We start from the raw sequence: 227,474 nt of genomic DNA on the forward strand, positions 1-227,474 counted from the left end.
AAGCGGACCTGTTTGTCAGCATTCATTTAAATGCTATTCCCTCTCCGCGTTGGAGGGGTGCCCAAACATTTTATGCCCCTCATATAGAGGAGAATAAAGAATTAGCTAAAGCCCTTCAATATGAACTTGTCTTAAATCTTGAGAATACGAATAGAGAAGCAAAGGCGATTAACCACGTATATTTATTGAAATATGCAAAGAAGCCAGGAGCATTGGTGGAGGTTGGTTTCTTGTCTAATCCGGCAGAGAAACAAGATTTATTAACAGAAGAGTATCAGGATAAAGTGGCAGCGTCTATTTACAAAGGAATCATGAATCATCTGGATGATAGAGGGGGATAAGGGCGTATAAGCTCTATCCTTTTTTTGATGGTTGGTTATGATATACTGTAAGAGAAAATAAGGAGATAAAGGATGGTGGAAAGTGTGTTAACGATAGAGCAAGTAAGAGATATCTTAGGTCAAATGAATGACCCCTTTTTACATAAAACATTAGCAGAAACAAACGGCATCGTCGACATCAGCATAAAAGAAGAAAAGCAGCATGTTAGCGTGAAAGTAGCTATTGCTAAGACAGGTACAGCGGAGCAGCTGCAATTTCAAATGCAAATTGTGGAGGCGTTAAAAGCAGCCGGTGCCAACACGGTCGGTATCCGCTTTACGGAGCTTCCTGAAGAGGTACTCGCTCAATACCGCGGTTCAGAAAGTAACCAAGGCGGCCATAGTTTACTTTCACCGGAAAGCCAAACAACGTTTATTGCGATTGCAAGTGGCAAAGGCGGAGTCGGTAAGTCAACGGTTTCTGTTAACCTTGCTGTTGCTCTTGCCCGCTTAGGGAAAAGAGTCGGACTTGTAGATGCTGATATCTACGGGTTTAGTGTACCTGACATGATGGGCATTGAGCAGCGTCCTGTCGTGCGTGGAGACAAAATTGTCCCTGTAGAGCGTTTTGGGGTAAAAGTGATTTCTATGGGCTTTTTTGTAGAAGATAACGCTCCTGTTATTTGGCGTGGTCCGATGCTTGGGAAAATGCTTAATAACTTCTTTGAAGAAGTAGAGTGGGGCGAGCTGGATTACTTATTGCTTGATTTACCGCCAGGAACAGGCGATGTGGCGCTTGATGTTCATTCTATGATTCCTCATTCGAAAGAGATCATCGTCTCTACTCCGCATCCGACAGCTGCATTTGTTGCGGCTCGTGCGGGAGCGATGGCTTTGCGAACAGATCATGAAGTCATTGGTGTCATTGAAAATATGGCGTATTTTGAAAGCAAGAAAACCGGGGAAAAAGAATACGTCTTCGGACGCGGCGGCGGAGATAAACTAGCGGAAGAGCTGCGAACAGAAGTATTAGGAAGACTCCCGCTTGAACAGCCGGATTGGAATGAAGAAGAGTTTGCGCCATCTATCTATGCAGAAGACCACAAACTTGGAAAGATCTATCAAGAGATCGCGGAAAAAGTGATCGGTAAATTAAACAGTAAATAAAAAGGACAGCCAGTGAGTTTTCACTGGCTGTTTCTTTTACTATGAACCGCCGCTTTATTTTTTCTCTTTCCCGCCGCCTGCCGCTTCTTCTGTAGCTGCCTTTAGCAATATATCCTGTATTTTGGCTTTATATAGAGGACTGGTAAATGTCTCATCCATTACTGTTTGCAAATGTTCTCGGTATTCTTTGCTTTTTAACAGCTTGGTGACACTCTTTTGGTATTCTGGGTCTTGCATAATACTCAGCATCATATCTTGATATTGGGGATCCTTCATAAGTGCTTTTAGTAAATCTTCTTGTTCTTTCCTCATTCCCTTAGCAATCGAACTGGCGAATGCCGGATCTTTAAAAGCTTCTTTCCAAAACTTCTCTCCTTTTTCGGAGACCAACGTATCTTCAATGGTTTTTGTAACCATTTCCTGATCTAAAACAAGCTGTTGCTTTACTTTTTCATCCTGCATTATGTCCTGAAGAGCTTTTTTACCATCATCGGTTTTTAATATATCAACGACCATTTTTTTAGTCGCATCATAATCCATTTGAGCATTTCCGGTATCGACCGCGCCCCCTCCGCAAGCCGCCAAGAAAAAAATAAGAAAGAGGAGCGGCAAGACAGGTTTCCACATAAAGAAGCTCCTTTCTGGGCTTTTCTTATTGTTAATATAAGCAACCGTAAAGAAATTATTCAGAGCTGAACGAGTGCCTAGATTTTTTTTATGTTCATTGTTACAATCAGGGGAGGCATAACTATATAGTTGGGGGTAACAAGGTGACAATCCGGAATTGGGTGAGGTTTTTTGTACATACATTATTGATTGGCGGGCTAGCTGCCAGCATCCTCGGCTTTTTTATTCGTTGGGATGAATTAGCTCCGTTAATTAGTACGGGCGGATGGAAGGATATTTTTTCGATCTTAACGTGGCATGTATTCGTTGGTTTCACGTTTAGCGTCATTAGTCAGATGGGATTTTTTGCGTATTTAACGGTTCATCAATTTGGAGCGAGCATGTTTCGTTCTTTTTGGAACACGGTACAATTTGTGATCATTGCATTCGTTTTATTCGACCTTATTTATTTTCGATTTCAGGCGTTTGCCGATAAAGGGGAATCGCTTCTTTCTTATATGGGTTTAGCGATTTTACTTTTAGCAGTTGGTCTTATTATTGCTTTTTATAAAGCAAAACAATCCAATAAAAGTGTATTTATTTCTGCCTTATTTTTCATGGTAGTAGTGACGGTGTTAGAATGGCTGCCGGTACTTCAGGCGAATGAAACGAAGTGGCTTTATATTATGTTATTTACTTTATTGCCATGCAATGCATTTCAATTGCTGGCTTTGCCTAAATATAATCAACGTATATCTCAAAAAAGCGGAGCCTAAAGGCTCCGCTTTTTTAGTGTTTATCTGGGTTCCCTTGCGTTAGGGAATAAGCTTTGTTTCCACTTCACCATTTGAGATTAACTCAGACACCGTAACCAGCTTGCCAGCGGACTGGGAAGTTTCGATAATTTTAGGAAGGACTGCATTTGTTTGCTTGGCTGAGTCAGATGCATGCATAAAGATGATATCCCCATTTTTAGCTTCTTTTACCTTGGATAAAATAACGGAAGTCCCTGGATTTCTCCAATCATTTGTATCAATGCTCCAATGAACATAGGTTAAATTCATATCGTTGGCTATTTTGAGTACTTCTTGGTTAAAATGGCCAGTCGGCGCCCGAAGCAATTTAACGTCTTCAATTTGCAGCTTTTTAAATACTTCTTGTGCTTTAAGTAAGTCTTTCCTAATTTCCTCTTTTTCCATAGACGTATAATCTACATAGTTATATCCAAGCAGGCCAATTTCAAAATGATGATCCTTCATTTTTTTTACAAGATCCGGATGGCGTTCTGCCCAAGAAGCGGACAAGAAGAAAGTTGCTTTTGCTTTATGCCGTATCAATGTTTGTAGAATTTGTGCAGCTTTTTCATCTCCCCATCCAATATCAAAGGTTAAGGCAACTCCATTTTCTCCTTTATAAATTGCTTTCGGAGGCTCTTTTTCTAAAAAAACGGGAATACTTAAAAAATTTTGGGTAAACAATAAAATAGCTGTGAAAAATGAGACAGAAATGAGCAACAAGAGCTGTTTTGTTTTTTTCATATGCAATGTATAAAAGAAAGTCATGCTCTCCCTCCGCTAAAGTTATCTTATTCAACTTTATGAGCATGTACACAAATATTATGACAAACAAATAGATTTACCGAATAGCATAGTAGTATGACACTGAAATAAAAAAGAAAAATGGGTGATAAGATGTTGGGATTGTTAATTAACGAAGAAGAAAAAAGAGAAATCTATTATTTAATCAAACGCGAAATGGATGAAATTTTATTCGATCTTGGTGATTCCCGAATAGATGAATCTGTTAAAAGCTCTATGAGAAAAAAATATATGCGTCTATTTAAATTGTTTAAGAGAGTAGCGGCTGAAGAAGAGTGTATGAAATACTTGGCGTATAAAATATCAGCTGAAAAAAACCAATCATCAGCCTCCTCTTTTGACGCATAAGGAGCTAGATTTGGAAATTACGAGAAAAGAGGTATTTGGAATAGCACGAATAGGGAGTAATACAGGAAGAATAAATAAAAAGAGTTTAATCATCCAACCAAGAAACCCAGTCAAGAGCAGCCCGTATTATGGACAAGGAAGTTAAGGTCGGTCTTAATATTAATAAAGAGACTGACCTTTTTCTATCTAAATGATCTTAGTGTTTCTAAGCAGTATTATGAAAAACAAAATATAAATTAAATAACTTGTTGACAGGGATATTTCATTCATGTTAAATTACTAATTGTCGCTGCAAACAAAGCAACTAAGCGGCGAATAAAAAAACGAAAATAACTGTTGACTTTCAGGTTGAAAACATGATATGATAGTCAAGTCGCTGTTAAAGCGAGTTAGAAATTGATCTTTGAAAACTGAACAAAATACATGCCAGTAAGTTAATTCTTATTTTAAATTATGAGCAAGTCAAACATCTTTTTGGAGAGTTTGATCCTGGCTCAGGACGAACGCTGGCGGCGTGCCTAATACATGCAAGTCGAGCGGACTTGACGGAGCTTGCTCTGTTCAAGTTAGCGGCGGACGGGTGAGTAACACGTGGGTAACCTGCCTGTAAGACTGGGATAACTCCGGGAAACCGGGGCTAATACCGGATATTCTTTCTTCTCCGCATGGAGAAGGATGGAAAGGCGGCTTCGGCTGTCACTTACAGATGGACCCGCGGCGCATTAGCTAGTTGGTGGGGTAATGGCCCACCAAGGCGACGATGCGTAGCCGACCTGAGAGGGTGATCGGCCACACTGGGACTGAGACACGGCCCAGACTCCTACGGGAGGCAGCAGTAGGGAATCTTCCGCAATGGACGAAAGTCTGACGGAGCAACGCCGCGTGAGTGAAGAAGGTTTTCGGATCGTAAAGCTCTGTTGTTAGGGAAGAACAAGTACGGGAGTAACTGTCCGTACCTTGACGGTACCTAACCAGAAAGCCACGGCTAACTACGTGCCAGCAGCCGCGGTAATACGTAGGTGGCAAGCGTTGTCCGGAATTATTGGGCGTAAAGCGCGCGCAGGCGGCTTCTTAAGTCTGATGTGAAAGCCCACGGCTCAACCGTGGAGGGTCATTGGAAACTGGGAGGCTTGAGTGCAGAAGAGGAGAGCGGAATTCCACGTGTAGCGGTGAAATGCGTAGAGATGTGGAGGAACACCAGTGGCGAAGGCGGCTCTCTGGTCTGTAACTGACGCTGAGGCGCGAAAGCGTGGGGAGCGAACAGGATTAGATACCCTGGTAGTCCACGCCGTAAACGATGAGTGCTAAGTGTTGGAGGGTTTCCGCCCTTCAGTGCTGCAGCTAACGCATTAAGCACTCCGCCTGGGGAGTACGGTCGCAAGACTGAAACTCAAAGGAATTGACGGGGGCCCGCACAAGCGGTGGAGCATGTGGTTTAATTCGAAGCAACGCGAAGAACCTTACCAGGTCTTGACATCCCGCTGACCGGTCTGGAGACAGATCTTTCCCTTCGGGGACAGCGGTGACAGGTGGTGCATGGTTGTCGTCAGCTCGTGTCGTGAGATGTTGGGTTAAGTCCCGCAACGAGCGCAACCCTTGATCTTAGTTGCCAGCATTCAGTTGGGCACTCTAAGGTGACTGCCGGTGACAAACCGGAGGAAGGTGGGGATGACGTCAAATCATCATGCCCCTTATGACCTGGGCTACACACGTGCTACAATGGATGGTACAAAGGGCTGCAAGACCGCAAGGTTTAGCCAATCCCATAAAACCATTCTCAGTTCGGATTGCAGGCTGCAACTCGCCTGCATGAAGCCGGAATCGCTAGTAATCGCGGATCAGCATGCCGCGGTGAATACGTTCCCGGGCCTTGTACACACCGCCCGTCACACCACGAGAGTTTGCAACACCCGAAGTCGGTGGGGTAACCCTTACGGGAGCCAGCCGCCTAAGGTGGGGCAGATGATTGGGGTGAAGTCGTAACAAGGTAGCCGTATCGGAAGGTGCGGCTGGATCACCTCCTTTCTAAGGAAATTGTGAAATGTGACAGGCTCGTCCCCACAGAGTAGCAACAGAGAACATCGTTCTCACAAACGAATTAACGGCACTGTTTTTTGTTCAGTTTTGAAGGATGAATTCCTTCTATATAGGTAAGCAAACTTGTTCTTTGAAAACTGGATAATATCGTATAAAAGTAACCAAGCAATAACCGAGTAATCGCCATTTTAGGTATTTTTCAAAGAAAGAAGAGAAGCAAGCAGTTCTAGGAAGCAACTGAGTGACTGACCGAGCGTATTTGCATACGTGAGGGAAGGAATGAAGGAAGCTGACGACGAAATGCCAAGCTTTATTTTTTCTTAGGTTAAGTTAGAAAGGGCGCACGGTGGATGCCTTGGCACTAGGAGCCGAAGAAGGACGGGACTAACTCCGATATGCTCCGGGGAGCTGTAAGTAAGCATGGATCCGGAGATTTCCGAATGGGGAAACCCACTGTTCGTAATGGAACAGTATCCCTGCCTGAATACATAGGGCAGGAGAAGGCATACCCGGGGAACTGAAACATCTAAGTACCTGGAGGAAGAGAAAGCAAACGCGATTCCCTGAGTAGCGGCGAGCGAAACGGGAACAGCCCAAACCAGAAGGCTTGCCTTCTGGGGTTGTAGGACACTCTATACGGAGTTACAAAAGAACGGTGTAGGCGAAGAGGTCTGGAAAGGCCCATCAGAGAAGGTAACAATCCTGTAGCTGAAACATCGTTCTCTCCAGAGTGGATCCTGAGTACGGCGGAACACGTGAAATTCCGTCGGAATCCGGGAGGACCATCTCCCAAGGCTAAATACTCCCTAGTGACCGATAGTGAACCAGTACCGTGAGGGAAAGGTGAAAAGCACCCCGGAAGGGGAGTGAAAGAGAACCTGAAACCGTGTGCCTACAAGTAGTCAGAGCCCGTTAATGGGTGATGGCGTGCCTTTTGTAGAATGAACCGGCGAGTTGCGATTTCATGCGAGGTTAAGCCGTAAAGGCGGAGCCGCAGCGAAAGCGAGTCTGAATAGGGCGTATGAGTATGAGGTCGCAGACCCGAAACCAGGTGATCTACCCATGTCCAGGGTGAAGGTAAGGTAACACTTACTGGAGGCCCGAACCCACGCACGTTGAAAAGTGCGGGGATGAGGTGTGGGTAGCGGTGAAATTCCAATCGAACCTGGAGATAGCTGGTTCTCTCCGAAATAGCTTTAGGGCTAGCCTCAAGGGAAGAGTCTTGGAGGTAGAGCACTGTTTGGACTAGGGGCCCCCCTCGGGTTACCGAATTCAGACAAACTCCGAATGCCAAAGACTTATCCTTGGGAGTCAGACTGCGAGTGATAAGATCCGTAGTCAAGAGGGAAACAGCCCAGACCACCAGCTAAGGTCCCCAAGTATACGTTAAGTGGAAAAGGATGTGGAGTTGCTTAGACAACCAGGATGTTGGCTTAGAAGCAGCCACCATTTAAAGAGTGCGTAATAGCTCACTGGTCGAGTGACTCTGCGCCGAAAATGTACCGGGGCTAAACGTATCACCGAAGCTGTGGATGGACACCATGTGGTGTCCGTGGTAGGAGAGCGTTCTAAGGGCTGTGAAGCAGGACCGGAAGGACCTGTGGAGCGCTTAGAAGTGAGAATGCCGGTATGAGTAGCGAAAGAAGGGTGAGAATCCCTTCCACCGAATGCCTAAGGTTTCCTGAGGAAGGCTCGTCCTCTCAGGGTTAGTCGGGACCTAAGCCGAGGCCGATAGGCGTAGGCGATGGACAACAGGTTGATATTCCTGTACCACCTCTTCACCATTTGAGCAATGGGGGGACGCAGGAGGATAGGGCAAGCGCACAGTTGGTTGTGCGTCCAAGCAGTTAGGCCGGTGACGAGGCAAATCCCGTCACCATCAAGGCGGAGCTGTGACGGCGAGGGAAATTTAGTACCGAAGTTCCTGATTCCACACTGCCAAGAAAAGCCTCTAGCGAGGTGAAAGGTGCCCGTACCGCAAACCGACACAGGTAGGCGAGGAGAGAATCCTAAGGTGAGCGAGTGAACTCTCGTTAAGGAACTCGGCAAAATGACCCCGTAACTTCGGGAGAAGGGGTGCTCTTTGGGGTGCATAGCCCTGAGGAGCCGCAGTGAATAGGCCCAGGCGACTGTTTAGCAAAAACACAGGTCTCTGCGAAGCCGTAAGGCGAAGTATAGGGGCTGACGCCTGCCCGGTGCTGGAAGGTTAAGAGGAGGGGTTAGCTCACGCGAAGCTCTGAATTGAAGCCCCAGTAAACGGCGGCCGTAACTATAACGGTCCTAAGGTAGCGAAATTCCTTGTCGGGTAAGTTCCGACCCGCACGAAAGGCGTAACGATCTGGGCACTGTCTCAACGAGAGACTCGGTGAAATTATAGTACCTGTGAAGATGCAGGTTACCCGCGACAGGACGGAAAGACCCCGTGGAGCTTTACTGCAGCCTGATATTGAATTTCGGCACAGCTTGTACAGGATAGGTAGGAGCCTTTGAAACCGGAGCGCCAGCTTCGGTGGAGGCGTCGGTGGGATACTACCCTGGCTGTGTTGAACTTCTAACCCGCACCCGTGATCCGGGTGGGAGACAGTGTCAGGCGGGCAGTTTGACTGGGGCGGTCGCCTCCTAAAGAGTAACGGAGGCGCCCAAAGGTTCCCTCAGAATGGTTGGAAATCATTCGCAGAGTGTAAAGGCACAAGGGAGCTTGACTGCGAGACCTACAAGTCGAGCAGGGACGAAAGTCGGGCTTAGTGATCCGGTGGTTCCGCATGGAAGGGCCATCGCTCAACGGATAAAAGCTACCCCGGGGATAACAGGCTTATCTCCCCCAAGAGTCCACATCGACGGGGAGGTTTGGCACCTCGATGTCGGCTCATCGCATCCTGGGGCTGTAGTCGGTCCCAAGGGTTGGGCTGTTCGCCCATTAAAGCGGTACGCGAGCTGGGTTCAGAACGTCGTGAGACAGTTCGGTCCCTATCCGTCGCGGGCGCAGGAAATTTGAGAGGAGCTGTCCTTAGTACGAGAGGACCGGGATGGACGCACCGCTGGTGTACCAGTTGTCTTGCCAAAGGCATCGCTGGGTAGCTATGTGCGGACGGGATAAGTGCTGAAAGCATCTAAGCATGAAGCCCCCCTCAAGATGAGATTTCCCATAGCGCAAGCTAGTAAGATCCCTGAAAGATGATCAGGTAGATAGGTTCGAGGTGGAAGCGTGGCGACACGTGGAGCTGACGAATACTAATCGATCGAGGACTTAACCAACGAAAAGCAGAAGCAGCCGTTTAGACTCGGCAGACATAAGACGGACCGTCGAAGTGGCGTTCTTTGCCACACAGACGTGACGGCTTATGACCGAGAGTCTGGCTGCTGGAGCTGGACAACGCCGCACGGCGTATAGCAACAAACCATGGCACGGTATTGCCGGTTACGAAAACATATTATCCAGTTTTGAAAGAACAAAAAAGCTTGCCAAACAAGAATTTTTTGTTATAATAGTAAATGTCTTGAATAGTCTGGTGGCGATAGCGAAGAGGTCACACCCGTTCCCATCCCGAACACGGAAGTTAAGCTCTTCAGCGCCGATGGTAGTGAGGGGCTTCCCCTTGTGAGAGTAGGACGTTGCCAGGCGAACTATAAGACATTTATTTAGTCAATATGTTCATCTGCAGCTAAAAAATTATTCCGCAGTAGCTCAGTGGTAGAGCAATCGGCTGTTAACCGATCGGTCGCAAGTTCGAATCTTGCCTGCGGAGCCATGCTTCCATAGCTCAGCAGGTAGAGCACTTCCATGGTAAGGAAGAGGTCACCGGTTCGAGCCCGGTTGGAAGCTTACTAGTTTTTAAGAATGGCCCCTTGGTCAAGCGGTTAAGACACCGCCCTTTCACGGCGGTAACACGGGTTCGAATCCCGTAGGGGTCACCATTTATGGAGGATTAGCTCAGCTGGGAGAGCACCTGCCTTACAAGCAGGGGGTCGGCGGTTCGAACCCGTCATCCTCCACCATTATATGTTATATCTACGTGCCGGTGTAGCTCAATTGGTAGAGCAACTGACTTGTAATCAGTAGGTTGGGGGTTCAAGTCCTCTTGCCGGCACCAGTTTCTTTCGGAGGGGTAGCGAAGTGGCTAAACGCGGCGGACTGTAAATCCGCTCCCTCAGGGTTCGGCGGTTCGAATCCGTCCCCCTCCACCAGTTTTATTAATCATGAATGAAACAAATAAAACTTGGGCATATTTAAAAATGTCCTTTTTATTTCGTCTTCACTAACATTGGGCTATAGCCAAGCGGTAAGGCAACGGACTTTGACTCCGTCATTCGTTGGTTCGAATCCAGCTAGCCCAGCCATAACGAGCCATTAGCTCAGTCGGTAGAGCATCTGACTTTTAATCAGAGGGTCGAAGGTTCGAGTCCTTCATGGCTCACTCTTTAAAAAGCTGTTTTAGTTAAGTGATTTTCCATTTAACTAAAACAGCTTTTTTCTTTAGATAAATGTGAATAATTATCCAAAAAAGTGTCCAGTTGAGTCAAGTTCTTTCTTTCGGTTAAAATAAGGCGAGCAACACGAAAGGAGAGTTCATATGACTAACGAAAAGAAAATATCAATCATTGGTGTTCCAATGGATTTAGGACAACTACGCAGAGGGGTAGACATGGGGCCTAGTGCTATCCGTTATGCCGGTATTAGCGAGCGCCTTGAAGCGTTACAATATGAAGTAGAAGACTGTGGCGATATTGAGATTAATAAGAAGCATGCGGTTCACAGTGAAAATACAAACTTAAAGAACTTGAAATCGGTTGCTGAAGCAAGCACGAAGCTGGCAGAAAAAGTGGACAATGTCATCCAATCTGGAAGCTTTCCACTTGTACTTGGTGGTGACCATAGTATTGCGATTGGTACACTTGCTGGCGTAGCGAAGCATTATCGTAATTTAGGTGTAATCTGGTACGATGCACACGGTGACTTAAACACAGCGGAAACATCTCCTACAGGTAATATCCATGGTATGCCTTTAGCTGTTAGCATTGGTCTTGGCCATGAAGAGCTGACTGGCATTTACGGTCCGTCTCCAAAAGTAAAACCTGAAAATATCGTGATTATCGGTGCGCGCGACCTTGATGAAGGAGAGAAAGCCCTTATTAAAGAACAAGGCATTAAAGTATATACGATGCATGAAGTTGATCGTCTAGGCATGACAAAGGTGATTGAGGAAACGATTGAGTACTTACGCGAAAAAACAGACGGAGTTCATTTGTCCTTAGATTTGGACGGTCTTGATCCGAGTGATGCACCAGGAGTAGGTACACCGGTTATTGGGGGAATTAGTTACCGTGAAAGCCATTTAGCTATGGAAATGCTTGCGGAAAGCGCATTAATTACTTCTGCGGAGTTTGTAGAAGTCAATCCGATCCTTGATGAAAAAAATAAGACAGCCTCTGTGGCGGTGGCCTTGATGGCTTCTTTATTCGGAAGCAAGCTTTTATAAGGCAGCAAGACGAAGGAACGGCTATAAAATAACCGGAGATCCTAACTTTATATTAGGATCTCCGGTTATTTTAATTCCTCAAACTGATTTAATAATTGATCAAGGCGTGTGCTGATCTCTACTACCTTTTTATCTGAAAAGGATGTTTGCATAGCCAGCATCACCATGTTATGCCGACAAACCTCAATTTCTTCTAACAATTCCGCTGCAGCCATTGTGATCAATCAACTCCTACCGTCGTTTTGATTATGATCACTATACCCTTTTACAAAAATATGTAAACATTTCAACGTAATTTGTTATGATAGAGTTGTGCTTTTTTTGAAACCTTTTTTAGCTGATAATCGTATGGAAAGATACCTGCGAGGGCAGGAGGTAAAAAATAATGGAGTTAATTGTCCAAAGAAGGATTAAGCAGGTTCTCAAGGGCGATCAAAATGCTTTTGGTGAGATCGTAGAACTTTATAAAGATAAAGTGTATCAAATTTGCTTTCGAATGTTGTGGGATCGTCATGAAGCAGAGGATGCTGCACAAGAAACATTCATTAAAGCATTTGTTAATATTCATACGTACGATCCTGAAAAGAAGTTTGCAACCTGGCTCTACCGAATTGCGACAAATCTATGCATTGACCGGATTCGCAAGAAAAAGCCGGATTATCACCTTGATGCTGAAATTGCTGGTACAGAAGGACTTAATATGTATTCGCAAGTTGCCTCTACAGAAGAGCTTCCTGAAGAAGCAGTGGAAAATTTGGAGCTGCAGGAGGTTATCCAGTCGGCTATTTTTAATCTTCCCGAAAAATACAGGTCAGTCATCGTCTTAAAATATATCGAAGAGCTACAGCTGCAAGAAATTGCAGATATCTTAGAATTGCCCCTAGGCACGGTGAAAACACGGATACATAGAGGGCGCGAGGCACTTCGTAAGTATTTGCGGAATATGTGAGAAGGGATGTGTGAAATCATGGCTTCTTGTCAAAAAGAGATCGTTCGCTTGATGCACAATTATTTAGATGGGGAGCTCTTTTCTGGGGAACAACAGAAACTAAAAGCACATTTACAAACATGCAATGATTGCCGTCAGCATTTTTTAGAGTTAAAAAAGACGATTGCACTCGTACAAAGCATGTCCCACATAGGAGCCCCTGAAAGATTTACAGAGGAGGTCCTGTTCGCCTTACCAAAAGAAACAAGGATTATTGGCATTCAGCGCTGGATCAGAAGGCACCCGTTTTTTACGGCGGCTTCTTTGTTTTTAGCTTTAATGACCGGTGGCTTTTTATCGACCTGGCAACAAGAAGCGAATCATTTTGCTTTTACAAAGTATAACAATCTGCAGGTTGAAAACGATACAGTCATTGTTCCTGCTGGAGAACAAGTAAAAGGAGATATTGTTGTAGAGAACGGTGATATTCGCGTCGAAGGAGAGGTACAGGGAGATGTGACCGTCATTAATGGCGAACAGTATATGGCTTCGGCTGGACGCGTTACAGGGGAAATAGAAGAAATCGATGAGGCTTTCGGTTGGATATGGTTTAAACTGAAAAAAGCAGTAACGGGAGTGTTCGACTAGCTATTACGAACACTCTTTTTTCTAAAGAATGGAGGTCTGCCCCCTTTTGGTTCGGACTTTTCGGCAGACTGTGTTATAATATGCTAGTTAAATAAAACACAAAGCCTCTGTACGGCTCCAGTCATTACATTATTGGAGGATGTAATATGCCGTTTTCAAACTACTTCGAACATTTTACTGCATTGGATTATTTATCCAACGCACTGGATATATTGCTTGTTTGGTTTGTTGTTTATAAACTTTTAATGGTTATACGCGGCACGAAAGCTGTTCAGCTCGTGAAGGGTATTTTTGTTATTATCGTCGTACGAGGCTTAAGCGGGCTGCTCGGACTTGATACATTAAGCTGGATTATGGAACAAGCCTTAACATGGGGGTTCCTAGCGGTTATTATCATTTTCCAGCCTGAGGTACGCCGTGCCTTAGAGCAGCTTGGGAGGGGAAGTCTTTTTTCTAGAAATGTAGTGCAGGAGGATAAAGAGCAGCGCGATTTAATAGACGCTTTAATGAAGTCAGTTAGCTATATGGCTAAAAGACGGATAGGTGCTCTTATTTCCATAGAAAAAGAAACGGGCATGAATGATTATATTGAAACGGGAATTCCGCTGCATTCCTCTATTACATCGGAATTACTCATTAATATCTTCATCCCTAATACCCCGCTTCATGATGGAGCAGTGATTATTCAAAAAAACAAAATAGCTGCAGCAGCCTGTTATTTGCCTTTGTCAGAGAGCCCATTTATCTCAAAAGAATTGGGTACGAGACACAGGGCCGCAATGGGCATCAGTGAAGTGACTGACAGCATCACCATTGTTGTCTCTGAGGAAACCGGAGCCGTGTCCGTTACAAAGAACGGCGATTTGTTCCGTGATTTGTCCTCTGAGGATTTTGAAAAACTTTTGATGCATGAGTTACTTAAAAAGGAAAGTGATTCCTCAGGCCGGTGGATCTGGAGGGGGAGAAAAAGCGATGGATAAATTTGTGGAAAGCTCCTGGTTTGTACGTATCGTTGCTTTGCTTTTGACCATTTTACTGTACATATCTGTGAATTTCGGCGATTTTCAGTTAACTCAAAAGGCAGATGATTCTGCTCAGACTAACAGTGAAGTGATTACCGATGTCCCGGTTCAGGCATACTATGATACGGAAAACTTATTTGTTTCAGGCATTCCAGATAAAGTGAAGGTCGAACTGAAAGGCCCGAAAAGCATTATTGAATCAACAAAGCGACTAAGAGACTTTGAGCTCTTCATTGATTTAACTAACACAAGTATAGGGAAACATCGTGTTCCCATTAAATACAAGCAGCTGTCCGATAAATTAAAAGTAACCGTTATTCCAGAGACAGTCGATGTCACAATTGAAGAGAAGGTTTCTGATTACTTTGTCGTGAGCCCAGAATTCAATGACAATATGTTGGCGGAGGGATATCAGGAAGAAGCCGTTTCTGTTGATCCGAAGCGCGTAAAAGTGACTGGATCAAAAGCGGCGCTTAATAAAATTGTTTACGTGAAAGCGACTCTAGATGTGAAAGAAAAAGTCGATAAAGAAACAACCGGCACCGCGAAAGTACAAGTGCTGGATGGTGACTTGAATAAGCTGGACGTTAAAATAGAACCTGAAACCGTTCAAGTATCCATTTCTGTCAAAAACCCAAGCAAAAAAATAGCGCTCAGGTTCTTCCCTAAAGGCACACCACCTAAGGGGATCAAAATTAAGTCTATTAAACCTGAGACAGAAGAAATTACGATTTACGGAAAAGAATCTATTTTGAGGGATATGGAAGAACTAGTTGTCCCGGTAGAAGTGGACAGTATAAAGAAAGACACAACACTTACTGTGCCAATTGAGATTGGCGAAGGGCTGAACTTTGTTTCCCCGCAGCTCGTAAAGGTAAAGGTGACAGTCGAAGGAAGTCCGGAAGGTGAACCAGAAAAGAAAAACGGTGAATAACGCCGTTTGAACAGAAGGTAAAACAAAGGAGAGAATCGATAAATGGGAAAGTATTTTGGAACTGATGGAGTAAGAGGAGTGGCAAATGCAGAATTAACACCCGAACTTGCTTTTAAATTAGGCAGATTCGGCGGTTATGTGTTAACGAAGAATGCAGAGCGCCCGAAAGTCGTAGTAGGCCGTGATACTCGTATCTCCGGTCATATGTTAGAGGGAGCTCTTGTTGCTGGCCTCTTATCCATTGGGGCAGAAGTCATGCGTCTGGGCGTTATCTCTACACCAGGCGTCGCTTATTTAACAAAAGTGATGGATGCTCAGACAGGCGTAATGATTTCAGCTTCTCACAATCCAGTCGGAGATAATGGCATTAAGTTTTTTGGTCCTGATGGATTCAAGCTATCTGATGAACAAGAAGCAGAGATCGAAGCCCTTCTTGATCAAGACACAGATAACCTGCCGCGTCCGACCGGTGCTAATCTCGGACAGGTGAGCGATTATTTTGAAGGTGGACAAAAATACATCCAGTACTTGAAGCAGTCAGTAGATGAAGATTTCTCTGGTATTCATATTGCACTAGATTGTGCTCATGGTGCCACTTCCTCACTAGCTCCGCATTTGTATGCTGATTTAGAGGCAGATATTTCAACGATGGGAACTTCTCCTAATGGACTAAACATTAATGACGGAGTCGGCTCTACACATCCAGAAGCACTTGCCGCTTTCTTACTAGAGAAAAAGGCAGATGTCGGTTTATCCTTTGATGGCGACGGGGATCGTTTGATTGCTGTTGATGAAAAAGGAAACATCGTAGACGGCGACCAAATTATGTTTATTTGTGCGAAGTACATGCATGAACAAGGACAATTAAAGCAGTCTGTCGTTGTCTCAACGGTTATGAGTAATCTCGGCTTTTACAAAGGATTAGAAGCCCTGGGCATTAAAAGTGTGCAGACAGCAGTCGGCGACCGCTATGTAGTGGAAGCGATGAAAAAAGACCAATATAACCTGGGCGGCGAGCAGTCTGGCCACATTATTTTCTTAGATTACAATACAACAGGTGATGGACTATTAACGGGTCTTCAGCTTGTAAACATTATGAAAATGACGAAAAAGCCTTTATCAGAGCTTGCGGCAGAAATGAAGAAATACCCGCAAATCTTACAGAACGTACGGGTGACAGATAAATATAAAGTAACGGAAAATGAAAAAGTGAAAGCCGTTATTTCCGAGGTAGAAGCAGAAATGAACGGAAACGGACGGGTGCTTGTTCGCCCATCAGGTACAGAGCCGCTTGTTCGTGTGATGGTTGAAGCGCAAACCGAGGAGCAATGCCAAGCATTTGTTGAGCGGATTGCTGCTGTCGTAAAGGCGGAAATGGGCCTTGCTGAATAAACAATAGGTTTCATCAGCAGGATATAGGGGAAAGAAAGAGAAGAGGCGCACATGTGCGTCTCTTTTTTCATATACATGTAATAATATTGGCATTCCATTACAAAAAAAATATCAGTTGACGACGAGAAATTGATTAGTGTATGATAATCCTGTTTTACAGAAACAGTAAAGAAAGGAGAGGAGTCTATTTTATAACTATTTTTTTATAAAGCGCCTGAACTAGCAGGAGAGAGCCTAGCTAGTTGACGAGGAGGAGGTTTATCGAAATGTTCGGCGGATGCCTCCCGGTTGATGACCGCACAACCGACAGTCCTTCCTTAAATCGCAGGGGTAACCTTGCGGACAAAGGGAATGGAAATGCGGAGAGAAAAAGAGAATATAAAAAAAGAAGAGCGGCAAATAAGCGCTCTGCTTTTGCCTGCCTTCTTTATAGGAGGAACTATTGTATGTGCGGAATTGTTGGTTATATCGGCTTTAAGGATGCAAAGGAAATCTTGCTGAGCGGTCTGGAGAAACTTGAATACCGTGGCTATGACTCTGCTGGTATTGCAATTAGAGATGCGCAAGATGTTCATGTTTTTAAAGAAAAAGGCCGGATTGCGGATTTACGGAAAGTCGTAGACAAAAATATTAGCACAGTAACAGGAATTGGCCATACACGCTGGGCTACTCACGGCGTGCCAAGCAGAGAAAATGCACACCCTCATCAAAGTTTTTCTGGGCGGTTCACACTCGTTCACAACGGAGTAATCGAAAACTATGAACAGCTTAAGAAAGAATACTTGCTGGATGTGCCGTTAAAGAGTGACACGGATACAGAAGTAATTGTTCAATTGATTGAACTTTTTGCGCTAGAAGGCCTTGAAACAGAAGCAGCCTTTCGTAAAACGCTGCAGCTGCTAAAAGGTTCTTACGCCATTGGGATGCTGGATAGAGAAGAGCCAGACACGATTTTCGCGGCTAAAAACAAAAGTCCGCTTCTTGTTGGACTTGGAGAAGGCTTTAACGTCATTGCCTCTGATGCTATGGCCATGATTCAGGTAACAGACCAATTTGTAGAATTGATGGACAAAGAGGCTGTCATCGTAACAAAAGAAAAAGTAACGATTGAAAACTTGAATGGTGACGAAATCCAACGTGCTCCATACACAGCGGAGCTAGATGCCAGCGACATTGAAAAAGGTACGTATCCACATTACATGCTAAAAGAAATTGACGAGCAGCCGCTTGTGATGAGAAGGCTCATTCAAGCATATCAAAACGAACAAGAAGAGCTGACGGTGGATGAAAACATCATTGAAGCGCTAAAAGGCGCAGACCGTTTATATATCATAGCTTGCGGAACGAGCTACCATGCTGGACTCGTCGGCAAACAGTATTTAGAAAAACTCGCAGAAATCCCAACAGAAGTACACGTAGCAAGTGAATTTGTCTACAACATGCCGCTTTTATCTAAAAACCCATTATTCATTTTTATTTCCCAAAGCGGCGAAACAGCCGACAGCCGTGCTGTACTCGTAAAAGTGAAGGAAATGGGTTACAAAGCATTAACGATCACAAATGTTCAAGGTTCTACTTTGTCCCGTGAAGCGGACTATACGTTACTGCTGCATGCGGGCCCTGAGATCGCTGTTGCTTCTACGAAGGCCTACACAGCCCAAGTCTCTGTACTAGCGATTCTAGCGAATGCTACGGCTGAATCACTCGGTATTAAGACAGAACTAGACCTTGTGCATGAACTTGGCATTGTGGCGAATGCAATGGAAATGCTTTGTGATACGAAAGATGAGTTCGAACAAATCGCTAGAGACTATCTCTCCACTACACGCAACTGCTTCTTCATCGGCCGCTCCATTGATTATTATGTTGGCCTTGAAGGTGCATTGAAGTTGAAAGAGATCTCTTATATCCAGGCAGAAGGCTTTGCTGGAGGAGAGTTGAAGCACGGCACGATCGCTTTGATCGAAGATGGCACACCAGTCGTTGCCATTACAACTCAAGAAAATGTAAACTTAAGCATTCGTGGTAATGTGAAGGAAGTAACGGCTCGCGGTGCGAACCCTTGCATTATCTCTATGAAAGGGCTAGAGAACGAAAACGACCGCTTCGTGATTCCGGCTGTTCATGAGCTTTTAACACCGCTTGTCGCTGTTGTGCCGTTGCAGCTCATCGCTTACTATGCAGCATTACACCGTGATTGTGATGTTGATAAACCGCGTAACTTGGCGAAGAGTGTAACAGTGGAATAAAAGTAGGTTTTCATCAGGCTGTTTTTGCAGCTTTCAAATAAAGTCATGATGCATATAAAATGCAACGAAGAAATGCCTCTTTGGGTAAACATATCCAAAGAGGTATTTTTTGATTAAAAGAACGAGAATATTTACAGTAGATAAATGGGTTAAAGAAGATCGAGGAATTTCTTTTGCTAAAAGGAGGAATTTTTGTCTTCTTTTTACTTTAGATCATTCAAATAAATGTAGAGATCACAGTATAATAGGAGAAAAGAAAAGGATGGGTCTAATCGGAATGTCTCATTTAAGAGCCATACAAAACACTGTCCAAGAGATTGCAGAAGCCATTACGGCGGCGATTGGCATCGAAGTTGAAATCATCGATGAACAGTTGAGAATTGTTGCAGGCACAGGTCGTTATCAGGAAAAAGTAGGACAGATGGAGGAGGACGGAAATTTAAATTCAGGATTTATTTACAGCCATATTTTAAAAAAAGGTACAGAATACATTGTGGAGGATGCACAAAGAGATCCTTTTTACCATGCGGTTGAAAATGAATTGGCAGAAGTATGCTGCCCAATTAAACTGGACCGGCAAATTATCGGTTTGATCGGCATGATCGCCTTTACGAAAGAGCAACAGGCGATGATGCTACACAATAAAAATAATCTGCTTGTCTTTTTAAGAAGGATGGCCGACTTACTCTCAAGTAAAATAGCAGAAACAAAAATATCCGATGAGCTTAAAATCATTGTTGAAACAAGCCGTGACGGAATTATAGTAGTGAATAAACAGGGATTAATCACCCTATGCAACCATTCGGGAGAGCAGCTTATCAATATGAGCAGAGACAAGCTCATTGGCCGGCATTTGAACAATATTTGGCCTAACTCCCCCGTTTTAAGCGCGTTGCAAACAGGAGAGGGGTACGCTGATCGCGAGGAATTTTACAAAGGAAAGTCGAGCAGGGACAAGGCAATGCATTTCTTTACAACGGTTAATCTTATTTTCAATGGAACAGAGGACAATGGCAAACAAGTGACTGGGGCTGTTGTGTACTTCCGTGATATTGCAGATGTTCGCAAGATGGTTTATGAAATGACGGAAAATAATGAATACTCTTCCTTTCAAGAGGTTCTGGGAACAAGCAGTAAAGTGAAAGAGCTGAAGTGTCAAGCTGAAAAGATCGCTCCGAGCAATTCAACAGTGCTGATTACAGGCGCAAGCGGGACAGGAAAAGGGCTTTTGGCGAAAGCTATTCATTACGCCAGCCCGAGGAAAAATAAATCATTGATTATGGTAAACTGTGCGGCGATACCCGATACGCTGTTGGAAAGTGAACTTTTTGGCTATGAGGGCGGTGCATTTACCGGTGCAAATAAATCCGGTAAGGTCGGAAAGTTCGAGTTAGCTCATGAAGGAACCATATTTTTAGATGAAATTGGAGACATGTCGCTTCATCTGCAGGTTAAGCTGCTTCATGTACTGCAGCACCGGGAGATTGAGAGAGTGGGAGGAACAAGGATTATCCCTGTTGATGTACGGGTCATAGCGGCGACAAACAGAGATCTAGAGCAAATGATGCAAGATGGAGAGTTCCGGGAGGACCTTTATTTTCGCCTAAATGTCATTCCAATTAAAATCCCTTCCCTGTCTGAGCGCAAGGAGGATATACCATTACTACTCCACCATGCCCTCCAAAAATATAATAATTTGATAGGAAAAAAAATCAGAGGCTTTGAACAGGAAGCGATGGAGCTGCTAGTTTCTTATCAATGGCCGGGAAATATAAGAGAATTGGAGAACGCCGTAGAGTATGCGGTAAATATTGAAACAAATGAGCTGGTCTCTAAACAAAGTATACCCGGGAGAATTTTGCGTTCTTACAGAGGGGTGGGGAGCATTTCGTTAAAGGAGCAGCTTGATGTTTATGAGAAACAGATCATAACGAAGCATTTGCAGGAAAACGGTTATTCTGTTCAAGATAAGAGAAAGGTTGCCGCCATACTAGGCATAAGTGAATCAACATTGTATAGGAGAATAAGAGAGCTGGGTATCGTCAAATAGTTGTCAAAACTAACAATTAAATTATCAAAATTGACAAACTGAGTATTTGCGGGCGTTTCGTCCGCTTTTTTGTTTTTTATTCTGTGAACGATATCCCTCTGTTTGTCAAAGTTGAAAAATGATAAATGAAATTTTCATTGAATCTTCATGTCTGAATCAGCTTTCAAAACAAGTGAAAAATATTTTATAGTTCAGCTTATGCCTTCTTCAGTGCTCGCTTAGCTATACCATGAGCCCATTCCCTGTGCGCCTACAACATACCGCTCAGGATCTGAACCAATCAAAGCGATTCCATATTTTTAGGTCAGTTTATACGTTGGTGAACAGGTATTCTATCTTTCTAAATAAATTGGCATTAAAGTTGCTATATACATACTGACATCAAAATGCAGGAGGATGAAATACATGGAAATCAATAGAGAGAGACTAGCACAACTGCTTGAAAAAGAATTAGAGTTATTTGAGAAGAAACATCCAAAGTCCAAAGAGTTATTTGAGCAGGCCAAGTCGAATTATATTGATGGCGTACCGATGAATTGGATGGTGAAATGGGCTGGGAGCTATCCGATTTTTGTAAAAGAAGCATCGGGTGCTTATTTTAAAGATGTAGATGGAAATGAATTTATCGATTTTTGCCTTGGAGATACAGGATCAATGACCGGTCATGCACCGGATGGGGCGGTGCCGGCGATTACAGAGCGTATCCAAAACGGTGTGACTTTCATGCTTCCGACAGAAGATGCCATTTGGGTTGGAAAAGAGTTAAAGAAGCGTTTCGGCCTTCCTTATTGGCAGGTGGCAATTTCGGCAACGGATGCTAACCGCTTTTCGCTAAGACTGGCACGCCATATCACAAAGCGTAAATACGTCTTAGTATTTAATTATTGTTATCATGGGACCGTCGATGAATCTTTCGTCACTTTAGAAAATGGCCAGCTTTCCAGCCGCAGCGGAAACATTGGCCCGCAAGTAGATCCGACAGAAACAACCAAAGTAGTAGAATTCAACGATATTGAAGCTTTGGAGAAAGCGCTTGCACCAGGGGATGTAGCTTGTGTCCTCGCTGAGCCGGTCATGACGAACATTGGAATCATTCACCCTGAACCTGGCTTCTTGGAGGCTTTAAGGGAGGTTACAAGACGTACCGGGACATTGCTTATCTATGATGAAACCCACACAATGAGTGCCGGTCCTGGAGGCTATACAGGAGCCCACGGCTTGGAACCGGATATGCTGACAGTCGGAAAAGCGATCGGTTCAGGCATACCGACGGCCGTCTATGGGTTCAGCGAAGAGGTGGCACAGCGCATGAAAGGTTTAATCAGTCTAGAAGATTCCGATACAGGTGGTATTGGCGGAACGCTTGCCGGAAATGCCTTATCCATGGCGGCAATGAGAGCAACAATGGAAAGTGTGCTTACGGAAGAATTTTATGAGCGGAATATTGCCCTTGCTGAGCGGTTCTCAGACGGGGTCGAATCGGTGATTAAGGAGAAACAGCTTTCCTGGATCGTCAAGCGTCTTGGATGCCGTACAGAATACTGGTTCCGTGAAACGGCACCGAAAAATGGTGGGGAAGCTGCTGCGGCTGTGGACTTTGAGCTTGACCGGTACATGCATCTCTACGCATTAAATCGCGGTATACTCATGACTCCTTTTCATAATATGGCTCTTATTTCTTCCCAGACGAAGGAAGCGGATGTGGATTACCATACCCAGATTTTCCGTGAAAGTGTAGAAACGCTGCTCGAACATGCTGTAGTGCAGGCCTAATCGTTCGAAATTCACTTGTTTCAAACGATGATGAAAGGGGGAGTGATAATGACCACTAAGAAACCAAGAAAGCCAACTTTACTGATTGCGCTTATACCCATTGTGTTTATGATGTTATCTCTTTTGGTTGGTTTATTTTTTCTAAAACTTGATCCGCAAATTCCTCTCTTGGCCAGTGCAATTGTGGCCACAGTCTTGGGATTGAGTTTGGGCTACTCTTGGAAAGACATTGAAAAGGGAATGTTGAAAACCGTTGTGCTGCCTATTCAGGCGATTATAATTTTAATGGTCATAGGAGCCTTAATTGGCTCCTGGACAGCAGGCGGGGTAGTGGCCTCCATGATCTATTATGGTTTGAAGTTATTGTCACCGACTTATTTTTTAGTGGCTGCCTGTCTTATTTGTATGGTAGTATCGGTGTCTTCCGGAAATGCCTGGACTTCCGCAGGAACAATTGGAATCGCTATCATGGGTATGGCAGAAGGCTTTGGTATTAGTACAGCAATGGCAGCAGGTGCTGTCATATCCGGCTGTTATTTCGGAGACAAAATATCGCCCATGTCTGAGATGACCAATCTGGCTGCAGGTATCACCGGGTTGAATCTCTTTGAACATATCCGGCATTTGCTGTATACAACTGTTCCAGCTATTACGATTGCGCTTATTATTTACACTATTATGGGCTTTACTCTAACGCCACAGGGGTCTCCAGACCAGGTAGTGATTTTGCAATCTCAGCTGGATGACATATTTGTCATTTCGCCTTGGCTTCTGCTTGTCCCGCTGATCGTCATTGTGTTGCTTACTCTAAAAATCCCTGCTATTCCAGGTCTTATAATTGGCAGCCTTATGGGGACAATTTGCACGGTAATGATACAGGGCGCCTCTTGGACTGTGGCCTTAAATACGTTATATTACGGAAATGAAGCGGAAACCGGCGTGGAAATCCTCGACAGCCTGCTAAATAATGGTGGGATTGAATCGATGTTTTGGACAATTTCTTTGATCATGATCGCCATGGCATACGGAGGCATCCTTGAGGTGACGGGAACGTTGGAGACGATTGTTGAATCTCTGATCAAGATGGTTAAGTCTACAGGTCATCTTATCGCAACGACAGTCGGTACCAGTGTGATAACAAACATACTGGCCTGTGATGCCTATCTCGCCATGATTTTTCCGGCAAGGATGTATGCTTCGGAGTATAAAAGAAGGGGACTGCATATCAAAAATTTATCGCGAACCATTGAGGATGGGGGAGCGGTGACTTCACCATTGATTCCGTGGAACACGTGTGGCGCGTTTATGTTTGCTACATTGGGCGTGCATTCTTTTTCTTACGCCCCGTTTGCCTTTTTCTGTTTTCTCAGCCCTATCATAGCGATGATTTACGGCTTTTTGAACTTAAAAATTGAATATCTTCCAGTGAATAAGGCAGAGGAAGCGGAAATACCTTATGCCAAATGATAAAGGGGCTGTCCTGAAAGTCGGTTTTAAAACTTTTTGGGGCAGCCCCTTTCCTAACCAGCCGAAAATATATACTGAAATTACTGGGGTTTAACCCCATATTTCTTTAAGTTAAATGATGCAGTAAGGATAATAGTTTGATAAGCGACTAGTCAGAGTTAGCCCTTATGATTCATTTATTGAAGATACAATTCTATAACCTTACAAAGCTCTATAACCCCTTGTTCAAGCTGTTGATTCTCTAGATAAGAGTAACTAATTCTTAAGTGGTTATATTGTGGTTCATTTGGATAACAAGCCGAACTAGGCAAAAATGAAAGGTTGGACTGTTGTGCTTTTAAAAGCAGTTCATCTGTATTGCTGTTGCCAGGCAAAGACACCCAAATGTTTAGCCCTCCTTTAGGCTTAATCCAGGTCACTCCTTCAGGGGCATATTTCTCTAACAAGGCAATCGTTTGATCTCTTCTTATTTCAAGGGCGATACGCAGCTTTTCTAAATGTGTGTTCATTCTGATTGAACTTAAAAATGGAATCAGTGCTTTTTGTGTTAAGAGTGGGTTGCCCAGGTCTGTACAAGATTTTGATGTTAACAACCGCTGATGAATGGTCCCGTTTGAAACCATCGCCCCAATTCTGCAACTAGGGGCTAAAGCTTTGCTAAAGCCCTTTAAATAAATCACATGACCGCTCGTATCTAAAGATTTAATAGTGGGCGGGGGCGGGTTATGATCAAAATATATTTCATTCCATGAGTCATCCTCTACAATAAGAAAGCCATTGCTTTGTGCCAGTTCTACTAAATCCATTCTTCTCTTTTTACTTAAAACTGTGCCAGTTGGATTATGAAATGTAGGGATCGTATAAACAACTTTTGGTTTTTTAGTTAAACAGAGAGAAGCTAAAATATCTGTCTGCATCCCTTCTCCGTCTACAGGGATAGGAATAATGTGAGCTCCTCGATTTCGAAAAACATCGAGTGCTGCCGTATAGGTGGGCGCCTCCGTGATCACAATGTCTCCAGGACCAATAAAAGTTCTTGCTACTAGATCGATTCCTTGCTGCACACCACTTGTAATGATGATCTCTGAGCTTGTTGTTTTAAGCTCACCATATCGTTGTAAATACTTTTTAATTGCTTCCCGAACTTCAGCATCCCCTTGAATAGGGCCATAACGGGCTACAATTTGTGGGTCATCCTGCAGAACCTGGTTTATTTCTTTCGTTAAATAAGCGGAAGGGAGCAGTCCCGGATTTATAATGGCACTAGATAGTTTAATTGCATTTTCCGGTCCCAAATTTAACATGTATTGTGAACGCTGAATATAATCTGGAATGGCTAGCTGCCAATCAACATTTTCACTTGTTCTCTTTTCAATCCTTTTCCTCTGTTCTTTCCGCCGAACAAAAGCTCCCTTTCCATGCTCTAAGCGAATATATCCATTCTTCTCTAAAAGGGTATAAGCTTTGCTTACCGTAACAAAACTAACTTGATTTTCTTTTGAAAAGTTTCGAATTGAAGGCAATTGGCTGTCTTCTTCTACAACACCTGAACGAATTTTCTCCGCTAGAATGTTGGCAATTTGATGAATTAACGATTGATCTGATTGACGGTTAAGATTGATTTTCATATTGTCTCCCACTGTTATATTCACTCATTGACTGTTATACCTATCACTATATATTGTAAAAACAATGAGGAACAAGAAAAATTTGTTAAAAGAGGAGAGAGTAGAGGATGAATATCATGAACCAAGACCAAAAAGATTTTGAACGGATATTAACAGAAGTCGTGCAGCATGCAACAAATTTTTATCATGGCCTTGAAGAGAGGTGTGTAGCGGTTCAATCCTATGACATGCCAAAAAATCAACTATCTACATCAGGTATTGGAGCAAGTGCAGCCCTTGAATATTTCACCCACCACTATGCTACAGGCTTAAGCGCAAGTGTGGGTTCAAGATACTTAGGCTTTGTTACGGGGGGCTCTACACCTGCGGCCATTATAGGAGATTGGTTAGTTAGTATTTATGATCAAAATGCAGCTAGCTCACAAGATTCAATTGCCGGGTTGGTTGAACTTGAAACGATTGACCTGCTAAAAGAGTTACTTCATTTAAGCCATGATTATAGCGGCACTTTCGTAAGTGGGGCCACCATGGCAAATTTCGTAGGTCTTGCTCAAGCAAGGCAATGGATTGCACATCATTATGGAAAAGACATTTCCATGGAAGGCCTGTACGATATTCCATCCATTAAAATTTTGAGCGGCGCTCCTCACTCAAGCGTTTTTAAAGCAGCTTCTATGCTGGGCATAGGGAGAAAATCTATTCATTCAATACCTTGTCAGGAAAATCGCGAGGCGATCGATATCGAAAAATTAAAGGAATTTCTTGAACAACAGAAAAGTGAGCCATGCATCGTTGTGGCCAATGTGGGAACAGTTAACACGGTAGACTATGACGATTTAGCTGCTATTGGGAAGCTTAAAAAGCACTACCGCTTTTGGTTGCATATTGATGCGGCTTTTGGCGGTTTTGCTGCTTGTTCCCCTCTATATAGAGAATTAGTAGAAGGGATGGATGCTGCCGACTCTATTACAATTGATGCGCATAAATGGTTGAATGTTCCCTACGACTCTGCCATGCAATTTACTCGTCATAAGCAGCTTCAAGCGGAAGTATTTCAAAATAATGCTGCTTACCTCGGGGATGCAATTGAACATCCGGAGTTTTTTAATCTTACACCTGAAAATTCTCGAAGGTTCCGTGCCTTGCCAGCATGGTTTACGCTAAAAGCATACGGTAAAAGCGGCTACCAAAATCTTATTGAGCAAAATGTTGAACTGGCTAAACGCCTTGGGGAAAAAATAAACAACAGCCGGGAGTTTAAACTGTTATCACCAGTAAGGTTAAACGTTGTTTGCTTTTCTTTAAACAAACAATCTATCACTGCTGAAATGAACAACCAATTTCTTACTGCTTTAAACCAGCAAGGAAAAGTGTTTATGACGCCAACTATCTATAACGGTGTTCCCGCCATTCGTGCTGCTTTTAGCAATTGGCGCACAGAGGAAAAAGATATAGATATTATATGGGAAGCATTACGATCAACAGTACAATCTATCAAATAGTTTTTTAAGAGAAGATACTTTGAATAGGAGTAGAGGAGTGATGAAATCTAATTCCTTCAGAGCAATTTAATCAATCTTTTTGTAAAAACTAAATTGTTTTTAGAAAGAGTCTAATGCTAAGAAGGGATTTTTAAGGGGGAAGGGGGAAATAGTGATGAGTGAGCAATGGGCAGATGATTTACAGGTCGCTCAAGTACGTATTGCGAGGCCGACAGATCGATTATCGGAAATTGAACGATTTTATTGTGAAGGAGTCGGATTGAATAAAATTGGTTCGTTTACAGGGCATCGGGGATATAATGGGATCATGCTAGGATTGCCAAATGCCAGCTGCCATTTAGAATTTACGGAGCATATTGAAGGCAGCCCGTGTCCGGCCCCTACAAAAGATAATCTTCTTGTATTGTATATTCCAGATATAGAGAAGATTCAACGTATCAAAAACAGGCTAGAACAAATGGGATATCCAGAGGTGGAGCCCGAGAATCCCTATTGGGCAGAAAAAGGAACCACTATTGAAGATCCAGACGGCTGGCGTATTGTCTTAATGAATACTGAAGGCATATAAACTTATATGACTAAACTTGTAAATATGTATGATTGATGTATTATCTTAGGCTCTAGTAATATGCAAAAGAGATTACCCAGCTAGTTCAGGTAATCCCTTTTGTATCTCAACTATATTCTTAATGTGCTGTTGGGAGATTCCTTCTCTTGCAGCTTCATAATGTGCTTTAAACCAGCATGGGCATCACGGAATATCGGTATATCTTTTAATTCACGAATACTCAGAGCCAGCTCTGGCTTGATTCCCACTATAATGCATTGCACGCCAATCAGCTTTAGGCAACCAGCTAATTTTTGAAGATAGTTTCTAACGCTGTCATCAAAATGGCTAATCCCTCTTAGACTGATAAGAAAGTATTCTATTTTTTGAGAGGCGCATTCTTCCAAAACAGTGGACAAGACGAGCTCGCCGCGATTCCAGTCTAGTACACCTGCCAGCGGCAAGACGATTGTCTTTTCCCATATGTTTAAGAGAGGCACGGATAAATCTTGAATTAGTGCGTCTTTTCTTTTCTCTTCTTCAGCATGCGAGGTGACATCCAAAAGCATTACCATATAGCCTTCAATCTGCTCGTTATGTTGGCTGTTTTTGATAGGAGTCACGACGATATCGGCGATAAATGTATTCTTGATCGTAATTCTTGCCCGATGGCCTTCTTGCAATTGCTCCATCATAAGCTGCTGATGCTCAGGTTTTTTATGAAAAAAATCCATACTGAGCCCTATCATTTCTTCTGCGTTCGTCAGGCCATATAAAGGAGCAATAGCAGACAGGGACTTGTCTGCTTTCGTATTCATCCAAGTAATTTTATAGTCTGTATCCGCGATGATGATATTCTCCCCTATGCTATTCAAAGCATCTTTAGCTGATAGCTTCATTGATAGTCCATTCATAACGTTTCATCCAGTTCTATAATTAATTTATCTCATTATATAGTAAGCTTATGAAGCAATAAAAGAAGAAAGATATGGTTTCGGCAGACTTAAAAATATTCAGTAGGAAAGGGCTAGAAGAAGGTCTAATATATATAGGTCAAACTAATTTAAAGTCCTTACTCAATTTTCCTTTTTTAGATCTGTATGCTACAATGTCTTTACTAAACAATAGAAGGGATGATGGGTGGACGATGGACAAATAATCTTATTTTCTACATTTGAAATCGCATATTTCAAATCACACAAAATAGGATTAGTCTGCCCATTTTCTATATACTGTACAGCTATTGAATCAAATAGCTTATTTGAACAACGCAAAAATGCGGCTAATCCTTCCAAATCAATTGGGAGGATTTTTTTGTCCTCCCTTTAATAGAGAGGGATGAAGAGTATGAATGAGCTGTTTAAATTGCAAAATGTTAGTTTTGAAATAATGGATCTTATGATATTTGAAGGGATCAATGCCAGTGTTCAACAAGGAGAAGTCATCGGAATCATTGGCAAAAATGGAGCGGGAAAATCTACTTTGCTTCAATTGATTCACCAGGAATTGATCCCGACAGCAGGGCAAATCCGATGGCTGCAGCCAAATTTGGAGATGGCATTCGTTGAACAGGAAACGGAATTCTACTCTTCCGCAGAAGTGAGCCCTGTAGAGGAAGTCTTGCTAAGAAAATGGGAAGTGCCGAACCGCCATTTTTCACAACTAAGCGGAGGAGAGAAATTAAAAGCCCGATTGGCAAAAGGTTTTTCAAAAGACGTCCATCTTTTATTATTAGATGAACCAACTAATCACCTCGATGAGAAAAGCACTGAGCTGCTCATTGAGCAGATGAAACATTATAAAGGTACAATTGTCCTCGTTTCACATGATCGCTATTTTTTAGATAAGGTGGCTACAAAAATCTGGTCAATTGAGGGCAAAAAACTGATCGAGCATAAAGGGAATTACACAAGTTACATGGAAGCTCGCCAACAGAAGAGATTGACTCAGCAACGCGAATATGAAAAGCAGCAAAAAATGGTGGAGCGTATTGAATCCCAAATGCAAGAGCTCACGTCCTGGTCGAAAAAAGCCCACGCCCAATCGACGAAACAGGAAGGCATTAAAGAACATTATCGCGTAAAGGCCAAGCGCATGGATGCTCAAGTAAAATCAAAACAAAAGCGTCTTGAAAAAGAGCTGGAAAAGGCCAAGGCAGAGCGGATTGAGCCAGAGTATGAAGTGCATTTTTCGATGAAAACGAGCAACAAGACGGGAAAGCGGTTTGTAGAAGTTAAAAATGTAACAAAGGCATTTGCTGGACATTCCTTATTTACAAACGCCAATTTTACCATTCAGCACGGGGAAAAGGTAGCGATCACAGGCCCGAATGGCAGCGGAAAGACGACTTTACTAAAAATAATCGTTGGGGAGGAAACAGCAGAAGGAAAGGTGTGGGTTTCCCCTTCTGCCACTATCGGCTATTTAACGCAGGAGGTGTTTGATTTGCCGCTTGAACAAACACCGAAACAGCTGTTTTATCAAGATACTTATGAAGCGAGAGGCCAGGTTCAAAATTTAATGAAGCATTTGGGATTTACGGCCTCTCAATGGAAAGAGCCCATCCAAAATATGAGTATGGGGGAGCGTGTAAAGTGTAAGCTAATGGCTTATATTCTAGCTGAAAAAGATGTATTAATTTTAGATGAGCCGACGAATCACCTTGATTTGCCTTCACGTGAACAATTGGAAAATACTTTAGCCCAGTATGACGGTACGCTGCTTGTCGTTTCACATGATCGCTACTTTCTTGAGAAAATAACAAGCAGTAAGCTGGTTGTAGCGAACAACAGCATCCGGAAGCAATGGAACGAAATGTCCCAGCAAAGAGATGATTGGGAAGAATTACGTTTAAAGCTCGAAACAGAACGACAAGAGGTTTTAGGAAAGCTTAGCTTTATGACGCCTGCGGATCAAGCGTACAAGGAACTCGATTTGAGATTTAAAGAGCTGACGAAGCAAATAAAGGAGCTTTCGTAAGGAATAAAGTTCGGCTGTATAGATAGGTAAGAATCATAAGAGCTGCTAAAGTTATTTAACGCTAATAGGAAAATATAAGAGCCTTGCTGCATTTTATTGTGTAGCAAGGCCCTTTAAAGTTATTTAATCTCTATCCATCTAAGTGCATTTGCACTCAAAAACCAATAATAAAGTCGTTTAATTCTTATTCATCTAACAAGGTTTCAAGGCACAAAAAAGCCAGCCAAATGAAAACTGGCCGTATCTTTCTTTTATTAATTTTCTTTCTTCGCAGCTTCGCGAGTTAAACGTGCATTATTTAAGCCTTTATCGCTAAATGCGTTATCGTTATTCAGTTGATCTCCTATTGGTTCTCTGTCCATCTCGCCCTTTAGCACGCCTGGAGTTTTTCCATGTATATTGTCATGCTCTTGTGACATTATGTTTAACCTCCTTTTCATGTATTATCTGTTACCCTTAATTTTCTTATACTAGGGCTAATACTGAGGACGTATCTCGATTTGCTTTTCATTTCTTCTTGAATTAACCTGCCCCGTTAGTCTAATAAAAATTAAACAGCTTTAGTGTTACTTAACAAGAGTTGGTACTAAAACGATTCCTCCGCTATTTGTTGAAATTTCATAGTAAAATTTTCTTTTTGTGTATGTAGAGTAATAACTGATAGATTGATGTCTTTATGAGGTTGTTTTCCGTAATTAGGCAAACATAATTTGTAGGAACTAAAGGCAAAATGTAAATAACAAATTACTTAACTTATGGATTTTTGTGGAAAGAAAAGGTGATGAAATGGAACTATCTAACGAAAATCGAACGTATCAGGCTGGAGACATTGTCTATGTTTTTTATCGCAATCCCCATACTCAGGACGTAGCAAATATACAGGCGGCAGCGGTCGTTAATGACCCGGATAATTCTGCTGGATTATCTTTGTTTTTATATGAAAATTACTATCCACTATCAAGTGAAATGGCGATTTATCCCACAGAGGAAGAGGCGAAGCAGGCTTACGAATACTATTACGGAATGGAATCAGAGGGGAGATTGGAATGAATAAACCATTCAACCCTAAATTGGTGTATTTTGAACCCGATGCGCTGGATTATCCATTAGGCAAACAGCTTAAAGAGAAATTTGAAAAAATGGATGTTGAAATTCGATATACGACTTCGCATAATCAAGTGAGAAATCTTCCAGGTGAAAATGACTTTCAAAGATACCGGGTTGCCAAATCTACGCTAGTGGTCGGCATTAGAAAAACATTAAAATTTGACACTTCCAAGCCTTCTGCGGAGTACGCTATTCCTTTTGCGACGGGCTGCATGGGCCATTGTCATTATTGCTATTTACAAACGACGATGGGAAGTAAGCCGTACATTCGCACGTATGTAAATGTAGATGAAATTTTGGAAGCTGCCGATCAGTACATAGCCGAGCGTGCTCCCGAGATTACAAGGTTTGAAGCGTCCTGTACATCTGATATCGTTGGGATTGATTATTTGACTCATACATTAAAGCGTGCAATTGAACATTTTGGAGAATCGGAGTACGGGAAATTAAGATTTGTAACAAAGTTTCACCATGTCGATCACCTGCTTGATGCAAAACATAACGGAAAGACTAGATTTCGATTTAGTGTGAACGCCGATTATGTCGTTAAGAACTTCGAGCCGGGGACTTCTCCTTTAGAGAAAAGAATTGAAGCGGCAGGAAAAGTCGCTAGAGCGGGGTATCCACTTGGTTTTATTGTAGCTCCTATTTATCTTCACGAAGGATGGGAGGAAGGATACCTTCATATGTTTGAGCGCTTGGATGCAGAATTGCCTCCAGAAGCAAGGAAGGATTTGACGTTTGAGTTTATTCAGCATCGCTTTACGAAGCCAGCTAAAAGAGTAATCCAAAAAAATTACCCTATGACAAAATTAGAATTAGATGAAGAGAAAAGAAGGTATAAATGGGGAAAGTACGGAATTGGAAAATACATTTATCAAAAGGAAGAAGAGGAAGATATAAAAAATCATCTTTATTCCTATATGAAGAAATTCTTTCCAGAGGCGAAATTAGAATATTTCACGTAAAAGATGAAAGAACTGTGAATAGATAATGAGTTTTGAGAATTTGCTTGCTAACGGTTATTGAATTTGTTATTAAAAACAATGCCCCTGGCTCCATTGAAGCCGGGGGCATTGTTTTTAAGTTAATTTTTTAATATTTACCTTTTGCCCTTGTTTGCGTCGCTCTCTGAATTCAGCTGTTGCTGTGAAGAGGACGTCTGTAGAGGAGTTAAGGGCCGTTTCGAAAGAGTCTTGGAGAACCCCTACAATAAAGCCTACCCCTACTACTGTCATCGCTACATCATTTGAAATTCCGAACAGGCTGCAGGCTAGTGGGATAAGCAATAAGGAACCGCCAGCCACTCCAGAAGCACCGCAGGCACATACAGCAGACAGAACACTTAAGATAATGGCTGTCGGGATATCCACTTGAATACCGAGTGTATGAACTGCTGCTAGTGTTAAAACGGAAATTGTTACCGCTGCACCGGCCATATTGATGGTAGCGCCTAACGGAATGGATACAGAGTAGGTATCCTTATCTAAACCTAGTTTTTCACACAGTTTCATATTAACCGGAATGTTTGCCGCTGAACTGCGTGTGAAGAAGGCTGTAATACCACTTTCTCTGATACATTTAAATACGAGCGGGTATGGATTTTGGCGCACAGCTAAGAACACAATAACAGGATTGACGACCAGTGCAACAAAGAGCATACAACCGATTAAAACGGCCAGTAATTTTCCATAGCTTAGCAAAGCATCAATGCCATTTGCTGTAATCGATTCGAAGACTAAGCCCATGATTCCTAGTGGAGCAAATTTAATGATCCACGTTACAATTTTAGATACGGCATCTGAAAAGTTAGAAATGACGGTCTTCGTAGTATCTGATGCGTTCTTCAAGGCAATGCCTAGAAGAATCGCCCAAGATAATATACCAATATAATTAGCGTTAGTAATGGCGTTAAACGGGTTATCAACAATATTCATGAGCAGTGTTTTGAGTACCTCGGAAACACCACCAGGAGCCGTTAAGTCTTCCGTAGCCTTAGCCAGCGTTAAATGAACCGGGAACATAAAACTTACAATAACGGCGATAAATCCAGCTAAAAAAGTTCCTAAAAGATAAAGGACGACGATAGATGACATATTTGTTTTTTGACCGCTCTTGTGCTGAGCAATAGCGGACATAACCAAAAATAATACGAGTACAGGCGCAATCGCTTTCAAGGCGCCTACGAATAAAGAGCCTAAAATGACAACGGGTTTTGCTGCGTCAGGAATCGTTAAAGCCAAAGCAATACCAACAATTAAACCGATAATTATTTGCTTTACCAAGCTCAATCGATTCCACTTTTTTAATTGGTTTTTCATAGATATCTCCTCTACTAATTTTAGAAAATGGCTATATTACATTACGCTGCTATGAGCCTGCTCTCCCTTCCTAAGGTTGATCTAGTGACGGTTATATTTAATCAAACGATTATCTTAAAGGGTTATTTCTTCCGTAGACGACGATGACCCTTACTCTCCGCTTTTTCAAGTGGACTACTAATCAATAAAATTATAGTGAATATTTAGATTTATTACAATAGTATTTTAGAAGAAAGAAAACGTTTGAATATTCTCAAAAGTGTGGTTGCGTCCGAGTGAAAGTAAAGATGAAAAGCACAATGGGCTGAAGCGAATGCATTTACTATGTATGACAAATAGGCTGATACGGGAATGGTGTTGGACCTTGGAAGTAATTGTTAGGTATATTAAAGACGTGAGGATAAAAATGAACTCTTTAAATCAAAGAAGGATGGGTTTATAAATGAGCAAAAGATGTGCGTGGGTAACGAAAGAGCCCCTATATATGGAGTATCATGATAAGGAATGGGGAGTACCCGTTTACGATGATCAACTGTTATTTGAGATGTTATGTCTAGAAGGAGCGCAAGCTGGTCTTAGTTGGTGGACCATTTTACAAAAAAGAGAAAATTACCGAAAAGCTTTTGATTATTTTAAAGCGGAAAAAATCGTACATTACACGGACGAAAAATTGCAATCATTGGTAGAAGACAAAGGGATTGTCCGAAATAAATTAAAAATCAAAAGTGTGGTAACGAATGCAGAGGCATTTTTGCGATTGAAAGAGGAGTATGGTTCATTTGCTAATTATATATGGGGGTTTGTGAATCACAAGCCGGTCGTCAATCACTGGAAAACAGCAGAAGAGGTTCCTGTTTCGGATGCCATCAGTGATAAAATGAGCAAACAGTTAAAGAAAGACGGATTTAAATTTGTGGGCAGCACGATTTGCTACTCTTATATGCAAGCGGTAGGCATGGTCAATGATCATACGCTAGAATGCTTTTGTCACCCAGCTCACCAAAAATCGACTTTTAGAGAGTGAATAGAACAGAGTCCGTTTCGATGAAATTTCTCAAAACAGATTCTTCGTATGTAAGATGACAGTTTTTATATTCTAAAGAATAGATATAGCAGCCCGCTGATGATCGAAATGGGTAACGTGATGGGGCTTAAAACAGCATCGTCTTTAATGAAGTATGTTAGTATAATCGATGGGATGCCTACTGTCCCCGATGTTAGGGCGATCATTTGCTTTGTATGGTCATTTTTCGGCAAGGAACTGTAGTTTATAATCGTGAGGCCTGCCGCTAAAACAATACTATATAATTCCCTTTCTGTTTTTATTTTTGTACAAAAACATTTCTCCTAATAGAGCAGCTAAAATCAAAGCTTCGAATAGCATTTGCAATAATTCCATCTATCTGATCCTCTCCGGGATGTTTTTTCCACCGATACATCACAAGAAATACAAAGGCCTGGACAAGTTTAGATAAAGACAAGCTAATGGAGCTGCTTTTTTATGAAGGATAAAAGTAATAAGAAAATGATGGGTTTAAATGAGAATATTGTGTCAAAACTAATTAGTAAAGAATAATATAACTTCTCTTAATCAAAAAATAATTCCCAAGCACGGGTGAAACCTGGTTTATTCCTCCAGTTTTGCTCGTGTTTTTTATTTTGTGAACAAGAAAACTATAGTAATAAGGGATTAGTTAAATAACAATAATTTGAAAACTATGATACAGTATACTTATACTTTCGGCTCTGTTAAAAATGAATTTCATTTTTTCAATAATGGAAAATCAATATAACAGAACCATATTTTAAAAGGCGTAAAGGTGTGGATGAATCATAATGAATTTAAACTCTCTTGGAGAGTTAGGAAACAGATTGTTATCTACTATAATAGTTTCGGCTCTCATTATAGTTCTATTAGTTATTGCTTCTGTAGCAGGTGTTCGTTTCTCCTTAAGTGCCAACATTAAAGGTCAACAAGCATTAGACAGTATTGAAGGATCAGCTATTGATTTATTTAAAGCTCTCGTCGATCAGGAAACGGGACAAAGAGGGTATAGCTTAACGAACGATGAAGCGTTCCTGGAGCCCTATTATCAAGGAATAAAGCAATTTTCACAGAACTCAAAAGAGCTTATACAGAAAACCGAGAAATTTCCTGCCCTGAATAGGAAGGCAAAAAAGATTATAGAAAGAGGGCAGTATTGGCAAAATCATTATGGGAAACATCTAGTAGAATCGACCGAAAGAGGGGAACAACCAAGTGTTCGGTTACTAAATGAAGAGAAAGAGACGCTGGATGACTTCCGAAATCAAGCTAATAGCTTTTCTAAAAAGATAGAAGATCAAAGAAGTATTGTTAGAAATACGATGCGAACAAGAATTAACCTGACTCTTACCGCATTAGTCGTCACTTTAATTATGATCATATTTATCAATTTATGGATTAATTACCGTCTCTTAAAATCCGTGATTAAACCTATTATTGAATTAAGCAGCTGTGTGAAATCTTATACGGAGCATGATTTTTCGAAAGAAACGCCAACATATAGAAAGAAAGATGAGCTGTTTGAATTAATTAGAAACGTGGGGCGGATGAGGACTGAACTATCCACGAGCATTCATTCGTTAAAGATGAAGGTTCATTATGATGAATTAACAGGACTTTATAATAGGCGTTATTTTAATGAATTTATCGTGAATGAATGGGAAGCAGCTAAGAAGAAATCCGAGAATTTTTCATTGATACTCTTTGATATTGATCATTATAAAGATTTTAACGACACATATGGACATTTAGCTGGGGACGAATGCTTAAGGAGGATCTCTGAATGTCTCCAGCTATATAACCAAGAGCCTTCACATTTTATTGCCCGGTACGGCGGTGAAGAATTTGTGGTGCTGCTTTTACAAAGAACGGAACAGGAAGCCTTATTTATAGCCGAGGAAATAAGGAAAGCGATACTTAATTTGAAAATACCCCATAAAACTTCTCCTATTAGTAATTATGTAACAGTTAGCATAGGAGTTGCTTCAGTTGTCCCAACAGGAGAAATGATGCCTAATGACATTATTTCAGCTGCAGATCAAGCTTTGTATTATTCTAAAGAAAATGGACGTAATCAAGTTACACAATATGCTAATAGCGTGATTTAGCCGCTGATGCTTTAAGCAGATGATACCAGCCTGTTCAGTGATATCAATGAATGAGGCGATTGAACTGTGAGCGGAACTGTTTTGGAGACTTACTGTATTGAACGAGAAAAATAACAAAGAAAGTAACCGGCAGCTGCAATAGCTGTCGGTTTTATTTTGTATAAATTGAATAAGAGACATAAACATAAAGGGATTTCATGAGGCTATTTCGTCGTTTTTAGGATGGTGCGGATGAAGCATGGTTTGCAATAAAATATTATTCTATAATGTCATTGTTATGTATTTTCAGGAAAAAAGGTAAAAATATAGCACGAATAATAGGTAATACTTTCAAGCCTTTTCCCGGTATTTTTACAAAGTAGGAGGATTTAACAGCATGAAAGAAATTATTGCAGTAAAAGAAATTACACCATTTAAAACGCGCTCAGAAGAATTTAATCCGTACGCTTGGTGCAAAGAGATGCTGGAGATGAATCCGGTGAGCTACCATGAGGGAACGAATACGTGGAATGTCTTTAAATATGAAGATGTAAAGCGTGTTATCAGCGATTATGAGAACTTCTCGAGTGAGCGTACCCGTACCACTATTGCCGTCGGAGCGGATATGAAGGATGGTTTTGCACCTGACAAGACGAATCTTATTGATGCCGACCCGCCGAAGCATAGAAAACGTCGTTCGTTGTTATCTGCAGCCTTCACACCGAGAAGCCTTAAAAACTGGGAGCCCCGCATTCAAGAAATTGTGGATGAGCTGATTGGACAGCTAGGGACAGATACCAAAATTGAAATTGTCCAGTCACTAACGAGTCAGCTCCCTATTATTATCATGTCTGACTTGATGGGAGTCCCATCCAAAGATCGGTTATTATTTAAAAAATGGGTAGATACTTTGTTTTTGCCTTTCAAAAAAGAAGAACAAGCAGACATTAATAACAAGAAGCAGGTGGCTGCTAAGGAGTATTATGAGTATTTGTATCCCATTGTCGTACAGAAAAGACAAAATCCGGCGGATGACATTATCTCTGACTTATTGAAGGCGGAAGTGGATGGAGAGACCTTTACCGATGATGAAGCGATAAGGACGACGATGCTGATTCTAGGTGCAGGGATTGAAACGACCAGTCATTTATTAGCTAACACCTTTTATTCTTTATTGTATGATAATCCAAACGTCTATGAAGAGTTGCATCATCAGCCGGAATTAGTTCCCCAAGCAGTAGAAGAAATGCTCAGATATCGTTTTCAATTATCTAAAATAGATCGCACGGTAAAAGAAGATAATCATCTGTTAGGAGTCGAGCTGAAAAAAGGAGATATTGTGGTTGCCTGGCTGAGTGCAGCCAATTTGGATAAGGATATGTTTGAAAATCCGTTTGCGGTTAACATTCATCGGCCAAATAATAAGAAACATGTGACATTTGGGAATGGACCGCATTTTTGCTTGGGCGCGCCGCTTGCCCGTCTCGAAGCCCGCATTGCTCTCACTTCTTTTGTGAAGAAGTATTCACGCATTGAACCGGTAGCTGATTTTAAGCTGGAAGATCATCTGACTGACTCAGCAACCGGCCAAACGCTGACCACTCTTCCATTTAAAGTATTTGTTTAACCCTGTGCAGGAATCGCATAGGGTTTTCTTATGTGGAAATAGCTGTTACTTTATTCACTTGAACATCAATTTTTGGATAAATTATCATTATGTTTAAGGAGTAAATAGTTTTAAGAATATTTAACGCACAGTCGTTTAAATAGGGATCAGGAGCGGTGACAAAATGACGCAGTTTTACTATCTTTCTGCCAAACATCCTTTAGAGATCGGAACGTTTGGAGAAGTAAAAAAGCTTTCTAATAAGGGAAACAATGTATTTGCTAATACGGTGGATGAAGCGTCTATCACGATTAAAAGATTAGCAGACAGTCCGCTCTCCAACCTGAGTTATCCCTGTCAATATGAAGTGATGGCGCATTTAGGAGACTTTGGGATGAATAAGGATAAGGCAAATGAGCTGGACAACAAGTGTCTGCAAACTTTATTGGAGTATGTCCAAATCGCCATTCAGAAAAGTTTTGTGGTGGAATTTTACACGGCATGGGCGGGAGAAGAGTTAAGCGTGGAAGAGGTGCGGGAACTAACGATAGATGAGTTAACCGATCCTAATCAATTAAGGCTTGGAAACAGGGGGAAGCTGATCATCTATCGTCAGAAATACTGAAATAAGCGGAGCAGTCTTTACGTTCAATGACGTTAAGGTCACGGTCCTGAACGAAAGAGCACCGTGCACATGAATACTATATTGATTGTCTTTTAATCTGCTGACGAGAGCCTATTCATTTCTTCTTCTAGATAGAGCGTGATACACTTTTATAAAGAGACGCAAAGGAGGAGTTGGACATGGGTCAATTACAAGGGAAAACAGCGATTATCACAGGGGCGAGCAGCGGGATCGGCTTGGCGATTGCGAAAGAGCTGGCAGGTGAAGGAGCGAATGTCGTTTTGGCTGCCCGCCGTATAGAAAAATTGAAGGATCTAGAAAGTGAAATCAACCAAAGCGAGAGTGCAAAGGCGCTTGCTGTTCAGACAGATATGGTGAAAGAAGAGGATGTTCAGCAGCTAGTGGAAAAAGCGATAGACACCTTTGGGAATGTAGATATTTTCGTCAACAACGCGGGACAAATGCGCGAGGCCACCATTCGGTCCGGAAAAGTAGGGGAATGGGAACAAATGATTGATGTGAATATTAAAGGCGTTCTCTATGGAATTAATGCAGTACTGCCGTCCATGCTGGAGCGGGAGAGCGGCCACATTATTAATATTGCCTCTGTTTCTGGCCTGGAAGTGACGAAAATGAGTACGGTCTATAGTGCAACGAAATATGCGGTTCGGGCGATTTCCACAGGCTTGGAAAAAGAACTTGCTAGAACAGGAGTGCATGTAACGAATATCTCTCCTGGCATGGTAGACACTCCTTTAAGCACGGGGCGTGGCAGCAGTGATCGTAAAAAATTAGAAGCAGCAGATATCGCCAAAGCTGTTGTATATGCCGTCACTCAGCCTGGTTACGTTAACGTGAATGAAATCACTGTTCGACCAGTTTAGAAAAAACTGACTGAAGAGATAAATGGATAGCGACATGCCGATTGATCCGCTGTCCGCTTCTGATAATATATTTACTCCAAGAAACCGCCGCTCTAGCACAGGCGGTTTTTGGTGTGTAATGAATTGGTAAAAACGGGCAGCCCGCTGTTGGGTGGAGGAGATCTTTTCTGTCGGAGGAAGAGGGATCACGCAAGGTTTTGTCTACAATTTTTCTGATAGCGCCGACAAGAACTGGCAAGCCACCCTGATTTTATTCCCCATAATGGAAAAAGAGGAATCTGTTAACGGGTTCTATTTTATTTGGGGGTGTTCCTTTTTATGAGGAAGTTGAAATCGTTTTCAAAAATCTTTGCGCCAGTCTGCGCCAGTGCGTTTCTCCTCACTGGATTTAACAGCAGTCCGGCGGCAGCGCCGTCAGTGGCCGCTCAGCCAGTTGCTGAAGAGAAGGCCACACTGATCACTGTTTATTTAAAGGACAGGAAGGCGTTGGACAAGCTTATCAATGAAGGGTTTGACCTTGCTGAACATGTTCACGAACACGACGGGAAGCTGGAAGTAGACGCGGTTGTAACTGACCGGGAACTGAAGCAGCTAAAGGAGAAAGGTTATCAAGTTGAAACGGTGACGACCCAGGAGCAGGTGCAGAACATTTTAACTCAGCGCCAGCAAAAAGTAGAGAAGGAAACAGAGCTAACTGCAGAAGCAGATGAGATTAAAATTTTAAGAGCCAACTATTTTGAAAGCCAGAACGAAACGTTTCTGTACATAGAAGCAAAGTCTAACGCAGGAACAGTAGCAAGTGTCGCATTGAATGCCTCCTGGAAGGAGAAAGGGACAAATCAAACGGCCGCTCTGCAAAGAGTCCAAGATGCAGGGGTTTACCTATACCACTCTTTACTTATTCCTGTTGAGAAAGCCCCAAATGAAGTAACCATTACAAGCACTCTAGGAGGCAAAACGGCACAAAAAGTGACTGAATGGGTCGGCGGCGGCAAGCCGGACAAGCGGAATAAGCATTATGTTTCGGATTTTGTAGACCATTATATGGACCCGACTGAAGTAACAGATAGAATTGAAGCATTAGCGAAGGAATTTCCGAAGCTTGCAGAAGTTGTAGAAATGCCGAATAAGACGAATGGATACCGCAGAAAAGCCCAAAATATTGTCGGCAAAAAAGAAAACCAGTCGTCAATTGCCATTTCTTCACGGGCATGGGGACATGAGGGCGGAAACAATGTAACCATAGAGCTGGTTAAGCCGGATGAGAAAGGAGCTCCTTTAAAAGTAGCGGTCGATGGCTCGAAAGTAAATGTGGCGCTGGCAACTGACGAAAATGGTCAGGTAATCAGCACAGGCAATCAAGTAAAAGAAGCCATTAATCAAACGGCCGGCTCTCTTGTAACAGTGAGCAAAGCGTATCAATCTACCGGAAATGGTGTTATTGCTCCGCAGGCCGTTCAATTGACAGATAGTTTGAATGCGCCAGATAACATTTCAAGAAATCCATTCACTATGAAAGCCATCCGTATCGGGAAACAGCGAGACGGTTCAAAGATGGGAGTTCTAGCCTATTCACAGGAGCATGCCCGCGAATGGGTGACGCCGCTTGTTTCTGTAGAAACGGCTGAGCGTCTGCTTCGTAACTATGCGACAGACAAAGAAACGAGAAACTTAGTAGACAACCTTGACATTTTCATTATTCCAACTGTGAATCCGGATGGCGGCCACTATTCGTTTTATGATTACAATATGCAGCGCAAGAATATGACCAATTATTGTGAAGGCACAGAATACAGTGATCCGTCCATTAGAAATTCATGGGGAGTAGATTTAAACCGCAACCATGAAATAGGGTCCATTTACGATGGGTATAGCGGGGCATCAACTTCATGCATAAGTGGATCATTTGCCGGTCCGGAGAAAGTGTCTGAGCCGGAAGCTAAAAACTTAATGTGGCTGGCTGATAAAAATGCCAACATTAAATTTGCGATGAACATTCATAGCTACGGCGGCTATTTCATGTGGCCTCCAGGTGCCTATAAAGCGGAAGGGCGTGAAACCCTTCCAAGACCAACAGCCGGCCAGGAGGCTTATTTCTGGGCCGCTTCCAATACAATTCTTGATGAAATCAAAGATCACCGCGGAACAGTCATTCTCCCGAGCAGAACAGGCCCGGTTCCGGATGTTCTCTATTCTGCAGCTGGAAACTCTGCCGATGCGCTCTGGTATAAAAAGGGTATTTATGCATGGGATTTTGAAGTAGGGGCTGATTTGTACGATGCAGCTACAGGAAAATGGCAGCCAGTAGGGTTCCAGCCGGAATTTAAAGAAGGCCACGAAGAAGCGCTGGAGTTTGCTAACGGATTAATAGGTATGCTGAAAGTAGCCAATGACTATGAGAAGGATAAAAAAGCACCTTCTTCCAAGCTAGTGAAGAAAAAGGTAAATAACGGGTTTGAAGTGGAGTTCACAACGAGCGAACCAGCCACTGTTTACTATACGTTAGATGGCAGCAAACCAACCTTTCAATCGCCAACGATTAATTTAAGAGGCATTCGTGAAACGGATGGGGAAAAGCTGTCTATTACAAAATCAACTGTGATCAACTGGTTCTCAATGGATGCTTCCGGGAATATAGAGAAAAACTATCACCCAGACACAAATCCAAATAAATACAATTCTGAAGAGATTAAAATCAAATAATCTAAATGAGTGGTTGGGAAGTCCTGCTTCAAGGAGCAGGACTTTTTCTTGATGCGTGTTAATATAATAAGCTGTTTAATCGTTAGAAGAAAAGAAATCGCTGTGTAAGTATTGAATTTTCGAGAGTGGGATAAAAAGACACAATGCAGAGGGAAGAGGGGTTTATAGATTGTAATAAAGGAAAAAACAGCAAGAATTTAATATAACTATGGGTTACTTTAATGGTAAAATATCACTCATAAAAATGTTTGGGGGAGTAGTATGGTTAATGAAAACAGTAATTTAAAGTTTGTAGTAACAGGCCTTCTTCTCGGTATTTTAATGGCTGCGATGGATAATACAATCGTGGCTACCGCAATGGGAACGATCGTTGCTGATTTGGGCGGATTCGAAAAGTTTGTCTGGGTTACTTCCGCTTATATGGTCACCGTTATGGCCGGAATGCCGATTTTTGGAAAGCTGTCTGATATGTATGGCCGCAAACGCTTCTTTATCTTCGGTTTGGCCATATTTTTAATTGGGTCAGCGTTGTGCGGAATCGCCCAGACGATGGACCAGTTGATTATTTACCGTGCCATCCAGGGAATCGGCGGAGGTGCTTTAATGCCGATTGCCTTTACGATCGTATTCGATATTTTCCCGCCGGAGAAGCGTGGGAAAATGACGGGATTGCTCGGTGCTGTGTTTGGTACTTCTAGTGTGCTAGGGCCGCTTTTAGGTGCTTATATTACAGATTGGTTTAGCTGGCATTGGGTATTCTATATTAATGTTCCGATTGGAATTGTTTCTGTCTTTTTAATTATTAAGTATTATCATGAATCAACACAGCATCGGAAGCAGCGCATTGATTGGGCGGGAGCGATTACGCTCGTGGCAGCTGTTGTCTGCTTAATGTTTGCGCTGGAGCTTGGCGGTAAAGAATATTCGTGGGATTCCACTCAAATTATTAGTTTATTTGCGGGCTTTGCGGTCTTCTTTGGAACTTTTCTGTGGGTGGAAACAAAGGCGGAAGAGCCGATTATTTCATTCTGGATGTTCAAACGCCGCTTGTTTGCCACTTCGCAAATTCTTGCTTTCTTATACGGGGCAACCTTTATTATATTAGCCGTCTTTATTCCAATCTTTGTGCAAGCGGTGTATGGCGGCTCGGCTAAGAACGCCGGTTTGATTTTAACACCGATGATGCTTGGTTCTGTCGCTGGGAGTGCCATTGGCGGGACTTTTCAAACGAAAACAAGCTATCGAAACTTAATGGTGATTTCAGTAGTTGCTTACTTTATCGGCATGTTTTTACTCGGAAATATGACGCCGGAAACAGCTCGCTGGGTATTAACGATTTACATGGTCATTGCCGGCTTTGGAATGGGCTTTTCTTTTTCCTTGCTTCCATCGGCATCGATTCATAATCTGGATCCGCGTTACCGGGGCTCAGCTAATTCGACGAACTCCTTTCTGCGTTCCCTTGGGATGACGCTGGGGGTTACGATCTTTGGAACGATTCAGCAAAATATTTTCACAGATAAGTTGAAAGACGCCTTTAAAGGAATGGGAGGAAACGGTGGTGCACCGGGTATGCAAATGAATGATCCGCAGCAGCTGTTTGAGGCTGGGCAACGCGCCAAGATTCCTGATTTTATCTTGGATAAAGTCGTTCTCGCCATGTCGGATTCAATTACGTCAATCTTTTTATTTGCGCTTATCCCGATTGTTTTATCGGCGATTGCCATCTTGTTCATGGGGAATCAGCGAGTGGAAATCAACAAAAAAATAGAAAGTTGATAAAAGTCCGGGCAAGTTGTCCGGGCTTTTTATTGTGCTTTTGTGAATCCGACAGCTCTTTCGCTATAATGAAGAAAAATATCCGTAAAGCGGGGGTTGGCAGATGAGAAAAATCTTAGTCGTGGACGACGATAAACATATATTAGAGCTCGTAAGCATTCATTTAACACGTGCTGGCTATCATGTGCTCAAGGCGGAAAATGGTGTGCAGGCATTGGGTGTTTTACAAAGTGAGCTGCCTGATTTGGCAATTGTCGATGTCATGATGCCGGGCATGAACGGGTTTGAGTTAACGAAAAAGCTGCATGATGACTGGGACATTCCTGTGTTGTTGTTAACAGCAAAGGGAGAACTAGAAGATAAGGAGCAGGGTTTTCTCGCCGGTTCAGATGATTATCTGGTGAAGCCCTTTGAGCCGAAGGAGCTGCTTTTTCGTATCGCAGCCATATTGAGACGTTATGATAAACCAGCGGATTCAATCCTGCAGGCAGGTTCGGTTACGATCAACCGCAAAAGCTTTGAGGTGACGGCGGGCTCTAGTACATTGTTGATGCCCTTAAAGGAATTCGAGGTACTGGCTTTGCTTGCTTCCAAGCCAAATCAAGTATTTCAACGCGCCGCCATTATGGAAAGTGTGTGGGGCTATGACTATGAGGGCGATGAGCAAACGCTGAATACGCATATTAAACGGATACGGGAGCGCCTTGCCAAGATTGCGGCTGATGTTGAAATTGTGACAGTTCGTGGCATTGGCTACAAATTAGAGGTGCATCGCTCATGAAATCGTTATATGGAAAGTTTGTGCTCATGACCGCCTTAATCATGGTGTTTAGCACGATAGGCGGCTTTCTCGTTACAAATACGTATTATCACCGTGTGATGAAAGTGCGTAATGATGAAAAAAATGTCGAGATTGCGAAGACGATTGTGGATCATATTGAAGAAACGCCGCAAGAGAACTTAGATGAGTATTTAAAGACCATTGGCAGGATCGGCTACCAGCTTTATGTCGTAGACGAACTAGGCAAGTCTTCGTTTTACGGCGGTGACTTTCGGTTGGAAAATCTAGACAGGAACTCTGTAGAGCAGGTGCTGGCAGGGCATGTATATCATGGGATGAGGGATTTTCCACGCGAGACGTTTGTGACAGGTTTTTTCGCCAATGAAATGTCCAATACCATCGGGGTTCCGTTTAAGCATGACAATAAGCAATATGCGCTTTTTATTCGGCCAGATATTAAGCTGTTATTTAGCGAGGTCCATACGATCCTAGCAGGATTGATCATCGCCACCGCTTTGCTAAGCTTGCTTGCGATGTTACTAGTGGCAAAGATGCTCATTGTTCCGATTACACAGTTAACGGCTGCAACGAAACGAATTGCTGATGAGAAGTATGACACAAAGCTGAACATTGACCGTCGCGATGAGATTGGCCAATTAGCAGCAAGTTTCAATACGATGGTGGGCCAGCTTCAAGAAAATGATAAAATACGCAAGGAATTTATTAGTAATGTTTCACATGATTTTCAATCACCGCTATTAAATATTCAAGGCTATGCAGACTTGCTTAAAGGAGGAAACATACCTGATGAAGAGCGTAAAAATTATGCAGAAGTGATCCAGTCAGAAACAAACCGCCTATCGAAATTAACACGCCAGCTTTTACTCTTAACCTCTCTTGACCAGTCTTCCCGGATGGTGAAATACAGAGATTATCGGCTAGATGAACAACTAAAAGCGTGTATCAACAAATATCGCTGGTGGCTCGAAGAAGAACGCCTTAACTTACACATGAAGATGGAGGCAACGACATATCGAGGGGACGAGGCTTTATTTGAAAATGTGTGGGAGAACTTGCTCACGAACGCAATTAAGTATAACCGTCCAGAAGGAGAAATTCATATTGCACTAGAGAAGAAGGATGGGTACATCGAGGTGATAGTACAGGATACGGGCATTGGGATTTCAGAAGTGGAACAATCGCAATTGTTCAATCGCTTCTACCGGGCGGATACATCGCGCACAAAAGAGGGAACCGGGCTTGGATTATCGATCGTAAAGCAAATCATTGAGCTGCATAAGGGGAACATTCACGTAACAAGTGAGCCGGGTGAAGGCACGACGTTTACAATTAAATTGCCGAATTTGTAATACAGAGTTCATATAGAGTTTAGATTGACAGCGTAGTATAACCTTCAAAGAGATAAAAATGTATGGAGGTTAACAAAATGGAGAAAAAATGGAGTTTACGATTAATACGTTTAGCGGCCATCTTTGGCTTAATCGGGGCGATACTAGGTTCGCACATGGCAGGATCGGGGAGCTATCAATTCCGTCCAATCCATGCCCACATTTTAGTAGTAGGCTGGTTATCCGTCTTTGCATGGGGGATCTTCTATCGTGTCTACACCGTTAAATCTGCAAAACTAGTAGCTGTTCATGGCTGGACAGCCGTAATCGGTTCAATTGGTTTGACAGTCGGTATGTGGTTGAACGCCTTAAAGCCATTTAATATCAATGAAACGTTCGCTTTAGTCTTCTATATCGTTGGCGGTACGATCTTGTTAATCAGCTTTGGGATTTTCATCCTCACAACATTTATGATTGATACGAGAGAAGGCAAGTAAGCATGCTGAACGTGATAAAAGAGAAAAAAAGCTGGTTTGTTATTTTATTAGTCTGGCTTCTTGCGGCGACCGTGCTTTCTAGTTTTGCCCCGGGAGCTAAAGAGCAAACCTCACCAAATAAGAATGCAGGGCTGCCGGAAACAGCTGCCTCTATTCAAGCAGAAAAAGCAGTAAAGAAGTTTTTTCCGTCATCTGACGGCGTGCCGTTGTTTGTCGTTGTTTATGACAAAGAAGGCTTGAAGGATGAGGACGTTGAAAAAGCCATCACGAATATTGAAAAAGTGATGAATGAAGCGAAAGAAGATTTGACTGTTATTCCGTTATCTAAAATGCCGGTGCCAGCACGCGCATCCTTCTTTTCAGAAGATAAAACCACGTTCTTCTTGCCAGTGCTGTTTCCTGAAGGAATGGAAAATAAAGAAGTTAAAAACACAATGGACCAGCTAAAAAAAGAAACAGCAAAAGAGATACCGGCTAACATAGAGACTTATTTCACCGGCCCTGCAGGAATCATGGCAGATACGTATGAAATGTTTTCGAAAGCTGATGTTGTCCTAATCCTTGCGACAGTTGGATTGATTTTCGTTATTTTAATTGTCATTTACCGTTCACCGTTATTAGCGTTTATCCCGTTGATTGGCGCGGGCATTGCCTACTCAGTCGTAGATCGCCTGCTCGGTTTAATGGGAAAGTATGAGTGGTTTCCAATCGACAGCCAATCCTTATCTATTATGATGATTTTGTTGTTTGCGGTGATCACGGATTATTCCTTATTGTTGTTTTCTCGTTTCCGAGAAGAACTGGAAAAAGGCCTGTCTGTGAATAAAGCGATGAAAAATGCTTTGAACTTTGTGAAGGAGCCAATTGTTTTCAGTGGCGGCACTGTATTTTTAAGTATGTTAACATTGTTTTTCGCAGTATACGAATCTTATCGCGGCTTTGCCCCTGTGTTTGCCGTAGCTGTAGCGATTATGTTAATTGCCGGGTTAACGCTAATGCCCGCCTTATTCGCGATCGCAGGCGAAAGATCATTCTGGCCATCGAATCCGCGTAAACGCGCGATTAAGCTGTCTGATAAAGAAAACTTCTGGCACAAACTTGGTCGTTTCGTAACCGAAAAACCGTGGATTTCCTTAATCCCCATCGTCGTGATACTTGTCTTTTTTACTTCCATGACGAGACATGTTCATTACTCATTTAATTTGTTAGATTCATTTCCGAAAGAAATGTCGTCCATTCAAGGCTACAATAAATTAAACGATGCCTTCTCTGCTGGTGACATTGCACCAAGCACGGTAATCGTGAAGGCAAAAGAGGATTTGTCACCGGAGCAGCTGCAGAGTTTAACAGAGGAATTAGGACGTTTGGATAGTGTAGCCAAAGCAGAAATACAAGGTCATCCATACGCTGAGAATCATCAAAACGTGGCGAAAATTAATCTTGTATTAAAAAGTAATCCTTATACGGAAAAAGCCTTTGATGATATTGAAAACATGCGCGATGATGCGGATAAACTATTAAAGGCTAGCAACATCCATCACGCAAAACTATTAATTGCTGGTGAGACGGCACAAAATGCAGATATTCGCAGTGCCAGCCATGGGGATGAAATCCGAATCATCACTCTTGTGACTGTATTAATTATGGTGATGCTTGGGATTCAAACTCGATCATTAGTAGCGCCGGTCTATATGATGGCAACTATTTTGTTATCGTTCGGAGCCGCTCTGGGATTTACCGTATTCTTTTTCCAAGATATGCTTGGCTATGCGGGTATTAGTTACCGCATCCCATTGTATACCTTTGTTTTCTTAGTAGCGCTTGGAGTCGATTACTCGATTATGCTTATTTCACGTATTCGCGAAGAAAAAGAACGTTTGCCAATTAAAGAGGCTGTGCGGGAGGGAGTTGGAAAAACAGGCGGTGTTATCTCATCTGCTGGTCTTATTCTAGCTGCTACATTTGCCGTTTTAATTACTCAGCCTGTCATGGAGCTTCGTGCTTTTGGATTTGCTGTCGCGATCGGAGTTCTTGTCGATACGTTCATCGTTCGTCCAGTTGCAATACCGGCGTTAATCGTTCTTTTAGGAAAATACAGCTTCTGGCCAAAGAAAGTAAAATAAGAATGTCCTTTAATCAATGAAGGCGGCAGTCTCTGCTTTAGACTGCCGCCTTGAACTATTTTAGCGATTTAAAAAGAAGAAGGTTGTTTTAACTCTTCTAATGATCTCGGTTTCCGAAAAAGATCAAATGCTTCCGTAATAAAGATGCCGCCTAAAATAAGAGAAATCCCAAGTACTGTATTAAAGGTTAAGGCTTCTCCCCAAAGCAGCCAGGACAGTAAGAAGGCAAAGACAGCCTCAAGTGATAAAAGCAGGCTTACGTGAGTGGGGGGAGAATACTGCTGGGCTTTAATTTGAACAATGTAAGCTAACAGCGTTCCGATTAACAAGTCAAACGTATAGGCGTACGAGCCGTAAGGAGATAAAAGTGACGGCAGCGGCTCCAGCGAAACGGCAAACGGCAAACTAAATATCCCTACAATGAACAGTTGAATTGTGATAAAACTGAGAGAATCAACCGATTCATTTTTTTTGTAGGCACGATCCACTAATATAACGTGAATGGCAAAAAAGAAGGCGCAAAGGAATGCCAAAATATCACCGAGGTTGACACCTGCCCAGCTGCCGTCCCAGGAAAGGATGATAAGACCTAGAAAGGTAAGCAGACTTCCTAATACAGCTCCTCTTTGAACGGCTACCTTTGACCAGAAAAAGTAAAGGAAGGGAACGATCACAACCATGGTTCCGGTTAAGACTCCAGCCTTGCCGGGAGTTGTCAACTCAATTCCTAATGTTTGTAAGATGAATCCTGCCCATAAAGCGGTTCCGCTAGCAATGCCGTATTTCCACATTTGCTTTGGCATGTTTCTAATATCTTTCCACTTAAATAATAAGAGGATCAGTGCAGCAAGAAGAAACCTTGTGCTAATAAAATATAAAGGCGTCATTTCAGCTAATACGTCTTTTGTCAGGACAAAGCTATACCCCCAGCCAAGTGCGATTCCAACTAGGGAAACATCCGCAATGATGACTTTCTTTTTTAACGACAAACTATCCCTCCTAAAATACAGCCCTATTCGGGTCTGTGTCCTATTTCTATGCAAGAATTGCACCAAATATAGGGAGAAACCAAGAAAAGTCCTGAATACTTAGAGAATAGAGGAAGGATAAACCAGGCAAGAGGAGTTCATTTTCTTGTTGGAATATTCAAGAGTACATAATTTATTCAGTTAGGAATAAGGTGGGTTGAGAGGTTAACAGGACGCTATTTTGCGCCCGATCGCAAGGACAAAGCAAAAATAGCATTCCCGGAGCAGGGGGTTCTTTCCTGCTCCCTTTTTTACACACTTTTAAACTTTGCTTTCGATGCTGTCCTGTTTAGCTGGCAGAAGCGGCTCTTCTTTTTCTTTCCAATGAGGAAGGCTGACACCAGCTAAAGTCAGGATGCCGCCGAATAGCGAAAGGAAGGAAGGAATCTCCCCGAGCCAGATCCAAGCAATGATCATAGCGGCGACTGGAGTTAAATAAAGAGAGCTTGTTGCTTCTGCGGCCCCTGCTTTTGAAATGAGATAGGCAACCGCAAAGTACGGAACAATCGTTGGAATGAGCCCTAAGTATACTAAGGCATAGGTTGAAGAAGGGGCAGCCTGTGTGATTTCTGTGACTGTTCCAGGGCAAAAGAACAACATAAAGAAAGCTCCGGATAAGATCGTGTAAATCGTAAATGGGATAAATCCATACTTGTTTAAATAATTCGTTTGAAAAACAAAGTAACAACTTTCTCCTGCCGCCGCAACTAAGATAAGTAGAACTCCGACCGCAACAGCTGATAATGAACCCCCATTCCCTACTGAAATGACGGCTACTCCCGAAAAAGCGATTAGGGAACCGATCCATCCCATTTTAGAAAAACGATCTTTCAAAAAAATAGCAGCTAGAACAGCGGAGAACATGGGCGTAATGGATATTAATAAGCTGGCTACTCCAGCGCTGACTGTTTTTTCACCTATGTTCAGCGCAGTATGATAGACTGTAAATCCTAAGAAACCCAGCAATAAAATGGCGGGTACATCTTTTAAATCGGGCATTCTTATCTTTTTGACCACTGCAAATACAATAAGCCCGGACGAGCCAATTAGCAGCCGCAGCAGAGCAATGTGCTCAGGACTGTAAGATTGTAAGGCAATTTTAATTCCTGGAAAAGCGGAACCCCACGCTATGATCGTCACACTGTAGGCAATGGCTATTCTCCAATTCATCATGATCTCCGTTCCTCTCATTTATTAAAATTAGTGGTAAATTTATAATAGAGTGAAGGATAATGGAAATCTCCAACCAATCGATCAGAAAAAAAACCAACAAAAGCAGGTTGTAAGCAGAGAGGAGACGTTCAGTTGAGCAAGATGCCTCGTTATCTTCAGATTGTCCATGCGATTCGCGAGAAAATAAATCAAGGGGAATGGGTGATTGGCAGCAAACTCCCTACCCAGCGTGCCATAGCAGAGCAGTTCCGTGTCAATAGAAGTACGGTGATTACAGCGATTGAAATTTTAAAGGCGGAAGGTCTGCTTGAGGGAAAAGCAGGAAGTGGCATATACGTAGTGAATAATAGGTGGTCGCTATCGGCTGCTATTTCTCCTCCTGATTGGGAGGATCTCACTCAGTGGTCCCTGCAGCCCCCAAGTGATCATACTGTCCAAACAATCAATGAGCTGGAAAGCAGAAAAGATCTCATTCAACTAAGTAAAGGAGAGCTCGAACCCGATTTGTTTCCTAAAGCAGAAATAGCAACTGCTTTGACAAGGGTTTCAAGCCAACTAGAACAGTTTGGATACGGAAATGGGCTTGGTGATATCGGCTTGCGGATTGAGATTAGCAAGCACATGCAACAGTACGGAGTATTCACCGCTCCAGAAAGCATCCTGATCGTATCCGGTGCTCTGCAAGCTTTAACGCTTATTGCGGTCGGCATATTGAAAAAAGGCTCCACTATATTTTTGGAAAACCCTTCTTATTTACATTCCGTTAATTTATTCCGAACGGCCGAAATAGCCATCAAGCCAATCTCAGTCGGTGAAAATGGTTTGAATATTGATGAGCTTTTTCGACAAAAAATTATAAAGGGTTCATCGGCCCTTTATGTGAACCCTACTTATCAAAACCCAACAGGCACGACAATGTCATCCGAACAGAGAAAAGTATTGATGGACAAGTGCCGTTACTTTCAATTGCCAGTTATTGAAGATGATATATTTAGAGATTTATGGATTGACGAACGAGCACCAGCACCTTTAAAAACGCTAGATCCATTCGGGCAGGTTTTATATGTAGGCAGTTTTTCAAAAACGATTGATCCTGGTTTGCGGATTGGCTGGCTTGCGGGCCCGGAAGATGTCATTAAACGCCTTAGCGATGTCAGAATGCAAACAGATTATGGATCAAGCTACGTATCTCAAGCTTTAGTTAGAGAATTGCTTAGTTCGGGGCTGTATGAGCAGCATTTACAAAAAGTAAGAATCCGTTTAAAGGAAAAGAGAGAGTTTCTTCTTCAGTTGTTGCGTCTTCATTTAAGCGAGTATGCAACGTGGCGTGCTGCCACAGGAGGTTTTTTCATCTGGGTCTCCTTACATAAAAAGGTGAATATGCATCAATTTTTCCGAACTTGCCTAAACAATGGGGTGTTAATCAACCCAGGCTTTATTTACAATGACAGTCAGCCGACTATTCGGCTTTCTTACGCCTATGAGGAAATCGGAAGAATGGAGGAAGCTATTATTAAGGTGAAGGAAATATTAAAGAATGGATGAAAATGATCATCCATTTTTTTATGTGTGTACATTTTGATTTTTAGTAAAAATATTTTTATGAAGGGGATAAAATTTTTACCTTTAGCCCAGGATATTTTAAGTTGCTTTGATAAAAAATATTCCTTTAGAGCCTTCTTAATAATGAAAAAACAAAGTGTTACTAGGTATAAATAATAAAGAGCGTACAAAATATGTTTTTTGGCACGAAAATTGCAAAAGTATAAAATAAGCTGAAAATCACCGATTTAAGCTCATACAAAATGAGCCAATTGACGGTGGAAATGAAAACGATTTCCCGGAGGGTGAAATTGGAAGAAAGGATGCAAACAACAAGATGAACAAAATGTTGCAACATAGCCTCATATTGGGCTTTGCCTTATTTGCTCTATATTTTGGAGCAGGCAACTTGATTTTCCCGCCGTCTATCGGAAATGTGTCAGGAACGAATTGGGTTCCAGCACTTGCCGGATTTACGGTTACGGGTATTATTCTTCCCTTACTAGCTGTAATCGCAATCTTGAATGCTGGCGGGAAATTTGAAGAGTTAACGAGACCAATCAGCCCTTGGTTTTATAAGGTTTTTAACCTATTGCTTATGGTTGGGATTGGTATGCTTGTTACGATTCCGCGGATGGCCGCTACTACTCACGAGCTAGGCGTTCAAACTTTATTTCCTCAAGTTCCTTCTATCTTAACCATTATTATCTTCTTCGCCATCAGCTTTTATTTTGCGATGGATGAATCAAATGTTATTGATAAAATTGGTAAGATCTTAACACCGCTGTTAGTTATTATTCTTTTAGCAGTTGTAGGCAAGGGGATTTTTGATCCAATTGGAACACCAGCGGCAACGGACTTACAAACGCCGTTCTCTAATGCATTTATTAGTGCTTATCAAACAGGTGATATTGTGACCGGGATTTTTTGTGCTCCTATTTTTATAGCGGCTATTACAAGCTACGGTTATAAAGGAGTTCAAGCAAGAAAATTAGCGATTACCGGTACGTTAATAGCAGGATTAGGCCTTCTCATTGTATACGGAGGATTGCTTTATATCGGAGCATCAGGCAGCGGAACGTTTGCACCAGGCATTAGCGATACAGCACTCGTTTCAGAATTAGTTCATACATTGTTAGGCAGTACTGGAACCGTTGCTTTATCGATTGCTATTGCTCTGGCGTGTTTAACTTCTACGATTGGAGTTATCGCTGTTATTGCTGAGTTCTTGACAAAGCTGACAAATGGTAAAATCGGCTATCGGGTTTGGCTGCTTATTATTTGTATTACTGGTATCGTTATCGGAACAATGGGTGTAGGGAAAATTGTTAATTATGCGATGCCGATCTTCTTAGCGCTGTACCCGGTAGCGATTGTATTAGTGTTCTTGGGTGTATTCCGTAAGTATATTCCGAATTCAGGAGCTTACAGAGGAGCAATTCTGTTAACATTTATTGTCAGTCTATTCGAAACATTAGGCAGCGTTTTACAGATTGAAGCTTTAAGCAGCCTCGTTTCTGTCCTTCCTTTTAGTACAAATGGATTTTCCTGGTTTGTGCCTGCCGTTGTCGGCTTTATCCTTGGGGCTCTAATCGATAAGGCAATGGGTAAGAAGGAGCATCATGAACCTATTTTAGATCCTGTAGAGAATGATTAATAGGCAACAAAAAAGCAGGAGGGCTTTCCTCCTGCTTTTTGTTGTTTAAATAGATGGGGTTAAGATTCTGTTGTTCGGTCAGTAGAGGCTTTCATTCGTTCCTGCGGATGAGTATTCGTCGTACCATTCGCCCGTTTAGAGGCATACTTCGCTTTAGCACGTGCTTTTCCGCCTTCTCCAGTCATATTATCATCGGGAAAGTTTTTCGCTTTGTTTCTCATTGTTCTCCTCCACCTGCATAATAAAAATGTACGCTTTCACGTGTTATTAGTATAAGTAGAAGAAGTGAAAGTATAAGGGGGTTCTCGATGAAATTTGTGGGAGAAGCGAAAGGCTTGTTCCTTATTTAAATTACCCTCTTGTTGACTTTCGCTGCAGGCGAGCGCTTTCTTAATCAATTTTTAAAACACAACATTCCCTTTAATAGAGCCCATTTAAAAGAATGGATCAAATTCAACAATTCCCTCACAAGTAAAGCGGACGTTTGTCGAGATTGAATTCTTCTCTCCTGTTTCTACATGAATAATGCCGCCTGGTTGATGGACGGTTAATTGCTGGTCTTGGTTTTCTTGAGCTAAATGGACGCCTAAAGCGAGCGTTCCAGAGCCACAAGCCCGTTCAAAAAACTTGCTGCCGGTTTCCTCCACGTAAACGAAAGGACGGATTTCATAGTCCTGTTCCGCCAATTTTTTATAAGGAATAATGCCAATCGCTTTGTCGTCAATTTTTCCGGTCAGTTCCTCTAGCACTGACTCATACTCTTCTTCATGAAGCCAATGATCCGTTAGAAAATGAGTGATCCCATCTAATTGCACGACGCTTCCGTGAATCATATTGCGATCCAATTGGATGGACATGTCTTTGATAGAAAGAGGGTGAGGCATTTCCGCTCTTGCTTCAAAGTGAGAAGGGGACTTTACTTTTACCTCACAGGCAAGTGGTGTTTCCGTACCGGAAGCTTCTAGGAAAAAGTTTTTTTTGTCGCTTAACCCTTTATAGCAGGAATAAGCAGCAGCGGATAAAACGGCGTTGCCGCAAAACTCTCCTCCCGACATTTCCAATCGCAGGATGGAATCGCTCATCTTAGGCGGCACAATAAAGCCAACTTGTTCCGCGTTAAGGTATTCGTAGCCCATGATGGTGTTGGCAATTTCAGCATAGTGAACAGGCGCAACGTAATTTGTAATGAGAACCGTCATATTTTGTGAAGGGCTCGCTTTAACAAAATTAAGCTTCATGATGAAAACTCCTTTCTCTATAATCCTTTATGTATGTTAATCATCAGCAGGCCATTTCTTATGCGGATGATTGACCGTTTTGATAATTTTTCCTTTTTCCAAAAAAAGAATGGTATCTCCCAGTTTTTCAGCTTCATTCATATCGTGTGTCACAATAATAAATGGAATGCGCCAAATTTGATGAAGGCGCAGCAGTTCATTTTGGCATTCTATGCGTGTCTCTTGGTCTAAAGCAGACAAAGGTTCATCAAGCAGTAGAAAGGATGGTTCAGTTGCGAGTGCACGGGCGAGTGCGACTCTCTGCTTTTCGCCGCCTGAAATTTGGTGGGGATACTTTTTTAGCAAATGCCCAATTCCAAGTACGCTCAATAATTGTTCAATCCGGAACGAAGAGTGATTGGCTGCTTTCTTTTTTACGCCGTAGCGGATGTTTTTTTCTACGGTCATATGTGGAAAGAGAGCATAGTCTTGAAAGAGGTAGCCGATATTTCTCTTCCGGGGGGAAAGCGGTTTATGCTGTATATGAAAAAAAGTCTGGCCATTTAATGTAATAAAGCCGGAATCAGGATGAGTAAGCCCAGCCATGCTGTTTAAGATTGTCGTTTTTCCAGAACCAGATGGCCCAAACAGAACAAGAATTTCATTATCCATTTCCCAACTAACATCTAAAGTGAAATGAGATAGCTTTTTTCGAATTTGCACTTCAAGCATCTTAATCTCCTCTTATGTATGATCTTTAGCAAAACGACGAACATTGCGTTTTGTCCACCAGTTTAACCACATAATAGTGCTGAATCCGAGAGCTACAATGATCGTTACCCAAAAGGTCGCCGTTTCCATGTGGCCAGATTGAACAGCAAAGTAGATGGCCATGGGAATGGTGTCTGTTTTTCCAGGAATGTAGCCTGCCAGCATCAAAGTGGCGCCAAACTCTCCCAGACCCCTTGCAAAAGAAAGAACTAATCCGGCAAGCAGCCCTGGCCAGGCTAGCGGAAAGGAGATCGTCCAAAATACTCTCCATTCGGATGCTCCCATCGTTCGTGCGGCGTTTTCTAATCTAGGATCTAGACTTTCAAAGGAGGCAACGGCGCTTTGATACATAAGCGGAAAAGAAACGACGATAGAAGCAATAACAGCGCCTATCCAAGAAAAGACGACCTGGATATCAAACCAAGTTAAAAGCCAGCTCCCTATCCATCCATTTTTGCCAAAGAGAACGAGCAGGCCAAAGCCGACAACGGTTGGCGGTAAAACGAGAGGAAGGAGGAAAAATGACTCGAGAAAGCTTTTTCCAAAGAAATTCCTCCGCACAAGCAGATGGGCAAATAATACTCCTGCAATAAATACAACCGAGGTAGAGATAGCTGCTACTTTTAACGACAAAAACAAGGGTGAGTAATGTACATCATTCATGAGCCTTTCCTTCCTCGTCTTTTTTAGTTAAATCCATATTGGTGTAACACTTCTTTCCCTTCTGTACTAGTAAGATAATCTAAAAATAATTTGGCTGCTTTGGCGTGTTCAGAATGAGAAGTAATAGCCCCCGGGTAGACAATTGGCTCGTGCCATTCGGATTTAGCTTTGGACACTACTTTTACCTTATCGGATGTTAGCGCGTCACTGGCATACACAACGCCTAGGTCAGCATTTCCTGATTCGATATAAGTCAAAACCTGACGGACATCGGAACCCAAGACTAACTTGTTTTGCAGCGATTCCCATATGTTTAAATGCTCTAGCACTTCTTTTGTATATCGGCCGGCGGGCACACTTTCCGGTTCCCCCATAGCTAAATGATCCATTTTCTTTAGAGTGATTTCCTCAAAGGAAGAGATCGGAATGGATTGCTCCTTTTTCGCAATTAGAACAAGTGAGTTTTTAGCAAATTCAAGACGCGAATCCTTTTGGATCAGGTTTTTGTCCTGCAGCTTGTCCATGTCCTGGTTGCTCGCAGATAAAAAAACATCTGCCGGAGCACCTTGTTCGATTTGCTGAGCTAATTTACCGGAACTTCCAAAATTAAAGGTTAAATCTATATCTGGATGTTCATCCTCAAATGAAGATTGGAGCTCATCGAGTGCGTCCGTTAAACTAGCTGCAGCAGAAATGACCAGTTCTGTTTTTTTATCGGGCTTAGAAGCCGATTGTCCGCTGTTCGCACACCCCGAAGCGGCTGTGAGCAGCAGCGCTAAAAAGAGAAGAGCCCACCCCTTTTTAAACATAAGAAAACCCCCATGACACATTATTTTTATAAAAATACAAATATTTCTCTTATTATATAAAACTTATTAGAACTAACCAAGCATCCTGATAGCTGACTGCTATTTAAGGACAACTCGCTATATAGTTAATTAATTTCATTTTTTCACCTGGCTCATGATAAATGAAGTAGCTCCCAGGCTCTTCTGTATAGCCGATGTCCTCTCTTTTCGTTATGGTCTGGTTGTTTTGTTTCACTCCTTTTTCCAAGTAATCAAGATGAAGTGCATGAGAATTAGAAGAAGGGTAAATCGCCCGGATATTCTTTAACGACTGGGAGGAATCGTCATAGAAGGCGAAGCTTCCTATAATATGGGCATTTTCTTTTAAGTAAGGTCTTAAAATCGTAAATGGCGACTCACTATAAATTAAAGAAAACTGAGTAAATGATGTGCTATCAATGAAGAAGTCAACAGATTCATGTTTCAGCGGGAGCCGAAGATCACTATTTACGATATATAAAACGGCTAAATTCGGATTGTGTTTCTCGATCTTCTTCTTTAGTTTTTCAATCATCTCCAAAGAATGGCAAGTAAAAATGTAGTAGGCTTTGTCAGAAAGGGATGATAAGTGTTTAGGCAAAAGCATTGAGACTTCGATATTGGTTTCTACAATGACTTTATGAGCTAAAGGGTGGCGCATTAATTCTTTGATCATCCACAGTTTCCCTTTTTCAAGCAGGCTAACGAAGCCTGGGTTCCACTTTTTCACATCGATTTCATAAATAGAGTATTTATTAGGTGAAGATTTAATTTGGTTTGTCCGAAGAATTCCTTCTTTAATGATGGCCTGATAGCTGCACGAACAGGACAGCACCCCCTCGTATATATAATGTCCGTACATAGAAGCCTGTTTTAAGTTCAATAACTGGCGGCAATGAGGACAATAAAATAAAGGAACAAAAAATAAGGGAACACCTATTTTAGTTTGCTCTGGGAGCTTATTCGCATTGGAGTGAAGTTTGTCATCAATTAAATGAATAGCTTTGGACATTTCTTCTATTTCCGCCCTCAAATCAGCTTTTTTTTCAAGAAGAAGATTTGTAAAGTAGCTCGTATCCTCATTATCACTGCTATTGGTTAAACGCTTAAGTGATAATATTTTGTGAATTTCCTTCAAGGAAAATCGAAATTGCTTTAATTCGTGAATAAAAGCCATATCCTCTAGACAAGTTTGGTTCAAGTCATATTGGGTCTTTTCTTTTTCGGGGATTAAGAGACCTAGCTCAATATAATAGCGCACTGTATCGATCGAGACATCAAACCTTTTGGCGAAGCTTCCAATTTTCATACCGCTATTCCTCCTGGTGATCCGCTAATGTAAAACGTGGAGTATACTCCACGTTTTTATTGAAACTTTGATTAAAAAGCCTATTGACATCCTGTTTACACCACTGAATAAACTGATTATACGGAAAAATTAAAAGAATTTGTACTATCCAAGAGTGGGTGAGGAGGAATTTTTTATGCCAGTGAAACAAGCTTCACTAAAAGAGGAAGTAATTTCATGGAGAAGACATCTTCATGAAAACCCGGAGCTTTCTTTTCAAGAAATCCAAACTTCCGAATACGTGTATAACCATTTAACAAGCTTTCCTGGATTGGAAGTGACACGACCAACAAAAACAAGTGTCCTCGCTGTACTGAAAGGATCAAAACCGTCTGCAGGAAAGCGGCCTGTCATTGCTTTTCGCGCCGATATGGATGCGCTTCCAATTCAAGAAGAAGCTGATATTGACTTTCCATCTAAAAATCCAGGAGTCATGCATGCGTGTGGACATGATGCCCATACCTCTATGCTATTAGGGGCTGCAAAAGCGCTCTCTGAAATGAAAGAAGAGATTAGCGGAGAGATTCGGTTTATCTTTCAGCACGCTGAAGAAATGCCTCCGGGGGGAGCTGTGGAGTTGGTTGAAAAAGGTGTAATAGACGAAGTGGATTATGCCTTTGCTCTTCATGTAACGCCGTATGAACAAGCGGGTAAGATTTGCATGAGAGAAGGTGTACTGTGCGCAGGTAACTCTGATTTTGACATAAAGATCATTGGCTACGGCGGTCACGCTTCTACTCCAGAATTAACGGTTGACCCGATTATGGTCGGGGCAGAAATAGCCATTAACATCCAGCAGATCGTATCAAGAAAGCTGCCGGCTTTAAAATCACCGGTCATCTCCGTTACAAAATTTAACGGTGGAAGCGCATTAAATGTCATTCCAGAGACGGTAGAGCTCGGCGGCACCATCCGTTCACTCGATGATGATATCCGCTTACAGGCAAAGGGTTATGTCAATCAAATTGTAAAAGGAATTACAGAAGCGCATGGCGCCCGCTATGAAATCATCTGGCATGAAGGATACAAAAGTGTAGTCAATGACAAGGAAGCAGTCAGCATTACGAGAGAAGTAGCAGAAAATATAGTTGGCAAAGAAAACGTCATTCATGTAGAAGAGCCTCTATTCGGCGGAGAAGATTTCTCGGCGTTCTCTCGAAAAGTGTCAGCTTCCATGCAATTTATTGGTGTTCATAACCCAGACTTTGGTGAAGCCTATCCGCTTCATCATCCAAAATTTAAAATTGAAGAAGAAGCATTACAAATTGGTGTGAATTATTTTATTGGAATCGCTAAAAAAATATGTTGTCAGTAAAAGAGTCGTCTATGCCATCAAAGAGACGCGGTCAATGAAAAGAAAAAACGACAATGCCCTCAACATTCCTTGCTCTAATTATTGAAAGCGTTTTATTTATTCTAAAGGAAACTAAAAAACGAAAAAGGGGAAGCGATACGAATGTTGAAAGACCCGGTTATTGCCACTATGATTATTTTATCTTTAATAGTTGTCGGAGAAATTGTCTCAATTAAAACAAGAGCTCGGGTGCCGATGCTGGCCATTGCATTATTCGGCTACTTAGTGCTCATTTGGGTTGGCGTATTCCCGGAAGATCTCTTGGACCATTCAACACTTGCGACGCTCGGTGCTTTAATGTTTGCGCCTCTAGTTGTGCATATGGGGACACTGATTCCTATGAAAATGATTAGGCAGCAATACAAATCTGTGATCATTGCACTAATCGGTATCGTCATTTCAACCGGAACGATTTTATTAGTCGTTACACCTATCTTCGGCTATAAAATTGCTGCTTCTGGTGTTGGACCAATAAGCGGTGGCGTCGTTGCCTTCATTATCACATCAGATAAATTGCATGAACTAGGCTTGGCCTCTCTTGTGACGGTTCCAGCTGTTATTCTTGGTTTGCAAACATTGATTGGGCTGCCATTGGCATCGTTTTTTCTTCGGCGGTACGCTAAAAAGCTTTCGGCAAACTTTGATCAGGAGAAATATCTGGCTGCTACGAGTGACGCTGCTTTTGTAAGTGGAGAGATCGATCAGGAGGAAACGAAAGTAAAAGGAAGGCAATGGCTTCCTGATAAGTATGCGACGGCTCCTATTTTAATTTTCCAATTGTTTATCGGCGGCTCTTTGGCTGTTATTTTGAATAAAGTAACGGGTATCAATTACGCTCTTTGGGCGCTAGTAATTGGCCTGATTGGCACATATGTTGGTTTTTATCGACAAAGCATGCTCGAGAAATCTAACTCTTTTGGGATTGTTATGCTAGCTATTGTATTCGCTATTATTCAATCCATGAATGGCGTAACTTTTGATATGCTGTTAGAATATTTCCCTGCTGTTATGATGATTCTTGCTATCGGGGCTATCGGCATTATTCTTGGCGGCTTTATCGGCTCCAAGCTTGTGAGATGGGATATGGATAAAGGAGTTCCAGTGGCTTTAACGGCAATGTTCGGCTTCCCAGGCGATTACTTAGTTTGTGAGGAAGTAAGCCGGAGTATTGGGAAAACGAAAGAAGAAGAAGAGTACATTTTTAATGAAATTTTATCTCCCATGCTCGTAGGTGGATTTACAACGGTTACGACCGCTTCCATTGTGATTGCTGGGGTTGTCATGAGCACGCTTTAAAGAGAAGCGTGTTCAAGGACCAACCATTTATTTGAGCCTTATGCGCCTTGTCATGCTGCCTCTCCTTGGCTTTAGGGAGAGGCCTTTGAGGTGAAGTGGGCTATATTTATTCCTTGTTATACAAGGTTGTGGATCTTGTTTTTATGTGATATTTTGTTCGATGTACACATTAATTGGAGGTGGAAGCTATGAATAAGAAGGCTTTTTGGATGGCAGCTTTCACCATCATCGTATGGGGGTCGTCATTTGCTGCTATTCGTGCAAGTTTACACGGCGGTTACTCGGCAGGCCATTTAGTTCTTTTGCGTTTTCTGATTGCGTCAGGCATTTTTGTGATTTATGCTCTGTGGCCCGGCACTCAATTCCGGTTGCCGAAAAAAGAGGACCTCATTAGAATTTGTGCTCTTGGCTGGATCGGCATTAGCGTTTATCAGTTATGCGTAACATTCGGAGAAAAGACGGTTTCAGCGGGTACAGCCAGCATGTTGATTGCGGCAGCTCCCGCGTTTACTGCAGTCATAGCCGTTATAGTATTAAAAGAGAAACTAGGACTATTCGGTTGGATTGGATTGTTTGTTGGTTTCATCGGTATTTTTCTCATTACATTGGGAGCAGCAGGGTCCACATTTGACATTTCGGCAGGAGCCTTTTTAATATTAGTCGCATCCATTGCGACATCTGTTTTTTTTGTTTTTCAAAAACCACTTTTGTACAGCTACCAACCTATTGAGCTGACAGCTTATTTTACTTGGGTCGGCACTCTGCCTTTCTTCATTTTCTTCCCTGGCCTCTTTCAAGAAATTCAGGGAGCGACAACAGAAGCGACTATGGCAGCGATATATGTTGGGATTTTCCCAGCCGCCCTTGCCTATGTAACATGGGCCGTCGCTCTTTCGTTAGGTGAGGCAAGCGCGGTTACGAGTATGATGTATATTGAGCCGGTGTTTGCTATTCTCGTTGCTTGGGTGTGGCTTAAGGAATTGCCGAGCACGTTGTCTGTCATTGGAGGCATCGTGGCTATTTCAAGTGTAGTAATTGTAAATGCTTTAGGAAGAAGGCGCCGCGAAACGCTGCTCAATGAGTCAGGAAATGGTAAAAGCGGAAAAGGGATAAAATATGGATATTCACTTAGTAGCAAAAGATAAACTAGAGGCACAGGGAATCCGGTGGGTGATTGAGTCTCATCTAACTGGAGTCAAGCTTATTACATGGAATACTATTGAGGAATTTGAACAGATGATGGAGAGTCAGCGAGTTGCGTTCGTTATTTTGAACATGGACGGATGGTCGGATGAAAAAACAAAGCTCGGTGAAGCATTAAAGCAAAAAAATGTTCGCTGGTTAGGTATTTCCTCTGAAAGAATCTTTCAGACAGCTTATCGAGCCTTGCGTTACCGGGCGGAGGACGTCCTGTTTCGCCCATTTTCTCCATTGGACCTAATTAAACATATTCAGCAGCTGCGTTATCAATTGCGAAATGAGCCCCCCTATTTGAATGACGATGCGAAAAATGAATATGCGGATATGGTTGACTATCTTGACCTTTTCTTAACAGAGCGCCAGTCTGGCGGTCCGATTACGATGGCCGCTTTTTTAATCCCTCAGCCGCTCATGCTGCCATTAGTCTATGAACAGCTTCTCCAGCATGCTTTTAGTGGAAGGTATCGGATTTTTGCCTTATCTGATTTTATTTTATGTGTACAAGAAACAAAAGATGCTGAGGTTTGTAAAGAGGAGTATCAAGCTTTTTTAGCTAAATGGAAAGAGCAGATGGATGAGCCATTGGCTATCGTCATTCAGACAGCTTCTTCTGAAGAGTCGTTCAAAAGTATTTATCAGAAAACACGGGAGTTGACTCGACAAGTTTTCTTTCAAGGATATGATATTATTTTGGCGGAAAACGGATCAGCACATTCTCAGGAAATGGACCCATTTCTAACCCCTTTAGAACAGCGACAATGGATTGAAATGCTTGAAAAGAGAGAAACAAAAGCGATTCGTCATTGGATGGAAAGCGCCTTTTTAACCTTCCAGCCGCCTTATCCTGATCCGGAGATCGTCCGTATCCGCTTGACGAGCATTTTGGCACAAGTGCGCCGTCATATGAAGTCACATGAACTTCAAAGCGCTCAGCTAGAAGCGGCCTATCATGAGGTATTTCAGGAAATTATCCATCAGCCGGTGATGTATCAAATTATTGAAGAGCTGCTCTCATTTGTTGAAAAATTGCTTTACGAGGATCGTGGACAATTAGAAGGGGGAGCGCGTTCTCTTGTGGAAAAGACGAGAGAACTAATCGAAGCGAATTATTGGGATTGTAATTGGAATCTAGCTGCTTGTGCAGATGCGCTTCGTATAAATAAAAGCACGCTCAGTCGTCGCTTTGCTGCTGAGTCTGGCCAAACCTTTCGCGATACGTTGCATCAGGTGCGATTAAGAGAAGCTAAGCGACTTTTAAAGGAAACGGATTTGTCATTGGAAGAAGTAGCTCGCTTAGCAGGTTATAGTCACCAATCCTATTTTAACGCCAAGTTCAAGTTATATGAGTCAGTCACTCCATCAGCTTACCGTTCCGGCTATTGAGAAAATTCGTGTTCTCTGTTGCTCGTTCATTTTTATCCTTAGCGATTCAGTCCATACTGAATCGCTTTTATTTTTGGAAAAAGCGCTTTTCTAAAAGACTATTATTTGTTCATTATCTTTTGGAAGTAAACTGTTGATAAAGAAGCTAATTAGAGCGGAAATCAACCACTATCTGTTTTTGCTAACTAGCAAAAAATAAATTCAAGTTGAAATAAAATATAATAATAGAGAATATAATAAATTATTTGCAAACAAAACATAAAATAATCATTAAATTATAAATAATAAACAGAATTTTCAATATAAAATAAAAGTAACAAATAAAGGAGGATGGAAAAAATGAATGTGGTGTCAAAGGAGAAAGTCAAACGTTATCGAGGAACAGAGCTAAACACAAAGGGCTGGCAGCAGGAGGCGGCACTGCGTATGTTAATGAATAACCTAGACCCTGATGTCGCGGAACATCCAGATAAACTTGTCGTCTACGGAGGAATCGGGAAAGCAGCCCGTAACTGGGAAGCGTTCGATGCCATTGTGGAAACGTTAAAAAATCTTGAAGCGGACGAAACGCTGCTTATTCAATCGGGTAAGCCGGTTGTCGTCTTTAAAACACATACAGATGCTCCACGTGTGTTAATTGCCAATTCAAATATAGTTCCAGCTTATGCGAACTGGGAGACATTTCATGAGCTCGATCAAAAAGGATTGATGATGTATGGGCAAATGACAGCAGGAAGCTGGATTTATATTGGCTCTCAAGGGATTGTACAAGGAACATACGAAACATTTGCCGAGCTCGCAAAGCAGCATTTTAACGGTACGCTCAGAGGCACTATTACCCTGACAGCTGGTCTTGGCGGCATGGGGGGCGCTCAGCCGCTTGCTGTGACGATGAATGGCGGTGTTTGTATCGCCATCGATGTAGACGAAACGAGAATTGACCGCCGTATTGAAACTCGCTATACAGATGTGAAAACCAATTCATTAGATGAAGCCATTCGGCTGGCAGAAGAAGCAAAAAGAGAAGGAAAGGCGCTATCGATCGGTGTAATCGGAAATGCGGCAGAGCTGCTTCCAGAAATGATAGCGCGAAATTTCATTCCAGATGTGTTAACAGATCAAACATCCGCTCATGATCCGTTAAATGGCTATGTCCCATCAAATATGTCTTTAGAGGAAGCAGCGAAACTTCGAGAAGCCAATCCTGAAGAATACGTGAAGCGTTCGAAAGCATCGATGGCCGTTCATGTCAAAGCGATGCTTGACATGATGGAAAAAGGAGCCGTTACATTCGATTATGGCAATAATATCCGCCAAGTAGCTAAAGACGAAGGGGTAGAAAATGCTTTTGCTTTTCCTGGGTTTGTTCCGGCTTATATCCGTCCGCAATTCTGTGAAGGAAAAGGGCCTTTCCGTTGGGCCGCCTTATCAGGGGATCCGGAAGATATTTATAAAACAGACGAAGCCATTTTACGTGAATTCGCAGACAATGAGCATTTATGTAACTGGATTCGGATGGCACGGGAAAAAATTGAGTTCCAGGGGCTCCCTGCCCGCATTTGCTGGCTTGGCTACGGCGAGCGCGCCCGTTTCGGCAAAATTTTAAACGATATGGTAGCGAGCGGAGAGTTAAAAGCACCGATCGTTATTGGACGTGATCACTTGGATTCCGGATCAGTTGCTTCCCCTAACCGTGAAACAGAAGCCATGAAAGACGGATCAGATGTAGTATCCGACTGGCCGCTTCTTAATGCCATGGTCAATGCAGTTGGCGGGGCAACATGGGTCTCTCTTCATCATGGCGGTGGTGTAGGGATGGGATATTCCCAGCATTCGGGTGTCGTTATTGTTGCAGATGGCACAAAAGAGGCTGAAGCTCGCCTTCAGCGAGTTTTAACAACTGACCCAGGAATGGGTGTTGTTCGTCATGCTGATGCTGGTTATGAACTCGCAAAGAAAACAGCACGTGAAAAAGGAATCAAGATGCCAATGTTAGAAAGAGGAGATCAGTCATGACAAAGCCAATCTGGATTAAGCATGCAGCGCAGCTGGCAACGCTAGCTTCAGATGTGAAAGGGCCGCGTTCAAAAGAAGCGATGTCAGAGCTCGGTTTAATAGAGGATGGCAGTTTATGGATCGAGGATGGAGAGATCAAGTCGGTCGGAACAACAGAGGAACTAGCAAAGCGTTATAAGGACAGAGTAGATCAAGCGGAGGAGGTAGATGCTTCTGGCCACTTGGTTACGCCGGGGCTTGTTGATCCGCATACTCATGTTGTGTACGGGGGAAGCCGGGAGCGGGAATTTGAAATGCGTCTCGAAGGTGCAACGTATATGGATATTATGAATGCAGGCGGCGGCATTCATGCGACCGCCCGCATGACCCGGGAAGCGACAGAAGAAGAACTAATAGAGCAAACTACTCGCCGTTTAGATTCGTTTTTAGCTCATGGAGTGACCACGGTAGAAGGCAAGAGCGGCTACGGTATGAATATAGAAACAGAGCTAAAGCAATTAAGAGTAATAAAGACGTTACAGCAACAGCATGCGATTGATCTCGTCCCGACCTTTATGGGCGCACATGCTGTCCCTCCGGAATTCAAGGGGCGGGAAGATGAATTTGTCCATCTTTTAATTAACGAAATGCTGCCTGTCGTGGCAAGCGAAAAGCTGGCCGAATTCAATGATGTATTTTGTGAAAAAGGAGTTTTTACACCAGAGCAATCTGAAAGAATACTAGAAGCGGGAAAAGAGTATGGATTGGTTCCAAAAATACATGCAGATGAAATTGAGCCTTATGGTGGAGCGGAGCTGGCAGCCAAAGTGGGGGCCATTTCAGCGGAGCACTTATTAAAAGCATCGGATGAAGGCATAAAGGCGATGGCGAAGGCAGGGACGATTGCCTGTCTATTACCTGCAACCGCCTTGTATTTAAGGGAAGAAGCGGCAAAAGGGCGAAAAATGATTGATGCAGGGGTACCGGTAGCGATCTCTACTGACTGCAATCCTGGGTCATCGCCGACTACCTCCATGCCGCTCGTCATGAATCTAGCTTGTATTTCAATGCGACTGACACCAGCAGAAGCTCTAACAGCCGCTACGTATAACGCTGCCTGTGCTATTAATCGTCAACAACAAATCGGTTCGCTCGAAGTCGGAAAACAGGCCGATATCGTGCTATGGAACGTGAAGAACTATCAGGAATTGCAATACTTATTCGGCGTTAACCACGTTCATTCCGTCTGGAAAAAGGGCATTCAAGTGGTGAATCAAGAAGAAAAAGAGCTTGTTGCAAGCCTTCGTACGGTTACAAAATAAGAAGAATAGTTTCACGTGAAACATTTTGGATGAGATAAATACTGGTTGCGAGGAACCTTCCATGAAAGCCTAGCCTTCATGGAAGGTTTTTTTATGAACAGAATGGTTGGCAGGTGAATGATTCACGCCATCAGTAAAATACTGATTGAGATAAGATGCAACTTTAAGCATTTCTATTTTCGCTAGCTGTTAAAATGGGCGGGTACCAAATTTTTCTTATGATATAATCTTTCTGTATTATTTAACTAGAGTAATAGAAGGGAGTTATTATGCGAAAAGTTATAGGGAGTCTGGCTGTTTTGTTGTTTATATGTATTTTTACCATCCATGCTTCCGCCCAGTCCCTTACGGATATAGATAATCATTGGGCGAAGAAGGAGATTGAGGTGCTTAACACAAGGGGCGTTGTCAGCGGTTATGAAGATGGGAAGTTCCGCCCGTATTCCCAGGTGACAAGAGGCCAATTTGTCGCTTATTTAGCCCGTGCATTAGATTTACCAAAGGGTGATTCAGCCTTCCCGGATGTACCAGAGAGCAGCCGTCTCTACAATGAAATAGCAGCTGGTAAAAAAGCAGGCATTATTACCGGGAATAATAAAGGTCTAGCTCTTGCTGATGCACCTGTAACAAGAGCAGACGTTGCTGCTATGCTTGATCGGGCGATGCGGTTAAAGGGAGACTATAACGAAAGACAGCCGCTAAATTTTGTAGATGCATCAAAGATTGGGAAATATGCTTATCCCGCTGTGGAGCGGATGAGTTATTACGGCCTAATTAAAGGAACGGATCATAATAAGTTTGAGCCGCAAAAAATAGCAACCCGGGGAGAGGCCGCTGTATTTATATATCGAATGATGGACAAGTTGGGATTGCTGAATGGTGAAAAAAACCCAGGACAAGCACCTCAGCTTCCAGATAATCAGGAAGCAGTCATTCCAATTAATGATCAACAGTCTGTAAAAGTACGTATGAACACAAAAAGCGTAGCTCTTACGTATGACAAAAGTGTAGCCGTTAATCATATTTTATCAAAAGACATTCATTACTATTATCATTTGGGCCAACCGTCGAAGCCGCTCGGTTCACTTCGAGTCACATTACGTACGCTCGATAATGGCGATACATTTGTTTTCACAAAATTTATTCATAATGGCTCTGATACGTACTCTGCTTCTATCAGTCTGCCATTTGAGCAAGCAAATGAATACTCTTTGGTAAAATACTCCTCATTCGGAACAGTCAATCAATCACATCATTCTTTATTTGGTGTTGATAAGACGTCTCATCCAGTTGGTATCCTATCGGTAAAGAATGGATCAACGCTAAAAAATGACATCATGATTGGTAAGAATTATATTTCTGTTCAACGGCAAACGAATTATCCAAACGGACAGCAATCTGTTATTCGAGAATTATTAGAGGAAAAGGAAAGTTATGAAATAATCAATGGTACAGCAGGGCAAACAGTCACTGCCCAAATGAATATGGATGTGAGAGGAAAGGCCATTTCCGAATCGTGGATGCTGATTTCCGGAAAACCGCTGTTTGTCAATACGAATAATCGAGACGAATGGTTCCGGCGCACAATTGCTGACTATATTTCTATTAATAACTGGCTGACAGCAGATGGTGCTTATACAAAATTGCCTTGGTCAATCGAGCCGGCTCATAAAATGGGGTATGGACGCAATGTAGGCCGCCTGCAAGGAGGCGTTTACTTAACCGCTTATAACGAGCACAAAGAGCGTTACTTTTTTGATCTCGTTGTTAATTCACTTGCCGATCTTGATACGCTTTCCGGTGGAGCATTGACAGCTGGTAATAAACCAATCTTTGAAACGGAATATACAAGTTCGGGGTTGAAAGATAAGTATAACCTTACAGCTCCTTATATCGATACGCGCCACAATGAAAATGCGGCATTATTTTTAAAAAATACAGCAGAGTCATTAGATATTCCGCAGCTGAAAAGAGCGAATCTGCGTTATGCCGATTTTCTTGTTGAGCAAAAGAAGCTTGGAAATACACTCCCCATTACAGCATCAAGCTATCTAATCGCTGATTACTATAAGGCTGACGGTCCAAAAATAAAAACTCACGCCTCGCTTAATCACACGCTCGGTGAAATGAGATTTTTACTCGAAACCTATAAACAGACAAACAATACGGCTTATTTAACAACAGCCCGTCAATTAAAAGCTGGTGTTGAAAACTTAAACTGGGTTCGTCCGAATGGAGATCTCTGGTATCAATATAATGGAAATCATACCTTCGGCGGCAATGATTATGAAAACTTAACGCTGATGGACCTTTTATTGAGCCAAAATGTATTTGCAGAAGTAGCTATCCCGCGCAGTAAAGCTTTTGATGACATGATTCAAACGAAAACAAACTATCTTGTAAATAACAAAATTCATATTATTCCGGCGGTCATTCAGCTTCTTCGTGAGCAAGGCTTTGGGGAGCTAATTAACAAAGCTTATCCTGCCAGTACAAGAAAGGCAGATATTGAGGAACGACCGAAAGATACACTTGATTTATTAGCTGAATAAGCAAAGAGCTGTCTTCAAAGACAGCTCTTTTTTCATCTCCTAATAAGAAAACTTTCTCGCCCGACTTGTATACAAGCGATATAGCATGAAAGCAAGGAGGGATAGAATGATTCCTGAAATATACGGCAGCCCGATGGCAAGAGAAAAGAGCCAGCCGCCTAATGGTGGGCCCATAATTCTGCCGAGTGAGTCAAATGATGACAGCAAGCCAGTGGTACTTCCGTGGCCGCTCTTCGACATTTTCGTCAGTAAAGCAGAGACTCCAGGGCGAATCATGCCGTTGCCGATTCCAAAAATCGTTAGAAAAATAGCGGCTGTGGCAAAGCTATCTGTAAGCAGAATCAACCCAAAGCCAATGGCCGAGATGAGAATGCCTATTTGAATAACAAAGCCCTCGCCAAATCTTTTCGTTAATCTGCCCACTAATCCACCTTGAACAAAAGCACTAGCGAATCCCATGATCATAAAAATATAGCCTAAGTTTACACTTTCAAGACCTGCTTTTTTAGCACCGTAATAAGCAAAGGTCGCTTCTAAACCAGATAACGATACTGAAATAAATAATTGCAGAATAAATAAAATAGATATGGGTCCACGTAAAGACTGGCGGAGTGACTGCTTCTCTTTATATCCGTTACATCTGTTCTCAGCCGTCAGCGATTCTTTCAATAAAAAGAGAACGAGAAAAAACGTCAAGAGAGAAGAAAACCCAGCAATGTAAAAAGGCATACTTAAGCTCGCTTTTGAAAACACGCCGCCGATCGCTGGGCCAAAAATAAACCCCAATCCAGTAGCCGCTCCGATGACTCCCATTCCTTTTCCGCGTTCTTCCGGAGTCGTAATATCCGCCGCATATGCCATCACGGTAGGCATGTTAGCGGCGGATAAAATACCGCCAACGATCCTTGCCACAAACAGCATCCAAAGGGCAGAAGAAAAGCCCATTAGAAAAAAGGAAAGGGAAAGGCCTAAAATGCCGATCATAATAACAGGTTTGCGGCCGATACGGTCAGAGATCCGTCCCCACATAGGTGCAAACAAAAGCTGCATTAAAGAATAAACTGCCATCAGCAGCCCTAGCTGTGTAGGCGAAGCCCCAATGTTTTCGGCGTAAAACGGTAAAACAGGAATAATGATGCCAAAGCCAACCATGACGAGAAACATGACGACAAACAAAATAGGCAAAGCTTTTTTTGTTTCTAACATGATGTTCACTTCCATTTCTACATGTGATAAATACTGAAAATGGCTATTACGCTAAGCCATGTGATAAAGTTGGACGGCGATATAAAGAGCCACTCCCCAAATAATAAGAGCCGATACTTTATTGAGGAGCTTCAGAAATTTCCCCTCTGTATCTAAGCTGCCAACTGCTCTGCCTGCTGTGGCAAGACTAAAAAACCATATCCAAGAGACGATAATACAGGCAGCAGTAAAGGCGATTTTTTCTGCACCGGAATACCCCAAGGAGCTTGTACCAATGACTCCTACTGTATCAAGTATAGCGTGAGGGTTAAGTAAAGACACGGACATAGCAAAAAGGATCTGCTTTTTAGGCGACATGGCTGCTTTCTTTGCATCCAAGTTTGCAGGTTCACTCTTCCAGACAGACCACCCCATATACATTAAAAATAGCAGTCCAATTAAATAAAAAATTACTTGTAATGCCGGGATAGACAATACAATGACAGAGACACCTAAAACAGCTAGTAAAATGAGCAAGGTGTCACAAAGTGAAGCAGTAATAATAACGGGAATGGCTCCTCTAAATTTAGGCTGCGAAGCCCCTTGATTAAAAACAAAGACGTTTTGGGCACCAAGAGGCAAAATTAACCCGAAGGCTAAAGCAATCCCGTGGAGTAAGGCAGCTAACATGAACATTCTCCTTCGTTATTCAACCAAATAATCTAATTAAAATAAAATTGTTCTGTGTTTTTATACAATATATCATACACTTCCTCTGCTTCCATCTTTTTAATGACAGCGATCTCTGCTATGGTGCGGTGAATCATCTGAGGATGGGTTATAGCTTTTGAAAAGGGACCGGCAAATGGCCAAGGCCCATCTGTTTCAACCATCATTTGAGACAAAGGATACTGCTTAACGATGTCTTGAATTTCTCGTTCATATAAGATGTCGGGCGTGATGGAGATAAAATAACCGTTAGCCGCCATGCGCTTCCTGGTTTCTCGGCTTCCCTTGAACCAATGAAAATGCGCCTTCGTGATGGAATGCTTTTCTAATAAAGCACAGACAATGGGCGCATCTTCGTAAACAGCGTGAAGAATAATAGGTTTATTCAGTGCAGCTGCCTGTTGAATGAATTGTTCTAGAAGTTCAATATACGGTTCTATTGGAATAGCAGCGTCTTCTTTTCGTAAATAATAGGGCAAGCCTACTTCACCGACAGCAATCATTTCTGCCTGGTGCTTTTTCATAAATAGCAATAGCCCTGCTAACTCATTTTCTGTTAGAGGGGCTTGCTCCGGATGAAAACCAAAAGCTGCTTTAATCCTTTTGTCTTGCTGAGATAGTGCTAAGTTTGTTTTAGAAGAAGCAAGGTGCTGGGAGACCGAAATGAGCGCTTTAACACGATGTTTTTCCATGTCTTGCAAAATGATAGCTTGCTCTTCCATGGAATATAAGTCTAGATGGATATGAGAATCAATGATCCACTTATTCATTTGATTCCTCCACTCTATGTTTCATATGTAAAAGTATTCTTTACATGGATCTTCTACAGCCATTATGAATCATTTTTAATGTCTAGGGAATAGACATGTGCTAATAAAGTCTGCCTGATGCGGCAGACTTTTAGGCTGTCGGCAAATGCTCACTTTCCTTATTGTTATTGCTTGTCTTCATAAAGAGAGTGATCCTCTTTACAGGAGCTCAAAATCCAGAGCTAGGAGCCGCTGTCTTAACTTTTTTGGAAAAAAGAAAGAGCTGATTTCATCATAATATTAGTAAAGAAAAGCCTGTTCAGGAAGTTCCTGAACAGGCTTCATTCGCAGTTAATCAAATATGTAAGCAAGGGCCTTCATTGCCTGATCCACATTTTTAACGGTGACATTGGCTTTTCTAGATAGTTCTTTTAATGGGTGATGCAAGGATTCAGGGCGGATCAAAATAAGCGGTTTGCCGAAAGTAACAGCAGCGCTTGCATCCATTGCTGTATTCCATTGTTTGTATTTCTCTCCGAACAGGGCAATGACTAGATCTGCCTTTTTCATGAGTACTTCGGTACGCAAGTTATTAAGACTTGAGGCCGCTGCGTCACGGAAAATGGCATTTGGCTGCTTACCTAAAATTTCTTCACCGATATCATCAGAGCGGTCATGGTCTTCCATCGGACCGACAAAGTCAATTGGAAGTTTAAGGGCTACAGCTTTTTGCTTGATTTCTTCTCGCCAAGAGCTATGGATTTCTCCAGCCAAGTAAACAGTTAATCTCATCATGCATCCTCCTAACACATATTTCCTTCAGTATAGCATCCTTTTAACTTTTAATTAACTTAACTCACATTCAAAGAATCACGATCATGCAGTTTTAAGACGAAAGGGACATGGGGACAGAAAAATAACTTCTAAGAAGAATAGCTGTTTTAAATGGATTACGACTTTCTGCGTCTGCGGGTATTCTGATGAATCAGTGAAAGGTCTTCTATCTTTTTTTCTATCTTTGTCAATCTATTTCCTAGGGAAGTGAGGTGGCTATTCATGGAGGTGAGCGAGTCTAGGATTTCTTTTAAAGTGGGCTTCTGCATATGATCTCCTTCTTTCTTGGAGTAGGCCGCTGCTCCGGTATAGATTCAAAGAAATAGATGATCGTTAGACATTTGCTTTTTTTGTTTTTGCTTTTTTTGTTATAGATAATGTACTGATTCCCTGCCTAGGAACAATAAAACATTGGGAATAAAGAACGAAGCTGTTGTTTTGCGGGCATTTGGATATGAAGTATAATAAAGGAGAATCTTAAAAATAAAGGTGGTTTAACAATGACAAACGAGAATGAAAATCTAAATTTGCCTCCAAAAACATGTACAATTGAACGGTTAGTTACGGTTCCGGCAGATGTTGAAAAAGTACTAAATGGAAAAAAAACAGCCACACGTCGTAACGGCAGATATGCAGACATTGGCGAGATTATGACACTTGAAGGTCAAGAATTTGTTGTTGAACGTGTATATTCACAATCCCTTGGAGAGTTAACAGACGAGCAAGCAAAGCAGGAAGGGTACGAAAGCCTGGAAGAATATAAGGATTCTATTTTATCCATGCATCCTGGCATGCCTTGGGTGCCAAGCATGAAGGTATGGGTTCACGAGTTTAGTCCTGTGCAGAAGTAATTTGTAAAAAATGAATATTGCATACCAATTTCTTTTGTATACACATATTTTAAGCGCTGTCGCATCCATCGGTCCGTTTTTTGTCCTGCTCGCTTTAATTAAAAAAATGCGAGTAGCCGAGTCTGATGCACAGCAGGCCTATATACACGTATTTTCTTCTTCCGTGAGACTAGTTAAGCATGCAGGCCATGTGTTGGTGGCTTCGGGCATTCTGCTTATCCTAAATGGGCCGTGGCCATGGAAAACATCTTGGGTTGTGATGACAATCATTGTCATGTTCAGTTCTATCTTTTTTCTCGCGCGGGCCTTTTCCCCGACATTGAAGGGATTTAATGAGCCAGGGGCTAATAAGCAGGCACTTGTGGACAAACTGCATCGGTCTGTTTGGATTTATATCTTTTTGTTAATGCTTATGTTGTGGTTTATGACGATGAAGCCGAATTTATGGTAAGTTGTCTGCCTCTATCTTAGAACTTATTAAGATCAAGTGAAGCTGAACGCTTAAAGCGTTTGTCCTCACTTGATCTTTTTTTTGCTAAGTGCTCTTTACTCTGATAACGTGGTAATATACTAAAATTTTCCAAATTGTAATTGACTCTCATTTTAGGTTGAGTTTATAATAATAAGCAAGCAATCAATTATTTTTATTTTTAATGTAGGTGGTGGTTGGATGGCGCAAGCAATACAGATTGGGAAGATTGCCACCTTACTTGCTATGCTGGATGATGAAGAGAGCCGCATGTTTGAAGCGGCATTTAGTCAAGTGTCATTTTGCCAGGGAAAAGTAGGATCGATGAATACCCAAAAGGTCATTTCAGCTGTTGAAACAGCGGTGAAAAGACACCAATTAATTGAAGAAGATGTATATAGGGAAACTCATGCTTTATATCATGCGATTCTCGAAGCGTTAGAAGGGGTAACGAGAGGACGCCTCGCCATTGGTGAAATGATGAGAACCGTTGGCCTTCGCTTTGCTGTTGTACGGGGAAAGCCGTATAAGGAAGCGAACGAGGGTGAATGGATTGCGGTTGCTTTTTACGGCACAATCGGTGCCCCTGTAAAAGGGTTAGAACATGAGGCAATTGGCCTTGGGATTAATCATATTTGATTCGGCTGTTGGCAAACGCACGCTTTTTTCGGTGTTCACCTGTCTATAGTGTTCATGACTCTATAGTCACTTTGCTTCTCGCCAGGTTTTGCACCTTAAAAGACAAGCGTTTTCATTCAGTGAATCATAAAGCAGGCTCATTTATAACACAAGCCAAAAATGAAGGCAGCTGATGCGGGAAACTAGTTGCATCGACCTTCTTGTTGATGGCTGTACCTTTAAACCATCCAATTGAATACACTAAATCATGACCTATAGTAACGAGATGTTAGGAGGTGATGATGGCTTATTTTTATATGCCATCATCACCTCTTTTTATGTTTTTAAGCTAAAAAAGGGGGAATTACGAATGGTAGTTGAATTAACAGGAAATTCTTTAACAGTTGAGCAGTTAAAAAGAGTTTGTTTAGAGCAGGAAAAAATAAAAATTTCAGAGGAAAGCATGGACCGGGTACAGAAAAGCCGGTTAGCAGTAGACCAAATCGTGTCAGAAAAGAAGACGATTTATGGGATTACGACAGGCTTTGGGAAGTTTAGTGATGTCGTGATCAACGAAACAGACGTACAAGAGCTGCAGCTCAACTTAATCCGTTCTCATGCCTGCGGTGTTGGCCATCCTTTTCCGGAAGTGGTATCCCGCGCTATGATGGTGCTGCGTCTTAACGCTTTATTAAAAGGTTTTTCAGGTGTTCGTCCGGTGTTAGTTAATACGCTGGCAGAGCTTATTAATCAGTCTGTTCATCCTTATATCCCTCAACAAGGTTCTTTAGGAGCATCAGGTGATTTGGCACCGCTTTCCCATCTGGCTTTAGTCTTAATTGGTGAAGGCAAGGTGCATGGAGAACATGGTGAACCTGTTGACGCAGCTAGTGTGTTAAAAGATAAAGGCATCCAGCCGATTGTTTTGCAGGCAAAAGAAGGGTTGGCGCTTATTAACGGTACACAGGCTATGACGGCTATGGGGGCAATCAATTATATAGAGGCAGAGCAGCTCGCTTACGATAGTGAATGGATTGCTTCTTTAACGATGGAGGGGCTAGAAGGAATTATTGATGCTTTTCATCCGGCTATTCATGAAGCTCGAGGCTATCCACAGCAGCTCGCTGTTGCTAAACGGATGAGCGAATGGGTAGAGGGCAGTCAACTGATTACACGACAAGGGGAAAAGCGTGTACAGGACGCTTACTCGATTCGCTGTATCCCGCAGGTGCATGGTGCTTCGTGGCAGGCGCTCGATTATGTAAAAGAAAAGCTGGAAATCGAAATGAATGCAGCGACAGATAATCCGCTTATTTTTGAAGATGGGGCGCTTGTTATCTCAGGCGGTAACTTCCACGGTCAGCCGATTGCGCTAGCGATGGACTTTATGAAAATTGCGGTTGCGGAGCTCGCTAATATTTCCGAGCGCCGGATTGAAAGGCTCGTTAATCCGCAATTGAACGATCTTCCTCCCTTTTTAAGCCCACAGCCTGGTTTGCAATCTGGAGCTATGATTATGCAATACGCAGCGGCTTCACTTGTATCAGAAAACAAAACATTGGCCCACCCGGCAAGTGTTGATTCGATTCCTTCTTCTGCCAATCAGGAGGACCATGTGAGCATGGGAACAATCGCTGCTCGCCACGCCGGTATGATTATCCAGAATGTTCGCCGCGTGTTGGCTATCGAGTGCATTTGCGCTATGCAGGCGTTAGAATACAAAGGAATCGAAAAAGCTTCGCCGAAGCTGCGTAATAAGTGGGAACAGCTGCGCAGCATCGTACCAAGCATGACGAAAGACCGCGTATTTTCCGAAGATATTGAAAGGCTGAACCAAGCTTTACATCCAATCACTTGTGACCGGCTTAGAAAGAGAGTATCTGATCTTGCCTAATATTCAAGAAAGAGTGTCAGCTCGTTAATAAAGAGCTGACACTTTTTCTTTTGGCAGCGGTCATATGATATGATCGAAGTAATAAAAATTTGGACAACCTCCTAGCTCTTCTATACATCTTCAATAAAGGAGTCGATAGAGTTGAACCAGTTCATGACCCTTTTGATTTGTTTGATCGGCATGCCTATGCTTGGTTTTCTTGTCTATACTTCACTTGAGCGTTTTATGAGTCGCCTGGATGATAAAGAAGAAATAAAGTCAGAACTGAATAGACTAAATCAATTAGCGGAATGTAGCAGCTGCGGGCGGCTAAGTAGAACGTATCAAAGAGAGCTTGCCCGCTACGATTTGCTTTTTAATAGGGGTGTCCTTCATAAAACAGAGTTGCCATGTCCTCATTGTAAAAAGGAAAGTGATTTTCTCCCCGTTACAGTGAATTTATCCTTCCACGATACACATTTGGATTGTTTGTCTTTACAGAAGAGCGAGTATACTGAGTTTAAAAAACAAAGAGAGCAATACGAGGAACTCTTATACTTATCAAAGGTGGACAAGTCTTTTAAAAATAAAATTCAGCAAACAGAATCGGACTGCTAGGAGTTTAACCTTTGGATGAAAGGTACCTTCTAAGTTGTTCTTTGTTGAGTTTTGATCAATGGTCATCAGCACAATAGGGATAATTAGCGCTCCAGCTTTTTAGCTCCTTTTATAAGCAGCCATTGGAGCGGAAGGCGTGCCCATAACAGTGGTTTGGGCAATTGTTTTCCGTTGAGCGGCAAGTTTTTAACTGCCATGTAAACATTGGCTGGCAATACGGCAGTGAAAAAGGCAGGCAAGGCCTTTGACACAGCGGTGACTCCTTTGTTTAAAAGCAGCAATCCGCCAAATAGCATTTCCATTACTCCGGTGATCCACACAACCACCTTCTTAAAAGGAATTTGCGGGGGAATGATCGATTGAAACCCTCTCATGCTTGTAAAGTGGAGAATACCTGCAGCCAGAAATCCAACGCCATATAAAACCCGTAATAACTGTTTTATTTAAGCCACTCCTTCTTTTCTTTTACTGTACCCGTTTATAAAGTAAATGGACTAACTAAACTTAAGGTTATAAAGAAGAGTTCGTGAGCAGATTTCTTGGGAAATAAATTGTTAAAATAATGATAAATATTTAAAGTTTGATCGCTAAATATGGAGGTGATGGAGTGGGAAATGAAGGAGAACTACAACCATTCACAGCTGAAGTCATTCGAGTGTTGAAGGAAATACCATCTGGATATGTTGTAACATACGGACAAGTTGCGCGAATAGCGGGCAGCCCGCGTGCGGCTCGGCAAGTAGTGAGAATTCTACATTCGATGAGCAGGAAATATAAGCTGCCCTGGCACCGGGTGGTAAATGCCAAAGGAGAGATCGCTGTTCCAGATGAGGAATCTCGTGAATTACAGCGAATGCTGTTGGAGCAGGAAGGGATTTTGTTTACGGAAGATGGGCGTGTGGATTTAAAACAGTTCGATAAGAAGAAGCAAACCTAATGCAAAAAAGGCATGAAACAATGGATTGTTAAATATATAGTATAAGCGGAATGTAATAAAGGCGATAATAGAGGTTTTTATCTTACGGTGAGAAAGGAGCTGATCGGAGCAGACAGGCGGTCTCCCTTTCCAAAACAGTTTTTTTTGGCTAGAATGGAGAAGGGAAGAAAAGTCTTCCCGCTCGGTTTTTTAATAATACGATAAACGTAATGAGGTATGAACATATGCTGAATGAAGAAATTTATCAAGAGCTGATTGCTATTTGCGGTGAGAAAAACGTGCTTCGTGATGAGCCGCTGAAAGATCATACTTTAGTAAAAATCGGCGGCAAGGCAGACTTTTTAGTGATGCCTGACACATATGAAACCGTCGCACAAGTTATTCGTCTAAAGGAAAAGCACCAATTGCCGTTTACTCTGCTTGGAAATGGCTCAAATGTAATCGTCCGAGATGGCGGCATTCGTGGCATCGTGCTGCAATTTAAACATTTGACCGAACTGCGTGTGGAAGGAAATGCATTAATCGCCCAAGGCGGTGCGAATATCAAGGATGCTTCTCGTTTAGCGTACGAACATAGCTTGGCTGGATTAGAGTTTGCTTGTGGAATTCCGGGATCAATCGGCGGGGCCATGGTGATGAATGCCGGCGCTTACGGTGGTGAAGTAAAGGATGTTATTGACCACGTGAAAGTAGTGACACAGCAAGGTGAGCTTCGTACGTTACAAAAAGCTGAGCTGGAACTTGGCTACCGTACAAGTATTATTAGTAAAAATAAAGACATTGTACTTGAAGCTGTTTTTGCTCTTGGAGAGGGCGACCAAGCTGTCATTAAAGAGAAGATGGATGATTTTACTTTCCAGAGAGAATCAAAACAGCCGCTTGAGTATCCTTCTGTCGGCAGCGTATTTAAACGGCCTCCAGGCTATTTTGCTGGGAAATTAATTCAAGATAGCGGTTTGCAGGGCAAAGGAGTCGGCGGAGCTGAAGTATCAACGAAGCACGCTGGGTTTATCATTAACAAGAACAATGCGACAGCAGCGGACTACATTGCCACTATTGAAATGGTTCGCAAGAAAGTAAAGGAAACGTTCGGAGTAGAACTTGAGTTAGAGGCTAAAATTGTCGGCGAAGAAGTGAATTAAGTTTTATTAGACAGTCCTGGATCAGGGCTGTTTTTTTAGTGGGAAATATTCGATGGGTTTAAAAAAGAATAGCCATTTTTCAAGGGAAAAGATAAAGTTTAAATGAATAAACTGATAAATAACAGTTTTTTAAAATTAGATTAATAAGACGAAGAGATAGCAGGGGGAGAAAATGGTTTTTCTAAGTTTTTTAGTAACGATTATCTGTCTGATTGGCGGCATTACAGGATTAATGTCCAATCCAACAAATAGTGAAAGAATCATCTTAATTGGATGGCTTGTATTTGGCATTGTCCTATTTATAGTGACTGTTTTTTGGTATCGTAAAAGGAGGAGACAGGGGAAAATGGATGATCTGTCGGACTGCTGTGATTGTCCGCCAAGCACGTTTAACTTAAAAGGGTTTGATTGCGATAAGGATGGGGACTGTGATTGCAGTCCGGATTGTTCATCATGAAAAGTTTTTTCATTGATCTTTTCACGTTGCAATTTATGCCCTGTCACCGCAAGCCAGAGAGATCGCTTGTAATAAAAGAAAAGCAATTTCCGGTTTGCTTTCGGTGTATGTTTTTATTAATTGGACTGCTTTTGTCTGGACCGCTGTCTATTTATGGGCTATCATGGTCGCTCCCGCAGTCTTTTGCTGTCGCTATTCTAGCTTGCTTGCCGCTGCTCGCAGATGGTTTTACGCAAAGATGGAAAATACGTGTAAGCAATAATATTCTACGCAGTGTAACAGGGCTGGCCGCCGGGATCGGCCTTGCGCAATTTGCTGTAGTGGCAGCAAACAGCGGTGTCGCGCTAATCTTATCTTGACGTCATTATAATCATCATAAAGAAAGCTGTCTTTTTGCTTAAAAGACAGCTTTAATGATGTTCTTTGATGACCGGCGGCTCTTTCAAAAGGCTGCCAATCGCTGCAATGATTAATAGTATCCCTGTAAAAAGAAAACCCTCTGCTATAGTCAAGGCAAGCAGGCCGGTTACACCTGAGCCGGCAACGACTCCGAATGAAAAGAAAGCATAGAAGTAGCCATATGCCTTGCCGCGGTGGGCAGGAGCTACAGCCTCCACTAGCAGAGAATTAAGAGAAGGGAATAAGAAAGCAAATCCAATACCGTACAGTGCCATACACACATAAAGGAATGAAATGTCTTTAACTTGGCTAGCTAAAGCAAGGCTTATCCCCATCATCGTCATGCCGAATGCCAGCGTTGAGGTTGATTGAATCCGGTCAAACACTCGATTAGTTGGCAACAGAAAAATTAGAACTGCTACGATTCCAAACACACTCAACAGCATTCCGCTTGTTTGGGAATCATAGCCGAGAAGAATAACTTTCAATGGCAGCATATAGGCAAGCACACCTTGAGAAAACATCAGCAAAAATGCGCCAATAAATGCTTTTACCACTTTCGTGCTCTTGAAAAAGTCCCGTACGGTCATGCGGTCGGCCTGTTCTGCCTTTTTCTCTGCTTTTACGTTTGTGCGCAGCAGGAATAGCGTCAGTACTCCAAGAAGAAGAAGTGCCAAAGCGGTCACGGTTAATACGGTCGTTTCATTCGTTCTGCTGGCAACAATCCCGCTGAATGCTGGACCGATGATGGCGGCCATGCCGACAAATGCACCTGAAATAGCGGCACCTTTTCCTTTCTTTCCTTCCTCGGCTGCATTAGCTAAATAAGTGAATGCAGCAGGGACAATGAGCCCAGCGAGCAAACCGTGCAGGAAGCGAATGGCGAGAAGCGACCAGGCATCTACGACGAAGTGATAAAGCAATAGGGAAGCTCCCGTTAATAACAAGCCGGCAAGTAAAACCCGAAAGGCTCCTTTTTTGTCGGTGAGAAAACCTGAAAGGATGTTTCCGATTGTATTAGAGAAAGAGTACATACCGACAGCCAGTCCTGTTAAAAAGGGCGTGGCGCCGAGAGATTCTGCAAAAGGGCTCATGATCGGCAGCTGGGTAAACAAATCAAAAAACGAGAAGAAAATAATCACATAAACGAAAATACGCATATTTTAGCCGCTCCTATCTTGTTGTCCTTTCTACTATTCTTCTTTTCGTCTAAAGTTTTGTCAAGGCAGCTTATGGCTTTTGACGTATTTCTATCTTTAAATGTTGAGTCTTTACATAAAATGCTTCAAAATAAGAGAGTGTATGGACGACGTCTCGTCTCAATGTAACCGATAAGCGGGTTTCTCTCTTGTTAAAGTATAAAAAGAGGAGTTTTTGTGATGAATAAAGTTTTATTTTGGCTTTCTTGGGGACTTGCCTTTCTCATTATAAATCTATCTGCTCTTCCCATTGCAGCCTTTATATTATACGGTCCAGAAGACGAGGCAGGTGTGTTTTCCACTCCTTTTATAAGAGTGGTCGGTCTCTTTTTTATCATTAATTTGATTACCCTGCAGATGTTTATTGCGGGCCGTAAAGAGAACAAGAGAGGTTTTGCAGTTGGGTTAAGCATTGCCGTTCTGCAAGTAGCAGGCATTATTATTTTTATGTCTACCATTTCAACGACAGCTGTCCTTTTTGTTATGCTTGTTCTTGTTATAGCAGCCGTCTTGCTCGTGAAGGAAATACGGCGGAGAGCCTACTACTAAGGTGTTAGGCTAGGCTGCTAGTCAAAGAGAATAATCCTCTTTGGATAAACTTTGTCTAAAAGGGCAAAGTTTTTTTATTTGTTAAATTTTGAGACCTTTCACCCTTTGTGCTATCGTTTGGTAAATAAGTTATTTTATGTAAAAAAATAAATTGTTTGCGAAGAGGGAGAGGTTTTATTATCTATGAATCATTCTCAGAACGATCGCAGCTTTATTCCATTTACGAAAGAATTCACGAAGAACCCTTATCCTGCTTATAAAAAATTAAGAGAAACAGACCCCGTGTATCGGATTACGCTGCTTGACGGTCAGAATGGCTGGATGATTACGACATATGAAGCAGCCGTTGAAGCCCTAAAGGATAAACGATTTATTAAAGACTTTTCCAAGCTGTTCGGCGGCAGTATGGACCACGGAAGTGTGTTTACTCAAAATATGCTATTTTCTGATCCGCCTGATCACAAACGGCTGCGCGGACTTGTGCAAAAAGCCTTTACTCCAAATATGATTGCCAGCATGAGGGGACGGATTCAAGAAATTACAACTGAACTTTTAGATCAAGCAGCCAGCAAGGAAAAGATAAATTTAATTGATGATTTTGCTTTTCCACTGCCCATTATCGTTATTTGTGAAATGCTCGGCGTTCCTTCATCAGATCGTGATAAGTTTCGCCTTTGGTCTAATTCATTAATTGAGGGGGCGAATGGAGAGAACGCCCAGAATATTTACCAGCATATGAATGAATTTATTGAATATCTCGGTCAATGGTTTGCGAAAACCCGGCAACATCCTGGCGATGACTTGATTAGCCAGCTCATTCATGCCGAGGATGAGGGTGACCAACTGACAGAAAGAGAGCTATATGGAGTCGTATCGCTTCTTATTATTGCCGGCCACGAAACAACCGTCAATTTAATTGGAAATGGTGTTCTTGCCCTATTGGAACATCCTGATCAATTCAAGCTGCTGCAGCATAATCCTGATTTGATCCACACCGCAATTGAGGAACTGCTTCGCTTTAATGGGCCTGTTGAATTTAGTACCTCTCGTTGGGTGGGCGAAGACTTAGAGTTCAAAGGGGAGTTCATGAGAAAGGGTGAAGTGGTCATCATTGCCCTTAATTCGGCCAATCATGACCCTTTCCAATTTAAGGACCCCGATATTCTTGATATTACGAGAGAAAAGAGCCCGCACTTGGCGTTTGGAAAAGGCATTCATCTTTGTCTCGGTGCACCGCTTGCCCGGCTGGAAGGAGAAATTGCCATTAACAGCCTGCTTCAGCGCTTTCCTAAATTAAAGCTAAGTGTTCATCCTGATGAGCTGGAGTGGAGACCGGGAATGATCGTCCGCGGTGTAAAAGAAATTCCTGTTGTTTTGCGTTAAGTACGAAAACGTTCCTGTTCCTCGGAGAATAAAAAGAGATATTTGGGCAACCAGCGAATACGCTAAAGTAAAGGAGGGAGAAAATTGGATATTTTGATTTTGGGGGGTACGCGTTTTGTTGGCAGATTTCTAGTGAAAGAGGCTCTAAAAAAGGGACATCGGGTCACTTTGTTTAACCGGGGCAGCTGTTCAAATCGAATAAATGGGGTAGAGCAGCTAGTAGGTGATCGTAACGGAGATTTGCAGGCACTTGCAGGCCGACGTTGGGATGCAGTGATTGATACGTGCGGCTTTGTTCCGAGAGCGGTTAAGGCGTCGTGCCAGATGCTTCAGCACACAGATCACTATACATACATTTCAAGTCAGTCCGTCTACGAAGATATGGCAAAGCCAGGCTTGGATGAGAAGGATGCCGTCCTAACAATGGATCACGATAAAGTAGAAGAGATTACAGGGGAGACAGCAGGGCCTATATATGAATATTACGGTCCATTAAAAGCACTAAGTGAAAAGGCAGCGGAACAAGAGTTGCCGGGAAAAGTGCTAGTTGTACGTGCTGGCCAAATTGTCGGACCGTATGATTATACGGATCGGCTCCCGTACTGGGTGAAGCGTGTAGCAGAGGGTGGAGAAATTCTCGCACCTGGACGCCCTGAGCGTCCTATACAGCTTATTGATGCCCAGGATTTAGCCAAATGGATTATTTCCTGTATAGAACAAAACATCACCGGTACGTTTAATGCGAGCGGTCCAGAAGGTTTTTTAACGATGGGAGAACTGTTAGCAGAATGTAAGCGGGCTAGCCAAAGTGATGCGGTGTTTACCTGGGTATCAGAGGGATTTTTAGAGCATCACCAAGTAGGAGCATGGGGAGAGATGCCGCTCTGGCTTCCGGAAGACTATCCTTTGCCGGGGGAGGAAAAGCCTTGGAACGGCTTTTTTACTGTCAATAATACAAAAGCGATACAGAAGGGATTAACCTTCCGGCCGCTTGCTAATACAATCAAAGACGTATTAGAATGGGAAACTTCTCGTTCTGACGAAGAGCGCAAAGCCGGAATGAGCAGAAAGAGGGAGCGGGAACTCCTGCAAGCGTGGCACCAACAAGTAGATCACCCTGCTTTATAAAATAAAAAGAGGGTGTTCCAAAAGTAGGCTTTTGGGACACCCTCAGGTTTTTATTGTTGTGGCTGCTCGTTCAGCTGTTTGACTCTTTCCTGCCATTCTTCTTCCGACATTCCATGTTCCGCGACATATCTGTTGCGTGGATGGACGCGGCATTCATGAGAGCAGCTGCGTAAATATTTATGTTCATTTTCTTCTGAGGCCAGAATTTTTTGATTACATTCTGGATTTGCACAGTTCACGTAGCGCTCGCAAGGCTCACCGGAGAAATAGTCGCGGCCGACAATTACGTGTTCTTTTTGATTAACAGGAACACTGATACGTTCATCAAATACATAACATTGTCCGTCCCATAATTCGCCTTGTACTTCTGGATCTTTTCCGTAAGTGACAATTCCGCCATGCAGCTGGCCAACATCTTCAAAGCCTTCTTTTAACAACCAGCCAGAAAACTTCTCACAGCGGACACCGCCTGTACAGTACGTTAAAATCTTTTTGCCCTCTAATTTTTCTTTATTTTGACGAACCCAGTCCGGAAGCTCACGGAAATTTCGGATGTCCGGTTTGATGGCTCCTCTAAAGTGGCCGAGATCATATTCATAATCATTGCGGGCATCGAGAATAACGGTGTCTTCTTGTTGCATTTGTTCAAAGAATTTTTTAGGCTCTAAGTACTTTCCAGTAAGCTCTAAAGGGTTCACATCTTCCTCTAAGCGAAGTGTCACAAGCTCTTTCTTCGGGCGAACCTTCATCTTTTTAAACGCATGGCCTTCCGCCTCGTCAATCTTATATACCATGTCGGCAAAGCGAGGATCTTTTTTCATTTCGCTCATGTATTTCTCTGTTTGTTCCACAGTTCCTGATACGGTTCCGTTGATCCCTTCATGAGAAACTAAAATGCGCCCTTTCAATCCAAGTTCTTTGCAAAACTCCAAGTGCTTGGCAGCGTATTCTTCCGGATTATCTATAGAAACATAATGGTAATACAATAAAACTCTATATGGTTTTGTGGTAATCAATGTTCTTACCGCCTTTTATTAAAATAATTTTATCGTGAAAAACAAAAGAGTCTTTTGTTTTATTTTTAAACATACATTACTATTTAAACAATTTTTCAGCAAGATAGCAAATGTTAGTTTTTTCAATTAGCCAAGCAGCTATTGGTTTAAGTAAGGCGAAATATTCTGTACAATTATAATGGAATAATAACTATACTAACAAAAGTAGGTGGAGGAATAAAATGGGTACTATTGACCTGCAGAAAAAAAGTTTGAAAGTCGTTCTGGAAAAAAAGCAATTAACGACAGTGACAGCACGTGTCGGTTTGGTGCTTGATATTACCGGGTCGATGAGGGCGCTTTATAAAAATGGCACAGTTCAAAAAGTGGTGGAACGGATTTTAGCTGTAGCTGCTGAATTTGATGATGATGGGCTGCTTGATATTTGGGTATACGACAACGAATTTTCCCGGCTTCATCCAGTAACAGAGAAGGACTTTGACGGATATGTTGACCGTGAAATTTTACATAACGACAGCGTGCACAAATTTGGCAGAAATGAAGAGCTGCCTGTTATGAAAGATGTTTTGACAAAGTATTTGCAAGAGGAGCCTGCAGAGGAACCAGCTTTTATTGTGTTCATTAATGACGGCGGCTGTCGGAAAAATATTAAGTCGCTTATTGAAGGATCAGCAGACAAGCCGTTATTCTGGCAGTTTGTCGGCATTGGCAACGGCAACTTTGACTTTTTGAGAAAGCTCGACACGTTAGAAGGAAGAGTGACAGACAATGCGAACTTCCTTCACATTGAAGAAGTCGAAAAAATCTCTGATGACGAGCTTTATGATGCGCTCTTAAATGAATTTCCAAGTTGGCTGCAGGAAGCGAAACAGAAGGGGATTTTAGTAGAAAATGCTGTAAAAGAAGTGGCAGCAGCAGAGCCAGAACCTGAGTCAGCACCTGAGCAAAAAGAACAGAAAGGGTTTTTTAGCAGGCTGTTCAATAGATAAACGCACAGCGCTGGATCGTGAATCCAACGCTGCCTCATTTATCAATCCTGCTTTTTATGTGTATCGGCATAAATGGCCATTGCCTCGCACATAAACTTAGCAAGTCCTTTACCGAATTGGTCGATGTTTTTAGTGAAGCGTTCATCAGCGACATACATTTGGCCAAGCCCTTTAAAAGCATCAAGCGAATAGCTTCCCATCTTATTTAAAAAAACGTACCATTCCTGAATAGCTGTTTGGGCTTCTTCGGAATGAGGCGATTCATGGCGGAGAGCGGCAAGTTTCGTATAAATCGCATTCATGCTTTTAGAAAGATCACTTTGTTCTTCTTTCGACATGTTTGCTAGTTTAGCGTTTGATTCATCTACCGCTTGATCTCCCCAGCGTTCCCGTGCTTCTTGTTCATAAGGATTTTCGCTAAAATCAAAGCCTTCAAACTTTTCTTTGTTTGACATCGGAATGTCTCCTTTCATATGTTGAATGGTTTTTTCGACAGTGGCAATCATTTGATCAAGCCGGCGGCGTTTCTCGACCAGCATTTTTTGATGCAATTCTAACGCTTCCTGGCGATCAAATGAAGGGCTATAAATAATTTCTTTTATCTTTTTTAAAGGGAAGCCGATCTCTCTAAAAAACAAGATTTGCTGCAGTAATTCAAGCTCATCATCTGTGTAAAGGCGGTAGCCTGCTTCTGTCGTATTAGTCGGGGACAACAGGCCGATCTGATCGTAATGGTGTAGTGTGCGCACACTAATTCCGGCTATATTCGCAACTTCTTTAATCTTCATTACCATGTGATTGCCTCCCTTATATATGTACTATAAAGTATGACGTAACGAGAGAGTCAACGGCAAATTCGAGAGTTATTATTTATTTTTTTAAGCACTCAGATAGAAAAAAATTATTTTAAAGGAGAGGGTTAGATTGATTTCCATTGATCCAGCATCCAATAGTGTAAAGGATAATTACAAACTTTTAATTGGCAGCATCGTGCCGAGACCCATTGCCTTTGTGACGACGAAAACTGAAAATGGAACGTTAAACGGTGCCCCATTCAGTTACTTCAACATCATATCCGCCAATCCACCGATGGTATCTTTGGCGATCCAGAGAATTGGAGAAAAGCAAAAAGATACCGCCCGTAATGCTATTCAATTGAAGGAATTCGTTGTTCACATTGTAACGGAGTCCAATGTGGAAAAGGTGAATGAGACAGCAGCTCTTCTTCCAGCTGAGGAAAGTGAGATTGAGCTGGCGGGCTTAACTCCGGTCGAGAGTCTAAAAATTTCAGTGCCAGGTGTTCAAGAGGCGGGTGTTCGAATGGAATGTGTGCTCGAGCATGCCTTTGAATTAGGAGAAGGAGATGCGCCATCCAGCGATCTCTTAATTGGAAGAATCGTTCTTTTTCATTTTGACGAACAGATTTATAAAGAGGGAAAAATTGATTACAGTGAGTTGAAAGCTGTCAGCCGGTTAGCGGGTGCTGATTATGCAAAAATAGGCGAAATATTCTCTTTAGAAAGACCAAAATAATGAGGAAGGGGTCTCTTTAAAAGTCAGCTAGCAGCGGCTTTGAAGAGATCTTTTTCGTTAGCAAACTTCTAAATTGACATTCATTAGTTGACCCCCTAAACTTATATAATATTTAGGGGGTCAACTAATGTGAAAAAGCAATTAAGAGAAGCAGTGGAATTATTTGAGGAAGTTATTATTTATGGAACGGAGCGGGTGATCAAATCAGTCGATAATCCGCTCTGGCGTGAGTATTCACCGGAGCAGATGCAATCGCTGAAGATCATTAATAAACATGGTCCTATCGCTTTAGGACAATTAGCAGCGATGCAAGGGGTCCACAAAAGTGCGATTTCTCACCGTTTAAAGCAGCTAGATGAAAACGGGCTGATCCGGACGGTGAAAGCGGAAGGAGATCAGCGGACGAAGCTTGTGGAATTAACAGAAGAAGGAAGGGTCATTGTGGAGCAGTCAGACAAGGTATTGTACGACTATATTGAACAGCTGTTGTCTGATGAGGTGGAAGAGCAGGAGATCGAACAATTTGTTAAGACCTTCCGAAAGCTGAAGGATGTTTTAAAAGTGAAGGGAGTGTAGTGAATGAGAAGTGTGATCAAATGGAAATGGCCGATTATGGCGGTGATCCTCGTCTTGACAGCGGTTCTTTTTATGCTGGCGCCTAACTTAACAAAGCAGGCGGAGGACGCAGGTACGTTTCAGCTGCCGAAAGATGCTGATTCCCAGCGGGCTGCTGAGATATTAGAAAAAGCAGGGGCCGGGGAAGATACGATATCGCTCGTCTTTCCGTTAAAGGAGAAGCTGGATGATCACTCTAGAAAAGTCATTGCAAAAACAGTGGAGAATCTCAATCATCTAGGCGCTCCTGTAAAAGATGTGCTCAACCCTTTTGAAAACAAAGACTTGGAAGAACAGCTTGTTTCAGAAGATAAAAAAACAGTGCTCGTTCCAATTACGGTGGATGGCACAGATGAAGAGATTAATAAACTCGCAGAGAAGATCCGTTCGACGGTCGTACCGAAAGACCGGACTGTTTATTTAACAGGGGAAGCAATTATCAATCATGATGTGAACGAGAGTGCCCAAGAAGGACTAAAGCGGACAGAGGTTATTACCATTGTCCTGATTTTTGGTTTGCTATTAGCGGTTTTTCGTTCACTCGTTACACCATTTATCCCGTTGCTGGCTGTTGGTATTACGTATTTGCTTAGCCAATCCTTTGTCGCTTTCTTTATTGATTGGTTCGGTTTTCCGGTATCCAACTATACGCAAATTTTCTTAGTAGCCGTTCTCTTTGGTATTGGTACAGATTATTGTATTTTGTTGCTGAGCCGGTATAAAGAAGAGCTGGTTGCCGGGCATACAGTCGAGGATGCGATTGTAAACACGTATAAAACAGCAGGAAGAACGCTTTTAATCAGCGGGTTAGCAGTCTTTATCGGATTTTCTGCTATCGGGTTTGCACAGTTTCCTATTTTTAAATCAGCTGTGGGGGTAGCTGTTGGAATCGTTGTATTGCTATTTGTGTTATTTACGATGATGCCGTTCTTTATGGCGGTGCTGAAAGACAAATTGTTCTGGCCTTCGAAAAAATCAGCCGCTCATCATGACAGTAAATTGTGGATCTTCATGAGTTCTTTATCTGTTAAGCGGCCGCTTTTATCGATGCTTGTCGTCGCAATCATTACCGTACCGCTGCTTTTTACGTACGACAATGAACAATCCTATAATACCGTAGAAGAGATTGGCAGCAGCTATGAATCTGTCAAAGGGCTAAATGCGATTGAAAAGGGATTTGGGAAAGGTGATTCCCTGCCGGTTCAGGTTATTTTAAAAGAAGAGAAAGACATCGTAACAGAAGAAACGGTCCCGTATGTAGAATCCATTAGCCGCGAAATCGAAAAAGTGAAGGGTGTCGAGGGAGTTAGAGCGATCACTCGTCCGACTGGCAAGGTTATTGAAGATTTATATGTAGATCAGCAGCTCGGAAAGCTGGCTGAAGGTTTGACAAGAGCGCAAAAAGGTCTTGGAAAGGTTCAAGGCGGATTAACGAAAGTACAAAACGGGCTTAATGACGTGACGAAACAGCTGCCTGCTGGAGATCAGGCTGCTGCCGGAGCGGGCGGACTTGGGGAAGCAGCTAAGGGGCTTGGGCAGATTAATGAACAAATTGGCCTTGTTTCACAAGGGCTTCAGCAGTCACAAAACATCCCGCAAACTGTGCAGCAGCTGGGCATGCTTCAGCAACAGCTCGGCCAAGTACAGCAGGGAATCGGCCAGGCTGCCGGACAGCTGGAAAACTCATCCGGACAAATCAGCCAGCTAAAGGGTGGATTAACAAAGCTGTCAGAAGGTGTCGGGGCTGCAAATAGCGGGCTATCCGAAATTAAAAAAGGATTGCAAACTGTGGCTTCCATGATGACGGATATGAGTGAAACAAAAGGACTTCGTGACACAGGCATCTTTATTCCAAAGGGGACACTTGAAAATAAAGACTTCAAACAAGTGTTAGATCGGTATACGATCGATCATCAAACGGGTGTGGTGTTTGAAGTCATTCTTTCTGACGACCCGTATTCACCTGAGGCAATTAAGACGATTGAAAGAGTAAAAGAGGCTGTTAAGCGTGCTGCAATCGGAACACCTTTCGAAAAGGCTGAAACGGCCTATAGTGGAGTATCAAGTATGAACAGTGATTTAAAAGAGATTGCATCTGATGATTTTACACGTACTGTCACGATTATGCTTGTTAGCTTATTTGTTGTTTTAACCCTTTTATTCCGCTCCGTCATTATGCCGCTGTATATGATCGGTTCGTTACTGTTAACTTATTTCACTTCCGTAGCGGTAGCGGAGTTGATTTTCGTTAATGGGCTTGGTTATGACGGCATTAGCTGGGCTGTCCCATTCTTTGGCTTTGTGATGCTTGTAGCTCTTGGAGTGGATTATTCCATCTTCCTGCTTGACCGATTCCGTGAAGAAGCGGCGGATGGTATGACAGTACCACAGGCAATGGCAAAATCAATGGCTAAAATGGGTACAGTTATTATTACTGCAGCTGTCATTCTCGCTGGTACGTTTGGAGCGATGATGCCATCCGGTGTACTCAGTCTTGTACAAATTGCTACGATTGTTATTACCGGTTTGCTGCTATATAGCTTAATTATTTTGCCGCTTCTCATTCCAGCTATTACAGTTTCTTTTGATAACGGAGTCTGGTGGCCATTTAAAAGGAAACAATCATAATGGAAAAAAGAAAAGCTGTTTGGAGTCACGATCAAAATGACTCCAAACAGCTTTTTTTATTTAACTAGATCAGCTGAATGCTTTATAAATGACCAAAAATGAAAAAAGTCAAAAGTCGAATTGTGAAAAATAGCAAAAATATTTTGCGGTAGATCACGTGAAAAAAGAGATGAAAAGTCGCTGGAATAAGTAGAAAAAGAGTCTTGATATCCAGTTTTTTAGAGAGGGAGAGAAGAAAAAAGGTGAAATCTCCAGTGGAAGAAGTATTAATATGAATAGGTTTATGCATAAAATATGCATAAAAATTTATAAAGGTTCAGCCAGTGACATTATCACGCAATACCATTGGTATTTTAGAATAAAGAATCCTGAAACAACCTTGTCGAATTTTGTTAAAGAAAACATCAAGATCTGTCTAATCGCTTAAAACCTCCAACATTTATAGACAGGGAGAAAAGAGAAAATGCGAGCTGGTTCGGCAATCTAAAAAGCCTTAGTATTGCTCAATTAGGAACCGGTTCCTTGAAATAGCGTAAAAATACGATTTTTGTTTCAAAATTAAGGAACCGGTTCCAAAAAAGGAGATAAAAATAAGCCCTGGCCGGCTTTAAAGGAGCATAAATTCTTTTTTAATAGAATGGTTGCTTGTTTCCTCGGAGTGTATGGATAACCCATCGAATGAATGCAGCGATCAGCCAGGGACAAATCGTTTGTCGACACTTTCTCTTGCGATGATCTCGAAATTAGAATAAGTAAGCTTAGGAATGTCTTCTCCATTCGCCAGTTTAATGATATTTCGGGCAGCTGTTTCACCAGCTTCCATAAAGTGAAGTTTGACAGTTGTTAAAGCGGGATTCATCATTTTTGTAATCGCATAACCGCCAAATCCAGTGACGGATATGTTTGCGGGCACGTGCATTCCTTTTTTATAGGCGGCTTTCACGGCACCAATCGCAATATCGTCAGTTGCACAAATAAGGGCAGAAGGGAAGTAGCCTTCAAAAACGGCTAAGGCTCCTTCTGCTGCTTCCTCCATTGTAAAGCCGGTTTCGAAAAAGTGGACTTCACAGCCATTTGCTTCTCTAACGGCTCGTTTAAAGCCTTCTTTTCTTTTTACGCCAATTGCTTCATTCTCCTCGCTCACACCTAAAAAGGCTAGACGGCGGTGGCCTTGCTCAATAATATATTTTCCAATGGCATAACCGGCTTCTTCATCATTATGGACAAGGCTGTGCACTTCTTCGTGCTGTTGGCCGACTAAAAGTACGGGAACACTTATTTCGTTAAATGCCTGTAAATGTGCGTCCGTAATTTGCGTCGCTAACAAAATAATGCCGGCGACTCTTTGCTTTGCCAGCATATAAAGAAGCTCAATTTCACGCTCTATATTTTGATTTGTATTCGTCACAAGCATGTGGCAATTCCACTTTCGCAGTTCATTATCAATGCCCGTCAACGTTTGGGATATTTCATAAGAATCAAGGTGGGGGACAATGGTGCCGATCATGTTTGTTCTTTTTGCTTTCAGGCTTTGCGCGAAAGTATTCGGTGTGTACCCAGTTTCCTCAATAATAGCTTCAAGCCGTTGTTTCATCTTTTCACTGACTGAACCGCCATTTAAGTATCTCGATACGGTACTTTTAGCAACACCTGCCAGCTTGGCAATATCCGCGATCGTTTTCATTTCGTCACCCCTGTTTCGTTGTTCGTCCTTATTATACACCATTCTAAAAATAGTCAGGAAGAAGGAGACATAATCAGGACAGTTAGTGTATAACAATGACATGGTGTATGATGGAAAAAAATGACGTAACTGCTGTCATGAGGAAGAGGGGGAAAGTGGATGAAACAATCTGCATTGCAACCATTGCCGCGACAGGAGGCGATAAGACGGCCTAATCGATTATGGATGATTCTTCTGCTCGGATCGCTCTCAGCATTTGGGCCGTTATCAGTGGATATGTATTTGCCGGCTTTGCCTATTTTGGCAAATGACTTGAATGCCTCAGCATCCGTTGCTCAGCTTAGCTTGACTGCTTTTTTAATTGGCCTTGCTTTTGGTCAGGTTATCGCAGGTCCGTTGAGTGATGCAAACGGAAGAAGAAAGCCACTGATGGTCGGTCTTGTGATTTTCACTGCTGCTTCTATTCTATGTATCATGATGCCTTCTATTTGGGGGCTGATTACGATGCGATTTGTTCAAGGAGCGGCGGCTGCGGCGGGAATTGTTATTTCGCGGGCAGTTATTCGCGATCTTTATGCCGGTTCGGAACTGACGAAATTTTTTGCCTTAACGATGCTTGTGAATGGAGTGGCGCCAATTGCCGCACCAGTTATTGGCGGACAGCTGCTTTCTTTCATGTCTTGGCCTGGAGTATTCGGTGTGCTGGCCATAGTGGGGGTGGTGACGCTGTTTGCCGTTTTTTCGGGTATGCCGGAAACCCTCTCCATCGAGCGAAAATCGGCAGGGGGATTAAAACAAACGCTATTGACGTTTAAACTATTAATGACCGATAAAGTGTTCATGGGCTATTGTCTTGTGCAAGGGCTTGTGATGGCAGCTATGTTTGCTTATATAGCGGGTTCACCATTTGTATTACAAGAATCTTTTGGATTATCCCCGCAAGCTTTTAGTCTGTGCTTTGCTGTAAATGGCTTGGGAATTGTCATCGCTACTCAGGTTACCGGCCGGCTCGCCGGGAAAATAAGCGAAACCACTTTATTGAAGGCTGGCCTCTTTATGGCGCTTTCAGGAAGCACGCTGCTGCTTTGCATGCTTGCAGCAGGGGCTCATTTGATCGCTGTTCTTATTCCTTTGATTTTTGCGGTATCAAGTGTAGGTGTAGTATCAACAACATGCTTTTCACTGGCGATGGCCAATAAGGAAAAAACGGCGGGAAGCGCATCTGCATTCCTTGGCCTCATGCCTTATATTTTTGGCTCTGCCGCTGCTCCGTTAGCTGGCATTGGGGCTGGGAGTACAACATTGCCGATGGGAATCATCATGGTTGGCTGTCATTTGGCAGCACTATCTGCTTATTTCTTGCTGTGCCGGAGAAATAGCTAAAAAGTCCGGAAAGCAGCTGCTTTCCGGACTTTTTGTTTTAATCGGCACCGCCGCCTCCGCCGCCATCTCCTCCACCACCGCCGCTATCACTGCTGAAAAAACCGCCGCTGTCATAAGACCCGCCTCCGGACGAACTGTCAGCGCTGACTGCTTTGCTCCATTTCCACGTATCTTCTAAATAAGAAACAGGATCATGAGCTTCAGATAAAAGAAAAGCGAGAGGTGCAGCTGAGAATAAGTCTGCTTTTGCAGCCGCTATTTCTTCGAATGAAGAGCGTGCTTGTCGAGTTTTTAAAATTAATGAGCGAACCGCCCATTTCTCCAGCTCTGTTTCTGACAAATACGGCGGCAGCCCTTGTTTTTTCACTTGCTTGCGGAACTGCCGAATATCTTCATAAAGTATGGCTGCTTCACTTGATAAGGTCATGCGCGGTGTTAGGAGATACAGCAAAGCAGCGGCAGGGATCAAAATAGCCATCTGTTTGACTAAAGCAGCATCATAAAGCATGAGAGCCGCAATGAACGACACAAAGAAAAAGAGCAGTGTTCGCCATCTCTTTGCGGGATTTCGCCAAGCAAGCCAAAATAGTATGGCTGCGATGATTGAATAAGTAAGCATTGCCCCTTTAGAAAGAGAATCCAACATGTAGCTGTAAAGAACAACTGAAAACACTATAGCCAGCAATAAAGGAACGAGCAGGCGGATGAGTTTGTCACTCATTAGTCCTCCTGCTTTCATATGGTGAAGGGCGGCATCCAGCCATTCTTTTTCTCCTTGTTTAAACAACATCTGTTTTCCCTGGTAGCCGAGCAGCTGCCGCTGTTCATCCTTTTCTTTTTTTGTTGTTCCCGCTGCATTCATCATGGAGAAGGAATTCTTGCTTTTTTTTCCTAATTTTTTAAAAAGCCAGGAGATCAGCTTGTTTTCATGTGGTGTAAGTGGAACGGATGTGTCTTTTAGTGTGAATAAAAGCTGATAATCGGGAGCGTCAGGATCATGTTGAAATCGTTTTGCTGTTTTATCGAGCTTCACTTTGGCAGCACCTTTTTCAACGAGTGAATACAAAGCAGCAAAGTAGCCGTAACGATCTTTTTTTCCAAGGCGATGGATGAAGTACAACACTAATGGATCAGTGTGCAGCAATTCCTTCATACTGCCACTGCTTTTTAGCCGCCGCAGGAGTGAGAGGGTCATCAATATAAGGCACCCGGCCCCCATCACGATTGTCAGGTAAGGCAGTGCGTGCTGCAGCTGTTCCCGTTTTTGTTTATTTCCAGCCATTTGTTTCGCTAGAGTTTTTTCCTGTTCAATTGCTTTTTCAAGCGAAACGGGAGCCGCTATTTTTTTCTGTTCGGTCATGACGGAAGAGGGAAACAGCAGCCTCGTTTCCGTAAGAGAGTACATCGGGGAGATCGGTGTGGTAAAGCGTACGACTACTCGGTCCTTTTGAATGTTTCCTATTTCTCGGTCATGCAGAAAAGCATCATAATGGCCAGGTTCTATCTCCTGAGGAAAAACAAAGTCGATCGTTACGTCATGAAGGTCTTGATCATGATTGCTGCCAGTTCCAAAAAAGGGAACAACAAGATCACTGTAGGTTTCGTAGGACTTTACCGCATGCTTTAGACGGTAAACGAAGAAAACTGTTTTTTCCTCATCTTCAGCGGGAAGGGCAGCGTAATAACTGTTGTCTTCTTTTGTGACCTTAAGTGATCGTAAATTTTGTTCCTTTACAAACCCTGGTTCGGCATCTGGATTTAACAGTTCGTATGCGTAGAAGTTGGTTACTCCCTTGTGATGATCTGTCTGTATTGAACGCCTAACCCGATGGTAGTCTCCTTTGAATGTGTACTTAAACACTTCGTTTAGAAGCAAATCGCCGTTCGGCTGGATCCATGCGCGAATATGTACTTTATCGATTGTATAAGAGTCAGCGAAAACGGGCGTGCTCAACGCTAAAAAAATTAGCATTGTCATTAGGATGATTCGGATATTCTTCAAGTTTTCACCTCACAAACTCTTTCATTAATTCCAAATAATAACACATTATTAGAAATAGAAAATGGAGCGAAGGAACTGCTTTAGTCGAAGAGAAACAGGAAATAAGGGCTAGTGCTAGCTGCTGCGTCAGCTCTTTTTAGTCAAATTTAGTCGTTTTAGATTTTTGCCAGCAGGGTAATGCTGAGAATAGTTGGTCGAAAATAAGTAAAGACTGTGGAGTGTTTAACTAGTAAATGACTAGAAAGGAGATTAAAAGCATGACAAATGTGAAAGCAGCGATTGTCTATTACAGCTCAACTGGAACGAACTATCAATTAGCGAAATGGGCAGAAGAAGGAGCGAAAGCGGCAGGTGCTGAGGTAAAGTTATTAAAGGTGCCGGAAATAGCTCCCCCTGAGGCGATTGAATCGAATGCTGCCTGGAAAGCCCACCATGAAGAAACGAAAGATGTACCTGAAGTAACGGTCGATGACCTGGTATGGGCAGATGCGATCGTCTTTAGTATACCGACTCGTTTCGGAAACGTGCCTGGACAAGTAAAACAATTTTTGGATACAACAGGCGGGGCGTGGGCTAAAGGAAAGTTAGCAAACAAAGTAGTGAGTGCGATGACCTCTGCTCAAAATGCACACGGCGGCCAAGAGCAGACAATCTTACAGCTATATACTTCCATGTATCATTGGGGAGCGATTATCGCAGCGCCTGGCTATACAGGAGAAGCGGTATTTGCTGCGGGAGGAAACCCTTACGGCACCTCTGTTTCCGTCGATCAGGATGGCAATATGAAAGAAAACGTTGAAGAAGCTGTGAAGCACCAGGCAAAACGAACGGTGACAGTAGCTCAAGCGATAAAAAGTGGAATGCAGTAAAAGAAAGAAGAAGAGGTATCCGGAAATCTTTATTTTTCGGATACCTCTTTTTTTAAAAACAATTAATCATTATCGCTGAACATGTTAAATAGCCCACCGATGCCGCTTTCTCCTTTGGCACCACCGTTCTGTGGCATTGCTGCAAAGACGCGGCTCGCGAGACGGCTAAATGGAAGAGATTGAATCCAAACTGTTCCTGGACCGCGGAGCGTCGCAAAGAATAATCCTTCACCGCCGAATAGGGCTGTTTTAACCCCTTTTACTGCTTCGATACTGTAGTGAACATCACTTGTCATCGCAACGAGACAGCCCGTATCAATTCGCAGCACTTCGCCCGGAGCTAATGTTTTTTGGTGAATTGTGCCGCCAGCATGAACAAATGCCATACCGTCTCCTTCGAGCTTTTGCATAATAAATCCTTCGCCGCCAAAAAAGCCGACACCTAATTTGCGTTGCAGCTCGATGCCGACAGATACCCCTTTTGCAGCTGCGAGAAAAGCGTCTTTTTGACAAATAACTTTTCCATTTAGGGAACTTAAGTCCATCGGAATAATCTTACCTGGATAAGGAGAGGCAAAGGAAACGTGCTTTTTTCCTTGTCCTTCATTCGTAAACATCGTCATAAATAAGCTTTCTCCAGTTAACACACGTTTACCTGCACCAAGCAGCTTCCCCATTAATCCGCTGCCTTGATTCGATGAGCCATCGCCGAAGACGGTTTCCATTTCGATGCCGTCTTCCATCATCATTAAGCTGCCAGCCTCCGCGATGACAGTTTCTTGCGGATCCAACTCGACTTCGACAAACTGCATATCATCTCCATAAATTTTGTAATCAATTTCATGGTTATTCATCAAAATTCCTCCTTTTCACAACAGGTAGTACGGCTAGTAATAAAAAAGGTTTCGTCGTTTTAAAAATATTTTGTAAAAGAAGGGAAAATAATGATCTTTTTTACTCAGCGGAGTCTTCTGTACTTTCAGGCTCTCGGGCGTCTGTCCATTTAATCTTATACAGCAAGGCAATTTCTGTTTCCTTGATCCCTTCTGGAAGCTCACCGTTTTCGCTGCTTAGGGATCGCATACTATCTTTGGTTGTGCCGGACCAGCCAGCTAAATAGATTGGTTTGTTTTTCTCTAAAGTTATTTTGTCACCAATGAAATTGCTGAACGACCAGCTTGTCATGCTGTGTTCAAATTCGGTTGTATTTAACCCGTTTGGCACTCCCTCAAGTAGTTTAAGGGACGGGTTGTCTGTGCCTATGTCGCTCGTGCCAAAAGAAATGATCTCATCTTGAAATCTGCTCTCCAATTCCCCAAACGACAAAAGGAGATTTTGTTTGAATTTCCCTTTTTCGTATAGCGCGATGGCATACTGAATATCGTCCCCTTTCTTCAAGGTGCCATTTAGTTTGAAAAACTTGGTGTTCGCTGCGTCCGTTTTGCTGATTAGTTCCTCTTCTTTGTCAGTTAACAGATAAGGCTCAATAGTCAGTTTTGTACTTGACGGTGCTTGTTCTTTACATCCGGTGACTAACAAAATGAAGATGAGAAGAATTCCTCGCTTTACTAAATGTCTCATTTGCTCTCCCCTTAAAATGCTTTTGTTGTTTTTATATTCCATTGTATCTCAAAAAAGTATGTTTCAGGAAAGGTTGTGTATAAGTCATAAGGATAGAAAATAGGTCTTTAGGCATGAAAAAATTTTTCGAACTATTAATTATTATGCGATGGCGCCGATTAAAGAAAAGAGAAAAGATAGTTTATAAAGAGAGGAGTAGGATAGGTGAAAAAGACAAAAAGTATTACATGGAAGCTGTCTGGCTTGATTATTGGTCTGTTTTTACTGTTGTTTCTGGTGTATTCAATTGTTACAAGTACAATCTTATACAATAAAAGCGTGGAAGATTCAGAAAAGTATGCAAACGATCATGCTAAACTGTATGCAGCTGAACTAAGCCAGCGCTTCGGGCAAACGAACAACACCTTATTAACTACGAAGCATATGTTAGAGTCTTTGAATAATGGTGGTAAGATGACCGCCCAGACGGCTTTGCAGATGGTTAGAAAAAACCTTAAGGAAAACCCAAATATCTTTGGGATAGGGCTCTTGCTTGAAAGCAACACCGTACCTGTTGAGGGTGAAGTAAATAAAACACTAATTGATGAGAAGGGGCGTTTTGTCCCTTACTCGTATAGAGAGGGAGACTCTATTCAAACTGAGGCCATACAAGTTTCTGAAAGGGAAGGAGACGGTGATTGGTATTTAATACCTAAGAATGAAAGAAGAGTTGTTTTCACTGAACCTTATCAATATGAAGTTGGAGATCAGAAAATCTCCATGGCAACTATTTCTATCCCTTTGTTTTCTAAGGAGGATAAGTTTATTGGGGTCATGGCAATGGATTTCTCCATTGATTTTCTAAATGACTTAGTAAAAAATATGAAGCCGGATGGCGGTTATGCGAGTATTATTTCAGATAAAGGATTTTTAGTAGCTAACAGTATCGATGAAAAGTTAATTGGAACGAATATGGAAGATGCAGTTGATTGGAAAACGATTAAGTCTCATTTGGAGGATGGAAAAGTTTCCACCCTCTATGTAGACTCAAAACAGCTGCAAGAAAAAGCATTCAATACCTTTGCTCCTATATCTATTGAAGGAATCAATGAAACGTGGTCTGTACAAACAGTCGTTCCAAAATCGAGTATCCTCCGAACATTTAAGGCAGTTCTGCTCTTAACGATTGCGGCTGCTGTCCTTATGATCGGCTTGATGGCTACTGCTTCATCTTGGTTTATTCATAAGCAGTTAAAGCCGTTAACATCATTAAGAAGGTCAATTGAAACAGCTGCATCGGGGGATTTAACAAATAAGGTTGACCCATCTGAAATTCGGCCGGATGAAATTGGTTTAGTGGCCACGGCTTTTAACGATATGCTCACTCAGACAAATGAAGCAATAAATACAGTAAAACAATCATCTTTACAGTTAAATAGTTCGGCTAGTCAGGTGCATCAAGCATTCGAAGAGGTGTCAGCTGCGAGTGAAGAGGTATCAGCGGCTATTGATGAAATTGCCCAAGGTGCTTCCCAACAGTCCATGGACACAGAAGATGTGAATCAACGAATAGCAGATCTGTCAGAGCAAATTGATTCGTTAGCTGCTCTATCCAACAGTATGAATCAATTGTCAGTAAAGGCAGGGCAGTCAACGAAGCAAGGTATGGACCAGGTCCAATTGCTGCGTGAACACAATGAAGATACCGATCGGATGAACGAAAAGGTCCAACAGCAGATCCAGACGCTGTCGAATAAAATCGCGAACATTGATATGATTATTGCTTCTATCCATGGTATTACGGCACAGACGAATCTGCTTGCTCTGAATGCGAGCATTGAAGCGGCCCGCGCCGGAGAACATGGAAAAGGCTTTGCTGTTGTGGCGGAGGAAGTAAGAAAGCTGGCAGAGCAATCACGCCAGGAAACAGATGTCATTCAAAAAACGGTTCAGGAAATATTAGAAGAATCAAAACAAACGGTTGCCATCATTACAAAAAATATTGAGTTAGTCGAAGTGAAGAACCAGTCCGTTGTCAGCACAGAATCGGCGTTTAAGGAAAATGCCCAATTAGCTAAACAATTGGGTGAATCGATTGCCGAGCTATCTGCAAAGTTAGACGAGATGATGGAGTATAAAGAACAAGCGATAGAATCGATTCAAAGTGTATCGGCTATTTCAGAAGAAACGGCCGCCTCTGCTGAACAAGTCAGCGCTTCCGCTGCCGAACAAAAAAGGGAAATGGGACGAGTCGCAGTATCGACAGAGAAGATGAATAACATTGCAGGAGAATTAAAAGAAGTAGTTAGCCGTTTTAAAGTGTAATGATTTTTTAAAAACAGGTAAATGACAGAACAAAAACTCGGAAAATTCACACGATTATGTGTTCAATCTTCCGAGTTTTATTGTTTTGAGCCGCTTTTCGATTCAAAGCTTGTCGATTATTTAAATGATCAATTGTAACAGAAAAAGGGCTGTCAGATTGCCGCAAATATGCATTTTATAATTTAGTGGATAAATAAGGGGTGTTTCAGGGTAAAACAATAAAAAAACAGGGAGGCGGACTATGGGGTTCGACTTCGAGAAACTGCATATCATCTCCATAAATTTTGTAATCAATTTCATGGTTATTCATCAAAATTCCTCCTTTTCACAACAGGTAGTACGGCTAGTGATAAAAAGATTTCATCGTTTTAAAAACATTTTGTAAAAGAAGGGAAAATGATGAGAGATTTTTATTAGTCGGTGATGTCTTTCTTCTGTGCCTTGGTCCATTCGACTTTGTACAATAAGGCGATTTCCGTTTCTTTCAGTCCCTGTGGCAGCTCCCCATGCTCGCTATTGAGGGACATCATGCTGTTGTTGGTTGTGCTAGCCCAGCCGGTGAGATAGACGTGTTTATCTTTCTTTAAAGTTATTTTTTCATGAACTAAACTGCTGAATGACCAGGTCCACATCTTGTATTCAAATTCTATTGTAGCCAGTCCGTCCGGCGATCCTTCAAGCAGCTTCATTGAATGCTTTCCGGTTCCTGTATCACTTGTGCCAAAAGAAATGATTTTATCTCGGAATACGTGCTTTATTTCACCGAACGATACGAGCATATTTTGTTCGAACTTCCCATCTCTATACAAGACAACTGTATATTGAATATCGTCTCCCTTTTTCAGTGTCCCATTCAATTTAAAAAATTCAATTTGATCTGCCCCAGTTTTACTAATCAGTTCTTTTTCTCTTTTATTTAAACTATAGGGTTCAATTGTAAGGTTTGTGCTTGCTGATGTTTGCAGCTTCCTAGTATCTGCACATCCAGCTGCCAATAAAATAAAGTTGATAAACACTCCTCATTTTAATAACTGTTTCCTCTGTCTCTCCTTTTAGGAAAGGATGGTATCTATGGAGTCTCTTATTACATTACATCTTAATTAACTATTGGAATATTGTTAATATTTTAACTAATTTTACTAGGTAAACAACTAAATGATAATTTTATGCTTATTTTTGTAAAAAAGTATTCCGACCTATTAACTATTTTTGGACTTAGCCGATTAAATCATGGGACAGCTTATGGAAAGGGAGCGAAGAGGATGAGGAAGATGAGAAAAACAAAAAGTATTGCATGGAAACTGTCGGGATTGGTTATCGGTTTGTTCTTATTGCTTTTTGTAGTGTATTCTATTGTGACGAATACCATTTTATACAATAAAAGCGTAGAGGATTCGGAAAATTACGCGAATGAACATGCGAAATTATATGCAGCTGGTCTAAGCCAGCGCTTTGAACACACAAGCAAAACATTAATGACTGCAAAGCATATGTTTGAAGCTTTAAATGATGAAAAAAAGATGACAGCCCAATCTGCTTTGAAGATGGTTGAGAAGAACCTTGCTGAAAACCCTAATATTTTTGGCATGGGACTCATACTGGAAAGCAATTCAGTTCCTATTGAAAGCACGATGAATAAAACGCTAATTGATCAGCAGCGTCGTTTTATCCCTTACTTGTACAAAGAAGGAGATTCTATTCATACCGAGGCAATCAATGGATATGAAACAGAAGGGGACGGAGACTGGTATCAAATTCCCAAGAAAGAGGGACGGCCGATTTTAACAGAACCATACGATTATCAGGCTGGAAGCGAGACCATTCCAATGGCGACCATTTCTGTGCCTTTATTTTCAAAAGAAAATAAATTTATTGGAGTCATGACAGCTGACTTTTCCATTGAATTCTTGAATGATGTAGTGAGAAGCATGAAACCGGATGGCGGTTACGCAAGTATCGTCACTGACCAAGGTTTTGTAGTAGCTAACAGTATTAATGAAAAATTAATTGGGACAAACATAGAAGAAGCGTTGGATTGGAAGAAGATTAGATCTGATTTAGGAGAGAGGAAAACCTCTACTTTATATGTCGATTCAAAGCAGCTGAAAGAAAAAGCATTCAATACCTTTGCTCCTGTATCAGTTCAAGGAATTGATGAGGTTTGGTCCGTTCAGACGGTTGTACCAAAGTCTAGCATTTTACGGACTTTTAAAGCCATTTTACTATTAACAATCGTAGCGGCAGTATTAATGATTATTTTAATGGCGATCGCTTCATCCCTATTCATTCACAGGCAGTTAAAGCCTTTAGTTTACTTAAGAAAGTCAATTGAAACAGCCGCATCCGGTGATTTGACGAAAAAAGTGGATCCATCACACATTCGCCAGGATGAGATTGGGATGGTAGCCTCCGCGTTCAATGACATGCTCGATAAAACAAATGAAGCTATAAATGTTGTAAAAGGTTCCTCTGTGCAGTTAAATGATTCTGCTTCCCAAGTGCATCAAGCATTTGAAGAGGTATCAGCTGCGAGTGAAGAGGTATCAGCTGCTATTGATGAAATTGCCCAAGGTGCTTCCCAACAGTCCATGGACACAGAAGATGTGAATCAACGAATAGCAGATCTGTCAGAGCAAATTGATTCGTTGGCTGCTCTATCCAACAGTATGAATCAATTGTCAGTAAAGGCAGGGCAGTCGACGAAGCAAGGAATGGACCAGGTCCAATTGCTGCGTGAACACAATGAAGATACCGATCGGATGAACGAAAAGGTCCAACAGCAGATCCAGACGCTGTCGAATAAAATCGCGAACATTGATATGATTATCGCTTCTATTCATGGTATTACGGCACAGACGAATCTGCTTGCTCTGAATGCGAGCATTGAAGCAGCCCGCGCAGGAGAACATGGAAAAGGCTTTGCTGTTGTGGCGGAGGAAGTAAGAAAGCTGGCAGAGCAATCACGCCAGGAAACAGATGTTATTCAAAAAACGGTTCAGGAAATATTAGAAGAATCAAAACAAACGGTTGCGATCATTACAAAAAATATTGAGTTAGTCGAAGTGAAGAACCAGTCCGTTGTCAGCACAGAATCGGCGTTTAAGGAAAATGCCCAACTAGCCAAACAATTGGGTGAATCGATTGCCGAGCTATCCGCAAAGTTAGACGAGATGATGGAGTATAAAGAACAAGCGATGGAATCGATTCAAAGTGTATCGGCTATTTCAGAAGAAACGGCCGCCTCTGCTGAACAAGTCAGCGCTTCCGCTGCCGAACAAAAAAGGGAAATGGGACGAGTCGCAGTATCGACAGAGAAGATGAACAACATTGCAGGAGAATTAAAAGAAGTAGTTAGCCGTTTTAAAGTGTAATGATTTTTTAAAAACAGGTAAATGACAGAACAAAAGCTCGGAAGGTTCACACGATTATGTGTTCAATCTTCCGAGTTTTTATTGTTTTGGCTCTATAAAAGGTAAATATTGTTTTTTAATATGTTGATTGTAGCGGAAAGCGTCCGCCTGGAGCGAAAATTAACAACTAAGTATAGCAAAGCCATGGTTCTAAGCCACTTCCTAATTTATTTTACTAATCGATCATGGCAGAAAAAGGACTGTCAGATTGCCGCAAATATGCATTTTATAATTTAGTGGATAAATAATAGGTGTTTCAGGGTAAAACAATAAAAAAACAGGGAGGCGGAATATGGGCTTTATTCAATTATTAAAAAAAGGGAATACATCATCAGGCATTGCGGCCATTGGCAACACAGTATTGGCGATTTTGAAGGGGATAGCAGCTGCATTTAGTGGCAGCGGTACGATGTTTGCGTCTGCCATGCACTCGCTGGCGGATGCTGTTAATCAGGGGTTTGTTTACTTTGGCAGCGCTTTGGCAGAAATGAAGCCGTCAAAAAGATTTCCGACCGGATTTGGCAGGCTGATCAATATTTTTTGCATGATAGCTGTGATCGTTGTAACCATTATGGCTTATGAAACGATCATGAAAGGATGGAAGCTTTTAAAGCATCCAGCCGAATCGAGCGATTTTCTATTGAACTTCTTTGTACTGGCAGCGGCTATTGCAGTCGATGGATTTATTTTATTTAAAGCGATGAAAGAGATTGCTGAAGAAGCCGGCGTAAAGGAAAAAGGCAATATCATGGCTACTGCTTTTAAAAATGTAAACAAGGCTTCTCCCGCTACGCGGTTAGTATTTTACGAGGATTTGGTAGCCACATCAGGAGCCGCCCTTGCTTTAATCGGGATCATCCTCGCCCAGTTCTTTGGTGTGCTTGCTGCCGATGGTGTCATTACGATCCTAATCGGTTTGCTGATGATTTTTGTCGCTTTCCGCGTTGGCTATGACAACATGGTAGGATTAATCGGTGTTGCTGCCCCGAGCGATGTAGAAAATAAAATGGCAGATGTATTACTGGCTGATCCTGATGTAGTAGACATTTACAAGATGAGAATTATTCAGGAGGGACGGGTTTACCACATTGATGGTATTGTTGAATTAAAAAAAGGCCTCTCGCTTGCTCAAGCAGATGATATTAAATTTCGGGTGATGGACCGGCTGCTTCGGGAACCGGAAGTAGCCGATGTGACACTTGGCATCATTGAAGATGATGAGAAAAGAGATTGGAAAGGGATGCCGGAGCCGACATAAATCATTGACCATGGCGCCATTTGTTGCTAAAGTAAGGGCATATCAATTTAAATAATTCATGCTTTCTAGGGTTCCGCGGGTAAATCAAATCCGGCCTGGTCCGAGAGAAGGCACACAGATAAATGCTGTGACACGGAGGGATAAAAGCCCGGGAGATTACCACAATATGATCGTGGAATCTTTCGGGCTTTTCTGTTTTTTTAAAGGAGGGGAAATAGATGAATAAAGAATGGATCAAGATATTCGTCGCAGCCTGTTTCGAAGTTCTTTGGGTAGTCGGCTTAAAGCATGCCGATAACCCTTGGGAGTGGGCAGGTACAGTGGTAGCTATTATCGTCAGCTTTTATTTATTAATTGCAGCGGGCAATAAACTGCCAGTTGGTACGGTATATGCGGTTTTTGTTGGTCTGGGAACAGCAGGAACCGTTTTATCAGAAATCATCTTTTTCGGCGAGCCGGTGAAAATCGCCAAACTGTTGTTGATTGTCGTGCTGCTCGTTGGAGTCGTTGGATTGAAGCTCGTTACAGATGAGAAGGAAGGGGAGGAGTCGTCATGAGCTGGGTATATCTTATACTTGCCGGTATTTTTGAAATGATCGGTGTCGCCATGATCAACAGCCTGTATAAAAATAAAAATTGGCAATCCTTCGTTCTGATGCTGGCTGGCTTCGGTGGTAGTTTTCTCTTTCTTGCTCTCGCCATGAAAGCATTGCCAATGGGAACAGCTTATGCCATTTGGACAGGAATTGGTGCTTCCGGTGGCGCCATTTTAGGTATGCTGCTATACGGAGAGTCAAAAGACTGGAGACGAGTTGTTTTCATTGTAATGGTACTCGGAGCAGCTGTTGGTTTAAAGCTTGTCTCTTAATGTACGAGCCGCTTCTTCATGGAGCGGCTCGTATTTTTAGATTAGTGGTCAGTATTCCTCCATTTCTGGTCAGTAAGAGAGAAAATCGGCATAACTAAGCGCTAAAGTTTGAACTGTTTCCTGAAATTTGAAACAATATCGATAAAAGGGAAAGGAGTGAGCGAATGAAAGTATTAGTTGTGGGCGCGAATGGCCAAATTGGCAGACAGGTTGTCGAGCTTCTTCAGGAGAGTGAAGAACATACTGCACGAGCTTTGGTAAGAAGGCAGGAACAGGCTGAATCTTTTGAAAGGTCTGGAGTGGAAGCGGCGGTGGCCGATCTTGAAGGCAGTGTCGAAGAGATCACAGAAGCAGCAAAGGGATGCGAAGCTGTTATCTTCACTGCGGGTTCCGGTGGGCAAACCGGATGGGATAAAACACTTCTGATCGACCTCGATGGAGCAGTAAAAACGATAGAAGCTGCTCAAAAGGCAGGGGTTAGCCGGTTTATTATGGTCAGCGCGCTTCAGGCTCATCGCCGGGAACATTGGAATGAAGCAATTAAGCCTTATTATGTAGCCAAGCATTATGCAGACAAAGTATTGGAATCAAGCGGACTGACGTATACAATTATCCGTCCGGGCGGGCTGCTGAATGAAAAAGGAACGGGGAAAGTAACCGCCGCAGAGAACTTAGATCGTTCCTCTATCCCGAGGGAGGATGTAGCAGAAACGGTAGTCGCTTCACTTAACGAAGGCCATACGTTTAATCGTTCTTTTGATCTTGTTTCAGGAGAGGAGCCTATTTCAGAAGCGCTAAAATGTATATAAATTTTTAGGAGAGCGAAGCTGTAGGAACAGTTTTGCTCTCTTTTTATTTATTGACAATCTAAAAGGAGGTGTAATATCATTATGAAAAATAACCGATAGTAAATAAAACATAAAAGAGGTGTTGGGATTGGAAAATCAAAAAGCAATCGCTCATTGTTCATTTTGTGATTCAGAAGATGTGAACAAGCTGTCTCAATTTGGTACAGCTCAACTCGTTTCTCAATTTTACTGTAATAACTGTCAAAGTGTTTTTGAGTTTATTAGATGGCAGGATGGAGCACATAATAGAGAAAAATGATAGTATAAAAGAATCATTATTTATACGTTTTTATAATTATCGTTAAAAAAATGAAAAAAACTATTGAAAGTTATTTGAAAATTAAGTATATTATGTATTGTAAACGACAGATAATAAAACATAAAAATCAGGAGGGATAAGCATGACACAAGCAGTAGAAACGAAAAAACAAAACCTGACGATTGTAAAAAAGGAAGGAATCGCTGAAATTCATTTGCACGTCAACAAATCCAACTCTTACAGCCTCGAATTCTACCAGGATTTAAATGCAGCGATCGATGAAATCCGTTTCGATAAAGACATTAAAGTGGCTATTTTAATGAGTGACATGCCGAAATTCTTCTCCGCTGGTGCTGATATCAACTTCCTAAAATCCGCTGACCCGAAATTCAAAACGCAATTCTGCCTGTTCTGTAACGAAACATTAGATAAAATGGCACGCTCCCCGCAAATTTATATTGCCTGCCTAGAAGGCCATACAGTCGGAGGCGGTCTGGAAATGGCGCTTGGTTGTGACTTGCGCTTTATGGGAGATGAGGCTGGCCAGATTGGACTTCCAGAAGTGTCACTCGGCGTGCTGGCTGGAACAGGAGGCACACAGCGTTTAGCCCGTCTCGTCGGCTTCTCCCGCGCGCTTGATATGAACATTACCGGCGAAACCTTGTCGCCAAAAGAAGCACTGGATATCGGTCTTGTGAACAAAGTGTTCCCTCAGACAGAGACGAGAGAGAAAACATTAGAGTATGCTAGAAAAATCGTTAACAGTGCGACATATGCTGTATCGAACATTAAGCTGTCCATTATGAATGGAAAAGAAATGCCGCTCAACGCAGCGATCCGCTATGAAGGAGAGTTGCAAAACCTGTTGTTCCGTTCAGAGGATGCGAAAGAAGGATTGAACTCGTTCCTTGAAAAACGTCCGGCTAATTGGCAGGGACAATAAGGAATAACACAGCTTCATCTTTACACAATATCGGCCTTGAACGGTCGATATTGTTTTTTACTGACGCCTCTTCTTGGATGGCCAGCAAAGAAAAAGTTGTATATTTTGGTTCTCATCAGTGATAATTGTAGTCAAATAAAGAAAATGGGAAATGGGATGGTAAAAAATGAAACCAAGATCACTGATGTTTACCTTATACGGAGAATATATACAGCACTACGGGGGAGAGATTTGGATTGGCAGTTTAATTAAGCTCATGTCCCACTTCGGTATATCTGAGTCTTCCAGCAGAGGGGCTACCTTGCGCATGGTTCAGCAAGGATATTTCAATGCTAGAAAGATTGGCAATAAAAGCTATTATTCTTTAACGAATAAAGGAAAGAGAAGCATGCTGGACGGCGTTTCTCGAGTGTATTCCGTAAGAAGCGTAAAATGGGACGGCTATTGGCGCATATTGACCTATTCTGTTCCTGAGGAAAAAAGAGAATTAAGAAATCAAATTCGCAAAGATTTAAGCTGGACGGGGTTCGGTATGATCTCTCCCAGCACGTGGGCGACTCCTAATCCGTTGGAGAAGCAGGTAATGGAGCTCATTAGGGAACATGGGTTAGAGGACTATGTTATCCTCTTCACCTCGAGTTCAATTGTGTCGCATGATAACGAAGAAATTGTGCGCAGAGGCTGGAATTTAGAAGAGATCGGTGCCGCCTATGAAGAATTTATTGAAGAGTACCGCAGGAAATATGAAATATTAAAGGACCGGGCATGGAATAATGAATTGACGGATGAAGAATGCTTTATTGAACGAACAGAACTCGTTCATGAATATCGAAAATTTTTGTTCCTGGACCCTAATTTTCCTGTTGATCTTTTGCCGGAAAATTGGAGCGGGGCGAGAGCACGCGAGCTGTTTTACAATATTCACCAGCTGTTGTCTATTCCTGCGATCAGGTATTTTGAATCTGTATTCGAGCAGGCTTCAGACGGTGAAGTTGTATCAGACCGAAACCGGGCTATTAATCCCTTTATAAATATGATGTAAAAAGCTATTAAGCAGGTGGAAGAACAGAGTCACTATTTAAAGAGAGGGGAGAAAAATAGGATGAATCACTTTAAATTTATAAAGTTTAAGATAGAAGAAAAAGTCGCTTTTCTCACTTTAAACCGGCCGCCAGTTAATATATTAAATATTGAAATGATGAATGAAATTTCAGAAGCCCTTATGAGCATTAGAAAAAGAGAGGATTTGCATGCCTTGGTGATTCAGGCAGAAGGAAAGGCTTTTTCTGCAGGGGCTGCTGTCGAAGACCACATGGGCGATAAAGCAGAGCCAATGCTTCATGCGTTTCATAAAATGTTCCACCTGCTCGTGGAAATTCCTTGTCCAACCGTTGCTGTTGTGGAGGGCGCCGCTCTTGGTGGAGGCTGTGAACTAGCTGTTTTCTGCGATATCGTCTACGCGACTGAGCGAGCTAAATTTGGCCAGCCGGAAATTAACTTAGGGCTGTTTCCGCCAGTTTCCGTCGCGGTATTCCCTTGGCTGACCGGCTTCAATAGAACGATGGAGCTGTTGCTTACAGGAGAAACAATTGACGCCCAAAAAGCATGCGAATGGGGACTAGTTAATCGCATTGTTTCACACGAGGAATCGGAAGCGGCTGTTGAACAGCTGTTAAATAATTTAAGAAGCAAAAGTGCCCTCGCTCTGTCCTTGACGAGAAAGGCTGTCAGAGAAGCGATGGCGTCCAGCTTTTCGGCGTCTATTGGCAAAGTGGAACAAATTTACTTCAGAGATCTTCTGCCTTCAGAGGACGCGCAGGAAGGATTGCATTCATTTGTAGAAAAAAGAGAGCCTGTATGGAAAAACTCATAAAGGCAGCGGAATAGATATCATTGCTTTGAGGGGAGGCGTTTGATTGGATATTCAACGAATAGAAGAGACGATTTACCGGATTCCCATTCCTGTTCCTTTTCCGATGAAGTATGTGTTTTGTTATCTGTTTAAAGAGGAAAATGGTTGGACAGTCGTGGATACGGGTCTTAATTATTCTGAGGCGAGAGAGGCTTGGACGGCTGCTTTTGCAGAGATTGGAGTAAAACCTGCTCTTATTCAAAAAATTTATTTAACCCATTTTCATCCGGATCACTTTGGGCTTGCCGGCTGGCTGCAAGAGCAGACAGAAGCCGATGTTTACATTAGTCAAAAGGATTTTCAAATGGCTCATCGGGTGTGGTCAAGGGAGAGCGTACAAGCAGAAGAGATTATGGAGATGTGTCAGCGACATGGCATGCCGGCTGATTTATCTGAGCAAATTAAGAAGCAGATGAACCAGCTCCATCGTCACGTCCTGCCTTTACCGAAGCTGACTGTTTTGCAGGAAGCAAAAGTAACGCTGGGCGGCTATTTGTGGGAAGTTATTTCTACGCCAGGCCACAGCGACGGCTTAGTTTGCTTTTATCAGCCGGAGAAAAGGCTGCTTTTGGCTGCTGACCATGTGTTGGATAAAATTACACCTAATATTAGCTTATGGCCGGGCGCAAGCGTGAATCCGCTGCAGGATTATTTTGATTCGCTTCAAAAGATTCGTTTTTTAGATGTAAACAAAACACTCCCAGCTCACGGTCATATGATCGATCACCTTTCCCAGCGGGTGCAAGAGATTATAGATCACCATCACAGCCGGTTAAAGGAGATGTCTGCGCTAGCTAAAGACGGCTGTACAGCTTATGAAGTAGCGCAGAAGGTGTTCAGCCACAAAAAACTCAATGCGCACCAATGGAGATTTGCGATGGCGGAGACACTAGCCCACTTAGAGTTTCTCGTTTCAACTGGAGAATTAACTAAAGTAAATGGAAGGACAGCAGTCCAATATATGGCCCCTTCACCTATCGGCACATAGCAGAAAATGCTATGTGTTTTTGTTATGTATTTTTTTCGTCAGTTTGAAAAAGGTGTCGAATTTTAGGGTTCTAGACATTAGAAGATTATCTCTTTATCTGTTTCCACAAAACGAAGCTATAAGAAGAAAGCTGTTCTATAGGAGTTTAAAAGGTATTTTTCATACAAATAACCTTTTAAATTATTCAGAATATTTTATTAGTTTTTTATTGACAAAAAAATAAGTGTGAATTATATTATAAATAACAAACGATAGTTTAAAAAACGTAATATAAAAACTTTGGTGTAAATGAGGTGGAAAATATGGATCAAGCAGAAGTTCTAAAAGAAAAGGTTCAAGAAGGCTTCATGGTTGAAGGGATAGACGATATGAATGAGGAGTATTTGAAAGCGCTTAAACAAACTTTAACCATTGTAGGAGATACTGAGCTTTTGAGCGTGCCGCCATTGTTGACGGTTTATGATCAGGCACCAACGTTAAACAATAAGATTACAGCTTTAGCCATTATGCAGGACGAAATTGGTCATGCTCACATTGCATACCGCCTGCTGAAAGATTTAGGGGAGGACACGGACGGACTTCTATACAACCGTGAACCAAACCGTTGGAAAAACCCTTACGCTTTCGATTTTCAATTATCAAACTGGATTGAGCTCGGAGTATTCAATGCATTGTTTGACCGGGCAGGCTACACACTGTTGGGAGATGCTGGGCAACACACTTCCTACGGCCCTTGGAGACGGGCGCTCGTAAAGGTTGATAAAGAGGAGTTATTCCACTTAAGAAATGGCGAAATTATTATGAGGTCAGCGATGAAAGATCCTGAGTTGAGAGAAAAAGTTCAAGAAGCAGTCGACTGGATGTTCATTATGGCGTTAGAGTTTTTCGGTGTAGCAGATAACTTGAAGAGCCGTTCACAGCAAATTGAATATAAATTAAAGGGCAAAACAAATGACGAACTCCGCCAAACATGGCTTTCGACCGCTGTTCCATTTTGTGAATCAATCGGTGTAAAGGTGCCGGCGCATTATGATGAAGAAACAGAAAAATTTGTGTTAGATGTCCCATTCCCTTGTAAGTTTGATGTAGAAAATAAAAAGTGGTTATTTGACCAGCCGGACACTTGGGACAATGTCATTAAACGTTTTAAAGCACGCGGACCTCAAAATCAGCAGTTTGTTGAAAGAATTCAGCAGGGAGCAAAAGAACTCGAGAAATTGAGAAATGAGGCGGTATCATGACAGCAGTTTCAACCAATACACAAAAATACTGGGAAGCCTTGAAGGAAGTGATGGACCCTGAGTTTCCAATCAGCGTAGTAGACATGGGGCTCATATATGACATTCAAGAAGAAGACGGTGTAATTGATATTACGATGACATTTACAGCTGTAGGCTGCGCCTGTACAGAATGGATTCAGGGGGATATCGAAAAAAGGCTCATGGAAGAAACAGAGGTACGACAAGTCAACATCGAGGTTGTCTGGGATCCGCCTTGGACGGTCGCCAGACTAAGCCCAGAGGCGCGTAAAAGAATGAAAAGCTGGGGGGTTAGCTCACGATGATAGAACAGCTTGAAAAAAGAACGACATTCGATGTATTCACCCGCATTAAGCGCGGAGACAATCTCGTCCATATTGGTACAATTGATGCGGAAACGGCGGAGCTGGCGAAAGTATATGCTGCTTATACGTATGATGAAGAAGATTGGGTAGAGATGTGTGTGGTTGAACGGAACCAGTTAAATTGGGTGAAAAAGCCTAAAGGGCTGTTTGCCGGGAAAGGAGCATAATGAACATGGCAGAACAAACAGCGGGTTTACAATCATTTATTGAATTAATTGAAACCATCGCAGATAACAAATATGTGATGGGAGACCGACTCGTTGAAGTTGGTGTAAGCGGTCCCAATTTAGAAGCCACACTGGCTGCTATTGCAATGGCTCAAGGAGAGTTGGGTCATGCCAGACTTCTGTACAATTGGAGCTTTGATCTGAAAGAGCTGAAAAAAAAGCCGGATATTGAAAGTCAAACCGGAAAAGCTTTTCCAGCTATCGTTAATGTGAATAATTGGATTGCACTCATTGCCTCTCTTTATGCAGCGAATGTAGCCATCGATCTTATCTTAAGAGCCGTTCTCGATTCCGGGCAATCAAAAGCTGCTTCGCGCATCCAGAAATTAATCAATGAACAAAACGAGCACCTCATTTACTCCGAAAACTGGGCAAGGCAGCTGTTAAACGATAAAGGAGCCATCCCGAGCAAATTTAAAGAGGCTCTAAGTGAAGCCGTTTCTCAAGCAGAAGCATGGTTAAACCATGTCGAGCAGCAAATAGAACTAGCAGAAGCCGGATATATAGCTGAAAATCTTTCCCTTCAACAAGCCTTCAAGTCGCAAATCGATCAATTAAATGTTCAAACCCTTGTTAGCACCAAATAAGTATGGAATGCTTATTGCTTATATAAACAGTTATCCAGCCATTGGCCAAAATAAATCATAAACAGTAGGAGGAATACACATGACACAAGCAGTAGAAACGAAAAAACAAAACCTGACGATTGTAAAAAAGGAAGGAATCGCTGAAATTCATTTGCACGTCAACAAATCCAACTCTTACAGCCTCGAATTCTACCAGGATTTAAATGCAGCGATCGATGAAATCCGTTTCGATAAAGACATTAAAGTGGCTATTTTAATGAGTGACATGCCGAAATTCTTCTCCGCTGGTGCTGATATCAACTTCCTAAAATCCGCTGACCCGAAATTCAAAACGCAATTCTGCCTGTTCTGTAACGAAACATTAGATAAAATGGCACGCTCCCCGCAAATTTATATTGCCTGCCTGGAAGGCCATACGGTTGGAGGCGGCCTGGAAATGGCGCTTGGCTGCGACCTGCGCTTTATGGGAGATGAGGCTGGCCAGATTGGACTTCCAGAAGTGTCACTCGGCGTGCTGGCTGGAACAGGAGGCACACAGCGTTTAGCCCGTCTCGTCGGCTTCTCCCGCGCGCTTGATATGAACATTACCGGCGAAACCTTGTCGCCAAAAGAAGCACTGGATATCGGCCTTGTGAACAAAGTGTTCCCTCAGGCAGAGACGAGAGAGAAAACATTAGAGTATGCTAGAAAAATCGTTAACAGTGCGACATATGCTGTATCGAACATTAAGCTGTCCATTATGAATGGAAAAGAAATGCCGCTCAACGCAGCGATCCGCTATGAAGGAGAGTTGCAAAACCTGTTGTTCCGTTCAGAGGATGCGAAAGAAGGATTGAACTCGTTCCTTGAAAAACGCCCGGCTAATTGGCAGGGGCAGTAAGTTAAAAAACATACAATATTCTGACAATTCTTATCTGTACTCTTGTATAATAAATAATTGAATACTTTCTGTAATCCACCGCCCAAAATGAATAGGAAAGAGCCAAAGGCTTCCCTACTGTCTCACTTTGGGCGGATTTTTTCAAGAATATAAGTTTGAAAATTAAAAAAACTTATGTAGGAAGGTGAATAATCAGATGGATTTGCGCGGTGTTGGCATACCTTACAATCTTACTCAGCAATTTATTGAGGAAAATATTTTCCGGGGGTTTGGAGATAAGACAGCCATTTATTATCAGGATGAAGAAATTACCTATCATATGTTGAAAGACAAAGTACATCAGACAGCTAACATGCTCCAGGAAATTGGAGTGAAAATGGAAGAACGTATCCTGATCAGCTGTCATGATACACCTGAGTTTATTTACTCATTTTTGGGAGCGGTCAAAATGGGGGCCGTATCAATCCCGGTAAATACAAAGATGCAGCCATCTGACTATGAATATTATTTAAACGACAGCCGCGCCAAAGTATTTATTGTACATGACGATATTTGGGGAAAAATTGCTCATCTAAGAAGCCGATTTATCTTTCTAGAGCATGTCGTTATTATCTACGAGAATGCTACGGAGGAATTTAACAATACAATCAATTTTAAACGCTCCATTATTACGCAGAGCGTGGAGTTTACTTCTCCATATACTACCGAGGATGATGCGGCATTTTGGTTATATAGTTCAGGAAGCACCGGAAATCCAAAAGGCGTTATTCATCTGCAGCATGATATAGAATTTGCCGTTAGGACGTATTCGAAAACGGTCTTGCAAACGACCTCAGAAGACCGCTTTCTTTCCGCTTCCAAGCTTTACTTTGCTTACGGATTAGGAGGAGGCTTGTATTTTCCGTTAGCTGAAGGGGGTTCGACTGTATTGATTAAAGAGCCTTCATCGGCTGAAGCGATGTTTAAAGCGATAGAAAAGTACCGGCCAACGATCTTTTTAGGCGTGCCTACGCTTTATGGTGCGATGCTTGATCATGTCCAAAAGAGCGGCAAACAATATGACTTGTCTTCGTTAAGACTATGTACATCAGCTGGAGAGGCATTGCCGTCTTCCTTCATAAAAAAATGGAAAGAGCTTTTTCAGGTTGATATTCTAGACGGCATTGGTTCAACGGAAGCTCTGCATATCTTTATCTCCAATCGGATTGGGGACATTAAAGAAGGAAGCACAGGAAAAATCGTCCAAGGCTATGAGGCGAAAGTAGTGAATGAACAAGGTATTCCACTTCCGCCAAATGAAATCGGCGATTTAATTATATGCGGCGACAGTATTGCTCACGGATACTGGAACTTGCATGAGCAAAACAAGCAAAAGTTTATCGGCAGATGGCTGCATACCGGAGATAAGTATTATATAGATGAAGAGGGCTATTTTTGGTACTGCGGCCGGACAGATGACATGCTGAAAGTAGGCGGAATTTGGGTTTCACCTGTGGAAATCGAAAATTGCTTATTGGAGCATGAAGCGGTTCTAGAAGCAGCTGTCGTAGGAGAAAAAACGGAGAATAACCTTGTTGTCCCGAAAGCTTATATCGTTTTAAAAGAGCAGTGGAAGGCCTCTAAAAAGCTGGAAACAAGCATCCAAGAATTCGTCAAGCAGCAGCTGGCTCGCTATAAATATCCCCGCATCATTCAGTTTATTGATGAGCTGCCTAAAACAACAACAGGAAAAATCCAGCGCTACAAATTGAGAGAACTCATTCAAGACGGAACGATAAAACTATAAAATAAGCTCCCGGCAGATAAGAGAAAGAGGAGAAAAGAATGAAGAATGAATTCCAAGTTCGTGTGAATTTCGGAGATACAGATGCGGCAGGCATTGTCTATTATCCTAATTATTTTAAGTGGTTCGACATTGCCGGACACCAGTTTTTTAGAAGTATAGGCTTAGCTCCTGCCAAGCTGACTGAAGAACAAAATATCATCCTTCCTCTTCTTGATGTCCGCTGCACATTTGAACATCCGCTGCATTATGACGATGTCATTACCATCCGAACGAGTGTAGCAGAAGTAAATAATAGAACCATTAAGCTTACCCATGAAGTATATAAAGAAGAAATAAAAACGGGCTTCGGCTATGAGCTGCGGGGGTGGGTGAAGAAAGAAAACGATCAAATTGCTGCTGTGCCTATCCCTGCTAGAGTAAGAGAATTACTTCAGCAGGAAGGATTCGGAGAAAATAAGCAGATAAATCCATGGTTGAATGCGTAATATAAATCCAGAAAAATAGGTTCCTTTCCTGGTAGGTGACGCCTTTACAGTCTGCAAAAACGGTGTATAGAAAAGATTTATACACCATTTTTGCATCACAGTATGAAACGTAAATAGAAGGAGGAGGGTGACGGTAGTGAAAACAAAAGCGACAAGAGCAGAATTAATTGAAGTGGCTCAAGGGCGACGGCCTGCTGATTTATTTATCAAAGGCGGTACCATTATCAATGTATATTCCGGAGAATTTCTAAAGCAAAATGTAGCAGTCTATCGAGATTGCATTGCCTATGTCGGTGACAGTGAAGCAGCGATCGGGCAGCAAACAAAGGTCATCCAAGCGGAGGGGATGTATGTTTCTCCGGGTTTTATCGAAGCACATGCCCATCCGTGGGTCATGTATAACCCTATCAGTGTAACGGGCAAGGTACTGCCGCTTGGTACGACGACGACGGTCAATGACAACCTGTTCTTTTATTTGCATATGGGGGCCGCTAGATTTAAAGAAATGGTTAAAGATTTAAAACAACTGCCAGGTAATTTCTTCTGGCTGGCAAGACTCGTCTCTCAGGCCGACTACCCTGAGGAAAGAGAATGGTTCAATCAGGCTGATATCGGCGAGTTGCTTGAGCTTGATGAAGTCGTTGGAACAGCCGAAGTCACCCGCTGGCCTTTATTGTATAACGGCGATCCGTTTCTGCTCGATACGATGGAGGCGGTGAGAGAAAAACGAAAAGTAGTAGACGGACATACAGCCGGCTGCTCTTATGAAAAGTTAAATTCTGTTGTTGCTTCGGGGGTCAACGCCTGTCACGAAGCGATTACAGCTAAGGAAGCATTTGACCGGCTGCGGTTAGGAATGTGGACGACGCTGCGAAACAGCTCGCTGCGCCCGGACCTTCCTGAAATTATTAAAATGATAACAGAGGGAAATGTAAATACGAGCCGTATTTTAATGACAACGGACGGGCCTCATCCCGCGTTTATAGAAAAGGAAGGGTTTGTAGACGGTCTTGTGCGGCAAGCAGTAGAGCTGGGCATTCCTCCTATGAAAGCCATTCAAATGGTCACCATCAATGCGGCTACTTATTTACGCCTTGACGACTTTATCGGAGGGATCGCTCCCGGAAAAAAAGCAGATCTTCTTCTTCTTCGGGATCTTGTTGATTTCCGTCCAGACATAGTCATTGCTGGCGGGGAAGTAGCAGCTGAACATGGAGAGTTGCAAGTGATGATGCCGGAAGTTGATTGGAATAAATACGTGGTTAGAGAACCATTTTCCTTTTCGAAAGAGCTTTTGGAGAATACGAATTTATACCGTTATCCGCACATGTGTCCGAGTGAACCTGTGCCTGTTGCTTACTTCCGCAGTAATGTCATTACGCAGAGAAAAGATACAGAATTACCTTCTATCAACGGTTATGCAGACTTATCGAATCATGAGGGGCTTGTGCAAGCCGTGTTAATTGATAGAGGCAGCAAGTGGGTATCTAAAGCAATTCTTGAAAGGTTTGCGACTAATTTAGATGGCATGGCGTCTACCTACAATACAACGACTGAGCTGCTTGTCATTGGGAGAAATCCTGAATCGATGGCAAAAGCAGCAGCCAGAGTGCATGAAATGGGCGGTGGAATCGTGATCGTAGACAGAGATGAAATCGTTTTGGAAATTCCGCTGACATTTACAGGCATGATGACGACAGATTCGTCATTTGACACAGCAGTGGAATATCATGATGAGCTGTTGGCAGCTATACAGAAACGTGGATTTCCGTTCCATGATATTTTATATACCTTGTTGTTTTTAACGTGTGATTTTCTTCCTGGTCTTCGGTTAGTTCCCCATGGGCTGTATGAAGTCAAAACGGATGAGATTTTGCTGCCTTCCGCTCCTTTATCCAAATTTAAATGCGGAATAAAAAGCTAAAAGGCGCTCATTTACTGGGAGAGGGAGGAGATGCAATGACAAAGTATACAATTATTGATCAGGATACTTGCATTGCCTGCGGGGCATGTGGGGCTGCTGCACCGGATGTGTTTGATTACAATGAAGAAGGGATTGCCTATGTAGTGTTAGACAACAATCAAGGTGTAGCAGAAATTCCTGAAGAGCTGCTTGATGATGCAGAAGAGGCATTTGAAGGCTGTCCTACAGAATCGATAAAGCTAGCTGATGAACCATTCCATGGCAAGATCTATTCATAAATGATCATACGAAAGGCTATGATTCTCCTCATCCATTTTGGTGAGGAGTTTTTGTTTGGAAAGCCTGCTGAGAACGGTTAACCTCATTTATTTGCAGTGTAAATAATAGTGTTTACTTTTGTTTTCATTAAAATAATGATTGTTTCTAGCCTTAAAGACATGTTACTATCGGAATATACAAAATATTTTAACAATAAAAAACGATTAGTCAGCTTAGGAGGAGAACAAATGAAAAAGTGGTTAATGGTCGTAATGATCGGCTTGCTGCTTGTATTGACGGCTTGTAATTCAGGCAGCGACGAAAAGAGCGGCAGCAGCTCTGATGGGGAAGACCAAACAAAAAAGAAAGCAGTAAAAGTGGGGATTACACAGCTTGTTGAGCATCCGTCTTTAGATGGAGCAAGAGAAGGATTTATTGAAGCATTGAAAGATGCTGGTTATGAAGAAGGAAAGAATTTGACACTTGATTACCAAAACGCGCAAGCAGATGTAAATAACAACATGACGATTGCCCAAAAGCTTGTGAATGATGAGAATGACCTGATCTTGGCGATCTCTACACCAAGTGCTCAAGCTGCTTTGCAAGCAACAAAAACGATCCCAATTTTATTTACAGCTATTACCGACCCAGTAAGTGCAAAGCTTGTTAAAAGTATGGAAGAGCCGGGCGGCAACGTAACAGGTACATCTGATACGCATCCGGATGCGATTAAAAATACAATTGCTTCTATTAAAGAATTTTTCCCAGATGCTAAAAAAGTAGGCGTTATCTACAATTCGGGTGAACCGAATTCAGTCGTGAACGTGGACAAAGCAAAAGAAGCCATGAAAGCGAATGGATTAGAAGCAGTAGAAGTAACTGTTTCGGCTAGCTCAGAAGTAAAGCAGGCGGCTGAAACACTTGTTGGACGAGCTGATGTCCTTTATATCCCGAAAGACAATACAGTCGTTTCCGCTCTTGAATCAGTTATCACAGTAGCGAATGCGAAAAAGATTCCGGCGTTTGTTGGAGAAAGTGATTCAGTTAAGCGTGGCGGATTTGCTTCTTACGGATTTGAGTATCATGACCTAGGCTATTCAACAGGAAAAATGGCAGTTGAAATTCTAGAAGGCAAAAAACCAAGCGAAATCCCAGTGGGAGTTCCTGAGAATCTAGAGTTAGTCGTTAATAAGAAAACAGCTGATATTCTTGGTGTGAAGTTAACCGAGGAACAGCAAAAGAAAGCTAAATTAGTAGAATAACATGTTAGAAAACATAAGCTCCCTGCAGACGGTTGTCAGCTGCAGGGAGTTTTTTTGTAGTTGAAGAGCTGGTCTGCTTATGGGCTGTTTAGAAGGTTAGCTAGTAGTAAGTTTTGTTGAAACTCTTTTTCATTTCAATTCGTATGGCTAGATAATCGAGAAAAGGGCAACTATGATTAAAAGTAGCACAATTACGGGATAACAGAAAATAGTTGCTGCATATACTTAGCAAAGACAGCAAAGAAAACGATAAATAGGAACTAGTAATCTTACGAAAGGATGAAGGGTATATCTTGTGAATGAATTCCATTGGAAAGAGATCGCTCCATTGATTGAAGCAATTGAAGTAAGAGCAGGAGAAGGAAATGTACCGGTAGAGATCGGATATGTGCCTGAGGAATTACAATGTGTAGGGATAGGCACGGATGCTGCGGTGTTTGTCCACTCCTTTAGCCCAACCTATGCATTTAAAGTATATGCCAAAGGAAAAGAACAAAAGAAAGTCAATGAAGTACGCGCCTATGAGAAACTTGGCGGTTCCCGCTATTTCCCTGTTTTCTACGGGGCAGGGAGCAATTTTATTGTGATTAGCTTTGAACAGGGAATGAACCTCTATGATTGTCTAGTAACAGGCACTTATATTTCTCCTGAATTGATTGAACAAGTGGATGAAGCTATAGAGGAGGCAAGAGTTGCTGGCTTAAATCCACGAGATATTCATTTGAAAAACATTATTTTGCAGGAAGAAGGCATTAAGCTGGTTGATGTCTCGGAATATGTAAAGCCGGGAAGCGATCAAAGGTGGGAGCATTTGAAGGAGGCTTATAGGCTCTACTACCCATTGATTGTTTCAAAGCCAGTTTCTCCTAAATTTTTAGATTTTGTAAAAGAGCAATATAACAAATATAAGCACCATAATTTCTCTCTTGGAAGGTTTGGCAGATTGTTCACTGCTTTACTTGAGAAAGAGAAAAGGTGAACATGTAAAAACCTTTGGCTGGAGAAGTTGGAGGGCGCATTCCTTCTGTTCAGAAAAGCAAATTATATCAATGGAAATGATAAATATGTTTGTCCAGATGAGAACGATTAAAACACCTGAAGGAAATGCCAAGCATGTAGCAGAGCGGTTTAGTGGCGAGGGAATTGTTGAAAAGCAGCCTGGGTTTGTCGATCGTCTAGTCATGGCAAAAAAAGTGCGCCGCGGTGAAGAAGAAGTGGTTGTAATGATTCGCTGGCAGTCCGAGGACGATTGGAAGCGCTGGGAAAAGAGCGAGGCTCATATTGCTGGCCACAAGGCGAATCTCGGCAAGCCGAAGCCCGACTATATCATAAGCTCGGACGGTGCGTTGTATGACGTAGAAGCTGTTATTCAAGCTGCAGAACAAGCCTCAAAATGAAAAAATAAAGCCTGAACCAGCATGAACATGCTTGAACAGGCTTTATTCTGATTAAGAAGCAGATGATACTTTTCCTTTAAAAGCATTAATTTTTTCTAGCGTATCCTTAATTAACGGTGTCATCTTTTCAGCATCAGGCTTGTCCTTTTTAGTCTCATCGATCAGAGGGTACAAGCTATCTTCAATGTTTTTATAGTCGTCTGGATATTTTTCTTCCACTTGTTCTTCAATGGCATCCCATTTTTCTTCTACTTTTTTGCCGGTAGTTTGTAACTGATCAGCATTTTGCGGCACCGTATCTACATTGCCTTGCAGTTCTTGTAGAGCAATAGACACCTCTTCAAGACCGCTGGAAAGGTCAGCCGGCTTTTCTTCTTCTTTTTTCTCAGCCGCTTCTTTCTCCCCTTCTGAAGTTACTTGCTGTTTCGGTTCATCTGTATTCGTTGAAGCTGGTTCAGACGCTTCCTCCTTCTTAGAACCACATCCGGCTGCTACTACCAACATAAAAATCATCACGATAAATAAGTAACTGAATTTTCTCATTTCACTCCTCCTTCGCCAATATGATTCCCAACTGGCTTTTGCTTTAAACCCGGAGCAGTGTATTCATAACTTATATTGAAATATTTAATAAATCACAGCTTTTAAGAAGGGATATCAAGTGATTGCTGCAGTATATTGATTGGTTCACACGTTAAATTTATATAAGGCTGCAATTTCCTGACGATACGGTTCAAATGCTGGTATGTCTTTAAAATTTGAAAGCATACCTTGAATAACCGGGATTCGTGGATTTTCTTTTGCGATTTCCTCCATGAGCACTTCCAACGACATCTTCAGACCATTCGGATTCTCCATGTTCTCCAATTCCTTTTTCATGGCATGTAAAATGGTATGGATCGTACTGTTGCCTTGCAAGAAGAGAGCCTTTGTTTTATGTAATAGGTCAGCTGCTTTTTGTTCGGAAAGCAGGGGCGAATCATTTGAAAGACCAGCTGCCAGGCTGTCCATTCTCCTCATAATATACTCAGCAATTTCACGAGAATCAAAGTCACTATCAACTAATATGACTTTCATATAAGAATGGAAGATCCCATCAAGCATCGTTGATAAATCCCAAACGAACGGTTCGATTTGTTTTCCGTAAATGGCTAGCAAGCTGTCACGATGAAACTTTTGTGATTCCACATGCATGCGGAAGAGCAGCTCTTTCACGTCGTTATTTAAAGGAATGGCCTGTTCGCGTGCTTGCATAATGATAAATTCTTTATGTTCACTTAAAGTCTCAATTAATTCTTTTAATTGATATACAAATTTCTCTCGAGGCAGTAATTTTTGATCTTTGTATAGAGAAAGTCTTTTTTCGATAATATCAAAGTAATATTGAAGGGTCGAATATAGCAGCTCATCTTTAGATTTAAAGTATAAATAAAAAGCTCCTTTCGATATGCCAGCTTCCTCTGCAATTTCTTGAATAGAAGTAGAGGCAAATCCTTTCGCAGCAAAGAGCTTAATAGCCGTCTCAATCACTAATTTTTCTTTCTCCTTCAATGTGCTCCCTCTTTCACTATTATTTAGGCTGTTGATAAACGGTTGCTTTCTATCCTATTTATGCCTATTTTCACGATTTTGTAAAACTTTTCTCAACTTTTATAAAAAAATGGTAAAAGCAATTGACTTGTGACTGACTGGTCAGTTACATTTAAGCAGTCAAATTATATAGCGTGGAAAGGTCTGGAGTCAATATGGCAATAGAAGGAGAATGTGCATGCAGAAAATCATTCAATTTTCTTTAAAAAATAAGTTCGCTGTCTGGTTGATGACCATCATCGTGGCAGTTGCCGGTTTATACGCCGGAACAAATATGAAGCTGGAGACGATCCCGGATATTAACACGCCGCTCGTTTCCGTTACAACCATCTATCCTGGAGCTACACCAGAGCAGATAGCCGAAAAAATATCGGAGCCCATTGAAAAAAGAGTCCAGAACATGGACGGAGTGGCAAATGTAAGCTCTTCTTCTTTTCAAAATGCTTCCTCGGTGCAAATTGAATATAATTTCGATAAAGATATGGAAAAAGCACAGGCTGAAGTGAAAGAAGAATTAAGTAAGATAGATTTACCAGATGGTGCGGGTGATCCCGACGTATCTCGTCTTAGCATCAATGCTTTTCCAATCATGTCTTTAAGTATTTCCAATAGCAAGCAGTCATTAGCAGAGCTGACGAAAACGGTGGAAGATACGATTTTACCAGAAATTGAAGGCATTGAAGGGGTCTCAGCTGTTCAGGTTTCAGGCCGACAAGTGTATGAGGTAGACATCAAGTTTGACGACGAGAAAATGAAAAAGTACGGACTTGATGAAGAAACAGTTAAAAACATTATTAAAGGCTCAAGCGTTACAATGCCCCTCGGTCTTTATACATTTAAAGACACGGAGAAATCTGTTGTGGTAGATGGCGAGGTTACGAGTCTTAAAGATTTGAAAACACTTAAAATCCCAGCAATGCCAGCTGCCGGTGGACAATCGCAAGCTATGATGTCCAATCCAACACCAGCAGCAACAGCGATTCCAACCGTTGAACTACAGGATATCGCCAGCATTAAATTAACTGGCAAAGCGGATTCGATTTCTAAAACGAATGGTGAAACATCCATTGGAATGCAAATTGTCAAAGCAGCAGATGCCAACACAGTAGATGTGGTGAATGCCGTAAAAGACAAAATGGCTGACTTGGAAAAAGAGATCGATGGCCTGAAAGTAACGCCAATTTTTGACCAGGGTAAACCAATTGAACAATCAGTAGAAACCATGCTAAGCAAGGCGATATTTGGGGCCATTTTTGCGGTCATTATTATTTTGCTGTTCTTGCGTAATTTCCGCACAACCGTGATCTCGGTCGTTTCGATTCCGTTGTCACTGTTAATTGCCATTTTGCTGTTAAAGCAAATGGATATTACGCTAAATATGATGACGCTTGGTGCCATGACAGTCGCTATTGGCCGAGTCATTGACGATTCCATTGTTGTCATTGAAAATATTTTCCGCCGGATGTCTTTGAAAAACGAAAAGCTCAGCGGCAAAGAACTGATTGTCGCAGCTACGAAGCAAATGTTCATCCCTATTTCTTCCTCAACGATTGTCACAATCGCGGTTTTTCTGCCGCTTGGTCTGGTAAAGGGACCGGTTGGAGAAATGTTCCTGCCATTTGCTTTAACGATCGTGTTTGCCTTGCTTGCTTCTTTATTAATTGCGATTACGATCGTGCCAATGATGGCCCATTCGTTATTTAAGAAAGAACTGGCTAATGGTCTTCATCATAAAGAAGAAAAGCCGGGCAGATTAGCTTCTTTCTATAAAAAAGTGCTGAACTGGTCGTTGAATCATAAAATTATTACATCAGTCATCGCCATCTTGTTATTAGTTGGCAGTTTGGCGCTCGTACCAGTAATTGGTGTCAGCTTCCTGCCATCTGAGGAAGAAAAAATGGTAGTGGCAACGTATAAACCAGAGCCTGGACAGACGCTTGCAGACGTAGAAGCGGTCGCCGGAAAGGCAGAAGATATGCTAAAAGACCGTGACGGCGTGAAAACGTACCAATTTTCCGTCGGCGGGGAAAATCCGATGAACCCGGGAGATTCCAATTCAGCGATGTTCTTTATTGAATATGATCCTGATACGAAAGGGTTCGATAAAGAAAAAGAAGCTGTCATTGATGAGCTGCAAAAGTTAACGTCCAAGGGAGAATGGGCGAGCCAGGACTTCTCAGGCATGGGCTCAAGCAATGCCTTGACGCTGCTCGTATATGGTGAAGAAACAAAAGATATTGAACCGGTCGTTGCTAAGCTGGAGAAGGTTCTTCAAGAAAACAAATCGTTAACTAACGTAAAAACGAGCTTAGCTGATACGTATGAGGAATATACACTCGCTATCGATCAGGAAAAATTGAGTCAGCTTGGTTTAACGGCAGCTCAAGTGGGAATGGAGCTTTCTGGAGCAGGACAAAATCAAGTCTTAACAACGATTAAAGAAAACGGAAAAGAAGTAAATGTGTATGTTGGGTCAGAAAAAGAAGATTATCAGACTATTAATGACTTAACGAAGAAGACGGTTCAATCACCACTTGGAATGGAAGTGCCGATCAAGGAAATAGCGAAAGTAAAAGAAGGCAGTACTTCTGATACGATTACCCGTCGTAATGGCCGTATTTATGCGCAGGTCAGCGGGGAAATTACGACGAAAGACGTAGCAAAAGTATCGGCGGCTGTCCAAAAAGAAGTAGATGAAATCAAACTGCCGTCCAATGTGGCGGTTTCCATGGGCGGTGTGACAGAAGACATCGCTGAGTCATTTAAACAGCTGGGTCTTGCCATGCTTGCCGCTATTGCGATCGTGTACTTAATTCTTGTGATTACATTTGGCGGGGGACTTGCTCCATTTGCCATCTTGTTCTCGCTTCCATTTACCATTATCGGCGGGCTTGTTGGCTTGTTAGTCGCTGGTGAAACATTGAGTGTGTCCGCAATGATCGGTGCGTTGATGCTAATTGGAATTGTTGTCACAAATGCGATTGTACTCATTGACCGTGTTATTCACAAGGAACAGGAAGGATTACCTACACGGGAAGCGTTATTGGAAGCTGGCGGAACACGCCTTCGCCCAATTCTGATGACAGCCATCGCGACAATTGGCGCCCTGGCACCGCTTGCTGTTGGACTCGAAGGAAGCGGGTTAATCTCTAAGGGACTCGGTGTTACCGTTATCGGCGGATTAACAAGCTCCACACTATTAACGTTGCTGATTGTGCCGATTGTTTACGAAAGCTTAATGAAAATAAAGAACCGAAAAAAGAAGAATTAAAAAAAGCAAAAAAGCCCGATTGCGGGCTTTTTTGCTTTTTATGAAGATAAGCGATCATTCGTGAACAAAGTGTCCAGAATGATAAACAACGGATCGCGAACGTGAGCAAAGCCTCTGGAGCGTCGAACAACTGCAAACGAACATCAAGCTTGCGAGGTGATGGGATGCTGAAAGGCTGCTGGAAGTGATAAGTTGTCTTTAGCACGGATAAACAGTTGATCACTGGTCGTGTAAAGCTGTTTACGCAGCTTGCTAGCTTCCAGGTCAGGAGTGAAGTAAAAAGAGACCTCGGTTGTATGATCATCTGCTAGCTTGCTTATTGCTTCTTCTATATTCATTGTTTTTCTACTGATCAAGTCATAGATTTTCAATTGCTGCTCTTGCTTTTCGAAAATAGCGATCATGTCTTCCTCAGGCAGGTAATAAATATATTCCGGAAAGACGTTTATACAATGAAACATAAACAAATCCTCTGCTTGTACAGTCCCGAAAGTTTGCGAAACAGGCACACGTGCTGCAGCAAATTGATAAATAAAGCTTAAGTCTTCAGAGTTTGTCCCATCGAGCTTCTTCATAGAAACCGGATTCTGCCTTGATGAGAGCCATTCCATAGAAAAATGGTAATCATTTATTGGGACAAAACCAAATCTTGGGTAATAGTCCAGTACAGTTTCATTCGCAAATAAATACATGAAATCGCATTGATCCTCGTATTCGTGTAAAACTCGATTCATTAATTTTGCTGAAAGGCCCTGATTGCGGTAATCGGGATGAGTCATCACGGTGCCAATTTGAATGGCCTTTTTTTTCTTTCCTTCTATTACGGTGTCCAAGATATTGACGGACACATTGGCGACAATTTGATTGTCTATGGCATAAGAGAATGGAATATAGCGGCTGCCCCAGTATCCTTTTTTATGCCAATTTTGTAAGTTTAAGCCGAATACAGAGTGAGCAAGTTCAAAGAAGCTATTCCGCAATTCTTTATTTTCTTTATAGTCTTTTACAAATTGTTCTTCCATTCGCAGAATCTCCTCTTTTTAAAGATAAGAATTAACTAGGAATAACAGGCAAGATCAGTCCTCCAATTGCACCCGTCAGCACAACCATCCACGGAGGCAGTTTCCAGTACATCAGCATGCTGAAAAGAATGGCTGCAAAGGCAAAGTCAATCGGTTTTAATATAGAGCTTGTCCAGATTGGATCATAGAAAGCGGCAATCAAAATACCAACGACCACAGCGTTGATGCCCATCAAGGCTCCTTGAACATGTTTGTTACGACGAAGAGCATCCCAAAATGGCAAAGTTCCTAGAACCAGAAGAAAAGCCGGCAGGAAAATCGCAAATGTCGCAAGCAGGCCGCCTTTCCAGCCGTTGATGACCGCGCCGATGTAGGCAGCAAAAGTAAACAGTGGTCCGGGAACTGCCTGTGTAGCTCCATAGCCAGCGAGGAATTGTTCCGTACTTAACCATCCTCCAGATACAAATTCTCTCTCAAGTAAAGGCAGAACAACATGCCCGCCGCCAAATACTAATGATCCCGCTCGATAAAAGCTGTCTGCCATGGCTAGCCAGTTCCAGGAGACACCTTCTCTTAACAGCGGTAAAGCGATAAGCAAGCCGAAAAATACTGCTAAGCAGGCTGCTCCGAATGCTCGGGATATTGGAAAGGAAAGTGGCAACAGCTGCTCGTTGCTTGACTGTTTATATAAAAGGTAGCCAACAAGTCCGCCAATTAAAATAATGAGAACTTGTGTAAAAGCGGTTTGCCAAAGCAATGAAGCTATCAAGGCGAACAATACAATGCCCTTCCGGTATAAATCCGGTGCCAGCTTTCCGGCCATCCCAGCTATAGCATGAGCAACAATGGCTACGGCAACTAACTTTAAACCATGGATCCAGCCGATATGTCCAAGTTCTAAGCCTTGCAAGATAAGAGCGAATATGACTAAAGCAAGGGCGGAAGGAAGGGTAAAGCCAATGAAAGCGAGAATGCCTCCAAGTATGCCTGCACGCATGACTCCAATGCCAATACCGACTTGACTGCTTGCAGGACCAGGCAGAAATTGACACAAGGCTACTAAATCAGCGTAATCCTTCTCACTGAGCCACTTTTTTCGACGTACATACTCGTCATGAAAATAACCTAAATGGGCAACGGGGCCTCCAAAAGACGTTAAACCAAGCCGAGTGGAAATCAGCAAGATTTCCAGCAGTGTGTTCATTCCAATTTTTTTATTCATTCGCTTCAATGGATCAAACTCCTCTCTATTAGTCTTTAATTTCTTTAAAAAGTTCATAAGCTTTTTTTCGAGCCTCAACTAATATGGTTTCTCCTTTTTCAGTTGTCGTATAATATTTGCGGATTTTTCCTTCGGCGAGCTGATCTTTACGGGTCAAGAGCCCATCCCGCTCCATTGAATGTAAAATAGGGTAAAGCGTGCCGGGGCTGATTGAATAGCCATGATCTCTTAATTCCTCTACCATCCATGCTCCAAAAATGGGCTGTTCCTTAGCATGATGTAAGATATGAATATGAATAAAGCCTAAAAATAATTTTCTTAATACTTTTTCTTCCATAGGGTGTCACCTCTTTCTGTTATTTCATTGATTACGGAAATCGATATCGAAAACTATGACTGATTGTAGTATGATCTTTATGATAAAGCTATTGAATAGCGATAAATTTACAAAACCTTTACACTCCTGGAAAAAATGAAAACTTTTTTATAGACAGCAAAAGGAGAGGAGAAAGTTGTATGTATACAGGAATGCTTTATAATTGAAAAGGTGGCATGAAAGTAAATCTTCCTTGAATGTTAAAACAATAATAGCGGAAAGATAACAGTAATTTCCATGGACCTTCAGGAGAGCCTTACAAGTGTAATCAATGATATAATGACGTGTAAAAAATCTAAAAAGCAACTTTTCATTTATAACCGAGAGATTGAAAGGAGACTTCATGAATGAAGCAGGATCATGTGACAAAGCCCCAGATTGATGTGGGTGGCATAGATTTCCAGTGGGATACTGAAAAGGGGATTTTTAGTTATAGCGGTGGAGAGGCTGTTCTTTTTTGGATTACGAGTGCTATGAAAGTGTTTTTCGACACAATTGAAGAAGTATCTGGAGAAGAAGCAGCAGAGGTCGTTCTCGAGGCAGCGGGCTTTCGGCAAGGCCTCGTCGTGAGTGATTATTTCAAGCAAATGAAGTTAACGATTGAGCAGGTTGCAGAAGTGTTGCCGATTACATATGCATCAGCGGGTTGGGGACAAATTACGGTTAGTCGCTTATGTAAAGAGGAACAGCTCGCCAATATACAAATTAAGAATAGCTGGGAATATAGAATGAATGTAGAGCAAGGAAAGACGGACTCGGGCTGCTTTATCCCTGGTCACTTTGCGGGGATCCTATCCGGTCTGTTTGATCGGCATATGGCATACCGTATCATAAAAAGTGAGATTAAAGGCGATGAAGCATGTGAGTTTGAGTTTTTTCCGGCCGAGCACTCTATGGATCAAAACATCCATACGCTAGCAAGAAGAAAAGAAGCAGAAGAGATTCAAAAACTCGAAGCAGTTGTGGAAGAAAGAACAAAAGAGTTAAATGAGTTAGTCAAAGAGATTTCTTCTCCAATTATTCCAGTGTTAGAAGACATCGTTGTTGTGCCGCTGCTTGGCAAATATGATGAAGCGCGTTCACAAGAGTTAATTGAGAAAACACTAACTAATCTTCCGAAACATAAGGCTCAATACCTAGTGCTTGATTTAACAGGATTGGATGCAGAAGTCAGCGAGATAACAGTAGACTTTATCGGCAAGCTGAGTGCAGGTGCTTCGCTGATCGGAACGGAAACCATTCTTGTTGGTATATCCCCTGAGATGGGTATTGCCATTGCTTCATCGGATTCAAACTTATCTTCATTTAATTGTTTCCGCAGTTTGCAACACGGTATTTTATTTGCTTTGTCCCAACAAGGAAGACAAATTATTTAATAGAAAAATCATGAGCTTTAAAAGAGCGTTTTATGCTCTTTTGAGGCTTTTTTTATTGGAATTAAATAGGTCTTTATATCCCGAAGATGACATATTAAAACAGGAAATACTTACTATATATTCCATCTTGTTCTATTTAGAATGATTATTTATCATGGAAAGAGGAGAATAAATACCAGGAAAAAACAACTTATGCAACTTATGTAGAGGGGAGAACGATGATGAATAAGAAAATTGGTGTATTAGCACTCATGTTTTCTATGATGCTTGGGCTAGCCGCTTGTGGGGAATCCGATGCAAAAGAAACAAGCGGAGAATCAGGCAAAAATAAAGTAGCCGAAGTTTCTATCGAGAAAGCAGAATACATATTAGCAGGAGACGACGGAGAATCTGAAGACGGAGAAGCAGGATTGCTCGCTGTCGATTTGAAAGTAAAAAATGATTCTAAATCTACGATTAATGTATCTCCATATGATGGCGTCTATTTATATGATGGGGATGAACAATTAAGTCCAGAAAAGAGTGTCTATACGAGAGGGATCGACTTGAAAGACGGAGGAAGCAGCGATATTGGCGCTGGCAAAGTAAAAACACTTCCTTTTTATTTCAACGTTGAAAAAGATAAAAAGTATGAAATTGGCGTCACTCCAAGTTTGTCAGAACCGGGAGAAAAAGCGGATGAGATTTTACTCGTATTAGACACAAAGAAATATACAGAAAGTTTTGAAGAAATTCAAGACCCTGCAAAAGCATTAACCGCTTATATTGACGTGATTTACTTCGGGAAAGAAAATAGCGACTATGAGAAATTAGTAACAGCAGATAAAGAAGCAGTTCAACAAACAGCTAAAGGCGAGTTTAAGAAAGAGTTAGATATTTCTCTGCCGGATATGGTGACGGATGCTGATATTGAAAAGTATTATAACAGTTACAAATCTGTTTTAGGAGAGAAGGCGGAAATAGAGGCAAAAACAATTGCTAAAGCAGGGGATAAAGCAGTTGTGAAGCTTAATTATTCTACGGTTTCAACAGACAATCTCTACGATAAGCTCTATAGTTTCCAAAAAGAATATCGGGAAAATACGGGCGGCTATGATACAGAGAAAGAAAAGCAATACGCTCTTTCAAAGTTTGATACAGTCGTTCAATCGCTGGAAGTGGTAAAAAGCCAAAATGGAGCAGAAATTAGCATGATCAAAAAAGACGGAAAATGGACAGTAAATAATGCAGATCATTACTCTGACTATCTTGTGCAGGCGTTCGCTGAAGGAAGAGCTTACTAGATAGGAGAGAAAGCTATGAATAAAAAAAGCTTTATTGTGATTCCAGCTGTTATCCTGCTTCTGGCAATTGGCGGTGTGTTTTTTGCCTTAAAGCAGGCAAGCGCACCAGAAAAAACTGTCGAAACGTTAAAAGAAGCGGTGGCTAACGATGATCCATCCTTGCTGCAAGATCGGATCGTAACGGATCATGAGCAGGCTGTCGTCAACAAAACATCTGTTCAATCGCTCATTACGTACTTAAAGGAAAATAGCAGCAGTTACGACGTCATTAAAGAGGGGCTTGAGGAGCAAATAAAAAAGGATGACTATACGACTACCACTCAACAAGTGACCTTAACAGAAGCCGGAAAAAAGTGGGGCATGTTCTCGGAATATAAGCTAAAGGTAAAGACGGCGGTTATTAAAATAACAGGACAAAATGAGGACGACCGCGTTAGTTTAGCTGCTGGCAAGTCGGAACAAGCCATTAAAAAGCAAAAGAACAATGAGTATGGACCTGTTATGCCGGGAACATACGATTTAAAAGTAAAGCTCATGAATGATCTTGGTACGTTTGAGAAAAAAGAGAAAAAGGAAGTATGGGGCAGTTCCGAAGTCAGTGTAGTAGTTGACAGCAATGCTTTGGCAAGCGCTGATAAAGCGGTCCAAGCAGATGTTATGAAAGCGATGGATGTCTTTAACAACGATATAGCCGTCTATCAAACATCAGGCTTTAACAAAACGAAACTGACTAATGTAACAGATGAGATTCTCGAAGGGTCTTTCATGCTGCAGGAGAGCTTTAAAGCGGTGCAAGGGTATATTGATGAAATTCATGCCCAATATGCGGGAGCGGTCGTAAATATGGATGACTTTTCTGTCCATTATTTCGACGGGCGCTGGTCAGCTGACGTAACGGCTCTCATCGCTTATAACAATAAAGTAAAGTACCGCAATATCCAGGAATTTGAAGATACCTCTTTTAAAGCGGTAAACACGTATTCTTTATCCTATGATAAAACAAAGAAGCAGTGGCTGATCGATAACGTAAAAAATCGTGAGCCGGTTGGAAAAGAAGAGGAGTATTGGAAGAACAAACAAGAAGTAAAAGTAAACAATCCGCCGATCTTAAAGTGGAAGCGTGAAGGCGGTACAGGAACAGGTGTTGCCTTATAAGAAAAGGGCAGTTTTGAATGCATAGCTTTCAAAACTGCCCTTTTTCTTTAGCAAAGAAGGTAAGAGAGAGTCCTTCAGCAGTTATGATTTTTTTCACTTCTTTGAATCCGCACTGCTTATAGAATTGAACGGCTGGACGATTATTGGTACCGGTAGATACGATAATCTTTTTGTCACCCCCTGCTAATTGCTCAATATGCTGAACGAGAGCCCGGGCAATTCCTTTCCTAAAGAACTGAGGATGTACCATTAGACGATGAATATCGAGCTCCTCTTTGGTCATTTTAAAAGAAATAACTCCAGCCAGCCCGTCTTGGATGAATCCGCCATAGAAGGTTTCTCCGCATTGTTGCAGTGAGGCTGCTGTTTCTTTAAGAGGAGGGAGGTTCCAGTATTGAATAAGCTCAGCCTCCGCTTTATAGGCGGGTATTTGGATGCTCCATACTTTTTGAGCTGTCTCAAGGGCTTTAATATCCAGCTCTTGAATGAATAATTTGCCGTGTTCCTTCTGCATCTATACAACCCCCATTATTCTTTGCAAATTGAGTCAATATGGCTTGTTAGGACACCAAGAAGCCTTTGCCGGTCTATACGATTAGGATCGAGCATAGCATGAAGAGCTAAACCATCAACAAGCGCATACAGCTTTTCTGTTTCCAGGTCAACATCAATCCCTTCTTTTAGGAGCTTCGTTTTATGCAGATAGTGAATCATATGGCTAATCCCATGCAAAATTCCGTCTTGCCGGGCGTCAACCCCCGCTTCTTTATGGCGGCTATAAGCGATAAAGGCAAACCAAACTTCCATTTCTGCCATCGTTTCCTCAGTAGCCGGCACAAGCTCCATCAAGATCTTGACAATCGTTTCTTTCGGCGGCAAATCTTCTACTACAATTTGGTTAATTCTTGCTTCTGCTTGTTCTTTGACAAGCTCCATGGCATAGACGAGCAAGTCATCCTGTGTAGAAAAATAATAACGCAAGGCGCCTAGAGAAAGTCCGGCTTCTTTAGCGATATTTCGTACCGTCGCTCCTTCCATTCCTTGTTCGAGGATGACCCGCCATGTGGCTTCAGCAATATGTTTTTTTCGTTTATCGTGATCAACTAATTTTGGCATAACTTTATCTTAGCAGGAGAAAAAGATAGAAGCAATTTTATAATACAGTTGTATTAACAAAGAGGAGGTGATACAATCGCTTTAAATAATACATTTGTATTAAAAAGGGGATGCTTTATGGACGTGATGGTTTGGCTGATTGTAGCGTGCGAGATTGCATTTTGGGCAGCTATTATTTCAGGACTGACAGCGCGATATATATGTAAACGAAAGAAGCTCGGACTTTGGCTTTTCGCTTTAACCCCGTTGATTGATTTCATTTTAATGGTAGTCACAGGAGCTGACTTAGCCAGCGGAGCAACGGCTACTCAAGCTCATGCACTGGCGGCCGTCTACATTGGTGTTTCTATTGCTTTCGGGAAAAGTATGATCCAATGGGCAGATGAGCGGTTTTTGTATTATATAGTAAAACAAGGATCAAAGCCTCCAAGAAGATATGGGATGGACTATGCCAAACATTATTTCTCTGGCTGGCTTCGGCATGCAGCAGCTTATTTGATTGGCGGCGTTCTATTAGCAGGAATGATCTTTTTCGTTGCAGATCCTTCACGAACAGAAGCGCTAAGCGGAATCACAAGAATATGGTCACTTGTCTTAGGAATAGATTTTTTGATTGCGATGAGTTTTTTTGTTTGGCCAAAAAGAATAAAAGTATAAGCGAATGATAGCTGGCTGCTGTGTGTAAGCCGGCTGTTTTTTTTTTGAGGTTAATAACGCCTTATGTTGAATTTTACAAATTTGCGTGTGTGATACAATATTGTCAAGATTCTCAAAAAGGAGCCATTGTACAATATGTCCTTCATCACTCGAATTACTCTGTTTATCCTATGTTTGGCGGCAGTGGCTAGCCATATTCCAAGTACAGCTTCAGCAAGCTTCATCAATAGCCCTTCCTATCAAATGAATAGCCGGGAAGAGAAAAAAGTGTATCGAATCGCGGGAGAAAAGAACCTTCCGCCTTTTTCCTATATCGATAAAAATGGAAAATTCACAGGCTTTAGTGTGGAGCTGTTTCGTTCTATTTCTGAGGAGGAAGGGATAGAGTTTCAGTTTTATCCAATGAATTTTTATGAAGCGGAACAGGCGCTGAAAGCGGGAAAAGTCGATGCGGTAATGGGGATGAAGTATTCTGCTGAACAAAGTGAGCGTTTTCAGTTCTCAGAATCCTATTTTACGATGGCTGATGTCCTCGTTGTACCGAAGGAAGCGACAGAGGATATCAAGAACTTAACAGATTTACGTGAGAAAACGATTGTCATGCAGGAAGAGCCAGCTTCATTTGATTTGTTGTTAAATGTAAGACGGGTAGAATTCCAACTGGCGCTTAACCCAAGAGATGCGTTTAATTTCTTATTAATCAAAAGAGCGGATGCTTTTTTAACGAATAAATGGACGGCGGAGTTTTATTTAAAACAGTCAGGGGAGCAAGCAAATTATCAGATTCTTGAACATATTGGCGTCCCTTCCGATTTTGCCGCAGTGGTTCGTCCGGGAGAAACAAAGTTATTATCGCTTATTAATGATTCGCTAGTAAAAATGCAGACGAATGGAGATTATCAACTTTTATACTCACAATGGTTTGGGTTGTATCCTGATGGCCGATTAAAAGAAATGCGCAACTGGATTATTGTTCTTATTATCCTTATAAGCTGTGCGGTAGCGGTTCTGATTTTCACGTATTTATGGAACAAGCGGTTACAGAAAGAGGTCGCCAAGCGGACAACGGCTCTCGCGGAGGCGAATGATCAATTAGAGATTCAGCAGCGTGCTATATCGGAGGCCCATGCCTTTAAGACACAAATCATCCATCATATGTATTATGGTATTTTAACATTTGATGATTCTCTAAAACTAACGAGCATCAATGAGCGAGCCAAAACGATGCTTGGCCTGAAAGATAGGAAACAGGTAGAGACAGAGGACGTTATTAGACAGCCGCATATTGCTGAGATTGTCCGGCATTACGAGGATTTCGAGGATAATAGGGACAAGCAGATATTTTCAGAGGAAGTAGAATTGGAATTAAATAGAGAGAGACGGTTTATTTTGTGCCGCCTAATTCCCTTGTACGAAGAAAACGGGAAAAAGAATGGCTGCTTATTGACACTAGCTGATCGATCAGAAGCGAAGATGCTAGAGGAGAAGCTGGCAAATCAGGAGAAGATGCGGGCACTCGGACAGCTTGTAGCAGGAGTCGCTCACGAGATTCGTAATCCGCTCACTTCAATGAAAACATTTGTCGATCTTTTGCCAAAGAAATATGAAGATCCGGCATTTCGGCAGGAGCTGGTAAAATATGTGCCAGAAGCATTGAAAAGAATGAACACGATAGTGGAATCGCTGCTCGATTATGCTCGTCCAAAGCATCCGCAAAAACAAAGGATTCAGGTCGCTGCCTTTATCAATTCCGTAGCAGCTATTATTGAGCCAACGCTTAAGAAGAACCATATTCACTTGGAATTAGACATAGATGAAAAGCTAGACATTATTTGCGATCCCGATCAGTTAAAGCAAGTGATGCTGAATTTGCTGCTGAATGCATTGGATGCTATGGAGGAGGAGCCGCGGAAGCATTTAACGATTAAGGCTGAACCGCAGGGAGAAGCGGGAGTCATTCAGGTGATGGATTCGGGCATTGGCATGGATAAGGAGAGCGTTTCTCATATTTTTGAGCCTTTTTATACGACAAAGCCACACGGGGTAGGTCTTGGATTGGCTCTATGCTACCAATGGGTGAAAGAAAATAACGGTGATATGCGAGTAAAGACGGAGAAAGAAAAGGGAACCACTTTTACCGTCACACTGCCCGTTGCATAGAAGGAGAGGGGGAGAAAAATGAAGCCTGTGGTGTTAATTTTAGATGACGAGCCGGCCATCGGATCCTCATTGAGATTTGCCCTTGAAAACGATTATAAAGTGATGGCCGTTACAAAAGTCGAAGAAGCGATAAAAGTGCTGCAAGAAAAGCAGGTGCACGTCATGCTCTTAGACTGGAGGCTCGGCGGATCGGATGGGCTAGACGTACTGGCTGAAGTAAAAAGCATGTATCCACAAACATCGGTTATCATGATGACAGCTTACGGTACAATCGAGTCGTCGGTTGAGGCTATTAAACGGGGAGCCTACCATTACATTACCAAACCACTTGATATCGAGGAGCTGGATCTGCTGATTAAAAAAGCGCTGGAACACCAGACGCTGTACAGTAAAATCCGGGAATTAAACGAAACGATTGAGAAAATCAAAGGCTATGATCAAATGATCGGTGAAAGCCCGGCCATGAGAAATGTTTTTTCCATCATTGAGCGTGTTAAAGACATTGATTCCAGCGTGTTAATCTTTGGGGAAAGCGGGACGGGAAAAGAATTAGTTGCCCGTGCCCTGCATAGACAAGGAAAGAGAAAGGATGGACCGTTTGTGTCTGTCAATTGTGCTGCTATACCTGAAGCTTTGCTAGAGAGTGAGCTGTTTGGATACGCCAAAGGGGCGTTTACTGGAGCGGTCGGCAATCAAGAGGGGAAAGTGGCAGCAGCAAATGGCGGTACATTATTTTTAGACGAGATTGGCGATATGCCGGCCTCGTTGCAGGCTAAAATGCTTCGTGTGCTGCAGGAAAAAGAATTCACGCCACTTGGTTCTACGGAAATAAAGAAAGTAAATGTCCGGATTATTAGCGCTACGAATAAAAACTTATCCAAAATGGTGGCCGAAGGATTATTCCGGGAAGATCTATTCTTCCGTCTCAATGTCATACCGATCGAACTGCCGCTGTTAAGTGAAAGAAAAGAAGACTTACGAGCATTGATTCCGTACTTTCTCAAAAAGTATGCGGAAGAGATGCAGCGTCCGCTTCCCTCCCTTTCACAAGAGGCATGGGATCGTCTGTTAGCTTATGATTATCCCGGAAACGTTCGGCAGTTAAGCAACATTCTTGAGTATGCCGTAGCTATGGCAAAGGGAAGAGTGATTGCAGAAGAGGATTTGCCGATCAGTGTCCGTTCTGAAAATAGCCTGGTAACACCAGCAGCTCATTCTTCAGCCGCTATTGTTCCTGTTCCGATTGGCGCCACTATGAAGGAAGCAGAAAAAATGATGATCGAAGCTGTGTTGAAGCACTGCGAAGGAAGCAGAAAAGAGACGGCCAAAGTGCTCGGCATCAGTGAAAGGAGTCTCCGTAATAAGCTTCAGATTTACAGAGAAGAAAATAGTTAACAGAAAAAAATGCCGGTTAGGAATAATTTGCCGTTCCTAACCGGCATTTTTTGCCGCTTTCAAAAACCAATGCTTAATTTTACTGAATTTTAAAAATGGTATGAATGTTGCATTATAAAGAGCAGAAAAGATAAAGAGGTGAGGAAATGAAGCAACGTGCAGGACTTATTTTATGTTTAACGATCATGCTTATTGTTATGTCTGCCTGCAGCAATTCTGCTTCTCTAGAAAGCGGGGAGGCAGAAGGAAAGGCCGCCGGTCCTTTGGCAGGACAGCCGGTCACGATTTTAACAGGGGGAACTTCAGGGATTTATTTTCAGCTTGGCAATGCACTTGCCAAAATTTACGGAGAGGAGCTTGGTGCTCAGACAAGTGCGCAGACAACAGGGGCTTCAGCTGAAAATACAGCTAAACTTTCTAGAAAAAAAGCGGAACTTGGCTTTGCAATGGCTGATACCGTAACAGATGCATATCTGGGAGAAGGAAACTTCGCTAAAGTGGGAGCGCTTTCTAACGTTCGAGCGGTCGCATCGCTTTATCCAAACTATATGCAAATCGTTGCTCCTAAAAAGCTTGGGATCAAGACACTGAAGGATTTAAAAGGAAAGGATCTTGCGGTGGGCGCTCTTGGAAGCGGTACCGAAATTATGGCGAAGCGAATTTTAGAAGAGGCCGGCATTACTTATGATGACGTGAATGCAGATTTCTTGTCTTTTTCAGAAGGAATCGAGGGCATTAAAAACGGAACGACAGATGTCGCCTTTCTCTCTTCCGGCTACCCGAACTCCGGCATTATGGAGCTGGCTGCTACAGATGAAGTAGAAATCATTCCCGTGCCGAAGGAAATCACAAAAAGTCTTCAAAAGAAATATCCAGCCTTTGAAGTAGGCAGTATTCCAGCTAATACGTATAAAGGTGTGAAAAAAGACAGAGAAACGGTAAAAGTAAACAATCTATTAATCACTCACAAGGATTTACCGGATGAAGAAGTGTATTTACTGACGAAAACGTTATTCGAAAATCTCGACCAACTTCAAAATGCACACAGTTCGGCTAAGCATATTGAGCTTAAAAAAGCAGCAGAAAAACTGCCATTGCCACTGCATCCAGGTGCGGAAAGATATTTTAAAGAGCAAGGTGTTTTGCAATAAAGAAACAAGGGAGGGAAACGTAAATGGCAAATGCAATAAAGGAAATTCCTGAGACAATAGAAGGACAGGAAGACATTCTGCAAAAGTATGATAGTGAATCACGCTTTCGGAAAATCGATCATGGTTTTTGGCGCTGGGCTATTTTTGCCTTAAGTGTTGGTCTTGCCGGTTATCATTTATATACGGCTTATTTTGGCCCGCTCGATGCGCTGCGCCACCGCTCGCTGCATACAGCTGTCATTGCAGCACTCGTATTCATTTTATACCCTGCTTTTTATAAAAGAGGATCTAATAAAGCGACGCCTATCGATATTGTCTGGATGATAGCGGCGCTCGCCACAGGCGGCTACATGATCTTTGACTATCAAGGCATCGCGGAGAGAATGTCGATTTATATGCCAAGCGGAATGGATATCGCCTTTGGGCTGCTGACCATCGCGGTGGTCATTGAAGGCGGACGGCGTGTGGCAGGAAATGCTTTAACGATTTTAACAGTCCTATTTCTCGTTTATGCCTTTTTTGGACAGTATTTCCCTAGCTTATTCAGACACTCTGGAAAAGACCTAGAAGACATCGTGACGTATATGTATTTATCAACCGAAGGGATTTACGGTATTGCGATTTCCGTCTCTGCGTCTTATATTATTCTCTTTATTTTATTCGGAGCTTTCTTAAACCGCTCAGGGATGGGCCAGTTTTTCACTGACATTTCTCTCAGTGTAGCGGGGCACACGTCCGGCGGTCCAGCAAAGGTAGCTGTTGTTTCAAGTGGGCTGTTAGGCTCTATCAACGGCAGCGCACTGGCGAATGTCGTAACGACAGGGGCTTTTACCATTCCGCTCATGAAGCGTGTCGGCTATAAACCAGAATTTGCTGGTGCGGTAGAAGCAACCGCCTCTGTTGGCGGGCAAATCATCCCGCCGGTTATGGGAGCAACGGCGTTCATCATGGCTGAAACGCTGGGCATGCCGTACAATCAGATTGCGCTTGCTGCGATCTTGCCAGCTTTTCTTTATTACCTTGGCATCATTTGTATCGTCCATTTCCGGGCAAAAAAGTTAGGTCTTCGCGGCATGTCCAAAGAAGAGCTTCCGAACTTATGGCAAGTATTTAAAAAGGGCGGTCACTTATTGATCCCTATTATTGTATTGATCGGGATGCTCATAGCGGGAAAAACGCCGCTATATGCTGCTTTTTATGCCATCGTTCTTTCTGTCGTAGTCAGCTGGTTCAATAAAGAAACACGGATGGGGTTGAAAGAGATATTAGGCGCAATGGAAGATGGGGTTCGCTCGGCGCTTGGGGTCGCTATGTCCTGTGCGATGGTCGGCTTGATTGTTGGAGTCAGCACGCTGACAGGGTTAGGGCCAAAATTAACTCAATCTATTCTTGTACTTGGACAGGGGGAAATGTTCCTGACGCTCATCTTCACGATGATTGCCTGTATTATTATGGGGATGGGACTTCCATCGATTCCGACCTATATTATTACGGCAACAATGGCTGCGCCAGCTTTACTTGAGCTCGGTGTTGCGCCGTTTGTTACTCATATGTTCGTCTTTTATTTCGGTATTTTAGCGAATGTAACGCCACCGGTTGCTTTAGCTGCGTTTGCGGGGGCTGGCATTGCCGGTGCGAGCCCGAATAAAACAGGATTTGAAGCATTAAGGCTTGCCCTGTCAGGGTTTATCATTCCGTATATTTTTGTCTTCTCGCCGGTCATTTTAATGCAGGACGTCACCAGTCCCCTTGAAGTGATTTGGGTGACGGTCACAGCCATTATTGGAATCCTTGGACTGAGCGCAGCACTTGAAAGGTACTTAATTGCTGATTTGCCGCTGCCGCTTGCTGCTCTGTGCTTTGCCGGTTCGATCACGTTGATTATTCCAGGCATATGGACAGATATTATTGGTATAGGTGTACTTGCTCTCGTTCTTACTCAGCAGTTTCTCGCCCGCATGAAAGCTCGGCAGGATATACCGACATCTAAAATAGTTTAAATCTACTCCAGCCGCAGGAAGTATTCCTGCGGCTGTTTTGTTGTGGATAAAAACAAATATTAAAAAATCAATACATTTTAAGTATGCTGAAAGTAGTTTTTATCTTTTATAGATAGGGGTTCAGCTATTGAATAAGGAAAAGAGATGGTCTACATGGTTAATGTTCGGGATGATTCTATTGCTTGGTGTGATGTTACTGTCATTTTATTTACCGAACGCTAAAAAAGAGCCGGCAGAAGAACCTTTGCGGAAAGAAAAAGACAAAAAGATGGAAACAGTAGAAAGCGGGGGAAGTGATCTTCTACAAAAGCCTGGTCAGAAAGTGAGAGTGAAAGATTGGGCTACTCTTGAATTAATTGATCGTTTCAAAGTGGAAAAAGAATATATTGTCGATCGTATGCAGATTTATGTGAAAGAAGTGAAGCTGATTAAAATGACAGATATGGCAAACGAGGAAAAAGAGTACTTAAGTTATTTTAATGATAAAACGAAAAATGAGTTGTTGAGGGAAGGCAATAAATATGCTGATTGGGAAGAGCTTGATGAAGCCGTGGACCGATCAGGTTGGAAGATTGAAGAAGATGCGTATTGTATAGAAATTGCTTATAACGTAACGAATAAGTATGAAAAGGAAGTTCAGTTTTTCAGCTTTCTCGATGTTCAGTTTGGAGAAGAATTATTTTTTGTACCAAGCAGAAATTTCATCGCGAGTGACGATACCTTTATGGGAGAGAGCAGTTTTTCAAGGGTAGACTATCGGGAAGGAGAAACAAGGGAGGGAGAAATTGGTCTGCTGCTGAAAAAACTGCCTAAACAAGCGGACACAATACAGTTTTCAACAGACGATGTGCTAGATGGAGATACCCATGAGCTGATAAGCCGAGGGCAAACCTTTCGACTTCATTTACAATAGACACAGAAAGGAAAGTTAAAAGAATTTTTGAGTAGGCGGACAATGGATGGGTATATATTAATCATAAAGAGAAGAGGCTGAATAATAAGGAATTGAACGGGATTTTTTCCATTCGCTGTTTCTGAAGGAGTCCATAATGAGCCGGAAAGGAGAAATACACAATGCAAATACCAGAATGGCTTGCTGAAATCGGCAAACAAAGAATTGCCCCTTATCCAGTAGAAGGGTTTGTATATGGAATGGGACCTGAACGGCCAAAACTGATGCTCGTAGGAGAAGCGCCAGGAGAAACAGAGATTCATAATGGTATTCCTTTCAGCGGCAGGGCTGGGACAGAATTAATGAAGTTTCTGGAAAGAGCTGGTGTTTCCAGAGAAGAAGTATACATAACGAGTGCAGTTAGAAGCCGGCCTTATAAGTGGGGAGAAAAACGAACAAGAAGCGGTGAAATGATTAGAAGAAAATACAACCGTGCGCCATCTTCAGCAGAAATGCTGGCCCATGCTCCTTTGCTCGATTACGAGATTGAACACGTCAAGGCTCCTGTCATTGTTGCGCTTGGCAACATTGGCTTAAAACGTCTATGTGGTCCGGAAATGAGAGTAACAGAAGTGCATGGGCGTTTTATTAAGCAGCCTGTCAGAAGGCTGAAGGATATAGAGAGCAGTGAGTACGAATGGACGGAAAAGGAATATTTAATCTTTCCGACCTTTCACCCGGCTTCCATCTTTTATAACCGTCAGCTGCTCGAACTTATCCACGAGGATATGGACAAGCTCGGCAGCTATTTAAGAAGTCCTGATAGTGCGCTCTCTTTATACACGAATACGGCGGTGAACGATGAGCCCGATCAGAACGAGAATCATTAAGGAGCCCAATGCTGTGCGGCTCGCGATATTGCCGTAGTCAGCGAGAAGAAGGGTGATTGTACCGTATAGAAACGGGCCGACCATAGCAGAGATCTTGCCGGAAAAGGCAAATAAACCGAAAAATTGGCCTCTTTTTTCCTCGGGAGTGTTCTCAATAATAAAGGTTCTAGAGGTGACCCAAACGGCTCCGAGGGAAACACCGAATAGACTGCCGGCAGCCCAGAACATCGCTTCATTTACAGCAAATGTACCAATAAATAAAGCAGCCAGCAGGAGAATGCCGACGACGTTGACAGCTTTTTTTGCTCCAAGTGCTTTTGTAATGTAGCCGAATAGAAAAGACCCAATAATGCTTGCGATCGTGGAGACGAGATAAAGCAGAATAAACTGGCCTGAAGAAAAGCCAACAATTGCCTTGGCATAAACGGCCATCATCGCAATCGCCGTCGCAATGGCATCGTTTAAGAAAAAGTAGACAATCATAAACAGAAAGATCATCCGGTGAGCTTTCATTTCTTTAAAAGTAGCGATAACTTCGCGGTAGCCGCTAATAAAAGATTTTTTCTCAACAGCAGGAGATAACTTTGTTTCACGGCCCATGAGCATAAGCGGCAGGGAAAAAATAAGAAATAAAATAGCTGTTGGAATGAACGCCCGATGGAACTGGCCATCTCCGATGAATGGGTAAACCGCAAGTCCTGCCAGCGTACCAATATAGCCGACAGCCACTCCAAAACCGGATAACAGCGGGATTTCGTCTTTCGTTCCTAAATCAGCGAGCATTGTGTCGTAAAAGATTAAGCTGGAATGGTAGAAAAACTTCGCTGCTACAAATAAAAGAACAACGAGCATAAGGGAAGCAGGCAGACCGAATACAGTCTTTTGAAAATCAGTGGAAGCGGCAAGTCCCATGAATATGGTGCAGGCCACACAGATAAGTGTAAAAGGAATAATGTAGCGTTTCTTTTTGCCAGTCCGGTCAATGAGAACGCCGAAGAGCGGGGAAAATAACACGAGCAATAAACTAGCAGCCGCATTGGCATAAGAGATAAACGTACTGGCAATTTGATTAAGCTGCTCATTGCCGCCGACGGTTTCTTGAAGATAAAAAGGAAAAAAGATCGTAATAATATTGGAGGAGAAAATTGTATTCGCAAAGTCGTAAAGCGCCCATGACAAAACGGGAAGAGAAAAGTAAAGCCCCCATATTGGCCTCTTTGCCGCTGTTTCGCTTCGTTCTATTTGAGCCATCATCCCACCCTCTTTTTAATAGTTTCCTTCATTGTAGTAGAAGCCGAGTTAGAAATACTAAGAAATTTGTCGAATAAGAAAAAGAGTTTTAATGAAAAGAATCGGGGAAAAGGATCTTATAGAACATGAGAGGAGGAGAAGCAGATGTTTAATAATGAACGCAACTACCTCAATGAACGGGAAAAGAAAAAACAGGAAGAACAGCATGAAAAAGAATTTAAAAATCAAGCCCGACAGCCGGATCAGCAAAATCGTCTAAAGGATCAGGAAAATATGAGAAAATAGCTCACTAAAGGCTGTCTTGTACAGCCTTTTTTATTTTGAATAAAAGCGTCGAGTAATTTCTGGAAGTGGGGAATAGCTGTTATTAATCCGACTAAAACAATAAAATTAATAAAATTTAGAAAGTTGACGAGAAATTTTAGCGGATTTGCGTTAAAATAGGGACGTGAAGTGAAAGCGGGACTTCTCCAGTGCCGCTGCCTATTATTTAGATAAGTGAGGAGTTAAATAATGAGTAAAGTACTTATTTTTGGCCACAAAAACCCCGACACAGATTCAATTTGTTCTGCTATTGCGTATGCTGCTTTGAAAAAAGAGCTTGGAGTGGATGTTGAGCCTGTTCGTCTTGGCGAGTTGAACGGCGAAACAGAATACGCCCTAAAGCAATTTGATGCTGAGCTTCCGCGTCTCATTAGCAAAGCGGCACCAGAAGCAGCGCACGTTATTCTAGTGGACCATAATGAGCGTCAGCAAAGTGTAGACGATATTAATGATGTCCGCGTCCTTGAAGTTATCGATCACCACCGTATTGCAAACTTCGAAACGAGTGATCCGCTTTACTATCGAGCAGAGCCAGTAGGATGCACAGCCACTATTCTTAATAAAATGTACAAAGAAAACGGTGTCTCTGTTCAAAAAGACATCGCTGGATTAATGTTATCAGCGATTATTTCTGACTCACTCTTATTCAAATCTCCAACTTGCACGGAAGAGGATGTAAAAGCTGCACAAGAACTAGCAAGCATTGCAGGTGTTAATGCGGAAGAGTACGGATTAGCGATGTTAAAAGCGGGTGCGGATTTAAGAAGCAAGTCAACAGAAGAGTTAGCAACGCTTGATTCTAAAGTATTCGCTATGGGAGATTTTCAAGTGGAAGTGGCGCAGGTAAATGCCATTGATGTATTAGATGTATTGGCGCGCAAAGAAGAAATTGAAAAAGTCTTAGAGAATAAAATTGCAGAGAAAAATCTTGATTTATTTTTGTTCGTCATTACTGACATCTTAAACAGCAATTCTGTTGCGATCGTAGCCGGAAAAGAAGCGGCAGTAGTAGAGAAAGCATACAACGCTCCAATTTCTGAAGACAGAACGATCGTCCTTGAAGGCGTCGTATCACGTAAAAAACAAATTATCCCGGTTTTAACTGATATTTTTCAGGGTATGACAAAATAATATAAAGACCGAGCATGACCAAGCTGAAGCTTAGGTCATGCTTTTTTTATTAAATGTTTAAAAAGAGAGAAGATTGTTATTATTTCGAAATAACTTTATTCGATTGACAGTTTAAGTTAAATCAGATTATCATAAAGTAGTTTAATTTTTCTTAAATAATTTATACCTATTGAATTTTTTGATAATACAGGAAAATCAAATGGGTAGAGAGGAGAGTTTTAATTGGACAGTCATCAGAAGAGAAAAATTGTCCAAAGTGTGCCGCAGAAAGGATTTTTTGGTCAACCTAAAGGGTTGTTTACACTATTTTTCACAGAGTTTTGGGAGCGCTTTTCATATTACGGAATGAGAGCGATCTTGCTTTATTATATGTATTACGAAGTGACAAAAGGCGGTCTGGGCCTTGATCAAGGAACGGCTGCTTCAATCATGGCCATTTATGGTTCACTCGTTTATATGTCAGGGATTATTGGAGGCTGGCTGGCAGACAGACTGCTTGGAACGTCTAAGACGGTATTCTATGGCGGTGTGCTCATCATGCTTGGTCATATCGTTCTTGCCTTACCTGCTGGTGTAAGCGCATTATTTATCTCTATGGCATTAATTGTTATTGGTACGGGTCTTTTAAAGCCAAACGTATCAAGTATTGTCGGCGACCTTTATTCCGATGAAGATCCGCGCCGTGATTCTGGATTTAGTATCTTTTACATGGGGATCAATGCGGGAGCCCTTATTGCACCGTTAATTGTCGGAACAGTCGGTCAGCAATACAACTTCCACCTTGGCTTCAGTTTGGCCGCCGTCGGAATGCTGCTTGGTCTTATTGTGTTTATGATAACGAAGAAGAAAAACCTTGGTTTAGCAGGAACTTATGTACCAAATCCGTTGACTGGTGAGGAAAAGAAGAAAGTCTTCAGCCGTCTTGGTATTGGCGCTCTTTTAATCGTGATTTTAGGTGCTGTTAGTATTTCAACAGGCTTATTAACGATTGAACGTTTTATTTTCATGGTTAGTATTTTGGGTATTGTGATTCCAGCTGTTTACTTCCTTGTGATGTACCGCAGCTCTAAAACAACCGAAGTGGAGCGTTCTCGCCTGCTTGCTTACATTCCGCTCTTTATTGCAGCGATGATGTTCTGGGCGATTCAGGAACAGGGTTCTATTATCTTGGCAAGATATGCCGATGAACGTACACAATTAAGTTTTGCGGGAATGGAATTACAATCTTCTTGGTTCCAATCATTGAATCCGTTGTTTATTGTAGCGCTTGCTCCTGTTTTTGCTTGGTTGTGGGTAAAGCTTGGCAACCGTCAGCCGACGACTCCGCGAAAATTCTCGCTCGGTTTATTATTTGCCGGTTTGTCCTTTATCGTCATGATCGTACCTGCGTACGTAAATGGAACAGAAACACTTGTGAACCCGATGTGGCTTGTACTGAGCTTCTTCCTCGTTGTGCTTGGTGAGCTGTGTTTGTCTCCTGTTGGTCTTTCAGCCACAACCAAGCTCGCTCCATCTGCTTTTACGGCACAAACGATGAGTTTATGGTTCTTAACGAATGCTTCCGCGCAAGCAATTAATGCGCAAATCGTCCGCTTTTACGCACCGGAAACAGAGATCATCTACTTCGGCGTTATCGGCGGTATTTCCATCATTCTCGGATTAATCCTTTATTTCGTTTCACCAAAAATTCATGGAATGATGAAAGGTGTTAACTAATTAGGGGCGGTCCCGTTGCTTTAAAGTGTTAAAAAGCCATTTGCTAGTTTGACTAGCAAATGGCTTTTTTTGTATTTCTTTTGTTATAGTAGAGGAAAGAGAGCGTGATAATGAGGTGAGTGAAGTGACAGAGAAGCTATTTTATGAGGATGCGTATATTCAGACTTTCACTGCCCGCGTAGTGGAGAAAGGGATGGATGAAGAAGGACGGAAATTTGTCGTTTTGGATGGAACGGCTTTTTATCCGGAAGGCGGCGGTCAGCCATTTGACACAGGGACGCTTAACGGAGTGCGTGTAATAGATGTACAAATCGTGGATGGAGTGATCCGCCATTATCTTGGGGGAGAGCTGGAGGATGAAAAAGTAAACGGCCGGATCGATTGGAACCGCCGTTATGACCATATGCAGCAACATGCAGGTCAGCATATTTTATCTGCTGCGTTTGAAGAGTTGTTTGGACTCCGTACGACAAGTTTTCATTTAGGAGAAAAAACGGTAACGATCGATTTAGATACGGACTCCTTAACTGACGATATCCTTCAGCAGGCAGAAGAAAAAGCTAATGATATTATTTTGGAAAATCGTCCGATCGAAACGGAATGGGTAACTTTAGAAGAGGCTTCCCGCTACCCGTTGAGAAAGGAACTGGCAGTGACAGGTGATATTCGGCTTGTGATTATTCCGGAATTTGATTATAACGGCTGCGGAGGAACACATCCCCGCAGTACAGGGGAAGTTATGGCTATTAAGCTTTTGAAGTGGGAGCGGCAGCGAAAGCAGGCTCGTCTAGAATTTGTCTGCGGTGGCCGGGTATTAAAGCAGCTTGGAGAAAAGCAAACAGTGATTCGAGAGCTTTCCCGTCTGCTCAACAGTCCTCAGGAAAAGATGATAGAGGCGGCGAGTCAGCTGCTAGAGGAGAAAAAGGTTCTGCAAATGGCACTCGATGAAATGCAGGAGCAATTGCTTGCGCATGAAGCTGATACATTGCTGCAAAAAGCGGTGTATAAAGAAGGATACAAGCTCATCGTACAGGTGTTTCAAAATCGGTCCATACAGGAGCTGCAAAAGCTCGCTCGGCTGACAACTGAATCTAACATGGCCGTTGTTGTGATTTTTGTGGTTGAACAAGAAGACAAGCTCCAGTTAACAGCAGCACGCGGAAAAGAAGTAAATGAGGTGGATTTGAAGAAAGCGGCGGCCTCAGTTTTTCCGCTCATCGAAGGCAAGGGCGGCGGCCAGCCTCACTTTATTCAAGGTGGCGGTCAACGAACAATGTCAGGTGAGGAATTAGCAAAGGTGTTCGTAGAAAGCTTATCCTCCACCTCGGCCTCATAGTATACAAAGCAAGATTTTTTATAATTTTAAAGCAGAAAGTCTCGTGAAGCTTTCTGCCTTCTTATAAAGCTCTGTTAAAGGCTAACGTTGATTAGGGTGCAAATCAACAGTCATATACAGGGGCTTTATAAAAAATAAAGGGGAGGGAGATCAGTGGTGGATAGAGAAAAAGCTAAACAACTAGCAAGCGAGTTTGCTGTAGAGTATGAGCAGTTGGTGAATGCAGTAAGCTGGGGAGTTGATAAGCGCCAGCTATTGTCCATCATTGCCCAGTACGCAGCGGCAGGACGGTCATTTTCAGCAAAAGAGTTTTTACAGCTATCTGATCACCTAAAGGCAAATTCAGGCTGGTTTTCAGGATTGAAAGGCTCCTTTAACTATTCGGTTACGGCTCTATTGATAACAGGATTTGATGATCCGTATAAGGGATTTGAGGACATGCAGAAAAGTTATCAACTGCTGATCGAAACGGGATTCCGGAAAACGATGTTTACTTATATTGCGGCTATTACCTTAATCGCAACGGTGGAAGCTGGCGAGGAACGAAAAAAAGTTGCTGTGCAGGCAAAAGAAATCTATGAAAAAATGAAAAAACACCATTATTTTTTAACTTCCCATGACGACTATCCGTTATCTATTTTGCTGGCCCAGCAAGACCAGAGTGAATTGATAGAGAAGATTGAATCTTATTATACAGAATTAAGTAAAGGGCCGTTTCGAAAAGGAAACGACTTGCAATTGCTATCTCACATTCTTGCACAAAGTGCCAGTCATGCTAGAGAAAGGAGCGTTGAACGAGCCATTCGTTGGTTTGAAGCATTTCACAGCTCGGGATTGAAAGTAAAGGGTCTTCACTATCCGTTAATAGGGCTGCTTGTATTAATCGATTCACCTGAAAATCTAATGGGAGAATTGCTCGTCCTAACGGAGGCATTCAACCAAGAAAAGCTCTTTAAATGGTATAAAGATATGGGCTTATTAATTGCAGGCCAGATCATCGTGCGCCAAAAAACAACCGAGGATACAGCAGCTTCCACAAGCTTTGCGGTCTCAATTGAAGCGCTGCTGCAGGCTCAGCAGGCAGCCATGACTGCAGCTATTTCGGCTGGAGCGGCCGCTGCTGCTGCTTCAGCCGAATAAAAAATGAATTGACAGAAAAGTTAATTACCTGTAAGATAAGGGTATTGAATGAATAGTAAGCGGGCATGGAAAGTCACTTCTATAAAGACTTCCTCTTTATGATCAAGTGAAATGGCCATTCTGCTGTAATATACGTAGAAACTGTCAAATCTGCTTTAGTCTCAAGAGAAGGAGACAAGGGCGCAGATTAAGCCAGTAATATCTTCTGTTATAGGGATATTGCTGGCTTTTTTCGTTTCACTTTCCATCATAAAATTCGAGGAGGGAAAAGAAACATGTGTAAAAAAACAGGCTGCGGAAAATGTAAAGACTGTCCAATGTTAGCTGCTCAAGAAAGAAAAGCCCAAAAGAAATTAGCTGCTTTAAAAAATGAATCTAAATAATTGTATCCAATATCTTTTAAATTAGCTACCTCTCTTTGGAGGTAGCTATTATTTATCTCTTTTATCCCTTGATTTAAAAGTGTTTATAAAATATTCTTGCAATTCTATAATTTTTATGCTAAATTTTTTGTATCCAATATCCAATGAGGATGAGGTTAATTTTTGATCAGGGGGTCCATTTATGAAATTTCAGCCCTCGAAGGACAAAACAACTGTCGTTAGTTATGTAACAAAAAACTTAAGACAGGCCATTTTAAATGGAACATTTAAGAAGGGAGAGAGGCTGATCCAGGAAGATTGGGCGAATACATTAAATGTTAGCCGGATGCCGATCCGGGAAGCGCTGGCCCAACTTCAAACTGAGGGACTGGTGAAGCTGGTTCCGCATAAGGGAGCGATCGTCACTCCAATTACAAAAGAAGACATTGAAGAAATTTATCATTTAAGGTCTTATTTAGAAGGGCTTGCTGTTGAAAAATCCCTTCCTTTTTTAACAGAAGAGGATAAGCGGGAATTGAGAGAAACAGTAGAAAAAATGGAAGCCCTGCAACTGACAGATGAAACGAATGACACCTATATTGCTTTAAATGAGAACTTTCATAAATTGCTGCGAAAAGGGTGTCCGTGGTCCAGATTGACAAAAGCGGTGGAAAACCTGGGGATCTCTCCAATTGCCCCTAGTTTGCTTGCAGACTATTACTCAGAAACACAACGAGAACATCGGTTTATTTATGAAGCGGCTGTCAGAAATGATCCTGCTGAGCTTCGGGCTGCAGTAGAATACCATCTTTTACGTACAAAAAATAATTTGATTTCCTACATGGCTGATTTAGAGTCGGCCGATGAAAAGTCATCCAAACATTAAAAATAGACAATAATAAAGGGGAAGATACCATGTACGACTTCGCTATCGTCGGCGGTGGAATCGTTGGATTGTCTACCGCAAAAGCTTTATATGAACGTTATCCGAATGCAAAAGTTCTTTTAGTGGAGAAAGAAGCTGAATTAGCAGCCCATCAAACTGGTCACAATAGTGGGGTTATTCATTCAGGTATTTACTACAAGCCGGGAAGCTATAAAGCTCGCTTTGCTCGCCAAGGCAGCAAATCTATGACTGAGTTTTGTAAGCAGTATGATATTGAGCATGATATTTGCGGGAAAGTAATCGTCGCAACGAAAGATGAAGAACTTCCACTTTTAGATAACCTCTATAAGCGCGGTTTGGAAAATCAGTTGGACGTAACGAAAATCGGCAAAGAGGAATTAAAAGAGATTGAGCCGCATGTAAACGGAAAAGCAGCGATTAAAGTAGCGGCTGCCGGTATCGTGAACTACAAGCAAGTAACAGAAAAGTTTGGTGAGATTGTTCAAGAAAAAGGTGCAGACATTCGCCTTAATACAAAAGTTGAAAATATTCATGAATCAAGTGATGGCATTACGATTGAAACGAATAAAGGTTCATTTAAAGCAAGATTTTTAATTAACTGTGCCGGACTACACAGTGACCGGGTTACGAAGCTTGCCGGTTATAAGACAGATGTCAAAATCATTCCGTTCCGCGGGGAGTACTATAAGCTCATCCCTAAAAAAAGACATTTAGTCAAAAACTTGATTTATCCAGTTCCAAATCCAAAGTTTCCTTTCCTTGGTGTTCACTTTACACGCATGATTGGCGGAGAAGTGGATGCCGGACCAAATGCTGTTCTCAGCTTTAAACGGGAAGGATACAAATTATCCGACTTTAACTTAAAAGATTTTGCGGAAGTAATGGGCTATCCGGGATTCTGGAAGCTTGCCAGCAAGTTCATGGGAGAAGGGCTGGAAGAAATGGCCCGTTCTATTAGCAAGGCGAAATTCGTAGCAAGTCTCCAAGAGTTAATTCCAGAAATTCAATCAGAAGACTTAGTGCCAGGACCAGCAGGTGTACGCGCTCAGGCTGTTAAAACAGACGGCGGCTTCGTTGACGACTTCCATATGATCAATGGAGAAAACAGCATTCATGTTTGTAATGCGCCATCACCAGCGGCGACGGCTTCGATTGAAATTGGAAAAGAAATTGTCAGCCAGATTGCTGAACAGCACCATTTAACAAGCGCAATTAGCTCGTAAGCGGAAAGGGGAATTTTTTATGATTAACTCAAGAGTAATGTTTATCGCAGGACACGCGCGTCTGCCACAAGGAATGGCAGCGAAGAGTGTGTTTGACACATTAACGATCACCGCAGAAGTTGACACCAAGTATGGAGTGATCATTGAAGCTTCCTGTACGCTGGCAACTGAACATGGCAGAGAATTTATCGGACAGCTGTTAAAAGGTGTTAGTCTGAAGGATGGAATTGACGAACCGCTCAAACAGCTTCAGCACTACTACAAAGGAAAAGCAGCTAATGCACTCGCTGCAGCGTTGAATGATTTACATCTGCATTATCAGCAAGTAGCAAAAAATTCGAAATAAATAAACAAATATATTGACAATTATGTGACGGCTGCATATAATAAAAGTAACCTAGAATTAAATATTCGCCTTATGAAAATAGCCTTTTCAATAAACGCGAATACTATTATAGAACGAATGTTTGAGTTGGAAAATAAAATAACAAACTGAAATATTTACTGTGACTCCATTTCCATGGAGCAATGAAGTAATTATTAGCCAGTTTACTATCCTTGAACGCAAAGGGAGTAAACTGGCTTTTTTATTTTTCCGGCCAGACAACACCATTATTACGAAACATATAGGAGGAATTATGAATGAGTACTTTAGAAAAACAAGGTAAAACATTTATCCAAAAAACAGCAGCTTATGAGGTGAAATCTCATCCGCAAAGCGATCGCTTGTACCACATTGAACTAGATCCTAAAGTGATCAGAGAATTTTTGGCAAAAGTGAAAGAAGAGCAGGTTTCTGTTCAACATTTGGAGTATACGCCTTACGCGAGATTGATCCTTGCTGATTACTTGCTTCAATTGACAGGAAAAGAGTTCCAGGACATTTTAAGAGGCATCGTTCATGACCGCGAAACAGGTGGCTTCACAATCGGTCTTCAAGGAGAAACGCTTGATACAGATGATTATGTGATTTTCTCTACAGCGATGACTCATATCGTGGGAACACCAAACTTTGACTCTATGACAGGGAAATACTATGCGCGATTTACTGTTGCTCATACTGATAATAGTGACTCATACCTTCGTCAAGCGTATCGCTTGTTCACGCTTCATACAGATGGAACGTTCGTTGATGAGCCAACTGATTGGTTGTTAATGATGAAAATGAAAGAGGAAAATGCAGTAGGCGGCGAGTCTCGTTTGCTTCACTTGGACGATTGGAAAGAGCTTGAGAAGTTTTCAACTCACCCGCTTGCGACTCATAAATTCACGTATAAAGCACCAAACAGTAAAAACGTTAGCCAGGAAGTACAACGTGCTACATTCTTTAATGACAACAACAAGCCTTGCATTTGCTATATCGACCAGTTTGTTTATCCAGAAACAATCGATGAAGCAAAATACTTGAAAGAGCTTTCTGATTCTATGGAAAATGATCAAAGTGTTATTGAGTTAAAACTTCCAGTTGGAGATCTTGTTATGTTGAACAACTTGTTCTGGTTACATGGCCGTGCTGCATTCGAAGTAAACCCTGAGTTAAACCGTGAACTTTTACGCCAACGCGGAAGATTTGCTGAAATTTAAATAAAATAAATAAGTAAAAAAGAGAATGCGGATTGTAGCCGTGTTCTCTTTTTTGTTATATGGAAAAAATGATTGTATGTTGAACAGAATTATTTATGCACTACTGAATAAAAAATAAATTATTTCTCTAAGAAAAATGTATTTATCATCCTCTTGTTACATTTTAATCCCAAATTCTTGTTTATTCTATAATAGTAAAAAAATAATTAAGCCTGTTTTAAACCGTTTATTGTTATTTTTTGAAAGAAATATGGGTGCTTTTTGTTCTTTTTTGTAATTTTGGCACGAAACTTGAATGAATATTTTAATAATTGACATTTTAAGCGGTTACAAACAGGAGGAATGATATATGCAAGAAACGGTTCAATTAAAGAGATCTTTAAGCTTATGGGCAATTGTCATGTTAGGGGTCGGCTATATGACGCCTATGGTGGCATTTGATACATTTGGAATTGTATCGGAGGAGACAGGCGGACATGTGCCGGCTTCCTACATTATCGCTTTAGTTGGAATGTTGTTTACAGCTGCCAGTTACGGGAAAATGGTTAGAGTTTATCCGGTAGCCGGCTCTGCTTATACGTATACACAAAAAACAATTAGTAAGAAGTTGGGGTTTTTTGTCGGTTGGGCTGCATTGCTTGATTATCTATTTTTGCCAATGGTCAATGCGCTTTTAACAAAAATCTACTTATCAGCATTGTTTCCTGAAGTGCCTGGCTGGATTTGGGTCGTTGGCTTTGTAGTTCTTGTGACGATTGCAAATTTATTTAGCGTAAATCTTGCAGCTAATTTTAATAATTTTCTTGTTCTTTTTCAGTTTTTAGTGATCGTTGTGTTCGTCGTACTGGTGGTGAAAGGGCTTAACAGTGGAGAAGGAGCAGGGACCGTCTTTTCATTCGTTCCATTTGCGGAAGATGGCATGTCTATCGGCCCGTTAGTAGCAGGAGCGACCGTTTTATGTTTTTCTTTCCTTGGGTTCGATGCGGTTACGACACTATCAGAAGAAACACCTAATGCTGTTAAAACCATTCCAAGAGCTATTTTCTTAACAGCGCTTGTAGGGGGCGTGCTTTTCATTACAGTATCTTATTTTACCCAAATGTTTTTTCCGGATGTATCGCGTTTTTCTGATCCGGAGGCAGCTTCTCCTGAAATCGCTTTATATGTAGGCGGCAAGTTGTTTCAGGCATTCTTCCTGGCAGGAACACTCACAGGAACGCTTGCTTCAGGGCTTGCTTCTCACACGAGTGTGTCGCGTCTGTTATACGTAATGGGACGAGATAATGTTATTCCTTCGAAGTTCTTCGGATACATTCATCCGAAATGGCGGACACCAGCATTGAATGTTGTCTTAGTAGGCTGCATTTCATTGATTGCGATTTTCCTAGATTTAGAAACAGCTACTTCTTTAATTAATTTTGGGGCACTAATTGCCTTTACGTTCGTTAACTTAGCGGTTATTTCGCATTATGTCATTAAAATGAAGAGATATCGGACAATCAAAGACTTTATTAACTATTTAGTATTCCCTGTCGTTGGCGCGAGCATTGTTATGGTATTGTGGGTACACTTAAATATCCATTCTCTTATTCTCGGAGTCATTTGGTCTGTTATTGGAATGCTGTACTTAATGTACATCACGAACTGGTTCCGTTCTCCTGTTCCGCAAATGCATATGGAAGAAGTACATGAATTATAAAATATTAAAGTGTAAAACCGGGACGACTAGCGAATGGGTGCGCTAGCTAGTCCTGGTTTTTTATTTCTTAGACCAATAAATCTTTTTATGCTTAAAATAATAGGCTATGCAATTAAGCATAAACAGGGCGTGGAGAATGAAAATGGCAAAGCTCTCAAAAGCCTATCTAGTATAGCGAGAATGAGATTTTTAATTTCTTGAAGCTTTGGCACGGAACTTGCTTCTTAATAAGTAACAAATAAAAATGAGGTGTTATAAATTGAGTACGAACGTACAGACAGCAGAGGCTAAGAAAACAACAGGACAACATCCTAAAGACAATCCGCAAGAAGAATTTAAATTGATTTTAAAAGAAGCGGTAGATATTCTTGGTTACTCTGAAGAAGTATATGACTTTTTAAAGGAGCCGATGAGATTTTTAGAGGTGAATATCCCTGTCAAAATGGATAATGGCCAGACACAAGTCTTCAAAGGCTACCGTGCTCAGCATAATGATGCGAACGGACCAACAAAAGGAGGCATCCGTTTTCATCCGGACGTAACAGCAGACGAAGTAAAAGCATTAGCTGGTTGGATGAGTTTAAAATGTGGCATTACCGGTCTTCCTTATGGCGGAGCGAAAGGCGGCATTATTTGTGAGCCGCGGAGCATGAGCATGAATGAGCTTGAGCGCTTAAGTCGTGGGTATGTTCGGGCAGTGAGCCAGCTTGTTGGGCCAACAAAGGATATCCCGGCACCTGATATGTATACGAATTCACAGATTATGGCTTGGATGCTAGATGAGTATGACCATATTAGAGAGTTTGATTCACCAGGCTTTATCACTGGAAAGCCGCTTGTACTAGGGGGATCAGAAGGACGTGAAACAGCGACTTCGAAAGGCGTTCTCTACACGCTGCAAATGGTCAGTGAATTAAAAGGTATGCCGCTTGAAGGAATGAAAGTCATTGTACAAGGATTCGGAAATGTTGGCGGTTACCTTGCTTACTACTTACATGAATTAGGAGTAAAGGTAGTCGGCATTTCAGATGCTCTCGGGGCTATTTATGATCCTGAAGGTCTTGATATTCCAGACTTGCTTAGCCGCCGTGATTCCTATGGTATTGTTACAGGCTTATTCGAGAATGTCATTACAAATGAAGAATTGATTGAACAAGAATGTGATGTGCTCATTCCAGCAGCAGTAGGCGGAGTCATTACAACAGAAAACGCTGATAGGCTGAAATGTAAATTTATCGTTGAGGCTGCTAACGGTCCAACAACAAAAGAAGCGATCCAAAAACTCGATGAACGTGGAGTTTTAGTCGTTCCTGATATTCTTGCTAACTCAGGCGGCGTGATTGTTTCTTACTTCGAATGGTGTCAGAACAACCAAGGCTACTATTGGACAAAAGAGTTAGTAGAAGAAAGACTGAAAGACAAAATTCACGCTAGCTTCTTAAATGTTCAGAATACCGCTGAACAATTTGGCATAAATATGAAGACTGCTGCTTATGTAGAAGGTATTCGCAAAATTGCTGAAGCCTCTGGATTGCGCGGTTGGATTAACCTTAATTAATTAGACAGCCGCCAAAAGTTTAAGGGGTGAGGTGGTCGAATCAGGGCGGCTCCGTTTCGGCATAGAAGGCAAATGATTGGGAAGTCATTGGCAGAAGGCGGAACAAATGGGAAAAATGATGCCAGCGGAGCAGCAGCTGATTTGATCCAGGGCGGGTAAATGTTGTAAAAAGCGGTTGTCCCACTTATATGAGGAAAAGGAGATGAGTACCATTGTTTGAAGAATTGATTACAAGTCCGTATAACGGAGTAGTTCAGCAAGTTCTCGTGAAGGAACACGTAAGAATCTATGAATGGGAGCCGCTATTTATGATTAAGAACGACAACGGAGAATTGCTTCCGGTTAAAGTGGGTGTCAGCGGAGAAATTCAGTCGCTTGAAGTCCAAGAAGGAGACAACGTCATTCCTGGCATGGTACTCGCTTACGTGAAAGAAGAATTAGTTGTGAGTGCTTGTGATTGATAAATAAGTAAATGGAGGAAGATGGTGTTTCCATCTTCTTTTTCTATTATTCTGTAAAAAGTTTGCTAAAATAATAGAAAGGGGACAGCTAAGAGGGGGATCGAAAATGTTTACGATTGATGAAAATAAATTAAATCCGATTGTTTCTATTGCAGTAGAAGATCAAGAGGATGGCAGCTTCATAGACATCAGTACAATCAAAGAACCGTTTATATTTATGAGTGAACATGGCAAGCTTACTTCTTACGTTCATTTAAAGAGTAACCGTCTAGCACACAAAGGACAAGTAACCTTCCAAACGCTGTTGTCTCAGTCCATTCCGATTGACCAAGTGTACCATGTGAATAAAATCATTTCATTGCCTGTTATTTTCCAAGTGATTGGCGAGCCGTTAACGATTATTAATGATGAAGAAGATTCTCCAATCGGTTATTTAAAACGAGAAGAATTGTTGGCGGAGTTGTTTAGACAAGAGGAACAGGGCGTTAATTTATTTAAAACCTTGCTCACCTCTATTCCAATGGGCATGTTTGTAGTAGACAGGGAAAAGAAGATCATTAACTGCAATGACGCTGGTTTGAAGATGATTAAGTCCACTGCGGAAAAGGTCATGAATAAGCCTGCTGAGTCTATCTTTGATAAGGAGCATATTGAAAGCGTCTTTGCGACAGGGAAAACTGTGTTAAACCAAGTCCAATTGACAGATGAGATGGGCGTTTTGCTGGATTATTGTCCGATCTCGACGCAGGATCAGAAGATTGAGGGAATGCTGATTGTTGTTCAAGATATTCCGACCATTGAAGATATGGCAATGGAGATTGAAGATATTAAAAACCTCAATACGGATCTAAATGCTATTTTATCTACTATTTATGATGAGCTGCTCGTTGTGAATAGTAAAGGCGAGCTCATACGCTATAGTGAAACTGTAATTAGTGGATTTTGGGATACCGATTTAAAAGATATGATTGGAAAAAGTGTTCTTGAATTAGAGAAGAAAGGCTTGTTCAGTCCGTCTGTCACAAGACTAGTGATGGAAAAAAAGAAAAAGGTATCCATTGTCCAAGAAGCAAGAAGCGGCAGAAAGGTACTCGCAGTCGGCAATCCTGTTTTCAACGAAAAGGGAGAGATTGACCGTATTATTATTGCTTCGCGGGACATTACAGAAACATCGCGCTTAAAAGATGAACTAAAGGAAATGAAAAAGATTTCGGAAAAGTATAAAAAAGAGTTAGATACTTTCAAAAATCAAGACCGTACGCTGAAAAAACTCATGTATCGCAGTCCTAAAATGGAAAAGATTATTCTCCAGGTACAGAAGATTGCTGAATTTTCTTCTACCGTGCTCATAACAGGTGAGTCAGGGGTCGGGAAAGAAGTCATTGCCCAAGCGATCCATCAGCTTGGCCGGCGCTCAAACAAGCCGTTTTTAAAATTGAATTGCGGAGCAATCCCGGAAAATCTGCTTGAAAGTGAACTGTTTGGCTATAAGAAGGGAGCTTTCACCGGGGCGGATAAAGAAGGAAAGGACGGCTATTTTAAAATGGCTGACCAGGGTGTGCTTTTCCTAGATGAGATCGGTGAAATGCCGCTCCATTTGCAAGTGAAGCTGCTGCGCGTGCTGCAGGAACAGGAGGTCATTCCAGTCGGCAGTACCGTGGCAGAGAAAGTAGATGTGCAAATTATCGCGGCGACGAACAAAAAGCTCGAGCAAATGGTGGAGCAAGGAACATTCCGAGAGGATTTATTTTACCGGCTAAATGTTATCCCGCTTCATATTCCTCCGTTAAGAGAACGGATAGAAGACATTTCAGTCCTCGCTTTTCATTTCCTTCAGCAGTTAAATGACAAGTACAACAAAAGCTTTTATTTAACACCTGATGCAGTGAATGTGCTTGAGTTTTATTCGTGGCCAGGAAATGTTCGGGAACTGCAAAACATCATTGAGCGGCTCGTTGTGTCGGCCGATGACCAGGCGATTGATGCAGAGTTTGTCAGCCAGTTTTTATCACTCGGTTATGACTTTAAGAAGGCACGTCCTATTATTACGAGAGTTGTGCCGTTGCAGGAAGCGCTTGAGGATGTAGAGGAGCAGCTGATCGTATTGGCGATGAAGCAATATAAAACAACAACAAAAGCGGCAAAAGCGCTCGGCGTCAGTCAATCATCTGTCAGCCGGAAATACCAAAAGATTATGGGAAGCAGAAAAAGTGAAAATGAAACTTCTCTCTACTAATATCAAGCTGTTTAAAAGTCCATCTATCGTGACTTTTGAGCAGCTTTTTTTGTGCAAAGTAACATGTGTCTAAAATGTGAACAAACGGTCTTTTTATTCACTAATTCATACATTATGCAAATTAGCATAAAAATAATGAATGTCCTAATTTTTTCCTTATGAAAAAAGCCTGTTAACACGCATTTTTGAGAAATATTTTAAAAATTTCAACTTGGCACGTTAATTGCATTATATAAAGCAAACGGAGAATAGGAGGATGAAAAGCATGTTAGAAACGCAAGCAGTAAAAACTCTTGATTTAAAAATGTACATTAATGGGGAATGGACAAACTCCAGTGACAATAAAACGCGTGAAGTATTCAATCCAGCTACTGGCGAGGTAATTGCTTACGCGCCTGAAGGTACAGTTGCGGATGCTAGAGCAGCTATTGCCGCTGCTAAGGAAGCATTTGAAAGCGGTGTCTGGTCAGATCTTCCGACAGTTGAACGTGCTGCATACTTATTAAAGATTGCAGATAAAATCGATGAAAAAGCTGAAGAGCTAGCAGCCTTGGAAACAATGAACAATGGTAAGCCGCTTCGCGAAGCAGGATTCGATATGGGAGATGCTGCCGCTTGTTTCCGTTATTACGCAGGCATGATCACTCAGCCGGACGGTGAAACGTACCATGTAGCAGATCCAATGCAAGCGATGGTTGTGAGAGAACCAGCTGGCGTGTGCGGATTAATTGTTCCTTGGAACTTCCCAATGCTTATGAGTGTTTGGAAAATTGCTCCAGCACTGGCTGCAGGAAACACAGTGGTTTTCAAGCCTTCTGAAGTAACACCGGTTACACCGACAAAATTAATTGAAATCATTGAAGAAGCGGGCGTGCCAAAAGGCGTTATCAATATGGTACACGGTGCGGGTCCTGTTGTTGGAAACGAAATTGCTTCTCATAAAGATGTAGACATGGTGTCTTTCACTGGCGGAACAAAAACAGGAAAGCACATCATGAAAACAGCTGCTGATACGATGAAGAAAGTTTCCTTAGAACTCGGCGGAAAATCACCAAATATCATTTTTGCTGATGCTGACTTTGAAGTGGCAGTAGATTACGCATTGTTCGGTATTTATTGCGGATCAGGCCAAGTATGCTCAGCTGGTTCAAGAATTCTTGTAGAAGAAAGCATCTACGATAAATTCATCGAGCGTTTCACAGAGCGTGCGAAACAAATTCAAGTGGGCAACGGAGCAGACCCAGAAACAGAAATGGGACCGCTTGTAAGCCAGCAGCACATGGAAAAAGTATTAAGCTACATCGAAATCGGCAAAGAAGAAGGAGCTCGCTTGTTATTCGGCGGAGAACGCTTAACAGAGAACGGAATGGATAAAGGCTTCTTCGTAGCCCCAACAGCGTTTGCTGATACGACACAAGATATGAGAATCGTTCAAGAAGAAATCTTTGGACCGGTTGTAGCCATTCAAAAGTTCAAAGATGAAGCAGAAGCAATCCGCTTAGCGAACGATACCGATTATGGTCTAGCAGGAGCAGTCTTCACGATTGATGGAGCAAAAGCACTTCGCGTGATTAAGAAATTGCGTGCAGGTATTACATGGATCAACTCTTACCATCCAACGTATAACGAAGCTCCATGGGGCGGTTATAAGCAAAGTGGTATTGGCCGCAGCTTAGGAACTTACGGATTGGATGAATTCCAAGAAATCAAACAAATCAACATCAACTTAGAAGTAGAACCAGTAGGCTGGTTTAAAAACTAATCAAAAATTGCAGGAGTGAAAATAAATGAGCACAGATACAAAAACAGAAGTAAAAAACAATGAGCAAGTAGCACAGGTTAACGAGTATATTAAACAAGTACTTGCTTTAATCGAAAAACAAGAAGTAACAGCAGAAGAAGCACAATGGGTAACGAAAGAAACAGTTGATAACTTCCGTGACCACGTGAACCCAGGCTTCCTTTCTTACCGTAAAACAGTAACAGAAGGCGGACAATTCGCAGCAGTTGAATGGTCTGATAGCGGTTCTTGCTTTACTGACATTAACGGTAAACAATACATTGACTGTCTTGGCGGCTTCGGTATTTATAATGTTGGCCACCGTCATCCAAAAGTAGTGAAAGCTGTAACGGATCAATTAAACCGTCAAGCGCTTCACAGCCAAGATTTACTTGATCCGCTTCGTGCGATGCTTGCTAAAATTTTAGCAGACATTACACCTGGCGATCTGCAATACTCTTTCTTCACAAACAGTGGAACAGAAAGTGTGGAAGCCGCATTAAAATTAGCAAAAATGTACAGTGATCGCTCTACGATCATTTCAACAACACGCTCTTTCCACGGAAAAAGCTTAGGTTCACTTTCGGGTACTGCTAAAGGAGTATTCCGTAAGCCATTCCTTCCGCTTATCCCTGGATTCCGTCATGTGCCATACGGCGATATCGACATGATGAGAAAAACATTTGAATCTTGTGCCCTTGTCGGCGAAGATGTAGGCGCAGTCATCTTAGAACCAATTCAAGGTGAGGGCGGTATCATTATTCCTCCAGCAGGTTACTTGAAACAAGTAAGAGAATTGTGTGACGAGTACGATGTTGTCTTGATCTTTGACGAAGTGCAAACAGGTATGGGCCGTACAGGAAAAATGTTTGCGGCTGAGTTATATGAAGTAACGCCAGACATTATCTGTCTTGCAAAAGCGTTCGGCGGCGGTGTAATGCCAGCTGGAGCAGTCGTTGCAAACGAAAAAGTATTCAAAAACTTATTCGACAATCCATTCATGCATACAACAACATTCGGTGGTAACCCACTTGCATGTGCGGCAGCGATCGCAACAATTGGTGTATTAATCGAAGAAAACCTTCCAGAAAGAGCAGCTGAAGTTGGCGAGTACTTCTTGAAAGGCTTGAAAGAAGCAGCAGCTGAGCATGGAGATAAAGTATTAGAAATCCGTGGCCAAGGCTTAATGATCGGTATTGAGTTCCATAAAGATGAAATCGGCTATGAAGTATCAAAAGGTATGTTTGACAATGGCATCCTTGTAGCTGGTACACTAGTTAACTCTAAAACTATTCGTATCGAGCCGCCATTGACAATCAGCTACGAAGAAGTAGATACAGTTATTAATACATTCAAAGAAGTATTGGGTAAAGTAGCTGTACAATAAAAGAGAAAATCCCCGGTTTGAGTATCGGGGATTTTTTATTTAGGAAAGAATGGGACAATCCTAGATAAAATAAATGCTCTTTATTTTAGATAAATGAACTTCTTTCACGAATTATCACTATTCTTCCACGATAAAGCCGCTGTTCTTACTTAAAAAACGACCCTCCATACAGGAGGATCGTTTTGTTTAGGAAGTAAATTTCAACCCGGCTACACCTAGCACAATAAATAGAAGCGAAACAAATTGAAATTTATTGAGTTTTTCTTTAAACCAGATGATACTGACGAGCGTAATACCGACAGTGCCGATACCGGTCCAGACGGCGTAGGCAATCCCTGCGGAAAGCTCTGACATCGCTCTTGATAAACAATAGAAGGAGAAGATAAAACCAATGACCATAACAGCGATCGGCCATTTTCTTTTTGTGCCGTTCACATATTTCATGGCAATCGTCGCAATGACTTCTTCAAAACCAGCTAGAACTAAAAAGATCCAACTCATTGATAATCACCTCTGCTTTGGTCTTCCCGTGTAGAGGTAGATAATTTCATGCCGGCTACTCCGGAAAGCAGCAAGGCAACAAATACTAACTGAATGAGGGAGAAAGGTTCTCCTAAATAAATTCCCATGAAATACGTTCCAGCGGTACCGATGCCGACGAAAACAGTGTAGGCAGCTGCCAGCGGGATCGTTTTATATGAACGAATGAGCAGAAGGAAGCTGGTCGCAATCAACACTGTGACGACTGCCCAATCCGTTAGAGAATCGGCATGCTTCAAACCTGTAGCCCAAACGACTTCTAATACACCTGCAATTAATACGATAAACCAACTCAATGTAAGCACCTCAGTTATGAATGAATGTCATTCATTTTTTAATTAAAATTGAAACGCTTCAGGAAGCGTCTCTATTATTTAGCGGGAAAGTGATCGCTGTAAAAAAGAAAAGGTTGTTTCTTTACAAGCAGCTAAATCTCTTTCTTCTTCAGCAATATAAAAGCGTTCAGCAGCATTTTCAATCAAGTTAATAATGAGCCGGGCGGTCCAGTTAATATCAATGTCCGCAATGATCTCTCCCTTGCTGACGGCTGCGCGCAACACATCCTCTAACCAATCGTAGTATGGAGTATAAATTGTTTCCCATTTTTCCATTGAATGCACGATGGCAAGGCCAGAGTAACACAAAATAATAACATCTTTATAGGACTGGGTTAATTCAAACGTTTCATCAATCAGGGTTTGAATGATTTCCCAAAATTCACTTTTATGTTTTGTTTCGCTTTTAATTTTTTCCAGCGTCAAGCTAAGTAAATCCTCTGCAATAGCAGGGATTAAATCTTTTTTGGAGGGAAAATACAAATAAAAGGTTCCCTGGGCCACTCCCGCCCGTTTCACAATGTCTGTGATTGAAGTTTGATCTAACCCCTTTTCAGAAATGACCTCGATCGCCGCTTGAAGAATCTTATTATACTTCCCATCACTTTTCACCCGCATGTTGAATCCCCCGATAATAATGACTGAATATCATTCATTTTACAATATTTTCTTTTACCTGTCAAGTTCGCTAAAAAGATAAATTTCTACTTGAGATTTCTCTAATATATATTATAATGATAAACTGATTGTAAACTTATAGTTTCATAAAAATAAACTTTGTTTACTGGAAGTTTACTAAATATAAACAAATCGAGGATTAAGAGGATGGAAATCGGAAAGAAAATTAAAAATCTGCGATTAAAAAAGGGGTTAACGCAAGAGGAGCTTGGCGAAAGGACGGATTTAAGCAAAGGATACATTTCCCAGCTGGAACGGGATTTAAGCTCTCCTTCAATAGAGACTTTTTTTCACTTGCTGGAAGTGCTAGGTTGTTCTCCGAAAGACTTTTTCGATGATGAGAAACGAGAACAGAAGGTCATATATGGAGAGGAAGACCAAACAGATTACATCGATGAGGAAAAGGGATACGAGATTCAGTGGCTTGTTCCGGAATCAAATGAGAAAGAAATGGAGCCAGTTAAGCTTATTCTGCAAAAAGGCGGCCAATTTAAAAGATTTGAGCCGTCACTAGCTGAAACATTCGGTTACGTATTACACGGCCGGATTAAGGTGCTGATTGGCAAGCAGGAATACATAGCTAAAGCAGGGGAAGCCATTTATTTTCAATCATCCGAAGAACATCAAATTATGAATGATTTTGATGGTCCGTCTGAACTCATTTTGACAGTGACGAAATCCTATTTGTAGGAGAAAAGGGAGGGCATTATGGAAAAGGAAGTCATCATTCGCTTTGATAATGTGACGAAGCGCTACGATAGCGACACAGTGGTACTAGATCATGTGAGCTTTGAAATTGAGCGAGGGAAGTTTTATACACTGCTTGGGCCTTCCGGTTGTGGCAAGACAACGATTCTGAGGCTGATTGCCGGCTTTACAGAAGCATCGGAGGGGGACATTTACTTTAATGGAAAAAGAATCAACCAAGTGCCTGCAAACAAGCGGCAGGTGAACACAGTCTTTCAGGACTATGCTCTTTTTCCACACCTAAATGTGTATGAGAATGTCGCTTTTGGATTGCGGATTAAAAAAGTGAAACAAGCGGAAGTAGACCGCCGGGTGAAAGAAGCCCTTCGTTTCGTGAACTTAAGCGGCTACGAAAATAGGGAAATTACCGAAATGTCCGGCGGGCAGCGTCAGCGGGTGGCGATTGCTCGGGCAATTGTGAATGAGCCAGAAGTAATTTTGCTGGATGAACCATTGTCTGCGTTAGATTTAAAGCTGAGAACTGAAATGCAATATGAGCTCCGTGATTTGCAGAAGCGTCTCGGCATTACCTTTATTTTCGTTACTCATGATCAGGAAGAGGCGCTTGCTATGTCGGACGAAATATTTGTTCTCCATGAAGGCAGAATCGAGCAAAGCGGTACGCCAACAGATATTTATGATGAGCCGATTAATCGTTTTGTCGCGGATTTTATTGGTGAATCCAATATCGTTCCCGGTAAAATGATCAAAGACTTTGAAGTAGAATTTGCAGGGAAGGTATTTGAGTGTGTCGATCAGGGGCTGAATCCAAATGAATCAGTGGAAGTGGTGATCCGTCCAGAAGATTTGGAGATTACTTCATGGGATGAGGGCAAGATCCAAGTGAAAGTAGACTCCCAATTGTTCCGCGGCGTTCACTATGAAATGCTTTGTTATGATGAGGCAAAGAACGAGTGGCTCGTTCACTCAACGAAGAAAGCGATAGTAGGCGAAGAAATCGGACTTAATTTTGAACCGGAAGCGATTCATGTCATGCGTCTCGGTGAAACAGAAGAAGAATTCGACAAGCGGTTGGAATCCTATCAAGAGGCCGGACATGAACAGTAAGACGCGTCTGTTTTACTTGCTGCCGTACGCACTTTGGATTGGTCTTTTCGTCGTTACGCCTATTCTGCTTGTTGTCTACTATTCTTTCTTTGATTTACACGGAAACTTTACTTTTGCCAATTACAAGAAATTATTTACGTTTGTCTACATGAAAATGATCGCCAGTTCTTTCTGGTATGCCTTTTTAATCACAGTCTTCTGCCTGTTGATTGCTTATCCTGCAGCTTACTTTATTACGAAAACGAAATATAAGCAGCTGCTGCTGTTGCTTGTTATTTTGCCTTCATGGATTAACTTATTGTTGAAGGCCTATGCTTTCCTTGGCATTTTTAGCACGTATGGAGCAGCGAATAACTTTTTAGAAGTGGTTGGTATCGGAGCGCAGCAAATCTTGTTTACTGATTTCAGCTTTGTGTTTGTTTCCGTTTATATTTTTATTCCATTTATGCTGCTGCCTATTTTTAATGCACTAGATAAACTGAATCCAACTTTAATAGATGCTTCACGAGACTTGGGAGCTTCCGCGTGGACGACATTTCGGAAGGTTGTCTTTCCGCTTACGTTAAGCGGTGTGAAGTCAGGCGTGCAGGCTGTGTTCATTCCAGCGTTGTCCCTATTTATGATTACCCGCCTGATTGCCGGTAACCGGGTGATCACGCTTGGCACGGCGATTGAACAGCATTTTCTAGTGACACAGGATTGGGGAATGGGATCAGCTATTGCTGTGTTTTTGATTATTACGATGTTTGTCATTATGATTGTGACCGGAACGAGAAAGCGGGGGATTCAATAAAATGAAAAAGAAGTCCATTTGGCCAAAAGTCTACCTGGCTTTTATCTTTATCGTTTTATATGCTCCCATTTTTTATTTAATGTTTTATTCCTTTAACAGCGGCGGTACGATGAATAACTTTGAAGGCTTTACGCTCGATTGGTATAAGGAGCTGTTTGGTGACAAAAGATTGTTGATTATCGTATTAAATACCATTATTGTGGCTCTTTTATCGGCCGCTATTGCAACGATGATTGGTGTGATTGGTGCTCTATCCATTATATATATGAGGAAAAAGGCGACTAAACAAGCGCTTCTATCATTAAATAATGTGTTGATTGTAAGCCCTGACGTTATTATCGGTGCCTCATTTTTGATTTTGTTCACCATGGCCGGCATTAAATTAGGGTTTACATCGGTGCTATTATCGCATATTGCTTTCTCTATTCCGATTGTGGTGATTATGGTACTTCCGAAGTTAGAAGAGATGAGCATGTCTTTGATCGATGCAGCCCGTGATTTAGGGGCGAGTCCATGGGATGTGTTATCGAAAGTCATTCTGCCTTATATTTCACCAGGGATTTTTGCTGGCTTTTTCATGGCCTTGACGTATTCACTTGATGATTTTGCAGTAACCTTTTTTGTGACGGGTAACGGCTTTAGTACGTTGTCAGTAGAGATTTACTCATTGGCTCGCCGGGGCATTTCGTTAAATATTAATGCGTTGTCTACGCTATTATTCTTATTTACAATTATCCTTGTGGCCGGCTACTACTTTATTATGCAGCGAAACAGCCGGGCAGCTGGAGCGGGGGTGCGGAAATGAGTAAATTAATCCGTGCATTCATTGCTATATTTGCGATCGCCTTTTTATTAATGTATGCTGTTTCGGTATTAAATGGATCAGACAAGAAAACAGCGGGGAATACGTTAACAATCTATAACTGGGGAGATTATATTGACCCTGAACTGATCAGCCAATTTGAGAAAGACACCGGCGTAAAAGTCATCTATGAGACATTTGATTCCAACGAAGCGATGATGACAAAAATTGAGCAGGGCGGTACGGCTTATGACATCGCTGTGCCTTCTGAGTATGCGATTGATAAGATGAAAAAAGCTAATCAGCTGCTGCCGCTTGACCACTCAAAGCTTCCGAACTTGAAATATATCGACAAACGGTTCATGGATCTTCCGTTTGATCCGGACAATCAATACTCGATTCCTTATTTTTGGGGAACAGTCGGTATTATTTATAACAAAGATCTGATGGAAGGAAAAGAAATCAAGGCGTGGAATGATCTCTGGAGCCCAGAGCTGCGCAACAATATTTTACTTGTCGATGGAGCCCGTGAAGTAATGGGAATGGGCTTAAATTCCCTTCATTACTCATTGAACGACAAGAACAAGGAGCATTTACTAGAAGCAAAGAGAAAGCTTGATGAATTGACTCCCAACATTAAAGCGATCATCGGGGATGAAATCCGTCTGTTGATGGAAAATGACGAAGCGGCTGTAGGCGTTGTCTGGTCAGGGACGGCCTCAGAAATTATGGCAGAAAAGGATAATCTGGAATACGTTGTGCCAGAAGAGGGATCCAATCTTTGGTTTGACAATATGGTCATCCCGAAAACAGCTAGAAATCTGAAAGCCGCCCATCAGTTCGTTAACTTTATGCTTGATCCGAAAATAGCAGCCCAAAACGCGGAGTATGTGGGCTATTCAACACCGAATCAAAAAGCGCTTGAGTACATGCCGAAAGATGTGGTGAACGATCAACGCTTCTACCCAAGTTCTGAACAAACGGAGTATCTTGAGGTATATGAAAACTTGGGAGCCGATATGTTAGCTTACTATAATGAGCTGTATCTTCAATTTAAAATGCATAAAAAATAATCCTAAGGCGTCCGAAGCACCAGCTCGGACGCTTTTTTGCTGTATTGTCATATGCCTGCTGCTCCAGAGCAGTCGGCTCCGCTTTTCTCTGTCTAGCTGCAGGCGCTAGCACGTACGGCGGTTTCGAAAAGCTTGCGGGAGTCAAAGAGCGACTCCAGCAACTTTCCTCCAACCTCCTATCGCGCTGAGCAAGCGCCTTCCGCATTTCTAGTGTCCAGCTGCAGGCGCTAGCACGTACGCTGATTTCGCTCACTCTGTCGAAGTCTGAAAAGCGCCTTCTCGTCGAGAGCTCCAATCCGCTATCGTGCTGAGCAAGCGCCTTCCGCATTTTTCTAGTGTCCAGCTGCAGCGGCCAGCCCGTACGGCGGTTTCGGTCTCTCTGTCGGAGTCAAAGAGCGACTCCTTGTCGAGCCCTCCAACCTCCTATCGGGCTGATCAGGCCGCTTCCGCTTTTCTTTCTCGGTCTTAAGGATGAGAGAAAGTTCCATCTCGGGCTCGTTATAGGAGAGGTGAAAGCGAGGTAAGATGAAATCAAGATATCGAAGGGAGGAAATACAAATGAAAAAGGTGATGTTATTTTGTATCGGAGGGCTTGCAGCTGTCGTAGCCGTTGCCAGTGCAGGACCGGTACTTGGCCTTGTCGCATGTGCAGCCATTATGTATGTGGCATGGAAGCAGTACAAACAAGCTTCTACGAAAGGAATCAAGTTCTTTTGGGGGGCAGCAGGGATCATCGCATTTTTAGCAGCAGTCGGCAACGTGCCAGCTCTGCTTGGCGTTGCCGCTTTAGGAGTTCTGTATATGGTTTATAAAAAATGGCAGGAAGATGATGAAAGTTTTGTGGGCGTGGCAAGAGAAGAAGATCCATTCATGAATTTTGAAAGACAATGGAGCCAATTAAAAAAATAAATCGGTGAGGAGAGATTGAGATGACAGGAATTTTTACAAAAATTAAACGGACGATCGAGGCGGAGCTGTTCGATATAGTAGAACAGAAGGAGCAAAAAAATCCAATTGCGATGTTGAACCAATATTTACGGGAAGCTCAAAAGGAAACAGACAAAACCATCAAGCTGCTAGAGCGGCAGCAATTATTGAAAAAGGAGTTTGAACGTGAATACCAGGATGCCGTTCGTATGCGGGATAAGCGTTTAAAGCAAGCCCAGCTTGCGGCTGAGGCGGGAGAAGAGCAGCTGGAGGAGTTCGCTATGCGAGAAGCAGAGGTGTATAAAGAGCGAGCTGCTCGTTTGCAGCACTCCATCACGATCGCTGATGAGCAAATTATAAAGCTTGAAAGCAAGACCGAAGAAATGAAACATAAGCTGAAAGATATGAATGTTCGCCGCCTTGAGTTAATGGGTCGTGAAAATGCAGCGCGAGCGCATTACAGCATGAGCAAAGTGTTAAATGAAGACTTAAATGATCATCATCCATTTGGCCGATTTGAAGAGCTGGAGCAGTACATTGATGAATTGGAAGGAAAAGTGAATAAGAAGTATGAAACATCATTAATGGATGCTCGTCTTGCTGAGCTAGAGCGCCAATTTTACCGGGAAGAAAAGAACACACAGCAGGCCTAAAACATGCTATGATTAACAATTGAAGAGAGTGAAACAAACCCGTCATGACGGGTTTGTTTTTACATTGCTGCATCGCTGGATCGAGGAAGGAGGAAAAAGAATGTCACCATTTAAAAGAACCGATATGTTTACCGTATTTTTACTTGCTGCCCTCATCATTATTTTAATTGAGGCGACATTTTTTCATAGTGATTTTGTGTTTTCCCTCTTCTTCGGAGTAGCTATGATTTATTTCGGAAGAAAGTGGAATGCTAGCTGGTTTGGCAAGCTGTTATTTTGGTTTGGAGTCTTTTTATCCATCATGATGATTCTAAGCATGATGAGTTTACGAATGCTTGTTTTAGCCGCTTTAATTTATATGTTGTATCGCTTTTTCCAATCAAAGAAAGAACCGACACGCTTCACAGCATCAGTAGACACGGTTAATTCTATGCCGATGGAGCCGGGTGAATCCATTAAGCATTCTTTTTTAAAAAATAAGTTATTCTCTGTTCAGTCTACCCCAGAGCATTCATATGAATGGAAAGACATTCATATTCAAGGAGCGCTCGGCGATATTACGGTCGATGTGAGCAATACTGTTTTGCCAAAAGGAACCGCTATTATCTCGATTAGACAGATGATTGGGAAAGTAAAGGTCGACATTCCGTATGAAATTCCCGTGCGCATTCGCTTTTCGACCATTGTAGGTAACGCTCATTTGTTTCAACGTTTCCCGGTTCCTCTTTGGAATGATACGTTATATTTCGAAGATGAACATTATAATGAGCAGGAAGGTGCAGAAACAACAATTGTTCTTCTCATCTCCACCGTGATCGGCGATGTGGAGGTGAATCGGGTATGAACATTTTTGCGAAGCAAATTCGGCAGGTTTTTTTGGCTGTTCTTTTTGTAAGCGGCGTTCTCATTGCCGCCTTTGAAATGAGTTTTCCACACCCGACATGGAGGGACTACTTCGAGCAGAAGCTGTTTGACCTTCCACTCGCGGTGTTTATAGCCGCGGTGGCGGTCGGCACCGCTTTCTTATTTGGTGCATTGTACGGATGGAGCCAATGGGTGTCTTTAAAAACACTCGACCAACGGCTTGATTCGCTTATTTCTGGAAAAGAGGCTGAAGAGAAAGATCGCAATATGCTGTCTGCTGATTTTTCAAACATTGAGCAAAAGTTTCAGCAGCTTGAGCGGGTTGTTGCTGAACAAAAGCAAGCAGCCCGGCGTCTTGCCAGAGAAAAGGCGGAAAGCCAGGAAACGCTCATTCAGGAGATGGTTTCGCAGGAAAGACAGCGGCTTGCGAGAGAGCTGCATGATTCGGTTTCGCAACAGCTATTCGCAGCCTCCATGATGATGTCGGCTATTAACGAGAACCGTGATTCCGCGCCATCAATGGAAACGAAACAGCTGGCCATGGTAGAAGAAATGATTCAGCAGTCCCAATTAGAAATGCGGGCGCTGCTTTTGCATTTGCGGCCGGTTCCATTGAATGGAAAGTCTCTAAAAGAGGGGATTGATGATCTTCTCGTTGAATTGACACAAAAAGTACCCTTGGCTATTCACTGGACGACAGAAGAAATTAGCATGGACCGGGCAATGGAGGACCACCTTTTCCGAATTGTGCAAGAATCGATTTCTAATACGCTGCGCCATGCTAAGGCCAGCCGATTAGACGTGCTGAACGTATGGAGAAATGGTTTTGTCATTTTACGGATTAGTGATGATGGAGTCGGCTTTGATCCGAAACAGACAAAGATGGGCTCTTATGGCCTGCAAAATATGCACGAGCGCGCCATTGAAATTGGCGGAACATTAAAAATCGTTTCATTGCCGGCTCAGGGAACGAAGCTCGAAGTCAAAGTACCGCTCTCAAAGCAGCACCCAGATCAGACACAAACAGAAAAATCAGAAGAAAAGGTGGAAATGAACGAATGATAAGAGTTCTTCTCGTAGATGATCATGAAATGGTGCGCATTGGCGTGTCTGCTTATTTAATGGCCCAGCCGGATATTCAGGTAGAAGCCGAAGCGGAGGATGGGGAAAAAGCAGTGTCGGCTGCCCTCGAACTAAAGCCCGATATTATTTTAATGGATCTGGTTATGCCAAAAATGGACGGAATTGAAGCAACTAAACGAATTGTTGAAAAGTGGCCTGAAGCCAAAATTATTATTGTGACAAGCTTTCTTGATGATGAGAAGGTGTACCCGGCATTAGAAGCAGGAGCAGTGAGTTACATTTTAAAAACTTCAAAAGCAAGTGCCATCGCAGAGGCCATCCGTAAAACATACGGAGGGGAACCGGTACTAGAGCCAGAAGTAACTGGTAAAATGATGAAGCGCATGCGCCAGGGACAGACGGTTCCCCTTCACGAAGAATTAACGGAAAGGGAACGGGAAGTGCTGCTGCTGATCGCCCAAGGGAAATCGAATCAGGAAATTGCCGATGAACTGTACATCTCTTTAAAAACAGTGAAGACCCATGTGAGCAATATCTTATCGAAGCTTGAGGTGAACGATCGGACACAAGCTGTCATTTATGCTTTCCAAAACCGGCTTGTCCATTAGGGATTAAGGAATTAAATCGCCAATGGAACGAAAGAGGAACCGGATAAACATCCACAAAATCCGAAACGGCCATAAAATAATTTGACATAGAAGCTCTTCAAATAAAAACTCAAATAAATCAGACGCTCCTTCACGGATGCGTCTTTTTTTCTTTTTAGGGGGTTTTTGAGGCATCGTTTTTCAGTCCTTTGTATAGTCTGTCTCTCTATACGGCTGATCGGGAAAAAAGTTTCGCTCATAATCAGATAGATTTGGCTAATAAAGCACCAGCTTTGGCTAGTAAAATCCTATTTTTCGATTATAAAATCTGTACATCATCCTTTTGTGGAAAGTGTACGGATTTTCCCCTTTATTTTTTGGGCATTTTTGTACAAAAAGACCATAGTTTATAAATGTAAAAGAAGATAGAGTAAAGGTACGAAAAAGTTTGCTAAGACAGCAAGAAGAATGGAAGGGATGGTGATCCATTTTCATGCGCTATCAATCGCAAAGAATTGCCCAAATTCCGCCGTACATGTTTGCTGAATTCAATAAAAAGAAAAAGATGATGCAAGAAGCGGGAGTAGATGTGATTGATTTAGGGATAGGAGATCCGGATTTGCCGACTCCGCAGCATATTACAGATAAACTGGCGGAAGAGCTTGCCTATCCGGAAAATTTTAAGTATCCCAGTTTCATTGGCTGCCTCGATTTTAGAAAGGCAGTAGCTGAATTTTATAAGCGGGAATTTAACGTGGATGTAGACCCGGAAACAGAAGTGCTGGCTTTGATTGGTTCAAAAGAGGGACTCGCCCATTTGGTACCGACAGTGATTGATCCGGGAGAAATTGTGCTTGCGCCGGACCCTGGCTATCCGCCATATCGTATGGCAATTTCTCTTGCAGGCGGACAATTATATACGATGCCGCTCTTACAGGAACATAATTTTGAACCTAAATTTCAGAATATTCCTGAAACGATTGCAAATCAAGCCAAGCTGATGTTTTTAAATTATCCGGGTAATCCAACCGCTGCGACGGTTGACATGAATTTTTTTCGTCAAGCGGTTGTATTTGCAGAAAAGCACCAAATCGTCATTGCTCATGATGCTGCTTACAATATGGTGACCTTCGGCGATTACCGGGCACCGAGTATTTTACAAGTGGACGGAGCAAAAAAAGTCGCTGTGGAGTTTGGATCCTTATCAAAAACGTACAGCATGACGGGCTGGCGGATTGGCTATGTAGTTGGCAATAAAGAAGTCATTAAAGCGTTGTCTATCTATAAAAGCAATACAGATACTGGCCAATTTACTCCGATCCAGAAAGCGGCCGCTTATGCTTTAACGGGCAGCCAGGAGTGTGTGAAGGCAAACAATGAAGTGTACGCTGAACGGATGAAAGCGATGACGACGGCTTTGAAAGCAATCGGCGTCAAGACAGAGGAAACACGCGGCACATTCTTTATTTGGGCACCGGTGCCAGGTGGCTACACATCAGCCGAATTTGCCAACCGTGTCCTAGAAAAAACAGGCGTGATTATCACCCCGGGTGATGCGTTTGGAACACATGGCGAAGGCTATTTCCGCCTTTCGTTGTCTGTACCGACTGACCGATTGACAGAAGCGATTCATCGCATGAAAAAAGAGCTTACCATTATCACAAATTAAGGGGAGAGATCATTTTATGAGTAATCAAACAGTAAAAGACGCAGCTCAAAAAGAGACAGCAGTGAAAAGATATTTAAACTTTATTAACGGTGAATGGGTAGAATCTGAATCAGGAAAATACACACAAAACACGAATCCAGTAAACGGCGAAGTATTGGGCGAAGTCGTCGCTTCTACAAAAGCGGATGTCGATAAAGCCGTCCAAGCGGCAAAAGAAGCACAAAAGAAATGGCGCCTTGTTCCAGCTCCTGAGCGTGCTGATCTATTATATAAAGTGGCTGATTTATTAAAAGAACGCAAAGAGGATTTAGCTCAAGTGTTAACAACAGAAATGGGCAAAGTGATTGCGGAAGCAAGAGGAGAAGTGCAGGAAGCGATTGACATGGCGTTCTATATGGCGGGTGAAGGCCGCCGTATGTTTGGCGACACGGTTCCGTCTGAGCTTCGTAATAAATTTGCGATGAGCGTTCGCGTTCCGGTTGGAATTGCGGGATTAATTACGCCTTGGAACTTCCCAATCGCGATCGCTTCCTGGAAGTCACTGCCGGCGCTTGTCACTGGAAATGCCGTTGTCTGGAAGCCGGCGTCCGAAACGCCATTTTTAGCTGGGGAATTTGTAAAAATTTACGAGGAAGCTGGACTGCCAAAAGGACTCTTAAATCTTGTCTACGGCTCTGGAAGCGAAGTAGGAAATGCCATTGTAGAGCATCCAGATATTGATATCGTTTCATTTACGGGCTCTAATGAAGTCGGTAAGCAGATTAATGGCCGTGCTGGTGAGCTCTTAAAACGTACATCGCTTGAAATGGGCGGAAAAAATGCTGTCACCGTACTTGAAGATGCGGATATTGATCTTGCGGTAGATGGGATCATTTGGAGTGCATTCGGAACGAGCGGACAAAGATGTACAGCCTGCAGCCGTATTATTGTCCATGAGTCGGTGAAAGCAGAGCTGGAGCAAAAGCTGCTGAAACGCATGGAAACGTTGAAAATCGGTGACGGACTTGATGAATCCGTGGATGTAGGGCCTGTTATCAACCGTGCATCTCTTGAGAGAATTCATGAATATGTAAAAATCGGCAAGGACGAGGGAGCCAAATTGTTAAAAGGCGGCGAGATCCTCACTGAGAATGGTTTGGATAAAGGAAACTTCTATGCGCCAACTTTATTTACAGATGTAAAATCTGATATGAGAATTGCCCAGGAAGAAATCTTTGGTCCGGTTGTTTCCATTATCCCAGTGGAAAGCTTAGAAGAAGCGATTGAAGTGAATAACAGCGTAGAATTCGGTTTATCAAGCTCCATTTTCACGGGTGACATAAATCGTGCGTTCCAAGCGATGAGAGATTTGGATACAGGTATTGTATACATCAATGCCGGAACAACAGGGGCCGAAATCCATCTGCCATTCGGAGGAACAAAAGGAACTGGAAACGGCCATCGTGATTCAGGTGTTGCTTCATTAGATGTTTATACTGAATGGAAGTCTGTTTATGTAGACTATAGCGGTAAGATTCAACGTGCCCAAATTGATAACTATTAATTTTTCCTAGACTACACAAAAAACAAGCAGGAGTGCCTCGCATATAAGCGCGATTGCATTTCTGCTTGTTTTTTCACAAAGACATGATTAGGTCGTGCGAGCGGGCTGTTCATTTACTTCCTCGTAACAGCGAATAGCCATGTAAAGCAGCATGCAGTCTTGAAAGCTGCCTGTATCGATTGCGGTTGCTTCGCTGATTTTTTCTAATCGGTAAATAATTGTATTGCGGTGAATGAACATGTTGCGGGCTGCTTCACTTAAATTTAAATTATATTGGCAGTATTTTAAAAAAGTTGTAGCTAGTATATCGTAATTATCCAGCTCGGCGAGCGGCTGAATAATGTTCAGGAGTTTTCTTTGGAGGTCAGGTGTAATTTCTTTCGGCAACAGCTGGAAAGTTGTCTGCTTTTCGTTGTAAATAAAAATGCCTGATTCGGCAGCCTTTTTTCTCCCGAGAATCATCGCTTTTTCAGCATTCCGAAAAGAGTCCGCAATGCCACTAATTCCCTTTTGAATGTCACCAATGGCGATGGAAGCAGACAAATGATATTTTGTCTCCAAAAAGTTATTTAGCTTAAGAAGCTTCTGCTCTAAGGAGGAAACGAGAGCCTTGTAGCTTTGTTCGGCAGCAGTAGGTTTTACAATGAGCAGCTGCTCAATGTTAATAAAGGAAACAATATCTTCTTCGGAATCACGAAAAATTAAATAAAGATAATCCAAGAGGTCCCGTTGAAAGTAGGGGAGTGAATAAGGATCCTGAAGTTCGTTGGAGACCGCTTGTGTATGTATAGGACGATGAATGTCTATTAGAATACAAGTCCGGCAGAGATTTTGATTATAACCGAGAGTTTTGGCATATTGAATCATCCGTTCGTCTTGCTCATCCGTCTCATAATGGATAATTTGCTGAATAAACACTTCGACCATTTTAGACTCCAGCTCTTTCATTTCTTTATGGAAAGCATCCTGGCACATCATTTCTACCTGGTTTTTCACAAGGTGAACGTATTTTTCAACTTCTGCAGGTTCTCCGACAATGCCAAGTACGCCAACAGCTTTGTTGTTAATCATAATAGGCACAGAGACGCCGGGAAGGATTTGTCCAATTCCTTCATTGCGGCAATTAATTAATCCTTTTTTTCTAATAACATCAAGGGAAGGACGGTGGAAGAGTCCTAATCTTTCCTTATCAGTGGACCCGATAATATACCCTTCATTGTCTGTGATGCTGATGGGATAACCTAAAACAGCGCTTGTTTTTTCCGCGATGTCTTGAGCGATATGCTCTAAAATTTTCACTGACAGCACCCCTTATTTGGTAAAAATGCTTGGTGATCAAAAATAGAATATTGACCAGATTATATCATATTTTTTGTTATAAATAGACAAACTATTTAGAATTTTAAAGAGAAGGCAGGGAATGAAAATGGCGAATTTATCCGGTGGTCAGGCAATCGTAAAAGTAATGGAAAAGGAGGGAGTAAGAAAAGCATTTTGTGTACCGGGCGAAAGCTATCTCGGAGTAATTGATGCCCTTTATGAGCACCCCTCTATTCAACTGATTTCCACCCGTCATGAGGGAGGCGCTTCTTTCATGGCAGAAGCTTATGCAAAGGCATCAGGCGGGACAGGGGTTTGCATGGCGACACGAGGACCGGGAGCGGCTAACCTTTCCATTGGCCTGCATACCGCCATGCAGGACTCCACACCGCTTGTCGCTTTAATCGGTCAAGTGGAGCGGCCGTTTAAAGGGAAGGAAGCTTTCCAGGAGGTAGACTTTACTGCTTTTTTCAGCCACTTATGTAAATGGGCAGTAGAAATTGAATCTGTTGAACGCATCCCTGAGTTGCTTCATCGGGCATTTTATATAGCGAGATCCGGCCGGCCTGGTCCAGTCGTTGTTTCCCTTCCTCATGACATGCTCGAGGATACAGCTGAATATATCGAGCAGCAAGTGCAACAGGAATCAGTACCTGTACCGTCAGATGAGGATGTTCGCACAGCGCTTGAAAAAATTCGAACAGCGAAGCGGCCTGTTGTCATTGCCGGAGGAGGCGTGACACGAACAAAAGCAGCTGATTTGCTCGTCCGCTTCGCTGAAAAGATGAATGTTCCCGTTGTGACAGCTTTCCGGAGGTTTGATGCTTTTCCGAATAGCCACTCTCATTATGCTGGATCGTTAGGTTTCGGTTCAGATAAAGGGCTGCTTGACTACATTAAGCAGGCCGATCTCGTCATTGCCTTAGGCACCCGCTTTTCGCAAGTCACGACACAGGACTATACGTTGCTTGGAGAGAAGACAAAGCTGATTCAGGTTGATATTTCACCGGATAGCATTGGTAAAGTGTATTCCCCTATTCTCGGTATAACCGCGGATGTAAAACAATTTTTACAAAAGGCAATAGAGATGGCGATTCCCGTAAAAGACGAGGCAAAAGAGCGGGGAGTTGCGAATTTGCACGCAGCGTATCTTTCTTTTTCTTCTGCTCCAAAAGATTACACAGACCAATACGTTGATATGGACGGTATGCTTTATGACATTGTGCAAGCATTTCCACAAGACGCTATTCTAACAAGTGATGCCGGCAACTTTTTCGGCTGGCTCTCCCGTTATTATCGTTTTGATTGTCAAAATACGTACATCGGCCCGACATCGGGAGCAATGGGGTACGGGTTGCCAGCTGCCATTGGAGCTAAAATAGCCCAGCCTGATAAAATGGTCGTTTCTTTTTCTGGAGACGGCGGCTTCATGATGACGATGCAAGAACTCGAAACAGCTGCTCGCTTCAACGTTCCTGTAATAGCCATTGTGGTGAACAATAATATGTATGGAACGATCCGGGCTCACCAGGAAAAGCATTTTCCGGGCCGAGTCGTGGCAACAGAACTGTCCAATGCCAATTTCGCCGAACTAGCCAAATTATTCGGCTGCTACGGAGAGCAAGTAACGAAGAATGAAGATTTTCTGCCAGCTTTAGAAAAGGCAAAAGCGAGCGGGCGTCCAGCGGTGATCGAAGTGTTGACGAATCCAGCCATTTTGTCTGCCAGCCAATCAAAAGTGATTCATTCAAATGCAGAAAGGATCAATTAATCTAGCATGTAGTATTGAAAATAGACTTTGTTTATAACCTCGGCGGTGCTGAATAATAGCACCGCTTTTTTGACTTTCTAAAACAAGATGATAGATTAACAGGAAGTGGAAATGATAGAGTAGTATATATGGAAAAAGGGGGATTTGCTGTGTATGTAGTTCACTCCACATTCTCTGTGAGGGATAACCAGGCAGAAGAAGTGATTTCAATCTATCAAAATCGTTCACGTTTAGTAGATAAAGCAGAGGGATTTCAATATTTTTTGTTATTGCAAAATGATAAAAAGCCTGGTGAGTTAACGGTTCAATTAGCTTTTGAATCAAAATCCTCCTATTTAGCATGGGTCCGAAGTGAAGAATTTAAAAAAATTCATGAGCTAGAAAAAAATTATCCGGATAAAGAATTATCAGCCGTTATTCCAACAGTCCGCCAGTTTCAAGTGGTGGCAACATGAAGAAGGATTGGAAAGTGTCATTAGCTGAAAAAGCAACGGCTGAAATTTATAAGCGTGAACCTGCTCTCCTTTCTCGTTTTGGAGAGAAGGGGAAGGCGAAGTGTTTAGAAGATAACGAGCATCATATTAAACAATTGGAAACAGCTTTGCTGTTAGACAACAAACAATTTTTTATTGATTATGCCATTTGGCTGAACGGCATCTTAACGAAGCATGGCATGAATAGCCAGCATTTGATTGATAATTTTACGATTATTCAGCAGCTGTTAATGAAGAATGGAGAAGAAGAAAACGAAAGAGGTCTTCTTTATTTAGATGAAGCTGTGTTAGCGTTGCAGCAATGAATTAGATTGTTAACTGCTAGAAAGGTAGGTGAGGGGATGAACGAGGAAGTACGAGAGTTTGCCGAATATTTACTAGAAGGCGATGCACTGGCATCTATAGACTTTATTAAATATAAGCAACAGCTGACTACGTTAGAGGTCTTTGACCAGTTTTTTACGCCGGCTATGAAGTATATAGGGAAGTTATGGGAGAACAATGAAATTACCGTTGCTGATGAACACTTGGCGACCGGCACCTGTGATTTTGTCTTATCGAGATTATTCCCTTGGCAAGAAGAACGGTCTTCAGCGGCTAAGAAAGCGATGTTTTTGTGTCCAGAAGGGGAGCGTCATTATCTTGGATTGAAAATGGTCAGCAGCTTGTTTGTTGAGTCGGGCTGGAGCGTGCGTTTTTTTGGACCTGACTTGCCGTTGGATTCAGCTTTGAAAGCGGCTGAGAAATGGCAGCCGCATGTCGTTGGCTTATCGATTGCAATCGTCTATCATCTTCCGCGTTTGCGAGAGTATGTTCAGCAATTTGCTAATTTATCTGCCCGCCCGTCTATTATGCTTGGTGGAAGGCTGGCAGGAATGTATGATTTAAAGCCATATTGTTCGGAAAGTACGATCATTTTTGATGATTTGCATGCCGCTCATCTGTGGCTGGAGAATGTGAAGGTAGAGGAGGAGTCTAATGCTGCCTTGTAATCAGCCATTCCCAGTCCCTTATATTCAAATCGACAAAACAGGCAGCATTTTAGCTTATTCCGAAACAGCTGCTGAGCTTTTTGACATGCAGGAAGGTCATATTTTAGCTTTGATAGATGAGGAAAGTAAGGAAAAGGTAAGAATGTTCATGTTTGAGCAGGACGAGTCCCTTACAGTCGAAGCAAATGTAAAAACAAAAATAAATCCTATACAGCTATTTGATCTTCATTTGTCATGGGATGAACAAGCTACAGGGCATATCGTGCTGCTTTCAAAAGAACAGAGGAATGGACGGCTAGAGGATCGCCTTTTAGCTTTGCAAGAGCGGCTGTCTTCAACGGACTTTGAATTACTTGAGAAAAAAGATGAACTAGAAAAGACGTTAGTCCGTTTACGGGAGCTTTCTGGTCCCTTTATTACTTTGTCTGCAGGATTAGCTTTTATTCCCCTCTTCGGTGATATTACAAAAGATAAGATTGAAGCCATCATGGGCCAGGCATTGCGGTCGGCTTATGAAGGAGAATATAGCCGCATTGCCGTAGATTTTACGGCTGTTGGGAAAATAGAAGAAGAAGGGGTACACAAGCTGCTCGAGCTGTTTAAGATGCTCAAATATATGAACGGGGTCCAAGTTGAGGTAGTAGGCATGAAGCCGCAGCACTCTCAAATAATGAACTCCTTTCAACGTGATTGGCCTTTTTCGTTTGCTCCTTCTTTAGCGTATATATTACAAGAGAAATAGAAAGTGCCGGGCAAAAGCCCGGCACTTCAGGTTGTTGACAAACGCTCGCTTTCTTCGTTGCTCGCCTTCCTGCGGTGCTCATGACCCTGGTAGTCACTCCGCTCCTCGTCAGGTGTCGCGCCTTGAAAGACAAACATTTTCAACTAGCCTGGATTATTGAGAATTAAGAATAGACTTCTTAAAACTCTACTCGTACTTGCTGCAATTCTTCCTCTGTCTTTTCTGTAAAGGTATAGCCGAGTTCTTTTAACTGGTCGCATATCGTTGGAGCAACCGAGTCATCGACGATCAGAAATGTTTGATCGAATTGCATTTTATCTTTAATGGAAGCGAGCAAATCGAATAAAGCACTCGTTCTTTCTTCTTTAAGGGACTTCGTTAACGCAGAAGTTTCTGTTGTCACTGGTACAATCCAAAGTTCACATTGATTCGGCACCTTGAGCAGCTGTTCGAATACTTCTGCTTTTTCAAGCGGTGTCCGCAATGTTTCATCATGAATTTCATATACACGTTTAGATGACAAGTCTTTTTCTTTAAATGGAAAGTTTCCTTGTTCATCGAATACTTTTATCTCTAATTTAGAAGCCTGAGGCGTTTGGTTTTCCTGCGCATTTTGTTTTAAATGGCTGGTCATGTTTCTCTCTCCTTTTCCTTCTTCCCCCGATATGTGTATAAAAGGGATCTGCTATTCTATTCCCTTTTTGAGAAGAAGAAAACCTATTAGACACTTGCTAATTTTTGGAGAGTATCGGCCACTTCACTAAGTGTACGGACTGTATAAGTAGGCTTGGCTCCTTCTACTTTTCTATCATCACCATGGTCAATGAGAATGGAGTCCATGCCAACACGAGTGGCGCCAAGAATATCTGTTCCTAAGTTATCACCGATCATGATCGCATCTTCAGGCGATACATCCATCAGTTTTAGTGCATGAGCAAAAATAGAAGGGTCGGGTTTTCCGAATCCAAAGTTTCCAGAAATAACGATATGTTCAAAATAAGGCACAAGCTCTGGCGTCATCGTTAACTTTTCTAATTGAAGGGATGGAGCGCCATTCGTTAAAAGTAAAAGTCGAAAATCATTTTCTTTCAGCTTATCAAGGACTTCAATCGTGTCATCATATAAGAAAGGAGAGTAGCGGCGTACTTCCCGGAATCGTTCTCTTGCCCATTCTTCCGCGCCTTGAATGCCGACGGACTCTAAGCCTTTTCTCCATGTATTTAATTGATAATCGTTAATATCTTTGCCCATCTGGCGCAGCTGCCAGTGGTGAACGTCCCCGAAATCTCCCCAAAGTCCTTCAAATGGATTAATGCCGAGGTGAAGCGTGACCGGGTAAAAAGAATAGGTTTGATATTGCTCCCTAGCCGCTTCTCTAACAGAAGATTCAATCGTGTCCTTATTCACTCCGTATTTCTGTTCCAAGTCACCGCATGTTACATCAAAGGCGGTCTGAATGCTTTTGCGATCATTCAAAAGTGTGTCATCTAAATCAAAAAAGACTGCTTTTTTCATTCTATAAAGGCTCCCTTTCAAACATAATGTTGAACCTAATTCTACACAAATGTGAAAACTCCTGCAAAACAAATTAAAGCCGCCTAATGAAAAGACGGCTTTGATTTGTAGAAAAACCCTACTCTACATACCATCAGGCTGACTGAAAGCGTTTGTCTTTCGAGGAGCGAAAACTGGCGAGGAGCGGGTCAGGAGCACTGCAGACAGGCGAGAAACGAAGAAAGCGGACGTTTGTCAACAGCTTGGAAGCCACCTTAATTGAAAGTGGCTTCATTCTTTTTCCCTCTAAAAAATGAGAACAAAGAGGGGATTCGATATTTAGGCGGTTCTCTTTTAATCGCTGGAGGCTGGAGGCTGTTTAGCAGGAGGCGATCACGAATGGCTATTTCTTGATGCTCTAATTTTTCCTGCATCCATCTTTGGTGCTGGGCAAGTTCTTTGACGAGCTCCTTATTTATTGCAATTAATGTCTCCTGCTGTTGCTCGAGGCGGGCGATCCGTTCATATAATTCATGGTTTTCAACTGGTGCTTGTATGGGTTTCACTGGTTCTTCCTTTTTTTTAGGCTCCATTTTCATTGCCAGCTCAATCGCTGCTTCAAGTGTCATATTTTGTTCTTGTATAAGTTTCAGCAGGCGCTGGACGGTAATAATATCCTTTTGATAAAAGACGCGGGAGTTATTTAACCCTCTGTCGAAGCGATAACCGGCAGCTTCTAATGCTGATGAATATTTTCGCAGCGTACTTGCGCCGACCCCAAGGCTTTTGGCTACTTCTGAGCTGAAATAAGCCTGTTCCATTTCCATCCCTCCGTTAAATAGTGGTGTGACCTTCCTCAAGCGGCTGTTTCCGGGACAATAGACTGTTATTAACTCTTTCCATATAGACTTCTGAATTCCTTTCACTAGTTTTGTTGATTGATCAGTAGTTTTGTCGAGAAGAGCCTAAAAGAATTTGCTGATCTTCTCTGTTGAAAAAGTAAGGAGAAGGGTATATATAAAGGGTATTAATCTAATAGTGGGTGGACTGCTTATGAGGCTGAAGAAATGGACGTATTCCCGGCGGTATAACATTAAAGCTATTTTTGATAAATTTCCTCATTCTAACGTTATTTTTCGTACAATTAATCAGTTTTATTTTGTTTACATTGTTAACTGGTCAGAGAAAGATCCGGTCGTAACGAAAGCGGATTTAGAACAAATGGAACAGTTGTTAAATGAGGAGATGGGAACTGCGTTCTTTTATCATCAGCGAAAGTCGCAGATAAGGAAGACGGAGCGAATGGAGGAAAAGCCGAGTGAAAAAAGCAATGATTATCGCTAATCCCTCTTCAGGCAAAGAAGAGGCAGAAATATATGTGAAAAGGGTTGAGCAGCAGCTTAAGTATAGCGGCTATCAAACTGAAGCGAAGTTAACGACTAAAGAAGGGGACGCAGCAGTGTGGGCAGCAGAAGCTTGTGCCTGTGGGTATGAAACGGTTATTTCCATCGGGGGAGATGGGACTGTCAATGAAGTAGTCAACGGCCTGGCAGAAAAAGAACAAAGGCCATCACTCGGCATCGTCCCGCTTGGCACAGTGAATGATTTTGCCAGAGCCTTGAATGTCCCGCTCGAGCCTGAAGAAGCTATTACGATTATTGGACAGGGAAGGCTTCAAAAGGCAGATATCGGCAAAGCGAATGATCGTTATTTTTTAAATATCACAGCACTCGGAGATATGGCTGAATCAACAGCGGAAGTATCAGCTGAACAAAAAACAGCTCTTGGTTCGTTTGCTTATTTTTTAGAAGGAGCTAAAACACTTGTCCATAAACATCCGATCGAGATAACGGTGGGAAGTGGGGAACAAGAGTGGACAGGGAAAGCCTTACTGTTTCTTGCTGCTTTAACGAACTCTGTCGGCGGTTTTGAACGTATGGCGCCCAACGCAGAAGTAGATGATGGGAAGCTCCACTGTTTCATTATAAAAGACACTTCTTTGCCACGGCTTGTGCGGATTGCCACTAATCTATTAAAAGGCGATTTAAAAGAAGATCCGGATGTCCTTTATTTTCGTGCCAATCCGGTAAAGATATCCTCCAAAGAGCCTTTAAAAGCTAATATAGACGGTGACATTGGAGGGGAAGCGCCGCTTACTCTTCAAGTGCTGCGAAAACATATTGATGTATGGGTCCCTTAATGGGCTGCAAAGAAAAAACGGATTGAAGTCTAGGCCAATCGACTTTCAATCCGTTTTTTTGTCCATGATTAGCCAATGATCTTGGTTGATATGTCGTCTTCTTTTAACTTTTTTACATCACCAGTGCTTTCCTTGGCTGGAAAAAGCAAGCTGAAAATAATTCCAAAGAAAGCGGCGATAAAGAAGGTCGTAAAGCGGGAAGAAATGATCGCTTCGAGCGGCGTTGAAATCCAAACAATCGTACTGATAAATCCAGCAAGGATCGTGGCGATAACGCCAATTCCGGAATAACGCTTCCAGAAGAAAGTGAGAATAATAGCGGGCGATAGCGTACAGCCGACTCCTGCCCATGCCCAGCTGACAACGAGATAAACAAGAGATTTAGACGTTAACGCAATGAGCAGACCTAGCAGCCCAGCTCCGATAATTGTTAGTCTTGACACCATAACGAGCTGCTTCTCCGTCATTTTTTTGCCAAGTGCATTGTTTACGATGTCTTCACTAACGGAACTGGTAATAACAAGGAGCTGAGAGTCAGCGGTAGAGATAATCGCTGCCAGGATTCCTGAAAGTAAAATGCCAGCCATCCATGGCGGAAGTAAATCTAACACCATAAAGGGCAAAATCGTTTCTACATCGGCAAAATTCTGTCCCTGATATAAAGTGAGAGCGGTCAAACCAATCATAAAGGCGCCGCTATATGCGAGAATAGTCCAAATGATGGCAACCCGGCTGGCTATTTTGGCTTCTTTTTTATTTTTCAAAGCCATGAAGCGGGCGCTAAGCTGGGGCTGGCCGCCGAGAAAACCAAAGAACCAGGCGAAGTTATTAAAGAGAAGAAGACCGAGAGCAAATCCGATGGCTCCGCCTGTCCACGAGTCCATCGTTGGTCCGGCAGCAGTTAAGGCTGCACTGATAGACAAATCGTTTGCGTAAATATGGAAAAGGGCGACGATTGGCAGCACCACAAGAGTGACAAGCATCATAAGGCTTTGAATCATATCTGTCCACACGACGGCTGTGAATCCACCGAGATAAGAGAGGAGAATAACGATCACCAGACTAAGAAGAGCGCCTACAGTAGGGTTGATATTAAAGACAGTGAATAAGGTTTTACCGGCACCAGCAATTTGTGCACCGAAATAAAACATCATAAAGCTAACGATCAAAATAGTAGACATCCAGAGAATGATTTTTCCGTGGCTTCCGAAACGTTTGGCTAAATAACCGGGCAATGTCATGACTTGGTGCTCTTCCGCTTCCTTCATAAATCGCTCTGCTAAGAAGAGCCAGGAGAACACAATTCCTAAAGAGATTCCGACAGCTACCCATACGCCGGAAAGGCCAGTAGCAAATACAAAGCCGGTATAGCCGAGGAGGAGCCAAGCTGATTCTCCGGTCGCTCTTTCTGAGAAAGCGAGCGCCCAGCCTGGCAGCCTTTTACCGCCAAGAAGAAAGGAAGCATGATCCATTTCTCTGCGGCTAAATAAGTAACCGGCACCAAGCATAAGCAAGCAATAAAGAATGAATTCAACCATTATGATCGTATGCATATCTCTTCAGTCCTTTCAGAGTTTTTTAATAGTTTTTATAACTCTACTTCCAGACCGATTCCTTGCTCGACAGCTTTTTCATAGATGACGGAAGCGGCAATTACATCAAATAAAGCCATGCCAGTTGATTTAAAGACGATTGGTTTTTCTGTGCTTAATGGAGGAGTTACTTTGCTTGTAACGACACTCGAGAATGGAATCACTTGTGACTCTGTTAGCCAGCGGCTTTTCAATGGATCGATTACGTCTCCTGACTCTTGAATAGCATCAAGCGTATCAATAAAGAGATGATCCGCTTTTTTGAAAAGCTCTTCAGGAAGCTCACGCATGCATGGCTGAAAAGAACCGACACCAATCACTAGCTTGCCGTTATATAGACCTGGATCATTTGGCAGAACGGGTGTATGAGAGGTAGTAGCAGTAACGATCATATCAGCTCGGCTAATGACTTCATCAGGTTGATGTTTAATATGAATGTTGACATGGGGTGAAATGTGAGATTTTATCTTCTCGGAAAAAGCTGCGGCCTTTTCAGGTGTCCGATTAAACAAATAGATGTCTTGAATAGGACGCTCCAGGCATATGGCTGCCAACTGATAAAAGCCTTGTACACCGGTACCGATTAATCCGACAGAATGGGCATCTTCTGGAGCTAAATAACGGGCAGCCAATCCTCCTAAGGCTCCCGTGCGGAGACCAGTTAAATAGGTGCCGTTTAGTAAAGCTTTTGTTGTACCGTTATTCCCATCAGTCAGGATCATCATCCCTTGTGTAACAGGAGAGGAGCGATTATGCGGAAATACACTGACGATTTTAGTGCCGAATGATTGGTTGGCATAACAAGGCATGAGCAGAAGTGTGTCTTCGTTATGAGACAAGTGTGTTCTGGCATCCATTTGAAACTGTTCCTTGTCATAGATCTCATAAGCTGTTTTCACGGCCTCTATGATGTCTGCCATGCTGGCGGCTTGCTGCATGTGTTTTTCGCTTAGTAGTAGCAAGTGATTCACTCCTTTATCCAGATGGTCAATTACACAATAGCGTGCTCTAACACTAAATCATTTTCCGCAAATCTTTCTACGCGAAGCGGAGTTAAATCGAGCGTTTCATAGGCCCCTTTGTAAATAAGTTCCGCTAATCCGAGTCCAACGCCGGGGGCCTGCTGCATGCCATGCCCGCTAAACCCAAGGGCTACGTAATAACCTTTCATGTCAGGATGCTCTCCGATAATGGCATTTTGATCCTCAGTGTTAAAGTCATATAAGCCTGCCCAGCCAGTTTCGAGCTTGACGCTTTCAAAGTTTGGAACACGGTGGGCAAGAACCGGCCAAAGTTCTTCAAAGTAAGAGCGTTTCCAGGAAAAATCAATTCCCGGTTTTACATCTTCCGAGTAGCCCGTAATGACACGGTCTCCTTCATGTCGGAAATATACGCCAGTTGGATCAATCGTCAACGGCAATGGTTTTTCAAGCGGAGCTGCCGGATCAAATTGAAATATCTGTCTTTTTAAAGGGATCACTGGCAAGGAAAGACCGATTTTCTCACTCAATATCGCTCCCCAGGCTCCAGCACAATTAATGACGATCGGCGCTTTATATTCTTCGCCGTCGAGTAAGCGAACCCCTGTGACTCGGCCGTTTTCTGTTAAAAAAGTATCCACTTCTTTGGAGACGTAATCAACACCAAGTTTTTGGGCGTTTTTCTTATAGGTCTGCATGACTGAGTAAGCATCAAGATAACCGTCTTCAGCGCAATACAGGCCGCCTGCCAGATCCTCTATTTGCAATTCCGGTATGATCGAATGAAGTTCGCTGGCAGAAAGAAATTGCGAAGGTACACCAAGCTCGTTTTGAAGCCGTTTTTGACTTTCGATGGCTGGAAGCATTTCTTTTTTGGCTAAAAACAAGTAGCCCCTTTGCTGGAAATCAATTTTTGCTGGTTCCCCATCTATCGCCATGTCTTTCGAAAAAGTCTGGTATTTCTGCAGGCTAAAACGGCTTAATTTAATGTTAACGGCTGTCGTGAATAGCTGCCGGATACCGCCTGCGCTGCGAGGGGTAGAGGAAAACTCATAAATGGGATCTTTTTCAAACACTTTAATATCGCCTTCAAAACCAATTTTGTGTAAAGAGTAAGCGGTGCTTGAACCCATCACTCCGCCGCCTACAATAATAATATCTGCTTGATTCATATAAGAACCTCCTCTGTGCCATACCAGCACTTTTTGAATTATTTCTCATTATATTCGGTAAGCGCTTTCATACAATGTGCAAATTATACAAAAATATGGTAAAATAACTAGGGAAATTAATCTGAATATTGAGAATAGTTTGTTGAAATGAAGTAACGACCGAGGTGAAGCAATGAAATTTTTTGAACAAATTGCCCAATCAATTGTAGAAAAAACATCTGCTGCCTTAGATGTTTCGATGAGTATTACGGATGCAAAAGGGACGATCATTGGCTGCAACAATGTGGAAAGGTTAGGTTCTTATCATGTTGTGACAGAAGAAGTAACCAAAGCTGGGCGATCTGTTATTTTTACGAAAGAAAATGTAGCAGGCAGGGAAAATGTATTGCCTGGTGTGGCTACACCCATACGCTTTCAGCAGCAAATTATTGGCGTACTAGGCATCATTGGGGAACCTGATGAAGTAGGGAAGTATGTAGAGTTTGTCCGAACTCATGTAGAGATGCTGCTCCAAGAGTCTTTTCGGACAGAAACGTTCTACCTTCAAATGAAAACAACAGAGCTATTTATCCAGCATCTCATTCACTTTAAGGAATGGGATAATGAAGGAACACTTCAAAATTATTGTGAGATGTCAGGCTTTCATTTTGACCGGCCCCGCATGTGCATTTTAATTGATATAGAAGCACTGCAAACAGCAAAAAGAGAGAAAAAAGCAGTAAGGATTTCACAATATGATTTGTTTCAGATTATTAGCAACTATCTCGAGGATCACGCTCAGGATATTATTAGTCCGATTAACTCAGGGCAGTGGATTGTACTAAAATATATCGATCACTATGATCTGTCGAAAACTAGACGTCAATGTGAACAAGCGCTGCGAGCTCTGAAGAAATTTCTTCAAAACCAGCTTGCTCCTAGTCATGTCTCGATCGCTTACGGAAAAAGCTATGAAGGCTTTGCAGGAGTTAGTCGATCGTATCAGCAAGCGTTACAAACATTATCAACGGGCAAGCAGAATAAAAAAAGTCCATCCGGAGTTTACGCTTTTGACGATTGGACTATTTTATTACATACACTCATCCAGGAAATCAAACCGGCCTTTGCTGAAACACTTGCTGATTATGTTGAAAAGCTCTTGTCTCATTCGAATGCACCAGTACTTGTTGAAAGTTTTCTTGTCTATTGTGAACAAGGCTTGAATGTTAGCAGAGCAGCCAGAAAGTTATTTGTTCATCGCAACACTCTCTTATACCGCCTGAACCAATTAAACGAAATTCTCTCTATCGATACCCAATCTTTTGAACAAAGCATGCTTTTATATATGGCTCTCAAACAAAACAAGGCTATGAAACAACCCATACAAGTGACATGAAAAAACTGTTTCGCGGCAGGCGAAACAGTTTGTAAGGCTACAGCGCCATTTCTGTTTGGGCAGGGAGGAGCTTTCCGGGGTTTAAAATATTGTCAGGGTCAAGCAAGCTCTTGATGCTGGCCATTACAGCTAGTGCTTCTCCATGCTCTTTTTGTTGGTATTTCATTTTACCAAGGCCGACGCCGTGCTCGCCTGTACAGGTCCCTCCAAGTGTTAAGGCAAACGTTACAATTTCTTCATTCAACAATTCTATCTTATGAAGTTGTTCCGGGTCCTGCGGATCAAATAAAGTAAGAGTATGAAAGTTTCCATCTCCAATGTGTCCGAGAACAGCGCCATCTAATCCGTGTGCTTTAATCCGTGTCCGTGCATAGTCGACCATTTCGGCGAGTTTGGATATGGGCACACATACGTCCGTGTTGATAGTGTGCAATTTTGGATTGCTATGGCGGAAAGCGTAGGATAAGTCGTGACGGGCTTTCCAAAGCTGGGCTCTTTTCAAGCTATCCTTCTCGAATGTAAAGGATCGGCACTCCTGTTCTGCCAATAATTCTTGAACGAACTGGGCGTCTGCTTCATTTCCGGCATCATTGCCATGAAACTCAAGAAATAAAGACGGCTCTTCAGGAAAGCTGGTTCCGCTAAAAGCATTTACCTGAGCGATAGAGCGATCATCAACAAGCTCCATACGGGCGATTGGAATACCGGCCGTTAAAATAGAAACAGCGGCTTCTACACAGTGCTTTACAGTAGGAAAGCAAGCTCTAGCAGCCATGATAGATTCAGGGATGCCGTGCAGCTTCAAAGTGATTTCAGTAAATAGTCCAAGTGTACCCTCTGAACCAGCAAATAAGCTATTTAAATGATAGCCAGAGGAAGATTTTTTGGCAAGTGAGCCGGTGTGAATAAGCCTGCCATCGGCGAGGACGACTTCTAGATCAAGAATTTGATCTTTCATTACGCCATACCGTACTGCTTGAGTACCGCTTGCATTCGTAGCTGTCATGCCGCCGATTGTGGCATCGGCTCCAGGATCAACCGGAAAAAAGAGCCCATGCTTGTTCAGTTCCTGATTTAATTGCATTCTTGTAACACCGGGCTGCACTTTTACAATCAAATCCTCCGGCCGCAGTTCAATAATTTGGTTCATTTGACTAAAATCGATAGAGATTCCGCGATGCACAGGAATAGCATGACCTTCAAGTCCGGAACCGATGCCAAATGGGACGACTGGAATTTTATGTTCTTTGGCAAATAGAACGACCTTTTGCACGTCTTCTGAAGAGGCTGGAAAAACGACAACATCAGGCAGAACAGGCTCAAAATGTGACTCGTCCTTACTGTGGTGCTCTAATATCGTTTCGTTTACTGTTACTTTTCCTTGACCAATTAAACCGGTTAGCTTTTCAACAAGGATCATTTTTCCACCACTTTCGTATAAAGAATTTTTAAAATATTCATTTATTGGAATGATAGCATATGAAATAATGACTGTATACTGAATACTGTCTATAATTCCCAGATTGAGGCGGTGTTGCTTCTGTTCAGATACTCAAAGTTTTAGAGATGGCGGTTTACAAAAAAATCGCCCGAGTTAACGGGCGATTTATGAAAGGATAAACGATAGACAAATCAAATTTATTCAGAAAGGGCAGCAAGCTTTTGATTGAGCTCCTGCAGCTCTTTTTCCATGCGTACTAGCTGTTCTTCAGCTTTTGTGACGCCATGCCCTGTAGATTCAAGCTTTTCAATATCTCCTTGGACACGGATATAGTCCATTTTTAATTCAGCGATTCTAGATTCGATTTCAGATTTCGTCATGACTTTTTCTCCTTTATCATTTTCTTATATATTAAGGGAGAGAAAGAGCCAATAGCAACTTTAAAAAAACGGAGGGTGACTATGCTTGGATTAAATGTAAAGCTGCCCGTGTGGCAGGCACCGATGGCCGGAGTGTCGACGCCTGAGTTAACGGCGGCCGCTTCAAATGCTGGTGTGCTTGGTAATATTGGCGCCGGTTATTTATCAGGAGAACAAACAGAGGCATTTATCCAGCGTGTGAAACAGCTGACAAATGCAGCTTTTGGCATCAACTTGTTTGTTCCGGAACGCTCAGAAGCAAGCCAGGAAAGAGTGGAAACCGCTCACCAGCTGCTTTCTCCGTACAGAAAGGAGCTAGGTATAAAAGAAAAGGCAAGTGACGTAACTTTTGGGCCTTCAGCTTTTGACGAGCAGCTTGCTGTTGTGCTGCAAGAAAAAGTAAAAGTGTGCTCCTTTACCTTTGGATTGCCTCCACAGAAAGCATTGGAGCAATTAAAAGAGCGCGGAATCGTCACCGTTGGAACAGCTACAACAGTAGCTGAAGCTGTTGCTTATGAACAAGGAGGGGTAGATGCCATTGTCGTACAGGGAAGTGAGGCAGGCGGACACCGGGGCACCTTTCAGCAGCCAGAAAGCATGGTTGGATTGATGGCTTTGCTTCCTCAGGTCGTGCAAGAAGTGCAAATTCCTGTTGTGGCAGCAGGAGGAATCATGAATGGAAGAGGTGTAGCAGCTGCTCTCTGCCTTGGTGCTTCCGCGGTTCAGCTTGGTACGGCATTTTTAGTAACAGAGGAAAGCGCTGCTCATCCGCTTCACAAAGAAGCGATTTTGTCCGCAGATGAAACGGATGCCGTATTTACAAGAGCCTTTTCAGGGAAGACAGCCCGTGGCATCTCCAACAGGTTTATTAAAGAAATGAAGGAACACGAGGAACAGTTTTTACCTTATCCGCTGCAAAATACGCTAACACAGAGGATTAGAAAGCAGGCGGGAAAACAAAACAACAAAGAGTATATGTCTCTTTGGTCAGGTCAAGGAACAAGGCTCAGTAAACGACAAACTGTTCAGGAATTGGTTGAAAGGCTGAAAGAGGAAACGGACGACGCTTTGCTGGCGGCTAGCCAGACATTACAGAATATAAAAAGAAGCCGTTTAATGAAACCATAATAAAATGAAAAGAGATCAGCCAGTCAACGGCTGATCTCTTTTCATTATGGATAAACGCTCGCCTTCTTCGCTGCTCAAGTCAAATTTTACACTTTGAAAGTAAGCGTTTTCAATAAGCCTGGTGACATACAAATCATTTTTGTCTGCGCCCCAGACGGGTCTTTTAAGTATATGAATTAATAAAATTGTACAAAGTCGAAGGCTAGATTTAAGAAGAATAGGGAATGAACAGCGGCAAAGATTAATGCTTGCTTATTTAATTTTTTTGTGATTGCTGGATTCATAAATATCACCCCGTTAAAAGTTTGTAGGTTTATTATATAACCATTTTCACAAAATTTCAAAACTTTTTTAACGAATTTGTCACATTTTTTTTGATTTGGGACTTGACTTATTTTTAATATGGAAAACATCTCCCTTTTTTACAAAAAGAAAGGCAAAACCAAAGCTTTGGTTTTGCCCTTATAAGATAGGAGAAAGCAATCTTGAGATAGATTCTTTAAATTTAATGAAGGTTTTGCGGCTTTTATATAATTCAGGAGTTAACTCAAAACACAATTCCATATCTTTTTCAAATATCTTTGCTAGTTTCTGACCTGTTTCATGGTGGTAAATAAAAGCATTCACTTCAAAATTCAGGCGGAAGCTGCGCACGTCAATATTAGCCGTTCCGACAGAGCTTAGTTTTTTGTCCACGACAATAGTCTTAGCGTGAATAAAGCCAGCATCGTAAATATAGGTTCTCGCACCGGCTTTAATCAGCTCGCCGATGTAGGAATAGGTAGCCCAGTAAACAAACAGATGATCCGGTTTATTAGGAATCATAATTCGTACATCCACTCCCGAAAGCGCAGCAATACGAAGAGCATCTAGAAGGCTGGCATCAGGAATGAAGTAAGGTGTTTGAATATAAACAGACTCTCTTGCTGATGAAATCATTTTAATGTAGCCGTTTTTAATTTGTTCCCACTCTGAATCCGGTCCGCTCGTTACAATTTGCATCGATACATCATTATGAGAGGGCTTACGTGGAAAGTAAGTATCAGAATAATGAAAATCATGACGCTGTGATGCTTGGTTCCAATCCAAAATAAACCGGGTTTGAATAGAATGAACAGCTGTTCCTTCGATCCGTAAATGAGTATCTCTCCAGTAGCCGAACTTTGGGTTAAGCCCGAGATACTCGTCGCCGATATTGAACCCGCCGACATAGCCGATTTCACCATCAATAATGACAAGCTTGCGATGATTACGGTAATTGAGGCGCAGATTAATAAAAGGGATTCTAGAAGGAAAGAAGACTTCGACGATGCCGCCAGCTTCGATTAATTCTTTGAAGTGTTTTTTGTGTACACCACGTGAGCCCATTTCGTCATATAAAACTCTTACTTCTACACCTTGCTTCGCTTTTTCTGTTAATAGCCGGACAATTTCAGAACCAAGATGATCCACACGAAAAATATAATATTGCAAATGAATATGCCGCTTTGCCTGCTTAATATCGTGAAGCAGAGCATTGAACTTATCCTTGCCGTCGATGAAAATGTCTACATGATTATCCTCTGTTAGGACAGCATCATTATTACGCAGCAGCATATAGACTAAGTCTTCATTTTCTTCCGTGTGAGGATTGCGAAAGTGGAACAATTGATTTTTAATGTTGTGCATTTGATTTTGGATCGCTGACTCAATGCCGATTTTTACTTTATCTTCCCAGTCGAATAAATGCCGTCTGCTTAAATTTTGACCAAAAATTAAATAGAGAATGAAACCGAGGATGGGGATGAAAAATAAGACCATCAGCCAAGCCCAGGTCGCGGCAGCATCACGTCTTTCCATAAAGATAACGATGATAGAAAAAGAAAAGTTCAAAAGCAAAAGAGCATAAGCGACCCAGCTCCACATGTGTAGTTCCATGATTACCACCAGCTTTATCAATAGAATGAAAAGGAATAAACAGTTGCTTAAATCTATGTTAACAAGGAAAGCCTATTATTTCTAGAAACTAAAACTAACGAAGAGTATCAAAAACCTACTTGACACATAGGAATAGATGATATAGGCTATTCGTTAGTATAAAGGAGGAAGGCATCTATGAACTTATTTTTCATCATTGCGAATGTAGTCGCTCTGCTTCTTTTGGCAGGCGTGTTATATGTTATGCAAAAAAAGCACATTTCATTTTCAAAACGAGTATTTACCGCATTAGGGATGGGAGTTGCCTTTGGCTTTATCCTGCAGATGATCTACGGACTAGAGTCGAAAACGCTACTGCAATCTACAGAATGGTTTAGCATTATTGGTACAGGTTACGTGAAGCTGTTGCAGATGGTTGTCATGCCATTAGTGTTTATTTCGATCGTTTCTGCTTTTACAAAGCTGACACTAACAACAAATCTTGGAAAAGTGGCCGGGTTGATTATTGGTTTGCTTGTAGGTACTACGGCGATCGCGGCTGCTATTGGGATTAGCGCTTCTCTCGGATTCCATCTTGAAGCTGTTCAAATTCAAGGAGGGGAAACGGAGCAGGCGCGTGGAACGGAGATTGAGCAGAAATATTCAGAAATTGAAAATCAATCTTTCCCACAAAAAATTATTGAGCTTATACCAGCTAACCCGTTTCTTGATTTTACAGGCCAGCGCAGCACCTCTACGATTGCTGTCGTGATCTTTGCTGCTTTCGTAGGCTTTGCTTACTTGGGCATTAAAAGAAAAGAACCGGAGCACGCTGAATTCTTTAAAAAGATGATCGAGGCCATCTATAGCATTGTGATGCGCATCGTTACACTTGTGTTACGCCTTACACCTTATGGAATTTTAGCGATTATGGCGAAGACAGTGGCAACGAGCAACTTTGCGGCGATTGCAAAACTCGGAGAATTTGTATTAGCCTCCTATGTAGCGCTTGCCATCATGTTTATTATTCATTTACTCATTTTAACTTTAGTCGGATTAAATCCAATGATTTACGTGAAAAAGGCATTGCCGGTCTTGTCCTTTGCCTTCACTTCTCGTTCTAGTGCAGGTACATTGCCTTTGAATATTAAAGCGCAAACGTCATCACTAGGGGTACCTGAAGGAATCGCCAATTTTGCAGGTTCATTTGGACTATCGATCGGCCAAAACGGCTGTGCAGGTGTATATCCAGCTATGCTAGCCGTTATGATTGCGCCAACTGTAGGGATCAACCCGCTCTCTCCAACCTTTATTTTGACGTTGATCGCGGTAGTGGCGATCAGCTCATTTGGAGTAGCTGGTGTTGGGGGCGGAGCTACGTTCGCCGCTATTCTCGTTTTATCAACGATGAACCTGCCTGTAGCGCTTGCCGGTCTCCTTATTTCTGTAGAGCCACTTATTGATATGGCACGGACAGCAGTGAACGTAAGTGGCAGTATGACAGCAGGGGTTGTCACAAGCCGCATTACGAAAGAGCTAGACACGACCGTTTATAACGAACAACAAGAAGTAGTGAATAGCTAAAAAAGAAGCCGGCAGCCGGCTTCTTTTTTTGCGTTCTAGGCATCTTTGCCGGGGGCTTTTTTAAAATAAATTTTTAAATTTAAGGGATTAACTACTGAAGAAAGGGGAATGTTAAAATTAAATAAATTGATAAATTTTGAAACCATTTTTTAATAGAAGCCGTAGAAGAAGTAACAAAAATTTTTTTAAAGAGGTGTGTAAATTGGGGAAAGACCATGAAAGAGTGTTAAAAATGATTGACCGGCTCACTCAATTGGGTGTTAAAGTATCAAAAACCAAATCCCGCATCGAAGTGTTCAACTCTTTAAAAAGCTACCAAGACTTAGCGGACCATGTAAAGGCCTGAAAATAAACGAAATACATAATCAAAAAATATCCCGGCTGCGAAAAGAGCCGGGATATTTTTTAGTTTAAATGATTGCATTTCATTTAGGTCTTTAATCGCCTAATTTTGTATAGTACTTAGGCGGCTTGCTTTCTTTTTTGAATGAAACGGTAGACAAGATAAATGGCAACGATGAGCAGTCCGCCTATAATCGTGATCATTGTAAAATTTTCTTCGATAAATGGTTTGGCTCGTTCACCAAGCCAGAAAATAATGATCCCTTCAATGAAAAAACGTAGCCCGCGTCCGATAAGAGACCAGATAAGAAGAACTCTAATACGAATTTTTGCAACCCCGGCAAAGATTGTGAATACTTTATAAGGAATCGGGGTAAAGCCTGCAATGAGAATAGCGAGAGGGCCGTATTTCTTAAATAGGTGTTCAACTCTTAGAATTAATTCTTCAGAAACAAATTTCAGTAAAATAGGACGGCCAAGCTTGCGACCAATAAACCAGCCAAGCAAGGCGCCGAGGACAGAGGCAACTGTCGTATATAGCGCAAAGAGGAGGGCTCGGTCAGGATCGGCAAGAGCTAAAGGCAGCAGAATAACATCTGGAGGAATAGGGAAGAAAGAAGATTCTGTAAAAGCAACGAGAATCAGTCCTAACACTCCGTATTCTAGCAGCCACTCTTCCAAATGATGAATCAACTCAGTCATGAAAAAAAATTCTCCTTTAATTAAATTAACCACAAAAAGTATATCATTATTCATTTAGATGAACCAGCAAGAGCACATTAAAAAAGTCAGCCGAGATAAGGGTCCCAGGCTGATTTTTTTAGTGAAGGGGCATAAGCGGACTCTTTGCTTTTAAAAATGGTTAATAAACTGTTTTCAATTTCGTCATCTTTTTCAAGCTGGTAACAAGTTAGACGTTTATGCCATTTATTCATTTCCACTTCATTGCTAATTACCTTGATCATTTGCTGTTCAATTGGCCGATGCATATTGAGCTCATACACGAGATGCTGCTCTTTTAAGTAATGGCAATTGATTTCCTCTTGCCCCGGTAATCTATCAAGAATAAAGACGGGCAGAGATTTTTCCAGCACTTCCGTAATGGTAATTCCGCCTGGCTTCGTAATAATAGCTGAAGCTTCATCATAGTACTGATTCATCTGCTTCCGGCAGTTCGTATAAGGAATGGCTTCTATTTTTTCATGCTGAAGAGATTGAACCTGTTCATACAGCTTCTTATTATGCCCGCACAATACTTTATAGGAATATTGAAGCGGAGCAGCAGCCAGCTGTTCAATTAATACTTTTAAATTACCGAGACCGCTATTGCCGCCGGCTATTAAAATAGATCCTTCAGACGACGAACGTGAAGGCTTGCGAAAGAAAGGATGAACCGGTATACCGGTTACAAATATTTGTTCTTGCTTTAACGAATAGCGTTTTATTAGCTGCTCTTTTGCTTCCTGATGCGGAACAAAATGAAAATCAATGTATTCTTTTCCCCATATATCATTCATAAAGAAATCTGTATATACGTTCACGACAGGGACATGAATTTTTCCTCGTTTTTTAAGATAATTAAGAAGTTTAGAAGGATAACAGTGAGTACAAATAATAACATCCGGCTGTTCCTCTTCAATGAATTTTTCCATCCGCCAGGCAAGATAGTTATCCCAAAAACAAAGGGAAAAGCGGGAAGACGTATGTTTTTTTTGATTAGATGAATAAATAAATGAATGATAAAACTTGCTATATAGAGCTGGCTTGCGGTTGATCCATTTCAAATAAGTATTCGAAATGACTGTCTCTATGCCGCTGTGAAAATGACTTAAACAGTCAACTGTCTTCACTTCGATTTCCGCTTTGATATTAGATAAATAGCCAGCGATTGCCTCAGCTGCCTTATGATGTCCGGAAGGCATACGGAAAAGGGGCAGTAATAAAACTTTCATAGGCGAAAACTCCTTTAGTGTTCGGTGCTAGCAGCTTTATTTTTAGACTTCCTCCATCTATATAGAAGTTGAATCAAGAAGCCGATGAAAAAAATAACACCGGCGATCGTTACGTAAATAGGCTTGATGGTAATATAAGAGCTCACTGTGTAGCCAATCATTATATAGAACAATACCCATATACATGAGCCCAAAACAGAAATAAAAAGGAACAAAATGAAGGGGAATTTGGATAAACCAGCAAAATAAGGGTTGAACTGTCGTATGCCTGGGATGAAGAAGCCAGTGAATAAAGACTTCTTCATATCCCAATGAAGGACGAGTTTCTTCCACCTGCTTTTGCTCATACCTACATATTTTCCATAACGATCGAGTAAAGGCTTTCCGATTTTGCGGCCAAGCAGGTAACTTGTCAGCATGCCGGAAAGAGCACCTGCTGAGATCGCTAGCCAAGCCGAGGTAAGAGGAATGCCTTGGTGCCTAGCCAAGATACCTATATAAACGAATAAGCTCTCCTCCGGTACGGGAATGCCAACGATTCCAAAAAAGCCAACAATGAATAAAATAACGAGTCCATATTGTGACAAGTAATCCAGAATTTGCGATTCCATGTTACACCTCACTCTTTTCAGGTTGATGTAACATCGTATGAATATTTACAAAATGGTAGTTTGCCGAATCTTCATCTGCCAGAAAGAGTTCCAGCGCTTTCAAAGTATTAGCAGGAGCCCGTTCATCGGCACCTAGTGTTGTGCCGCTGTCATGCAAAGTGATAATGGCACCGTTTTTTCTCTCTTTTCTTAATCGGTTGGCAAGCTTCTCAGGGTGCACGCTTTCTTTCCAATCGCCGGGGATCGCTGTCCACATAATCGTCTGCAGGGGCTTCACGGCATATAAGGTCAATGCATTGAAATGTCCCCAAGGCGGCCTGTAGTACAGGGGAGGTTCCCCTGTTATGTTTGTAATAGTCGATTGTGCATGACGCAATTGTTTTTTAAAGGCAAAAGGGGAGAACAGCCAGTTGGATCGGTGACTATCGTTATGTATACCGAGCGAGTGGCCTCTTTTATGAATTTCTTGAACGATGTGTGGATAAGTACGTGCTTTAGACCCTACAATGAAAAAAGTGGCTTTTACTTCGTGTTTTTCTAGTAAATCAAGCAGGTGGGGGGTATACATCGGATCGGGACCGTCATCAAAAGTCAAAGCGATCATATTCTCCCTTGTCCCGCGTTTATATATCCCTATTCCGAATATCCGGATGAACACCGTAGCTCCGACCGTATAAATAAAAAGGAAAAGTAAAATCAGGGCTGCTGTTATCAACAATGTTATCATTCCTTTACAAACAAACTGTTGGAGCGACTTTTTTAAAATTCGCCCTTTTAGAGAAATCTCCTGCTAAACAACCTGGCTTTGAAAAGAAAAAGAAAAAAGAGAATGAACCGGATACTATTAGCCGGTTCATTCTCTTTTCGCAATGGGCAAGTTATATTGCCTTTGATTCGGTCAGTGGAAGGGGGGGCTGTTTCTCTGGAAGAGATTGTTCCTCTAATTTCATTGGCGGCTTTTTTCGCACTTCCACATACTTAATTTGATGATCTTCCATAGCTTTGATGGTAAAGAGATAGTCCTCATAATCAATGCTGTCCCCCTGAACCGCTTCATAGTTCTCTGTAAGAATCCAACCGCCAATTGTATCGATATCTTCATCTTCCATGGAGAGGTGGAGCAATGTATTTACTTCATTAATCAATACTTTACCGTCCATAATATAGTGGGTGTCAGATACTTTCTGGATGAGCGGCACTTCGTCTGTATCAAACTCATCCTGAATTTCACCAACAATTTCTTCTAAAATATCTTCGATGGTCACTAAGCCGGATGTTCCACCGTATTCGTCCATCAACACGGCCATATGAATGCGTTCTTTTTGCAGCTTAACGAGCAATTCATGGACCGGAACAGAATCGATGACACGGATGACAGGCCGTACGTAATGCTCGAGTGAAAGCGGGCCGATTTCTTTTTGTTTTACATAGTCAGTGAGCACCTCTTTGAAGTTGACGAGACCAATAACATGGTCCTTGTCGCCATCGATGATAGGGTAGCGTGTAAATCGCTCTTCTCGTACAACATCGATGAACTCCTCAATCGTCATCTCCTTAGACAATGTCACCATTTCCGTACGTGGAACCATAATCTCTTTTGCAATGCGATCGTCAAACTCAAAAATTCTATTCACATATTTAAATTCAGAAGGGTTAATTTCACCGCTTTTTAAGCTTTCCGATAAGATCAAGCGAAGTTCTTCTTCTGTGTGTGCAGCTTCGCTTTCAGAAACAGGTTTTATTCCAAATAGGCCGGTAATTAACCGGGCTGTTCCGTTAAGTGTCCAGATAAAAGGATACATCGCTTTATAAAATATAATTAAAGGCCGGGCAAAGAGAAGAGTCAGCTCTTCTGCCTTTTGAATGGCCAATGTTTTGGGCGCAAGCTCTCCTACCACTACGTGAAGGAAAGTAATAATGAAAAAGGCTGCCCCCACAATGATCACATGGGACAAAGAAGCAGGAACGTGGAGAAAATCCATAAGCGGTCTTAACAGGCCAGCCATAGCCGGTTCTCCAATCCAGCCAAGTGCAAGAGCTGTTATCGTAATACCAAGCTGACAGGCCGATAAGTATTCATCCAAGCTGGAAATAACAAGCTTCGCAGCTGGCGCTTTCGAATGACCTTCTTCTAGCAGCTGATGAATCCGCGAGCTGCGGACTTTAACGATAGCAAATTCTGAAATAACGAAAAAAGCAGTTAAAGCGATAAGGATCACGATGAACACTAGGTTAAATATGTCCAAATAGTTTCCTCAGTCCGTCTTTAGACGGACAAGGAGTCACCTCCTGTAAAGTCAAGTTACCTGATTGACGAACCAATCTTTCACTTCAACAAGCCGCATCTTTAGGGAGGCTGGCTTATGGGAGAACTCATATTGAACCTTCATTGTCCCATCGAATCACCTCTTACCGAACTAAAATGATTATTAATAGTATAATGAATACTGATTTTTCAGTCAAATCAAAGATACTATTTTATATGTTCGCCATAAGGAGAATATGCCTGCTTATACTTACATTAGTTGCTGTAAAAACCAGGAGGCAATAGAAAAATAAATAATTAATGAAAGGATGTCATTAATTGTTGTAATCAACGGTCCGGAAGCGACTGCTGGATCAACATTTAGTTTGTATAAAATTAATGGAATAACTGTGCCGGCAAGTGTGCCGATAATAAGAGTCAGCAATAGGGAAGAACTGACAACCACTCCTAATATGGCATTTCCTTGCCAGAAAAATGCGATCAAAAAAATCAAAATGGCGCATACAATACCTATAATAAAGCCTACTCCAAACTCTCGGCCTATAAGACTTAACACAGTTTTCATATCAATGTCACGAGAGGCGAGACCACGTACTACCACAGCGAGTGATTGAGTACCAGTATTACCTGTCATTCCGGAAATCATAGGCATGAAAAAGGTAAGGGCTACTACTTGCTTTAATGTATCCTCAAAACCAGAAATAATGCTTCCAGAAACAAGACCGATAAATAGTAATAGGATGAGCCATGGCAGCCGGCGAAATGCAGCAGTGGAAGCTTTCGTATCAAAATCGATTGATTTACCAGAAGCAGAAAGCTTCTCAATGTCTTCATTTGCTTCCTTGATAACAATATCAAGGATATCGTCAAACGTCACAATCCCGACAAGCACATCATTTTCGTTAACGACAGGAATAGCGAGAAAGTCGTAGCGCTCAATCAGGCGGGCAATCTCTTCTTGGTCCGTATAAACAGAAACAGAAATGACCCGGCCATACATGACATCGCTCACTTTTTCGCTAGTATCTGCCAAGAGCAGGTCGCGATATGAAACAACGCCGACAAGTTTTTTTTGCCCGTCAATCACATATAAATAGTTGATTGTTTCTGCAAATTCAGCAAAGGTTTTTAATTTATCCACTGCTTCACGCACGGTATAAGTATCCCGAATCCAGACGAACCGGTTTGTCATCAGCCGTCCGGCTGTTTCTGGCGGGTAAGCCATCATGCTTTCAATAATAGTAGACTCTTCTTTTTTCATCCCCGCTAAAAACGACTTTATTTTTTCAGGGGACATATCATCAAGCAATGAAGCTAAGTCGTCGTTATCCATGTCATCGAGAACTTTACGCGAACGCTCTTTTCCTACTTTTTTTAGTACAGCCAGCTGATCTTCATTATCGAGCTCCTGAATCATATCCGTCAAAATAGGAATGCTGAGCTGAAGCAGAAAGCGTGTTTGATGCTTTTCAGGTAAATTTGTATAGATAGAAGCCATGTCATAAGGATGAAGTTCATCCAGTAACTTTTGAAGTTCTTTCTTTTTTCCTTCTTTTAATGCTCTTATGATCAGAAGCGTCATTTGATCTTCAGTTAAATTTGTCAGCATAGGCATCCCTCCTCGGTGAAAAAACTCATTCTTTTCCATTATAAAGCGAACGGAAAAGGAAAGTGAAAAAGAATCTTTCATATTTATTAGATTTTAACATACGAGTTTTCGAATTCTTTTGCTAAAATAGAAAGTATAACATATTGATGCGGAAAAGACGTTGTAATTTCGAGAAAATCGGGGGTCATCGCTTTGAAGAGCCAAGGGACTATGAAAGAGCTGATTTATGTTCACTTGAATACAGCTCACCAATATGCAATTTCATATGGAATTGATTTTCATGATTTTGTTCGGAGCCTCTCCCAGGAGCTGAATCATTTGTTGCTGTTAAAGCACCAATACAGCGGAGCGGATTTTAATATGCACACGAGGTTTAATTATGTGGAAGCAGAAGAGGTTAAGAAGTTACTGAAGGAGCCGATCGCCGAATATGGAGACTTCTGTTGGCTGGACTTTGATGATATGGAGGGGCTGAATGAGCTGGAGGGCCGGGAGATTGCCGAACTGCTTTACCTTGGCCACTGTAAACATCATTTAAGGGTTCCATTTTACAGTAAATTGAACAATCGCTATGCCTATCTTTCCGAAGAAGATGAATGGTTTAATAAAACATATTATCGTTATCTACCTGATTTTTATTCTATGCTCGGACAGGCGATTTCGTTCAAGCTCGGTTATTTCCGAAGTGAGAAAACGATTTTTTCTTTACGGAAGGGGAATTTATTTCCAGCTATTCCGAAAGAAATGGTAGCTTCTTTTACTGATAAAATGAAAGAAGGCATGGTTATTTCTTTGACAAAAACAGTTCAAAGCCGCGCAAAGGTCGAAGTGCCTATTTGGGTAGTGGGCGACTATATCAATATGGATGAAATGTTCGACGAGTATGTAAAGTGCTACAAGCAGGCACCTGATGGTCATTTTGAATTTGATAAAAAGACTCGCGAGTGGAGCGTGTATTTTTAAGAGAAACAAGTCCTGAATAAGTCGATGAAAGCTTATTCAGGGCTTCCTTTTGCGCTATGCGGTTGAGGCATTAATAATGTCCAAGCCGCCTTTACATACGGTACATACATAACTGAACGAAAAGCAGGCCACAGGCGGTTTCTCTTTCCAGAGTAGACGAGAAGGATGCTCTTAGCTTTTTCAACCCTTTACAGTGGGGGTTATATAGTGAACTGAACGCATAAGCAAGAGAGATAAAGAATAATCATGATAAAAAAGTAAAAGCTTGATAATTGTTTGGCAATATTTGCTTAAAAGAGGGGCAGAAGCCGGTGGTGGGAAGGGGTGCAAATCGGGAGGATAGTTGCATGTAAATTTAGTTTTTCTTTGCTTAAAGCATGATAGAATGGAAACAATGAATTTTTTCATTTAATTATTTGGAGGGTTAATATGAGAACGAAACTGTGCTTATTATATGGAGGCAAATCCGCTGAACATCAAGTGTCTTTACAAACAGCAAAAGCGGTTATTGGAGCACTTGATTTAAATAAATTTGATATTTACCCTGTTTATATTACAACAGAAGGAAATTGGATTGAAGGGAACCAACTGACTGCTCCAGTAGATCAAGTATCCGAGCTGCAGTTTGCGAGCGATGGTCAGTCATCCGCAGTGGCGCACAGTTTGATTTCTAAAAAATATGATGTGATTTTTCCGCTTTTACATGGGCCGAATGGTGAGGACGGTACTGTTCAAGGGTTACTCGAAGTAATGAACCTTCCATACGTGGGCAATGGAGTACTGGCATCGTCAGCAGGCATGGATAAAGTCATTATGAAAAATATCTTTGCTCAAGCCAATTTGCCTCAAGTTAACTATGTATGGCTTACTCGAAAAGTATGGATGGAAGATAAAGAAGCGGCTTATGAAAAAGCGGAAAAAGAGCTTGGTTATCCATGTTTTGTCAAACCGGCTAATCTTGGATCAAGTGTCGGCATTAGTAAATGTACAAACCGCGAAGAGTTAGCGGCAGCTTACGAGGAAGCGTTCCAGTTTGATCGTAAGATTATTGTAGAAGAAGGAGTCACAGCCAAAGAGCTGGAAGTTGGCTTATTAGGTAATGACGATCCCAAATGTTCCGTAATCGGGGAGATTGTTCCGAAAAAGACTTTTTATGATTACAAAGCAAAGTATGAAGATGGAAATACAGCTTTAATTATTCCGGCTGAAATACCTGAAGATGTACAAACTAATATGAAAAAGATGGCGGTTACGGCTTTCCAAGCATTGGATTGTTCAGGACTTGTCCGAGCTGACTTTTTCTTGAATGAAAAGGGTGAGCTGCTGATTAATGAAGTAAATACAATGCCTGGATTTACTCCTTTTAGTATGTTCCCTTTGCTTTGGAAGCATGCGGGCGTTGAATATCCTCTATTGATTGAAAAACTAATCGAGCTTGCAAAAGAACGATATGAGGAAAAACAGCAACTTAAATATACTTTTTAAAGGTGGACATTGATTTTATGATGCGTAAGACCATTGAACAAATAGTTAATATAATAAAGGTAGAAAATAACGTCGAAGCATTTAAAGACCGACTCGTGGAAGGGGTAGTCATCGATTCCCGAAAAGCGGTAAATGGTCAGTTGTTCGTTCCTTTTAAAGGGGAAAATACCGACGGCCACCAGTATATTAGGCAGGCCATTAAACAAGGGGCAGCGGCGGCTCTTTGGCAAAAAGACCGGCCTAACCCGCCTGCCGATTTACCGGTGTTAGTAGTAGAAGATACGTTGAAAGCATTACAGCAGCTAGCGAAAGCTTATCGGGAAGAGTTGAACGTAAAAGTTATTGGCATTACTGGCAGTAACGGAAAAACTACAACAAAAGACATGACAGCAAGCCTCCTCTCTCGAAAGTTTAAAGTACAAAAGACAGAGGGCAATTTCAATAATCATATCGGCCTGCCGCTTACGATCCTCTCTTTAAAAGAAGATACAGAAGCTGCTGTTATTGAAATGGGTATGAGCCATAAGGGAGAAATTGACTTATTGACGAAAATCGCTGCTCCAGATATAGCGATTATTACAAATATCGGAGAATCTCATTTACAGGACTTAGGCTCAAGAGAAGCAATCGCTGAGGCGAAACTTGAGATCGTAAACGGTCTTGCAGAGGATGGTACATTGATTTACCACGGAGATGAACCGCTTTTAACAGAAGCCTTACAAGAGACGGAATTAAAAACGCAAACTTTTGGATTAGATGAAAGCAATGATATGTACCCGCTCTCGATTGAAACGCTTCAAGAAGGCAGCCGGTTTCAGGTCAATGGAGCACCTGGCGTAGAATTTTTCCTTCCTATTATAGGGAGACACAATGTATTGAATGCGATGGCGGCTATGCTCGCGGCGCGTAAGCTGGGCGTTTCTTTTGAAGAGATCAAGCAGGGACTAACATCTATCGAATTAACGAAAATGCGAATGGAAATGACGAAGGGCATCAAAGGATCGAAAGTAATCAACGATGCGTACAATGCAAGCCCTACTTCAATGAGGGCAGCGATTGAGCTGACTGAAAAAATGCCTGGTTTCGAACGAAAGATCCTTGTGCTTGGAGATATGCTTGAGTTAGGACTGGATGAGGAGCTGTTCCACTATCAAGTCGGCCAAGCGGTGAACGGAGAATTTATTGACTATCTCTTCACATTCGGGCGATTAGGCCAATTTATTGCCGCTGGAGCAAAAAATTCTCTTGGAGAAGATCACATCTTTGTCTTTAACGATAAACAGGAACTAATTAAAAAATTGAAGTCCATTCTCTCGACCGGCGACTTAGTTGTAGTGAAAGCATCTCGCGGTATGAAACTCGAGGAAGTTGTAGAAGCGCTTGAAAATGAGTAACCCCCAAAATCATAGGCAGGGGAGCAACGGAATAAGAGGAGCGTTTGTCAACGGCCTGAAAGCGATTCGAATAGACTTCGTCTCCACTTCTCAACGCCAGGTGAAAATCCTGGTGTTTTCCTTTTGAAGAGGGAGGAAAAGGGGTAATCATTACCGTATATAAAAAGAAAACAACGCAAAAAGGAAATGGTGAAAAAGATGATTGGTTGTTTATGCATCCATGGTTTCACTGGAGCCCCTTATGAAGTAGAACCACTCGCTGAGTATTTGCATGAAAAAACCACTTGGAAAATCGTTGTGCCGACATTGCCTGGCCACGGAGAAACACTTTCGTTAAAAGGGATTACGTATAAACAATGGATTAAATGTGCAGAAAAAGAAATGGAAAAGCTGCTTGTTGAATGTGAGACTATCTATGTGATTGGATTTTCAATGGGCGGGTTAATTGCTGCTTACTTGGCGGAAAAATATCCTGTAGAAAAACTTATATTATTGAGCGCTGCGGCTAAATATATTAATGTAGGACAGTTGCTCAAGGATATCAAGCAAATGTGGAAAGATATGAGAAGCGGAACGTTAAGTGAAAATGAACTGTTTTTGCGTTATAAGAATAAGTTTTTGTTCACACCGCTATCAGCAGCTTGGCAGTTTCGGAAAATGGCTGCTTACAGCAAACCGCTTTTCGCTAAAATTCAAGTGCCGACTTTCATTGCTCAAGGTTTAGCGGATGGGATTGTGCCGCCTAAAAGTGCTGAGTATATCTACCGTCGTCTACCATCGAACCAGAAGGAACTTTATTACGTGCCGCATGCAAAGCACCATATTTGCCATACAGGGGAAAAGGAGCAGCTGTTTGAAAAAGTCTTTACATTTTTAAAGGGAAGTAGTAGAGTAATTTAAATATCGATTGTGTTGTAATAAACCAACAAAAATGGTATGATGACAATAACTTTTGCTCTTCATGTGAAGGGTATTTTTTGTTTGATACGGCAATCGAAATAGAAGGAGAAGAAAATATTGACGAAATTTAAAGATCTAAATTTAAGTGAAACCACTTTAAAAGCTATTGATAAAATGGGATTTGAAGAAGCAACACCAATTCAAGCACAGACAATTCCAGCAGGCCTTGAAGGCAAGGATATTATTGGTCAGGCGCAGACAGGAACAGGGAAGACAACTGCTTTTGGAGTGCCAATGATTGAAAAAATTGATACAAATAACCATACAGTACAGGGGTTAGTGATTGCTCCAACAAGGGAGTTGGCTATCCAAGTATCAGAAGAACTATACAAAATTGGGAGCGGCAAGCGCGTCGGTATTTTAGCTGTATATGGCGGCCAGGACATTCAACGCCAAATTCGCGCGTTAAAGAAACGCCCACACATCATTGTAGGTACACCTGGACGAATCTTAGATCATATTAACCGAAAAACGTTGAAGCTTGATAGCTTGCAGACACTCGTATTGGACGAGGCAGACGAAATGCTGAACATGGGCTTTATTCAAGATATCGAGGCTATTCTTTCCCATATGCCAGCCGAACGCCAAACGTTATTGTTTTCAGCGACAATGCCTAAGCAAATTCGTGCGATAGCCGAGAGATTTATGAATGATCCTGTAACGATTCGTGTGAAGACAAAGGAAATGACTGTTTCCAATATTGAACAGCACTATGTGAAGGTGCATCAGCGTGATAAGTTCGATGTGCTTTCTCGTTTGATTGATGTTCACTCACCAGAGCTTGCCATTATCTTTGGTCGTACGAAAAGACGGGTTGATGAGTTGGCTAACGCCTTAAGTCTTCGTGGTTATCAGGCAGAAGGCATTCATGGCGACTTAACTCAAGCGAAACGTTTAACTGTCCTCAAGCGTTTCAAAGAAGGAAAAATTGATGTTCTTGTGGCGACAGATGTAGCTGCCCGCGGACTTGATATTTCAGGTGTTACACATGTGTATAACTACGATATCCCGCAAGACCCGGAAAGCTACGTTCACCGAATTGGCCGTACAGGCCGTGCCGGCAAAGAAGGTGTCGCTATTACATTCGTTGAGCCGAGGGAAATGAGCTATTTAAAAGAGGTAGAAAGAACGACGAAGAAAAAAATGTCACCAATGGCTGCACCTACGTGGGATGACGCATTAGTTGGCCAGCAACAGGCAGCAGTAAATGAGCTAGAAGAGTCTGTTGCTAAGAATGATCTTTCTCAATATAAAGTATTGGCCAAGGATCTACTTGATCAGTACGATGCTGAACAGCTCGTAGCTGCTGCGTTGAAATTGATTACAAAAGAGCCAGATCGCACACCGATTCATATTACGAACGAATCTTCTCTTCCACAAAAGAAAGATAAGTTCCGTTCTAAGAACTCAAGCTCCAAAAAGCCGTATGGCAACCGTCAGGGCGGACGTTCATCTGGTGGTGGCAACCGCTCTTATAACCGAGACCGCAAAAGCAATCCAAGAAGAAAACATACTTCTCAATAAATAGTTTATGATAAGGGACTGTCCCATTAAGTTAGTGAAATGCTAACTTTTGGGCAGTCCTTTTTTAATAAGCAGATGTATGAATTTAGATAAAAAGATGAACAGAATGAAACTTTTACCTCTACTGAAACGTTAGAACAAGAAAACCATAATGAAGGCTGTGGATAGGCAATGAAAGAGCCAGAAAAAAGAATTTCACAAAAGGCTTTACGAGTTTGGAGAATATCAGGAGTCATAGGCTCAGCGTTTTTATGGCTGTTCATAATCGGAGCGGGAGCTATTATTTTTATGAAACAATGGCCTCTCTGGATTTTTTTAATTCTCATAGCTGCGGGGATAGCAGAAGTGCTGACGGTCGTTGTCATTCTGCCAAATATGCGCTGGAAGAGATGGCGGTATGAGGTAAGAGAGCAGGAGATTGAGCTGCAGCGAGGAGTGTTTATTGTTCGGCGCACACTTATCCCTATGACTCGTGTGCAGCATGTAGATACGAAGCAGGGACCGCTTTTGCGCAAATACGGACTAGGGGCTATTCAAATTTCAACGGCTGCGACGATTCATGAAATACCAGCCGTTGAGATAGAAGAAGCAGAGGAGATGAGAAAGGTGATTGCAGCTCTTGCAAGGGTGACGGAAGATGTCTGATCCTAAAAAGCTCCATCCTCTTTCCGCGGTACTCACTTTTTTTCGAGAATTAAAAAGCCTTGTCTTGCCGGTTATTTTTCTCTTTTTCATGGGAAATGGTGAAAAACATAACGTTTGGGATTACGTGCCGATCATCGGGCTAGGAGCCGTTATTTTGTTTGTTCTCGTTTCAGGTGTTATAAAGTGGCTGCGCTTTACTTATCGACTAGAAGAGAATGAGCTTAAAATTGAATATGGTCTTTTTGTAAAAAAGAAGCGATATATCCCGGTTGAGCGTATTCAAAGTCTAGATATCTCCGCAGGAATCCTCCACCGGCTGTTTGGCCTCGTTAAAATAAGAGTGGAAACAGCCGGAGCAGGCGGTGGATCAGATTCAGAAGCCGAATTGACAGCGATCACGAAAGCGGAAGCGCAGACTCTCCAGCAATTCATTAATGAGGAAAAAAGCCGGAAAGTCTTAGCGAATAAGCAGGATGCCGGTTGCGAAAAAGCAGAGAGTCGGATCGGTGGGGATATTTTTTATCGAGCTGGCCTCTTTGAACTGCTGCTGTTGGCCGCTACATCCGGTGGGATTGGTGTTGTTATTTCCGCTGTCTTCGCTTTTTTATCTCAGTTCCAGGATGTTATACCTTATGAGAAGATTTTTAAAGAAGCAGCTCATTTTTTCGAGATGGGAACGATCGTAATCGCTATACTTGTTTTTCTCGTTCTGTTTATTGCTTGGGTGATTTCCATTGGGTTAACCCTGCTAAGATATGCCGGGTTTGCGTTAAGCAAGGAAGAGGGAAACGTGGTTATTCAAAAAGGATTGCTCGAAAAACAACAGCTCACTATTCCGATGGACCGCATACAGGGAATTACTATTTTAGAAAACCCACTTAGGCAAATTTTAGGGTATTGCTCTGTTCACCTTGAAAGTGCAGGGGGAGCAGGTGAAGAAAAAGGCAGCGCAAGCATGGTCATTATGCCAATGGTGAAAAAGAAAAAGGCGTTACAAATGCTGGCAGAACTATTTCCAGATTATTGTTTCTCAGCCAGTTTGACACCTCTTCCACTGAGATCAGCAAGCAGATATATTGGAAGAGCGTGCTTATTTGCCACTCCTCCTGCCATAGCCGCAGCCTGGCTATTTTGGCCGTTTGGACTATGGGGGCTTACTGCCTTTTTGCCTGCTGTGCTTTATGGATTTGCTCGTTTTAGAGCAGCAGGGTGGAATGTTGGCGCCGGCCAGCTTACCGTAAGAACGAGGAGTGTTTCCGTGCAAACGGTTTTTATGCTCCGTCATCGTATTCAATCGCTGGAAATGATCAAAACATGGCGGCAAAGACAGAGAAAGCTAGCATCTGTTCATTCGGTTGTTAAAAGCGGAGCCGCCGGTAAAAAAATAAAAGTGACTGATGCTTCAGCTGCTGATGCAGAAGAAATATATCGGTGGTACGAGTTAAGGAAGAAGGGATAAGAGGATGATACAAGGCATTGGTATGGATATCGTAGAAATTAGCCGAATTCAAAAGCTCATTGAAAGGCAGCCAAAATTTATTGAACGTATATTAACAAAAAAGGAGCAAGAAATATTTTATAGCAGAAAGGGCCGCCGGCAATATGAATACGCTGCTGGCCGCTTTGCAGCTAAAGAAGCTTTTGCCAAAGCGCTTGGAAGCGGAATTGGTGAGACTCTTTCTTTTCAAGATATTGAAACAGCAGCAGATGAATATGGAAAACCTTATATTGAAGCGCCTCTTTCTTCGGGTGTACACTTATCGATCACGCATAGCCAAGAATATGCGGCTGCCCAAGTCATCATCGAAAAATAAATAAAAAAGAACAGCCCCTTTCGGACAATCATATTTTGGAAGGTTGTCTCATATATTTTTAATGCGAAAGGGGTTGTGGTGAAATGACAAAAAGAAGGTTAGTCTGGCTCTTATGCCTGGTTGCTTTATTTGTTCTTTCTGCCTGCGGAGCAAAATCTAAGGAAGATGTGACGAAGGATTTAAATGAAAAAGCGGAAGAGATGAAAGGGTACAAGGCTACCGCGAAAATGACGCTGCAGACAGGGGAGGAAAAGCAGGCGTATCACGTAGAAATTTGGAATAAAGACAACCATTTTTACCGTGTAGAATTATCGAATGACAAGAAGGATCAAAGTCAGATGATCTTGAAGAACGAATCGGGTGTATACGTTTTGACACCATCTTTGAATAAGAGCTTTAAATTCCAAAGTGATTGGCCAAAAAACAGCAGTCAAGCTTATTTGTTTGAGTCGCTTGTCAAAGATATTAAAAGTGACCAGGAAGCAGTATTCAAAGAAACAGACAAGCATTATGTATTTGAAACCAAGACAAGATATCCAAACAGTCACATGCTTCCTCTTCAAGAAATTACGTTCAATAAGCGTGATTTGGCCCCGGTGTCTGTTAAAGTAATGGACCCGGACCGCAAACCGGTGTTAACGGTCAGCTTTACGAAAGTAGACTTTAAGGCGAGCTTTGAGAAATCATCTTTTGATGTGAAAAAGAATATGACTGGAGCTCAATTAGAGATGCCAGTGCTTGCTCAGGAGAAAGATGAGGAGTTTACGGTTTTTTATCCGCAGGCAGAGGTTGTAGGAAGTCGTTTGATTGAGGAAAATGAAATGTTAACAGCGAATGGCAAGCGAATTGTTCTCACGTATGGAGGGGATAAGTCGTTCACCGTTGTGGAGGAAAAAGCGGCATCGCTGTCGGCAGCCTCGATCGAAACAGCGAGCATGAACGGCGAAATGGCTGATCTTGGCTTTGCTTTTGGAGAAATAACCGATCAGTCACTTTCCTGGTCTTATAAAGGCGTTGATTATATGATTGCTTCTAAAGATTTAAGTGAAGCCGAAATGATTGAAGTGGCCCGATCAATGCAAGCAGAAATGGAAAAGTAAATAAAGGTGGATGCATAAAGTTTATGATAGATGCAGAGAGTTTTGGGAACGGGAATTCGACGTTCCTTTTTCTTTTGGATAAAAGTTTAGGCGAGTGTGAATAATGAAGCCTGAACGATGAATAATCTCATTTCTAGATCAGTCAGGGGGTTTTTACCGCGACAGCCCTTGCTGTATACTTAAAATAAGGTTGCAAGAAATTGAATCTTCCAACTTCACGTATACAGATAGGAAAGAAGGGGCATGTGTTGACAGTAGAGACCAAGTTTTATCGTGATACATGGGCAGAGATCAATCTGGACCATGTTTCGTACAATGTAAGGGAAACGATTAAGTTGCTTCCTGAGGACAAAAAGTTATTTGCTGTGGTGAAGGCTAATGCTTATGGACATGGGGATGTACAAATTGCGAGAACAGCTATAGAAGCGGGGGCGCAAGGGTTAGCTGTTGCTTTCTTTGATGAGGCACTTTCTGTAAAGAAGGCAGATCTCTCCGTTCCACTGCTCGTGCTGGGAGCAAGCAATCCAGAAGCAGCCCAAATAGCGGCTGAGCAGCAAATTTCGTTAACCGTCTTTCGATTGGAATGGCTAAAGGAAGCAGAGAAATACTTAGAGGATGGCCAGGTACTTCGTGTGCATATCAAGTGCGACACAGGGATGGGAAGGCTTGGCGTCAAAACAGTAGAAGAACTGAATGAATTGGCCGCACTTATTGATGAGTCCCCGAAATTTTTCCTAGAAGGGGTATTCACTCATTTCGCTACAGCGGATGCTCTGGATACGGATTATTTCGAAGAACAATATCAGACCTTCACGAAGATGGTAGACGAGCTTAAAGTGAAGCCGGCTTTTGTTCATTGCGCCAACAGCGCCACGACACTGCGTTTTGAAAAAGCTTACTTTAATGCTGTTCGCCTCGGCATTTCGATGTATGGGCTCGCTCCGTCTAATGAAATGAAAGAGGAGCTGCCGTTTCCGTTAAAACAAGCTTTTTCTCTCCATACGAGGATCGTTCACATTAAAAAGCTGAAAAAAGGTGAAAAGATCAGCTATGGCGCCACATATGAAACACAAGGAGAAGAATGGATCGCAACATTGCCAATCGGTTATGCAGATGGCTGGCTGCGGAAGCTTCGAGGTCAGGAAGTATTAGTCGGCGGTAAAAAGGTGCCGATTGTGGGCAGGGTTTGTATGGATCAATGTATGATCCGGCTGCCGGAAGAAATGCCGGTTGGAACTCAAGTGACGCTTATCGGGAAACAGGGAGAAGAAGAAATTACCATGGATGATATTGCCCGAAAGATGGACACAATTAACTATGAGGTTCCTTGTATTATTACCGCACGCGTCCCAAGAGTTTATAAGCAGAACGGCGAAACTATCGAAGTAATAAATCCTTTGTTGAAATGAGAAATTCAATCTATATTTATCGGCGTTTTTTGGAAAAAAATTAGTGAATTTGCGCTTTTTTCTTCTGTTATTTTAAGATAACGGCTAAGAAATCTGAATTCGCCTTCCCTTGCAAAAGAAAAGATGGTATGATGAAAATGACAGTTAACGAGACGGTGTAGTGATTGGTGGAGGTGTAGTTCGTGTCTGAATCAAGCGCAACAACAGAAGTGTTAATTCGTTTGCCACAACAATTTGTTAAAGAACTAGACGGGTATGCTGAACTTGAAAAGATTAACCGTAATGAATTTATCTACAGAGCAACAAAGATGTATCTTCGTGAAAGAAAAAAGCGTCAGATTAGAGAATCTATGAGACGCGGTTACATGGAAATGGCGAAAATCAACTTGGCTATCGCTTCAGAAGCCATGCAAGCTGAGTATGAGGCTGGTAATACTGTAGAACGTTTAGTAAGTGGAGGATAATCCGTGTGATAGTTAAGCGTGGTGACGTATATTTTGCAGACCTGTCCCCTGTTGTCGGATCCGAGCAAGGCGGCGTGCGGCCTGTGCTAGTGGTTCAAAACGACATTGGGAATCGGTTCAGTCCCACTATTATTGTTGCTGCTATAACAGCGCAAATTCAAAAAGCTAAGTTGCCTACACATGTTGAAATTGATGCAAAGCGTTACGGCTTTGAACGTGATTCCGTTATCTTACTTGAGCAAATCCGGACAATCGATAAACAACGTTTAACGGATAAAATCACTCAACTTGATGAGGAAATGATGGAAAAAGTGGACGAAGCCTTGCAAATCAGCTTAGGTCTTATTCAGTTTTAAATAGACGCCCGCTAGGTTACACTAGCTGGGCGTCTTGTTTTTTTTAGAGTATTTTGCCGATAGGTGGTACTCTCGCTTTTTTATTATCGAAATAAACATTATAATGTTTATTAGTGACGATAAATATTAGCCGGTGCGAAAAAATGGAAGTGAAAATCAGTTTAGTTTTATGATTGAAGTTGTTAAAATTGAGAAAGCAGATTTGGGAATAATAAACGGACGGGGCTGCCCGGCATATAAAAATAAATTCCTTCAACCTTCTCGCATAGGGACCTGGTAATTACTATGCTTTGAACGAAAGAAAGGAGCCGGACCGTTTAGAGGACAGTCTCTACATAGAGCGGATGCGTGATCACCGAAAAAGAAGAATTGGAGTTGTCTTGATGCGTAAATTAATTTTTGACTATGTGCAAACTCATAAAAGCGAAATATTAAAAGAGTGGATTAGCCAGATGAAGCAGGACGCCGATGAGCGTGCTGTTCAAACGATGTCTGCTCAAATGTTTACAAAAACGAGCAGTGAATTTATTGAATTGCTGATTTCTAACTTTACTGAAACGGAGGAAGAGTTTCAGTCGAAGGTAGTGGGATTCGCTGAAAAAATTGTCAGATTAGGATGGCCGCTGACTATTGTAACACTTGGGCTGCGTACGTTCAGTCACATCGTAGCAGAAGGATTGCAAAAGGAAGAATTAGTCGGACAGCATAATTTTATCGAGTATTCTTTTGAGTTTGAGCGCTGGATGTTCCCTTTGTATAACACGATTATTGATACTTACGCTGACACATGGGAGCGCACCGTTTCTTTACAAAAGATTGCCTTGCAGGAACTATCTGCTCCTCTTATCCCAGTTTTTGAAAAGATATCAGTCATGCCCCTTGTAGGGACGATTGATACGGAAAGAGCTAAGCTTATTATGGAAAACTTGCTGGATGGGGTTGTGAAACACCGTTCAGAAGTGGTCTTAATTGATATTACAGGCGTCCCGGTTGTCGATACGATGGTAGCCCATCATATCATCCAGGCGGCGGATGCTGTTCGACTTGTTGGTGCTAAATGCATGATTGTCGGCATTCGGCCGGAAATCGCCCAAACCATCGTCACTCTTGGTATTAATCTAGATCAGGTTATTACAACAAGTACGTTGAAAAAAGGAATTGAAGAAGCCTTAGAGATGACGGAAAGAAAAATCATCGAAGTGGAGGAAGAAAGATGAGAATACCAATTTTAAAACTTCATGATTGTTTACTAATTTCGATACAATGGGAACTCGATGATCAAACAGCCCTGCAATTCCAAGAAGATTTATTGCATAAAATCCACGAAACGAGCGCAAGAGGGGTAGTGATTGATTTAACCTCGATTGACTTTATTGATTCTTTTATCGCGAAAGTGCTCGGAGATGTAATTAGCATGTCAAAGCTTATGGGAGCGAAAGTAGTGATCACAGGAATTCAGCCCGCCGTTGCTATTACCTTGATCGAATTGGGTATACGCCTTGAAGATGTCTTGACAGCTCTTGATTTAGAAAAAGGTTTGGAGAAACTTCAACGGGAACTGGAGGACTAATCTATGGATTCTTGCGTCAAGATTACAAATGAATGGGACATCGTAGCTGCAAGGCAGCTCGGCAGGAATGTAGCCAAAGACCTAGGATTTGGCACAGTCGACCAGGCCCGTATCACGACAGCTATTAGTGAGCTGGCGCGTAATATTTACCTTTATGCCGGCCAGGGCCAGGTATGCATAGAAAAGACAGAGGCTGCTGGAAAAGTCGGATTAATCATTATTTCAGAGGATCAGGGACCTGGTATTCAAGATCTTCGTAAAGCGATGGAAGACGGTTTTTCTACCTCTGGAGGACTTGGAGCCGGTTTGCCCGGCGTGAAACGCCTTGTAGATGAGTTTACGATTGACTCTACTCCAGGGGAGGGTACACTTATTAGGGCAATCAAGTGGCTCCGTTAAGGAGGGCAAGTATGGAATTTAGGGAAGTAATGCAGGAAAAATATAAAGAAATTCTTGAGAGTTACATGAAGGACCAAAATGAGCAGGCATTGTATCTCAGTCAAAAATTCAGCAGGAAATCCATTGAGCACAAAATCTCTCCTGAAGAAATTATTAGCCTTCATAAAACAGCTCTATTAGATCTTGGAATAGAGTTTTCCGAGGCGATGCTCCCTTCTTTCGACATTTTGCTTGAAGTCATGATGGCATATGGTCTTGCTTATCGTGAGCATCAAAATCTGCGCACCATTCAGCAGGAGTTGAAAAGTGAGATCGAAGTGGCAGCTAATATGCAGCAAACACTTCTGGGGACACAAGTTCCTGATGTGGATTGTCTTGATATTGGGGCCATTAGTGTACCAGCAAGACAAATGAGTGGGGATTATTATCATTTTGTCCAGGATGAACAGGGCGCTGTCAGTGTTGCAATTGCGGATGTTATTGGAAAAGGAATACCAGCAGCGCTTTGTATGTCTATGATTAAATACTCAATGGACAGTCTGCCAGAGGGACAATATGAACCGAGCCAGGTGCTTGAAAGCTTAAATAGAGTAGTAGAACAGAATGTAGACCCCACAATGTTTATTACGATGTTCTATGGAATGTACAATACAGTGAATCATACATTCTATTATTCTTCTGCAGGTCATGAACCCGGCTTCTTTTATGACCACGAGACAAAGGATTTTAAAGAGTTGTACGCGAAAGGCTTACTGCTTGGCGTAAGTAAGAAAACAAAGTACCGTCAATTCGAGAAGAAAGTGGAAGTAGGAGATATTATCCTGCTTATGTCTGATGGTGTAACGGAGTGTCGAACAGAGGAAGGTTTTATAGAAGTAGATACCCTAAAGGGATATATTCAAAAGTATATTCATCTAGAAGCCCAGGAAATTGCGGATAAAGTATATAAAGAGCTTGAGTTTTTGCAAGGTTTTCAGTTGCGTGATGATTTTACCTTGATTATTTTAAAGAGAATCAAATAAGGAAAGGTTTATGTTCTTTTAAGCTGGGTATACTTTAAAAACAGTGGAGTAATAAAGAAGAGGTGGGTTTAAAATGAACATTACAATTGATGTGAAAGAAACAGAACTACAAACAAAAGTGAGAATCGCTGGAGAAATTGATGCATATACAGCACCAAAGCTTCGTGAGACTGTATTTCCATATACCGAGAAAGAAACATCTAACATAGTCGTTGATTTATCAGAAGTATCTTATATGGACAGCACAGGCTTAGGAGTATTCGTGGGGCTTTTCAAGAGCTTAAATGCCAACGGAGGTACTCTGCAGTTGATTGGTTTGTCAGAACGCTTAAGAAGATTGTTCGATATTACCGGCCTTGCAGACATTATGAATATTAATTCCGAAGTAGAAGGTGGCGTTTGATAATGGAGGCGTTTGATTACATCGAAATGAAAATCCCGGCCAAACCGGAATTTGTGGGCGTTATTAGATTGACGCTTTCAGGAATTGCGAGCAGAATGGGATTTACATATGATGCGATTGAAGATTTAAAAATAGCTACTAGTGAAGCGATCACCAACGCTGTTCAACATGCCTATAACGGCGACGAAGAAGGCGAAGTGGTGGTTGGCTTTGCTCTTTATCAGAAGCATTTAGAAGTGATGGTATCTGATAACGGTAAAAGCTTTAACTTTCGAGAAACTAAAAAAGCTTTGGGCCCTTACAAGGAGAATTCTGTGGAGTTTCTGCGTGAAGGAGGCTTAGGTCTATTTCTCATCGAAACACTAATGGACGAAGTAAAGGTTCATCAAAAGGAAGGGGTTACTTTGTTCATGACAAAGTACCTTGAAGGAGAGCAGGTGGAGAGGGATGCAGAAACCATCTCAACCTAATCAAGATGTAAAACAACAAGTGATTGAATGGATTAAAGCTTTTCAAACAGAAAACGATCATGAAGCTCAAGAAAATCTCGTAAAGCATTACCAAGGATTAGTTGAATCGATCGCCCGTAAATATTCTAAAGGCAAATCTTATCATGAAGATATTGCTCAGGTCGGAATGATGGGTCTTTTAGGAGCGATTAGGCGTTATGACGATTCTTACGGTAAGAGCTTTGAGGCCTTTGCCATTCCAACAATCGTTGGTGAGATCAAGAGATTTTTAAGAGATAAAACATGGAGCGTTCACGTGCCGAGACGTATTAAAGAGCTTGGTCCAAAAATTAAATCGACAGTAGAGGAATTAACTTCAAGCTTACAGCGGTCTCCAAAGGTAGATGAAATTGCACGTTATCTTGATATTTCCGAAGAGGAAGTCTTAGAAGCGATGGAAATGGGTAAGAGCTATCAGGCTCTATCTGTCGACCACTCAATTGAAGCGGATTCCGATGGCAGCACAGTGACGCTGCTTGATATTGTTGGTAACAAAGAACAAGGTTATGAAAGGGTAGACCAGAGGCTCGTGCTTGAAAAGGTGCTTCACGTATTGTCCGATCGTGAACGTCAAATTATCCAATATACTTATTTAGAGAATATGAGTCAAAAGGATGCAGGGGATAAATTGAATATTTCTCAAATGCATGTATCGCGCCTGCAAAGAAGAGCTATCAAAAAGTTGAAAGAAGCAATTGATGCTGAATCAATGACATCGGAGCGATTGACTTAATGAACTATTTTGAAAATGAACAGCTCGAAATCTGCGCCAATAAAGTGGCCAAAGGTGGCCAGCCTTTTTGCGGAGACAGCTATTATATCCATACAACGGATGATTATTTAATCTGTGTACTAGCAGATGGACTTGGCAGTGGTGAATTTGCTTTTCACTCCTCATCTGCAGTAACAAAGATAGTAGAAGAAAATCATCATGAATCGGTCGACCTTTTAATGAGCTTAAGCAATAATGTTCTTTATCAAAAACGGGGGGCGGCCGTTGCTATTTTAAAAGTGTATTTCGATACTCGTGAATTTGAATACAGTTGTGTTGGCAACATTCGCTTTTACTTGTATACAGACAAAGAAAAATTAACTTATCCATTGCCGGTAACTGGTTATTTATCAGGCCGCCCACAAAAGTATCGGACACAGCGCTTCACTTATGAGGCGAATTGTAAGTTCCTTCTTCATTCAGATGGAATTAACGTTTTGAATGTTAAGGCACTGCTGAGAAACCGTTCTATCCAGCAAATTGCCTCTATCCTTCAAGAAGAAACAGCCAAATCTGGGGATGATTCTACCTATATTATCGGAAGCCTGCTTTAATAAACGCGGGCTTTTTTCTTGTGTTAAAATAGAACATGGAAAAAGGAGGGATTAAGATGCCGGTTCAAGAGCTTTTTGGAAAAGAAAGCTTGATTAGAAAAACAGCTCAGGATGAAAATTTAGAGGTAAAAAAAGTGAGAGCGGTTATTAATCTAATTGAGGAAGGAAATACGGTACCATTTATCGCCCGCTATCGAAAAGAAATGACGGGAGCGCTCAATGAAGTTGAAATTCAATCGCTTATCAACCGTTGGAATTACTTGCAAAATCTATCTGCTCGTAAAGAAGAAGTTATTCGTTTGATTGAAGAACAGGGAAAGCTAACAGCAGAGTTAAAAGCGGATATTTTACACGCTGAGAAGCTTCAAGCTGTAGAAGACCTTTACCGTCCTTTTAAACAAAAACGACGAACAAAAGCAACGATCGCTAAGGAAAAAGGTTTATTGCCATTAGCAGAGTGGCTTCTTACTATGCCGGCTTCGTCCGTAACGGCACAAGCTGAAACATACATATCTACAGAAAAAGGCATTGCTTCCGCGGAAGAAGCGATAGAGGGAGCTTTGCACATTATTGCCGAGCAATCGGCCGACGAGGCAGCCATTCGCCAATGGGTCCGTGATGAAACATTTCGCAATGGGGTGATTCATTCTGCTGCTAAAAACAGTGAGCTGGATGAAAAGAACGTCTATGAAATGTACTATACTTACGAAGAACCAGTGGCAAAAATTGTTCCGCACCGTATCTTAGCCCTGAACAGAGGGGAAAAAGAGGATATTTTAAGGGTGACGATTCAGACAGACGCCGATAAAATTGTTCGGTATATGAGTAAACAATACAAGGTAAATGAACAAGTCGAATCCGGAGTATATGTACATGAAGCGCTCCAAGATGCTTATAAACGACTTATCCAGCCGTCTGTTGAGCGGGAAGTGCGAAATGAATTAACAGAAAAGGCAGAGGATCAGGCTATTCATATTTTTTCTGAAAACTTAAGAAAACTGCTTTTGCAGCCTCCTTTAAAAGGAAAAGTCGTTCTCGGTGTTGATCCGGCTTATCGAACAGGCTGTAAGCTTGCTGTAGTAGATGAAACGGGTAAGGTGCTATATATAGGCGTTATTTATCCACATCCTCCAAAGTCGAAGAGAGATGAGGCGGGAGCTCTCGTTCAGCAGCTTTTAAAAGAATATAGTGTTGAAATTATCGCCATCGGCAATGGAACAGCTTCGCGGGAAACAGAGCAGTTTATAGCGGATATTATTAAGGAAAGCAAGCAGCAAACATCCTATGTAATTGTCAATGAAGCAGGGGCAAGCGTATACTCTGCCTCCGAGACAGCGCGCGAGGAGTTTCCGGATTTCCAGGTCGAGGAGAGAAGTGCTGTATCGATTGCAAGGAGATTGCAGGATCCTTTAGCGGAGTTAGTTAAAATCGACCCTAAATCAGTAGGGGTAGGACAGTATCAGCACGATGTTTCTCAAAAAAAGCTAAATGAATCTTTAACATTTGTAGTAGAAACAGCTGTCAACCAAGTTGGGGTGAATTTAAATACAGCCTCTTCGTCACTCCTTCAGTATGTGGCGGGATTAAATAAAACGGTAGCAAATAATATCGTCAAGTTTAGAGAGGAAAACGGTAAATTTAACAATCGCTCGCAAGTAAAAAAAGTTCCTCGTCTTGGTGCAAAAACATTTGAGCAATGTATAGGGTTTTTAAGAATTATAGATGGTCAAGAGCCGCTAGATAAAACAGCTATTCATCCTGAAAGCTATCCAGAAGTAAAGAAACTGCTTCAAAGCGTAGGATACACGACACAAGATGTAGGAACGAAGGAGCTCGCGGAAGCGTTGAATAACGTTGCCATCGAGCAAGCGGCAGAAGAGACGGGTATTGGTGTTCTGACGATGCAGGATATTACGGATGCTTTAAAAAGACCTGGACGCGATCCGAGGGATGAATTACCAACGCCGCTCTTGAAAACGGGAGTCATGAAGCTTGAAGATTTAAAGCCGGGTATGGAAATGCAAGGGACTGTCAGGAACGTCGTAGATTTCGGTGCGTTTGTTGATATTGGTGTAAAAGAAGATGGCCTTGTGCATATTTCAAAAATGAAAAAAGGGTACGTTAAACATCCACTCGACGTTACCGCAGTCGGGGATATTGTCACTGTCTGGATTGAGCAAGTCGACGAGAAAAAAGGAAGAGTCTCTTTAACAATGATTCCTCCTGAAAAATAAAAAAGAAAAAGGAGTGGGCGGCTAATGACTAACGAAGAACTTCAATTGCTTACAGAAAAGATATCAATTGAACTGTTCGGCCGCCCATTTCTCCACAAAGCTATATTTAATTCACGCTTAAGAACAACTGGCGGCCGTTATATGCTGCGATCTCACAATATAGAAGTAAATAAAAAATATTTAGAAGCCTACGGACTGGAAGAATTAGAAGGCATTATTAAGCATGAATTGTGTCATTATCATTTGCATCTGGAAGGCAAAGGCTATAAACATGGCGAACAAGATTTTAAGCAATTGCTGCGAGAAGTGAAAGGGCCGAGGCATTGCACGCCATTAGAGAAAATACAGTCCAAAAAGAGAACTCGTGTACTGGTTTATGAATGTTCTAGCTGCCATCTTGTTTATAAACGGAAAAGAAAGATTAACACAGGTCGTTATGTTTGTGGTAAGTGCAGAGGGGTTATTGTATTCAGAGAGGAAATAGAATCAAATGGAGAATAATACTTTAAGGTGTGGTCGATTATATAAGAAGATCAGTGAATGGCATGAACAGAGCTTTTTTATTTTGTTCAACAAAAATGTTGACTCGCGTACTCCGCTTTAATATAATACAAATTGTCGATAAAATAATTTTCTATTCCGCAGTAGCTCAGTGGTAGAGCAATCGGCTGTTAACCGATCGGTCGCAAGTTCGAATCTTGCCTGCGGAGCCATTGTTTTTTTATGGGGAAGTACTCAAGAGGCTGAAGAGGCGCCCCTGCTAAGGGTGTAGGTCGCGTAAGCGGCGCGAGGGTTCAAATCCCTCCTTCTCCGCCATATTTTAATCTTTATTAAGGCCCCTTGGTCAAGCGGTTAAGACACCGCCCTTTCACGGCGGTAACACGGGTTCGAATCCCGTAGGGGTCATTGTTTCCTTTTTAATAATATTGGGCTATAGCCAAGCGGTAAGGCAACGGACTTTGACTCCGTCATGCGCTGGTTCGAATCCAGCTAGCCCAGCCATAATGAGCCATTAGCTCAGTCGGTAGAGCATCTGACTTTTAATCAGAGGGTCGAAGGTTCGAGTCCTTCATGGCTCATCATTTGCGCGGATGTGGCGGAATTGGCAGACGCACCAGACTTAGGATCTGGCGCCGCAAGGCGTGGGGGTTCGACTCCCTTCATCCGCATTGTACATGACGAGCGGCTTGCGTTGCGCAAGCTGTTTTTTTATTTGTAAAATCGTTTGAGAGTCCACATCAATAGAAGAATTAGTAAATGATTTATTTTTTAAAAAACAGTTGACTAATTGATCATATTACTTTAATATATTCCTAGTGACGCTAAAGCGCTTGGAACATTCTTTTGGAATGATAGAAAGCTCTTAAAGAGAGTCAAAAGTTATTTCAAAAAAAAACACTTGACTAGATAAAGAGCACGTGTTACAATTTAATTCTGTTGCAAGAAACGTGCGGTCGTGGCGGAATGGCAGACGCGCTAGGTTGAGGGCCTAGTGGGGGCGACCCCGTGGAGGTTCAAGTCCTCTCGGCCGCATCACTATTGCGCCCGTAGCTCAATTGGATAGAGCGTTTGACTACGGATCAAAAGGTTAGGGGTTCGACTCCTCTCGGGCGCGCCATTATATTGATTAACGGGAAGTAGCTCAGCTTGGTAGAGCACTTGGTTTGGGACCAAGGGGTCGCAGGTTCGAATCCTGTCTTCCCGACCAGGTATATAATATATGCGGGTGTAGTTTAATGGTAAAACCTCAGCCTTCCAAGCTGATGTCGTGGGTTCGATTCCCATCACCCGCTCCAAATTGATCTTTGAAAACTGAACAAAATACATGCCAGTAAGTTAATTCTTATTTTTAATTATGAGCAAGTCAAACAATCTTTTTGGAGAGTTTGATCCTGGCTCAGGACGAACGCTGGCGGCGTGCCTAATACATGCAAGTCGAGCGGACTTGACTTGACGG

At 42.2% G+C, this 227,474-nt stretch carries 206 protein-coding genes, 18 tRNA genes, 3 rRNA genes, 2 pseudogenes and 1 riboswitch (1 of these 230 running past the window's edge); of the genes and pseudogenes, 174 read left to right on the plus strand and 55 right to left on the minus strand.

The window, feature by feature from the left end; genetic code table 11:
• Positions 1 to 341 carry the 3' portion of an N-acetylmuramoyl-L-alanine amidase CwlD gene (gene cwlD / locus AC623_RS00355; RefSeq protein ID WP_049659408.1) on the plus strand. It extends 364 nt beyond the left edge of the window, so only the last 341 of its 705 coding nucleotides appear in the window; its start codon lies off the left edge, out of view; it ends in the stop codon at positions 339 to 341.
• 84 nt (positions 342 to 425) lie between these two features.
• On the plus strand, positions 426 to 1,487 hold the full coding sequence (locus AC623_RS00360; RefSeq protein ID WP_049666110.1) for a P-loop NTPase: 1,062 nt from the start codon (positions 426 to 428) through the stop codon (positions 1,485 to 1,487).
• 54 nt (positions 1,488 to 1,541) lie between these two features.
• Here AC623_RS00360 and gerD read toward each other — a convergent pair whose 3' ends face one another.
• Complete coding sequence (gerD, locus tag AC623_RS00365) at positions 1,542 to 2,114, minus strand: spore germination lipoprotein GerD (RefSeq protein ID WP_053104050.1); 573 nt, start codon at positions 2,112 to 2,114, stop codon at positions 1,542 to 1,544.
• 143 nt (positions 2,115 to 2,257) lie between these two features.
• On the opposite strand from gerD, the gene AC623_RS00370 reads away from it, so the two are divergent.
• On the plus strand, positions 2,258 to 2,869 hold the full coding sequence (locus tag AC623_RS00370) for a KinB-signaling pathway activation protein (protein WP_049659410.1): 612 nt from the start codon (positions 2,258 to 2,260) through the stop codon (positions 2,867 to 2,869).
• A gap of 39 nt (positions 2,870 to 2,908) precedes the next feature.
• Here the strand turns inward: AC623_RS00370 and AC623_RS00375 are convergent, their stop codons facing one another.
• The gene (locus AC623_RS00375) at positions 2,909 to 3,655 is read right to left on the minus strand and encodes a polysaccharide deacetylase family protein (protein WP_049659412.1); all 747 of its coding nucleotides are present in this window, start codon (positions 3,653 to 3,655) and stop codon (positions 2,909 to 2,911) included.
• A gap of 129 nt (positions 3,656 to 3,784) precedes the next feature.
• On the opposite strand from AC623_RS00375, the gene AC623_RS00380 reads away from it, so the two are divergent.
• From AC623_RS00380 to rocF, 13 genes are all read left to right on the plus strand, one after another.
• Positions 3,785 to 4,039: a hypothetical protein gene (locus AC623_RS00380; RefSeq protein ID WP_049659413.1), complete on the plus strand. Its 255-nt coding sequence runs from the start codon at positions 3,785 to 3,787 to the stop codon at positions 4,037 to 4,039.
• Positions 4,040 to 4,510: 471 nt separating this feature from the next.
• Positions 4,511 to 6,064: ribosomal RNA gene (locus AC623_RS00385) — 16S ribosomal RNA — on the plus strand.
• 335 nt (positions 6,065 to 6,399) lie between these two features.
• A 23S ribosomal RNA gene (locus AC623_RS00390) occupies positions 6,400 to 9,331 on the plus strand.
• Positions 9,332 to 9,581: 250 nt separating this feature from the next.
• Positions 9,582 to 9,697, plus strand: a 5S ribosomal RNA gene (rrf, locus tag AC623_RS00395).
• The 16S, 23S and 5S rRNA genes sit together here with 8 tRNA genes alongside, the layout of an rRNA operon.
• 53 nt (positions 9,698 to 9,750) lie before the next feature.
• Positions 9,751 to 9,825 (plus strand) — tRNA-Asn (locus AC623_RS00400).
• A 1-nt stretch (position 9,826) separates the two neighbouring features.
• A tRNA-Thr gene (locus AC623_RS00405) sits at positions 9,827 to 9,899 on the plus strand.
• Positions 9,900 to 9,916: 17 nt separating this feature from the next.
• Positions 9,917 to 9,991 (plus strand) — tRNA-Glu (locus AC623_RS00410).
• Between the two features lie 5 nt (positions 9,992 to 9,996).
• Positions 9,997 to 10,072 (plus strand) — tRNA-Val (locus tag AC623_RS00415).
• Positions 10,073 to 10,091: 19 nt separating this feature from the next.
• A tRNA-Thr gene (locus tag AC623_RS00420) sits at positions 10,092 to 10,167 on the plus strand.
• 9 nt (positions 10,168 to 10,176) lie between these two features.
• Positions 10,177 to 10,261, plus strand: a tRNA-Tyr gene (locus AC623_RS00425).
• Positions 10,262 to 10,339: 78 nt separating this feature from the next.
• Positions 10,340 to 10,414 (plus strand) — tRNA-Gln (locus AC623_RS00430).
• Positions 10,415 to 10,418: 4 nt separating this feature from the next.
• A tRNA-Lys gene (locus tag AC623_RS00435) sits at positions 10,419 to 10,491 on the plus strand.
• A gap of 156 nt (positions 10,492 to 10,647) precedes the next feature.
• Positions 10,648 to 11,553, plus strand: a complete 906-nt coding sequence (rocF, locus tag AC623_RS00440; protein WP_049659414.1) for an arginase — start codon at positions 10,648 to 10,650, stop codon at positions 11,551 to 11,553.
• Positions 11,554 to 11,618: 65 nt separating this feature from the next.
• Here rocF and AC623_RS20845 read toward each other — a convergent pair whose 3' ends face one another.
• Positions 11,619 to 11,768, minus strand: coding sequence for an aspartyl-phosphate phosphatase Spo0E family protein (locus AC623_RS20845; RefSeq protein WP_082174287.1), 150 nt, complete (start codon positions 11,766 to 11,768; stop codon positions 11,619 to 11,621).
• Between the two features lie 170 nt (positions 11,769 to 11,938).
• Between AC623_RS20845 and sigW the strand changes: the two genes are divergently transcribed.
• From sigW to nhaC, 9 genes are all read left to right on the plus strand, one after another.
• Positions 11,939 to 12,502, plus strand: coding sequence for an RNA polymerase sigma factor SigW (gene sigW, locus AC623_RS00445; protein ID WP_049659416.1), 564 nt, complete (start codon positions 11,939 to 11,941; stop codon positions 12,500 to 12,502).
• An 18-nt stretch (positions 12,503 to 12,520) separates the two neighbouring features.
• Positions 12,521 to 13,129: an anti-sigma factor family protein gene (locus tag AC623_RS00450; protein WP_197090931.1), complete on the plus strand. Its 609-nt coding sequence runs from the start codon at positions 12,521 to 12,523 to the stop codon at positions 13,127 to 13,129.
• Positions 13,130 to 13,275: 146 nt separating this feature from the next.
• Entirely contained in the window at positions 13,276 to 14,109 is an 834-nt protein-coding gene (gene cdaA, locus AC623_RS00455) for a diadenylate cyclase CdaA (protein ID WP_049659419.1), read from the plus strand.
• Positions 14,102 to 15,085: a CdaR family protein gene (locus AC623_RS00460; protein ID WP_049659421.1), complete on the plus strand. Its 984-nt coding sequence runs from the start codon at positions 14,102 to 14,104 to the stop codon at positions 15,083 to 15,085. Before cdaA ends, AC623_RS00460 begins: the two co-directional genes overlap by 8 nt.
• 42 nt (positions 15,086 to 15,127) lie before the next feature.
• Positions 15,128 to 16,477, plus strand: a complete 1,350-nt coding sequence (glmM, locus tag AC623_RS00465; RefSeq protein WP_049659424.1) for a phosphoglucosamine mutase — start codon at positions 15,128 to 15,130, stop codon at positions 16,475 to 16,477.
• A gap of 446 nt (positions 16,478 to 16,923) precedes the next feature.
• A complete protein-coding gene (glmS, locus tag AC623_RS00470; protein WP_049666118.1) occupies positions 16,924 to 18,726 on the plus strand; it encodes a glutamine--fructose-6-phosphate transaminase (isomerizing) in 1,803 nt (600 codons plus the stop codon).
• 262 nt (positions 18,727 to 18,988) lie between these two features.
• Complete coding sequence (locus AC623_RS00475) at positions 18,989 to 20,776, plus strand: sigma-54 interaction domain-containing protein (RefSeq protein WP_231603328.1); 1,788 nt, start codon at positions 18,989 to 18,991, stop codon at positions 20,774 to 20,776.
• A gap of 405 nt (positions 20,777 to 21,181) precedes the next feature.
• Positions 21,182 to 22,549 (plus strand): aspartate aminotransferase family protein, encoded by a 1,368-nt coding sequence (locus tag AC623_RS00480; RefSeq protein WP_049659426.1) that lies wholly within the window; start codon positions 21,182 to 21,184, stop codon positions 22,547 to 22,549.
• A 48-nt stretch (positions 22,550 to 22,597) separates the two neighbouring features.
• Positions 22,598 to 24,016, plus strand: coding sequence for a Na+/H+ antiporter NhaC (nhaC, locus tag AC623_RS00485; RefSeq protein ID WP_049659428.1), 1,419 nt, complete (start codon positions 22,598 to 22,600; stop codon positions 24,014 to 24,016).
• A 176-nt stretch (positions 24,017 to 24,192) separates the two neighbouring features.
• Here the strand turns inward: nhaC and pdxR are convergent, their stop codons facing one another.
• On the minus strand, positions 24,193 to 25,644 hold the full coding sequence (pdxR, locus tag AC623_RS00490; protein WP_049659430.1) for a MocR-like pyridoxine biosynthesis transcription factor PdxR: 1,452 nt from the start codon (positions 25,642 to 25,644) through the stop codon (positions 24,193 to 24,195).
• A 107-nt stretch (positions 25,645 to 25,751) separates the two neighbouring features.
• On the opposite strand from pdxR, the gene AC623_RS00495 reads away from it, so the two are divergent.
• Complete coding sequence (locus AC623_RS00495; protein ID WP_049659432.1) at positions 25,752 to 27,146, plus strand: pyridoxal phosphate-dependent decarboxylase family protein; 1,395 nt, start codon at positions 25,752 to 25,754, stop codon at positions 27,144 to 27,146.
• A 154-nt stretch (positions 27,147 to 27,300) separates the two neighbouring features.
• Complete coding sequence (locus AC623_RS00500; RefSeq protein ID WP_049659435.1) at positions 27,301 to 27,714, plus strand: VOC family protein; 414 nt, start codon at positions 27,301 to 27,303, stop codon at positions 27,712 to 27,714.
• A 110-nt stretch (positions 27,715 to 27,824) separates the two neighbouring features.
• On the opposite strand, the gene AC623_RS00505 is transcribed toward AC623_RS00500, so the two are convergent.
• Positions 27,825 to 28,607 carry an STAS domain-containing protein gene (locus tag AC623_RS00505; protein WP_049659436.1) on the minus strand — a complete coding sequence of 261 codons (783 nt, stop codon included), beginning with the start codon at positions 28,605 to 28,607 and terminating at the stop codon, positions 27,825 to 27,827.
• Between the two features lie 433 nt (positions 28,608 to 29,040).
• Between AC623_RS00505 and abc-f the strand changes: the two genes are divergently transcribed.
• Positions 29,041 to 30,672: a ribosomal protection-like ABC-F family protein gene (gene abc-f / locus AC623_RS00510; protein ID WP_049659439.1), complete on the plus strand. Its 1,632-nt coding sequence runs from the start codon at positions 29,041 to 29,043 to the stop codon at positions 30,670 to 30,672.
• Between the two features lie 254 nt (positions 30,673 to 30,926).
• Here abc-f and AC623_RS21315 read toward each other — a convergent pair whose 3' ends face one another.
• Positions 30,927 to 31,091 carry a hypothetical protein gene (locus AC623_RS21315; protein WP_156186974.1) on the minus strand — a complete coding sequence of 55 codons (165 nt, stop codon included), beginning with the start codon at positions 31,089 to 31,091 and terminating at the stop codon, positions 30,927 to 30,929.
• Positions 31,092 to 31,458: 367 nt separating this feature from the next.
• On the opposite strand from AC623_RS21315, the gene AC623_RS00515 reads away from it, so the two are divergent.
• Both AC623_RS00515 and splB read left to right on the plus strand, forming a co-directional pair.
• Complete coding sequence (locus AC623_RS00515) at positions 31,459 to 31,722, plus strand: transcriptional regulator SplA domain-containing protein (protein WP_049659441.1); 264 nt, start codon at positions 31,459 to 31,461, stop codon at positions 31,720 to 31,722.
• Positions 31,719 to 32,747 carry a spore photoproduct lyase gene (splB, locus tag AC623_RS00520; protein ID WP_049659442.1) on the plus strand — a complete coding sequence of 343 codons (1,029 nt, stop codon included), beginning with the start codon at positions 31,719 to 31,721 and terminating at the stop codon, positions 32,745 to 32,747. Before AC623_RS00515 ends, splB begins: the two co-directional genes overlap by 4 nt.
• A 114-nt stretch (positions 32,748 to 32,861) precedes the next feature.
• Here the strand turns inward: splB and sstT are convergent, their stop codons facing one another.
• Positions 32,862 to 34,100, minus strand: coding sequence for a serine/threonine transporter SstT (gene sstT, locus AC623_RS00525; RefSeq protein WP_049659444.1), 1,239 nt, complete (start codon positions 34,098 to 34,100; stop codon positions 32,862 to 32,864).
• 442 nt (positions 34,101 to 34,542) lie between these two features.
• Here sstT and AC623_RS00530 point away from each other — a divergent pair, with 442 nt between their 5' ends.
• The 11 genes from AC623_RS00530 (at position 34,543) to AC623_RS00580 (ending at position 49,579) form a co-directional block, all read left to right on the plus strand.
• Positions 34,543 to 35,124 (plus strand): DNA-3-methyladenine glycosylase I, encoded by a 582-nt coding sequence (locus AC623_RS00530; RefSeq protein WP_049659446.1) that lies wholly within the window; start codon positions 34,543 to 34,545, stop codon positions 35,122 to 35,124.
• A gap of 812 nt (positions 35,125 to 35,936) precedes the next feature.
• On the plus strand, positions 35,937 to 37,253 hold the full coding sequence (locus AC623_RS00535; RefSeq protein WP_049659449.1) for a sensor domain-containing diguanylate cyclase: 1,317 nt from the start codon (positions 35,937 to 35,939) through the stop codon (positions 37,251 to 37,253).
• 376 nt (positions 37,254 to 37,629) lie between these two features.
• Positions 37,630 to 38,859, plus strand: coding sequence for a cytochrome P450 (locus AC623_RS00540; protein WP_049659450.1), 1,230 nt, complete (start codon positions 37,630 to 37,632; stop codon positions 38,857 to 38,859).
• A 163-nt stretch (positions 38,860 to 39,022) separates the two neighbouring features.
• Positions 39,023 to 39,463: a hypothetical protein gene (locus tag AC623_RS00545; RefSeq protein WP_049659451.1), complete on the plus strand. Its 441-nt coding sequence runs from the start codon at positions 39,023 to 39,025 to the stop codon at positions 39,461 to 39,463.
• 179 nt (positions 39,464 to 39,642) lie between these two features.
• On the plus strand, positions 39,643 to 40,347 hold the full coding sequence (locus AC623_RS00550; protein ID WP_049659453.1) for an SDR family oxidoreductase: 705 nt from the start codon (positions 39,643 to 39,645) through the stop codon (positions 40,345 to 40,347).
• A gap of 318 nt (positions 40,348 to 40,665) precedes the next feature.
• Positions 40,666 to 43,050: a M14 family metallopeptidase gene (locus tag AC623_RS00555; protein ID WP_049659455.1), complete on the plus strand. Its 2,385-nt coding sequence runs from the start codon at positions 40,666 to 40,668 to the stop codon at positions 43,048 to 43,050.
• A gap of 261 nt (positions 43,051 to 43,311) precedes the next feature.
• Entirely contained in the window at positions 43,312 to 44,829 is a 1,518-nt protein-coding gene (locus AC623_RS00560; protein WP_049659456.1) for an MDR family MFS transporter, read from the plus strand.
• 103 nt (positions 44,830 to 44,932) lie between these two features.
• The gene (locus AC623_RS00565) at positions 44,933 to 45,610 is read left to right on the plus strand and encodes a response regulator transcription factor (RefSeq protein WP_049659458.1); all 678 of its coding nucleotides are present in this window, start codon (positions 44,933 to 44,935) and stop codon (positions 45,608 to 45,610) included.
• Positions 45,607 to 46,980, plus strand: coding sequence for a sensor histidine kinase (locus AC623_RS00570; RefSeq protein WP_049659460.1), 1,374 nt, complete (start codon positions 45,607 to 45,609; stop codon positions 46,978 to 46,980). The genes AC623_RS00565 and AC623_RS00570 overlap by 4 nt, the downstream gene beginning before the upstream one ends.
• A 77-nt stretch (positions 46,981 to 47,057) precedes the next feature.
• Positions 47,058 to 47,456: a hypothetical protein gene (locus AC623_RS00575; RefSeq protein WP_049659462.1), complete on the plus strand. Its 399-nt coding sequence runs from the start codon at positions 47,058 to 47,060 to the stop codon at positions 47,454 to 47,456.
• Between the two features lie 2 nt (positions 47,457 to 47,458).
• Complete coding sequence (locus AC623_RS00580; protein ID WP_049659464.1) at positions 47,459 to 49,579, plus strand: MMPL family transporter; 2,121 nt, start codon at positions 47,459 to 47,461, stop codon at positions 49,577 to 49,579.
• 68 nt (positions 49,580 to 49,647) lie between these two features.
• On the opposite strand, the gene AC623_RS00585 is transcribed toward AC623_RS00580, so the two are convergent.
• Together AC623_RS00585 and AC623_RS00590 are read right to left on the minus strand one after the other, a co-directional pair.
• Entirely contained in the window at positions 49,648 to 50,568 is a 921-nt protein-coding gene (locus AC623_RS00585; protein WP_049659466.1) for a DMT family transporter, read from the minus strand.
• Positions 50,569 to 50,868: 300 nt separating this feature from the next.
• Entirely contained in the window at positions 50,869 to 51,777 is a 909-nt protein-coding gene (locus AC623_RS00590; RefSeq protein ID WP_442853547.1) for a DMT family transporter, read from the minus strand.
• A 144-nt stretch (positions 51,778 to 51,921) separates the two neighbouring features.
• On the opposite strand from AC623_RS00590, the gene AC623_RS00595 reads away from it, so the two are divergent.
• Entirely contained in the window at positions 51,922 to 53,325 is a 1,404-nt protein-coding gene (locus AC623_RS00595; RefSeq protein WP_231603567.1) for an aminotransferase-like domain-containing protein, read from the plus strand.
• Positions 53,326 to 53,659: 334 nt separating this feature from the next.
• Positions 53,660 to 54,979, plus strand: coding sequence for a branched-chain amino acid transport system II carrier protein (gene brnQ, locus AC623_RS00600; protein ID WP_049659471.1), 1,320 nt, complete (start codon positions 53,660 to 53,662; stop codon positions 54,977 to 54,979).
• Between the two features lie 59 nt (positions 54,980 to 55,038).
• Here brnQ and sspK read toward each other — a convergent pair whose 3' ends face one another.
• From sspK to AC623_RS00630, 6 genes are all read right to left on the minus strand, one after another.
• Positions 55,039 to 55,200: a small, acid-soluble spore protein K gene (gene sspK, locus AC623_RS00605; RefSeq protein WP_049659473.1), complete on the minus strand. Its 162-nt coding sequence runs from the start codon at positions 55,198 to 55,200 to the stop codon at positions 55,039 to 55,041.
• 213 nt (positions 55,201 to 55,413) lie between these two features.
• Positions 55,414 to 56,217, minus strand: a complete 804-nt coding sequence (locus AC623_RS00610; RefSeq protein ID WP_049659475.1) for a hypothetical protein — start codon at positions 56,215 to 56,217, stop codon at positions 55,414 to 55,416.
• Positions 56,218 to 56,253: 36 nt separating this feature from the next.
• Positions 56,254 to 56,928, minus strand: coding sequence for an ATP-binding cassette domain-containing protein (locus AC623_RS00615; RefSeq protein WP_049659478.1), 675 nt, complete (start codon positions 56,926 to 56,928; stop codon positions 56,254 to 56,256).
• Between the two features lie 12 nt (positions 56,929 to 56,940).
• Positions 56,941 to 57,630: a molybdate ABC transporter permease subunit gene (gene modB / locus AC623_RS00620; protein WP_049659480.1), complete on the minus strand. Its 690-nt coding sequence runs from the start codon at positions 57,628 to 57,630 to the stop codon at positions 56,941 to 56,943.
• Between the two features lie 23 nt (positions 57,631 to 57,653).
• Positions 57,654 to 58,439, minus strand: coding sequence for a molybdate ABC transporter substrate-binding protein (gene modA / locus AC623_RS00625; protein ID WP_049659482.1), 786 nt, complete (start codon positions 58,437 to 58,439; stop codon positions 57,654 to 57,656).
• 103 nt (positions 58,440 to 58,542) lie between these two features.
• The gene (locus AC623_RS00630) at positions 58,543 to 59,766 is read right to left on the minus strand and encodes a MerR family transcriptional regulator (protein ID WP_049659483.1); all 1,224 of its coding nucleotides are present in this window, start codon (positions 59,764 to 59,766) and stop codon (positions 58,543 to 58,545) included.
• Between the two features lie 175 nt (positions 59,767 to 59,941).
• Between AC623_RS00630 and AC623_RS00635 the strand changes: the two genes are divergently transcribed.
• The 7 genes from AC623_RS00635 to AC623_RS00665 all read left to right on the plus strand — a co-directional run bounded on the left by AC623_RS00635 (position 59,942) and on the right by AC623_RS00665 (position 70,907).
• Positions 59,942 to 61,120, plus strand: coding sequence for a M20 metallopeptidase family protein (locus AC623_RS00635; RefSeq protein WP_049659485.1), 1,179 nt, complete (start codon positions 59,942 to 59,944; stop codon positions 61,118 to 61,120).
• Between the two features lie 141 nt (positions 61,121 to 61,261).
• Entirely contained in the window at positions 61,262 to 62,455 is a 1,194-nt protein-coding gene (locus AC623_RS00640; RefSeq protein ID WP_049659487.1) for a hypothetical protein, read from the plus strand.
• 188 nt (positions 62,456 to 62,643) lie between these two features.
• Complete coding sequence (locus AC623_RS00645) at positions 62,644 to 63,600, plus strand: DMT family transporter (protein ID WP_082174290.1); 957 nt, start codon at positions 62,644 to 62,646, stop codon at positions 63,598 to 63,600.
• The gene (locus tag AC623_RS00650; RefSeq protein ID WP_049659489.1) at positions 63,572 to 65,038 is read left to right on the plus strand and encodes a helix-turn-helix transcriptional regulator; all 1,467 of its coding nucleotides are present in this window, start codon (positions 63,572 to 63,574) and stop codon (positions 65,036 to 65,038) included. The genes AC623_RS00645 and AC623_RS00650 overlap by 29 nt, the downstream gene beginning before the upstream one ends.
• Positions 65,039 to 65,377: 339 nt before the next feature.
• Complete coding sequence (gene hutU / locus AC623_RS00655; RefSeq protein WP_049659492.1) at positions 65,378 to 67,054, plus strand: urocanate hydratase; 1,677 nt, start codon at positions 65,378 to 65,380, stop codon at positions 67,052 to 67,054.
• Entirely contained in the window at positions 67,051 to 68,355 is a 1,305-nt protein-coding gene (gene hutI / locus AC623_RS00660) for an imidazolonepropionase (protein ID WP_049659495.1), read from the plus strand. Before hutU ends, hutI begins: the two co-directional genes overlap by 4 nt.
• Before the next feature lie 269 nt (positions 68,356 to 68,624).
• On the plus strand, positions 68,625 to 70,907 hold the full coding sequence (locus AC623_RS00665; protein WP_049659497.1) for an S-layer homology domain-containing protein: 2,283 nt from the start codon (positions 68,625 to 68,627) through the stop codon (positions 70,905 to 70,907).
• 39 nt (positions 70,908 to 70,946) lie between these two features.
• On the opposite strand, the gene AC623_RS00670 is transcribed toward AC623_RS00665, so the two are convergent.
• The 4 genes from AC623_RS00670 to AC623_RS00685 form a co-directional block, all read right to left on the minus strand.
• The gene (locus tag AC623_RS00670) at positions 70,947 to 72,113 is read right to left on the minus strand and encodes an MFS transporter (RefSeq protein ID WP_049659499.1); all 1,167 of its coding nucleotides are present in this window, start codon (positions 72,111 to 72,113) and stop codon (positions 70,947 to 70,949) included.
• 51 nt (positions 72,114 to 72,164) lie between these two features.
• Positions 72,165 to 72,782, minus strand: coding sequence for a LysE/ArgO family amino acid transporter (locus AC623_RS00675; RefSeq protein WP_049659501.1), 618 nt, complete (start codon positions 72,780 to 72,782; stop codon positions 72,165 to 72,167).
• Positions 72,783 to 72,814: 32 nt separating this feature from the next.
• Positions 72,815 to 73,591 carry a TatD family hydrolase gene (locus AC623_RS00680; RefSeq protein WP_049659503.1) on the minus strand — a complete coding sequence of 259 codons (777 nt, stop codon included), beginning with the start codon at positions 73,589 to 73,591 and terminating at the stop codon, positions 72,815 to 72,817.
• Positions 73,592 to 73,921: 330 nt separating this feature from the next.
• Positions 73,922 to 74,362, minus strand: a complete 441-nt coding sequence (locus AC623_RS00685) for a YtoQ family protein (RefSeq protein ID WP_049659505.1) — start codon at positions 74,360 to 74,362, stop codon at positions 73,922 to 73,924.
• Positions 74,363 to 74,904: 542 nt separating this feature from the next.
• Here AC623_RS00685 and AC623_RS00690 point away from each other — a divergent pair.
• The 5 genes from AC623_RS00690 to AC623_RS00710 all read left to right on the plus strand — a co-directional run bounded on the left by AC623_RS00690 (position 74,905) and on the right by AC623_RS00710 (position 78,833).
• Positions 74,905 to 75,255, plus strand: coding sequence for an ASCH domain-containing protein (locus AC623_RS00690; protein WP_049659507.1), 351 nt, complete (start codon positions 74,905 to 74,907; stop codon positions 75,253 to 75,255).
• 16 nt (positions 75,256 to 75,271) lie between these two features.
• A complete protein-coding gene (locus AC623_RS00695) occupies positions 75,272 to 75,706 on the plus strand; it encodes a hypothetical protein (protein WP_197090999.1) in 435 nt (144 codons plus the stop codon).
• A 219-nt stretch (positions 75,707 to 75,925) separates the two neighbouring features.
• Positions 75,926 to 76,363: a hut operon transcriptional regulator HutP gene (hutP, locus tag AC623_RS00700; protein WP_049659511.1), complete on the plus strand. Its 438-nt coding sequence runs from the start codon at positions 75,926 to 75,928 to the stop codon at positions 76,361 to 76,363.
• 349 nt (positions 76,364 to 76,712) lie between these two features.
• On the plus strand, positions 76,713 to 78,236 hold the full coding sequence (gene hutH / locus AC623_RS00705) for a histidine ammonia-lyase (protein ID WP_049659512.1): 1,524 nt from the start codon (positions 76,713 to 76,715) through the stop codon (positions 78,234 to 78,236).
• A 141-nt stretch (positions 78,237 to 78,377) separates the two neighbouring features.
• Positions 78,378 to 78,833 carry a hypothetical protein gene (locus AC623_RS00710; RefSeq protein ID WP_049659514.1) on the plus strand — a complete coding sequence of 152 codons (456 nt, stop codon included), beginning with the start codon at positions 78,378 to 78,380 and terminating at the stop codon, positions 78,831 to 78,833.
• An 83-nt stretch (positions 78,834 to 78,916) separates the two neighbouring features.
• Here the strand turns inward: AC623_RS00710 and AC623_RS00715 are convergent, their stop codons facing one another.
• Complete coding sequence (locus AC623_RS00715; protein ID WP_331456972.1) at positions 78,917 to 79,153, minus strand: hypothetical protein; 237 nt, start codon at positions 79,151 to 79,153, stop codon at positions 78,917 to 78,919.
• Positions 79,154 to 79,440: 287 nt separating this feature from the next.
• On the opposite strand from AC623_RS00715, the gene AC623_RS00720 reads away from it, so the two are divergent.
• The 4 genes from AC623_RS00720 to AC623_RS00735 all read left to right on the plus strand — a co-directional run bounded on the left by AC623_RS00720 (position 79,441) and on the right by AC623_RS00735 (position 81,728).
• Positions 79,441 to 79,770 carry an MGMT family protein gene (locus tag AC623_RS00720; protein ID WP_049659518.1) on the plus strand — a complete coding sequence of 110 codons (330 nt, stop codon included), beginning with the start codon at positions 79,441 to 79,443 and terminating at the stop codon, positions 79,768 to 79,770.
• Between the two features lie 224 nt (positions 79,771 to 79,994).
• Entirely contained in the window at positions 79,995 to 80,912 is a 918-nt protein-coding gene (gene murB, locus AC623_RS00725; RefSeq protein WP_156186975.1) for a UDP-N-acetylmuramate dehydrogenase, read from the plus strand.
• Positions 80,913 to 81,084: 172 nt separating this feature from the next.
• Entirely contained in the window at positions 81,085 to 81,369 is a 285-nt protein-coding gene (locus tag AC623_RS00730; RefSeq protein ID WP_049659522.1) for a hypothetical protein, read from the plus strand.
• On the plus strand, positions 81,366 to 81,728 hold the full coding sequence (locus tag AC623_RS00735) for a DUF2085 domain-containing protein (protein WP_049659523.1): 363 nt from the start codon (positions 81,366 to 81,368) through the stop codon (positions 81,726 to 81,728). The genes AC623_RS00730 and AC623_RS00735 overlap by 4 nt, the downstream gene beginning before the upstream one ends.
• A gap of 51 nt (positions 81,729 to 81,779) precedes the next feature.
• Here the strand turns inward: AC623_RS00735 and AC623_RS00740 are convergent, their stop codons facing one another.
• Positions 81,780 to 82,928 carry an MFS transporter gene (locus AC623_RS00740; protein WP_049659525.1) on the minus strand — a complete coding sequence of 383 codons (1,149 nt, stop codon included), beginning with the start codon at positions 82,926 to 82,928 and terminating at the stop codon, positions 81,780 to 81,782.
• 219 nt (positions 82,929 to 83,147) lie between these two features.
• Here AC623_RS00740 and AC623_RS00745 point away from each other — a divergent pair, with 219 nt between their 5' ends.
• From AC623_RS00745 to AC623_RS00755, 3 genes are all read left to right on the plus strand, one after another.
• The gene (locus AC623_RS00745; RefSeq protein WP_049659526.1) at positions 83,148 to 83,516 is read left to right on the plus strand and encodes a hypothetical protein; all 369 of its coding nucleotides are present in this window, start codon (positions 83,148 to 83,150) and stop codon (positions 83,514 to 83,516) included.
• Positions 83,517 to 83,699: 183 nt separating this feature from the next.
• Complete coding sequence (locus AC623_RS00750) at positions 83,700 to 84,899, plus strand: cytochrome P450 family protein (RefSeq protein WP_049659528.1); 1,200 nt, start codon at positions 83,700 to 83,702, stop codon at positions 84,897 to 84,899.
• 84 nt (positions 84,900 to 84,983) lie between these two features.
• Positions 84,984 to 86,027, plus strand: coding sequence for an NAD-dependent epimerase/dehydratase family protein (locus AC623_RS00755; protein ID WP_049659529.1), 1,044 nt, complete (start codon positions 84,984 to 84,986; stop codon positions 86,025 to 86,027).
• 50 nt (positions 86,028 to 86,077) lie between these two features.
• On the opposite strand, the gene trhO is transcribed toward AC623_RS00755, so the two are convergent.
• Positions 86,078 to 87,043: an oxygen-dependent tRNA uridine(34) hydroxylase TrhO gene (gene trhO, locus AC623_RS00760; protein ID WP_049659531.1), complete on the minus strand. Its 966-nt coding sequence runs from the start codon at positions 87,041 to 87,043 to the stop codon at positions 86,078 to 86,080.
• Between the two features lie 221 nt (positions 87,044 to 87,264).
• Between trhO and AC623_RS00765 the strand changes: the two genes are divergently transcribed.
• Positions 87,265 to 88,032, plus strand: coding sequence for a vWA domain-containing protein (locus AC623_RS00765; RefSeq protein ID WP_049659533.1), 768 nt, complete (start codon positions 87,265 to 87,267; stop codon positions 88,030 to 88,032).
• Positions 88,033 to 88,073: 41 nt separating this feature from the next.
• Here AC623_RS00765 and AC623_RS00770 read toward each other — a convergent pair whose 3' ends face one another.
• The gene (locus AC623_RS00770) at positions 88,074 to 88,826 is read right to left on the minus strand and encodes a MerR family transcriptional regulator (protein ID WP_049659534.1); all 753 of its coding nucleotides are present in this window, start codon (positions 88,824 to 88,826) and stop codon (positions 88,074 to 88,076) included.
• Between the two features lie 130 nt (positions 88,827 to 88,956).
• On the opposite strand from AC623_RS00770, the gene AC623_RS00775 reads away from it, so the two are divergent.
• The 3 genes from AC623_RS00775 to AC623_RS00785 all read left to right on the plus strand — a co-directional run bounded on the left by AC623_RS00775 (position 88,957) and on the right by AC623_RS00785 (position 92,808).
• Positions 88,957 to 89,565, plus strand: a complete 609-nt coding sequence (locus AC623_RS00775; protein ID WP_049659535.1) for a flavin reductase family protein — start codon at positions 88,957 to 88,959, stop codon at positions 89,563 to 89,565.
• 129 nt (positions 89,566 to 89,694) lie between these two features.
• On the plus strand, positions 89,695 to 90,141 hold the full coding sequence (locus AC623_RS00780; protein ID WP_049659537.1) for a MarR family winged helix-turn-helix transcriptional regulator: 447 nt from the start codon (positions 89,695 to 89,697) through the stop codon (positions 90,139 to 90,141).
• A 3-nt stretch (positions 90,142 to 90,144) separates the two neighbouring features.
• On the plus strand, positions 90,145 to 92,808 hold the full coding sequence (locus AC623_RS00785) for an MMPL family transporter (protein ID WP_049659539.1): 2,664 nt from the start codon (positions 90,145 to 90,147) through the stop codon (positions 92,806 to 92,808).
• 691 nt (positions 92,809 to 93,499) lie between these two features.
• On the opposite strand, the gene AC623_RS00790 is transcribed toward AC623_RS00785, so the two are convergent.
• Positions 93,500 to 94,492 (minus strand): LacI family DNA-binding transcriptional regulator, encoded by a 993-nt coding sequence (locus tag AC623_RS00790; RefSeq protein WP_053104051.1) that lies wholly within the window; start codon positions 94,490 to 94,492, stop codon positions 93,500 to 93,502.
• 159 nt (positions 94,493 to 94,651) lie between these two features.
• On the opposite strand from AC623_RS00790, the gene AC623_RS00795 reads away from it, so the two are divergent.
• The gene (locus AC623_RS00795; protein WP_049659541.1) at positions 94,652 to 95,875 is read left to right on the plus strand and encodes a multidrug effflux MFS transporter; all 1,224 of its coding nucleotides are present in this window, start codon (positions 94,652 to 94,654) and stop codon (positions 95,873 to 95,875) included.
• A gap of 37 nt (positions 95,876 to 95,912) precedes the next feature.
• On the opposite strand, the gene AC623_RS00800 is transcribed toward AC623_RS00795, so the two are convergent.
• Positions 95,913 to 97,877, minus strand: a complete 1,965-nt coding sequence (locus tag AC623_RS00800; protein WP_156186976.1) for a DUF2207 domain-containing protein — start codon at positions 97,875 to 97,877, stop codon at positions 95,913 to 95,915.
• Positions 97,878 to 98,134: 257 nt separating this feature from the next.
• Here AC623_RS00800 and wrbA point away from each other — a divergent pair, with 257 nt between their 5' ends.
• Positions 98,135 to 98,746, plus strand: a complete 612-nt coding sequence (gene wrbA / locus AC623_RS00805; protein ID WP_049659544.1) for an NAD(P)H:quinone oxidoreductase — start codon at positions 98,135 to 98,137, stop codon at positions 98,744 to 98,746.
• A gap of 62 nt (positions 98,747 to 98,808) precedes the next feature.
• Here the strand turns inward: wrbA and AC623_RS00810 are convergent, their stop codons facing one another.
• A complete protein-coding gene (locus AC623_RS00810) occupies positions 98,809 to 99,600 on the minus strand; it encodes a TIGR00266 family protein (protein WP_049659546.1) in 792 nt (263 codons plus the stop codon).
• A 100-nt stretch (positions 99,601 to 99,700) separates the two neighbouring features.
• The gene (locus AC623_RS00815) at positions 99,701 to 100,327 is read right to left on the minus strand and encodes a hypothetical protein (RefSeq protein ID WP_049659547.1); all 627 of its coding nucleotides are present in this window, start codon (positions 100,325 to 100,327) and stop codon (positions 99,701 to 99,703) included.
• Between the two features lie 318 nt (positions 100,328 to 100,645).
• Here AC623_RS00815 and AC623_RS22185 point away from each other — a divergent pair.
• Together AC623_RS22185 and AC623_RS22190 are read left to right on the plus strand one after the other, a co-directional pair.
• Positions 100,646 to 101,686: pseudogene (locus tag AC623_RS22185) on the plus strand (PDC sensor domain-containing protein); the annotation flags it as partial.
• The gene (locus AC623_RS22190; RefSeq protein WP_442853548.1) at positions 101,684 to 102,631 is read left to right on the plus strand and encodes a methyl-accepting chemotaxis protein; all 948 of its coding nucleotides are present in this window, start codon (positions 101,684 to 101,686) and stop codon (positions 102,629 to 102,631) included. The pseudogene AC623_RS22185 and the gene AC623_RS22190, both read left to right, overlap by 3 nt.
• Positions 102,632 to 103,044: 413 nt before the next feature.
• Here the strand turns inward: AC623_RS22190 and AC623_RS00825 are convergent, their stop codons facing one another.
• Positions 103,045 to 103,647, minus strand: a complete 603-nt coding sequence (locus AC623_RS00825) for a hypothetical protein (protein ID WP_049659550.1) — start codon at positions 103,645 to 103,647, stop codon at positions 103,045 to 103,047.
• 255 nt (positions 103,648 to 103,902) lie between these two features.
• On the opposite strand from AC623_RS00825, the pseudogene AC623_RS22195 reads away from it, so the two are divergent.
• From AC623_RS22195 to AC623_RS00930, 23 genes and pseudogenes are all read left to right on the plus strand, one after another.
• Positions 103,903 to 105,057 (plus strand): annotated as a pseudogene (locus AC623_RS22195) (PDC sensor domain-containing protein); the annotation flags it as partial.
• On the plus strand, positions 105,055 to 106,002 hold the full coding sequence (locus tag AC623_RS22200; RefSeq protein ID WP_442853549.1) for a methyl-accepting chemotaxis protein: 948 nt from the start codon (positions 105,055 to 105,057) through the stop codon (positions 106,000 to 106,002). The pseudogene AC623_RS22195 and the gene AC623_RS22200, both read left to right, overlap by 3 nt.
• 331 nt (positions 106,003 to 106,333) lie before the next feature.
• Positions 106,334 to 107,299: a cation diffusion facilitator family transporter gene (locus AC623_RS00835; RefSeq protein WP_049659554.1), complete on the plus strand. Its 966-nt coding sequence runs from the start codon at positions 106,334 to 106,336 to the stop codon at positions 107,297 to 107,299.
• A 54-nt stretch (positions 107,300 to 107,353) separates the two neighbouring features.
• Positions 107,354 to 107,456: riboswitch (guanidine-I (ykkC/yxkD leader) on the plus strand.
• A gap of 61 nt (positions 107,457 to 107,517) precedes the next feature.
• Entirely contained in the window at positions 107,518 to 107,856 is a 339-nt protein-coding gene (locus AC623_RS00840; protein ID WP_049659556.1) for a DMT family transporter, read from the plus strand.
• Positions 107,853 to 108,167, plus strand: a complete 315-nt coding sequence (locus AC623_RS00845) for a DMT family transporter (RefSeq protein WP_049659558.1) — start codon at positions 107,853 to 107,855, stop codon at positions 108,165 to 108,167. The genes AC623_RS00840 and AC623_RS00845 overlap by 4 nt, the downstream gene beginning before the upstream one ends.
• Before the next feature lie 164 nt (positions 108,168 to 108,331).
• Positions 108,332 to 108,976, plus strand: coding sequence for an SDR family oxidoreductase (locus AC623_RS00850; RefSeq protein WP_049659559.1), 645 nt, complete (start codon positions 108,332 to 108,334; stop codon positions 108,974 to 108,976).
• A 127-nt stretch (positions 108,977 to 109,103) separates the two neighbouring features.
• On the plus strand, positions 109,104 to 109,274 hold the full coding sequence (locus tag AC623_RS21665) for a PaaD-like zinc ribbon domain-containing protein (protein WP_197090932.1): 171 nt from the start codon (positions 109,104 to 109,106) through the stop codon (positions 109,272 to 109,274).
• A 142-nt stretch (positions 109,275 to 109,416) separates the two neighbouring features.
• The gene (locus tag AC623_RS00855; RefSeq protein ID WP_049659561.1) at positions 109,417 to 110,217 is read left to right on the plus strand and encodes an enoyl-CoA hydratase/isomerase family protein; all 801 of its coding nucleotides are present in this window, start codon (positions 109,417 to 109,419) and stop codon (positions 110,215 to 110,217) included.
• 166 nt (positions 110,218 to 110,383) lie between these two features.
• Positions 110,384 to 111,259: a phenylacetic acid degradation operon negative regulatory protein PaaX gene (paaX, locus tag AC623_RS00860; RefSeq protein WP_049659563.1), complete on the plus strand. Its 876-nt coding sequence runs from the start codon at positions 110,384 to 110,386 to the stop codon at positions 111,257 to 111,259.
• Positions 111,260 to 111,319: 60 nt separating this feature from the next.
• Positions 111,320 to 112,090: an enoyl-CoA hydratase/isomerase family protein gene (locus tag AC623_RS00865; protein ID WP_049659565.1), complete on the plus strand. Its 771-nt coding sequence runs from the start codon at positions 111,320 to 111,322 to the stop codon at positions 112,088 to 112,090.
• A 43-nt stretch (positions 112,091 to 112,133) separates the two neighbouring features.
• Positions 112,134 to 113,117, plus strand: coding sequence for an MBL fold metallo-hydrolase (locus AC623_RS00870; protein ID WP_049659567.1), 984 nt, complete (start codon positions 112,134 to 112,136; stop codon positions 113,115 to 113,117).
• Positions 113,118 to 113,419: 302 nt separating this feature from the next.
• On the plus strand, positions 113,420 to 114,358 hold the full coding sequence (locus tag AC623_RS00875; protein ID WP_049659569.1) for a Phenylacetic acid catabolic protein: 939 nt from the start codon (positions 113,420 to 113,422) through the stop codon (positions 114,356 to 114,358).
• A complete protein-coding gene (locus AC623_RS00880; RefSeq protein ID WP_049659570.1) occupies positions 114,355 to 114,681 on the plus strand; it encodes a metal-sulfur cluster assembly factor in 327 nt (108 codons plus the stop codon). Before AC623_RS00875 ends, AC623_RS00880 begins: the two co-directional genes overlap by 4 nt.
• Positions 114,678 to 114,908, plus strand: a complete 231-nt coding sequence (locus AC623_RS00885) for a hypothetical protein (protein ID WP_049659572.1) — start codon at positions 114,678 to 114,680, stop codon at positions 114,906 to 114,908. Before AC623_RS00880 ends, AC623_RS00885 begins: the two co-directional genes overlap by 4 nt.
• Positions 114,909 to 114,913: 5 nt before the next feature.
• Positions 114,914 to 115,555: a Phenylacetic acid catabolic protein gene (locus tag AC623_RS00890; protein ID WP_049659574.1), complete on the plus strand. Its 642-nt coding sequence runs from the start codon at positions 114,914 to 114,916 to the stop codon at positions 115,553 to 115,555.
• Positions 115,556 to 115,634: 79 nt separating this feature from the next.
• Complete coding sequence (locus AC623_RS00895; protein WP_049659576.1) at positions 115,635 to 116,435, plus strand: enoyl-CoA hydratase/isomerase family protein; 801 nt, start codon at positions 115,635 to 115,637, stop codon at positions 116,433 to 116,435.
• A 196-nt stretch (positions 116,436 to 116,631) separates the two neighbouring features.
• On the plus strand, positions 116,632 to 118,221 hold the full coding sequence (locus tag AC623_RS00900; RefSeq protein WP_049659578.1) for a benzoate-CoA ligase family protein: 1,590 nt from the start codon (positions 116,632 to 116,634) through the stop codon (positions 118,219 to 118,221).
• A gap of 38 nt (positions 118,222 to 118,259) precedes the next feature.
• Positions 118,260 to 118,706 carry an acyl-CoA thioesterase gene (locus AC623_RS00905; protein WP_049659580.1) on the plus strand — a complete coding sequence of 149 codons (447 nt, stop codon included), beginning with the start codon at positions 118,260 to 118,262 and terminating at the stop codon, positions 118,704 to 118,706.
• Between the two features lie 136 nt (positions 118,707 to 118,842).
• Entirely contained in the window at positions 118,843 to 120,630 is a 1,788-nt protein-coding gene (locus AC623_RS00910) for an adenine deaminase C-terminal domain-containing protein (RefSeq protein WP_082174291.1), read from the plus strand.
• 35 nt (positions 120,631 to 120,665) lie between these two features.
• Positions 120,666 to 120,908 (plus strand): ferredoxin, encoded by a 243-nt coding sequence (locus AC623_RS00915; protein WP_049659583.1) that lies wholly within the window; start codon positions 120,666 to 120,668, stop codon positions 120,906 to 120,908.
• Positions 120,909 to 121,136: 228 nt separating this feature from the next.
• Positions 121,137 to 122,150, plus strand: a complete 1,014-nt coding sequence (locus tag AC623_RS00920; protein ID WP_049659585.1) for an ABC transporter substrate-binding protein — start codon at positions 121,137 to 121,139, stop codon at positions 122,148 to 122,150.
• Between the two features lie 295 nt (positions 122,151 to 122,445).
• Complete coding sequence (locus AC623_RS00925; RefSeq protein ID WP_053104053.1) at positions 122,446 to 123,129, plus strand: serine/threonine-protein kinase; 684 nt, start codon at positions 122,446 to 122,448, stop codon at positions 123,127 to 123,129.
• An 85-nt stretch (positions 123,130 to 123,214) separates the two neighbouring features.
• Positions 123,215 to 123,547: an antibiotic biosynthesis monooxygenase gene (locus tag AC623_RS00930; RefSeq protein WP_049659587.1), complete on the plus strand. Its 333-nt coding sequence runs from the start codon at positions 123,215 to 123,217 to the stop codon at positions 123,545 to 123,547.
• 51 nt (positions 123,548 to 123,598) lie between these two features.
• On the opposite strand, the gene AC623_RS00935 is transcribed toward AC623_RS00930, so the two are convergent.
• Both AC623_RS00935 and AC623_RS00940 read right to left on the minus strand, forming a co-directional pair.
• A complete protein-coding gene (locus AC623_RS00935; protein WP_049659589.1) occupies positions 123,599 to 124,090 on the minus strand; it encodes a hypothetical protein in 492 nt (163 codons plus the stop codon).
• Between the two features lie 144 nt (positions 124,091 to 124,234).
• Positions 124,235 to 125,098, minus strand: coding sequence for a TetR/AcrR family transcriptional regulator (locus AC623_RS00940; RefSeq protein WP_049659591.1), 864 nt, complete (start codon positions 125,096 to 125,098; stop codon positions 124,235 to 124,237).
• A gap of 217 nt (positions 125,099 to 125,315) precedes the next feature.
• On the opposite strand from AC623_RS00940, the gene AC623_RS00945 reads away from it, so the two are divergent.
• On the plus strand, positions 125,316 to 128,408 hold the full coding sequence (locus AC623_RS00945; protein ID WP_049659594.1) for an efflux RND transporter permease subunit: 3,093 nt from the start codon (positions 125,316 to 125,318) through the stop codon (positions 128,406 to 128,408).
• A 143-nt stretch (positions 128,409 to 128,551) separates the two neighbouring features.
• Here the strand turns inward: AC623_RS00945 and AC623_RS00950 are convergent, their stop codons facing one another.
• From AC623_RS00950 to AC623_RS00960, 3 genes are read right to left on the minus strand one after another with little or no spacing between them, the layout of a single operon-like run.
• Positions 128,552 to 129,430 carry a GNAT family N-acetyltransferase gene (locus AC623_RS00950; protein ID WP_049659596.1) on the minus strand — a complete coding sequence of 293 codons (879 nt, stop codon included), beginning with the start codon at positions 129,428 to 129,430 and terminating at the stop codon, positions 128,552 to 128,554.
• A gap of 31 nt (positions 129,431 to 129,461) precedes the next feature.
• On the minus strand, positions 129,462 to 130,652 hold the full coding sequence (locus tag AC623_RS00955; protein ID WP_049666134.1) for a chromate transporter: 1,191 nt from the start codon (positions 130,650 to 130,652) through the stop codon (positions 129,462 to 129,464).
• Between the two features lie 28 nt (positions 130,653 to 130,680).
• The gene (locus tag AC623_RS00960; protein ID WP_049659597.1) at positions 130,681 to 130,989 is read right to left on the minus strand and encodes a PadR family transcriptional regulator; all 309 of its coding nucleotides are present in this window, start codon (positions 130,987 to 130,989) and stop codon (positions 130,681 to 130,683) included.
• 386 nt (positions 130,990 to 131,375) lie between these two features.
• Between AC623_RS00960 and AC623_RS00965 the strand changes: the two genes are divergently transcribed.
• The 3 genes from AC623_RS00965 to AC623_RS20850 all read left to right on the plus strand — a co-directional run bounded on the left by AC623_RS00965 (position 131,376) and on the right by AC623_RS20850 (position 134,842).
• Positions 131,376 to 132,404 (plus strand): anti-sigma factor antagonist, encoded by a 1,029-nt coding sequence (locus tag AC623_RS00965; protein ID WP_049659599.1) that lies wholly within the window; start codon positions 131,376 to 131,378, stop codon positions 132,402 to 132,404.
• Positions 132,405 to 132,622: 218 nt separating this feature from the next.
• Positions 132,623 to 133,687 carry a DUF5105 domain-containing protein gene (locus AC623_RS00970; protein WP_082174292.1) on the plus strand — a complete coding sequence of 355 codons (1,065 nt, stop codon included), beginning with the start codon at positions 132,623 to 132,625 and terminating at the stop codon, positions 133,685 to 133,687.
• Between the two features lie 15 nt (positions 133,688 to 133,702).
• Positions 133,703 to 134,842 (plus strand): TcaA second domain-containing protein, encoded by a 1,140-nt coding sequence (locus AC623_RS20850; protein ID WP_082174293.1) that lies wholly within the window; start codon positions 133,703 to 133,705, stop codon positions 134,840 to 134,842.
• 28 nt (positions 134,843 to 134,870) lie between these two features.
• Here AC623_RS20850 and AC623_RS00980 read toward each other — a convergent pair whose 3' ends face one another.
• A complete protein-coding gene (locus AC623_RS00980) occupies positions 134,871 to 135,356 on the minus strand; it encodes a GNAT family N-acetyltransferase (RefSeq protein ID WP_049659603.1) in 486 nt (161 codons plus the stop codon).
• A 14-nt stretch (positions 135,357 to 135,370) separates the two neighbouring features.
• The gene (locus tag AC623_RS00985; protein ID WP_049659604.1) at positions 135,371 to 135,958 is read right to left on the minus strand and encodes a TetR/AcrR family transcriptional regulator; all 588 of its coding nucleotides are present in this window, start codon (positions 135,956 to 135,958) and stop codon (positions 135,371 to 135,373) included.
• Between the two features lie 117 nt (positions 135,959 to 136,075).
• Between AC623_RS00985 and AC623_RS00990 the strand changes: the two genes are divergently transcribed.
• The 7 genes from AC623_RS00990 to AC623_RS01020 all read left to right on the plus strand — a co-directional run bounded on the left by AC623_RS00990 (position 136,076) and on the right by AC623_RS01020 (position 145,103).
• Complete coding sequence (locus tag AC623_RS00990) at positions 136,076 to 136,615, plus strand: hypothetical protein (protein WP_049659606.1); 540 nt, start codon at positions 136,076 to 136,078, stop codon at positions 136,613 to 136,615.
• Between the two features lie 135 nt (positions 136,616 to 136,750).
• The gene (locus AC623_RS00995) at positions 136,751 to 138,775 is read left to right on the plus strand and encodes a transporter substrate-binding domain-containing protein (protein ID WP_049659607.1); all 2,025 of its coding nucleotides are present in this window, start codon (positions 136,751 to 136,753) and stop codon (positions 138,773 to 138,775) included.
• 18 nt (positions 138,776 to 138,793) lie between these two features.
• A complete protein-coding gene (locus AC623_RS01000) occupies positions 138,794 to 140,170 on the plus strand; it encodes a sigma-54-dependent transcriptional regulator (RefSeq protein ID WP_049659609.1) in 1,377 nt (458 codons plus the stop codon).
• Positions 140,171 to 140,316: 146 nt separating this feature from the next.
• A complete protein-coding gene (locus AC623_RS01005; protein WP_049659611.1) occupies positions 140,317 to 141,321 on the plus strand; it encodes a TAXI family TRAP transporter solute-binding subunit in 1,005 nt (334 codons plus the stop codon).
• A gap of 23 nt (positions 141,322 to 141,344) precedes the next feature.
• Entirely contained in the window at positions 141,345 to 143,321 is a 1,977-nt protein-coding gene (locus AC623_RS01010; RefSeq protein ID WP_049659612.1) for a TRAP transporter permease, read from the plus strand.
• A gap of 127 nt (positions 143,322 to 143,448) precedes the next feature.
• Positions 143,449 to 144,234, plus strand: coding sequence for a hypothetical protein (locus AC623_RS01015; RefSeq protein ID WP_049659614.1), 786 nt, complete (start codon positions 143,449 to 143,451; stop codon positions 144,232 to 144,234).
• A gap of 161 nt (positions 144,235 to 144,395) precedes the next feature.
• Positions 144,396 to 145,103, plus strand: coding sequence for a uracil-DNA glycosylase (locus AC623_RS01020; RefSeq protein WP_082174294.1), 708 nt, complete (start codon positions 144,396 to 144,398; stop codon positions 145,101 to 145,103).
• On the opposite strand, the gene AC623_RS01025 is transcribed toward AC623_RS01020, so the two are convergent.
• Positions 145,050 to 146,354, minus strand: coding sequence for an MFS transporter (locus tag AC623_RS01025; protein ID WP_156187094.1), 1,305 nt, complete (start codon positions 146,352 to 146,354; stop codon positions 145,050 to 145,052). The genes AC623_RS01020 and AC623_RS01025 overlap by 54 nt on opposite strands.
• Before the next feature lie 144 nt (positions 146,355 to 146,498).
• Here AC623_RS01025 and AC623_RS21320 point away from each other — a divergent pair, with 144 nt between their 5' ends.
• The 15 genes from AC623_RS21320 to AC623_RS01095 all read left to right on the plus strand — a co-directional run bounded on the left by AC623_RS21320 (position 146,499) and on the right by AC623_RS01095 (position 165,198).
• Complete coding sequence (locus AC623_RS21320) at positions 146,499 to 146,639, plus strand: hypothetical protein (protein ID WP_156186977.1); 141 nt, start codon at positions 146,499 to 146,501, stop codon at positions 146,637 to 146,639.
• Between the two features lie 228 nt (positions 146,640 to 146,867).
• On the plus strand, positions 146,868 to 147,809 hold the full coding sequence (locus AC623_RS01030; protein WP_049659616.1) for a manganese-dependent inorganic pyrophosphatase: 942 nt from the start codon (positions 146,868 to 146,870) through the stop codon (positions 147,807 to 147,809).
• Positions 147,810 to 148,031: 222 nt separating this feature from the next.
• A complete protein-coding gene (locus tag AC623_RS01035) occupies positions 148,032 to 149,525 on the plus strand; it encodes a peptide MFS transporter (RefSeq protein WP_049659618.1) in 1,494 nt (497 codons plus the stop codon).
• Between the two features lie 115 nt (positions 149,526 to 149,640).
• On the plus strand, positions 149,641 to 150,861 hold the full coding sequence (locus tag AC623_RS01040) for an alanyl-tRNA editing protein (protein WP_331456974.1): 1,221 nt from the start codon (positions 149,641 to 149,643) through the stop codon (positions 150,859 to 150,861).
• Positions 150,862 to 151,014: 153 nt separating this feature from the next.
• Positions 151,015 to 152,001: a DUF4003 family protein gene (locus AC623_RS01045; RefSeq protein WP_049659620.1), complete on the plus strand. Its 987-nt coding sequence runs from the start codon at positions 151,015 to 151,017 to the stop codon at positions 151,999 to 152,001.
• Positions 152,002 to 152,565: 564 nt separating this feature from the next.
• The gene (locus tag AC623_RS01050; protein ID WP_049659623.1) at positions 152,566 to 153,249 is read left to right on the plus strand and encodes a GntR family transcriptional regulator; all 684 of its coding nucleotides are present in this window, start codon (positions 152,566 to 152,568) and stop codon (positions 153,247 to 153,249) included.
• 29 nt (positions 153,250 to 153,278) lie between these two features.
• Positions 153,279 to 154,493, plus strand: a complete 1,215-nt coding sequence (gene lhgO, locus AC623_RS01055) for an L-2-hydroxyglutarate oxidase (protein WP_049659624.1) — start codon at positions 153,279 to 153,281, stop codon at positions 154,491 to 154,493.
• Between the two features lie 19 nt (positions 154,494 to 154,512).
• A complete protein-coding gene (locus AC623_RS01060) occupies positions 154,513 to 154,839 on the plus strand; it encodes a DUF3870 domain-containing protein (protein ID WP_049659626.1) in 327 nt (108 codons plus the stop codon).
• 296 nt (positions 154,840 to 155,135) lie between these two features.
• Positions 155,136 to 156,077: a glutarate dioxygenase GlaH gene (glaH, locus tag AC623_RS01065; protein WP_049659627.1), complete on the plus strand. Its 942-nt coding sequence runs from the start codon at positions 155,136 to 155,138 to the stop codon at positions 156,075 to 156,077.
• 349 nt (positions 156,078 to 156,426) lie between these two features.
• The gene (locus AC623_RS01070) at positions 156,427 to 157,776 is read left to right on the plus strand and encodes an APC family permease (RefSeq protein ID WP_049659629.1); all 1,350 of its coding nucleotides are present in this window, start codon (positions 156,427 to 156,429) and stop codon (positions 157,774 to 157,776) included.
• 244 nt (positions 157,777 to 158,020) lie between these two features.
• Positions 158,021 to 159,334, plus strand: a complete 1,314-nt coding sequence (locus AC623_RS01075) for a Glu/Leu/Phe/Val family dehydrogenase (protein WP_049659631.1) — start codon at positions 158,021 to 158,023, stop codon at positions 159,332 to 159,334.
• Positions 159,335 to 159,546: 212 nt separating this feature from the next.
• Positions 159,547 to 159,795, plus strand: coding sequence for a hypothetical protein (locus tag AC623_RS01080; RefSeq protein WP_049659632.1), 249 nt, complete (start codon positions 159,547 to 159,549; stop codon positions 159,793 to 159,795).
• 106 nt (positions 159,796 to 159,901) lie between these two features.
• On the plus strand, positions 159,902 to 162,031 hold the full coding sequence (locus AC623_RS01085; RefSeq protein WP_049659634.1) for a sigma 54-interacting transcriptional regulator: 2,130 nt from the start codon (positions 159,902 to 159,904) through the stop codon (positions 162,029 to 162,031).
• 265 nt (positions 162,032 to 162,296) lie between these two features.
• A complete protein-coding gene (locus AC623_RS01090) occupies positions 162,297 to 163,793 on the plus strand; it encodes an aldehyde dehydrogenase family protein (RefSeq protein WP_049659635.1) in 1,497 nt (498 codons plus the stop codon).
• A gap of 25 nt (positions 163,794 to 163,818) precedes the next feature.
• Complete coding sequence (locus AC623_RS01095; RefSeq protein WP_049659637.1) at positions 163,819 to 165,198, plus strand: putrescine aminotransferase; 1,380 nt, start codon at positions 163,819 to 163,821, stop codon at positions 165,196 to 165,198.
• 186 nt (positions 165,199 to 165,384) lie between these two features.
• Here AC623_RS01095 and AC623_RS01100 read toward each other — a convergent pair whose 3' ends face one another.
• The 3 genes from AC623_RS01100 to AC623_RS01110 all read right to left on the minus strand — a co-directional run bounded on the left by AC623_RS01100 (position 165,385) and on the right by AC623_RS01110 (position 166,691).
• The gene (locus AC623_RS01100) at positions 165,385 to 165,699 is read right to left on the minus strand and encodes a DMT family transporter (RefSeq protein ID WP_049659639.1); all 315 of its coding nucleotides are present in this window, start codon (positions 165,697 to 165,699) and stop codon (positions 165,385 to 165,387) included.
• On the minus strand, positions 165,696 to 166,034 hold the full coding sequence (locus AC623_RS01105) for a DMT family transporter (protein WP_049659640.1): 339 nt from the start codon (positions 166,032 to 166,034) through the stop codon (positions 165,696 to 165,698). Before AC623_RS01105 ends, AC623_RS01100 begins: the two co-directional genes overlap by 4 nt.
• 78 nt (positions 166,035 to 166,112) lie before the next feature.
• Positions 166,113 to 166,691 carry a TetR family transcriptional regulator gene (locus tag AC623_RS01110; protein WP_049659641.1) on the minus strand — a complete coding sequence of 193 codons (579 nt, stop codon included), beginning with the start codon at positions 166,689 to 166,691 and terminating at the stop codon, positions 166,113 to 166,115.
• Positions 166,692 to 166,898: 207 nt separating this feature from the next.
• Between AC623_RS01110 and AC623_RS01115 the strand changes: the two genes are divergently transcribed.
• From AC623_RS01115 to AC623_RS01170, 12 genes are all read left to right on the plus strand, one after another.
• On the plus strand, positions 166,899 to 167,441 hold the full coding sequence (locus AC623_RS01115) for a helix-turn-helix domain-containing protein (RefSeq protein ID WP_049659644.1): 543 nt from the start codon (positions 166,899 to 166,901) through the stop codon (positions 167,439 to 167,441).
• Positions 167,442 to 167,459: 18 nt separating this feature from the next.
• A complete protein-coding gene (locus AC623_RS01120) occupies positions 167,460 to 168,566 on the plus strand; it encodes an ABC transporter ATP-binding protein (RefSeq protein ID WP_049659646.1) in 1,107 nt (368 codons plus the stop codon).
• Positions 168,556 to 169,359: an ABC transporter permease gene (locus AC623_RS01125; RefSeq protein WP_049659649.1), complete on the plus strand. Its 804-nt coding sequence runs from the start codon at positions 168,556 to 168,558 to the stop codon at positions 169,357 to 169,359. Before AC623_RS01120 ends, AC623_RS01125 begins: the two co-directional genes overlap by 11 nt.
• 1 nt (position 169,360) lies before the next feature.
• Positions 169,361 to 170,164: an ABC transporter permease gene (locus AC623_RS01130; RefSeq protein ID WP_049659652.1), complete on the plus strand. Its 804-nt coding sequence runs from the start codon at positions 169,361 to 169,363 to the stop codon at positions 170,162 to 170,164.
• Positions 170,161 to 171,234 (plus strand): ABC transporter substrate-binding protein, encoded by a 1,074-nt coding sequence (locus AC623_RS01135; RefSeq protein WP_049659655.1) that lies wholly within the window; start codon positions 170,161 to 170,163, stop codon positions 171,232 to 171,234. The genes AC623_RS01130 and AC623_RS01135 overlap by 4 nt, the downstream gene beginning before the upstream one ends.
• A gap of 558 nt (positions 171,235 to 171,792) precedes the next feature.
• On the plus strand, positions 171,793 to 172,143 hold the full coding sequence (locus tag AC623_RS01140) for a lmo0954 family membrane protein (protein ID WP_049659658.1): 351 nt from the start codon (positions 171,793 to 171,795) through the stop codon (positions 172,141 to 172,143).
• A 20-nt stretch (positions 172,144 to 172,163) separates the two neighbouring features.
• Complete coding sequence (locus AC623_RS01145) at positions 172,164 to 172,814, plus strand: PspA/IM30 family protein (RefSeq protein ID WP_049659661.1); 651 nt, start codon at positions 172,164 to 172,166, stop codon at positions 172,812 to 172,814.
• Positions 172,815 to 172,914: 100 nt separating this feature from the next.
• The gene (gene liaF / locus AC623_RS01150; protein WP_049659663.1) at positions 172,915 to 173,658 is read left to right on the plus strand and encodes a cell wall-active antibiotics response protein LiaF; all 744 of its coding nucleotides are present in this window, start codon (positions 172,915 to 172,917) and stop codon (positions 173,656 to 173,658) included.
• Complete coding sequence (locus AC623_RS01155) at positions 173,655 to 174,740, plus strand: sensor histidine kinase (RefSeq protein WP_049659665.1); 1,086 nt, start codon at positions 173,655 to 173,657, stop codon at positions 174,738 to 174,740. The genes liaF and AC623_RS01155 overlap by 4 nt, the downstream gene beginning before the upstream one ends.
• A complete protein-coding gene (locus AC623_RS01160) occupies positions 174,737 to 175,369 on the plus strand; it encodes a response regulator transcription factor (RefSeq protein ID WP_049659667.1) in 633 nt (210 codons plus the stop codon). Before AC623_RS01155 ends, AC623_RS01160 begins: the two co-directional genes overlap by 4 nt.
• Before the next feature lie 472 nt (positions 175,370 to 175,841).
• Entirely contained in the window at positions 175,842 to 177,017 is a 1,176-nt protein-coding gene (locus AC623_RS01165; protein ID WP_049659669.1) for an LL-diaminopimelate aminotransferase, read from the plus strand.
• A gap of 61 nt (positions 177,018 to 177,078) precedes the next feature.
• Entirely contained in the window at positions 177,079 to 178,560 is a 1,482-nt protein-coding gene (locus tag AC623_RS01170) for an aldehyde dehydrogenase family protein (RefSeq protein WP_082174503.1), read from the plus strand.
• 87 nt (positions 178,561 to 178,647) lie between these two features.
• On the opposite strand, the gene AC623_RS01175 is transcribed toward AC623_RS01170, so the two are convergent.
• On the minus strand, positions 178,648 to 179,859 hold the full coding sequence (locus AC623_RS01175) for a CdaR family transcriptional regulator (RefSeq protein WP_049659672.1): 1,212 nt from the start codon (positions 179,857 to 179,859) through the stop codon (positions 178,648 to 178,650).
• 127 nt (positions 179,860 to 179,986) lie between these two features.
• On the opposite strand from AC623_RS01175, the gene AC623_RS01180 reads away from it, so the two are divergent.
• The 5 genes from AC623_RS01180 (at position 179,987) to AC623_RS01200 (ending at position 183,879) form a co-directional block, all read left to right on the plus strand.
• Positions 179,987 to 181,651: a thiamine pyrophosphate-dependent enzyme gene (locus AC623_RS01180; protein WP_442853550.1), complete on the plus strand. Its 1,665-nt coding sequence runs from the start codon at positions 179,987 to 179,989 to the stop codon at positions 181,649 to 181,651.
• Between the two features lie 149 nt (positions 181,652 to 181,800).
• The gene (locus tag AC623_RS01185; RefSeq protein WP_049666139.1) at positions 181,801 to 182,106 is read left to right on the plus strand and encodes an antibiotic biosynthesis monooxygenase family protein; all 306 of its coding nucleotides are present in this window, start codon (positions 181,801 to 181,803) and stop codon (positions 182,104 to 182,106) included.
• Complete coding sequence (locus AC623_RS01190; protein ID WP_049659677.1) at positions 182,103 to 182,450, plus strand: hypothetical protein; 348 nt, start codon at positions 182,103 to 182,105, stop codon at positions 182,448 to 182,450. The genes AC623_RS01185 and AC623_RS01190 overlap by 4 nt, the downstream gene beginning before the upstream one ends.
• 36 nt (positions 182,451 to 182,486) lie before the next feature.
• Positions 182,487 to 183,137, plus strand: a complete 651-nt coding sequence (locus AC623_RS01195; protein WP_049659679.1) for a cobalamin B12-binding domain-containing protein — start codon at positions 182,487 to 182,489, stop codon at positions 183,135 to 183,137.
• Positions 183,124 to 183,879, plus strand: a complete 756-nt coding sequence (locus AC623_RS01200; protein WP_049659680.1) for an STAS domain-containing protein — start codon at positions 183,124 to 183,126, stop codon at positions 183,877 to 183,879. Before AC623_RS01195 ends, AC623_RS01200 begins: the two co-directional genes overlap by 14 nt.
• Before the next feature lie 178 nt (positions 183,880 to 184,057).
• On the opposite strand, the gene AC623_RS01205 is transcribed toward AC623_RS01200, so the two are convergent.
• The 3 genes from AC623_RS01205 to AC623_RS01215 form a co-directional block, all read right to left on the minus strand.
• Entirely contained in the window at positions 184,058 to 184,513 is a 456-nt protein-coding gene (locus AC623_RS01205; RefSeq protein ID WP_049659682.1) for a hypothetical protein, read from the minus strand.
• A gap of 86 nt (positions 184,514 to 184,599) precedes the next feature.
• Positions 184,600 to 185,394, minus strand: coding sequence for an HAD family hydrolase (locus AC623_RS01210; RefSeq protein ID WP_049659685.1), 795 nt, complete (start codon positions 185,392 to 185,394; stop codon positions 184,600 to 184,602).
• Positions 185,395 to 185,648: 254 nt separating this feature from the next.
• Entirely contained in the window at positions 185,649 to 186,194 is a 546-nt protein-coding gene (locus AC623_RS01215) for a hypothetical protein (RefSeq protein WP_049659687.1), read from the minus strand.
• Between the two features lie 232 nt (positions 186,195 to 186,426).
• Between AC623_RS01215 and AC623_RS01220 the strand changes: the two genes are divergently transcribed.
• Together AC623_RS01220 and AC623_RS01225 are read left to right on the plus strand one after the other, a co-directional pair.
• The gene (locus AC623_RS01220; protein ID WP_049659691.1) at positions 186,427 to 186,717 is read left to right on the plus strand and encodes a hypothetical protein; all 291 of its coding nucleotides are present in this window, start codon (positions 186,427 to 186,429) and stop codon (positions 186,715 to 186,717) included.
• The gene (locus tag AC623_RS01225; RefSeq protein WP_049659694.1) at positions 186,692 to 187,573 is read left to right on the plus strand and encodes a YegS/Rv2252/BmrU family lipid kinase; all 882 of its coding nucleotides are present in this window, start codon (positions 186,692 to 186,694) and stop codon (positions 187,571 to 187,573) included. The genes AC623_RS01220 and AC623_RS01225 overlap by 26 nt, the downstream gene beginning before the upstream one ends.
• 68 nt (positions 187,574 to 187,641) lie before the next feature.
• Here AC623_RS01225 and AC623_RS01230 read toward each other — a convergent pair whose 3' ends face one another.
• The 3 genes from AC623_RS01230 to AC623_RS01240 are packed head-to-tail and all read right to left on the minus strand — an operon-like array spanning position 187,642 to position 191,317.
• Positions 187,642 to 189,126 (minus strand): sodium/proline symporter, encoded by a 1,485-nt coding sequence (locus AC623_RS01230; RefSeq protein ID WP_049659697.1) that lies wholly within the window; start codon positions 189,124 to 189,126, stop codon positions 187,642 to 187,644.
• 35 nt (positions 189,127 to 189,161) lie between these two features.
• On the minus strand, positions 189,162 to 190,127 hold the full coding sequence (locus tag AC623_RS01235; RefSeq protein WP_049659702.1) for an ornithine cyclodeaminase family protein: 966 nt from the start codon (positions 190,125 to 190,127) through the stop codon (positions 189,162 to 189,164).
• A 29-nt stretch (positions 190,128 to 190,156) separates the two neighbouring features.
• Complete coding sequence (locus tag AC623_RS01240; protein WP_049659706.1) at positions 190,157 to 191,317, minus strand: NAD(P)/FAD-dependent oxidoreductase; 1,161 nt, start codon at positions 191,315 to 191,317, stop codon at positions 190,157 to 190,159.
• 172 nt (positions 191,318 to 191,489) lie between these two features.
• On the opposite strand from AC623_RS01240, the gene AC623_RS01245 reads away from it, so the two are divergent.
• Positions 191,490 to 192,692, plus strand: a complete 1,203-nt coding sequence (locus AC623_RS01245; RefSeq protein ID WP_049659708.1) for a CdaR family transcriptional regulator — start codon at positions 191,490 to 191,492, stop codon at positions 192,690 to 192,692.
• 37 nt (positions 192,693 to 192,729) lie between these two features.
• On the opposite strand, the gene AC623_RS01250 is transcribed toward AC623_RS01245, so the two are convergent.
• On the minus strand, positions 192,730 to 194,112 hold the full coding sequence (locus AC623_RS01250) for an FAD-binding oxidoreductase (RefSeq protein WP_049659711.1): 1,383 nt from the start codon (positions 194,110 to 194,112) through the stop codon (positions 192,730 to 192,732).
• Positions 194,113 to 194,330: 218 nt separating this feature from the next.
• Positions 194,331 to 194,513, minus strand: a complete 183-nt coding sequence (locus AC623_RS01255) for an SE1832 family protein (RefSeq protein WP_049659715.1) — start codon at positions 194,511 to 194,513, stop codon at positions 194,331 to 194,333.
• Between the two features lie 81 nt (positions 194,514 to 194,594).
• Between AC623_RS01255 and AC623_RS01260 the strand changes: the two genes are divergently transcribed.
• On the plus strand, positions 194,595 to 195,680 hold the full coding sequence (locus tag AC623_RS01260) for an NAD(P)H-dependent flavin oxidoreductase (protein WP_049659717.1): 1,086 nt from the start codon (positions 194,595 to 194,597) through the stop codon (positions 195,678 to 195,680).
• 462 nt (positions 195,681 to 196,142) lie between these two features.
• On the opposite strand, the gene cls is transcribed toward AC623_RS01260, so the two are convergent.
• Positions 196,143 to 197,597, minus strand: coding sequence for a cardiolipin synthase (gene cls, locus AC623_RS01270; RefSeq protein WP_049659721.1), 1,455 nt, complete (start codon positions 197,595 to 197,597; stop codon positions 196,143 to 196,145).
• A 177-nt stretch (positions 197,598 to 197,774) separates the two neighbouring features.
• On the opposite strand from cls, the gene AC623_RS01275 reads away from it, so the two are divergent.
• Together AC623_RS01275 and AC623_RS21325 are read left to right on the plus strand one after the other, a co-directional pair.
• Positions 197,775 to 199,160 (plus strand): L-cystine transporter, encoded by a 1,386-nt coding sequence (locus tag AC623_RS01275; protein ID WP_049659724.1) that lies wholly within the window; start codon positions 197,775 to 197,777, stop codon positions 199,158 to 199,160.
• A gap of 202 nt (positions 199,161 to 199,362) precedes the next feature.
• The gene (locus tag AC623_RS21325) at positions 199,363 to 199,506 is read left to right on the plus strand and encodes an Lmo0850 family protein (RefSeq protein ID WP_156186978.1); all 144 of its coding nucleotides are present in this window, start codon (positions 199,363 to 199,365) and stop codon (positions 199,504 to 199,506) included.
• Positions 199,507 to 199,622: 116 nt separating this feature from the next.
• Here AC623_RS21325 and AC623_RS01280 read toward each other — a convergent pair whose 3' ends face one another.
• The 6 genes from AC623_RS01280 to mgtE all read right to left on the minus strand — a co-directional run bounded on the left by AC623_RS01280 (position 199,623) and on the right by mgtE (position 205,940).
• Positions 199,623 to 200,204: a YqaA family protein gene (locus tag AC623_RS01280; RefSeq protein ID WP_049659726.1), complete on the minus strand. Its 582-nt coding sequence runs from the start codon at positions 200,202 to 200,204 to the stop codon at positions 199,623 to 199,625.
• A gap of 86 nt (positions 200,205 to 200,290) precedes the next feature.
• Positions 200,291 to 201,454 carry an MGDG synthase family glycosyltransferase gene (locus tag AC623_RS01285; protein ID WP_049659728.1) on the minus strand — a complete coding sequence of 388 codons (1,164 nt, stop codon included), beginning with the start codon at positions 201,452 to 201,454 and terminating at the stop codon, positions 200,291 to 200,293.
• A 14-nt stretch (positions 201,455 to 201,468) separates the two neighbouring features.
• Complete coding sequence (locus tag AC623_RS01290) at positions 201,469 to 202,065, minus strand: DedA family protein (RefSeq protein WP_049659732.1); 597 nt, start codon at positions 202,063 to 202,065, stop codon at positions 201,469 to 201,471.
• A 1-nt stretch (position 202,066) separates the two neighbouring features.
• Positions 202,067 to 202,783: a polysaccharide deacetylase family protein gene (locus tag AC623_RS01295; RefSeq protein WP_442853520.1), complete on the minus strand. Its 717-nt coding sequence runs from the start codon at positions 202,781 to 202,783 to the stop codon at positions 202,067 to 202,069.
• Between the two features lie 160 nt (positions 202,784 to 202,943).
• Entirely contained in the window at positions 202,944 to 204,311 is a 1,368-nt protein-coding gene (locus AC623_RS01300) for a hemolysin family protein (protein WP_049659735.1), read from the minus strand.
• 270 nt (positions 204,312 to 204,581) lie between these two features.
• Positions 204,582 to 205,940, minus strand: coding sequence for a magnesium transporter (mgtE, locus tag AC623_RS01305; protein ID WP_049659737.1), 1,359 nt, complete (start codon positions 205,938 to 205,940; stop codon positions 204,582 to 204,584).
• Positions 205,941 to 206,132: 192 nt separating this feature from the next.
• Here mgtE and AC623_RS01310 point away from each other — a divergent pair, with 192 nt between their 5' ends.
• From AC623_RS01310 to AC623_RS01465, 32 genes are all read left to right on the plus strand, one after another.
• Positions 206,133 to 206,903, plus strand: coding sequence for a hypothetical protein (locus AC623_RS01310; protein WP_049659739.1), 771 nt, complete (start codon positions 206,133 to 206,135; stop codon positions 206,901 to 206,903).
• Positions 206,904 to 207,332: 429 nt separating this feature from the next.
• Positions 207,333 to 208,388: a D-alanine--D-alanine ligase gene (locus AC623_RS01315; protein WP_049659741.1), complete on the plus strand. Its 1,056-nt coding sequence runs from the start codon at positions 207,333 to 207,335 to the stop codon at positions 208,386 to 208,388.
• Positions 208,389 to 208,405: 17 nt separating this feature from the next.
• Positions 208,406 to 209,782, plus strand: a complete 1,377-nt coding sequence (locus AC623_RS01320) for a UDP-N-acetylmuramoyl-tripeptide--D-alanyl-D-alanine ligase (RefSeq protein WP_049659743.1) — start codon at positions 208,406 to 208,408, stop codon at positions 209,780 to 209,782.
• A 198-nt stretch (positions 209,783 to 209,980) separates the two neighbouring features.
• Positions 209,981 to 210,682 (plus strand): alpha/beta hydrolase, encoded by a 702-nt coding sequence (locus tag AC623_RS01325; protein ID WP_049659746.1) that lies wholly within the window; start codon positions 209,981 to 209,983, stop codon positions 210,680 to 210,682.
• A 117-nt stretch (positions 210,683 to 210,799) separates the two neighbouring features.
• Positions 210,800 to 212,266 (plus strand): DEAD/DEAH box helicase, encoded by a 1,467-nt coding sequence (locus AC623_RS01330; protein ID WP_049659748.1) that lies wholly within the window; start codon positions 210,800 to 210,802, stop codon positions 212,264 to 212,266.
• A 288-nt stretch (positions 212,267 to 212,554) separates the two neighbouring features.
• Positions 212,555 to 212,911 (plus strand): PH domain-containing protein, encoded by a 357-nt coding sequence (locus AC623_RS01335; protein ID WP_331456975.1) that lies wholly within the window; start codon positions 212,555 to 212,557, stop codon positions 212,909 to 212,911.
• Complete coding sequence (locus AC623_RS01340) at positions 212,904 to 214,370, plus strand: PH domain-containing protein (RefSeq protein ID WP_049659752.1); 1,467 nt, start codon at positions 212,904 to 212,906, stop codon at positions 214,368 to 214,370. The genes AC623_RS01335 and AC623_RS01340 overlap by 8 nt, the downstream gene beginning before the upstream one ends.
• A 4-nt stretch (positions 214,371 to 214,374) precedes the next feature.
• Positions 214,375 to 214,725, plus strand: coding sequence for a holo-ACP synthase (acpS, locus tag AC623_RS01345; RefSeq protein ID WP_049659756.1), 351 nt, complete (start codon positions 214,375 to 214,377; stop codon positions 214,723 to 214,725).
• Between the two features lie 83 nt (positions 214,726 to 214,808).
• Positions 214,809 to 215,825, plus strand: a complete 1,017-nt coding sequence (locus AC623_RS01350) for a LolA family protein (protein ID WP_049659758.1) — start codon at positions 214,809 to 214,811, stop codon at positions 215,823 to 215,825.
• A 248-nt stretch (positions 215,826 to 216,073) separates the two neighbouring features.
• Entirely contained in the window at positions 216,074 to 217,234 is a 1,161-nt protein-coding gene (alr, locus tag AC623_RS01355; protein ID WP_049659762.1) for an alanine racemase, read from the plus strand.
• A 182-nt stretch (positions 217,235 to 217,416) separates the two neighbouring features.
• Positions 217,417 to 217,698 carry a CopG family ribbon-helix-helix protein gene (locus tag AC623_RS01360; protein ID WP_049659765.1) on the plus strand — a complete coding sequence of 94 codons (282 nt, stop codon included), beginning with the start codon at positions 217,417 to 217,419 and terminating at the stop codon, positions 217,696 to 217,698.
• Positions 217,699 to 217,703: 5 nt separating this feature from the next.
• Positions 217,704 to 218,054, plus strand: coding sequence for a type II toxin-antitoxin system PemK/MazF family toxin (locus AC623_RS01365; RefSeq protein ID WP_041100719.1), 351 nt, complete (start codon positions 217,704 to 217,706; stop codon positions 218,052 to 218,054).
• A gap of 383 nt (positions 218,055 to 218,437) precedes the next feature.
• Positions 218,438 to 219,271, plus strand: a complete 834-nt coding sequence (locus tag AC623_RS01370; RefSeq protein WP_049659771.1) for an RsbT co-antagonist protein RsbRA — start codon at positions 218,438 to 218,440, stop codon at positions 219,269 to 219,271.
• Positions 219,268 to 219,624 (plus strand): STAS domain-containing protein, encoded by a 357-nt coding sequence (locus AC623_RS01375; RefSeq protein ID WP_049659773.1) that lies wholly within the window; start codon positions 219,268 to 219,270, stop codon positions 219,622 to 219,624. The genes AC623_RS01370 and AC623_RS01375 overlap by 4 nt, the downstream gene beginning before the upstream one ends.
• Positions 219,625 to 219,627: 3 nt before the next feature.
• Positions 219,628 to 220,023 carry an anti-sigma regulatory factor gene (locus tag AC623_RS01380; RefSeq protein ID WP_049659778.1) on the plus strand — a complete coding sequence of 132 codons (396 nt, stop codon included), beginning with the start codon at positions 219,628 to 219,630 and terminating at the stop codon, positions 220,021 to 220,023.
• Between the two features lie 11 nt (positions 220,024 to 220,034).
• On the plus strand, positions 220,035 to 221,045 hold the full coding sequence (locus AC623_RS01385) for a PP2C family protein-serine/threonine phosphatase (protein ID WP_049659780.1): 1,011 nt from the start codon (positions 220,035 to 220,037) through the stop codon (positions 221,043 to 221,045).
• Between the two features lie 73 nt (positions 221,046 to 221,118).
• Positions 221,119 to 221,448, plus strand: a complete 330-nt coding sequence (locus AC623_RS01390; protein ID WP_049659783.1) for an anti-sigma factor antagonist — start codon at positions 221,119 to 221,121, stop codon at positions 221,446 to 221,448.
• Between the two features lie 2 nt (positions 221,449 to 221,450).
• Entirely contained in the window at positions 221,451 to 221,918 is a 468-nt protein-coding gene (gene rsbW, locus AC623_RS01395; RefSeq protein WP_049659785.1) for an anti-sigma B factor RsbW, read from the plus strand.
• Positions 221,896 to 222,690, plus strand: a complete 795-nt coding sequence (gene sigB / locus AC623_RS01400; RefSeq protein WP_049659788.1) for an RNA polymerase sigma factor SigB — start codon at positions 221,896 to 221,898, stop codon at positions 222,688 to 222,690. Before rsbW ends, sigB begins: the two co-directional genes overlap by 23 nt.
• A complete protein-coding gene (locus tag AC623_RS01405; protein ID WP_049659791.1) occupies positions 222,690 to 223,283 on the plus strand; it encodes a PP2C family serine/threonine-protein phosphatase in 594 nt (197 codons plus the stop codon). The genes sigB and AC623_RS01405 overlap by 1 nt, the downstream gene beginning before the upstream one ends.
• Positions 223,284 to 223,339: 56 nt before the next feature.
• Positions 223,340 to 225,517 (plus strand): Tex family protein, encoded by a 2,178-nt coding sequence (locus AC623_RS01410; RefSeq protein WP_049659794.1) that lies wholly within the window; start codon positions 223,340 to 223,342, stop codon positions 225,515 to 225,517.
• Positions 225,518 to 225,541: 24 nt separating this feature from the next.
• Complete coding sequence (locus AC623_RS01415; protein ID WP_049659796.1) at positions 225,542 to 226,018, plus strand: SprT family protein; 477 nt, start codon at positions 225,542 to 225,544, stop codon at positions 226,016 to 226,018.
• 137 nt (positions 226,019 to 226,155) lie between these two features.
• Positions 226,156 to 226,230 (plus strand) — tRNA-Asn (locus AC623_RS01420).
• A 12-nt stretch (positions 226,231 to 226,242) separates the two neighbouring features.
• Positions 226,243 to 226,333 (plus strand) — tRNA-Ser (locus AC623_RS01425).
• 18 nt (positions 226,334 to 226,351) lie between these two features.
• Positions 226,352 to 226,423: transfer RNA gene (locus AC623_RS01430), tRNA-Glu, on the plus strand.
• Positions 226,424 to 226,444: 21 nt separating this feature from the next.
• Positions 226,445 to 226,519, plus strand: a tRNA-Gln gene (locus AC623_RS01435).
• Between the two features lie 4 nt (positions 226,520 to 226,523).
• Positions 226,524 to 226,596 (plus strand) — tRNA-Lys (locus AC623_RS01440).
• 8 nt (positions 226,597 to 226,604) lie between these two features.
• Positions 226,605 to 226,686, plus strand: a tRNA-Leu gene (locus AC623_RS01445).
• Positions 226,687 to 226,967: 281 nt separating this feature from the next.
• Positions 226,968 to 227,050: transfer RNA gene (locus AC623_RS01450), tRNA-Leu, on the plus strand.
• A gap of 8 nt (positions 227,051 to 227,058) precedes the next feature.
• Positions 227,059 to 227,135 (plus strand) — tRNA-Arg (locus AC623_RS01455).
• 13 nt (positions 227,136 to 227,148) lie between these two features.
• Positions 227,149 to 227,225 (plus strand) — tRNA-Pro (locus AC623_RS01460).
• 14 nt (positions 227,226 to 227,239) lie between these two features.
• Positions 227,240 to 227,313: transfer RNA gene (locus AC623_RS01465), tRNA-Gly, on the plus strand.
• The last annotated feature ends 161 nt before the right edge of the window (positions 227,314 to 227,474 follow it).

Source organism: Bacillus sp. FJAT-27231 (assembly GCF_001183975.1).
Taxonomy (GTDB): Bacteria; Bacillota; Bacilli; order Bacillales; family Domibacillaceae; genus Pseudobacillus; species Pseudobacillus wudalianchiensis.

Bases quoted from the DNA above. Each gene is read 5' to 3' on its own strand.
- gerD (WP_053104050.1), bottom strand. From the start codon at position 2,114: ATGTGGAAACCTGTCTTGCCGCTCCTCTTTCTTATTTTTTTCTTGGCG.
- AC623_RS00375 (WP_049659412.1), bottom strand. From the start codon at position 3,655: ATGACTTTCTTTTATACATTGCATATGAAAAAAACAAAACAGCTCTTG.
- AC623_RS00380 (WP_049659413.1), top strand. From the start codon at position 3,785: ATGTTGGGATTGTTAATTAACGAAGAAGAAAAAAGAGAAATCTATTAT.
- rocF (WP_049659414.1), top strand. From the start codon at position 10,648: ATGACTAACGAAAAGAAAATATCAATCATTGGTGTTCCAATGGATTTA.
- AC623_RS20845 (WP_082174287.1), bottom strand. From the start codon at position 11,768: ATGGCTGCAGCGGAATTGTTAGAAGAAATTGAGGTTTGTCGGCATAAC.
- sigW (WP_049659416.1), top strand. From the start codon at position 11,939: ATGGAGTTAATTGTCCAAAGAAGGATTAAGCAGGTTCTCAAGGGCGAT.
- AC623_RS00450 (WP_197090931.1), top strand. From the start codon at position 12,521: ATGGCTTCTTGTCAAAAAGAGATCGTTCGCTTGATGCACAATTATTTA.
- cdaA (WP_049659419.1), top strand. From the start codon at position 13,276: ATGCCGTTTTCAAACTACTTCGAACATTTTACTGCATTGGATTATTTA.
- AC623_RS00460 (WP_049659421.1), top strand. From the start codon at position 14,102: ATGGATAAATTTGTGGAAAGCTCCTGGTTTGTACGTATCGTTGCTTTG.
- glmM (WP_049659424.1), top strand. From the start codon at position 15,128: ATGGGAAAGTATTTTGGAACTGATGGAGTAAGAGGAGTGGCAAATGCA.
- glmS (WP_049666118.1), top strand. From the start codon at position 16,924: ATGTGCGGAATTGTTGGTTATATCGGCTTTAAGGATGCAAAGGAAATC.
- AC623_RS00475 (WP_231603328.1), top strand. From the start codon at position 18,989: ATGGGTCTAATCGGAATGTCTCATTTAAGAGCCATACAAAACACTGTC.
- AC623_RS00480 (WP_049659426.1), top strand. From the start codon at position 21,182: ATGGAAATCAATAGAGAGAGACTAGCACAACTGCTTGAAAAAGAATTA.
- nhaC (WP_049659428.1), top strand. From the start codon at position 22,598: ATGACCACTAAGAAACCAAGAAAGCCAACTTTACTGATTGCGCTTATA.
- pdxR (WP_049659430.1), bottom strand. From the start codon at position 25,644: ATGAAAATCAATCTTAACCGTCAATCAGATCAATCGTTAATTCATCAA.
- AC623_RS00495 (WP_049659432.1), top strand. From the start codon at position 25,752: ATGAATATCATGAACCAAGACCAAAAAGATTTTGAACGGATATTAACA.
- AC623_RS00500 (WP_049659435.1), top strand. From the start codon at position 27,301: ATGAGTGAGCAATGGGCAGATGATTTACAGGTCGCTCAAGTACGTATT.
- AC623_RS00505 (WP_049659436.1), bottom strand. From the start codon at position 28,607: ATGAATGGACTATCAATGAAGCTATCAGCTAAAGATGCTTTGAATAGC.
- abc-f (WP_049659439.1), top strand. From the start codon at position 29,041: ATGAATGAGCTGTTTAAATTGCAAAATGTTAGTTTTGAAATAATGGAT.
- AC623_RS21315 (WP_156186974.1), bottom strand. From the start codon at position 31,091: ATGTCACAAGAGCATGACAATATACATGGAAAAACTCCAGGCGTGCTA.
- AC623_RS00515 (WP_049659441.1), top strand. From the start codon at position 31,459: ATGGAACTATCTAACGAAAATCGAACGTATCAGGCTGGAGACATTGTC.
- splB (WP_049659442.1), top strand. From the start codon at position 31,719: ATGAATAAACCATTCAACCCTAAATTGGTGTATTTTGAACCCGATGCG.
- sstT (WP_049659444.1), bottom strand. From the start codon at position 34,100: ATGAAAAACCAATTAAAAAAGTGGAATCGATTGAGCTTGGTAAAGCAA.
- AC623_RS00530 (WP_049659446.1), top strand. From the start codon at position 34,543: ATGAGCAAAAGATGTGCGTGGGTAACGAAAGAGCCCCTATATATGGAG.
- AC623_RS00535 (WP_049659449.1), top strand. From the start codon at position 35,937: ATGAATTTAAACTCTCTTGGAGAGTTAGGAAACAGATTGTTATCTACT.
- AC623_RS00540 (WP_049659450.1), top strand. From the start codon at position 37,630: ATGAAAGAAATTATTGCAGTAAAAGAAATTACACCATTTAAAACGCGC.
- AC623_RS00545 (WP_049659451.1), top strand. From the start codon at position 39,023: ATGACGCAGTTTTACTATCTTTCTGCCAAACATCCTTTAGAGATCGGA.
- AC623_RS00550 (WP_049659453.1), top strand. From the start codon at position 39,643: ATGGGTCAATTACAAGGGAAAACAGCGATTATCACAGGGGCGAGCAGC.
- AC623_RS00555 (WP_049659455.1), top strand. From the start codon at position 40,666: ATGAGGAAGTTGAAATCGTTTTCAAAAATCTTTGCGCCAGTCTGCGCC.
- AC623_RS00560 (WP_049659456.1), top strand. From the start codon at position 43,312: ATGGTTAATGAAAACAGTAATTTAAAGTTTGTAGTAACAGGCCTTCTT.
- AC623_RS00565 (WP_049659458.1), top strand. From the start codon at position 44,933: ATGAGAAAAATCTTAGTCGTGGACGACGATAAACATATATTAGAGCTC.
- AC623_RS00570 (WP_049659460.1), top strand. From the start codon at position 45,607: ATGAAATCGTTATATGGAAAGTTTGTGCTCATGACCGCCTTAATCATG.
- AC623_RS00575 (WP_049659462.1), top strand. From the start codon at position 47,058: ATGGAGAAAAAATGGAGTTTACGATTAATACGTTTAGCGGCCATCTTT.
- AC623_RS00580 (WP_049659464.1), top strand. From the start codon at position 47,459: ATGCTGAACGTGATAAAAGAGAAAAAAAGCTGGTTTGTTATTTTATTA.
- AC623_RS00590 (WP_442853547.1), bottom strand. From the start codon at position 51,777: ATGAATTGGAGAATAGCCATTGCCTACAGTGTGACGATCATAGCGTGG.
- AC623_RS00595 (WP_231603567.1), top strand. From the start codon at position 51,922: ATGCCTCGTTATCTTCAGATTGTCCATGCGATTCGCGAGAAAATAAAT.
- brnQ (WP_049659471.1), top strand. From the start codon at position 53,660: ATGAACAAAATGTTGCAACATAGCCTCATATTGGGCTTTGCCTTATTT.
- sspK (WP_049659473.1), bottom strand. From the start codon at position 55,200: ATGAGAAACAAAGCGAAAAACTTTCCCGATGATAATATGACTGGAGAA.
- AC623_RS00610 (WP_049659475.1), bottom strand. From the start codon at position 56,217: ATGAAGCTTAATTTTGTTAAAGCGAGCCCTTCACAAAATATGACGGTT.
- AC623_RS00615 (WP_049659478.1), bottom strand. From the start codon at position 56,928: ATGCTTGAAGTGCAAATTCGAAAAAAGCTATCTCATTTCACTTTAGAT.
- modB (WP_049659480.1), bottom strand. From the start codon at position 57,630: ATGAATGATGTACATTACTCACCCTTGTTTTTGTCGTTAAAAGTAGCA.
- modA (WP_049659482.1), bottom strand. From the start codon at position 58,439: ATGTTTAAAAAGGGGTGGGCTCTTCTCTTTTTAGCGCTGCTGCTCACA.
- AC623_RS00630 (WP_049659483.1), bottom strand. From the start codon at position 59,766: ATGAAAATTGGAAGCTTCGCCAAAAGGTTTGATGTCTCGATCGATACA.
- AC623_RS00635 (WP_049659485.1), top strand. From the start codon at position 59,942: ATGCCAGTGAAACAAGCTTCACTAAAAGAGGAAGTAATTTCATGGAGA.
- AC623_RS00640 (WP_049659487.1), top strand. From the start codon at position 61,262: ATGTTGAAAGACCCGGTTATTGCCACTATGATTATTTTATCTTTAATA.
- AC623_RS00645 (WP_082174290.1), top strand. From the start codon at position 62,644: ATGAATAAGAAGGCTTTTTGGATGGCAGCTTTCACCATCATCGTATGG.
- AC623_RS00650 (WP_049659489.1), top strand. From the start codon at position 63,572: ATGGATATTCACTTAGTAGCAAAAGATAAACTAGAGGCACAGGGAATC.
- hutU (WP_049659492.1), top strand. From the start codon at position 65,378: ATGAATGTGGTGTCAAAGGAGAAAGTCAAACGTTATCGAGGAACAGAG.
- hutI (WP_049659495.1), top strand. From the start codon at position 67,051: ATGACAAAGCCAATCTGGATTAAGCATGCAGCGCAGCTGGCAACGCTA.
- AC623_RS00665 (WP_049659497.1), top strand. From the start codon at position 68,625: ATGCGAAAAGTTATAGGGAGTCTGGCTGTTTTGTTGTTTATATGTATT.
- AC623_RS00670 (WP_049659499.1), bottom strand. From the start codon at position 72,113: ATGTTAGAAACAAAAAAAGCTTTGCCTATTTTGTTTGTCGTCATGTTT.
- AC623_RS00675 (WP_049659501.1), bottom strand. From the start codon at position 72,782: ATGTTAGCTGCCTTACTCCACGGGATTGCTTTAGCCTTCGGGTTAATT.
- AC623_RS00680 (WP_049659503.1), bottom strand. From the start codon at position 73,591: ATGAATAAGTGGATCATTGATTCTCATATCCATCTAGACTTATATTCC.
- AC623_RS00685 (WP_049659505.1), bottom strand. From the start codon at position 74,362: ATGAGATTAACTGTTTACTTGGCTGGAGAAATCCATAGCTCTTGGCGA.
- AC623_RS00690 (WP_049659507.1), top strand. From the start codon at position 74,905: ATGACAAACGAGAATGAAAATCTAAATTTGCCTCCAAAAACATGTACA.
- hutP (WP_049659511.1), top strand. From the start codon at position 75,926: ATGGCGCAAGCAATACAGATTGGGAAGATTGCCACCTTACTTGCTATG.
- hutH (WP_049659512.1), top strand. From the start codon at position 76,713: ATGGTAGTTGAATTAACAGGAAATTCTTTAACAGTTGAGCAGTTAAAA.
- murB (WP_156186975.1), top strand. From the start codon at position 79,995: ATGCTGAATGAAGAAATTTATCAAGAGCTGATTGCTATTTGCGGTGAG.
- AC623_RS00730 (WP_049659522.1), top strand. From the start codon at position 81,085: ATGGTTTTTCTAAGTTTTTTAGTAACGATTATCTGTCTGATTGGCGGC.
- AC623_RS00735 (WP_049659523.1), top strand. From the start codon at position 81,366: ATGAAAAGTTTTTTCATTGATCTTTTCACGTTGCAATTTATGCCCTGT.
- AC623_RS00740 (WP_049659525.1), bottom strand. From the start codon at position 82,928: ATGCGTATTTTCGTTTATGTGATTATTTTCTTCTCGTTTTTTGATTTG.
- AC623_RS00745 (WP_049659526.1), top strand. From the start codon at position 83,148: ATGAATAAAGTTTTATTTTGGCTTTCTTGGGGACTTGCCTTTCTCATT.
- AC623_RS00750 (WP_049659528.1), top strand. From the start codon at position 83,700: ATGAATCATTCTCAGAACGATCGCAGCTTTATTCCATTTACGAAAGAA.
- AC623_RS00765 (WP_049659533.1), top strand. From the start codon at position 87,265: ATGGGTACTATTGACCTGCAGAAAAAAAGTTTGAAAGTCGTTCTGGAA.
- AC623_RS00770 (WP_049659534.1), bottom strand. From the start codon at position 88,826: ATGGTAATGAAGATTAAAGAAGTTGCGAATATAGCCGGAATTAGTGTG.
- AC623_RS00785 (WP_049659539.1), top strand. From the start codon at position 90,145: ATGAGAAGTGTGATCAAATGGAAATGGCCGATTATGGCGGTGATCCTC.
- AC623_RS00790 (WP_053104051.1), bottom strand. From the start codon at position 94,492: ATGAAAACGATCGCGGATATTGCCAAGCTGGCAGGTGTTGCTAAAAGT.
- AC623_RS00795 (WP_049659541.1), top strand. From the start codon at position 94,652: ATGAAACAATCTGCATTGCAACCATTGCCGCGACAGGAGGCGATAAGA.
- wrbA (WP_049659544.1), top strand. From the start codon at position 98,135: ATGACAAATGTGAAAGCAGCGATTGTCTATTACAGCTCAACTGGAACG.
- AC623_RS00810 (WP_049659546.1), bottom strand. From the start codon at position 99,600: ATGAATAACCATGAAATTGATTACAAAATTTATGGAGATGATATGCAG.
- AC623_RS00815 (WP_049659547.1), bottom strand. From the start codon at position 100,327: ATGAGACATTTAGTAAAGCGAGGAATTCTTCTCATCTTCATTTTGTTA.
- AC623_RS22190 (WP_442853548.1), top strand. From the start codon at position 101,684: ATGCTCACTCAGACAAATGAAGCAATAAATACAGTAAAACAATCATCT.
- AC623_RS22200 (WP_442853549.1), top strand. From the start codon at position 105,055: ATGCTCGATAAAACAAATGAAGCTATAAATGTTGTAAAAGGTTCCTCT.
- AC623_RS00835 (WP_049659554.1), top strand. From the start codon at position 106,334: ATGGGCTTTATTCAATTATTAAAAAAAGGGAATACATCATCAGGCATT.
- AC623_RS00840 (WP_049659556.1), top strand. From the start codon at position 107,518: ATGAATAAAGAATGGATCAAGATATTCGTCGCAGCCTGTTTCGAAGTT.
- AC623_RS00845 (WP_049659558.1), top strand. From the start codon at position 107,853: ATGAGCTGGGTATATCTTATACTTGCCGGTATTTTTGAAATGATCGGT.
- AC623_RS00850 (WP_049659559.1), top strand. From the start codon at position 108,332: ATGAAAGTATTAGTTGTGGGCGCGAATGGCCAAATTGGCAGACAGGTT.
- AC623_RS00855 (WP_049659561.1), top strand. From the start codon at position 109,417: ATGACACAAGCAGTAGAAACGAAAAAACAAAACCTGACGATTGTAAAA.
- paaX (WP_049659563.1), top strand. From the start codon at position 110,384: ATGAAACCAAGATCACTGATGTTTACCTTATACGGAGAATATATACAG.
- AC623_RS00865 (WP_049659565.1), top strand. From the start codon at position 111,320: ATGAATCACTTTAAATTTATAAAGTTTAAGATAGAAGAAAAAGTCGCT.
- AC623_RS00875 (WP_049659569.1), top strand. From the start codon at position 113,420: ATGGATCAAGCAGAAGTTCTAAAAGAAAAGGTTCAAGAAGGCTTCATG.
- AC623_RS00880 (WP_049659570.1), top strand. From the start codon at position 114,355: ATGACAGCAGTTTCAACCAATACACAAAAATACTGGGAAGCCTTGAAG.
- AC623_RS00885 (WP_049659572.1), top strand. From the start codon at position 114,678: ATGATAGAACAGCTTGAAAAAAGAACGACATTCGATGTATTCACCCGC.
- AC623_RS00890 (WP_049659574.1), top strand. From the start codon at position 114,914: ATGGCAGAACAAACAGCGGGTTTACAATCATTTATTGAATTAATTGAA.
- AC623_RS00895 (WP_049659576.1), top strand. From the start codon at position 115,635: ATGACACAAGCAGTAGAAACGAAAAAACAAAACCTGACGATTGTAAAA.
- AC623_RS00900 (WP_049659578.1), top strand. From the start codon at position 116,632: ATGGATTTGCGCGGTGTTGGCATACCTTACAATCTTACTCAGCAATTT.
- AC623_RS00905 (WP_049659580.1), top strand. From the start codon at position 118,260: ATGAAGAATGAATTCCAAGTTCGTGTGAATTTCGGAGATACAGATGCG.
- AC623_RS00915 (WP_049659583.1), top strand. From the start codon at position 120,666: ATGACAAAGTATACAATTATTGATCAGGATACTTGCATTGCCTGCGGG.
- AC623_RS00920 (WP_049659585.1), top strand. From the start codon at position 121,137: ATGAAAAAGTGGTTAATGGTCGTAATGATCGGCTTGCTGCTTGTATTG.
- AC623_RS00930 (WP_049659587.1), top strand. From the start codon at position 123,215: ATGTTTGTCCAGATGAGAACGATTAAAACACCTGAAGGAAATGCCAAG.
- AC623_RS00935 (WP_049659589.1), bottom strand. From the start codon at position 124,090: ATGAGAAAATTCAGTTACTTATTTATCGTGATGATTTTTATGTTGGTA.
- AC623_RS00945 (WP_049659594.1), top strand. From the start codon at position 125,316: ATGCAGAAAATCATTCAATTTTCTTTAAAAAATAAGTTCGCTGTCTGG.
- AC623_RS00950 (WP_049659596.1), bottom strand. From the start codon at position 129,430: ATGGAAGAACAATTTGTAAAAGACTATAAAGAAAATAAAGAATTGCGG.
- AC623_RS00955 (WP_049666134.1), bottom strand. From the start codon at position 130,652: ATGAATAAAAAAATTGGAATGAACACACTGCTGGAAATCTTGCTGATT.
- AC623_RS00960 (WP_049659597.1), bottom strand. From the start codon at position 130,989: ATGGAAGAAAAAGTATTAAGAAAATTATTTTTAGGCTTTATTCATATT.
- AC623_RS00965 (WP_049659599.1), top strand. From the start codon at position 131,376: ATGAAGCAGGATCATGTGACAAAGCCCCAGATTGATGTGGGTGGCATA.
- AC623_RS00970 (WP_082174292.1), top strand. From the start codon at position 132,623: ATGATGAATAAGAAAATTGGTGTATTAGCACTCATGTTTTCTATGATG.
- AC623_RS20850 (WP_082174293.1), top strand. From the start codon at position 133,703: ATGAATAAAAAAAGCTTTATTGTGATTCCAGCTGTTATCCTGCTTCTG.
- AC623_RS00980 (WP_049659603.1), bottom strand. From the start codon at position 135,356: ATGCAGAAGGAACACGGCAAATTATTCATTCAAGAGCTGGATATTAAA.
- AC623_RS00985 (WP_049659604.1), bottom strand. From the start codon at position 135,958: ATGCCAAAATTAGTTGATCACGATAAACGAAAAAAACATATTGCTGAA.
- AC623_RS00990 (WP_049659606.1), top strand. From the start codon at position 136,076: ATGGACGTGATGGTTTGGCTGATTGTAGCGTGCGAGATTGCATTTTGG.
- AC623_RS00995 (WP_049659607.1), top strand. From the start codon at position 136,751: ATGTCCTTCATCACTCGAATTACTCTGTTTATCCTATGTTTGGCGGCA.
- AC623_RS01000 (WP_049659609.1), top strand. From the start codon at position 138,794: ATGAAGCCTGTGGTGTTAATTTTAGATGACGAGCCGGCCATCGGATCC.
- AC623_RS01005 (WP_049659611.1), top strand. From the start codon at position 140,317: ATGAAGCAACGTGCAGGACTTATTTTATGTTTAACGATCATGCTTATT.
- AC623_RS01010 (WP_049659612.1), top strand. From the start codon at position 141,345: ATGGCAAATGCAATAAAGGAAATTCCTGAGACAATAGAAGGACAGGAA.
- AC623_RS01020 (WP_082174294.1), top strand. From the start codon at position 144,396: ATGCAAATACCAGAATGGCTTGCTGAAATCGGCAAACAAAGAATTGCC.
- AC623_RS01025 (WP_156187094.1), bottom strand. From the start codon at position 146,354: ATGGCTCAAATAGAACGAAGCGAAACAGCGGCAAAGAGGCCAATATGG.
- AC623_RS21320 (WP_156186977.1), top strand. From the start codon at position 146,499: ATGTTTAATAATGAACGCAACTACCTCAATGAACGGGAAAAGAAAAAA.
- AC623_RS01030 (WP_049659616.1), top strand. From the start codon at position 146,868: ATGAGTAAAGTACTTATTTTTGGCCACAAAAACCCCGACACAGATTCA.
- AC623_RS01050 (WP_049659623.1), top strand. From the start codon at position 152,566: ATGAAATTTCAGCCCTCGAAGGACAAAACAACTGTCGTTAGTTATGTA.
- lhgO (WP_049659624.1), top strand. From the start codon at position 153,279: ATGTACGACTTCGCTATCGTCGGCGGTGGAATCGTTGGATTGTCTACC.
- AC623_RS01060 (WP_049659626.1), top strand. From the start codon at position 154,513: ATGATTAACTCAAGAGTAATGTTTATCGCAGGACACGCGCGTCTGCCA.
- glaH (WP_049659627.1), top strand. From the start codon at position 155,136: ATGAGTACTTTAGAAAAACAAGGTAAAACATTTATCCAAAAAACAGCA.
- AC623_RS01070 (WP_049659629.1), top strand. From the start codon at position 156,427: ATGCAAGAAACGGTTCAATTAAAGAGATCTTTAAGCTTATGGGCAATT.
- AC623_RS01075 (WP_049659631.1), top strand. From the start codon at position 158,021: ATGAGGTGTTATAAATTGAGTACGAACGTACAGACAGCAGAGGCTAAG.
- AC623_RS01085 (WP_049659634.1), top strand. From the start codon at position 159,902: ATGTTTACGATTGATGAAAATAAATTAAATCCGATTGTTTCTATTGCA.
- AC623_RS01090 (WP_049659635.1), top strand. From the start codon at position 162,297: ATGTTAGAAACGCAAGCAGTAAAAACTCTTGATTTAAAAATGTACATT.
- AC623_RS01095 (WP_049659637.1), top strand. From the start codon at position 163,819: ATGAGCACAGATACAAAAACAGAAGTAAAAAACAATGAGCAAGTAGCA.
- AC623_RS01100 (WP_049659639.1), bottom strand. From the start codon at position 165,699: ATGAGTTGGATCTTTTTAGTTCTAGCTGGTTTTGAAGAAGTCATTGCG.
- AC623_RS01110 (WP_049659641.1), bottom strand. From the start codon at position 166,691: ATGCGGGTGAAAAGTGATGGGAAGTATAATAAGATTCTTCAAGCGGCG.
- AC623_RS01115 (WP_049659644.1), top strand. From the start codon at position 166,899: ATGGAAATCGGAAAGAAAATTAAAAATCTGCGATTAAAAAAGGGGTTA.
- AC623_RS01120 (WP_049659646.1), top strand. From the start codon at position 167,460: ATGGAAAAGGAAGTCATCATTCGCTTTGATAATGTGACGAAGCGCTAC.
- AC623_RS01125 (WP_049659649.1), top strand. From the start codon at position 168,556: ATGAACAGTAAGACGCGTCTGTTTTACTTGCTGCCGTACGCACTTTGG.
- AC623_RS01130 (WP_049659652.1), top strand. From the start codon at position 169,361: ATGAAAAAGAAGTCCATTTGGCCAAAAGTCTACCTGGCTTTTATCTTT.
- AC623_RS01135 (WP_049659655.1), top strand. From the start codon at position 170,161: ATGAGTAAATTAATCCGTGCATTCATTGCTATATTTGCGATCGCCTTT.
- AC623_RS01140 (WP_049659658.1), top strand. From the start codon at position 171,793: ATGAAAAAGGTGATGTTATTTTGTATCGGAGGGCTTGCAGCTGTCGTA.
- AC623_RS01145 (WP_049659661.1), top strand. From the start codon at position 172,164: ATGACAGGAATTTTTACAAAAATTAAACGGACGATCGAGGCGGAGCTG.
- liaF (WP_049659663.1), top strand. From the start codon at position 172,915: ATGTCACCATTTAAAAGAACCGATATGTTTACCGTATTTTTACTTGCT.
- AC623_RS01155 (WP_049659665.1), top strand. From the start codon at position 173,655: ATGAACATTTTTGCGAAGCAAATTCGGCAGGTTTTTTTGGCTGTTCTT.
- AC623_RS01160 (WP_049659667.1), top strand. From the start codon at position 174,737: ATGATAAGAGTTCTTCTCGTAGATGATCATGAAATGGTGCGCATTGGC.
- AC623_RS01165 (WP_049659669.1), top strand. From the start codon at position 175,842: ATGCGCTATCAATCGCAAAGAATTGCCCAAATTCCGCCGTACATGTTT.
- AC623_RS01180 (WP_442853550.1), top strand. From the start codon at position 179,987: ATGGCGAATTTATCCGGTGGTCAGGCAATCGTAAAAGTAATGGAAAAG.
- AC623_RS01190 (WP_049659677.1), top strand. From the start codon at position 182,103: ATGAAGAAGGATTGGAAAGTGTCATTAGCTGAAAAAGCAACGGCTGAA.
- AC623_RS01195 (WP_049659679.1), top strand. From the start codon at position 182,487: ATGAACGAGGAAGTACGAGAGTTTGCCGAATATTTACTAGAAGGCGAT.
- AC623_RS01200 (WP_049659680.1), top strand. From the start codon at position 183,124: ATGCTGCCTTGTAATCAGCCATTCCCAGTCCCTTATATTCAAATCGAC.
- AC623_RS01205 (WP_049659682.1), bottom strand. From the start codon at position 184,513: ATGACCAGCCATTTAAAACAAAATGCGCAGGAAAACCAAACGCCTCAG.
- AC623_RS01210 (WP_049659685.1), bottom strand. From the start codon at position 185,394: ATGAAAAAAGCAGTCTTTTTTGATTTAGATGACACACTTTTGAATGAT.
- AC623_RS01215 (WP_049659687.1), bottom strand. From the start codon at position 186,194: ATGGAACAGGCTTATTTCAGCTCAGAAGTAGCCAAAAGCCTTGGGGTC.
- AC623_RS01220 (WP_049659691.1), top strand. From the start codon at position 186,427: ATGAGGCTGAAGAAATGGACGTATTCCCGGCGGTATAACATTAAAGCT.
- AC623_RS01230 (WP_049659697.1), bottom strand. From the start codon at position 189,126: ATGCATACGATCATAATGGTTGAATTCATTCTTTATTGCTTGCTTATG.
- AC623_RS01240 (WP_049659706.1), bottom strand. From the start codon at position 191,317: ATGAATCAAGCAGATATTATTATTGTAGGCGGCGGAGTGATGGGTTCA.
- AC623_RS01245 (WP_049659708.1), top strand. From the start codon at position 191,490: ATGAAATTTTTTGAACAAATTGCCCAATCAATTGTAGAAAAAACATCT.
- AC623_RS01250 (WP_049659711.1), bottom strand. From the start codon at position 194,112: ATGATCCTTGTTGAAAAGCTAACCGGTTTAATTGGTCAAGGAAAAGTA.
- AC623_RS01255 (WP_049659715.1), bottom strand. From the start codon at position 194,513: ATGACGAAATCTGAAATCGAATCTAGAATCGCTGAATTAAAAATGGAC.
- AC623_RS01260 (WP_049659717.1), top strand. From the start codon at position 194,595: ATGCTTGGATTAAATGTAAAGCTGCCCGTGTGGCAGGCACCGATGGCC.
- cls (WP_049659721.1), bottom strand. From the start codon at position 197,597: ATGGAACTACACATGTGGAGCTGGGTCGCTTATGCTCTTTTGCTTTTG.
- AC623_RS01275 (WP_049659724.1), top strand. From the start codon at position 197,775: ATGAACTTATTTTTCATCATTGCGAATGTAGTCGCTCTGCTTCTTTTG.
- AC623_RS01280 (WP_049659726.1), bottom strand. From the start codon at position 200,204: ATGACTGAGTTGATTCATCATTTGGAAGAGTGGCTGCTAGAATACGGA.
- AC623_RS01285 (WP_049659728.1), bottom strand. From the start codon at position 201,454: ATGAAAGTTTTATTACTGCCCCTTTTCCGTATGCCTTCCGGACATCAT.
- AC623_RS01290 (WP_049659732.1), bottom strand. From the start codon at position 202,065: ATGGAATCGCAAATTCTGGATTACTTGTCACAATATGGACTCGTTATT.
- mgtE (WP_049659737.1), bottom strand. From the start codon at position 205,940: ATGCTGACAAATTTAACTGAAGATCAAATGACGCTTCTGATCATAAGA.
- AC623_RS01315 (WP_049659741.1), top strand. From the start codon at position 207,333: ATGAGAACGAAACTGTGCTTATTATATGGAGGCAAATCCGCTGAACAT.
- AC623_RS01320 (WP_049659743.1), top strand. From the start codon at position 208,406: ATGATGCGTAAGACCATTGAACAAATAGTTAATATAATAAAGGTAGAA.
- AC623_RS01325 (WP_049659746.1), top strand. From the start codon at position 209,981: ATGATTGGTTGTTTATGCATCCATGGTTTCACTGGAGCCCCTTATGAA.
- AC623_RS01335 (WP_331456975.1), top strand. From the start codon at position 212,555: ATGAAACAATGGCCTCTCTGGATTTTTTTAATTCTCATAGCTGCGGGG.
- AC623_RS01340 (WP_049659752.1), top strand. From the start codon at position 212,904: ATGTCTGATCCTAAAAAGCTCCATCCTCTTTCCGCGGTACTCACTTTT.
- acpS (WP_049659756.1), top strand. From the start codon at position 214,375: ATGATACAAGGCATTGGTATGGATATCGTAGAAATTAGCCGAATTCAA.
- AC623_RS01350 (WP_049659758.1), top strand. From the start codon at position 214,809: ATGACAAAAAGAAGGTTAGTCTGGCTCTTATGCCTGGTTGCTTTATTT.
- AC623_RS01370 (WP_049659771.1), top strand. From the start codon at position 218,438: ATGCGTAAATTAATTTTTGACTATGTGCAAACTCATAAAAGCGAAATA.
- AC623_RS01375 (WP_049659773.1), top strand. From the start codon at position 219,268: ATGAGAATACCAATTTTAAAACTTCATGATTGTTTACTAATTTCGATA.
- AC623_RS01380 (WP_049659778.1), top strand. From the start codon at position 219,628: ATGGATTCTTGCGTCAAGATTACAAATGAATGGGACATCGTAGCTGCA.
- AC623_RS01385 (WP_049659780.1), top strand. From the start codon at position 220,035: ATGGAATTTAGGGAAGTAATGCAGGAAAAATATAAAGAAATTCTTGAG.
- AC623_RS01390 (WP_049659783.1), top strand. From the start codon at position 221,119: ATGAACATTACAATTGATGTGAAAGAAACAGAACTACAAACAAAAGTG.
- rsbW (WP_049659785.1), top strand. From the start codon at position 221,451: ATGGAGGCGTTTGATTACATCGAAATGAAAATCCCGGCCAAACCGGAA.
- sigB (WP_049659788.1), top strand. From the start codon at position 221,896: ATGCAGAAACCATCTCAACCTAATCAAGATGTAAAACAACAAGTGATT.
- AC623_RS01405 (WP_049659791.1), top strand. From the start codon at position 222,690: ATGAACTATTTTGAAAATGAACAGCTCGAAATCTGCGCCAATAAAGTG.
- AC623_RS01410 (WP_049659794.1), top strand. From the start codon at position 223,340: ATGCCGGTTCAAGAGCTTTTTGGAAAAGAAAGCTTGATTAGAAAAACA.
- AC623_RS01415 (WP_049659796.1), top strand. From the start codon at position 225,542: ATGACTAACGAAGAACTTCAATTGCTTACAGAAAAGATATCAATTGAA.